This is a genomic window from Roseateles sp. P2_H4, from assembly GCF_056403315.1.
Genome location: NZ_JBFUFR010000001.1, coordinates 109249 through 333830 on the forward strand (window position 1 = coordinate 109249; position 224582 = coordinate 333830).

Here is a 224582-nt window from a genome sequence, read left to right on the forward strand (position 1 = left end):
TATTTGCGGCGCTGGTGCTGCTGGCCTGGGCGCTGCTGTGGGCCTGGAGCCTGAGTCCCCATGCGCGCTACCTCGATCACGGTGGTTGGACTGGGCCGCTGGCGGCGCTGTGCCGCACGCTGCCCGGTGGCGGCTGGTGGCTGCCCTCAGCGCTGGCGGCGCTGGCCTGGCTGCTGATGTGCATCGCCATGATGCTGCCGACGACGCTGCCGCTGTTCGACGTGTTCGAGCGCGTCACGGCCGGCCGCAGTGACCAGGGCCGGTTGCTGGGCCTGCTGGGCGCGGGCTATCTGACTGTCTGGGGCTTGTTCGGTGTGCTGGCCCATGGGGCCCATGAGGCCTTGCTGGCTGGCGTGAGTGGCGTGCCCTGGCTGGCCGACCGGGCCGCGTGGATAGGCGTGGCCACGCTGGCGGGGGCCGGGGCCTTCCAGTTCTCGGCGCTGAAATACCGCTGCCTGGAGCAATGCCGCACGCCGCTGAGCTTTGTCATGGCCCATTGGCGCGGCCGCCGCCCGCACTGGCAGGCCTGGCGGCTGGGCGCCAGCCATGGGCTGTTCTGCATCGGCTGCTGCTGGGCGCTGATGCTGCTGATGTTCGTCGTCGGCATGGGCCACCTGGGCTGGATGCTGGTGCTGGCCGCCGTGATGGCCGCCGAGAAGAACCTGGCTGGCGGGCGCCGGCTCAGCGCGCCGCTGGGCTGGGCCTTGCTGGCGGCGGCCGCGTTGCTGGCGCTGTGGGGCCGTGGGCCGTGACGCGCGGCCGCCTGCTGCTGCTTTGCACCTTGGCGATGGGGGCCTTCGCGGCCAATTCGTTGCTGTGTCGGCTGGCCTTGCAGCAGGGCAGCATCGACCCGGCCAGCTTCGCGACGCTGCGCGTGGCCACCGGCGTGGCCGTGCTGCTGCTGCTGGCCCGCCGGCGTGTGACGGCCCAGCCTCCCGACTGGCTGGCCGCCGTGATGCTGTGGCTCTATATGGCGGGCTTCGCCTTCGCCTATGTCAGCCTGTCGGCCGGCAGCGGCGCGCTGATCCTGTTTGCCACCGTGCAGCTGACGATGTTCAGCGCCGGCCTGCGCGCCGGCGAGCGCTTTGCCGCCGGTGGCTGGGCCGGCCTGGTGCTGGCCCTCGGCGGCCTGGTCTATCTGGTCGCGCCGGGGCTGGAGGCGCCGCCGCCCCTGGGTGCGGCCCTGATGGCGCTGGCCGGCCTCGGCTGGGGCGTCTATTCGCTGCGCGGCCGCGGCAAGACCGACGCGCTGGCGGCCACGGCGGGCAATTTCCTGCGTGCCCTGCCGCTGTGCCTGCTGCTGAGCCTGTGCCTGTGGGGCAGCTGGCAAGTGCAGCCGCGTGGTGCGCTGCTGGCCATGGCCTCGGGGGGCGTGACCTCGGGCCTGGGCTATGTGATCTGGTACGCGGCCCTGCCGGGGCTCACGGCCATGCGCGCCGCCACCTTGCAGCTGTCGGTGCCGCCGCTGGCGGCGCTCGGTGGCGTGCTGCTGCTGGGCGAGGCGCTGACGGCGCGGCTGCTGTGGGCCTCCTGCGCCATCCTGGGCGGCATCGCCCTGGTGCTGCTGAGCCGCGCACGCAAGTCCTAGGGGCGCGTGAAAACTACCCGCGCCGGGTGATCTTGGCACCCTGGGCGTGGGCGCTACATTGCCGCCGGCCGACACCTTGCCAGAATCCTCCCGATGCCATCGTTGAAATCCGTAGCACCCGTTTTGCTTTGCCTGTTGCTGGCCGCCTGCGGTGGCGGTGGGGGGGGTGATGCTTCGCCCGCACCCGGCCCGACGACGGTGCCGCCGCTGGGCACGCAATGCCTGAGCGGCTCCGTCGCGCGGCTGGCCCTGCCGGCCACGGCAAGCGCGGGGCGCAACCAGGAGGTGGCCGTGCTCGCCTGCGCCGGCTCGCGGCTGGACACCGTGCAGTGGCGCCAGACCGACGGCGCCACGCTGGCCCTGGGGTCGGCCCGCTCGCAGGCGCTCAGCGTCACGCCGACAGCCGCGGGACGCCATGCCTTCAGCGTGGACTTCACCGACGCCAAGGGCGCCAGCTACAGCGGTTCGGCCGAGTTCACCGCCGCCGCTGCCGGTGCGGCGGCGATGGTGATCCGCGGCGAACCGTCGGTGTGGGCGGGCGGCCAGACCTCGCTGCGCGCCTGGGTGGACGGCCTGGCCGTGGCCGACTACCCGCTGGCCCGCGTGCGCTGGAGCCGCGTCGATGGCCCCGACGTCAGTCTCGGCGACGCCACCCAATGGCGCGTCGTCTTCACGGCGCCCGCGGTGGCCGAAGACAGCCTGCTGCGCCTGCGCGCCGAGGCCACGCTGGCCGATGGCCGCAGCTTCACCCAGGACTTCAGCCTGCTGGTGCAGGCCGCGCCGGCGGCGGCCGCGTCGCCGCTGTTCGGCAGCGGCAACCTGTCCTCGCGCGTCTACCCCTATGTGGCCGGCAGCGCGCGTGCGGCGGAACTGCGTGAGTGCATCTACACACCGGCGCTGAGCAACAACAACCTCTGCACCCTGGGCCGCCTGTCCATCCTGGGCACCGAGACGCGCGGCGAGCTGCCGACGGTGGAGCAGGTGATGGCGCGCGTGCTGGTGTCCAACGACTGGATGGGCCAGCGCTTCGAGGCCTTTTTGCGCGAGCAGGACGTCAACGGCGACTTCCGCCGCCTGCTCAACGCGACCACGGCCATCGTCATCGGCGGCCGGGTGAGGCCGGCCTTCTACTGGAGCGCCACCGGCGCCATCTATCTCGACGCCGACTATCTCTGGCAGACGGCCGCCGAGCGCGACAGCGTCAGCGAGGCCCCCGACCCGCGCAGCGACTACGGCAACGACCTCGCCTACGCCATGCTGTGGCGCTATGTGCAGGGCAACAAGTCGGCCGGCGGCCGCAGTGCCGTGCTGGAGCGCGCCTCACGCGACAGCGCCGCGCTGATCCCGGCGCTGGGCCGCCTGCTGTATCACGAGCTGACGCATGCCAACGACTTCCTGCCGCCGCGCGTGCAGCTGCTGCTGAACACGGGCCTGCGCGTCTACGAGGCGGTGCCGGCCAACACGGCGTCGGAGCAGTTGCGCACGCAGCTGCCGTTCTACTCGCAGCAGATGGTCGACCTGGGGCGGGTGCAGTTCTTCGGCGTGGCCTCCACCGCGGTGCAGCGCAGCTACCAGCCGGCTGACATCGTCGGTTTCTTCAGCAGCGACCGTGTCACCGACGACTACAGCTACTCCTGGCCCACCGGCCAGAGCGTGCCGCGCGAGGATGCGGCCATGCTGGCCGAGGAGGCGCTGATGCAGTTGCGCCATGGCGTGCTGCGCGACGTCGCGGTGACGCCGCAATTCCTGAGCGGCGCGAGCGCCGACCAGACCGTGAGCTGGGGCCAGCGCGGCCGTGTGGGTGACGCGGCCATCAAGCCGCGCGTGGCCCTGGTGCTGGCCCAGACCATGCCGTGGCTGCCGGCGGGCTTCACCAACGGCCTGGCGGCGCCGGTTCCGTTGCGTGCCGGGCTCACCTGGGGCCAGAACCTGGACCAGAGCGGGCTGGCGATGGGCGTGGTGAGGTCGCTGTCGGCCGGCGAGCGCGCGCTGGAGGCCGACCTGGACGCCCAGCGCCGCGGCAGCCGCAAGGCCGCCGCGCTGATGCGCTAGCTCAGTGATGCCCGCCGACGACCTCGCCGGCTTTCAGCTTGTAGGCGGTGCCGCAGTAAGGGCACTGGCCCTGGCCGCCATGGGTCAGGTCGATGAAGACCTTGGGATGCGTGCTCCACAGCGGCATCTTCGGATTCGGGCAGAAGACGGTGCCGTTGTCGTTGCAGTCCTTGGCGGTCACTTCGACGGTCGCGGGGGGCGTGGTGGTGGTGCTCATGTTTTTCTCTCAGTTGTCCGTTTCGCGGCGCGTGACTTGCGGGCCGAGCGCCGGGCCGTTCCCTAGCCGGCCCGCGCTGGCGATGTGCTTGCCGGTCGAACCGGCAAGCATCGCCGTCCCCCCGGGGGCTGAGGCCGGACACATGGCGCCCAGTGGGCGCGATGTGCCTGCCGAAGAGCTGCGGCTCATGCCGCAGCGCGGTCTGCAAGACCGACAGGACTCGCTCGCGTTCAGCGACGCGAGGCTGGGCGAGGGGCAGTTCATTTCAGACGGCGGTCAGCCACTCGGCGTACTTGGGGTTGCGGCCGTTGACGATGTCAAAGAAGGCCGACTGGATCTTCTCGGTGATGGGGCCACGCGAGCCCGATCCGATCTCGATGCGGTCCAGCTCGCGGATGGGCGTCACTTCGGCGGCGGTGCCGGTGAAGAAGGCCTCGTCGCAGATGTAGACCTCGTCGCGGGTGATGCGCTTCTCGACCAGCTTCAGGCCCAGGTCCTGGCAGATCGAGAAGATGGTGTTGCGCGTGATGCCGTTCAGCGCGCCGGCCGACAGGTCGGGCGTGTAGACGACGCCGCCCTTGATGACGAAGAGGTTCTCGCCCGCACCCTCGGACACGAAGCCGGAGGCGTCCAGCAGCAGCGCCTCGTCATAGCCGTCGTCGGTGGCTTCCATGTTGGCGAGGATGGAGTTGGTGTAGTTGGACACCGTCTTGGCCTGCGTCATCGTGATGTTGACGTGGTGGCGCGTGTAGGAGCTGGTCTTGACGCGGATGCCGCGGCGCATGCCTTCCTCGCCCAGGTAGGCGCCCCAGCTCCAGGCGGCCACCATCAGGTGCACCTGGTTGCCCTTGGGGCTGACGCCCAGCTTCTCGGAGCCGATCCAGATCAGCGGGCGGATGTAGGCGCTCTTCAGGCCGTTGGCCTTGACGACCTCGCGTGTTGCCTCGTTGACCTGCTCCATCGAGAAGGGGATCTTCATGCGCAGGATCTTGCCGCTGTTGAACAGGCGCTGGGTGTGCTCCTGCAGGCGGAAGATGGCCGTGCCGTTGACCGTGTCATAGGCGCGCACGCCCTCGAAGGCGCCGCAGCCGTAGTGCAGGGTGTGGGTCAGCACGTGGATCTTGGCGTCGCGCCAGTCGACGAGCTCGCCGTCCATCCAGATCTTGCCGTCGCGGTCATGCAGGGGGGCGGGAACCATCGTTACTCCAGTGCGTGCGGGGTGGAAACCGGCGATTTTACGAAGAGCCGTCCGCGCGGATCAGCCGCCACTCGACGAGCTTGCCTTTCACGAGCTTGACTTCGACCGCGTCGCCGCCGGCGTCGCGCCAGACAAAGGTCTCGGGCGCCTGCTTCACACCCAGGCTGCCGGCCAGGCCGATCAGGTCGACCAGCTTCATGCCGGCGTGCAGCTTGCTGTTCAGCATGACCGCGTTGGCCACCGAGCCCAGCGGTGCCGCGCCGGCCGTCTTCATGACCCGCATCAGGCGCGAGATCTGCAGCAGCAGCCAGAAGACGATGCCCGTCGTCGCGAAGATGGCGCCCTGCCAGCCGAGCAGCAGTCCGCCGAGGATCAGGGCGGCCAATGCCAGCCCAACGCCGATCCACGGGTTCACGATTGCGGGTCCTGCTGGCCGTCCTCACGCTGCCAGGCGTAGGCGCGCTCGACCTTGGCGACGCGCAGCGTGTAGTGCTGGTACCAGTCGCTGCGGCCGGTGTCGCGGGCGATCTTGTGCTCGGCGTTGCGGCGCCAGGCAGCGATGTCCTCGGGGCTGCGCCAGTAGGAGACCGTGATGCCCAGGCCATCCTCGCCACGGCTGCTTTCCACGCCGAGATAACCCGGCTGCTCGGCCGCCAGTGCCACCATGTGGTCGGCCATGTCGCCATAGCCCTGGTCGACGGGCGTGCGCTGGCTGGTGAAGATGACGGCGTAATAAGGGGGCGGGGGCAGTGCGCTCATGGCGCACATCCTAGAGCCGCGTGATCTCGACGCTGTCGGCCGACCGCTGCGTCGGCCCGTGGTAGACGGCCTCGATGTTGTTGCCGTCCGGGTCCAGCACGAAGGCGGCGTAGTAGCCCGGGTGATAGGGGCGCGGCCCCGGGGTGCCGTGATCGCGGCCACCCGCCGACAGCGTCATGGCGTGGAAGCGCCTGACCTCGTCCTCGCTGCGGGCCTGGAAGGCCAGATGCACATGCGAGACGCGGCCCTCGGCCTTGTCGACATAGAACTCGTCCGCATAGAAGCAGCCGGGCGCCTCGCCGAAGGCCTCGAGCCGGCCGATGGCCTCCAGCGCCGCACGGTAGAAGCGCCGGCTGGCCGCCAGGTCGCTCACGCGCAGATGCACGTGGTCGAGCAGGCGGCCGCAGTGGTCCATGTCAGTCAGCCATGCCAGATTGCCGGCATCGATCGCGTTGGAAATTTGTGGGCCGAGCGCCGGGCCGCTCCCTAGCCGGCCCACGCTGGCGATGTGCTTGCGGCTTGATGCCGCAAGCATCGCCGTCCCCTCGGGGGACCGGCCAAGGTACACCTTGGACGAGGGGCATCATTTGGCGGCCTTGAGCAGCACGCAGCGCACCCACTGGCCGGATTCGAGGGCCGCCTGGTGGCCGTTCAGGAACTGTTCGGCCGTCGAGTTGCGCGCCGTGAAGCACATGCCGTGCAGGATGCCCATGCGGGGCACGGGCCGCGACCATTTGCGCTCGACGACGCCGTTGAACCAGGAGACCTGCTCTTCGTCGTCATCCATGTCGGCACGGCCCAGCAGCAGCACGACTTCGTATTTGTCGTCGGTCAGCGGCTCGGTGGCGCTCGTCATCACCTGCAGGCCGCCATCGCTCATGTTCAGCACCAGGCCGGCCGGCCCGCGGCTGAACTGCACCGGCTTGAAGACCCATCCCGGCAGGGAATCGGCGTCGTGCTGGGCGGCGAGAAAGTCGGTGCGGACGTGTTGCCTGAGGTTGGCGGGATCGGACATGAAGGCTCCTCCTGTGGGAGTGCCCATCCTAAGCAGACTTTGCCTCGGCGTGCACCATGGAAACCTGTTGTCTCAGTTTCAGATCAGGCCGCGCAAGACCTCGATGGCCTGCTCGACGCGCTCGACGGCGTGGATGGTCAGGCCCTCGATGGCCTTCTTGGGCGCATTGGCCTTGGGCACGATGGCGACGCTGAAACCCAGCTTGGCGGCCTCCTTGAGCCGCTCCTGGCCGCGCGGCGCTGGGCGCACTTCGCCGGCCAGGCCCACTTCACCAAAGGCGATGAAGCCGCGAGGCAAGGCCCGACCCCGCAGGCTGCTCTGGATGGCCAGCAGCACGGCCAGGTCGGCGGCCGGTTCGCTGATGCGCACGCCGCCCACCGCGTTGACGAAGACGTCCTGGTCACCGGTCGCGACGCCGGCATGCCGGTGCAACACGGCCAGCAGCATGGCCAGGCGGTCAYGGTCCAGGCCGACCGACAGCCGTCGTGGGCTGACGCCGCCGCTGTCCACCAGCGCCTGCAGCTCGACGAGCAGCGGCCGCGTGCCTTCCAGCGTGACGAGCACGCAGCTGCCCGGCACCGGCTCGGCGTGGGTGGACAGGAAGATGGCGCTCGGGTTGGCCACGCCCTTGAGCCCCTTTTCGGTCATCGCGAACACGCCGATCTCGTTGACGGCGCCGAAGCGGTTCTTGATGGCCCGCACGAGGCGGAAGCTGCTGTGCGTGTCGCCTTCGAAATACAGCACCGTGTCGACGATGTGCTCCAGCACGCGCGGGCCGGCCAGCGCGCCCTCCTTGGTCACATGGCCCACCAGCACGATGGCGCAGCCGCGCGCCTTGGCGGTGCGGGTCAGCTGCGCCGCGCATTCGCGCACCTGGGCCACCGAGCCGGGCGCGGACGACAGCTGCTCGGAGTAGAGCGTCTGGATGGAATCGATGACGCAGAAGTCCGGCTCCTCGACCTCGATGGTGGCCAGGATCCTCTCCAGGCTGATCTCGGCCAGCACGCGCACCCTGGTGCCCGACAGGCCCAGGCGCCGCGAGCGCATCGCGACCTGGGCGCCGCTTTCCTCGCCGGTCACGTACAGGACCTTGAGGAACTGTTGGCCCCCAGGGCTCGGTGTGCCGAGCCCGCCCCCCGAGGGGGTGTCGCCGGCTCGGGAGCGGCCCGTCACCGGCGTCTGGCTGAGTGATTCAACGGCCTGCAGCAGCAGCGTCGACTTGCCAATGCCTGGGTCGCCACCGATCAGCACGACGCCGCCGGCGACGATGCCGCCGCCCAGCACGCGGTCCAGTTCCTCCTGGCCGGTGGGGGTGCGCTCGAAGTCGCTGGCCTCGATCTCGGACAGCGTCGCGACGGGCTGGCTCTTGGCCAGCGACTGGTAGCGGTTCTTGACGCCGCCGGTGGGTTCGGCGGTGCCTTCGGTCAGCGTGTTCCAGGCGCCGCAGTGGGGGCATTTGCCCAGCCACTTGGCATTGGTGCCGCCGCACTCGGTACAGGTGTAGATGCTTTTGCTGGTGGCCATCAACGCATTGTGGCGGCCGGCCGAACCCAGGCTGTCAGCAGCAAGGCCGCCGCCAGCGCGCAGCCGGCCGAGAAGCCGAAGGCTATGGTGGCCGACAGGCCCTCCCACAGCCAACCGAACAGCAGCGAAGCCGGCAGCAGCATGGCGCCCATGGTCAGGTTGAACCAGCCAAACGCCGTGCCGCGCTGCTCGGGTGGCGCCAGGTCGGCCAGCAGGGCGCGCTCCACGCCCTCCGTCGCGGCCATGAAGATGCCGTAGAGGGCGAACAGCGCATAGAGCCGCCAGCCGGGCGCCGCGAACCCGGCCATGCCGATGTAGAAGAGGGCATAGGCGACGTAGCCGGCCACCAGCAGGCGCACACGGCCGACGCGGTCCGACAGCCCGCCCAGCGGCAGCGCGAACACCGCCGCCACGCCCGATACCGCCGCCCACAGCAGCGGTACCTGCGCCTCGGCCACGCCGAGCTCCCTGGCGCGCAGCAGCAGGAACATATTGCTGGAATTGCCCAGCGTGAACAGCGCGACGACAACGAGGTAGCGCCGCAGCGGCGGAGGCATGCCGGCCAGCGTCCAGCTGAAGCGCGGCGGCGCGGCGGTGGGCGGTGGGGCTTCCTGTACCGCCAGGGTCAGGGCCAGGCAAAGCAGGCCGGGCAGGATGGCCCACAGAAAGACCTGGCCCAGCGGCACGCCCGCGCTCAGCAGCGCCCAGGCCAGCAGCGGGCCGATGACGGCGCCGGCGTTGTCCATGGCCCGGTGCAGGCCGAAAGCCAGGCCGCGCTGGCCGGGCCCGATGCTGGCGGCCAGCAGCGCGTCGCGCGGCGCGGCGCGCACGGCCTTGGCGACACGGTCGGTCAGGCGCAGGGCCAGCAGCAGCGGCCAGCCGGTCACGAAGGCGATGGCCGGCCGCGCCAGCCCGGCCAGGCCATAGCCGGCGACGACCCAGGGCTTGCTGCGGCCGCTGCGATCCGCCATGACGCCGGCCCACAGCTTGAGCAGGCTGGCCAGCGCTTCGGCCACACCCTCGATGAGACCGAGCACGCGCGGGCCGGCCATCAGCACGCCGCTCAAATAGAGCGGCACGAGGGGGTAGACCAGTTCGCTGGCGCTGTCGTTGACAAGGCTGATCAGCCCCAGCAGCCAGACGCTGCGGGGCAGCGAGAAAAGGGCCTTCAGCATCGGGAGATCTTATGTTTTGCGTGCCAGACCGCCCGAGCGCAGCGAGTAGCTCGGGCACCAACTGGCTTGCCGCGTGGCAGACTCGCCGACTGTGCAGTTATTTGGATGGAGCCCGTCATGGAGTTCTCGGTCTGGTTGGCCTTTTTTGCCGCGTCCTGGGCCATCAGCCTGTCGCCAGGCGCGGGTGCGGTGGCGGCGATGAGCGCCGGCCTGTCGCACGGTTTCAAGCGCGGCTATTTCATGACCTTCGGCCTCATCCTGGGCATCCTGACCCAGGTCGTCCTCGTCAGCGCCGGCCTGGGTGCGCTGATCGCGGCCTCGTCGCTGGGCTTTGCCCTCGTCAAATGGGCGGGCGTGGCCTATCTGATCTATCTCGGCGTGCAGCAATGGCGCGCGCCGGCCAAGCCGCTGGCCGCCGCGGATGAGGGCGCTGCCAGCGTCACGCGCCGCCAGCTGGTGCTGCGCGGCTGGGGCATCAATGCCGTCAACCCCAAGGGCACGGTCTTCCTGCTGGCCGTCGTGCCGCAGTTCCTCGACCTGCACGCGGCGCTGGCGCCGCAATACCTCGTCATCGGCGGCACGCTGGCCTTCACCGACCTCGTCGTCATGGCCGGCTACACGGTGCTGGCGGCACGCGTGCTGGCGGCCTTGAAGAGCGAGAGCCACATCAAGCTGCTGAACCGCGTGTTCGGCTCGCTGTTCGTCGCGGCCGGCGCACTGCTGGCCACCTTCAAGCGCGCGGCCTGATGGCGGGAGACAAGTCCGGCCGCCTGCCCACCTGGTTCCTCTTCCTGGCCCCGGTGCTGATCTGGGCCAGCACCTGGCACGTCATCCTCTACCAGCTGGCGTCGACGGTGCCGGCGCTGACGTCGGTGGGCTGGCGCTTCCTGATCGCGGCGCTGATGCTGGCTGCGCTGGCGCGTTGGCAGGGTGCATCGCTGAAGCTGCCCGCCTACTCACATGCCTACATGCTGGGCACCGGCGTCATCCAGTACGCCGGCAACTACTGGGCCATCTACGAAGCCGAGCGTTTCGTGCCGAGCGGCCTCGTGGCGGTGCTGTTCTGCCTGCTGGTGTTCATGAACGCCTTCGTCGCCTGGATGCTGTGGCGCCAGCCGGTCAGCCGGCGCTTCCTCGCAGCAAGCAGCGGCGCGGTGCTGGGCGTGGCGCTGATCTTCTGGCCCGAGCTGGCGTCCACCGGCGCGCGGCCGGATGCGGCGCTGGGCCTGGGCTTGAGCTTCTTCGCGGTCGTCGTCGCCTGCATCGGCGGCTTCTTCACGCTGGTGCTGATGCGCCGCGGCCTGGCCCTGGTGCCGGTGCTGGCCTGGAGCATGGGCTATGGCGCCCTCTTCCTGCTGCTGATGTCGGTGGGCATGGGCCATGGCCTGGCTTTCGACGGGGCCTGGACCTATGTCGGCAGCCTCGTCTACCTGGCCGCCTTCGGCTCCGTCATCGCCTTCACGCTGTACTACAAGCTGGCCGAGCGGCGCGGGCCGGCGCAGGCGGCGCTGGTGGGCGTGCTGGTGCCGGTCATCGCGCTGATCGTGTCGGCCGTGCTGGAGGGCTGGCAGGCGACGCCGCTGGCCATCGGCGGCATGGCGCTGTGCCTGGTCAGCCTGTTCGTCGCGACGCGGCCGGCCTAGCGCCGTCGATCAACAGCCGCAAGGCGCGCTCAAACAGGGCGTCGGCATCGCCGCCCACCGTGGCCGCCCAGCCGGCCGCCAGCAGCGGGTATTGCGCGGCATCCGGCCCGCTGAGCGTTGACGACGGCGGCGCATCGGGCGCTTGCGCGGACTGCTCCTCCAGCACCCAGCCGACGACGAAACGTCCCACCGACATCATCAGCACGGTGGCCGGGCCCGGCTCGAAGCCGGCCGCGCACAGCAGGCCCAGGCGCGCCTCGATGGAGCCGCGCTGCGCCTCGCCCGGCCTGGTGCCGGCGTGCAGGCGGGCGCCATCGCGGTAGGCCAGCAGCGCATGGCGAAAGCTGCGGCCGTCTTCCATCAGCCAGTCCTGCCAGGCTTCGTCCGGCCCCGGGGTGGCGACGGCGCGGCTTTCCAGCAGCACGGCCGAGGACATCGCGTCCAGCAGCGCCGCCTTGCTCTTGAAGTGCCAGTACAGCGTCGGCGACTGCACGCCCAGGCGCTCGGCCAGCTTGCGGGTGCTCAAGGCGTCGATGCCAACCTCGTTCAGCAACGCCAGGGCGGCGCGCAGCACATCGTCGCGGTTGAGCCTGGATCCGGTGGTTGGCCGCTTGTCACTCATCGAAGCCTCGTTTCATCAAAACCATCGTCATTCGTTGACGTCCACCACTTCGTTGACCGGCGCTGCGTGCCCGCTGATCTGGCGCTTCGGCCCGCTGGCGGCGTTGCTCCTCCTCGTGGGCGCGAGCCCACTTCGTCGTCGCGCCTTGCCAGCGAGCCGCTTCGCCAGCCCCTCGGGCGCGCCCAACCACCGGATCCAGGCTCGGCAGGGCGGGCATTCATGTCTCTAGCAATGATAGAGAGCTTCGGGCAGAATAATCCCTATCAACGATAGAGAGACTGTTGTGAATCGAGCCTTGACCGTCATCCTGATGACGCTGCTGCTGGACGCCGTGGGCATGAGCCTGGTGTTCCCCATCCTGCCCGGCCTGCTGCGCGAGCTGGCCGGCGCCGACGCCACCACCCACCATTACGGCGCGCTGCTGGCGGTGTACGCGGCCATGCAGTTCCTGTTTTCGCCCGTGCTGGGCGCGCTGAGCGACCGCTTTGGCCGCCGGCCCGTGCTGCTGGCCTCGCTGGCCGGCGCCGCCGCCGACTATGTGCTGATGGCGCTGGCCCCCAACCTGGCCTGGCTCTATGTCGGGCGCGTGCTGTCGGGCATCACCGGCGCCAGCATGGCGGTCGGCACGGCCTACATCACCGATGTGACGCCCGAGGCCGATCGCGCCAAGCGCTATGGCCAGATGGGCGCCGCGATGGGCCTGGGCTTYGTCGTCGGGCCGCTGATTGGCGGGGGCCTGGGCGAGTGGTCGCTGCGCGCGCCCTTYGTCGCCGCGGCCGTCATGAATGCGCTGAACCTGGCTATGGCCTGGTTTGCGCTGCCCGAATCCAACCAGAACCGCACGACACGGCTGGACGCTGCCAAGTTCAATGCCTTCTCGGCACTGCACCGCCTGGAGGGCAAACGGCCCCTGCTGCCGCTGGTGGGGGTGTTCGCCGTCGTGGCACTGGTGTCGCAGGTGCCGGCGGCGCTGTGGATCCTGTATGGCCAGGACCGCTATGGCTGGACCGCCTGGGTGGCCGGCCTGTCGCTGGCCTGCTATGGCGGCCTGCATGCGATCTCACAGGCCTTTGTCACCGGGCCCATGGTGGCCAAACTCGGCGAGAAGCGCGCGTTGCTGGCCGGCATGGCGGCGGATGGCCTGGGTTTCGTCGGCATGGGCGTGGCCGTGGCGGGCTGGATGCCGTTTGCGCTGCTGCCGCTGTTCGCCATCGGCGGGCTGGCCCTGCCGGCCCTGCAGGCCATGCTGGCGCGCCAGGTGGACGAGCAGCACCAGGGCGAGTTGCAGGGCACGCTGGCCAGCCTGACCAGCCTGATCGGCATTGGCGGGCCGCTGGTCGTCACGGCCGGCTTCGCCGCGACGCAGGCCTCCTGGCCGGGTTGCGTGTGGATCATCGCGGCGGTGCTCTATCTGCTGGCGCTGCCGCTGCTGTTCAGCCGGCGCGCGCGTGAGGCTTAGCGCCCTCTCGCCTCATTTCGTGCCGAAGTGGGGCGAGTCCGTCGCATGGCCCTGGCGAGCGGGGTGGTGGCTGCCTAGCATGCCTCCGCAAGGAGGATGGCGATGCGATTGGCGACATGGGTGTTGGCGGCGTTGCTGCTCCGTCTGCCTCTTGCAGGCGCAGCGGGCGCGGCCGAGCTGACCGTGGAGCGGGTGGATCTGGGCGAGGGTCCGGATCAGCAGGCCTACAACCTGCAGGAGCAGGGTGATCTGCGCGTGTTTGCACGCTCCGCCCGGCGCTTCGAGCGGGCGCAGATCTTCCTGCAGCGCCGCGTGGCAGGGCAATGGCAGCGCGGGCAGCCGCTGCCTTTCAGCGACCCGCGCTGGCGTGACTCCGACCCGCATCTGAGCGCTCAGGGTCGGGTGCTGACCTTCGTCTCCGATCGGCCCGGGCCCGACGGCCGGACGCGCCCCGATCTGGATCTCTATGAGTCGCAGTGGCAGGACGGCCGCTGGAGCGACCCGCGGCGCCTGCCCGAGGCCTGGCAGAGCGCCGGCCAGGAGCTGGGCCCGGAGCGCCATGGCGAGGCCCTCTACTTCGCGGCGAGCCGGCCCGGCGGTCAGGGCAAGCTGTCCGTCTACCGAGTCGGCGCCGCGGGCAGCGCGCTCCAGCCCCTGCCGCCCCCCATCAACGACAGTGCCCGGAACAGCGACTTCACGCTCAGCCCGGACGGCCGCTACGCGCTGTGGTGGAGCGACCGCGCCGGCGCTGAAGGCGGCGGGGCCGATCTCTATCTCGCCGAACGCGTGGGCGACGCCTTCGGCCCCGCGCTTCGCCTGCCGCCACCGATCAACGGGCCGGGGCGCGAATTCACGCCCTCCCTCCGTGCCGACGGCCAGTGGCTGTACTTCGCATCCACGCGCGGCGACGCCGATGGGCTTTCGCATGTCTACCGGGTCTCCTGGCCCCAGCTGCTGGCGCAACTGGGTGCGGCGGCCACCGCGCACAGCCAGGCGACGCTGGACCGCGCGGTGAGCGCGCTGTGGCGTGCCATGGCGCATGCACCCGGCCAGGCCTCGGACGTCCAGGCCCTGGAGGGCCTGCTGCACCCCGAGGCGCGCGTGTTCGGCCAGCAGCTGCGGGCCAGCAGCCTGCAGGTACACGCTTCGTCCACCCCGCAGTTCCTGGCCGATCTCGCCAAGCCGGCCGAGCGCGGCCTGCACGAGTGCGAGATCGAGCGGCAACAACGGCGCTTCGGCGGCCATGCCGAGGTCTACAGCGTGGTGCAGACCCGGCACGACCCGGCCCAGAGGGAGGCGGCCTATACCGGCGTGAACAGCATGCAGTGGCAACTGGGCCCGCAGGGCTGGCAGCTGCTCAGCCTGCACTACGCGCTGGAGACACCCGGCCTGAGCCTGCCGCTGCCGGCGGCGACCGCCTGCCTGGGCTGAGGCTTGTCAGTCCAGCACGCGACCCCGCCCGGCTTTGATGCCGCTGCGCTTGGCCTTGCCCTCCAGCCGGCGCTGCTTGGAGCCATAGGTCGGCTTGGTTGCGCGGCGCGCCTTGGGCACGTGGGCGGCGGCCTGCACCAGCTCGATGAGGCGTGCGACGGCGTCCGCGCGGTTGCGCTCCAGGCTGCGCGAGTCCTGGGCCTTGATGACGACGACGCCTTCCGACGTGATGCGCTGGTCGGCCCAGTTCAGCAGCCGCGCCTTCACGGCCTCGGGCAGGCTGGAGGCGCGGATGTCGAAGCGCAGGTGGACGGCGTTGGAAACCTTGTTGACGTTCTGGCCACCGGGGCCGCTGGCGCGGATGGCATCGAACTCGAGTTCGTCCGGCCGCGGGGTCCAGTGGAGCTCAGGCACTGTGCACCGGCACGCGTGGCGCGATGGCGCACATCAGCTCATAGCCGATGGTGCCCGCGGCCTGCGCGACCTCGTCGATGGGCAGGCGCGAGCCGCGCGGGCCCTCGCCCCACAGCGTCACTTCGCTGCCAAAACCGCTGGCTGGCAGCTCACTCAGGTCCACCGCCAGCATGTCCATGGACACCCGGCCCAGCGTGCGGGTGCGCTTGCCGTCCACCAGCACCGGCGCGCCCGTGGGCGCGTGGCGCGGGTAGCCGTCGGCATAGCCGCAGGCGACGATGCCCACGCGGGTGGCCTTCTCGGCCGTGTAGGCGCTGCCGTAGCCCACGGTGTCGCCGGGCTGCATCTGCTGCACGGCTATGACCTTGGAACGCAGCGTCATCGCCGGGCGCAGATCCCAATGGGCGGCGTCGTGTTCCGGGAAGTCGGGCACGCCGCCGTAGCTCATGATGCCGGCGCGCACCCAGTCGGCCGCTGTGCGGCCCGGATGGCGCAGCGTGGCAGCGCTGTTGGCGATGGTGCGTTCGCCGGCCAGGCCGTCGGCCGCGGCCTCGAAGGCGGCGAGCTGGTGGGCGATGCCGTCGACGCCCTGACGCATCGCGTCGGCGTCGGAGAAGTGCGTCATCAGGCCGATCTCGTCGACTTGCGGCAGGGCCTCCAGCCGCGCATAGGCGGCGCGGAAGGCGGCGGGCGTGAAGCCGAGGCGGTTCATGCCCGAGTTCAGCTTCAGGAAGACGCGATGGGGCTCGTGCGTCTTGTGCATGGCCAGCCAGTCGATCTGCTCTTCGCAGTGCACGCTGTGCCAGAGCTTGAGGCGCGAGCACAGCTCCAGGTCGCGCGGCTCGAACACACCCTCCAGCAACAGGATGGGGCCGCGCCAGTCCAGCGCGCGCAGCCGCTCGGCCTCGGCCAGGTCCAGCAGCGCGAAGCCGTCGGCGGCACGCAGGCCTGGATAGGCGCGCTCGATGCCATGACCATAGGCATTCGCCTTCACCACGGCCCAGACTCGGGCGTTGGGGGCTTGCGCGCGTGCGCGGCCCAGGTTGTGAGCGAGCGCTTCGGTATGGATCAGGGCTTCAATCGGGCGTGGCATGGCCGGATTTTGCGCTCGGGCTTGGGGCGCTACCGCCGAACTAGGGGCGTGCTATAAACCCGCGCCGCACCCGTTTATCGGCCTATAAGCAGAGACAGTTCAGGATTGCGCCCCGCCCGATGAAACGTGGCTTCTACACCATCATGTCGGCGCAGTTCTTCAGCTCGCTGGCTGATAACGCGCTCTTCGTCGCAGCCGTCGAGCTGCTGCGTTCCTCCGGCGCCGCCGAGTGGCAACGCGCCGCGTTGGTGCCGATGTTTGCCCTCTTCTACGTCGTGCTGGCACCCTTCGTCGGTGCCTTTGCCGACGCGGTACCCAAGGGCAAGGTGATGTTCTTTTCGAACAGCATCAAGGTGGTCGGCTGCCTGATGATGCTGTTCGGCGCCCACCCGCTGGCGGCCTACGCCATCGTCGGCCTCGGCGCGGCGGCCTACTCGCCGGCCAAGTACGGCATCCTGACCGAGATGCTGCCGCCGTCCCAACTCGTCAAGGCCAACGGCTGGATCGAGGGGCTGACCATCACCTCCATCATCCTGGGCGTGCTGCTCGGGGGGCAGTTGATCGGCGACCGGGTCTCCCACCTGCTGCTGCTGATCGACATGCCCATGGTCGACACCGGCATCGACAGCGCGCCCGAGGCCGCCATCGCCAGCCTCGTCGGCCTGTATGTGGTGGCGGCGTTGTTCAATCTGCGCATCCCGCGCACGTCGGCGCCGCTGCAGCCCTTCGCGCACAGCTTCCTGGGACTGGTGCGCGACTTTTCCTCCTGCAACAGCCGGCTGTGGCAGGACAAGCTTGGCCAGATCTCGCTGGCGACGACGACGCTGTTCTGGGGCGTGACGGGCAATCTGCGCTACATCGTGCTGGCCTGGGCCGCGGTGGCGCTGGGCTACGGCACGACGCAGGCGTCCTCGCTGGTCGGCGTCGTGGCCATCGGCACGGCCGTGGGTGCGGTCGTCGCGTCCCTGTATTGCCGCCTCGACCGCGCGATGGCCGTCATCCCGCTGGGCATTGCGATGGGCCTGCTCTTCATCCTGATGGTCTTCATCAGCAATGTGTGGATTGCCGCGCCCTTCCTGATCATCCTGGGCGGCATCGGCGGCTATATGGTCGTGCCGATGAATGCGCTGCTGCAGCACCGCGGCCACAACCTGATGGGGGCCGGGCGCAGCATCGCGGTGCAGAATTTCAACGAGCAGGCCTGCATCCTGGGCCTGGGCGCCTTCTACACGGCGATGACACGCTTCGGCCTGTCGGCCTTCGGCGCGATCACCATCTTCGGCGTCGCAGTCGCGGGCACGATGTGGTGGATCCGGCGCTGGCACCAGCGCAACCTCGTCGAGCACAAGGAAGAGGTCGAGCACCTGCTCGACCTGGCCCGCACCGATCACCTGCCGCAGGACCGCTGATCGGCCCTGCCGGGGTCAGCTGCTGGAACTGCTGCTGCCGCGGCCCTTGCGGCCGGTGGTGACCGGGATCAGGTGCTTGCCTTCCAGCACCATCTCGATGTGCTCGCTCCAGGCGCGGGCGATCTTGAAGCAGCCGCTGTGGTTGAGATGGATCTCGTTGTGCCAGTCGCCGCTGATGCCGGTGGAGCCGGGCGCCGCCAGGGCCAGGGGCACGGCGGTCGAGTCGAAGACGAAGAGGCCGGGGAAGGTCTCCTTGTCGGCGGCCATGCTCTTCAGCAGCTGGGCCAGGTGGAAGACCATCAGGCGGCTGACGGCCGCCCAGTCGGCGCTGGGCACGCCATAGGCCTTCAGCGCCGGGAACAGCCAGGGGCCGCTGGCGCCCAGGTCGTCGCCGCCCTCGGCGCCGGCCGGGCGCGGCATCGGCACGGCATAGCAGTGCATGAAGACGGGCTTGGCCGCAGACGGGCCCTGGTTGCGCAGGCTCAGCAGATGCTTGACGTTGGCGCGCAGGTATTCGGCATAGGTGGCCCAGCCGGGCTCGGAGAAATAGCGCGCGACGCCGGCCGACGGCGGGCCCCATTCGGTCTGGCGGCGCAGCAGGCGCAGCTCCAGCGGGATGGGCTCGCCATTGCCGTTGTGTGCCGGCGTGCGCGCGGCGGCAATCAGGTCATTGCCACCGGCGGACAGCAGGATGCCGTCCCAGGTCGGCGCGTCGGGCCCGTTGAGCAGGCGCACGAAGTCGGGGTTGGACTGCAGGTCCACCATGTGCGACAGCGAGTTGCCGGTGCCGGCGCAGTTGACGGCGGCCGTGTTGGCCTTGAAGACCAGCTCCTGCAGCAGGTTGGCGTGGGCGTTGAGTTTGGCGCGCGCGTTCGAGAACCACGAGTCCCCTTGGGCCAGCAGCTTCCAGCGGAAGGTGCTGAAGTCAGGCGGTGTGCGTCCGGCCAGGTCGGCCGGGGTGTAGCAAGCCAGGTGATCCATGTATGGGGTGGTGTCCGAAGTTGCTGACTGGGGCCTGTCCCGTGGGGCGGGCTGCGCAAGTTCGCGCGATTGGAAGGCCTGCCGCGCGGACGGCGCCATGCTACAAACCCTCGGGCCAGCCCAGGGTTAGCATGGGCAGCCTTTCTAGGGAGGAAGCCCCCATGAGTGATCGCGGCGAGAGCGTCTTTGACTTCCAGGCCGTTTCCATCCGCGGGGAGCCCGCCGACCTGGCCTCGCAGCGCGGCAAGGTGCTGCTCATCGTCAATACGGCCAGCGAATGCGGCTTCACGCCGCAGTTCAAGGGCCTGGAGCAGCTCTGGGAGGATTACGGCCCGCAGGGCCTGGTCGTCATCGGCTTCCCGAGCAACGAGTTCCGCGGCCAGGATCCCGGCAGCAACGACGAGATTGCCAGCTTCTGCGAGCTGAACTACGGCGTCAGCTTCCCGATGATGGCCAAGATCAAGGTCAACGGCGGCGAGGCCCACCCGCTGTGGAAGTTCCTGAAGAGCGAGAAGCCCGGCTTCCTGGGCACCGAGGCGATCAAGTGGAACTTCACCAAGTTCCTGATCGGCCGCGATGGCCAGGTCATCAAGCGCTTTGCGCCCAACGAGCCGCCGGAGAAGCTGCGCGGCGACATCGAGGCGGCGCTGGCCGCTTCCTGAGAGGCGCATCAACGCGGCAGGGGCGCCCGCCACAGCCAGCGGCTGCGGCCCCGCCTGACCTGGCCGGCGGCTTCGGCCTCGCCCAGCAGTTCGTTGGCCGTCTGGCGTGACAGATGGGCCAGCCGGGCCAGTTCGGCCTGCGTCGCCTGCACCTCGACCCAGCCGTCGTCCGCCGTGCGGCCGCGCTCGCGGGCCAGTTGGGCCAGGGCCAACGCAAAGCGTTCCGCCGCGCTCTGGTGGCGGGCCGCCTGCAGCAGGCGCAGCGTGCCGTCGTAGCGGCAGGCGAATTCGGCCAGCAGCGCACGCGCGAAACCCGGCACTTCGTCCATCAGGCGTGTGTAGGCCTCACGGCCGAACACCAGCACCTCGCTCGCCCCGCGCGCGACCGCCTCGTATTCCGACGGCCGGCCGGCAGCGAAGGCGGCCAGGCCGAACAGGCGCGGCGGGCCGACGTTCTCGATGACGGAGACCGTGCCGTCGGCCGCCGTGAAGCGGGTCTCGATCTCGCCGGCCGCCACGGCGTAGAAGGCCGTCGTCCGCTGGCCCTGCACGAACAGGCTTCTCCCGCCGGCCAGGCGCCGCCTGGCAATGCCGGCGGCGATGTCGTCCGGCAGCGCGATGCCGGGGAAATGGACCTCGAAGACGCGTTGCAGCGCGGGATCATGGGACATGCCGCATTGTCGGCTGGCCGACACAAGCCGTCGGCTGCCCTGCCTATGCTGGGCGCATGGACAGACAAGCCCTATCGACGCTGCTGAGCCGCTTCGGCCTTGAGGAATGCAGCCAGGAACCCCTCTACGTGGCGCTGTGCCGAATTGCCGCGCAGGACGACAAGGCCCTGGCCCTGCTGGCCGAGGCGCCCGCCGAGCAGCGCAAGGCCAATCTGCTGCTGGCCGCCCTGCATGAGCGCGTGCTGGCCGGCGCCGCACCCGAACTGGCGGCGTATTACCGCAGCGCGGGCGGCAGCCGGGAGCCCGATGCCGGTCTGGCCGCTGCGCTGGCGGCCTGCCTGGAGCGCGAATGGCCGACGCTGCTGCGCCATCTGCGCGAAGGCGCCACGCAGACCAACGAGATCGCTCGCGGTGCCGCCATCTGGCCGGCCCTGGGCGAGGCGGCGCGCGCGACCGGCTCGCGCCATCTCGCGCTGCTGGACTTCGGCTGCAGCGCCGGTCTCAACCTCGGGGTCGACCAGTACGCCTTGCGTTACCGCGATGACCAGGGTGTCCTGCACGACCGCGGCCCGGCGCGCGACGGCCGGCGCGCCGAGATCGAATCCCGCTGGCTGGGTGCTGCGCCGCTACCGGCGGCGGCCGATTGGCGCCTGGCGCTGCGGCATGGCCTGGATCCCGCCCCCGTCGACCCCGGTGACCCTCGGCAGTTGCGCTGGCTGCAGGCTTGCCTGTGGCCGCACGACGACACGCGCCGCCAACGCCTTGCGCGGGCCGCGGCCCAGGTCAAGGCCTTGCCGGTCAACCTGGTCCAGGCCGGTGACTGCATCGCCGCCATCGAGCCCTGGCTGGCCGGCCTGCCCGCAGGCGTGCAGCCGGTGCTGCTGACGAGTTGGGTGCTGTATTACCTGTCCGCCACCGAACTGGCCCGGCTGAGAGCGGCGGTGGACCGCCTCGCCCTCAGCCATGGCCTGGCCTGGATCTGCGGTGAGCTGCCGGCCTTGAGCGCGCATGACACCGCCGCTCCGCCTCTGCCCGAACTGCCTGCAGGGGAGGTGGCCTCATCGGCCACGCTTTGGATGCTGCGCTGGGCCAGGGCCGACCGGCCCTGCGCAAAAGCCCTGGGCTGGTCACATCCGCACGGCCGCTGGGTGGCCTGGGATGGCGCCGATCCGGGGCCCTAGGCCTAGGGGCGTGACTTACAAGTTAGGGATGTCGGGATACTTTGCAGTTTGTAAAGACGGGCTGGTGAGTTGGTGGTAAGTCTTTGACATGAAAGGGGTTTTTTGGCTGGCACGGTGCCTGCTAAACCCAGGTGTCCGGGTTTGCGGGGCTCGTCATGGGCGGCTCCAAGAACGTCAGGGGGGATCCCCGCAAATCCGGCAAGACGGCATCGCCAAGAACTCTCTTCATCAACCTCAACGAGCAGCCCATGTCCATCATTTCCCGCTTCATGCGCGGCGCCCTGGCCTCCCTGGCCCTGGCCACCGCCACCTTCTCCGCTTCGGCGGCCCCCACCACCCAGCTCGGCTTCCTGATCGACGCCTCCGGCAGCATCGGCATCGCCAACTTCAACCTGATGCGAAATGGATACATTTCGGCGCTGGGCGCCCTGCCGCAGGACGGCAGCATCGAGGTGACGATCTACACGTTCTCGAGCAGTGCCGCGGTGCTCGTCGCTCCTCTGGTCGTCTCGAGCGCTGCTGACATCGCCACCATCACCGCCGCCCTGAACGGCTTCTCCTATGCCGGTGGCGGCACCAACACGGCCGATGGCATCCGCAGCATCTCGGGCGCGATGCTCGCCTCTGGCAACTACAACGCCGGCCTGCGCAGCATCATCAACCTGGCGACGGACGGCGTGCCCAACAGCCAGCCCGACGCCATCGCCGCCGCCGCTGCGGCTCGCCTCGGCGGTATCGACGCCCTCACGGCTGAGGCCGTCGGCGCAGCGGGCGCGGCCCCCTCGATCGCCGAGATGGTGTTTTCGCCCCTCTGCGCTGTCAACGCCGGCTGTGGCGTCGTCCTGCCGGACGGCAGCATCCCCACCGACCCGATGACCTCTGCCAACCCGTGGGTTCTCGAGATCAACAACTTCGCTGACTTCCCGGTCGCCATCAACGCCAAGGTGCAAGCCATCGTGAACCGCGTGCCGGAACCGGGCTCCGTCGCCCTGGTCGGCCTGGCCCTGGGCCTGGTCGTCGTGGCTCGCCGCAGCCGCAAGGCCTGATAACTGTCCTTCCGTCATTTCGGCGGATGATCGAGACCGGCCTCTGGCCGGTCTTTTTGTTTGCGAACCCGAAAGCTTCCCCATGCGTATCTCCTTCTCGCGTGCCCTGGGCCTGGCCCTGCTGGGCCTGACCGCGGTCTCCGCCCATGCCGACTGCAGCACCAAGGACCGCAGCGAGCAGGTCGCCGTGGTGCTGTGCAGTGCCAACACCAGCCAGGACGCGCTGAAGGCCGCTGGTGTGGCCGCCTGCAAGGGCAAGCAGGTCTGCAATGCCTGGATCTGGGAAGACGCGAGCAAGCTGCCCGCCAAGGCCCCCGCCCTCGACAAGGAACTGCCCAAGAGCGCCAGCGGCGCCGCACGGGCCGTCTGGATCAACGACACCCAGCATCTGATGGAGTTGCGCAAGGCGCGCTGACAGGCCGGCGACGACCCGGATAATCGCGACTCCCCAACGGAGTCCGCCCCATGTTCGAGCACGTCGACGCCTATGCCGGCGATCCCATCCTGAGCCTCAACGAGGCCTTCCAGAAGGATCCTCGCGCCGGCAAGATCAACCTGTCCATCGGCATCTATTTCGACAACGACGGCCGCATCCCCATGCTGCCTTCGGTGCGCGCTGCCGAGCTGGCCGTCGTCGAGGCGGCCGGTGCACGGCCCTATCTGCCGATGGAGGGCGCCGCCAATTTCCGCAGCGCCGTGCAGGTGCTGCTGTTCGGCGCCGATCACCCGGCGATTGCCGCCGGCCGCATCGCCACCATCCAGGGCGTGGGTTCCAGCGGTGGCCTCAAGGTCGGCGCCGACCTGCTGAAGCGCTACTTCCCCGACAGCAAGATCTATCTGTCCGACCCGACCTGGGACAACCACCGCGCCGTCTTCGAAGGCTCGGGCCACAGTTGCGAGAGCTACCCCTATTACGACCCGGCCACCGGCGGCCTGCGCTTCGACGACATGCTGGCCTTCTTCAAGGCCCTGCCCACGCGCAGCATCGTCGTCATGCACGCCTGCTGCCACAACCCCACCGGCGTCGACCTGACGCAGGAGCAGTGGCGCGCCCTGGTGCCCGTCATCCGTGAGCGCGGCCTGCTGCCCTTCCTCGATCTGGCCTACCAGGGCTATGGCGATGGCATTCATGAAGACGCCTTCGCGCCGCGCCTGCTGGCCGACGAAGGCCTGTCCTTCCTGATCGCCAACAGCTTCTCCAAGAGCATGAGCCTGTACGGCGAGCGCTGTGGTGGCCTGAGCGTCGTCTGCCCGGATGCCGACCAGGCCGCGCGCGTGCTCGGCCAGATGAAGTTCATGATCCGCCGCAACTACTCCAACCCGCCCATGCACGGCGGCCAGATCGTCGCCAAGGTGCTGACCGATGCCAAGCTGCGCGTCATGTGGGAGGCCGAGGTCAAGGAGATGCGCGAGCGCATCCAGTCCATGCGCCGCCAGCTGCACGACGTGCTCGCCGCCAAGCTGCCCGGCCGCGACTTCAGCTATTTCCTGACCCAGCGCGGCATGTTCAGCTACACCGGCCTCACCGCCGACCAGGCCGAGCGCCTCAAGACCGAGTTCGGCGTCTACATCCTGCGCTCCGGCCGCATGTGCGTGGCCGGCCTGAACACCCGCAACGTCGAGGCCACGGCCGAGGCCATGGCCGCCGCGCTGGCGGGCTGATTTGAGCCGCGTGCCCACCTGGGCGGCCGGCCTCGCGCTCGCCTTCGTGGCCGGCGCGAGCGTGGCTGCCGAGGCGCCCCCGGCGGTCGATGCGATCACCTGGGTGGTCAGCAACACCATGGCGGTGCCGGACGGCGACCGGATGCGGCGCCCTGCCGACGAGCTGACGCAGTGGCTGCAGGCGCGCCTGCCTGGCGTGGCCTTCAAGCCCGTCGTGGCCAATGCCGAGCGCAGCTGGGCGCTGATTCGCGAGCAGCGGCACGCCTGCCATGCCGGTGCGGCCCGCACGCCCGAGCGCGAGCGCCTAGCCTATTTCACCAACACCTGGCTGGTGCCCCCGCCCCAGCTCATCGTGCGCCTGGACCGCCGTGCCGCGCTGCCGCTGGACGCGAGTGGGGCTGTCGACCTCGAGGCCCTGCTGGCCGACGCGTCGCTGCGCGGCGTGGTGACCCAGGGCCGCAGCTATGGCACGGCGCTGGACGCCATGCTCGGCGCAGCACCCGCGAGCCGGCAGCTGCAGAGCGTGTATGGCGGCGATTACGGCAGCAACCTGCTGCCCATGCTCATCCAGGGCCGGGGGGACTACACCCTGGACTACCCGAACACCCTGGTGGCCTTCGCCAGCCGGCCGGCTGGTGAATCGCAGCCCTCCAGCCGGCCCGCCGGCGAATCGCAGCCCGCCAGCCGTTCCCCGGGTGACCAGCTGGCCGCCCTGCCCATCAAGGGCGCGAGCGACCCCGTCGTCAGCGGCATTGCATGCCCCCGCACGCCCTGGGGCCAGGCGGCCATCCGGCTCATCGACGCGGCCCTGGGCACACCCGAGGGAGCGGCCATGCTGCGTGACACCCTGCGCGTTTCGCTGCCGCCCGACACCCAGCGGGCCTACCGAGACGCCTGGGACGGCTTTTTCAAGCAGCGCGCCCGGCCGACGCCGGGGCTCTGAGCGGGCCGCGCGCCATAACGCGGGGTGATGGCCGCAGCCGCCGCTTTCATTGGCCGCTGACGGCGCCCCTCTTTACCCTGCCGCCCAAGACAAGGGTCCAAGGGCAGGATGAAGCATTGCGTGGTGATCGGCGGCGGTGTGGTGGGCTTGACCACCGCCTGGGCGCTGCTGGAGCGTGGCCACGGCGTCACGCTGATCGAGCGCGACGGCGAAGTGGCGCAGGGCGCCAGCCGGGCCAATGGCGGCCAGCTGAGCTATCGCTATGTGTCGCCGCTGGCCGACGCCGGCGTGCCGCTGAAGGCGCTGCGCTGGCTGCTCGACCCCGATGGCCCGTTGCGCTTCAAGCCCGAGGCGAATTGGGCGCAGTGGGCCTGGCTGATTGCTTTCCTGCGCAACTGCCGCGGGCCGGTCAACCGCCGCACCACCGAAAGATTGCTGGCCCTGGGCGCCTACAGCCAGGCCTCCTTCGCGCGGCTGCAGGCCGAGGCGCAACTGGGCGACAGCATAGCACTGCGCACGCCGGGCAAGCTGGTCGTCTACCGCAAGCCGGCGGAATTCGCGCGCGTCGCCGCCCGTGTGCAGGGCAGCGGCGCCGAGCAGGCCTTGTCGCATGACGATTGCGTGGCCCTGGAGCCGGCGCTGTCAGACACCGAGGCCACATTGGCCGGCGGTATCTTCACGCCCGGCGAGGCGGTGGCGGACTGCCATGCCTTCTGCACCGAGTTGCATGCACGCTTGCGCCAGCACGAGCGCTTTCGTGGGCAGGTGGGCGCGCGCGTCAATGGCTTTCTGACCAGCACGCGTGGCGCCGTGTTCGGTGTGCAGACCGATGCGGGCGACGTCACCGCCGACGTCGTCATCCTCGCCGCCGGCCTGCACAGCCGCGCGCTGGCGGCCACCGTGGGTATCGAGCTGCCGCTCTATCCGCTGAAGGGCTACAGCCTGACGGCGCCCATCCAGCCCGGTCACCGTCCGCCCGAGGTCAGCGTGACCGATTTCGAGAAGAAGATCCTCTACGCCCGCATCGGTCAGGAGCTGCGCATCGCGGCCATGGTCGACCTCGTCGGCGACGACCTCAGCCTGGACGCCGGCCGCCTGGCCTCGCTGCAGCGCTCGGTGCGCGCCACCTTCCCCAACGCGGCCGACTACGACCGCGCCACGCCCTGGGCCGGCCTGCGCCCGGCCACGCCCAGCGGCGCACCCATCCTCGGCGCCAGCGGCGTGCCCGGCCTGTGGCTCAATGTCGGCCATGGCGCCCTGGGCTTCACCTTCTCCTTCGCAACGGCCAATATCGTCGCCGAGTTGGTGTCGGGCCGCGCGAGTCCGCTGCCGTTGGAAGGGCTCAGCCTGTGAGCGCTGACGAGCTCGTGCAAGCCTTGCTGGAGGCCGTCCGCGCCCAGCATTTCGAGCAGACCGCCGACAGCCTGCGCGGCGGCGAGCCGCTGGACGCGCCGCCCAGCATCGACCTGGCGGTGGCCGTCTTCCCGCGCGGTGGCGTGGCGCCGGTCTGCGCCAATGTGCTGTTCTCGCGCGAGCATCCGCAAGGCTTGGTGGCGCGCTTCGACGCGACCACCGGCGCCGTGGCCAACATCGCCTTCCACGCCGACGTGCGCGACGCCAAGGGCGATTCCTATGCCTGGCTGCCCGGCGCAGATTGGAACCGCATCGACTTCCCCGCCTGGTTCGGCCAGGGGCCGCGCTTTGTCGCGCCCTATCCGGCCTCGCTGCTGAAGATGATGGTGGCCGTCGGCGTCGCCCGCCTCGTCGATGCCGGCCGCAGCGACTGGGCCCTGCCGCTGAACTTCGCGGGCAAGACCCGTCCTATCGCCGACTGGCTGTTCGACATGATCACCGTCAGCAGCAACGAGGCCACCTCGGCCCTGGTCGCCCACCTGCATGAGCGCGGCGCCATTCGTCGCGAGGGCGATCGCGAGGTGCACAACGAGATGCGCGAGCTCTTCAAGGCCGCCGGCCTGCCCGGCCTGATGATCGCCAACACCCAGCCCGACGGCGGCTGGGGCAATGGCGCCGGCTCGGGCGTCGGCCAGATCCAGACGACGGCCTGGGATGCGCTGCGCCTGATGTGGCGGCTGGACGCGGACGCGCCCGTCGCGCCGGCCCTGGTCAGCCCCGCCAGCCGCGATGTCATCCGCCGCGCGCTGGATGCGCAGAAACTGCATCACAACCTCAGCAGCGAGTCGCTGCGTGCCCTGCCCGGTTGGGTGCCGGGCATCCCGGCACCCTTTGCGCACAAGACCGGCAACACGCAGAACTACACGAGCGACGCCGGCATCGTGCATGACGGCGAACTGCATTACCTGATCGCGATCACGACCAGCCTGGGCATGCGCTACGCGCCGCATCCCGACGCGTCGACGACCTGGAAAGTGCCCGCCCTGGGCGCTGCCATCCACGCATGGCTGAAAACGAATTCCTGATTCCGCCGCTGAATCCGGGCGCGACGGTGGCCGTCATCGCGCCGGCCGGGCCGCCCAAGCCCGGGCGGCTGGATCCGGTCGAGGGCTGGCTGCGCGAGCGCGGCTACCAGGCGCGCTTGCTGCCGAGCTGCTTTGGCTCACCGCCGCTGGACTTCCTGGCCGCCCCCGACGCCGTGCGCCTGGCCGATGTCCACACGGCCTTCGCCGACACGGAAGTCGATGCCGTGCTGGCGCTGCGCGGTGGTTCGGGCTGCATCCGCCTGCTGGACCATCTCGACCTCGGCCTGCTCGCGCACACCCGCAAGCTGCTGATCGGCTACAGCGACCTGACCGTGCTGCATGCGCTGCGCACCCAGGCCGGCATTCCCTCCCTGCATGCGCCCATGCCGGCCAGCGACTGGGGCCTGCCCGGCGCCGAGGCCGACACCGACGCGCTGTTCGACGGCCTGGCGCGCGGCTGGCGCGTCGGCGATGTCGTCGGCCAGGCGGCACCGCATGCGCTCAGTCATGGCGGCCGCGCGCGCGGGCGCCTCATCGGCGGCAACCTGGCGATGTTCTGTGCGCTGCTCGGCACGCCCTATCTACCGAACGTTGACGGGGCCCTGCTCTTCATCGAGGACATCAGCGAGGAGCCCTACCGCGTCGACCGCATGCTCACGCAGCTGCGTCTGGCCGGCGTGCTGAGCCGCGTTGCCGGCCTGCTGGTCGGCAGCTTCAGCGGTTCTGAGAGCCCCGACGCGGTGCTGGCCGACCATCTGCCGCGACTGCGCTGCCCCGTGCTGGCCGGCTGGCCCTCGGGGCATGGCCAGCCGAACCGGCCGCTGCCCCTGGGTGTGGCCGCCGAGATGGATGTGGCGGCGGTGCGGCTCACCTTGATCTGAGGCTTCCAAAAAAAACAGCCCCGACACAGGGCGGGGCTGGAAACCGGCTTTCGGGGCCGGCAGGGAGTAAGTGGTCGTCAGAACATGCGGTACTCGACACGCAGCGTGTAGGCGCGGCCGCGCGGGTCGGCCACGCGCGGTTCCCAGCTGGAGCCTGCACCGGTGTTGGTGTCGTAGGTGACGCTGAACGGCGGGTCTTCGTTGAGCAGGTTCTTGATGCCGGCCGTGATCGTCAGGTTCTTGATGCCGCTCCAGGCCAGGCTGGTGTTGATGGTCGAGTAGGCCGCGACGCGTGGGCTCCAGTTGGTCGGCTTGACGGTGCCGTTGGCGACGCCGGGCAGCACGAAGTCCTGGTAGCCGGTGCGGTAGACATGCTGGACCGTCGCGGCCCAGTCGCCCTCGGTGCGCGTCAGCGTGGCGGTGTGCTTCCAGCGGATGCCCAGGTCGCCGGCGCGCGTGAAGCGGCCGACCTCGCTGCTGCCCATCGGCGCGCTCGGCACCAGGCGCGACTTCTTGTCCAGCAGATAGGACACGTCGAAGCCGCCCGTCCAGGCCGCGCCCAGCGCGTTGATGCTGCCGCGCGTGCTGAACTCCAGCCCCTTGGTGATGGTCTCGCCGGCGTTCACATAGCGGGTGTCGACGGCGACGATCTTGCCGGCACTGTCGCGGATGAAGTTGTCCTGGAAGTACTGGTAGTTGTCGGCCAGCGTCGTCAGGCCAAAGGACTGGATCGTGCCCTCGCGACGCACCGACCACCAGTCCAGGCTGGCCACCAGGTCCTTGTTGGGCTGGAACACCATGCCGGCGCTGTACATCTTGGCCTCCTCGGGGCCGAGGGTGGCCTTGCCGCCGAACAGCGTGCTGAAGTCGCGCACGCTGGCGCAGCCCGGCGTGTTGGACACGACGCGCGTCGGGCAGGTGGCCGGGTCGGTGAAGTCGGCGCCGACGAAGGTGCTCTGCGTCACCGGGTCGAACATCTGCTTGAAGGTCGGCACGCGGAAGCCCGTGCTGTAGGCGCCGCGGAACAGCAGCTGCTCCAGCGGGTTGTAGCGGATCGAGATCTTGGGGTTGGTCGTCGAGCCGAAGCCGGTGTACTCGTCGCGGCGGATGGCGCCGGTGATTTCCATGTCCTTCATGACCGGCACGGCCACTTCGGCGAACACGGCCTTGATGGTGCGCTTGAGCGTGCCGGCCGTGGCCAGCGCGTTGTCGAAGGGCACGTTGAAGATCAGCGCGTCGACGGTGTTGGCATTGGGGCGCAGATCGCCGTCGAATTTGTACTTCTCGGTGCGCGAGTCCAGGCCGACGGCGGCCATCACCGTGCCGCCGGGCAGCTTGAACAGCGGACCGGAGATGGTCGCGTCGGCCTGCTGCATCGTGAACTTGCCGCCGTACAGCGTCACGCCCTTGGCCGAGATGGCGTCCAGGGCCTTGAGGGCTTCGGGCGTCTGCTCCAGCGAGAAGGGGTTGAGCACGCCGGTGTTGATCAGGTTGGCGAAGGGCTGCCAGTAGTGGTAGCCGGTGCCCACGGTGGAGCTGCCCTTGCTCTCGGCGCGCGAGAAGCCGACGCGGTAGTCCCAGTCCTTCAGGAAGGGCAGGGCGCCGTCGGCGCCGATCAGGTAGCGGGCCGTGTCGGCCGTCGTCTCGATCTCGCGGTTGCCGCAGGGCATGCAGCGCCAACGGAAGGCCATGCCCAGGCCGCGGTTGCCGGCCAGTTCGGGGAATGACTTGACCAGCGCGTCGAAGATCTGGTTGTACGACGCACCGGTGCTGGGGTAGCGCAGGTCGCGGAAGGGGCTGGGCACCGTCGTGCCGTTGGGCAGCGAGGTGTTGGAGGTGTTGGTGCCGCTGGTGATCTGGTTGGGCGAGAAGCTCTTGGTGGACTCCGCGCGGCCGAGCACGGCCTCGCCGAAGATCTGGTGCTCACCGAGCTTGAAGGTCATCCGCGTGACCAGGTTGGTGTTCTTGATGGGCTGCTGGATGACGGCGGCGCGGCCGGTGTCCCAGGCGCAACCGTATTTGGACGCGGCCGTGGCCCACAGCGCTTCCTGGTAGGGGCTCATGCCGTCCACCGACGAGCAGCCGGCGCCACCGGGCAGGTCCAGCACATTGATGCCGTTGACGCGCAGTGCCGAGTTGGCGAAGTCGACCGGGCCGGCCGTGTTGCTGCGCGTGCCATTGGGCTGGGTCACCGTCAGCACGTTCTCCTTGGTGCCGGCGACGCCGAACAGCGTCGCGATCGGCGTGCCGCGCGTGTCGGGTGCCAGGCCGCGGTCGGGCTGGTAGGTGTTGACGAAGTCGCGCTGGTCGCCGCGCAGCACCTTGTTGTCGCGCACCGACAGCGAGGCCAGGAAGTTGAAGCCGTTGGTTTCCAGGTTGCCGTAGCCGGCCGTCACCGAGGCGCCGTAGATCTCGCCGCCCTTTTCCTGCGGCACGTCGGCCAGCAGGTTCATCGTCAGGCCGCTGTAGTTCTGGCGCAGGATGAAGTTGATGACGCCGCCGATGGCGTCGGTGCCGTAGATGGCCGACGCGCCGTCCTTCAGGATCTCGACGCGGTCCAGGGCCGCGAACGGGATCTGGTTCAGGTCCACCGTGCCGCCATTCAGGCCGTGGGCCGCCACGCGGCGGCCGTTCAGCAGGATCAGCGTCGCATTGCTGCCCTGGCCGCGCAGGTTGGCGCTGCTGGCACCGTTGTTGCCGCGCGCGGCGCCGTCAACGACGTCGGCATTGCCGGCCAGGTTGTCCAGGCCGTTGCCGTTGATGTTGAGCTGCATGATCATCTGCTCGGCCGATGCGATGCCGGCGCGCTCCAGCTCCTTGCGGCTGATGACCTGGATGGGCAGGGCGCCTTCGTCCTTGATGCGCTTGATGCTGGAGCCCGTCACCTCGACGCGCTCCAGTCGCGTGCCTTCGTTCTGCGCCAGCACGGCGCCTGTGTAGGCGGCGAGGCCGACGATGGCGAGTTGGGCGACGAGACGGTTCAACTTCATCTGGGGGCTCCTGAACGTGATTCGATTGCCGTCGATGTTCGCCGTCGCGCGGGGGCGCGCCCATGGGGCGGCACCCCAGGTGTTGCGCGGATTTCAATGAATGCTTGTGCGCTGCGCATAACCTGCGGGAATGCGTGCCTGTGCGAAAGCACGGCTGCGGTGCGCGGCGGCCCCTCTACAGTGCCCGGCGGAGGAATTTCGGATGCGATTGATCACCGAGGCCGAAGTCGCGGCCACGCTTGACCCGGACAGCGCCGTCGCGGCCCTGCGCGCCGCCTTTGCCCAGCATGGCCGCGGCCAGGCCCAGGTGCTGGCCCGCCATCGGGCCACCGCCAGCCATGAAGGCGCGGCCCTGGCCATCAGCGCGATGGGCGCCATCCTGGACGCGGACGGTGAGCTGCCGGCCGTGCTCGGCACCAAGGTCTATTCGGCGCGCAACGGCCGATACAACTTCCTCGTCAGCCTGTTCTCGGCGGCTACGGGCGAAGCCATCGCGACGCTGCAGGCCAATGAGTTCACGCGGCTGCGCACGGCCGCGGCCACGGCGGTGGCGGCCGACCTGCTGGCCTTGCCCGAGGTGAAGACGCTGGCCGTCTTCGGTGCCGGCATCCAGGGCCGAGCTCATGCCGAGGCGCTGACACGGGTGCGCCGCTTCGAGGGCGTCCTCGTCTGCGCGCGCTCGGGGGCCGAAGCCTTCGCGGCCGAGTTGCAGGCGACGCTGGGCCTGCCGGTGCAGGCCGTTGATGCGGCGACCGCGGCGGCCGAGGCTGACGTCATCGTCACGGCGACTCGCTCCGCCACGCCGCTGTTCGACGGCGGCCTCGTCAAGCCCGGCGCCTTTGTCGCTGCGGTGGGCTCCAGCACCAAGGCGGCGCGCGAGCTGGACGATGCGCTGCTGGGTCGTGCGTCGCTGGTGGTCGTCGAATGGCGCACTGCCGCCGAGCTGGAAGCCGGCGACATCGTGCAGGCGGCGCCAGGCGTCATCGCGCCGGAGCGTCTCGTCGAGCTGGGCGAACTCATCGTCAGCCCCCGCCAGCGCGGGCCGCAGGACATCGTCGTCTACAAGAGCGTCGGCATCGGCCTCGAAGACGTGGCGCTTGCCCGCCTCGTCGCCCACCGCCTGGGAGCCTGCTGATGCGTTGCTGGCTGCTCGCTGCTGCGCTCGCCCTCGCGGGCTGCGCGACGACCTCCGTGCCCGACCCCGTGCAGGCGGCCCTCGACCAGGCCGGCCTGCCGGCCGACAGCCTGGGCTTTGTGCTGCAGCCGCTGGACGGCTCGCGGCCGGTAATCAGCCGACGCGCTGACGACCCGATGTCGCCGGCCTCGACGATGAAGCTGGTGACGGCCACCGTGGCACTGGACAAGCTCGGCATCAACCACCGCGGGCGCACCGAGCTGCTGGCCGGCTCGGCACCCGTTGGCGGTGTCATCGACGGCCCGCTGATCCTGCGCGGCGGTGCCGACCCCGATCTCGACTGGCCGGCGCTGTGGTGGCTGCTGCGCCAGCTGCGCGAGAGTGGCGTGCGCGAGATCCGCGGCGGCCTCGTCGTCGACCGCACGCTGTTCAAGCCGACCCGCTTCGACGTCGGCCTGCCGCCCTTCGACGACGCGCCGGAGTTCGACTACAACGTCATCCCCGACGCGCTGCACCTGAACGGCAGCCTGCTCGACTTCGAGCTGCAGGCCGGCGCCAGCGGCGTCGCCGCGCGGGCCCTGCCGGCCCTGCCGGGCTTGAGCGTGGACGCGAGCGCGATGACGCTGTCCGCGCGGCTCTGCAAGGACTGGGACGAGGACTGGAAACCCGCTGCCGTGCAGCCCGCCGGTGACGGCTGGGCGCTGAAGCTGCAAGGCGCCTTCCCGGCCGGCTGCCACCAGCGTGCGCCGCTGCAGATCGTCGACCGGCAATGGCTGGTCACGCATGCGCTGCGCCAGTTCTGGGCCGAGCTGGGCGGCGCCATGGGCCCGGGCGATGTGGAAGCCGGTTCGCCGGTGGGGGCGATCGTGCTGGCCACCCATCGCGGCCGACCCCTGGCCGAGGTGCTGCGCGGCGTCATGAAGCGCAGCGACAACGCGCTGACGCGCCTCATCTATCTGCAGCTCGGCGCCCAGGCGGCGCAGGGCGGCGAGGCCACGCTGACCGCATCGGAGCGGGTCGTGCGCGACTGGCTTGGCGCGCATGGCGTCGACGCCAGCGCGCTGGTGCTGGACAACGGCTCGGGCCTGTCGCGCAGCGAGCGCGTCAGCCCGGCCCTGCTGGCCGGCGTGCTGCGCGCGGGCCAGCGCGGCGCCCAGGCGCCGGAGCTGCTCGGCACCCTGCCCATCGCCGGCGTCGACGGCACGCTGTCGCGCCGCCTGAAGGAGAGCCCGGCGACGGCCCGAGCGCGGCTCAAGACCGGCACCTTGCGCGACGCCGTCGGCCTCGCCGGTTTCGTGCCCGACGCAAGCGGCAAGCCCTGGGTCTTCGTCGCCCTGCTCAACCATCCCGAGGCCGCGCGCAGGGGGCGGCCGGTGCTGGATGCCCTCGTGAACTGGGTGGCGACGCAGCGCTGATGGCCCTATCCTCGACGCCAGGAGGGTGAGGATGGGCAAGCGATGGATGGCGGCCGGCCTGGCGGGCATGGCCACGCTGGCCTCGGCGGCGGACTTCCGCTTCGTCACCGAGGCGCTGCCTCCCTACAGCTTCGAGGCCGAAGGTCGCGCGGCTGGCCCCATGGTCGATGTGCTGCAAGCCGCCTGCGCGCGGCTGGAGTGGCGCTGCAGCGTCGAGATCCTGCCGTGGCGGCGCGCGCTGCGCATGGCCCAGGCCGGCGAGGTCGAGGGCATGTTCTCCATCGTGACGCCGCCCAACACGGCGCGGCCGCGCTTCCATGTGTCTCCGGCCGTGGTCGAGGGGCGCTATGTGCTGCTGGCGCGCAGTGGCGAGGCCCTGCGCTACGAGGGCGACGCACGCCTGCTCATGGGTCGGATCGTCGGCGTCTATGGCCCGTCCGGGGCGCAGGATGCGCTGAAGGCCCTCATCGACGGCGTGCCGGGCGCGCGTGCGGAGGTGGAAACCGACAACCGCGCCGTGCTGCGCAAGCTGGCCGTCGGGCGTTACGGCGAAGCCGGGCTGGCCCTGGCCAACGAAGGCGCCGCCCAGCACCTCATCCGCGAGGACGGTATCGCCGGCCTGCAGACGGTGGGCGTGGTCAAGACCTTCGGCTATGCCTTCGGGCTCAACAACCAGCGCGTCGATGCCGCTACGGCGGCGGCCTTTGCCAAGGCGCTGCAGGAGCTCTGCCGCAGCGGCCGCACGGCCGAGCTGCTCAAGCCCCATGGCCTGAGCGCGTCGGCCTGCGTCAAGTGACGGCCGGCTGCAGCAGCCGGATCGTTCCCGCCTCCGCATCCATCTCGGCCGGCGCACCGACCGGCACCGTCAGCTTGCGCTTGATGTGGCCGATGGCCGCACCCCGGTAGACGGGGATGTTCAGCGGCAGCAGGTAGTCGTCGAAGACCTCGTCCAGCGTCAGGCTGCCGTAGCCCTCGCCCGGCTCGCATTTGGTGAAGCGGCCGAGCACGACGCCGCTCAGCTGCGACAGCGCGCCGGCCAGGCGCAGCGTCGAGAGGCAGCGGTCGATGCGGTAGATGTATTCGTTGATGTCTTCCAGGAAGAGGAGGGCGCCGCGGCAGTCGGGGAAGTATGCCGAGCCGGCCATGGAGGCCAGCACGGTCAGGTTGCCGCCCACCAGCCGGCCCTGGGCCTTGCCGGCGCGGATCGGCGTGATGCGTTCCTCGCGGGCGATGAGGTCGTCCACGGGCTTGACCACCGGGTTGCGCAGCACGGCGGCCTCGGCATTCATCGCGATGGCCTTGAAGCTCTGCACCGAGTAGTCGTTCCACTCCGACACCGCCACCGGGCTGTGGAAGGTGACGAGGCCGGTCTGGCGGTGCAGGGCGTTGACGAGGCAGGTCAGGTCGCTGAAGCCGCCGAAGAACTTGGGCTTGCGGCGGATCAGCTCGTAGTCGAGCTTGTCGACGATGCGGTTGCAGCCCGAGCCGCCGGTCACGGCGAGGATGCCGGCGACCGCATCGTCGGCAAACATCGCATTGATGTCGGCGGCGCGCTGGGCGTCGGTGCCGGCAAACGGCCCGCGGCGCGCGGCCACGAATTCGCCCAGCTTGACCTTGAAGCCCAGGGCCTGCAGCACCTCGACGGCCATCTTCAGCGGCTCGCGCTCGAAGGTGGCGTTGGCGGGGCTGACGAGGCCGAGGGTGTCGCCGGCGCGCAGGCGTGGCGCGAGCAGCGGCCCGCCTGCGGCTCGCGCGGAACTGGCCGCGGCCAGCAGGCCGGCCGTGGCGGCGCTGAAGTGCAGTAGTTGACGACGTGACGGGTTCATATCGTTTGCAAACAGTCAGAAATGAGGGGCCAACCGCATACTCGGTCGCGTGGATTCGATGTTCTCGCGCGGCATTGTGTGCGGCATGGTGGCGGCCGTGCTGCGTCGTGGGCTGCCGATTGCTGTGGGGCTCATAACCAGCGCGGCCCAGGCCGATACCTGCCCCGAGCGGCTGCGCGTCGCCTTTCCCGAGGGGCCGGCCGAGCCCTTCATGCGCGGTCAGGGCGAAGATTTCCTGCGGCCGCCGGGGCTGCTGGTGGACTGGATGCGCAATGCGCTGCGTGAGCTGGGCTGCCTGGAGCGGGCCGAGATGCTGCGCCTGCCGGTGCGCCGCCTGCGCGCCATGATCGAGGGCGGCCAGATCGACGTGGTGGCCGGCGTCGGCGATGGCGGGCCCATCGCGGCCTTGCTGGCCCTGCCGCCCCGGGAAGGGCGCCGTGGCGAGTTCGACTTCAGCCTGGGCGTCGTCGAGTACGTGTTGTATGCGCGCCGGGGCAGCGGCATAGCCTGGGATGGGCAGGCGATCTCCGGCCTGGCGGCGGAGGCGCGCGTCGGTGTCACGGCCAGCACCCGCACCGAGATGCTGGCCAACGAGCGCGGCTGGGCTATGGATCTGGCGCCCAGCCACGAAAGCGCCCTGCTGAAGGTGGCCGCGGGCCGCACGCCCCTGCTGCTGATGCACAGCTATTTCGTCGACGACAGGCTGCGTCGCGACCCGCAACTGGCCCGGCAGATCGAAAGGCTGCTGCCGGCGGTGGAGAGGCGCCACCTCTTCGTGGGCGTGGCGCCGGCCCTGGCGCAGAGCGGCAAGGGCTTCACGCTGCGGCTGTGGCGGGCCTTGTGCAAGGAGTCCGCGGCCGCCAAGGCCGAGGGGGCCTGCCGCCTGCCGCCCTAGCGGGCAGTCCTCAAGGTGAATCTTCCAGGGCCTTCACAGGATTGACGCTGCGGCCCTGGCCTCGCTATGTTGCGCGATCCCGCGAAGAACAAGAGAGGAGCACCTCGTGAAGCAAAGCCTCATCGGCCTGTTGCTGGCCCCGCTGCTGCTGGCCGGCTGCATCAGCACCACACCCCAGGCCAGCCTGGACGACACCAAGAACTGCACGGCCATGGTGGCCGGGGGCTTCCGCAAGGTGGCCGACGAGCGCGGCGAGCGCTTCAACGGCAAGGTCGGCGAGCAGGTCGCCCGTTGCCGCGGCAGTGACAAGGCGGCCGCCTTCCGCCATACGCCCTATGTGGACTGGGCCAACTACTGGGCCACGGGCGACCAGGCCACGCTGCTGCCGGGCACGACGGGCGTCGGGAGTCATCTCGGCCCCAACGGCCGCGGCGTCGACGGCGCGCTGCTGGACCTGGAATACCAGCGCATGGAGCTGATCAAGTTCAACCTCTTCGACAACTCCGGCAGCTTTGCCGACTACGCCAACGGCCGCGAGGGCGTGGCGGGCGCCGCCATCAAGACCTGGCCCTCCATGCGGCTGCCGGCCGACTCGCCCTTCTACGCCGCCGTGGGTGGCGACGGGCAGCAGCTCTGCCAGGGCGAGCTGATCCGCTGGCGCCAGCTCAGCGGCATCTGCAACGACCTCCGCAACCCCAAGATGGGCTCGGCCGGTGCGCTGTTCGCGCGCAATGTGCAGTTCGAGGCCACCTACCCCGACATCAGCGACGACCAGCTGGCCCGCAACCGCCATGGCGACCGCCTCGCGCTGCTGCAGCCCGACCCCCAGCTGATCAGCCGCAAGCTCTTCACACGTGCGCAGACCGACCCCGCCAAATGCCGCGACGGCCAGGGCCTGCCCGGCAACCCGGTGGACGCCAACTGTGACTACCAGAAGGCGCCCTTCTTCAATGTGCTGGCGGCCTTCTGGATCCAGTACATGACGCATGACTGGTTCTCTCACCTGGAGGAGGGCCGCAATGCGCCGCAGTGGATGCCGGTGGGCTGCACGGGCGACGCGGCCAAGCTGGGCTGCCGGCCCGATGACCGCATCGACCGCGCCTTTGTCGCCGATGGCAATGCGCCGCCGCGCTACACGGCCGCCGACGGCAGCAAGCCGCTGGCGCGCGCCTTCCGCACCCATGCCAACAACAACACCGCCTGGTGGGATGCCTCGCAGATCTATGGCTACAGCGCGGTTTCGCGCCAGCGCGTGAAGCGCGACCCGGCCGACCCGGCCAGGCTGCTGATGCCCGCCGGCACGCGCGCCGGCGCCGGCGAAGCCCTGGGCCAGCTGCCCGTCTTCGCGGCGGGCGACCCCATCCTGCCGCAATGGGCCGGCCAGAGCGCGGCCGCCTTCCCGGACAACTGGAGCATTGGCGTCGGCTTCTACCAGACGGTGTTCTCGCGCGAGCACAACGCCTTCGTCGCCGAGTTCCGCCGCCGCGCTGCGGCCACGCCGGACGCGGATTCGGGTCTGCGCGACCCCGCGAACCCGACGGCCGTCGTGCGCTATCGCGACGTGACGCCCGATGTGCTCTTCGAAGTGGGCCGCCTCGTCGTCGCCGCCGAGATCGCCAAGATCCACACCATCGAGTGGACGACGCAGCTGCTCTACGACGAGCCCCTCTACCTCGGCATGAATGCCAACTGGGGCGGCCTGTTCGAAGGCCACCCCTTCGTGGAGAACGCGCTGGAAGCCATCGTCGTGCAGAACTACGGCAAGAGCAGCGACGCCAAGAAGGCCGGCCAGTGGTACTCGGCCCTGGCCTCGGGGCCGGGCATCTTCGGCCTCGGCGCCCGCGTCTACAGGGACGACAGCCTCTTCGCCCGCCACGACGCCAAGAAGGACGACGTGTGGAGCCTGTCCAACCCCGAGCATGTGAATGGCGGCGTCAACCACTTCGGTTCGCCCTTCAACTTCCCGGAGGAATTCGTCAGCGTCTACCGCCTGCATGCGCTGGTGCCCGACCTCATCGAGCTGCGCCACTGGGACAGCGACCCCAACCGCATCGCCGCCAAGGTGCCGGTCATCGAGACCTTCCGCGCCAAGGCCACGCCCGCATTGGCCAATGAAGGGGTGGCGGACTGGGCGCTGTCCATGGGCCGCCAGCGCCTGGGCCTGCTGACGCTGGGCAACACGCCGGCCTTTTTGCAGAACCTGGCGATACCGCGGCTGCAGTCCAGCACCGGCAAGATCGACGTCGCCGCCCTGGACATCATCCGCGACCGCGAGCACGGCGTGCCGCGCTTCAACGAATTCCGCCGTCAGTACGGCCTGCGCCAGCTGAGCAGCTTCGACGACTTCATCGACGCCCGGCTGCCGGCCGATTCACCCGAGCGCGCCCGCCAGCAGAAGGTCATCAACGACCTGCGCGGCATCTATGGACAGCACAAGTGCGATGCGAAGAAGGTCATCACGGCCGCGCAGAAGAACCTCGATGGCAGCCCCATCAACGACTGCCTCGGCAAGCCCGACGGCAGCCTGGTGGACAACGTCGAGGACGTGGACACGGTGGTGGGCTGGCTGTCCGAGTTCACGCGGCCGCATGGCTATGCGATCTCGGAGACGCAGTTCCAGGTCTTCATCCTGAACGCGTCGCGCCGCCTCTTCAGCGACCGCTTCTTCACCAGCAGCTTCCGCCCCGAGTTCTATGGGCAACTGGGCATCGAATGGCTGCTGAACAACGGCCCGACGGGCAAGCAGTTCGAGGCCAGGGAAAGCAACGGCCACCGCATCGAGGTCTCGCCCTTCAAGCGCGTGCTGCTGCGGACCGTGCCGGAACTGGCGCCCGAGTTGAGCCATGTCGTCAACGCCTTCGATCCCTGGGCCCGTGACCGTGGCGAGTACTACGGTCTGGGCTGGCAGCCGCGAAAAGGGGCTGAAACTGATCCGGCGTTCAAGCCCTGAGGTGAAATCGGGGGCATGAACTCAGACCTGCCCCCGCTGCCCCACCTGGCCCCTGGCCGCTACCGCCACTACAAGGGCGGCGAGTACGAAGTTCTTCATGTGGCGCGCCACAGCGAGACGCAGGAGGTCGTGGTGGTCTACCGGCCGCTGTACAACGACAGCGGCTGGTGGGTGCGGCCCTTCGAGATGTTCACCGGCACACTGGAGGTCGACGGCGTCGTGCGGCCGCGCTTCGAGCGCGTTGGCTAGAGACGATGGCCCGGCTGGGGAGGCTTGGTGGATGAATGAAGAGGGTCAGGCGCCGGACGCGCCTGTCGGCGGGCCGTTGCTGACGGCTGCGGCGCTGGACGACGGGGCACCCACAGGTGGCGGCGCGTCGTGGCTGCGTGAAGGCGCGCGTGTGCTGGCGTTTCGCCCACCGCGATGGGAGGGCTTGGAGGCTGCGCCGGCGACGGTGGCGGCGCCGATCCTGGCGGGCTATCTGCTGCAGTTCATTGCTCAGCGCCTGATGATGCAGGGCGCGCCGATGTTGCTCTGGCAAGGCTTTCTCGCCGGCTGGGCGGGCATCGCCATCATGGCCTGGCTGTGCTGGGTGGTGGCGCGGTCTCGCTCGGCGCAAGCGTCAGCGACGCCAAGACCAGCCACGCTGTTCGCGCTGGTTTGCATTGCCGGACTGCTGCTCGGGCTGTTGTTCGGCGGTGTCTTTCTCGGCATACGGGCCGCGTTCAATCCGTTTGAGGACTGGCCCCTGAGCCTGCAGCTGACGATGTGGCTGCTGCCCTTGTGCTGGGCGGGCCTGACGCAGCTCGTGCTGCTGTGGCGGGCAGCGGGTTCCGGGCTGGCGCGTGGTGCTGCCCTGTTGCTGGTCCCTATCCCGCTGATGCTGAACGGCTGGCTCGCGCCGCCGACATTCTGGTGGGCCGAGCCAGCGGCCAGTGCCGAGGCGGACGCCGAACCCGAGGTCGGGTTGCCGTTGACCGACGAGACCCTAGGCAGGCAAGCGCAGCTCGTCGCTGTTGCATTGCGGGGTCTGCGACCACCGCAGCCGGGCCGGGTCAACGTCTACGCAGCGACCTACGCGCCCAACGCCTCGGAAGACGTCTTCATGCGCGAGAGTGCCACCGTTGCCAAGACCATGCGCGAACGCTTCGGCGCGGACGGTCGTCTGGTGGAGCTGGTGGCCAACCGTGCCACCACCGACACGCTGCCCTGGGGCACGCCGGCCAATCTGCGCCAGACCATCACCCGCATGGCCGCCGTGATGGACCGCGACCGGGATGTGCTTTTCCTGCACCTGACCTCGCACGGCGGCCGCGACGGCAAGCTGGCCAACGACACCTGGCCGTTGAAGACCGAGCCCGTCACGCCCGACTTGCTCAAGCGCTGGCTGGACGAAGCCGGCGTGCGCTGGCGCGTGATCTCGGTGTCGGCCTGCTACTCGGGCAGCTGGATTGCGCCGTTGGCCGGCGACGGCACTTTGGTGATGACGGCCGCGGACGCGGAGCACACCTCCTACGGCTGCGGCAAGCGTTCGGAGCTGACCTTCTTCGGCCGAGCCATGTACGAGGATGCGCTGCGCAAGACCTGGTCCTTCACCGAGGCGCATGCGCAGGCGCGCCGGCTTGTCGAGGTGCGCGAGAAGGAGGCGGGCAAAAGCGACGGCTATTCCAACCCGCAGATCAGCGAGGGCGCCGGCATCCGCGGCGTGCTGAAGCGGCTGGCGGAAGAGCGTGCGCGCTGATCACGCCACCCGGGTCCAGTCCATCGACCAATCCATCACCCAGGTCTTGCCGCCGTCGCGAGACGCGGCCTGTTGCCAGCGGCAACTCGTCGGCGTGATGCGGTCCCAGACGCTGCGGTAGATCACCGGCTTGCCATCCTCCTCGGATTGCTCCTGGAAGATGCCGGCGCCGCCCTCGAAGCTGCCGGGCAGGCCTTGCCCACCCAGCTCGCCCGCGGCGCCGTTGACCCAGAAGTCGGACCACTGCGACTTCTTCACGTCGAGCAGGCGCAGACCCATGCCGCTGAACTGGCGCGCGGGGATGCGCAGCTCCTCGACGCTGCAGACGCCGGCCAGGATGGCATGGACGGTGGCCTCGCCTTCGAAGACATCCCAGACACCGTTGCGGCGCTTGTGGTTGAGGATCTTCCAGCGGCCGGTCAGAAAGTCGAAGTCGCCTGGCTTGCCGGGCGTGCGGGTGGTCGGCAGGGTGCCGGTCATGGCCGGCCCGGGCACGGGCTCGGCGGGGGCGGCGGCCGCCGCGGTGCCTGCAATCGTCATGGCGGCGGCGGCTTGCAGCAATTGGCGGCGGTCGGGGTCGGGCGTTGTCATGTCTCGTCCTTGTGTTGGGGATGTCGGCATGTTGCGGGGCTGAAGATGACAATGCGCGTCATGTATTGCGAGGCCCAATCGACGACATGCGCGCCAGCCGCCTGCTTTCCATCCTGATCCTGCTGCAACTGCGCCCGCAGATCACGGCGCCGGCGCTGGCGCGTGAGTTCGAGGTGTCGGTGCGCACCATCCTGCGCGACATCGACGAACTGTCGGCGGCCGGCGTGCCGGTCTATGCCGAGCGCGGCCGCGGTGGCGGCTTCAAGCTGCGCGAGGGCTTCGCGACGCGCCTCAACGGCCTGCTCGGCGACGAGGCGCAAGCCCTGCCGCTGCTGGGCCTGCCGGGTGCGGCCAGCGAGCTGGGTCTGGGCGGCGCGTCGCAGCGGCTGCGACTCAAGCTGCAGTCGGCGCTGCCGGGCGAGTCCGCGGCGTTGGCGGGTCGGTTGCAGGCGCGGCTGCATGTGGATCCGCTGGACTGGTACCAGGGCGGCGAGCCTGCCGCGCATCTGCCGGCGCTGGCCCAAGCGGTGCTGGAATGCCGGCGCGTCGAGTTGGACTATCTGAGCTGGAAGGGCGAGCGGCACTGGTGCGCCGAGCCGCTGGGCCTGGTGCTCAAGGGCGGCAGCTGGTACGCCGTTGCGCGCGCCGGCGCGCGCACGCTGACGCTGAAGGTGGCCAACATCCAGTCGCTCAGTGTGAGTGAGGAGGTTTTCGAGCGCCCGGCTGACTTCGACCTGTCGATTTGGTGGCAAGCTTCGCTGCAGCGCTTTGAGCGCGATCTGCGGCCCGAGGTCGCGGTCATTCGCATCACCGCCGAGGGCCGCCGGCGGCTTGCCGAGAAGGGCAGCTACGCGGCGCAGGCCGTGGCGGCTGCGGTGCCCGAAAAGCCGGCGGGGCCGCAGCGGTGGGCGCGGGTGAAGTTGCCGATCGAGAGCGTGGATCAGGCGGCGCGGTTGGTGATGTCGTTAGCGCCGGAGGCTGAAGCGGTGGGGCCGGAAGCGGTGAGGGCGAGGGTGGCGGAGTGGGCTGGTGAATTGGCGGGGCGCCATGCAGGCGCTTAGCAGTCGCCGTCCTGCAATCGGCCTGGCGGGCCTCCGTCCGCCGATGGAGAACTTGTCACTTCAAGCCGCTTTTGCCGATGTTTCATTGGCATAGTCATTGCCCATCAAGCACTTGCGATGGCCCCTTCGGTTTTATGCGGCAGTGGCTGTCGCGCTAGAACACGTTGAAGCTCATGGGAACGAACTTAGTCGACGTGCATCGTGGCGGCCCTAGCAACGCATGGGTCTGGACCGCCACGAGCATCGTCTTCGTTGGGGCCGTGTTCTTTGGTTTGGCCTCTTGCGGCGGCTACGCGTGGCACAAGGAAGTCTTCCGCGTCTCCGCCACCGTCACGGCCATCTTGGCAGTAGTTGTCCCGAGCCCTCTGTTACGGACCATCGTGCGCAAAGCCGTGTTTCTCGCGTTGGTTGTCATCGGCTTTCACTTCGTAGAGGCCGCCGTCGCCCCGTTCTATCCCGGTCCACCGGAATCGCTGAGCGAATACGGCACTCTCTTCCTTGAATCACTGGAGTTTGGTCCGTGCCGCTGAGCTTCAACTGGTCATTGCAGCGGACGCCTCCGGCGCCCGCTGAACTCCGACGTCAGAGCGCACCAATGAAATCCTACGCAACCATCGCCTGCCGAGTGGTACGCATCCTCGGTCACCCCAACAGTGGGTGGTCGCCCGCAGATCCTGATGACGACAACGCGCTCGAGCTCGAGTTCCGATTCGAGATCACAGACGATGGAAACAAGAACTTCCTGCTTGTTTACCATTCGTTGGACGGGCGTTATGCCGCCGATACGTGGCATGAAACCCTTGAGGAGGCCGTTGCCTGGGCACGGGACTCCTATGACATCGCGCCATCGGAATGGGTGATGTCGGGGCCCATTACCTGACTGAGCTGGCAGGCCGTGACGTCAACCACGGCGTCCGGCGCGTCATGCCTTCCCTTCAAGCCATGGAGCCATTTGCTTGACGAGCATCACCTTTGAATCTGCCAACCAGCCCGAGGTCATCGCCCTCATTGCCGAGCTGGACGCCTACCAAGACACCCTTTATCCGCCCGAAGCCCGGTATGCCTTGGACCTGGCTTCGCTGACCCAGCCGAACGTCGTCTTCGCCGTGGCCCGGGACGCTGCGGGGCAGGCGGTGGGCTGCGGCGCTGTCGTGCTGGGCCCGGATTTCGGCGAACTCAAGCGCATGTTCGTCAGCCCGCGCGCTCGCGGCCACGGTGTGGCTCGGCAACTGCTCGAACTGTTGGAGGCCGCGGCGGTGGCCAGGGGCTGCCGGCGCTTCACGCTGGAGACAGGCCCCTACCAGCCCGAAGCCCTCGCCTTCTATGCCGCCTGCGGCTATGAGCGCCGCGGGCCGTTCGGCAGCTACGCGGATGATCCGCTGAGCGTCTTCATGCAGAAGGCGCTGGATGCCACCTTGCCGACCTGAAGGAACGAGCCGTGCCCCTGACCGATGCCGAGACCCAGTTTGCCGCCCTCGTGGTCGACCTGTCGGGCGAGCCCGGCGTGAGCCTCGGGCAACGCGGCAAGAAGGGCTTCGGGTCGTCCGCGCTGCAGGTCAACGGCAAGATCTTTGCGATGGTGTCGGCCACGGGGGCGCTGGTGTTCAAGCTGCCGCGCCAGCGCGTGGACGAGCTCGAGGCGCGCGGCGTCGGCAGGCGCTTCGACCCCGGACATGGGCGGCTGATGAAGGAGTGGCTGACGGTCGACCGTTGCGCGCCGGACGAGTGCCGGTCGATGGCCCGCGAGGCCTTGCGCTTCGTCGGGGGTGCGGCCTGAGCGGCGTCAAACCACCCGCGGCAGATCGCGCCTGACCGCCACGCGGTCGCCAAAGTCGAAGTGCCACCACTCGGTGGTGATGCCGTGAAAGCCCGCTTCACGCATGGCCGCGCGCAGCCAGCCGCGCTCGACGAGGTGCTCGGGCTTCAGTGCGCCGAGGGCCAGGTGCTCGGCCTCGTGGTCGGGGTGGCTGGCCAGCGTCATCTCGTCGAAGCCGCTGCCCATGTCGACCTCGCGGCCGGCGGGGTCGAGCAGGGTCAGGTCCACCGCCATGCCGAAGCTGTGGATGGAGCCGCGCTCGGGGTGGGCGAGGTACATCGTCAGCGGCGTGCCCTGCAGTTCGTCCCACAGGCGCTGCTGGACGCGTTGGGGGCGCAGCGCGTCCAGCACGAGCAGGCGGTAGCCCGGGCGGCGTTCGTGCAGCCAGGCGGCCGCCTGTTCCAGCGCATCGGCGGCCTCGCGGCGCAGCCAGGCGCAGTCGATGCCGGCGTAGACGGAGTGGCCGACGAAGTTGTCGGCGGTGGCGTAGCGCAGGTCGACGGCAATGCCATGAGCCAGCGAGGCCAGGCGCCGGAAGTCGGCATGCGAGGCGATGTCTTCGATGCGGATCACGGCAGGCGAGAGAGGTGTTCGTGCGCAGCGGCGGTGATGAACTTGACCAGGCGGCGCGAGGCCTGGCCCAGCGGCGCGCTGGCCGCGCTGAGCAGATAGAGCTGCACCGGCACGGCCGGCGACAGCGGGCGCACGCGGACCTTGCTGGCATCGGCGCTGGCGGCGGTGAAGGGGTCCACCAGCGTCATGCCGACACCGGCCTCGACGAGGGCGCGCGCGAGCTGGTAGGTCTGCACGGTGATGCGGCTGGCCAGCGGCTGGCCCAGGGCCTCGCCAGCGTGGTGCAGCAGGCCGGCCAGCGGGTCGTCGCTCTGCAGGCCGACGATCTCGGTGCGGATGTCGGCCAGGCCCAGCGGACCCTCGCCCTTGGCCTCGGGGCTGTTCAATGGGCAGAGGGCAACCATGGCACCGCTGGCGATGACCTCGGCCTTGATGCCAGGGTGGCGCGGGTCCTGCAGCGACAGGGCCAGGTCGGCCTCGCCCAGCAGCAGGGCCGACACGATCTCGCGTGTGTGGTGGGTGGCCAGCGAGCAGCTCGCGTTCGGGTAGGCCTTGCACCAGGGCGTCATCGCGGCCGGCACGATGGCCATCGCGAGCGCCGGTGTGGCCACCAGGCGCACCTGCTCGCTTTCGCCGCTCTTCAGGTTGGCCGCCAGGCGGCGGATGCCGACGAGGTCGCGGTTGAGCTTGTCGATCTCGACGAAGAGGCGCTGCGCCTCAGGCGTCGGGTAGAGCTTGCCGCGCACGCGGTCGAAGAGGGCCATGCCGAGCTGCAGCTCGCAATGCTGCAGCACCTTGGTCACGGCCGGCTGGGAGATGTGCAGCAACTGGGCCGCACCGCTGATGGTGCCGGCCTGCATGATGGCGTGGAAGACTTCGATATGTCGCAAGCGCATCTCAGGCCCCCGGCCCAGCGAGTACGCTGATCCGCCCCCCGAGGGGGCCGACCGACTGCCGGGCGAACGGCCCGGCCGCCGGCCGTGAGGGCCGGCTAGGGGCGGCCCGTCGCTCGGCCCCGTAATTCACGACGGCCTCGACGCTCATTTCCGGTACACCCCTTCGAAGTCAACCGAGCCGTTGGGCGCCATCTTGAAACCCACCACGTCCTTGCGGACGGGGATGTAGACGGTGGAGTGCGCCATCGTGATCCACGGCCGCTCGTGCTTGAAGATCTCCTGCGCCTTCTCGTACATCGCGATGCGCTTCTTCTGGTCGGGTGTGGCGCGGGCCTCGTCGATGAGCTTCTCGAACTCGGCGTTGCAGAACTTGATGCCGTTCTTGTTGGCGGCGCAGCTGAGGTTGGGCGTCAGAAAGTCGTCGGCGTCGCCGGTCTCGCCGCTCCAGCCGCTCATGTAGACGTTGTGCTCGCCGTTGTTGGCGCGCTTGAGGTACTCGCCCCACTCATAGGTCTTGATGTGAGCCTTGACGCCGATCTTGGCCCAGTCCTGCTGGATGAGCTGGGCCATCAACTGGCCGTTGGGGTTGGTGGGGCGCTGCACGGGCAGGGCCCAGAGGTCGATCTCGAAGCCGTTCGGGAAGCCCGCCTTGGCCAGCAGGGCCTTGGCCTTGGCCGGGTCGAACTCGTTCTTCAGCTTCTTGTTGTAGCCGGGAATGGCGGGCGGGAAGGCACTGACGGCCTGCGTCGCGTCGCCGCGCGGGAACAGCGCCTTGAAGATCGCGTCGCGGTCGACGGCGATGTCCAGCGCCTCGCGCACCTCGCGCTTGTCGGTGGGCGGCTTCTTCAGGTTGAAGCTCAGGTAGGAGATGTTGAGCGCCTGGATCTTCTCGATGCTGATGTTGGGGTTGTTGGCCAGCGAGGCGACATCCACGTCACGCAGGGCCGCTGTTACATGGCATTCGCCGGCGGCGATCTTCTGCACGCGCACATTCGGCTCGCGGCTGATGCTGAAGACCAGCATCGGCGTGGGCTGCTTGCCGCCCCAGTAATCTGGGTGCGCTTCCATACGCAGCACGTCGTCCTTGGCATAACTTTTGAAGCGGAAGGGCCCCGTGCCGACCGGTTGGACATTGATCTGCGAGGCCTTTCCGTCCTTCAGCAACTGCGCGGCGTACTCGGCGGACTGGATGCCCGCCCAGGCGAACGCGAAGTTTGCGACGAATGTCACGTTCGGTTGCCGGAGCCGGAAACGAATTGTGCGGTCGTCGATCTTGTCGATGCCCTCGATCAGCTTGGTCAGTCCGAGGTTCTGCGGATAGATGAAATTTGCCGGAAACGCCTTGTTGAACGGGTGGTTGGGGTCGATGAAACGTTGAAAAGTGAACAGGACATCATCTGCATTGAGGTCGCGGGTGGGCCTGAACCAGGGGGTGCTGTGGAACTTCACGCCTTCCCGCAATTTGAAAATGAAGCTCTTCGCGTCGGGCGAGATTTCCCAGCTGGTGGCGAGCTTGGGAGTCAATTCCGTCGTGGGTCGTTTGAAGCCGAGCAGACCGTCGAACATCTGGCCGCTGACCGTGTTGGTGCTAGCGCTGTCCCACATTCCAGGGTCAAAGCCTTCTGGACTGGCGTCGGCACAGTAGATCAGCGGCTTGCCCTGGGCCTGTGCGGCGGGCGCTGCGGCCAGTGCGAGAAGGGTCAGCAGGGCGACGTGCAAGGGCTTCATGACGAGGGCTTTTTCAGAGGAAGAACGGGCGGGAATTGTTTGGAGCCAGACCCGCCGCGACAAGGGCAGCAAAGGTCGAGTTGCATAACCCAAACTTATACCCTTCAGCATCCCTAGTTCGTAACGTTTAGCCACGGTCGATTCAGACGCCGCCGTCAGAATCCGCTCCGCCGCTAGGAGACCCCCCTAGTACCGAAGTGCAGCGACGTCCGCTGCTAAGGATTGCTTTGCCATGACTGACCCCCAACGTCGTAAATTTCTCCAGTATTCAGCCGCCCTGAGCGGCTCCATCCCCTTGGTCGGTTGCGGCGGTGGAGGCGGAGAAGCCATGGCGGCCGCGGAAGCACCGACTGCCGAGGCGGCCGGCGTGATCAAGCTGCCCACCACGCCCGTCACGCCCGCGCCGGTTCCGGCGCCCGCGCCTGCCCCGGCACCGGCGCCCGTCCCGGTGGCTGTCACGACGCTCGGCCTGGCCACAGGCGCGATGCAGTTCAGCCTGATCAGCACGAAGAATCAGGTGAAGGCGCCCTTCTGCCTGGGCTTCGCGTTCAAGCGCGGCGACATCCCGGCTGGCAGCAGCGTGGCCTCCAATCTGAGCGCCATGCAGGTCATTTCACGCACGACCTGGCCGGACGGCTCGCTGAAGTTTGCCCAGCTGGCAGGCTTCGCCGACCTGACCGCCAACACATTGCAGACGGTGCGCTTGCGCCGGGTGGCCAGCGCCGCCGCCGCCGCCGCCGCCACGTCGCTGAGCCTGGCCGACCTGAAGAAGACCGGCCTGACGGCCGAGGTCGGTGCCGGCGCGCTGGGCAGCGCCAGCTTCGCTGCCGCCGACTGGGACGCGCCTTTCCAGGCCTGGGTCAGCGGCCCGCAGATGTCGTCCTGGATCTTCCGCAAGCCGGTGGGCAGCGATGCCCACCTGACCGCCTGGCTGGAAGTGCGCCTGTTCGCCGGCGGCGCCGTCGAGGTGTTGCCGTGGATCGAGAACGGCTATCTGCAAGTGGCCGGCCCGATCAACAAGGCGGCCACCTACACCTTCAAGATCAATGGCACGCAGCGCTTCTCCGCCGCCATCGACCTGCCCCACCACTGCCGCACGCCACTGATCAGCGGCACGGCGCTGTCCTATTGGCTGGGTGAAGACCCCGCCGTGACGCCGCGCCACGACCTGGCCTATCTGCAGGCCACCGAACTGGTGCCGACCTACAGCGCCCGCGTCGACCCGGCCGCCACCAGCGCCAAGACGCTGGTGGCAACCTTCACGCCGCTGGACAAATGCAACTTCAGCTATGACGGTGATGCCATGACGGCCACCGGCTACCAGGACCCAATCGGTCTGCTGCCCCAGCACGACGCGCTCTATCTGACCTGCGAGTCTTCGACGACCTATGCCGCCGTGCTGCGTAACGGCTTCGCAGCCGGCCGCTATCCCATCCACTATCGTGACGAGAAGACTCAGCGCCCGCTGCGGTTCTCACAGTTTCCCAATCTGGTGCTGAACGAATCCAACAGCGGGGTGGCGAACATCGGCAGCTCCACCCGCTACCAGTTCACGCCCAAGCCGACAGGCACCAAAGGGCCCGGCTGGGACTGTGCCCACAGCCCGTCGGTGGGCTATATGGCCTATCTGCTGACTGACCGCTGGTATTTCATGGAGCAGGTCCAGTTCGCAGCGACGCTGGACTATCTGTCCAAGGGCGACAACGACATTCTGCGCAACGGTTCCCAGGGCCTGGTGCAAAGCTGCTATGGCGCCTGGCAGACACGCGCCTGTGCCTGGCAGTGGCGCACGCTGGTGCAGGCTCTGACCGTGACGCCCGACAGCGACTCTGCACTGAAGCAGGAATTCGTCACCTGCGTGCAGACCAATATCGACAATTTCCACGCTCGCTACGTGGCTCAGCCCAACAACCCCTATGGCTGGATCCAGCCGGGCGAGGGCTACGACAACGGCCTGCAGCTAGGCGCGCCTTGGCAGCAGGACTTCGTGACCGCGGCTTTTGGATACTCACTGTCGCTGGGACTGCCTGTGGCAGCGGCCTATGCCACCAAGCTGGATGCCTTCTTCCGCTGGAAGGCGCGCAGCGCCATCATGCGCTTGGGGCCTTCCACGGGCTTCTGGTACGTCAATGCAGCGCCCTACACGATGAGCATCACGGCGGTGGCGTCTCCGGACTTCGCTGGCGGCAAGGGCCCCTGGCTGCCCAGCGATGCGGCGGTCTACCTGGCCACCTTCGCCAGCAAGCCGGCCTGGTTGGGCGTTCTCGAAGGCAAGCTGGCCGCCGAATTCATGCCGGGCGACCGTGCCACCTGGGGCAATCTGACGCCGGCGATCGCCTATGCGGTCCGACACGGCGTGACGGGCGCGAGCGCGGCCTACCAGCGTATGGTCAACGCCAGCAACTACCCGGCCCTGCGCGACGCCTTCAATATCTCGCCGGTCTGGGCTGTCGCGCCCGCCCTCCACCAGCCCGCCTGGATCGCCAACAAGCCGCTGAACACCTGGTTCGAGATCCCCAACACCGCCGGTGCCGGCGGTGCCGCGATCGATGCCTACAGCGGCATGGCCGTCAACGATCGCAACTGCGAGCTCATCATCGCGGCCGCTGGCGGCCACGGCGATTCCTCGGACAACCGTGTCGTCTCCATCAGCCTCGCTGCCGACACGCCGAGCTGGACGGTGCGCATGCAGCCCAGCCTGATCACGGCGCAGAACGTTGCCTACTACGTCGACGGCAAGCCGACTTCGCGTCACGTCTACAGCTCGGCGCATTTCGTGCCGCAGCTCAACCGGGTCATGTTGTTCGGTACCCGCGCGTCATATGGCTCCGCCTGGGACTTCGGCAAGGTCGACGCCTTCAGTCTCGATACCAACACCTGGGACAAGGCTGGCACCTGGGCTGACATCACGGGCGCCTACTTCGGCGCCGCGCAGATTCGCGCCACCGGCGAGGTCATCAGCGTCGGCCTGAAGAAGTGGTCCCCCGTCGACAAGAAGTGGACCGACCTCGTCAGCAACGCCAACGGCGACGCGGTGCGCTGGCCCATGGCCTTCGATCCGCGACGCAACCAGGTCTTCTGCCTGCAATGGGGCGACGGCCAGGGCTTTGACCCGCAGCGCATGGTGGCCAGCCGCGCGCCGGTCGGGGGTGCCCAGCAGATCGCTGTCAGCTTCAATCCCAGCGCCGCACTGACGCAATGGCTGGCCGACAAGCCCAGCTATGCCGGCATGGATTACGACGCCGACAACGATCGCTTCCTGTTCTACAGCGGCCAGGGCGACGCGGCGGGGCGCGTCTACGTCATCACGCCCAATGATGGCAATGTCTGGGACATGAGCTTGCTGAGCGTCGGTGCCGGCAGCGCGAAGATCGCGGCGACACCCGATAGCGGCGTTCAGAACCGCCTGCGCTACATCCCGGCCCTGCGCGGCTTCGTGCTGCTGGCTCGTGGCAGCGCCAACCTCTACTTCCTGCGCACGGCCTGACAGAATCGGTCCACGATGTGGACCGATTTCCAACCGCTAACCATCCAGCGTGACGGCGTCACGTTGTTTGCCCGCCAGGGCGGCCCGTCGGAATCCGGCAGGCCGCCCTTGCTGCTTCTGCATGGCCATCCCCAGACCATGGCGATGTGGCATCGCGTCGCGCCGACGCTCGCCCAGCATCACCGGGTCGTGCTGATAGACCTGCGCGGCTATGGCGACAGCGACCGTCCGCCCGCCGGCGAAGCCAGCACGGCCTATGCCAAGCGCGAGATGGCCCTCGACGCGGTCGCGTTGATGCGGTCGCTCGGCCACGAGCGCTTTGCCGTGCTGGCGCACGACCGCGGCGCGCGGGTCGCGCATCGGCTGGCGCTGGATCATCCCCAGGCCGTGACCCGGCTGATGCTGCTGGACATCGCGCCGACGCTGGCGATGTACGAGGGCACCACCGAGGCGTTTGCGCGCGCCTACTGGCATTGGTTCTTCCTGATCCAGCCGGCGCCCCTGCCCGAGCGCCTCATCGAGGCCGACCCCGCCGCCTATCTGCGCGATGGCATGGGCCGCCGCGGCGGCGCCTTCTTCGACAAGCGCGCCTGGGCCGAGTACGAGCGTTGCATGGCGCGGCCCGGCTCGGCCGCCGGGGTCTGTGCAGACTACCGCGCCAGCGCCGGCATCGACCTCGATCACGACCGTGCCGATCGCGATGCGGGCCGCCGCATCACCCAACCCCTGCGCGTGCTGTGGGGTGCCGAGGGCGTCGTGGGTCGCTGCTTCGAGCCACTCAAGCTCTGGCAGGCCGCGGCCGAAAACGTCGGCGGCCGCGCGGTCGCCAGCGGCCACTACATCGCCGAGGAAGCGCCCGAAGTGGTGCTGGCCGAGGCGGCAGATTTCTTCAAGGAGGACTAGGGGCTTTCCTCACCACGGGAGTCGGATGCGTTGCCACTCAAAAGGCCGCGAGCAAGGCGCGAAGCCGAAGCTGGGGTCGTCCCCAGCGAGGCTTTGCAACGCCGCGGGCGGCCTTTTGAGTGACAACCCTTAGGGAGAGGGTCTGCGCGGGCGCATGGCGTTGTTGCGCGCCTGGCCTGGGCATGAGCCCAGGGCGGCGGCGCACGTCTAGCCCTGCGCCCGCGCAGATCCTCTCGCACCGATTCCCGTGGTGAGGAAAGCCCCTTATGCAAAAGATCGCCGTGATCGCCGGTGACGGCATCGGTACCGAAGTCATGCCCGAAGGCCTGCGCGTGCTGCGCGCCGTCGCCGAGCGATTCAGCCTGCCGCTGCGCTTCGACGAGTTCGATTTTGCGCACTGCCGCTACTACGAGCAGCACGGCCAGATGATGCCGGACGACTGGAAGGAACAGATCGGCGGCCATGACGCCATCTTCTTCGGCGCCGTCGGCTGGCCGGCCGTGGTGCCGGATCACGTCAGCCTCTGGGGCTCGCTGCTGAAGTTCCGTCGCGAATTCGACCAGTACGTGAACCTGCGCCCCGCGCGACTGCTGCCCGGCGTGCGCTCGCCACTCGCAGGCCGCTCGCCCGGCGACATCGACATGTGGATCGTGCGCGAGAACACCGAGGGCGAATACTCCAGCGTCGGCGGGCGCATGTACGCCGGCACCGAGCGCGAGATCGTCATCCAGGAGACGGTCATGAGCCGCATCGGCGTCGACCGCGTGCTGCGCTTCGCCTTCGAGCTGGCTGCCTCGCGGCCGCGCGCCAAGCTCACCTCCGCCACCAAGAGCAATGGCATCGCCATCACCATGCCCTATTGGGACGAGCGCGTCGAAGCCATGGCCGCGCAGTTCCCTGGCGTCGCGGTCGACAAGTTCCACATCGACATCCTCTGCGCCCACTTCGTGCAACGGCCGCAGCACTTCGACGTGGTGGTGGCCAGCAACCTGTTCGGCGACATCCTGTCCGACCTGGGGCCAGCCTGCACCGGCACCATCGCCATCGCGCCCTCGGCCAACCTGAACCCGACGCGCGCATGGCCCAGCCTGTTCGAGCCGGTGCACGGCTCGGCGCCGGACATTGCGGGCAAAGGCATCGCCAACCCCATCGGCCAGATCTGGGCCGGCGCCATGATGCTGGACTTCCTGGGCCACCGCGCCGCCCACGACGCCGTCATGGCGGCCATCGAAGCCGTGTTGGCCGACCCCGCCGCGCCCAAGACGCCCGACCTGGGCGGCAAGGCCTCATGCACCCAACTGGGCGAGGCCATTGCCGGGGCTGCGAAAATGGCGAAATCATGAAGTCCATCGCCTACACCCGTGCCCAAGGCCTGCCGGCCCTGCTCCAGCAACGCATTGCCGTCCTCGATGGCGCGATGGGCACCATGATCCAGCGTTACAAGCTGGTCGAGGCCGACTACCGTGGCGAGCGCTTCAAGGACCATCACAAGGACCTGAAGGGCAACAACGAGATGCTGATGTTCACGCGGCCCGATGTGCTGCTTGAAATCCACGAGCAATACCTCGCCGCCGGTGCCGACCTCATCGAGACCAACACCTTCGGCGCCACCACCGTGGCCCAGGAGGACTACGACCTCGCCGAGTTGGCCTACGAGATGAATGTCGAGGCCGCCAAGCTGGCCCGCGCCGCCTGCGACAAATACTCGACGCCCGACAAGCCCCGCTACGTGGCGGGTGCCCTCGGCCCGACGCCGCGCACCGCTTCCATCAGCCCGGACGTCAACGACCCCGGCGCCCGCAATGTCGACTTCGACACGCTGCGCGCCGCCTATTACGAGCAGGCCAAGGGCCTGCTGGAGGGGGGCTGCGACCTCTTCCTCGTCGAGACCATCTTCGACACGCTGAATGCCAAGGCCGCCATCTTCGCGCTCGACGAGCTGATGGAAGACACCGGCGAGCGCCTGCCCGTCATCATCTCGGGCACGGTGACCGACGCGTCCGGCCGCATCCTGTCCGGCCAGACCGTGACCGCCTTCTGGCACTCGGTGCGCCACGCCCGCCCCATCGCCATCGGCCTGAACTGCGCGCTGGGCGCGACGCTGATGCGGCCCTATATCGAGGAACTGGCCAAGGTGGCGGGCGACGTGGCCGTCAGCTGCTACCCCAACGCCGGCCTGCCCAACCCCATGAGCGACACCGGCTTCGACGAGACGCCGGACGTGACGGCGCGCCTGGTGGGCGAGTTCGCCCAGGCCGGCTTCCTGAACATCGCCGGCGGCTGCTGCGGCACGACGCCCGACCACATCGCAGCCATCGCCAAGGCCGTGTCGGCCTACAAGCCGCGCGTCAGCGGCGAGAAGTTCTTCAGCGAGATGCTCGCGGCGGCCTGAGGCCGTTTCAGAGCGCGGCCTTGGCCGCCGCCAGGTAGGCGCTGCGCTGCTCCAGGCCGTTGTAGCCGCCGTTGATGCGCCTCGTGACCAGCCGGATGTCGTCGCTGTCGCTGTAGGTGTTCAGCTTGGCCTGGATCCAGTACTGCAGCGCCGTCTCCAGCGCGAGCTCGGGGTCGGATGCGATGAGCTCCGGGGTGGTCATCAGCTCGGGCCTGCCGAGGGCCTCGGCAAAGCGCTGGTAGTTGCTCCGCCCGGTCAGCAGCAGCAGCCCGCGGCCTTTGAAGCGGGCTCCGTCGCCCGGCTGGGTATTGCCCAGGTCCGCGCGGCCTTCGTAGGCCGCACCCGAGGACAGCTCCTGCGTGAAGTGCAACTCGTCGCTCTCGCGGCCGATCTGGGCCAGGAACATCGCGGCCCGCGAGCAGGTGTTGATCTCCGCCTTGGCCATGCCCTTGCGCAGCAGCGGCAGATAGGTCTCGAGGTCGGCTGGCTTGGCGCGCGGGTAGATGCGCGCCAGCTTGGCCACCGTCAGCTTGTTCAGCGGGTTGCCCTGGCCCGAGGTGCAGGCGCGATCCTCGACAGGCATCGTGGTGGCGGCGCCCTGACCCGTGGTGGTCGACGGCGTGGTCGACAGCTTGGTGGTGGGCGCAATCGCCACCACGACGGCCGCGCGCGTACCGGTCTCGAGATCGCGGCAATCGCGCTCGACCGCGCTCGTGTAGTCATCCTTGATCGCGGCGCCCAATGTGTCCCGCATGTCCTTGCGGTCGAAGGTCTCGGCCACCAAGTAGCTCTGCACCTTGAGCTGCTGCTCGAGATAGGCCTTGCATTCCACCAGCGTCGTGTAGCGCCGGCCTTCGAGACGGCTGCGCAGGGCCTCCATGACGGCTTGCTGTTCGCCGCGGCGTGCCTGCAGCTCGGCGCGAGCCCAGGTCTGCAGCGGATTGCCTTCGATGGAGGCGATCACCGTGAGCGTGTCGCGCCGGTATTCGCGTGACGCCTTGTCCGCGATGGCCAGCTTGGCGAAGTCCAGCGCGATCTGGTGCGCGATCTCGGTCTGCTTGAGCTGGTTCTGCCAGTAGCCGTTGATGAACTGCACCAGAGGCACGACGGCGGCGGTGAGGGCGCCCAGCCAGGCCAGCACGGTGGGCGTGAGCACGCGCGATGCGGCTTCGGGCGTCGGCGTGGCGGGTGCGGGCATGAGGGCCTCCTGTGAGGGGCCGATGCTAGAACGGCGCACACGCGTTGCCGGCGGCTGCGTCCTGAACATTCAGGATGGCTTCCCGCCGCCCTGTTCATGGGAACACATGACAACAGGTGGCCGTATGGCGGCACAGGCCCTCACGATGTCCGATGCCCTGAAGACCCGTGCGGGCCGCCGTGCGATCGCCGGCCGAATGACGCGTCAGGACGCCTTGGGCGCGCTCGGGGCATTCGTCGAAGGCCTGGCGCTGCGCTTCGGCACTTCGCTGAATTCGGCCGGGGGCTTCATCAGCGCCGCGTCTGGCTCACCGCGCTTGATCTTCTCCAGACGGTAGTTCTGCTCGCCCATGCGCGGGTCGGCATCGCGGCTCATGACGGTCAGCATCAGGTCGGGTGAACGCCAGACCTCGCGCGAGCTGACGATGGGCTTCTCGTTGCCGATCTTGCCGGCCTCGATGGTCCACGTCGTGCGCTCGCCGGTGACCTTCAGGCCGTCGATCTCCTTGGGTGCCAGCGCGGTCGTCGTGCCGCCCTCGCGCGGCAGCATGGGGAACTGCAACAGGGGCAGGGGCGGTAGCGGCGGCGTGGGCGGAGTCATCGGCGCCGGTGGTGCGGGCAGGGCGGGCATGGCAGGCATGGCGGGCAGTTCGCTGGCTCGGATGACGCGCAGCTCACGGCGGCGCTCGACGGCGCTGGCACCCGGCGCGGGTGGCGCCACCAGCTCCTGCTCGATGACGATGCCCGGCTCGCCGGCCATCGCGCGGCCGCGGACGCGCTCGGCATCCACGCTGCGGGCGCGCTCGGCCACGCGACCACCCCATTCCTTCCAGCGCGCCGCTTGCTCCTTCATGCGCTCGCCCCAGTCCTGCATCGACGCCTCCCAGGCGGCGTGCGCGGCCGCGTCGGCGCCCGGTGCCCAGACCATGGAGCCGCGCAGTCGTTGCACGCGCTTCTGGTCCGGGTAGATGACCCAGCTCTCCTTGGCCACCGGGTCGTTCAGGTAGACGACCTTGGGGCCACCCTCGCGCTGGACTTCCCGGCGCGTGCGACCCTCGCCGTCGCGGCAGAGCTGGCTCAGCTGCTTGCGCACGATGCGGTTGCCGTCGCCCAGCGTCTGCACGTTCTCGTGCACGGCCGTCGCGCAGTAGGGCGCACCACGCACGACGCGCTCGCCCTCCAGCTCGCGGCCGGCAAAGGCCAGGGCCTGGTCGCCCATGGCGATGCGCACGGGCAGGTCGGACAGGGCCAGCTGCACGCTGCGCTCGACTTCGCGTTCGATGTCCCGCGCTTGCAGGCGGTCGGCTTCCAGCGCGGTGGCCGAAGCGGCCATGGCGATCAGCGTCAGGACGGTGAGGGGCGTCTTCATGTCGTTCTCCAGGTCAATTCAGGATCCGCACGGCCAGCACCTGGYCGCTCGGGTTCAACATCAGCTCGGCGCGCACCGTCTCGTCGGCGCGCGCGGCATCAAAGGGCAGGCCCAGCAGCGCCAGGCGCTCGCGCGGCAGCTCGGCGGGTTGCAGCCACACGGCGGCATTGCGGCTGGCCGCCAGCGCCGCGCGGAACTCACCCTCCGGCACCAGCGGGACGAAGCCGCTGCCGGCAGGCGCCGCCTGCGCGGTCTGGGTGCCGGGCGGGTCCAGCAGCAGCATGGCGCTCAGCAGCACGGCGGCCGTGGCGCCCAGCGCCCCACTGCCCCAGGCCAGGCGGCGAAGCCAGCGGGGCTCGTGGGCCTCGGCCGTCTCGGCTACCCGGCGTCGGGCGCGCAGCACGCGTTGCTGGTCGGTCAGGCGGGCCAATAGCGCGGCGTCTTGGTCGGCGCCGGGTTGGAGCCGTGCGAACTCGCCGCGGGCGGGCAGCAGCCAGTCGGGGGTGTCGTTGGGGCTCATGGCTTTTCTCCCACGGTGAGCAGATCGGCCAGGCGCTGCCGGGCGCGGTGCAGGCGGGTGCGCAAGGTGTCCACGCTGACGCCTGCAATCGCGGCGGCGTCCTCGTAGCTGCGCTCCTGCAGGTCCACCAGCACGATGGCTTCGCGCTGCGGCCAGCTCAAGGCGCGAATGCCGGCCCAAAGGCCGTCCTGCTGTTGAGCCTGGTTCAGGCGGGTGTCGCTGGCCGGCATGGCCTCGGCGCCTTCGTCGGCGTCGAGGGAGTCGTCCAGCGGCACATGACGACGTGCGTCGCGCCACTGGTTCAGCAGTTGGTGGCGGGCCATGCCGGCGAGATAGGCGCCCAGCGAACCGCGGCCGGCGTTGAAGGACTGCGGCCCGCGCAACAACTGCGCAAAGGCTTCCTGCACGGCATCCAGCGCCGTGGCCTCGTCGCCGGCCAGCGCCAGCGCATAGCGGTAGACCGAGCCGCTCTCGCGCCGGTAGACCAGCGCCAGCGCGTCGGCGTCGCCATCGGCCACGCGGGCCAGCAGCGCGGCGTCATCGCCGGCTGCGGACGCGGCCGGGGCGACAAAGCCGAGGCGGGTCAGCCAGCTCATGTCGGGGCGCATGGGGAGGAGGCCTGCAGAAGTTGCATGTCCCTATTGAGCGCGGCGAGGCCCTTTCGTTACTCCGGACAAACCCGTCGTCACTTTCGGCATGGGCGCGGCGCGGCATGATCCTCACGCCCCCGGAACAGGAGACTGCCGCATGCTGAAGCTGCAAGGCATTGACCATCTCGTGCTGCGCGTCATCAACCTCGACGCCATGGTCCGCTTCTATGTCGACGTGCTCGGCTGCTCGGTCGAGCGCCGCCAGGACGAGATCGGCCTCGTGCAGCTGCGTGCCGGCCATTCGCTGATCGACCTCGTGCCGGTGGACGGCAAGCTTGGCCGCATGGGCGGGGCCGCGCCCGGCGTCGAGGGCCGCAACATGGATCACTTCTGCCTGCGCGTCGAACCCTTCGACGGGGACGCTATCCGCGCGCATCTGACGGCCCACGGCGTTGAGGGCGGCAAGACCGAGAGCCGCTATGGTGCCGAAGGCGAGGGGCCTTCCATCTACTTGAGCGACCCTGAAGGCAATGTCGTCGAACTGAAGGGGCCACCCGCATGAAACCGCTGATGAATCCTCTAGCCAGGGCCATCGCCTGGGGTGGCCTGCTCGCCGGCACCGGTGACCTCGTTTTCGCGCTGAGCTATTACGGCATGAAGCTGCGTGTCTTCCAGACCGTCGCCGCCGGCCTCATCGGCCGCGAGGTGGCCTTTGGCGGCGGGCCGGAGACCTTTGCGCTGGGCGTCGCGCTGCACTACGGCATCGCACTGATCTGGGCTGCCCTCTTCTGCGTGGTGGCCCTGCGGCTGCCGGCCCTGCTGCGCAATGCGACGGCCGCCGGCCTGGCTTATGGCTTCGTTGTCTACTTCGGCATGAACAACGTCGTGCTGCCGCTGTCGGCCCTGCACACGCCGTTCTGGCCACCCAAGCTGGATGCGGCGGCGATCGTCGCGCATTGCTTCCTGTTCGGCTTCCCGATCGGCCTGGCGGCGCGCCGGGTGCTGCTGGGCGGGCCGCGGCGCGGCTGACGTCGCTGGCCGCATCAGCAAATGCGGCCAGCGAGGAAGGGTGGGCCGGCTCGCGCAAAATCGCCCACCATGCGTGACCTGCCTACCAAGCTGCCCAATACCGGCACCACCATCTTCACCGTCATGTCGGCGCTGGCCACCGAGCATGGCGCCGTCAATCTCGGCCAGGGCTTCCCGGATTTCGGCGCCGACCCCGCCCTGCTGCAGGCCGTCACCGACGCCATGGCCGCCGGCCACAACCAGTACCCGCCGATGACCGGCGTGCCGGCGCTGCGCCAGGCCATCGCCACCAAGCTGAACGCGCTCTACGGCTCGGCCTATGACGCTGACCGTGACATCACGATCACAGCCGGCGGCACGCAGGGGCTGATCACGGCGCTGCACAGCTGCGTGGGCGCTGGCGATGAGGTCATCATCATCGAGCCGGCCTACGACAGCTACGACCCCGCCATCCGCCTGGCCGGTGCCATTCCCGTCGGCGTGCCGATGACGCTGGACTATTGCATCGACTGGACGGCGGTGCGTGCCGCCATCACGCCGCGCACGCGGGCGCTGGTGATCAACACGCCGCACAACCCCAGCGGCCGCATCGCGACCGCCGAGGACCTGCGCGAGCTGGAGCGGATCGCTGAAGCGCACGACCTCTTCGTCATCAGCGACGAGGTCTACGAGCACATGGTCTTCGATGGCGCACCACACGAGAGCGTCGCGCGCTACCCCGGCCTGAGGGAGCGCAGCTTCCTCGTCAGCAGCTTCGGCAAGACCTTCCATGTGACCGGCTGGAAGGTCGGCTTTGTCGCCGCGCCGCCGGCGCTGTCAGCGGCCTTTCGCCGTTTGCACCAGTACACCGTGTTCACCGTGCACACGCCGACCCAGCACGCGATTGCGGCCTATCTCGCCGACCCGGCACCCTGGCAGGGCTTGAGCGGCTTCTACCAGGCCAAGCGCGACGGCTTCCGCGCGGCGTTGTCAGCCACGCCGCTGAAGCTGCTGCCCTGCGAGGGCACCTACTTCCAGACGGTGGACTACAGCGCCGTGTCGGATCTGCCCGAGCTGGACTTCGCCCAATGGCTGACCACCGAGATCGGCGTCGCGGCCATCCCGCTGTCGGTCTTCTACCAGCAGCCGCAGGAGAGGCGGCATGTGAGGTTCTGCTTTGCGAAGCGGGATGAGACCTTGAAGCTGGCGACGCAGCGGCTGCAGAGCGGCCTGCACGGCTAGCGCCTCACGCTGGCACGCCCCGTGCTAACCCTGAGTCGGCAGGACCGGCACGCGCATTGCGGGAGGCACCGGTCGTGACCCAGCTCACGGAGGATGTCATGTCGCACCATCAGCGTGCAGTGCCCGATGCACGAAAAGCGGGGGCCGTGCCCAAACAAACGGCAGGCGAGGCGTTTGGCAAGTTGATCAACCTGTCGGGTCGACGCCGTTTCACATCGCAGCGCCTGGTGCTGTTCGCGGTGCTGGCCTTGCAAGGCCGCGAAGGTGCGCTCGCCACGGCCCACGATGCGCTGGCGACCTTCCGTGAGGCCCATCGCTCGCTGACCGAAGGCGAACTGTCGCCGCGTGCGCTGGGCGGCGAGCTGGAGCAGGCCTACTTCGGCCCCGACCGGGCCGATGAGCGCATCGGCGGCTTCATCGCGTTGGCGCAGCGAGCGCTCGATGCCATCGCCACCGAGGGCCGCAGCGCTGCGGCCCTGCTGGAGGAGCTGGTGGAAAGCGTCACACCGCTGCTGGCGGTGCTGAACCGGCTGACGCAGCTGTACGAGGACCTGGCCCGCCAGCAGGCCGCCGCGGCCAAGAAGCAACTCACCGCCGTCATGGGCGACATCGAGACCATCGCCAAACACGCCCGCATCGTGTCCTTCAACGCGCAGGTCGTCGCCGCGCGTGCGGGCGACTCGGGCCGCGAGTTCGCCGTCGTGTCGGGCGAGCTGACGCAGATCACCGGCAAGCTCGACGGCCTGGTGCGCGAGGCGGTGCGCAGCGCGGTGGCGTGAGCGGTCAGGCGGCCGGTCGCAAGGGGCAGCTCGCGCCGGTCTCAGGCGTCTCGGCCAAGCGCATGGCCAGCTCCGCCCTCAGGCCCTGCAACGCCGCGATGCGCGCGTCGATGTCTGCCAGCTTGCGCGCCAGCGCTGCCCGCAGCGCCGGGCCGGCCTCCTCGCCCTGGGCGAGCAAGGGCATGTCGGCCGCGATCTCGGTCAGCGTGAAGCCCAGTTGCTGGGCCGTGCGCACATAGCCCAGCCATTGAACGGTCTCCGCGGGGTAGTCGCGGTAGCCGTTGTCGGTGCGGCGCGCCTGCAGCAGGCCGCGCTTCTCGTAGAAGCGCAGGCTGTCGCGGCTCAGGCCGGTCAGTGTGGCGAGGGTGCCGATGAGCATGAGGCATCCGAAATAGCTTGACCTTGGAGTGTGGTCCAAGGTCGAGCATGTGTGCACGTCCCTATTTCATGCCTCGCCATGCCTGCCTTCAGCAACTCCGGTTTCCTGCGCGTCGTCTGGTTCAGCGCCCTCTACGACCTCATCGTCACCGCGCCCTTCGCCACGCCCTGGACCTTTGAATTGAATCGCGCCCAGCTCAGCGCCATCAACCAGGCCCTGGGGGGCCTGCCCCTGCCGGCTTTCGATGCGGTGCAGACCCTGTTCGCGCTGCTGATGGGCAGCATCGTCCTCGTCTGGTCGGTGCTGAGGTTGCGCGGGCCGACGGTGCAGTTCGGCCGCTATGACGCGGCCGGGCGGCTGTTGTTCGGGGTGTGGATGGCGTGGGCCTGGCTGCAGACCGGCGCACCGGTGATGCTGCTGTTCATCGTGCCCGAGCTGAGCTGGGCCGTGGTGCAGGCCTGGTGCGTCAGGGCGCGGCCTGCGTTCAGCGCGTCAGCGGGATGACCTCATCGCGCAGCAGGCGGAGTTGCGCCTCCAGCAGCGGTCCGTTCGGGTCGTGGCCGGCACGGGGCACCGTCACCAGCTTCTTGCGCGGCGCCTGGATGCCGTCGAACCAGGCCTGCGTCACGGCCGGCGGGGTCAGCAGGTCTTGCTCGCCCTGGATGAGGAAGACCGGCAGCCGGAAACGCGTGCGCTGTTCTTTCAGTGCCAGCTGCCAGAGCATGCCGTCGGCCTTGAAGCCGACGAACTTCAGGAAGGAGAAGTCCTCGCCGGCCTCGTAGGCGGCCAGGTCCTGCGGGCTGGCGTAGCCGGGCGCGGGGCGCCAGTCGGGGCCGGCGTCGCTGCGCTGGGCTTCGTAGCGGCGCACGATACGGCGCAGCTGGCCGAAGCTGCGCGGGTTGGTCCAGGGGGGCGTACCGAGGGCTTGCAGCGTGGTCAGTGCGGCCTCGTCTCCGAGCTCGCGGGCGCGTTGCAGCGTGAGGGCATGGCTGGCGATCAGATCCGGCGGCCCGACGAGCTGGGCCACGCCGACATAGGCATGGAAAAGCTCGGGCTTGAGACTCGCCATCTCCGCGGCCAGGGCCGAGCCCCAGGAGCTGCCGGTCAGAATGAGCTTGTTCTTGCCCAGACGCTGTTGCAGGTACTCGGCCACCGCGAGGCCATCGGCGGCCATCAGCGCCAGCGTCAGCGGCGTGCGCGCGAATTCTTCGGGCTCCAGCTCACGCACCGGCAGGTTGCGGCCATAGGTGCGGCCGGCGCCGCGTTGGTCCCATTGCACCAGGGTGAAGTCCTTGGCCCAGCCGCCGTAGAGATTGTCTGCAAACGGGCTGATCGGATTGCCGGGGCCGCCGTGGATGAAGAGCAGCACCGGGTTGCGGCAGTCCTGGCTGCTGATGGTCACCCACTGCGGGATGCCGTTGATGGCCACGAAGCCCTGCTCGCGGACGGTGCGGTCAGCAGCTTGCGCTTCGCAGGCCGGAGCCAGCGGCTCGGCAGCATGGCTCGTCAGCTGCGCAAGCAGCAGGACAGTGGTCAACAGACGTCGGATCAAGCCGGCTCCTCGCAGGGCGAGGCGCCGAAGCAGGCGCCATGGCGGCGCACTATAGGGGCGGGACTTGCTGCGAGATCAGCCCGCGCGCTCGAGCATGGCCTGCAACAGCACATTGCACCCCGCCTCGATGTGCTCGGGCTTGGCGTCCTCGATCTCGTTGTGGCTGATGCCGTCCTTGCAGGGGATGAAGATCATGCCAGCCGGGGCCAGGCGGGCCATGTAGACGGCGTCGTGGCCGGCGCCGGAGACCGCGCGCATATTGCTGTAACCCAGCGTGTCGGCGGCCTTCTGAACCGCAGCGATACAGTCGGCGTGGAAGGGTTGGGCCGGGTAGGCGCTGACCGGCGTGATTTCGATGGGCAGGCCGCTGTCGGCGCTCAGCTTGGCAGCCACGGCGCGGATGTCGGCGTCCATCGCTTCGCACAGCGCATCCGTCGCGTTGCGCAGGTCGATGCTGAACTTGACGCGGCCGGGGATGACGTTGCGGCTGTTGGGGTGGACCTGCACCATGCCCACGGTGCCGCGGCCATGCGGCGGGTGGCGGTGGGCGCAGGCGACCACTTCTTGCATCAGCTTGGCGGCCACCTGCAGCGCATCCTTGCGGAGGGCCATGGGCGTGGGGCCGGCGTGGGCCTCCATGCCGGTGACGACGCAGTCATACCAGCGGATGCCCAGCACCCCGGTGACGACGCCAATGGTCTTGTCGTGATCCTCCAGCACCGGGCCCTGCTCGATATGGGTCTCGAAGTAGGCGCCGATGGGGTGGTCGCCCGGCACTTGGCTGCCGACGTAGCCGATGCGCTCCAGCTCGCCCTTGACGGTCTTGCCTTCGGTGTCCGTCGCGGCGTAGGCATGCTCCAGCGTGAAGGCCTTGGCGAACACGCCCGAGCCCATCATGACGGGCACGAAGCGCGAGCCTTCTTCATTGGTCCAGAAGGCGACCTCGATGGGCGCCTCGGTCTCGATGCCGTGGTCATTCAGCGTGCGCACGACCTCGATGCCGGCCAGCACGCCGTAGTTGCCGTCGAACTTGCCGCCGGTGGGCTGGGTGTCGATGTGGCTGCCGGTCATGATGGGGGCCAAGCTGTTGTTGCGGCCCGCGCGGCGCATGAAGCCGTTGCCGATCTGGTCGATGGTGACCGTCATGCCCGCCTCGCGCGCCCACCGCGTGACGAGGTCGCGGCCCTGCTTGTCGAGGTCGGTCAGCGTCAGGCGGCAGACGCCGCCCTTCTCGGTGGCGCCGATCTGCGCCAGCTCCATCAGCGAGTCCCAGAGGCGCTGGCCGTTGACGCGCAGCTTCGTGATGTCTGTCTTGGTGGGCATGTCCATCGTGGACTCCTAGAGCTTCGTGCCGAAGCGCAGTTTGTTGTGGTCGGGGTCGACGAGCAGGAACTCGCGTACGCCCCAGGGCATGTCTTCAATGGGCTTGACCGGCTTCACGCCTTTGGCCGTGAAGGCGGCGTAGACGGCGTCGGCGTCGGGCACCCAGAAATAGACGGCGCCACCGGGCGCGCAGTCGCCGGCGTGGCCGGTCAGGAAGATCGTCTGGCCCTCGCGCGTGAGCTGCAGGAACAGCGGCAGGCCGGGTTCGAACTGGTGCTGCCAGTCGATGCTGAAACCCAGCTGGTCGATGTAGAAGGCTTGCGCGCGCGCCGCGTCCGTCATGCGCAGCTGGGGGATGACGGTTTGCATGTCAGCGGCGCCCGGCCGCCCGAAGGCGCTGACGCGCCCCCTCGGGGGGCAGAGAGCGAAGCGAGCGTGGGGGCTTCATTTTCATCGAGCGACGGCGGTAGGAGCCAGGTCGTGGGCGCGCTTGGCCGCGGCATCGAACTGCGGGCCGAACGGCGGGCGCTTCAGATAGCGACCCTTGCCTTGCTCGGCGCGCAGCTCGCCGCGGGCGAACACGAGGCGGCCTTGCGCGATCGTGTGGCTGGCAATGCCGCGCACGGTGCGGCCCTCGAAGATGTTGAAGTCGTTCCTGGAGAACTGCGTCTTGGCGCTCAACGTCTTGATGCCGGCCGGGTCCCACAGCACGAGGTCGGCGTCCGACCCTTCAGCGATGACGCCCTTGCGCGGGTACATATTGAAGAGCTTGGCCGCGTTGGAAGACGTGATGGCGACGAACTCGCTGGGCGTCAGGCGGCCGGAATTGACACCAGCGTCCCACAGCACCGCCATGCGCTCCTCGACGCCACCGCAGCCGTTGGGGATCTTGGCGAAGTTGTCGATGCCGGCGGCCTTCTGGCTGGCGCAGAAGGTGCAGTGGTCGGTCGCCGTCGTGTGCAGCTGGCCGCTCTGCAGGCCGCGCCACAGGAACTCCTGGTGGATCTTGGGCCGGAAGGGCGGGCTCATCACATAGGCGGCGGCCTTGGCGAAATCCGGATCGCGGTAGACGCTGTCGTCGATCAGCAGATGGCCGGCCAGCACCTCGCCGTAGACGCGCTGGCCGCGGGCGCGCGCACGGGCGATCGCCTCGGCGCTCTCGATGCAGCTGACGTGCACGATGTAGATGGGCACGCCCAGCACATCGGCAATCGCGATGGCGCGGTTGGCGGCCTCGCCTTCCACCATCGGCGGGCGGCTCAGCGGATGACCCTCGGGGCCGGTGATGCCCATCTTGGCGACCTCGGCCTGCAGCAGATAGACCAGCTCGCCGTTCTCGGCGTGCACGGTCGGCATGGCGCCGAGTTCGAGGGCACGCTTGAAGCTGTTCACCAGCGTCTCGTCGTCGCACATGATGGCGTTCTTGTAGGCCATGAAGTGCTTGAAGCTGTTGACGCCTTCCTCGCGCACCAGGGTGCCCATGTCGGCATGCACCTGCTCGCTCCACCAGGTCACGGCGACATGGAAGGCGTAGTCGGCCGCGCTCTTCTCGGCCCAGCCGCGCCACTGCCGGTAGGCGTCCATCAGCGGTTGCTGCGGGTTGGGGATGACGAAGTCGATGATGGACGTCGTGCCGCCCGCCAGGCCCGCCGCCGTGCCGCTGAAGAAGTCGTCCTGCGTGACCGTGCCCATGAAGGGCAGCTGCATATGGGTGTGCGGGTCGATGCCGCCGGGAATGAGGTACTGGCCGGTGCCGTCCAGCGTCGTCGTGCCGGCGGGCGCTTCGGTGACGGCGCGCTCGCCCATCGCGGCGATGCGGCCGTCGACACAGAGCACATCGGTGCGGGACTCGGCATCGGCATTGACGACGACGGCGCCGCGGATCAACAGGGAAGTCATGTCGCGCTCCTCGTGAGCGGTTGGGGTTGGGTCTTGCCAGCCATCAGTGCGCCATAGACGATGGCGGCAAGGGCAAGACCGGCAAACCAGGCGTACGTGTAGATGGCCTTGAAGGCCGTGCCGACCTCGGGGAAGGCGGCCGGGAAGGCGGCGTTCAGGAAGCCGGGGATATTGGGCGCGACGCCGACAGCGAAGGCGATGACGGCGGCGATGTTCCAGCCGCCGCGGTAGCTGTAGCGGCCACCTTCGCGGTAGAGCTCATCCACCGCCAGCTCGGTCTTGCGCAGCACGTAGTAGTCGACGATGAGGATGCCGGCGACCGGCCCCAGCAGCGCCGAATAGCCGATCAGCCACGTGAAGATATAGCCCTCGGTCGAGGCCAGGATCTTCCACGGCATCATGACGATGGCGATACCGGCCGTCAGCATGCCGCCGGTCTTGTAGCTGATCTTGCCCGGCGCCAGCGCCGAGAAGTCATAGGCCGGGCCGACGAGGTTGGCCGCGAGGTTGACGCTGACGGTGTCGATCAGCAGCACGATGAGGGCGATCAGCACGGCGGCACCCGTCATGCGGCTGGCCACGTCCACCGGGTCCCACAGCGCCTTGCCGTAGATGACGACGGTGGCCGAGGTGACGAACACGGCCAGCGCCGCCAGCAGGCCCATGGGCAGCGGCAGGCCGATGGCCTGGCCGATGAGCTGGTCGCGTTGCGTCTTGGCAAAGCGTGTGAAGTCGGGGATGTTCAGCGCCAACGTCGCCCAGAAGCCGACCATGGCGGTCAGCGAGGGCCAGAACACGGCAGAGAACTGGCCGGCCTTCTTGCCGCCTTCCACGAACGCCGAGGGCTGGTCGAGGATGGGCCCGAAGCCGCCGGCCTTGTCCCAGGCCCACCACAGCAGCACGAAGCAGATGACGATCTTGATCGGTGCCGTGTAGGTCTCGAGCTTGCGGATGGCCTCGATGCCGTGCACGACGAACCAGAACTGCAGCGCCCAGAACAGCAGGAAGCAGCCGAGCTGCGCCGGGTTGATGCCCAGGCCCGGCAGCGGATCGCCGGTCAGCGGATGGCCGATCAGCACGCCGGCCAGCGTGTAGATCATCTGGCCGCCGAACCAGGTCTGGATGCCGTACCAGCCGCAGGCCACCAGCGCCCGCAGCAGGGCCGGCAGCCGCGCGCCCTGGGTGCCGAAGGAGGCCCGCGCCAGCACCGCATACGGGATGCCGTATTTGGCGCCGGCATGGCCGATCAGCAGCATGGGCACCAGCACGATGAGGTTGCCCAGGAAGACCGTGCCGACGGCCTGGCTCCAGCTCATGCCCGACTCGATGAGGCTGGCCGCCAGTGTGTAAGCCGGGATGCACATGACCATGCCCACCCACAGCGCCGCAAAGTGGTACCAGCGCCAGGTCCGCTGGGCAGCGGTCGTCGGGATCAGGTCCGGATTGCTCAGCGTGGGGTCGGTCATGGGCAGCGTCCTTGCGGTTCAGGTGTTCTGCGGGAAAGCAAATTGCGGGCCCTTGGGCAGGCTGTCCGGCCAGCGCTGCATGACGGCCTTGTGCTTGGTATAGAAGCGCACCGCCTCGGGGCCGTAGGCGTGATGGTCGCCGAACAGGCTGCGCTTCCAGCCGCCGAAGCTGTTGAAGGCCATGGGCACCGGCAGGGGCACGTTGACGCCCACCATGCCGACCTGGATGTGGTGCACGAACTCGCGCGCCACATGGCCGTCGCGGGTGAAGATGGCCACGCCATTGGCGTACTCATTGGCCTCGATCAGCGCGAGCGCGGCGGCCAGGTCGGGCACGCGCACGACGCAGAGCACCGGCCCGAAGATCTCCTCGGTGTAGCAGCTCATGTCGGCCGACACGCCGTCCAGCAGCGTGCCGCCGACGAAGAAGCCGTCTTCAAACCCGGCCACGCGATGGCCACGGCCATCGACGACGGCCTTGGCGCCGGCCGCCACGCCTTCGCCGATCAGCTTCTCGACGCGCTGCTGCGAGGCGCGCGTGATCAGCGGCCCCATCTCCATGCCGGCACCAAATCCCTCGCCGATCTTCAGTGCGGCGACCTTGGGCGCGAGTGCGGCCACCAGCGCATCCGCTGCATCGCCCACGGCCACGGCCACCGAGATCGCCATGCAGCGCTCGCCGGCCGAGCCATAGGCCGCGCCCATCAGTGCGTCCACGGCCTGTTCGAGGTCGGCGTCGGGCATGACGACCATGTGGTTCTTGGCGCCGCCCAGGGCCTRCACGCGCTTGCCGTGGGCCGAGCCGACCTTGTAGATGTGTTCGGCCACGGGCGTGGAGCCGACGAAGCTGACGGCCGCGATGCCGGGGTGGGCCAGGATGGCGTCGACGATGTCCTTGTCGCCCTGGATGACGCTGAACACGCCGTCGGGCAGACCCGCGTCCTTCAACCATTGCGCCATCAGCAGCGACGCCGACGGGTCGCGCTCGCTGGGCTTCAGGATGAAGGCATTGCCGCAGCCGATGGCCAGCGGATACATCCACATGGGCACCATGGCCGGGAAGTTGAACGGCGTGATGCCGGCCACGACGCCCAGCGGCTGACGCACGCTCCAGGCGTCCAGGCCCCGAGCGATCTGCTCGGTGTACTCGCCCTTCAGCAGTTGCGGCATGGCGGTCGCGAACTCGATGTTCTCGATGCCGCGAGCCACTTCGCCCAGCGCGTCGGGCAGCGTCTTGCCGTGCTCGCGCACCAGCGCGCGGGCCAGCTCTTCGCGCTTGTCCTGCACGATGGACAGGAACTTGAACAGCACGCGCGAGCGCGCCAGGGCCGGCGTCTGGGCCCAGGCCTTGGCGGCCTTGGTGGCGCTGGCCACGGCGGCGTCCAGGTCGGCGACGCTGCCCAGCAGCAGCTTGCCTTGCACCGCGCCGGTGGCGGGGTTGTAGATGTCCTGCTGCCGGTCGCCATTGCCGCGGTTGATGGCCCCGTTGATCCAGTGTCCAACTTCGTAGTGACTGCTCATTTCAATTCCTTCAGGCGCAGCCCGAACGCATGGGGTTGTTCGGGTGCGTGGTCCAGTTGGCATAGCTGCCGTCGATGACGCGGCCCGTGCGGGCATCCGTCTCGCCGGCTTCCAGCTTGCGCATCGTGATGGTGCCAGGGACGGGGCAGATCGACACGCAGAGATTGCAACCGACGCATTCGGCGTCGTTGACCTCGAAATGGCGCTGGCCGTTCTTGGTGGCAAAGATGGCCTGGTGGGAGGTGTCCTCGCAGACGACGTGGCAGCGCCCGCACTTGATGCAGCTGTCCTGGTCGATGACCGCCTTCTCGACGTAGTTCAGGTTGAGCTGGTTCCAGTTCTTCACGGTGGGCACGGCGCGGCCCTGGAAGTCGGCGATGCTCTTGTAGCCCTTCTCGTCCATGAAGGTGTTCAGGCCCGAGCACATGTCCTGCACGATCTTGAAGCCATAGACCATGGCGGCCGTGCAGACCTGCACCGTGCCGCAGCCCATGGCGATGAACTCGGCCGCGTCGCGCCAGGTGGTGATGCCGCCGATGCCGCTGATGGGCAAACCGGCCGTGGTCGGGTCGCGGGCGATCTCGGCCACCATGTTCAGTGCGATCGGCTTCACGGCCTGGCCGCAGTAGCCGCCGTGCGAACCCAGGCCGTCGGTGACCGGGCTCATGGTCATGCGGTCCAGGTCCACACCCATGACCGAGTTGATGGTGTTGATGAGGCTGACCGCATCGGCGCCGCCGGCATGCGCAGCGCGCGCCGGGAAGCGCACATCGGTGATGTTGGGCGTCAGCTTCACGATGACGGGCATCTTGGTGTGCTTCTTGCACCACTCGGTGACCTGCTGGATGTACTCCGGCACCTGGCCGACGGCCGAGCCCATGCCACGCTCGCTCATGCCATGCGGGCAGCCGAAGTTCAGCTCCACGCCGTCGGCACCGGTGTCGGCCACGCGTTCAAGAATCGCCTTCCAGCTCGCCTCGTTCACCGGCACCATCAGCGACACGATCATGGCCCGGTCGGGGAAGTCGCGCTTCACGCGCTTGATTTCGTCCAGGTTGGTCTGCAGCGGCCGGTCGGAGATCAGCTCGATGTTGTTGAAGCCGATGACACGGCGGTCCTGGCTCCACAGCGTGGCGTAGCGCGGGCCGTTGACGTTGACGACCGGCGGGTCCTCACCCAACGTCTTCCAGACCACGCCGCCCCAGCCGGCCTCGAAGGCGCGGCGGACATTGATCTCCTTGTCGGTCGGCGGCGCCGAAGCGAGCCAGAAGGGATTCGGGCTCTTGATGCCCAGGAAGTCGGTGCTCAGGTCAGCCATTCGAGGCCTCCTTGTCCATGTGACGGGCGGTGCTCAGGCCCAGGGCGCGGTCGATGCTGACGGCGGCGCGCTTGCCGTGTTCGACGGCTTCCACGGTCAGGTCCCTGCCGCCGGCGCGGCAGTCGCCACCGGCCCAGACGCGGGCCAGGCTGGTCTGGCCATCGGCGTCGGTCTTGATGCGGCCGGATTGCAGTTCGATGCCGGCGCCCGCGGGGGCCGCCTCATAGGTCTGGCCGATGGCGCGCAGCACCATGTCGGCCTCGATGAAGAACTGCTCGCCGGTGTCGACCAGCTTGCCGCCTTCGAGCTGGGTGGCCGCGAAGCGCATGCCGCGCAGCGCGCCGCCTGCCGCCTCGACGGACAGGGGCCGCGCCCAGCAGCGGATGGTCACGCCGTTGGTTTGAGCCCAGTGCTGCTCGTGCTCGGAGGCCGACAGGCCGTCGGGCCCGCGGCGGTAGACCATGGTCACCTGCTCGGCGCCCAGCAGCCGGCTCTGAACCGCCGCGTCCACGGCCGTCATGCCGCCGCCGATGACGACGACCTTGCGGCCCACGGTGACGATCTCCGGTGCGCTCTGGCGCAGTTCGGCGATGAAGTCGACGGCGTCGCGCAGGCCGGTGACCTGCGGCTCGGCAATGCCCAGTGCGTTCACGCCGGCCAGGCCCAGGCCGAGGAAGACGGCGTCGTACTCAGCCAGCAGGCCGTCGAGGGTGATGTCGCGGCCGAGTCGACAGTTCAGCTTGGGCGTGATGCCGCCAATGCTCAGCAGCCAGTCGATCTCCTTCTGCGCAAAGCCGCCGGCGACCTTGTAGCTGGCCAAGCCGTATTCGTTCAGGCCGCCGAGCTTGGGCGCCGCGTCGAACAGCACCACGTCGTGGCCGCGCCAGGCCAGGCCGTGCGCCGCAGCCAGGCCGGCCGGGCCGGCACCGACGACGGCAATGCGGCGGCCCGTCGGCATGCCGCGCTCGAACAGCGGCTTGGCTCCGGGATTGGCGAAGTGACCCTCCACCGCATAGCGCTGCAGCATGCCGATCTCGACCGGCTTGCTTTCGTTGGTGTTGCGCACGCAGGCCTGCTCGCACAGCACCTCGGTCGGGCAGACGCGGGCGCACATGCCGCCCAGCGGGTTGGCCGTCAGGATGGCCTCAGCCGCGCCGCGCACATTGTCCTGCGCCACCCGCTGGATGAAGCTCGGGATGTCGATGCCCGTGGGGCAGGCCGTCTGGCAGGGCGCGTCGTAACAGTAGTAGCAGCGCTCGGCCTCGATCAGCGCCTGCGTGCGGTTCAGCGGCGGATGGGCGTCGGCAAAGTTGCTGGCGTACTCATCGGGCGTCAGGCGCCCGGATTTCAAGTCGGCAAGGTCCACGGGAATCTCCCAGGCGAAAACAGGCAAACATTACTACCCTGTAAAACTTGACCGAAGCGTAAAAACCCGCAGGGCCGGCTTGGTGCGCCCCGTCAAAATGCGCGCCATGACCGACACCGCGACCGTGACGCGCACCCCGCGCGCCGCCACCCTGCGCAAGCAGGAGGCCATCCTTGCCGAGGCCGAACGCCAGTTCGCCCGCTTTGGTTTTGAAGGCGTCAGCCTCGACAGCATCGCGGCCGTGCTCGATCTGTCCCGCCAGAACCTGCTCTACCACTGGCCCAGCAAGGAGGACCTCTACCGCGCCGTGCTGGACAGCGTCATGGGCGAGTGGATGGCCAATATGAACGCCATCACCGAGGCCGACGAACCCGAGGGCGCCATCCAGGCCTATGTGTCGGCAAAACTACGTTTCAGCCGGGATCGGGCCAGCGGCAACGCCGTTTTCACGCGCGAGATCATGGCCGGCGCGCCGCGCTACCAGGACGTGCTGAAGGCCCAGGTCATGCCGCTGCTGCATGCCGACGTCGAGCGCTTCGAGGGCTGGGCCGATGAAGGCTTGATCCGGCGTGTCGACTTCACCCATCTGATGTTCCTGATCTGGTCGTCCACCCAGGCCTATGCCGACCTCGGGCCGCAGTTTTCCCTCTACATGGGCAAGCCGGCGCTGGACGATGCCGACTTCGAGGCCGCACGCGAGTTGATCACCAGCCTGATCTGGCGCAGCCTCAAGCCATGAGCACGCGCCGTGTCGCCCTGGCGGCGTTGATGCTGGCGACGGCTGCCTTCGCTCATGCCGCGCCGCCCCCCAAGTTGCTGGCTCAACTCAAGGCCCAGTCCGACGCCTGGGACCAGGCCATCATCAAGAAGGACCGCGCTGCCATCGAGGCGAACATGGCCGCGGACTTCCGCCAGATCGATGGCCGCGGCAACATCGAGACCAAGGCCAGCTTTGTCGAGGGACTGGTCTCGCCCGACCTCGTCATCGACCCCTACACCGTCGAAGACTTCGAGGTGCGCGTCTACGGCGACACGGCCCTGCTCAGCGGCCGCACGCGCATGACGGGCAAGTACGAGGGCCAGGCCTTCAAGAGCCATTACCGCTACATCGACATCTACGTGAAGCGCGGCGGGGCCTGGAAGATCGTCAGCGTGCAGATCAGCCGCATCCCGGAACCCGACAAGGCGCCCTGACCGGGGGATCGCACCAGTTTCTGCGCGAGGCCGGCGAGGCCCGCGCTTAAGCTGGGCGCCATGGTCCTGCACACCCTGCTCGCCGACACCCTGGCCCGCCGCCGCGCCGTCAATCCGGCCTATTCGCTGCGGGCCCTGGCGCAGTCGCTGGGCGTGCACCACGCCACGCTGACGCGGCTGCTGGCCGGCCGCACCGTCGCCACCGGCCGATGCGTGCAGCGCCTGGGCCGGCGCCTCGGGCTGGCCGACGACGAGATCGCGCAGCTCGGCCTCGCCGAGGCCCGCCGCGGCGTCTGCCGCGCCATCACGCGGCGCGATTTCCGCCCCGATTCCCGCTGGCTGGCCGCCATGACCGGCCTGCCGCTGGACGCCGTCAACGTCGCGCTGCAGCGCCTGCTGGTCGACCGCGTGCTCGTCATGCGCAGCCGGGGCCACTGGCAACTTCAATCCCCCCTCCAGGAGACTCAACGATGAATGCACCCGTCACTCACTGGCAGATCGTCACGCCCGACCCTGAGCGCGCGGCGCAGTTCTACGGGCGCGTGTTCGGCTGGGCCATCACGGCCCACAACGCCATGGGCTACCGCGAAATCCCGGCCGCGCCGGGCGGCATCCCCGGCGGCATCTGGCCTGCACCGCCCGGTGCCCCCAGCAGCGTGCAGGTTTTCGTCAGCGTGCCCGACGTCGCGGCGACGCTGTCTACCGCCACGGCCCAGGGCGCCACGGTCATCGTGCCCGTCACGGCGCTGCCGGATGGCGACGTGATGGCCGTGATGCTGGACCCGCTGGGCTTGGCGGTCGGCCTGATGCAGGACCACAAGTCGGCCTGAGCGCGCGGGGCATGGCAGACATGGCAGAGTTCAGACCATGATTCTCGAAATCGCCGACTTCCGCATCCTGCCCGGCCAGCAGGCCGCCTTTGAAACCGCGCTGCAGCTGGGCATCGCCGAGGCGCTGTCGCAGTCGCCGGGCTTCATCCGCGCCAGCGTGCAGCGCGGCCTGGAGTCGCCCGAGCGCTATGTGCTGCTGGTCGAATGGCAGACGCTGGAAGACCATATGCAAGGCTTCCGCAACGGGCCGCTGTTCGCCGTCTGGCGCGCTCACATCGGCAGCTACTTCGCCAGCCCGCCGAGCATGGAGCACTTCACGGCGGTGCCCTAGGCTCAGGCGGGCGGCGGGTCCGCGTCCGCGGCCATCACCCAGCGGCCCTTGCCGGCGCGCTTGCCGGCCAGCATGGCCTGGTCGGCGCGGGTGATCAGCGTGTTGGCGTCCCTGCCATGGCGCGGGTACATCGCCACGCCGATGCTGATGCCGATCCGGGCCGAGCCGCCGTTCGGCAGCGCAAACGGCGCCTCGAAGGCGTCCAGCAGCCGGTTCAGCGCATGCCTCTCGTCGGCGAGCCCGCTGAGCTGGTTGAGCACCAGCACGAACTCGTCGCCGCCTATGCGTGCCACCACGTCGTTGATGCGCACATTGGCGAGCAGGCGCTCGGCGGTGGCGCGCAGCACCGCGTCACCGGCGTCGTGGCCCTGGTTGTCGTTGACGGCCTTGAAACCGTCCAGGTCCAGATAGCAGACGGCCAGCCAGCGCTCGTTGCGCTCGGCATCGCGCAGCAGCAGGGCCAGGCTCTCCTGCAGCAGATGGCGGTTGGGCAGGCCGGTCAGCAGGTCGTGGAAGGCTTGGTGGCGGGCCTGCTCCTCGCTTTGCTTGAGGGCCGTGATGTCCAGCATCAGCCACAGCGACTCCCCATCGGGCAGGGCCGTGCCGCTGAGGTCGATCCAGATCGCGCTGCCGTCCTTGCGCCGCATGCGCAGCTGGGTGCGGTAGCTGCGCAGGGCCTCCAACTGCTGGTAGGAGCGGCCGACCAGAGCAAAAGACTCGTCGTCGAGATAGAGCAGGCGCGCGGGCTGGCCGCTCAGCTCGCCGGGCGCGTAGCCGAACAGCAGGGCCAGGGCGGCGTTGTGCCAGGTCTCCTGGCGGTCGCGCATCCTCACCATCGCCACCAGCTCGTTGTCCAGCAGGGCGCCGCGTTCGGCGGCCAGCAGTTCGACGCGGCTGCGCTCCTTCACCTGCCGGGCCTGGGCGCGGTAGATGAAGACAGAGAAGGCCAGCAGCAAGGCCTCCAGCAGCAGCAGCAGCGCGGCCAGCACCATGACCTCGCGCCGCCAGGCGGTGAAGAAGTCGTCGGTGGCCAGGCCGACCAGCAGCAGCATGGGGTAGTCGGGCACGGCCTCGTAGGCGGTGACGCGCTCGATGCCGTCCAGCACCGTGCGCGTGACAAAGCTGCCTCGCTTCGGGGCCAGCGCCAGCGCGGCGCGCAGCTGGTCGGACACCCTGGCCGTGCCGGTGCCGGCCTCGGGGTTGACGTCCAGCGGTGAATGTCGCGCGATCAGCTGCAGCGTGCCCGAGCGCAGCGTCACGGCGCCCTGGGCGCCGACGTCGGCGCGCCTGAAGTCGTCGCGAAAGCGATCAGTCTTGACGCTGGCGTAGACCACGCCCTGGAAGCTGCCGTCCGCTGCCATGCGGGCGCGTGCGATGGCCAGGCCCCAGCCGCCGATGAGACGGCCGCGCACCGGCTCGGACACCACCGTCCTGGTCGGCTCGGCCTTGGCGGCCTGGAAGTAATCGCGGTCGGCCATGGACACGCCGGGCCTGTCACCGGGGTTGAGCACCAGGCCGCTGGCGTCGGTCACGCGCAGCGCATCGATGGTGGGCACCAGGGTGCGCTGCTCCTCGGCAACGCGCGCCAGCTCCCGCAGGTCTGCCGGCCCCTTGCTCAGCAACTCGTCCAGCCGCTTCAGCGTCGTCTGCAGGCTGTTGTCCACCAGCTTGAGCCCTGCACTGACGCTCTGGCTCAGCGTCTGTGCCAGATTGGCCGCGGTCTGGCGCGCACGCGCCTCATGCGTCTGGTGGCTGGCGTAGGCGACCTGCCATGCGACCCCAGCGAGCATCGCCAGGATGACGAGGTTGCCGAGAATCAGATAGCGCTTGAAGCGCAGCAGGCTTGCGGAGATTCGCCAGGGCATGCAAAGGCAAAGGTTGGGCCGGCTGCGTCATGCTAGCCCGGCAGGGCTGATTCTCAGCGCCAGCCGGCGTCGCGTGCGGCCTTCTCTTGGTCGGCGTTCAAGGCCTCGCCGGCCATGGTGCTGTCGATGGCGGCCAGCACCGAGGGCGGCAGGCTGCTGGCCGCCTGGCGCATGCCGGTGCTCGCGGTGCTCGTCGCAGCGACCTGCCGCAGCGCCCAGGCGCCATCGGCCTCGCGGCAGGCCAGGCCCGCCGAGGCGTTTGTCGAGAAGCTGCGGCAGTAGCGGCCGTCCTTGGCCTTGAAGCTGACCTGCACGGCCACCGCGCGGCCGGGAGCGCTGGCGAGCTGGGTGTCCAGGGCCTGGGCGATGACGCCGCTGGCGACCAGGCGCTCATCGCCGCCGGCAGGCGGTGGCAGTCGCATGCCGATCAGCGTGCCCAGCACCAGCGTCGCCGCCATGCCGCCCCAGGCCATCCAGTTCGACATCGAACGGCGCTGGGCGCGCACGGCGCCGAGGTCCACCACCTGGGCAGCGGGCTCGGCCAGCAGGGCCTTGAATCGGTCGGGCACGGGCTCGTTCAACACGTCGCTGAAGGCGGCCGCCATGCGCACCCGCTCGGCCTTCAACAGCTCTTCATCATTGCGGCTCATGGCCACTCTCCCAAAAGCTCCTGCAGCGCCTCGCGGGCGCGGGCGAGGCGGCTCGTGACGGTACCGACCGGCACGCCCAGCGTCTGCGCCGCTTCCTGGTAACTCAGGCCTTCCACCAGCACGAGGCCGACGATGGCGCGGTGCTCGTCGCTCAACTTCGCCACGGCCTTGCGCACGAGGATGGCATCGAGCTGCGAGCCCGTCACAGCGCCGTCGCCGACATGCTCGCCTTCCTCCTCGGGCAGGAAGGTCTGGCCGCGTCGCTCGCGGGCCCTCAGTTCATCGATCCAAGCGTTCTGCATGATGCGAAACATCCAGCTGTCCAGACGCGTTCCAGGCGTCCACTGGTCGGTGCGGGTCAGGGCCTTCTCGATGGCGACCTGCACGAGGTCGTCGGCGTCTTCGCGGGAGTGGGCCAGCGTGCGGCCGAAACGGCGCAGCCGCGGCAGCAGGGCGGCGATCTCCTGGCGAAGTTCGGGAAGGTTTTCGGGCATCGATACCGGGACAACGGGCGAGGCATGGATTTTCTTCCCGCTGTCGCTCGTTATCCTCACAAAGCCATGAAACAAGCCGTCTTCGCCCTGTCGATCGCCGCCGCGCTGACTGCGCCGGCCCAGGCCCAGCTGCGCCTGCCGCAGCTGCCGGGAGTGCAGCGCCTGCCAGGCGTCGTGGATCGTGTGGTGGACCGCGTCGTGCAACCCCTGCCTGAGCTGCTGTCGTCCGCCACGCAGCTGGTGGACCTGCGCCTGACGACCGTGCGCGACCTGCTGCAGCGCCATCCGGATGTCGTCGAGGCCGATCCGCGCGGCGAGCTGATCCGCCGCCGCGAGCTGGTGCTGCTGTCGCCCAGCGAGGCTGCGTTGGCGGCGGCGACGGCCCTGGGCCTGGTCAAACTGCGTGAGGAGGCCTGGCTGGAGCTCGAGCTGCGCGAGGTCGTGCTGCGCGTGCCTGCGGGCCTGGACACGGCCGAGGCACTGGACCGGCTGCGCGCCGCCCAGCCCGGGCTGCAGGCCGATTTCAACCATCTGTATTCACGCAGCGGCGAGGTGACAAAGGCCGCTGCGGCCACCGTCCCGGCACAGCGCGGCCCGGTGCGCGTGGGCCTCATCGACGGCGGTGTGGACCGCCGCCATGCGGCGCTGCGCCATGCCGCCGGCCCCAGCTTCGGCTGCGGTGGCAGCGCCGTGGCCAGCGAACATGGCACTGCCGTCGCGTCCCTGCTCGTCGGCCGTGATCGCGGCTTCGCCGGCGCGGCGGTGAAGGCCGAACTCTTCGCCGCCGACGTCTATTGCGACAAGCCGGATGGCGGCTCGGCCGAGGAGGTCGTGCGCGCCCTGGCCTGGATGGCGCGCGAGCGTGTCGCCGTCATCAACCTCAGCCTCGTCGGGCCGCAGAACCGGCTGCTGGAGCAGGGTGTTGCGGCCTTGGTGAAGCGCGGCCATCTGCTTGTCGCGGCGGTCGGCAACGACGGCCCGGCCGCGCCGCCGCTGTTCCCGGCGTCCTATGCCGGTGTCGTCGGCGTGACCGGTGTGAACCCGTCGCGCCGCGTGCTGCCCGAGGCGGCGCAGGGGGCGCAGGTGCTGCTGACGGCGCCGGGCGCCGATGTCGCGGTGGCCCGCAGTGGCGGCGGCTATGGCATCGCGCGCGGCACCTCGTATGCCGCGCCGCTGGTGGCCGGCCTGCTCGCTTTGGAACTGCGCGAACCCGACCCGGCGGCCGCTGCTGCGGTGCTGGAACGCCTGGCTGCCTCGGCCATCGACCTCGGCGCGCCGGGCCGTGATCCGGTCTATGGCCGCGGCCTCGTCGCCGAAGACCTGCGTGTGGTGCCCGAGCAGTTGCAGGCGCGTCAGGCGCGCTGATACACAAGCTTGCATCTCGGCGGGGAAGGATGTTTCGACGGTGCTCGTTGTACTCAGTGAAAGGGCCGGAATCGCTGGCTCTTCTGATCCAACCACCCGGAGATTCATCATGTCTGCAACCCGTCGCACCCAAGTTCTTCGCACCACGCTGAGCATTGCTGCCGTCGCGGCTGGCCTGCTAGCCGCCAATGCCCACGCCGGCCTGCTCGGCGGCGGTGGTGGCGGCCTCACCGGTGGCTTGACCGGCGGCCTGAACGGCGCGCTGTCGCCGCGCCAGCTCGACGTCGGCGGCAAGGCCAACGGCTCGGCCAATGCCGAGGGCTCGCTGATCAAGGGCACGGTCGACAAGACCAAGGGCGCCGTGGGCGGTGTCAAGGACACGGCGGCCGCCAAGGTCGGCGAGCTGAAGACCGCCAGCGAAGGCGCCAAGGATTCGCTGGGCAATACCGTCGGCAACGCCTCGGGCAGCGCCGATGGCAGCCTCAGCGGCGCGCTGAACGGCACGGCCAACGGCGTCAGTGGCAGCCTGGCTGGCCAGGGCAGCGGCGCGCTGGATGGCGCGCTGAAGCAGGGCGACACGCCGGCCACCACGACCCCGGCAGCACCCACCGCGCCGACGGCCACGGCACCGGTGACCCCCACCGCACCGGCTGCCCCCACGGCCACCACAACCCCCGCTACAGCGCCCGCCAAGCCCGCTGCGCCGCTGGCGCTGGGCGGCACCGCCAACGGCAGTGCCAGCAAGAAGGACCTGGGCGGCAGCGCCAGCGGCCAGGCCGCCGGCCGCAAGGCTCAGGCCGAAGGCAGCGCCACGGCCAAGGCTGCGCGCACCGACAACGGCGTCGCGCTGAACGCCTCGGCCGACGGTTCGGCCAAGCGCTGATCCACGGCCAGGGATGGGGCGGCCTGCGGGCCGCCGTTTCCTTCAGCCGCGCCGCTTCAGCCGGTGCAGGGCGATGCCGCTGCACAGCACCGTGAAGCCCAGCAGCACGGCGAAGGCCATCTCCGGGCCGATCCAGCGGAACTTGTCGACACCGCCGGCGGCGAAGACGAGCTGGTTGAGATGGAACTGCGGCCAGTACGGCGCCTGGAAGTACATCGACTTGGGCAGCGGGAAGAACACGCCCGACAGATAGAGGCCCGGCAGATAGAGCAGGTGGGCATAGGCGGGCGCGGCGGAGCCGCTGGCCAGCGCACCCACCATCAGCCCGAGCGCGCAGAAGGGGATGGCGCCCGCCACCAGCACGGCGCTCATGGCGGCGAGCTGGCCGGCGCTCAGGCCCGCCTGGCCGCTGACGGCGGTGACGACGAGGATGGGCAGATAGGCGATGGTGCCGGTCACGATGCCCGCCACGATCTTGGCCGTCAGCCAGGCGCCGGGCGGCGCGGGCTGGGCGCGCTTGAGGGTCAGCAGGCCCAGCTCGCGCTCCAGCGCGATGGAAGGGCAGGTGGCGAACACCGCGGCCATGGTCACGGCCATCAGCGAGAAGCCGGCGAACATGAAGCGCGCGGTGTCCGGGTCCTTGGCCGCCTGCTCGCCGGCCACGGCGAAGGCGAACAGCAGGTAGAGGGCCACCGGCAGCACGAACATCGGCAGCGCGAAGGCCGGCGCGCGCAGCAGGCGCAGCAGTTCGAGCCGGATCTCGACGACGTAGGGAGAAGCCGCGCGCCGCGGCGGCGCCAGCTCCAGGGGGTGGATCAGCGTGGTCATGCGGCCTCCTGTGTCAGGGCGTTGAATGCATCGTTGAGCCCGGCCTGCTTCACTTCCAGGCGCGAGAGCGTGGGATCGGCCGCGAGCAGGCGGCGCACGACGGCTTCGGCGTCGGTGGCGACGATGGCGAGCTGGTCGTGATCGCAGCACACGTCCACCACGCCCGGCCACTGGCTCACATCGCCCGGCACCAGCGTGGTCTCGCAGCGGATGTGGCGCCGCGACACCAGGGCGCGCATCTCGGCCACGCTGCCCGAGGCGATGACGCGGCCCTTGCCGAGCACGGCGACGCGGCTGGCCAGCGCCTCGGCTTCCTCGAGGTAGTGCGTCGTCAGCAGGATGGAGCAGCCCTCGCGCAGCAGCGCGCGGATGTTGTCCCACATCAGCTCGCGGGCCTGGATGTCGAGGCCGACGGTGGGCTCGTCCAGGAACAGCACCTTGGGCCGGCCGCAGATGGCGATGGCGAACTGCACCTGGCGCTTCTGGCCGCCCGAGAGCTTGCCGTAGGGGCGGCTCGCGAGGGCCGTGATGCCGGCGCGCGCCAGCGTGTCCTTCACGCTCAGCGGGTTCGCGTAGTAGCTGGCCGACAGGGCGACGAGCTCGTGGACCTTCAAGTCCTTGGGCAGCTCGACGTCCTGCATCATGACGCCCAGGCCCTGGCGCCGCCCGATCTCCTGCGGCGAGCCGCCGAGCAGGCGCACGAGGCCGGCGTCGGCGTCATGCAGGCCCAGCCACAGCGAGATGGCGGTGGACTTGCCGGCGCCATTGGGGCCGAGCAGCGCCAGCAGTTCGCCGCGCTTGAGCTGCAGGTCGACGCTGCTGAGCGCCTCCAGCTTGCCATAGCGCTTGGACACCCCGCACAGCGAGGCGACGACCTCGTCGTCCGCGGGCATCTCGACGGGCGCCGTGGCGGCATGGCGCGGGTAGACGCGGCCGTTGAGCAGCTTGCCGATGAGCGTCGAACGGACGAGGAAGTGATAGCTCAGCAGCAGCAGGGCCAGGCTGGCCGCGACAACGAAGGGGTACTTCAGGCTCCAGTGCAGCGGCCAGTCGCCCACCCAGACCTGCAAGGCGGCGACGACCGGCAGGTGGGCCAGGTAGATCCAGTAGGACGCATCGGCCACATAGCGCCGCGCCGGGCTGTGGCCGGACAGGAAGCGCAGCGCCGCGCCGGTGATGGCGAAGCTCCAGCCCCAAGCCGAGGCGACGAAGGACAGCGTGAAGATCAGCTTCGGCTGATCGGGCATGCCGAAGACCGGCTGGGTCTTCAGCACGTAGAGGCAGACGGCCGAGGAGGCGATGGCCAGCGCCAGATGCACCAGCCAGCGCCCGCGCAGGGCCGCCAGCGCGTCGGGCGCGCGCTGCACCAGCCAGCCGAACGCGAAGGCCGTGCCATAGCCCAGCGTGGCAGGCAGCTGCGGGATCAACGACTGGTCGGGCGTGGGGATGCCGGCCCAGGGCATCCACATCGGCAGCGCCAGCAGGCAGGACGCCAGCGGCAGGCCCAGCAGCAATGCACCGGCGGGCCAGCGCAGGGCGCCGGTCGTGAGGCGGTCGACGAGGCCGCGCAGGGTCTGGTGGCGGTCCAGCTTCGCGACGAGGCTGCGCACGCTCAGCGCACCGGCGTACAGCCACAGCAACTGGTAGAGGAACCACAGGTGGAACAGCGGCAGCGCGCCGAAGGTCTTGGGCATCTCGGGTGGTGCGGGGGGCGTGCCGTGGAAGACCTTCTGCATGCCGAGCGACCACACGAAGATGATGGCGACGAACAGCAGTGGCCAGCCGACGATCAGCGGCACGGCGATGCGCTTGCCGCGGTTGGCCCAGAAGCCGGCCGTGCCCAGGCGCTGGTGCAGCAGCCGCGCGAAGAAGCCGGCGATGAAGAAGAAGAGCAGCATGCGGAAGCTGTGCGCTACGAAGCTCGCGTCGGCGAGGAACGGGCTGGGCGAGTTGTCGTTCATGGCCCACAGGCCGGGCGGCATGCCGGGGATGAAGGACAGCATCGCGTGGAAGGCCACGCCCAGCAAAAGGGCAAAGCTCCGCACTGCGTCGAGGGCGTGCAGCCTCTCGCCGTTGGGTTGGGAAGTCATGAGCGCTCCTAGAGGAAGTCGCGCCGTCTTGCGGCGATGAACAGGGGCAGGGAGAGGGTCAGCAGGGTCAGGGCCACTTCGGCAGCGAGCAGCTGCCAGAAGGCGGCATTCCAGACCGGGGCGGCCGCCTGCGTGTACTGGCCGATGGCGGGGATGCGGCCTACGCCCATCATGAACAGCGAGATGGACATATTGGTCAGGATGATCAGGCCGCCCATGCCGGCTTCGGAGGCGATGTGCAGCGCGCCGCACAGCACGATCGAGAAATTCAGCAGCATGAAGACGCAGAGCAGCACCGCGTAGGGCAGCAGGCCGTCCGGGATGCCGGGCATGACGAGGATGAGGGTCAGCGCACCGGCACTCAGCAGGCCCCAGGGCAGCAGGAAGCAGGCGAGCAGGCCGAGCAGCTTGGCTCGCACATAGTCGCCCGGCGACAGCGGCAGGCTGAGCATGAAGAGCAGCGAGCGCTCCTTGCGTTCGGTGGCGATGCCGAACAGCGCCAGCATGACGCCCAGGGCGATGATGGCCGTCAGCCAGACGATGAAGCCGATGTTGAAGCCCACCTCGCCGGCGCTGGCGCTGAGCAGGCCGGCGAAGCCCGCGGCGGTGCCACCCACCAGCAGCCAGCGGAAAAGGTAGAGCTCCTTGATGACGAGCTTGCGCGTGAGCGGATTCATGGTGTGCGGGCCTCGCGGCTGTGCATGACGGTGGCGACGAAGACCTCTTCCAGGCTCATGCGGTGCACTTCCTGCACGGGCGCGCCGAGGCGGGCGAGGAAGTCGTCGCTGAAGCCGTCGACGGTCAGCGTGATGTTGGGACCGTCGACGTCGCGGTGGACGATCTCCGGCAGCTTCCAGTCCGGCAAACCGTCGGGCAACCTCAGCCGCAGCGTGCGCCAGCGTTCGAGGTAGTCCTCCTTGTTGTTCGACGCGACGACGCGGCCGCGGTCGATGAAGGTGATGCGGTCGGAGATGCGCTCGACGTCCAGCGTGTTGTGCGACGAGAACAGGATGGAGCGGCTGTCGTCGCGCAGCACGTCCATGAACTCGGTCAGCAGTTCGTGCCTTGCGACGGGGTCCATGCCCGAGGTGGGTTCGTCCAGCACCAGCAGGCGCGGGCGGCGAGCCAGGGCCAGCAGCAGCAGGGCCTTGGCCTGCTCGCCGGTGGACAGGTGCCTGGCCATCTGCCCCGCGTGCAGGCCGAAGCGCTTCAGCAGCCTGGCGGCATAGGCCGCGTCCCAGCCGGGGTAGAGGGACGCGACAAAGTCCATATGCCAGGCCAGCGTCGCCTGCGGCAGCAGCTTCATGTCGTCGCTGACGAAGCCGACGTCGGCCTTGGCCACGGCCTGCTGGCGTGGCATCTCCTGGCCGAGCAGGCGGATGCTGCCGGCGTCGGGGGTCAGCAGGCCCATCAGCAGCCGGATGGTGGTGCTCTTGCCGGCGCCGTTGGGGCCGACCAGGCCCATGATCTGGCCCTGCTCGAGGTCGAGGGACACGTCCTCCAGCGTGAAGAAGCGGAACGCCTTGCGCACGCCCTTCATGTCGATGGCTTTCGCGCTCATTGCGTGGGCTCCTGGGTGTTCAGCGCATCGCGCAGTCGGGCTATGAGGTCGGGCTCGGGCATGGCCAGCGAACGGGCGATCTCGCTGGCTGCGGCGAGGTGGGTGTCGAGCTGGGCCAGGCGCATGTCCTTGGCCAGTCCCTGCGCATCCGCCACGAAGGAGCCCTTGCCGTGGCGGGTGACGATGACGCCTTCGGACTCCAGGTCCAGGTAGGCGCGCTTCACGGTGATGACGCTGACGCGCAGGTCGGCGGCCAGCGCCCGGATGGAGGGCAGCTCCTGCCCCGCCGGCCAGTCGCCCGCGGCGACGCGCTGACGGATCTGCTCGACGATCTGCAGATACATCGGCCGGGCGTCCGTCTGGGAGATGAATAGACTGCTGTGCATAATGTGTATACACAGAATATATGCACAGTCGGGCGAAAGCAAGCGTCTGAATGAAAAGAGCGGCCCGCGGGCCGCCCTTGCTGTGCGAAATCAACCGCCAGTTAGAGCTTCAACAGCGCTTCCAGATTGACCCGCAGCTTGAACTCCGCCGGCGCCAGGCTGGCCGTGATGGCCTGGGCCGCCAGGCGCGTGTCGCGCGGCACCGGGTTGCTCAGTGGGCTGCCGCTCTTGCCGATCAGCGCGGCCACCAGCGGCTCGTTGGCGCTGAAGCCGCGCTTGAAGACCAGGCCGACCTCGCCATTGGCCAGGCGCACGATGCTGCCGGGCGGGTAGAGGCCGACGGTCTTGATCAGGGCCGCGCCGGCCTCGTCGGGCTGGCCGAGTTCATCGAGGAAGACGGCGCGCGCCGCCGCGGCGCCGCTCATGGCCGCGCGGCTGCGGCGGGGCGACAGCCGCGCGCCGAAGAGGTCGATGCGGCGCAGCAGCCGCGCCAGCTTCTCGCCGTCGCTGCGGCTGCCGAGCGGGCCGGGGCCGGCTTCGTGATGCAGGCGCACGGCGGTCAACCAGACGGGGTCGGTGACGCCGACCTGGGCCAGGCGCTGCGCGGCGCGGTCGCCGTGGGCGGCCAGGGCCTGGCGCTGGGCGGGTGTGGCGGCGTCGACCTGGGCGGCCAGGCGGTCATGCGCGGGGCCAGCGCCGTAGTTCATCGTCAGCGCGGCGCCCTGCAGCGCGGCGCGCAACTCGGGCGGCAGCTGCATCTGCTGCGCGACGAGGTCGCAGAGCAGCAGCGTCAACAGGGCATGGCGGGCGCTGTAGTCGCCGAACTCCTGGCTGCTCTCGAAGACGAGCAGCATCAGCGTGGCATCCGGGTGGGCGTGCAGGCGCTTCAGCGCGGTGTCGCGCAGCAGCGTGAGGCGGGCTTGAAAGTCCGCCGGGTCGGCTTCGCGCAGCAGGCCATGGGTGTGCAGCAGCAGGTCGGACCAGGCCTCGCGCGGGCCCAGCTCGACCTTGCTCGGCACCAGGGTGTCCAGCCGGAAGCTGCCGTCGGCCTTGGCGATGTCGGACAGCGACACGTCCTGCATGACCATGGTGTCCAGGCGGTGGGCCAGGGCGCGCTGGTACTCCATCGTGTCCGAGGAGTTCACCCAGGCGCCGCCGTCGACGAGGCCGCGTACCAGTGGCGAGTCGCGCAGCACCTGGCCGCGCGCGAACAGCAGCTTGCCGTTGGCGTCGAAGAGGTCGTAGGGCAGGGTCATGCCCAGCCGCAGGGTGCGGGCGGGTAGAGGGATGAGTTCGGAGGCCATGGATTGCGGCATTCTCAACGGCCTTCGGCATGGAAGAGCCGATCTTGAGCGTTGGCGAAGGGGTGGCTGCGTAGAATTCCCGGCTCATCCGAGGAGCGCTGCGAGGGCTGGAGCCTGCTCAAGGCCTCTTCATGGTGCCCGCAAGGCATCCCAGGGCCGCAATCTAGGCGCGGTACGCCGCCCGCACTGATGTGCGGGCAAGTGACGCAACGACGAGTGCGGCCCTGGGATGCCTTGCCCTTCGGGTTGCCCCGCAAAATCAGCGGCTGCGGCGTTGCAAATCCTCGCCGGGTGTCCAACCCGGCTGCGGTTTGCGCCTTGCATCCACTGCCTTTGCGGGGCAACGGGCGCCGTGAAGAGGCCTTGAACAGGCTCCCTCCCCCAGGCTCGGATCGTTTTCCAACGGCGCTCATCGATTTCCCGCGCGAAACGCATCGATGACCACCCCGCCTCCCCTCAAGCTCTCCGGCCTCGAGCCCGTCGCCATCGACGCAGGCAGCCTGTTCGTCAACATCGGCGAGCGCACCAACGTCACCGGCTCCAAAGCCTTCGCCCGCATGATCCTCGCGGGCCAGTTCGAGCAGGCCCTGGCCGTGGCGCGCCAGCAGGTCGAGAACGGCGCCCAGGTCATCGACATCAACATGGACGAGGCCATGCTGGACAGCCAGGCGGCCATGGTGCGCTTCCTGAACCTGATTGCCGGCGAGCCCGAGATCGCGCGCGTGCCCATCATGATCGACTCCTCCAAGTGGAGCGTCATCGAGGCCGGCCTGAAGTGCATCCAGGGCAAGGGCATCGTCAACTCCATCTCGCTGAAGGAAGGCGAGGCCGAGTTCCGGCGCCAGGCCAAGCTCGTCAAGCGCTATGGCGCGGCGGCCGTCGTGATGGCCTTCGACGAAAAGGGCCAGGCCGACACCTTCGCGCGCAAGACGGAGATCTGCGAGCGGGCCTACCGCTTCCTCGTCGACGAGGTGGACTTCCCGCCCGAGGACATCATCTTCGACCCCAATATCTTCGCGATCGCCACCGGCATCGAGGAGCACGACAACTACGCGGTGGACTTCATCGAGGCCACGCGCTGGATCAAGCAGAACCTGCCCGGCGCCAAGGTGTCGGGGGGCGTGTCCAACGTGTCCTTCAGCTTCCGCGGCAACGAGCCGGTGCGCGAGGCCATCCACACCGTCTTCCTGTACCACGCCATCCAGGCCGGCATGGACATGGGCATCGTCAACGCCGGCATGGTGGGCGTCTATGACGACCTCGATGCCGAACTGCGTGAACGCGTCGAAGACGTGGTGCTGAACCGCCGCCCGGATGCGGGCGAGCGCCTCATCGAGATCGCCGACCGAGCCAAGAGCGCCGGCAAGGACGATTCGGCGCGCCTGGCCTGGCGTGCCAACGACGTCAACSCGCGCCTGTCGCAYGCGCTGGTGCATGGCATCACCGACTTCATCGATGCCGACACCGAGGAGGCCTGGCAGGCCATCCTGGCCGGCGGCGGCCGGCCGCTGCACGTCATCGAAGGCCCGTTGATGGCCGGCATGAACGTCGTCGGCGACCTGTTCGGCCAGGGCAAGATGTTCCTGCCTCAGGTGGTCAAGAGCGCCCGCGTGATGAAGCAGGCCGTGGCCCACCTGCTGCCCTATATCGAGGAAGAGAAGCGCCTGCTCATCGAAGGCGGCGGCGACGCCAAGCCCAAGGGCAAGATCGTCATGGCGACGGTCAAGGGCGATGTGCACGACATCGGCAAGAACATCGTCACGGTGGTCCTGCAGTGCAACAACTACGAAGTCGTCAACATGGGCGTCATGGTGCCGGCGCGCGACATCCTGCAGAAGGCCAAGGAAGAGGGCGCCGACATCATCGGCCTGTCGGGCCTCATCACGCCCAGCCTTGAAGAGATGCAGCATGTGGCGGCCGAGATGCAGCGCGACAGCTACTTCTCGTCACGCCACATGCCGCTGCTGATCGGCGGCGCCACCACCAGCCGCGTGCACACGGCCGTCAAGATCTCGCCGCACTACGAAGGCCCGGTCGTCTACGTGCCCGACGCGTCGCGCGCCGTGGGCGTGTGCACCGAGCTGCTCAGCGACGACCGCGCCGCCGCCTACATCGCCGAGCTGAAAGTCGACGCCGAGAAGACCCGCCAACTGCACGCCAACAAGAAGCAGACGCCGCTGGTGACGCTGGCCGCCGCACGCGCCAACAAGGCCGTGCTGGACCTGAGCCGCCTGCCGGTCGCGCCGAAGTTCACCGGCCGCCGCGTGCTGAAGAACCTCGACCTCGCCGAGCTGGCCCGCTACATCGACTGGGGGCCCTATTTCCAGACCTGGGACCTGGCCGGCCCCTACCCGGCCATCCTCGACGACGCCGTCGTCGGCAGCGAGGCGCGCAAGGTGTTCGCCGACGCCCAAGCCATGCTGAAGAAGATCATCGACGGCCGCTGGCTGCAGGCCCATGCCGTCTTCGGCCTCTACCCGGCCGCGCGCGTCAACGACGACGACATCGCGATCAAGAGCGAGCCGCCGATGACGTGGCATGGCCTGCGCATGCAGTCCGAGCGCCCCGTGGTGGAAGGCGTGAAGCGGCCCAACCGCTGCCTGTCCGACTTCGTCGCCCCGGAATCGACAGCGGGGGGCGACCACATCGGCATGTTCGCGGTCACGGCGGGCCTGGGTGTCGACAAGAAGGAGGCCGACTTCCTGGCCAGCCACGACGACTACTCGGCCATCATGCTCAAGGCCCTGGCCGACCGCCTCGCCGAGGCCGCGGCCGAGTGGCTGCACGAGCGCGTGCGCCGCGAGTTCTGGGGTTATGCGCCGGCCGAGGCGCTGAGCAATGCCGACCTCGTCGCCGAGAAGTACCAAGGCATCCGCCCCGCGCCCGGCTACCCGGCCTGCCCGGACCATCTCGCCAAGCGCGACATGTTCCGCGTGCTCGCCCCCGACGAGATCGGCATGGGCCTGACCGACAGCATGGCGATGACGCCGGCGGCCAGCGTCAGTGGCTTCTACCTGGCTCATCCCGATGCGGCCTACTTCAACGTCGGCCGCATAGCCGACGACCAGCTCGCCGACTGGGCCGCCCGCTGCGGCCTGAGCGAGGCCGACGCGCGCCGCGCGCTGGCGCCGCTGTTGGGTTAGGTCGACATCCCTAGGCCGAAGCGGCCTCGTCCTACAGGGCGGGCCGCCGGGGTTGGGCATCCTGCGGGTCATACCAACCACACCGGAGGCCCCATGTCGACCCCCACACATTCCGTCAAGTCCACCCAGATCGTCGCCGGCGTCGCCGTCGTGGCGGCACTGCTCGGCGGCGCCTATGCGGTGGGCAGGTCGCAGACCGTCAGCAGCGAGCCGATTGCCACGACGACGCAGCCGCAGACCAGCCCTGCGCCGCAGCGCCTGGCCAGCGCTGACCCGGTGCGCCAGGCCCAGCCGGCCCCGGTCGTTGAAACCCAGGCCCCGCCGGCGCTGTGCGACAGCTGTGGCCGCGTGACCGATGTGCATACCGAGGCCCGCAAGGGCAAGGGCAGTGGCGTGGGTGCCGTGGGCGGCGCCGTCGTCGGCGGCCTGCTGGGCAATATGGTGGGCGGCGGCAATGGCCGCAAGCTGGCCACCGTGGCGGGCGCTGTGGGTGGTGGCTATGCCGGCAACGAGATCGAGAAGAACCAGAAGACCCACAACGTCTGGATCGTGCAGGTGCGCGAGCGCGACGGCCGCCTGCGCCGCTTCGAGCGCAGCGCCGACCCCGGCCTGCGCGTCGGCGACGAGGTCCGCTTGACCGAGAACGGCTTCGTGCGCGCCTGAAGGCGCAACGAGGCGGCAAACAGGGCGGGTTCCAAGGAGTGATGCAATGAAGTTGTTGATTGCCACCGCGGCCCTGGCCGCGACCCTTTCCGCCCCTGTGCGCGCCGATGACGGCCCGGCGCCGGTGCTGTCCATTCCAACCCAGGCCCAGCGCGACGCGCTCTGCAAGGGTTGCCTGTGGGTGCAGGAAATCCACACCGAAACCCGCGAGGGCAAGGGCAGCGGCCTGGGCGTGGTCGGCGGCGCCGTCATCGGCGGTCTGCTGGGCCACCAGATCGGCGGCGGCACGGGCAAGAAGCTGGCGACCGTCGGCGGTGCCGCGGCCGGCGGCTATGCCGGCAACGAGGTCGAGAAGAACGCCAAGAAGTCCACCGTCTGGGTCGCCCAGGTCGTCGACCGCAGCGGCCAGATGCGCCGCGTCGAGATGGGTGCCGACCCGATGCTGAGGGCCGGCGACATCGTGCGCGAGCGGGACGGCCAGCTCGTCCGACCCTGACGCACTAAGTCACGTGCATTCGCCATTGGTTGCGCCCCGCGCCCTTGGCGAGGTACAGCGCTTGGTCGGCCCGGCCGAGCAGTTCCTCGCCGCCGAGTTCGTCGCGCGGATGGATGGCGATGCCGATGCTGGTGCCGACCGACAACTCGCCGGCTGAAGTCGCGAAGGGTCGGTTGATCGCCTCGATGATCTTGCCGGCCACGATCTCCGCCTCGGAAGCCGCGTGCAGGCCTTCCAGCACGACGACGAACTCGTCGCCCGCCAGCCGCCCGACGAAATCGGTGCTCCTGACCAGAGCCAGCAGCCGGCACGCGAACTCGCGCAGTACCTCGTCGCCGACGCCGTGGCCATGGTTGTCGTTGATGAGCTTGAACCTGTCGATGTCGAGGAAGAGCAGCGCGGTGAAGCTCTGCGCCCGGTGGGCGCGCTTGATCACGGCGGCCAATTGCTCGTTGAAGCTGTAGCGGTTGGGCAGGCCGGTGAGGGCATCGGTGCGGGCCAGTTCGGCGAGCCGGCGCTCGAGTTGGCGGCGCTCGGTCACGTCCGTGCTGAGGGCATAGAGGCCGCGAGTCGACCCATCGGCGTCGACGTCGGGCAGGTAGAGGTTGTGCAGCGACCGTGAGACGCCGGCCGCCGTGGATTCGATGTGGAACTCGACCCGCTCGCCAGCGAGCGCTCGCGCAAGGGCCTCGCGGCGAGGCTCATAAAGCGCCGCCGGAACGGCTTCTGCCACCGTCTTGCCGATGTTGGCCCGGTGATCAAGCCCCGTCCATTTGCTGAAGGTCTCGTTCAGGAACAGCATGCGCTGGTCCTTGTCGATATAGGAAATCATCACCGGCAGGTTGTCGGCGATGTCGCGCAGCCGCTTCTCGCTTTCGGCCAGCCGCGCTTCGGCCTGGCGGCGTTCGGTGATGTCGAAGGAGACGGAATAGAAGCCCTGGATCCGGCCTTGCGCATCGAAGTCCGGCACGTACTTCTGGTCGAAGAAGCGCGTGCTGTCGCCGTGCTTCACGAAAGACTCGAACTGCTGGGGCTCGCCGCGCAGCACGCCCTCGATGTGAGGCCTGGCGATCTGCCAGACCGCGTCGCCGCGGATCTGCTGGAAGGTCAGGCCCATCAGCTCGCTCAAGGGCCGCCGCAGCACCTTCTCCGCGGCCAGGTTGCCGAAGTCCGCGCGCAGCGACTTGTCGAAATGCGAGACCACGGCCGGGATGTTGTCCGTGATGGCCTTGAGGCGGTGCTCCGAGGCCTGTACCGCCAGCTCGGCGGCCTTGCGTTCGGTGATGTCCATGGACACCGAATAGAAGCCGACGACGTCGCCCAGGGCGTCCCGCCGGGGCACATAGAGCTGCTGGAAATGGCGCTCCGCGTCACCGAGCATCTGGGTGCTGTCGAACTCGACCGCCTGGCCTCGCAGCACGGCCTCGATATGGGGGCGCAGCTGCCTGGCGCCGTCCGCGCCACGCACGTCGCCGATGTGCTTGCCGATGAGGGCGTCCGTCGTCACGCCGTAGACCCGCCCGACCGTCGCGTTGGCGAACACGATGCGGGCGTCGGCATCGAACTCGGTGATGAGCACGGGGATGTTGTCCGTGATCTCGCGCATGCGCCGCTCGGCCTCAAGCACTTCGTCGGTGCGGCGTTGCAGGGCCAGGGTCATGGCGTCGAAGCGGCGCTTGAGCGTGCCCAGTTCATCCTGGGTCGTGCTGCCGAACAGCGGCACCTGCTCGCCGCGTTCGAGAGCCTCCGCGGCCTCGGTCAGCCGTGCCAGTGGGCGCAGCACGCGGCGTACGCCGACGACCGCCAGGGCGGCCAGCAGCAGGCTGAAGCTGACGACCGCGGCCATGGTGACGTGCTCGTGCACGTCCTCCGCCTCGCCGCGCGCGTCGCCGGCATTGCGGGACCAGCGGAAGGCCGCGTCCGCCATGGCCTGGGTGTCGCCGAGCAGCAGCTCGAAGGCCTGGTCGCGGMGGCGGCGCTCGAAGTCGCTCGCCGGTGCGGCGGAGGTCTTCAGCGCCCGCTCGAAGAGCACCGGAAGGCGGGCTGCCGCGTCCTTCAGCAGCGCCAGCTCGGCCTCCGACGCCCCCTCGGGCTCCGCGCCTTCCAGCTCCCGGGCGATGTTGGCGTGCCAGCGCTTCCATTCCGACACCGAGAGCTCGTCGCGTTCGCGCTGGAAGACATAGGTCACCCCCACCAGGCCGGCGACGTCGCGTGCCACCTGCTCGGCGCGCTGCTGCTGGGCTTTCGCCCGGTCTTCCTGGCCGGTGGCCATCCCCATGGCGGTGATGGCCGACACGCCCACCAGCACGGCGGCTACGCCGGCAGCGATGAAGAGGGAACGGATCTTCATGGCGCCGGGGATTCAGCGGGCCAGGCCCACCGCGTTGGGCAGCACCGCGCGCAGCGGCCCCGCGTCGATCAGGTTGCGGTAGTCGACCGGCTTGCTGCCGCTCGCATAGCCCTCGCGCAAGGCCCAGTTCGCCTGCGACTGCAGCGTTCGCAACAGGGCCTCCTCCAGGGACAGCCCGACATGGGTGCGCTGCATAGCCCAGGCCGCGAAACTCGGCTCGACGCCCAGCCGGCTCACGAAGATCAATTCCGCCCGGCGCGGCTGGGCGCGGATGAATTCATTGGCCCGGTGCAGGGCCCTGAGGAAGCGCTCGATGTCGGCCCGCCTCGTCCTCAGGGCGCTGTTTTGCGCCACCAGGTTGAACGTCTGCTTGTAGTCCCCGGACTCGCTGAGCACGACGCCGTCCACGCGCGGGCTGTGGGCGGCCGCATAGGCAAAGGGCTGAAAGACTGCGACCGCGTCCACCTGGCCGGCAGCCAGGGTGTCCAGCGCAGCCTCAGGCTGTATGGCGACCTGGACGATACTTTTCGGATTGACGTTGCTATTGAGCAGGAAGGTGTCCAGGAAGTATTGCGCCGAGGTGCCCTTGACGACGCCGACGCGCTTGCCCACGAGGTCCCCCGCGGCCTTGATGCCGGCCGCGCGGCGCGCCACCAGCTCGACGTCGCTGGACGTGCTGGAGAAGGTGGCGATGATGGAGAAGTCGGTGCGCTCGAAGGACTCGAAGGCGATGGCGGTTTCCGCGGCCGTGCCGAGGTCGGCCTGGCCCTCGGCCATCAGCTTGAGGCAGCGGCGGCCGCTGGGGGCTTCGATGGTCTTGACGGTCAGGCCTTCGGCCTCGAACAGGCCTTCGGCCAGCGCCACGAAGACCGGCAGCGAATGCGGCGACCGCGACACCGCGATGGTCAACGGTGCCGCAGCCGCCGTGCCCATCAGCCCGGCTGCGACCAGCATCAGCAACCAAAGCAACTTCGAGAAGCGGGAGTGCATGTGGGCCTCACCGGGTCAAGGTGACCGCGCTCGGGGCGAGCGATTGCAGCGGGCGCGCGTCGATCAGCTGCTGCAGGGACGGGGCCGGCTCCATCGGCTTGCCGTCCTGGCCCAGCTGCCAGCGGATCTGGCTGAGCATGGTCGTCGGCAGCGAGGTGTGCAGGGCGACGCGGTAGTCCTGCTCGGCCATCAGGCGCTGCGCGACGGGCGCGGCGACCTTGAGGCTGGCCGCGAGGATGGCTTGTGCATCGGCCGGCGAATCCGCGATGAAGCGCTGGGCGCGCAGCAGCGCGCGCAGCACCTTCTCGAAGCGCGGCCTGTCCCTTTCGATGGCCCGTGCCTGCGCGACGATGCAGAAGTGCTGGGTGTAGACATGGGCCGAGGGCAGGCGGACCGCGTCGTCGCCGAGCTTGTCCTCGATGCGGCCGGCCTCGGGCTCCCAGACGACGGCGGCGGCGGCCTTGCCATGCTGCACGAGGTCGCCCAGCGCGCCGGGCTCGGCGAAGCTCAGCTTGACGCGCTCGGGGTCGATGCCCTGGTAGGTGAGCCAGCGGTCGAGGAAGTACTCGGCCGACGTGCCGGCCACCGTGGCAATGCGCTTGCCGGCCATGTCGGAGCCCTGGCGCACGCCCGCGCGGCGGCTGGCGATGAGCTTGAGCTGGGCCGTGGACTCGCCGATGGACGCGAGGATGGCGACCGCGGGCGTCTGCGCGGCGGTCATCGCGACGGCAAACTCGGCGCTCGCGGCGACATCGGCCGCGCCCGAGCGCAGCGCGGCCAGGCAGGCCCTGCCGCTGCTGCAGGGGATGCGCACCACGTCCAGGCCTTCGTCCTGGAACAGGCGCTTGTCTATGGCCACCAGCAGCGGCAGCGACACCGGGCCGCTGGGCATGGCGATGCTGATGGGCGCGGCCTGCGAAGGTGCTGCCAGCGCCGCCAGCAGCGCGGCGGCCAGGCCCAGGGCTCGCGAGACGGCGCGCATGGTCAGGCCGCCTGACCGGGCAGGCCGCGGCGCAACTGGATGGCCTCGGCGACATGGGTGCTGCCTATCGACGCCGCCGCGGCCAGGTCGGCCACCGTGCGGGCCACGCGCAGCACCCGGTGAAAGCCGCGTGCCGACCAGCCCAGGCGCTCGGCCGAACGCTCCAGCAAGGCCTTGGCCGCGGGCTCCAGCACCGCATGTTCGGTCAGGTCCTGGGCCTGCAACTGGGCGTTGGCCATGCCCTGGCGGGCGACGGCCCGCTCGCGTGCCGCCGACACGCGCTCCGCGACGACGGCGCTGGACTCGCCCGGTGCCAGGTCCTGCAGCTCGCGCGGCGGGATGGCGGGCACTTCGATGAGCAGGTCAAGCCTATCGAGGAAGGGGCCGCTGAGCCTTCCCTGATAACGCGAGACCTGGTCGGGCGTGCAGCGGCAGGCCTTCAGGGGGCTGCCCAGATGACCACAGGGGCAGGGGTTCATCGCGGCGACGAGCTGGAAGCGGGCCGGGAACTCGGCCTGGCGCGCGGCGCGCGAGATCAGGATGCGGCCGGTCTCCAGCGGCTCGCGCAGGGCTTCCAGCGCAGCGCGCGGGAACTCGGGCAGTTCATCGAGGAAGAGCACGCCATGCTGGGCCAGCGAGATCTCGCCGGGCCGGGGCGGGGAGCCACCGCCCACCAGGGCCACGCTCGAGGCCGAGTGGTGCGGTGAGCGCAGCGGCCGCTGGCCCCAGCGGGCGATGTCGAACTGGCCGGCCAGGCTGAGCACCGCGGCGGACTCGAGGGCGGCCTCGTCGTCCAGCGCGGGCAGCAGCCCGGCCAGGCGCTGGGCGAGCATGGACTTGCCCGTGCCCGGCGGGCCCACCATCAGCAGGCTGTGGCCGCCGGCCGCGGCGATCTCCAGCGCCCGCTTGGGGCCGGCCTGACCCTTGATGTCGGCGATATCGGGCAGGCCGCGGGCGGCCTCGCGGGGCAGGGCGGTGGCGCGCGGCAGGGCGTCGCCGTCGGGCTGCAGGGCGGCGACGACATCGAGCAGATGACCAGCCTGCCTCACCACCAGGCCGTCGACCAGGGCCGCTTCGGCGGCGCTGGCCTCGGGCAGCAGCAGCTCGCGCCCGCTGCCGTCCTGGCGCATCGCCAAGGCCATGGCCAGGGCACCGCGCACGGCGCGCAGTTCGCCGGCCAGCGACAGCTCGCCCGCGCATTCGAAGCGCGCCTGCCTGGCGGCATCGATCTGGCCGTTCGCCGCCAGCAGGCCGAGCGCCATCGGCAAATCAAACCGGCCACCCTCCTTGGGCAGGTCGGCGGGCGCGAGGTTGACGGTGATGCGCTTGTTGGCCGGAAAGGAAAGGCCGCTGTTCTGCAGCGCCGCCCTGACGCGCTCGCGCGCCTCCTTGACTTCGGTGTCCGCCAAGCCGACGACGGTGAACGACGGCAGGCCGTTGGCCAGGTGGACTTCCACCGTGACCGGCGCGGCGGCGAGGCCATCGAGGGCGCGGCTGTGGACGGTGGCGAGGGACATCAATAGCTGGGGAAGGTGGAGAGCTGGGTGGCCAGGACGAAGCGGGTCCAGGCGCGGCGATTGCGGAAGGCGTCGGCGCAGCCCGGGTATTGCGGGTTGAGCGTACAGGCTTGCCAGCGCGGATCGACCTGCTGGTTGAGGGTCGCCACGCCCAGGAAGATGCCCGAGCGTGCCACCAGGGTCTCGAAGGCATGGCCCTGGGGCACCTGGTCGCCGTAGAACTGCGGCGCGCGCTTGAACAGCGACAAGGCCTTGCGGGAGAAGATGAGGCCGCCGTCGCGCATCTGTGAGCCCGGCATGGCCTGGCCGGTCACGGGATTCATCGCCATCGTCGTCAGTGTCGTGTCGAACTGGCTGGCGACGAAGCGCGGCATGCGCGGCGTCTGGACGGCGCTCTCGAACTCCAGCATGCGCGCGGTCGCATCCTGGTTGGTGAGGGCCAGCGCGGCCCAGACCAGTTGCTGCAGATTGCCGTCACCCGAGCGTGCCGCGCAGGCGCTGCCTTCCTGCTGCAGCGTGGCTTCGGCCGGCACCAGGGCGGTCGCGCCGCTGGGCGCGTGGACCCAGACGCGGAACTGCTCGCCGGCCAGCGTCGCGATGCTGTCGCCCGAGATGCTGATCAGATAGATGACGCGCTGCATGTCGTCGGCGCTGCGCATCAGGTCGCTCAAGGTGCGCAGGCCCGAGTCGCTGAACTCCAGCGCGCCGCAACGCAGCTTGCGCCCCTGCTGGCGCGCCGCGAGCAGGGCCGACAGATCCGGCAGCGAGTAATAGGTGCTCGCCACCTTCACGGCGCGGTCGGTCGGTTCCGTCGAGTCCAGCAGGCGGCGCACGCCGTCGCCCGGCCAGCCCCAGCTCGCCGGCGCCGCGCCGGCCTTCAGGCCACCGGCGACGACGCCGATGACCTCGCCGCTGGCATTGACGATGGGCCCACCACTCATGCCCGGCTGCAGCGCGACGTTGAAGCGCAGCACCTCGCGCTCGGTGGCGATGGGGCTGCCGCTGTTGCGCAATTCGTCGGCGGCGGCCGGCGGCAGGATGTCGGTCAGCCGGGTGGCGCCGGTCGAGAAGCGCACCTCCTGGTCGCCCGCCGTCGGCATGCCCAGGGCATAGCCGAAGCCGAAGAAGATCTGGTCGCGTGATGGGGCCAGGGTAGACATGCGCAGCGTCGGCACGCTGGGCGGCGCGTCGATCTGCAGCAGGCTGAGGTCGCCGGCGGCCAGCACCCGAACGATGCGGGCTTCGCGCCGCTTCGGTGCGGGCGGCTTGACGGCCTCGTAGCTGACCTGCACCGTGCGGCAGCCCCCCACGACGTGGTGGGCCGTGACGATGCGCCCCGGGGTTTCCAGGGCAAAGCCGCTGCCGCTGCGCGAGACGCCGTCGGCGCAGTCGCTGGCCGTCACCTGCACCAGGGTGCGCAGCACCTGCTGGCGAGTCTCGAAGCTGGGCGCCTGGGCCCAGACCGTGCCGGCGCCCAGCAGCGCGAGCGCGGCAAGGGCCTTCATGACGAGCACAGATACAGCGGCGCCGCCCGCAGCGCGGCGGCCCGTTCGGCCTCGGGCAGGGCCTGGATGGCGCGGCCGGCGCGTTGGGCCGCGTCGCCGCCGCTCTTCAGATGCAGCAGCACGTCGCTGGCCGCAGCGTTTTCGCCGACAAGGCGGCGCAAGGGGCCGCAGAAGCTGGCCGGTTCGGCATAGAGCAGGGGCAGGCCGGCCGCGACGGCCAGCTTGGCAGCCTCGCCGTCCTTGCCGGCCGCCTGCGTGCCCGCTGGCAGCAGGCCGTAGCGCAGGAAGCGCAGCATCTGCTTCTGTTCGGCGGGGTCGGTGATCTCGATCTCGACCAGTTGGCGGCGCAACTCGGCCACATCGGGCGCCAGCCAGCGGGTACGCAACTGCAGGCCCAGCAGCACCGCGACGACGGCGGCCAGCCCGAAGGCGGTCAGCCGGTGCGCGCCCGTGCGCGACAGCCCCAGGGGCAGCTTGTCCGACAGGCCGAACATGGCCGCCAGCAGGGCGACCAGCCCGGTGACGACGGCCGACACGACAGGCTCGGCCGACAGGCCCACCAGCAGCCCCAGCAGCAGACCGAGAGCGCCTCCGGCGGCCCAGTCGATGGYCGTCGGCGCCGGGTTCGGCGCGGCAGCGGGCGGGGCGGCGGACGTCTCCGGCATCGGGGGCTCCCAGGGTGGCGGGCCAGTCTAGCCGCCGGTCTGGGGCGAGTCGGCCCGGGGCTTCTCCCAAGAATGCACCATCAAGGTGCTGTGATGATGAGGCGTCGTTCCAGTTTGGTGCGAATGCCTGAGTTGAGGGCGCCCTCCGCCCAGATCCGTGCGGCGTGACAAGGCGTGACGCTTGGCACGGAAGCTGCAAATACCCCGCCGGACCGTATCCCACCCACTATTGACTCAGGAGCTCCGCCATGAAGTTGTCCCCTTCGCTGATCGCACTCGCGCTGTCCGCGGTCGCCCTGCCCGCGTTCGCCGATGAACCGGCGCCGGACCCGCTGTCGTTCAATGTCGGCGCCGTCAGCGAATATCGCTACCGCGGCATCTCTCAGTCGCGCCTGAAGCCGGCCCTGCAAGGCGGCCTGGATTACGCCTCGCCGAGCGGTTTCTACGTCGGCGCCTGGGCGTCGACGATCAAGTGGATCAAGGACGCGGGTGGTGACGGCCAGGTCGAGATTGACCTGTACGGTGGCTACAAGGCCGAAGTCGCCAAGGGCCTGACGCTGGACCTCGGCGTGCTGCAGTACTACTACCCCAGCAACAAGCTGCCCACCAGTGCCAACACCTTCGAAATCTACGGCGCACTCAGCTACGGCCCCGTGACGGCGAAGTACTCCAACACCAACAGCACCAACCTGTTCGGCGTGCCGGGCACCAAGTACAGCGGCTACTTCGACGTGTCGGCCAATTTCGACCTGGGCGATGGCATGACGCTGACGCCGCACATCGGCCATCAGACGATGCGCCACGTACCCGCCGGCTCCTACTCCGACTACTCGCTGACGTTGGCCAAGGATTTCTCCGGCCTGGTATTGAGTGGCGCCGTGATCGGCACCGATGCCGACAAGAGCTTCTACGCCAGTCCCGCCAACGGCAAGTTCATGGGCAAGACCTCGCTGGTCGTCGGCCTGAAGAAGACCTTCTGATTACTGGAGAGCGACATGAAATTGATCACTGCCGTCATCAAGCCCTTCAAGCTCGACGAGGTGCGTGAGGCCCTGAGCGCCATCGGCGTGCAGGGGCTGACGGTCACCGAGGTCAAGGGCTTCGGCCGCCAGAAGGGCCACACCGAGCTGTACCGCGGCGCCGAGTACGTCGTCGACTTCCTGCCCAAGGTCAAGATCGAAGCCGCCGTCAACGACGACGTTGTCGAGCGCGTCATCGAGGCCATCGAGTCCTCGGCCCGCACCGGCAAGATCGGCGACGGCAAGATTTTCGTGTCGCCGCTGGATCAGGTCGTCCGCATCCGCACCGGCGAAACCGGCAACGACGCGCTCTGACGCGTCCATAACAACCTGTTGGAGATCCCTCAAATGAAGAAACTCCTTGCCGGTCTCGCGCTTGCCGCCGGCCTGCTTGCGCCGGCCGCCTGGGCCCAGGACCCGGCCTCGGCGCCCGCCTCTGCCGTGGCCGCTGCCGCAACCGTCGCCGCTCCGGCGGCTTCCGCGGCTGACGCTGCCGCTTCCGCGCCCGCCGAAGCGGCCTCCGCGCCGGCCCCGGTGCCCAACAAGGGCGACACCGCCTGGATGATGCTGTCCACGCTGCTCGTCATCCTGATGACGGTGCCCGGCCTCGCGCTGTTCTACGGCGGCCTGGTGCGCAGCAAGAACATGCTGTCGGTGCTGATGCAGGTCATGGTCGGCTTCTCGCTGATCGTCGTGCTGTGGTTCCTGTATGGCTACAGCTTCGCGTTCACCGAGGGCAACAAGTTCATCGGCGGCACGGACCGACTCTTCATGAAGGGCATCTGGGACAACGTGGCCGGCACCTTCGCCACCGGCGCCACCTTCAGCAAGGGTGTGCCGATGTACGAGATGGTGTTCGCCGCCTTCCAGGCCACCTTCGCCGGCATCACCGCCTGCCTGATCATTGGCGCCTTCGCCGAGCGCATCAAGTTCTCGGCCGTGCTCGCCTTCCTGACACTGTGGTTCACGTTCAGCTACCTGCCGATCGCCCACATGGTCTGGTTCTGGATGGGCCCGGATGCCTACTCCGCCAAGGAAGTCGTTGACGCGATGAACGCCAAGGCCGGCATGCTCTGGCAGTGGGGCGCGCTGGACTTCGCCGGCGGTACCGTCGTGCACATCAACGCCGCCGTCGCTGGCCTGGTGGGTGCCTACATGGTCGGCAAGCGCGTCGGCTACGGCAAGGAGCAGTTCACGCCTCACAGCCTGACGCTGACCATGGTCGGTGCCTCGCTGCTGTGGGTGGGCTGGTTCGGCTTCAACGCCGGCTCCGCGCTGGAAGCCAACGGCTTCGCCGCCCTGGCCTTCATCAACACCTTCGGCGCCACGGCCGCTGCCGTGCTGGCCTGGTGCGTGGGTGAAGCGCTGCTCAAGGGCAAGGCCTCGATGCTGGGTGCCGCTTCGGGTGCCGTCGCCGGCCTCGTCGCCATCACCCCCGCTGCCGGCAACGTCGGCATCGGTGGCGCCCTGGTCATCGGCATCGTCGCCGGCTTCGCCTGCCTGTGGGGTGTGTCCGGCCTGAAGAAGCTGCTGCGTGCCGACGACTCGCTGGACGTCTTCGGCGTCCACGGCATCGGCGGTATCGTCGGCGCCCTGCTGACCGGCGTGTTCGCATCGCCCAACCTCGGCGGCCCGAGCGCCATGGGCGACTGGGTCACCGCGACCATGGTCACGCCGGCCGACTTCTCCATCGCCGGCCAGGTCTGGATCCAGACCAAGGCAGTGATCGTGACCATCCTCTGGTCGGGCGTCGTCTCCATCGTGGCCTTCAAGCTGGTGGATCTGACCATCGGCCTGCGCGTCACGGAAGAGGAAGAGCGCGAAGGCCTGGACATCTCGTCACACGGCGAGACCGCGTATCACAAGTGATCCACTGCAGCCGCAGTGCCGAGCCGCCCTTCGGGGCGGCTTTTTTATTGGCGCGCTGACCGCCCGTTATGCTGACCCGCCATGGATGTGATCACCCTCCTCGGGGCGGTGCTGGTCAATGCGCTGCTGATGAGCCTGGCGCTGGCCGTCGGCGTCGGCCTGCGCACGCGCAGCGGCCTGCAGGCCTGGCAGTTCATGCTGCTCGGCCAGGCCCTGGGCTTCGGCCTGTTGATCGGCGCCACCCTCGGCGCGCCGCGCCTGCTGGCGACATTGGGGGTCATGGCGCTGAGCGGCTCGGCCTCGGCCACCGTGATCACGGCCTGCCGCTTCCTCGGGCTGACGGCGCGACGCGGCTGGCTGCTGGGGGCGCCGCTGGGCCTGGGCGTCGTGCACGCCCTCGTCTTCGGCGATCTGGGCGTTGCCACCGGCGTGACCAACCTGACCATAGGCGCCCAGATCATCTGGGCCAGCGTGCTGCTGCTGCGCGGCGCTGCCGGCGTGCGCTGGCGCTGGCTGTGCGGCGGCGCGGCGCTGGCCAATGGCGTCATGACGCTGGCCCGCGGCTGCCTGGTGCTGGGCTGGCCCGAGATCTACCCGCGCTTCCTGACCCCCAATCCCCTCAACATCGGTTCGATGATGCTGCTCAATGCCAGCCTGGTGCTGGGCACCATGGGCTTCCTGCTGGCCCACCGCGACGCGGCCGAGCAGGCGCTGGTGAGGCTGGCGTCGCTGGACACCCTGACCGGCCTGCTGAACCGCCGCGAATGGATGAGCCGGGCCGCCAGCGCCCTGGGCGGCGGCGGCCAGTCCAGCGTGCTGCTGATGCTGGACCTGGACCACTTCAAGCGCATCAACGACGAGCGCGGCCATCCGGTCGGCGACGAGGTGCTCAAGCTGACCGGCGAGGTGCTGCGCGGCGAGCTGCGGGCCAGCGACCTGGTCGGCCGCTACGGCGGCGAGGAGTTCTGCCTGCTGGTGCGCCAATGCGACGCCGAGGCCTTCGGGCGGCTGGACAGCCGCCTGCACCAGGCGCTGCGGCGGCGCTGCGAAGCCAGCCTGGGCTTCATCGCCGACTTCAGCGCCGGCGCCGTCCGCGTGCAGGCCGGCGAGACGCTGGCGGCCGCCATCAAGCGGGCCGATGATCAGCTCTACCGCGCCAAGCACGCCGGCCGGGGCCGGACCGCCTGCGCCGACGGCGTCTTGTGATTCAACCGGTCGTCCCCATGTGGGCCGACCCTCCCGAGTTTGAGATCATTCGGCCATGGTTCCCCATCTGATCACCGCCCTGAACGGCCCCATCAACGAGCTGGAGGCCCGCATCCTGGAATCCATGCCGGCCACCGAACGCTGGTTCAGGCTGGAATGGATGGAGCACACGCCGACCTTCTACGCCTCGGTGGACCTGCGCAACGCCGGCTTCAAGCTGGCGCCGGTCGACACCAACCTCTTCCCCGGCGGCTTCAACCACCTCACGCCGCAGATGCTGCCGCAGGCCGTGCAGGCAGCCATGGCGGCCATCGAGAAGATCTGCCCCGAGGCGCGCAACCTGCTGGTCATCCCCGAGACCGGTGCACGCTGCAGCTTCTACCTGGACAACCTCGCCACCCTGGCGCGCATCTTCACGCAGGCTGGTCTGAACGTGCGCTTCGGCACGCTGGACACCAGCGTCACCGAACCGACGGAACTCAGGATCGCCAATGGCGGCAGCATCACCGTCGAGCCGCTGGTGCGCAAGCGCGGCCGCCTGATGCTCAAGGGCTTCGACCCCTGCACCATCCTGCTCAACAACGACCTCTCCGCCGGCACGCCGCCGCAGCTGATGGGCCTGCACGAGCAATACCTGCTGCCACCGCTGCACGCCGGCTGGACGGTGCGGCGCAAGAGCCAGCATTTCCGCGCCTACGAGGAAGTCGCCAAGCGCTTCGGCAAGCTGCTGGGGATGGACCCCTGGCTCATCACGCCGATGTTCACGAGCGTCGACCTGCATGGCAAGAAGGGCCTGGAGGCGCTGCAGACGGCCGCCGACGCCCAGCTCACCAAGGTGCGCCGCAAGTACAAGGAATACGGCATCAACGAGAAGCCCTTCGTCATCATCAAGAGCGACGTCGGCAGCTATGGCCGTGGTGTCCTGACGGTGCGCGACGCCAAGGACATCGAGACCCTGGCTTCGGCGCTGCCCGACAACCTCGGCCAGGAAGTCATCGTGCAGGAGGGTGTGCCCACCCACGAGCGCGTGCACGAGGCCGTGGCCGAGCCGGTCGTCTACATGATGGACCGCTACGTGGTGGGCGGTTACTACCGCGTGCATGCCCACCGCGGCATCGACGAGAACCTCAACGCCCCCGGCGCCAGCTATGTGCCGCTGGCCTTCGCCGAGTCTCCGCATCTGCCCCGGCCCGGCGAGAAGCCCGGCGCCAGTGCGCCCAATCGCTTCTATATGTACGGCGTCATTGGGCGGCTGGCCATGCTGGCGGCCAGCTACGAGCTGGAAGCGACCGATCCGCAGGCGGAAGCGGAAGCGGCCTGATCACTTTCGTCAGGGCGGCGTCTTTGACCTAGGCTGGCGGTTTCGCGCAAACCGCTGCCCCAGATGAAGACCTATCGCCTCGCCGCCCTCGTCCTGTCCCTTCAGTTCGCCGGCCTGGCCGGCGCCGCCCCACATTCCGGCCTCGATCTCGCCGGCATCGACCGCGTCACGCGCCCGCAGGACGACCTGTTCCGCGCCGGCAACGGCCACTGGCTGGCCACCACCGAGATCCCGGCCGACAAGTCCTCCTTCGGCATGGTGGCCCAGTTGCGCGACCTGTCCGACCAGCGCGTGCGCGCCCTCGTCGAAGGCCTGGCCAAGGCCAAACCCGGCTCGGCCGGGCACAAGATCGGCGCCTACTACGCCAGCTTCATGGACACGGCGGCCATCGACCGCGCTGGCCTCGCGCCGATGCAGCCGCTGCTGGACGGCATCGCCGCGCTGCAGACCCGCGAGCAGCTCGCCGCCTGGCTGGGCCGCCAGGTCGGTGTCATCGACATGCCGGTGGTGCTGAGCGTCGAGGCCGATTTCAAGCAGCCCGGCATCAACCGCGTCATCGCCAACCAGGGCGGCCTGGGCCTGCCCAACCGCGACTACTACCTGAAGGACGACGCCCGTTTCGCGAAGGCGCGCGCGGACTACCAGACCTACCTGGAAGCGCTGGCCCGCGCCGCCGGCCAGGCCAATCCCACTGACGCGGCCCGGCGCGTGCTCGCACTGGAGCGCCAGCTGGCCGAGGCCCAGTGGGCGGCCGAAGAAAACCGCGACCCGCAGAAGATCTACAACGCCATGACGCCGGCCGAGCTGGCGAGCCGGGCTCCCGGCCTGGATTGGGCCGGCCTGCTCGCGGCGGCCCAGCTTCCGGCCCAGGACAAGCTCATCATTTCCCAGCCCAGCTATGTGACGGCCGCGGCCAGATTGCTGGCCGAAGCGCCGCTGGACGATGTGCGGCTCTACCTGACGATGCGCGTGCTGGACGGCCATGCCGACGTGCTGCCGCTAGCCCTGCGTGAAGCGCGCTTCGCCTTCCGCGGCACCGCGCTCAGCGGCGCCAGCAGCGAGCAGCCGCGCTGGCAGCAGGCCGTGGCCGACCTGAACCAGGCCCTGGGCGAGTCCGTCGGCGAGGCCTATGTGAAGCGCAACTTCCAGGCTGCCGACAAGGCGCGCATGCTCAAGCTCGTCAACAACCTGCTGGCGGCCTATGGCGAGTCCATCGATGGCCTGGCCTGGATGACGCCGCCCACCAAGGCCAAGGCGCGGGACAAGCTGTCCAAATACCTCGTCAAGATCGGCTATCCCGACGTCTGGCGCAGCTATGCCGCCCTGGAGGTGAAGGCCGGCGACCCGGCCGGCAACCGCCAGCGCGCGGCGCGCTTCGAATGGCTGCGTCAGGCCGCCCACGCAGGCAAGCCGGTCGACAAGCGCGAATGGGGCATGACGCCGCAGACCGTCAACGCCTACTACAACCCCAGCTTCAACGAGATCGTCTTCCCGGCCGCCGTGCTGCAGCCGCCGCTCTACAACACCCGGGCCGACGATGCGGTGAACTACGGCGCCATCGGTGCCGTCATCGGCCATGAGATCAGCCACGGCTTCGACGACGAGGGCAGCCAGTTCGACGGCGACGGGGCGCTGGCCAACTGGTGGACGGATGCCGACCGCCAGGCCTTCGAGAAGGTCGGCGAGCGGCTGGTGGCCCAGTACGAGGCCTACGAGCCCATCCCCGGCAAGCATGTGAACGGCAAGCTGACGCTGGGCGAGAACATCGCCGACCTGTCCGGCCTGCAGATCGCCTACAAGGCCTATTTGCGGTCGCTCGGCGGCAAGCCGGCGCCCGTCATCGACGGCCTCACCGGCCCGCAGCGCTTCTTCATGGGCTGGTCCCAGGCCTGGCGCGAGAAGATGCGCGAGCCGCGCCGCCTGCAGCAGCTGACGGCCGACCCGCATTCGCCGGCAGAATTCCGCGCCAATGGCGCCGCGATCAACCACGACGGCTTCCACGACGCCTTCAAGACCCAGGCCGGCGACAGGATGTTCAAGCCCGCGGCGGACCGCATCCGCATCTGGTGAGGCGGCCTTCCTCGTCGCCAGGGCCTGCGTCTACGCCTGCCCCCGGGTAGGCGTCAACCCGGGCTTGTGTGGTTTTGCTGCACTGCACAAAACCCCAAAAGCGGGCGCAGAATCCCCACTTTCGAACAAACGCCACCCCAAGCCGGTGGTCTTCGCGAAGTGAGTTCTTCTCATGCGGCCCGCAGCCCCTCGGCGCTGGCGGGTCTGACCCTCGGGGCTCTCGGAGTGGTCTATGGCGACATCGGCACCAGCCCGTTGTACGCCCTCAAAGAGGTTTTCCACGGCGGCCATGTCTCCACCACGCCAGACAACATCCTCGGCGTGCTGTCCCTGCTGTTCTGGACGCTGACCGTCGTCGTCTCGATCAAGTATGTGCTGCTGATCCTGCGCGCCGACAACAACGGCGAGGGCGGCCTGATCGCCATGCTGGCGCTGGCCACCAACGCCGTGAACGACAAGCCGCCGCTGCGCCGCACGCTGATGCTGGTGGGCCTGTTCGGCACCGCCATCTTCTTCGGCGACGCCGTCATCACGCCGGCCATGACGGTGCTGGGTGCCGTCGAGGGCATCGACGTCTACGAGCCCCAGCTGCACGATGCCATCCTGCCGATCACGCTGATCGTCATGGTCGGCCTGTTCGCCGTGCAGCGCTTCGGCACCGGCGGCATCGGCAAGGCCTTCGGGCCCATCATGATGCTGTGGTTCCTGACGCTGGTGGCCCTGGGCCTGCCGCACATCTTCGACAACCCGCGCGTGCTGGCGGCCGTCAACCCGGCGTATGCGCTGCACTTCTGCCTTGAATACCGCTGGGTGGCCTTCGTCGCACTGGGCGCCGTCGTCCTCGTCGTCACGGGTGGCGAGGCGCTGTATGCGGACCTCGGCCATTTCGGCAAGAAGCCCATCCGCATCGCCTGGTATGGCGTTGTCATGCCGTCCTTGGTGATCAACTACTTCGGCCAGGGCGCCATGCTGCTGGACAACCCCGAAGGCGTGAAGAACCCCTTCTTCCTGCTGGCGCCGGGCTGGGCCGAGATCCCCCTCTTCCTGCTGGCCACGGCCGCCGCCATCGTTGCGTCTCAGGCCCTGATCACGGCCGCCTTCTCGGTCACCAAGCAGGCCATCCAGCTCGGCATCCTGCCGCGGCTGCGCGTGCTGCACACCAGCGTGCGTGACACCGGCCAGATCTATGTGCCCTTCATCAACTGGGGCCTTTTCGCCCTGGTCGTCGTCGCCGTCGTCTTCTTCGGGTCGTCCACCAAGCTGGCGGGCGCCTACGGCGTGGCCGTCACCATCGACATGACGATCACGACGGTGATGACCTTCTTCGTCATCCGCTACGGCTGGAAATACCCGCTGGCGCTGTGCATTGCCGCCACAGGCGTCTTCTTCCTCATCGACGTGACCTTCCTGGCTTCCAATCTGCTGAAGATCGCCGCCGGCGGCTGGTTCCCGCTCTTGATCGGCATCGGCATGTTCACGCTGATGCTGACCTGGAAGCAGGGCCGCAAGCAGCTGTCCGACAAGCTGCGCGAGGACGCCATCGAGCTCGACACCTTCCTCGAGGCCGTCTTCATCAATCCGCCGACGCGCGTGGCCGGCACGGCCGTCTTCCTGTCGTCCGAGAAGGGCTCCACGCCCAATGCGCTGCTGCACAACCTCAAGCACAACAAGGTGCTGCACGAGCAGAACGTCTTCGTCACCGTCAAGCACCACGAAGTGCCCTGGGTTGGTTTCGAGAAGCGCTGCGAGGTCGAGGCCCTGGGGCACTGCTGCTGGCAGGTGGCCCTGCACTTCGGCTTCAAGAACGAGCCCGACGTGCCCGAGGCCCTGGCCCTGTTGAAGAAGCATGGCGTGCAGCTCGACGAGATGGAGACCAGCTACTTCCTGAGCCGCGACATCGTCATCCCGACCATCGGTTCGGGCATGGCGCTGTGGCGCGAGAAGCTGTTCGCCAGCATGCACCGCAACGCGGCCGCGGCCGCCGACTTCCTGCACCTGCCGACCAACCGCATCGTCGAGTTGGGTTCCAAGGTCGAGATTTGAGCCTGGCCACGCCGGAGCGCCGCCTGGGTGCCCGGCACGCGGGCGCGCTGTGCGTCGGCATGGTCGTCGGCGCCGGCATCTTCAAGACCTCGCCCATGGTGGCGCAGTCCCTGCCCGATGCCGGCCAGCTCTATCTCGCCTGGGCCCTGGGCGGCGTGCTGTCCTTCGTCGGCGCGCTGTGCTTTGCCGAGCTGGCTGCGGCCTTTCCGGACGCCGGCGGCGACTACCACTTCCTCAGCCGCGCCTATGGCCGGCGCCTGGGCTTCTTGTTCGCGTGGTCGCGCTTCGCCGTCATCCACACCGGCTCGATGGCGCTGCTGGGCTTTGTCTTCGGGGACTATCTCGGCCAGGTGGTGGACTTGAGCCCCTGGTTGGGGTCCCATGCCAGCGCGCTGCTGGCAGCGGTGCTGATCGTGTTGCTGACCGGGCTCAACCTGCTGGGCGTGCGCGTCGGCCTGGGCACGCAGCTCGGCCTGACGACCTTGGTGATGGTCGGCCTGCTGCTGCTCGGCCTGGCTGCCGGTGCTCACCAGCTCGGCGGCCTGCCGCCGGCCAGCGTGGGCGCGGCGACGGCGGGCACCGACTGGGGCGTGGCCATGGTCTTCGTCTTCCTGGCCTATGGCGGCTGGAGCGATGCGGCGACGCTGTCGGCCGAGATGCGCGACGAGAAGCGCGGCATCGTCCGCGCGCTGTTGCTGGGGCTGGGCGTGGTGATGGCCCTCTATCTGCTGGCCAACTGGGCCTATGTGAGCGTGCTGGGTCTGCCCGGCCTGGCGCGCAGCGAGGCGCCGGCAGCCGAGCTGATGCGCATCGCCTTCGGCCGTGGCGCTGAACTGCTGATGGTGGGCGTCGTCACGCTGACGGCGCTGTCGGTGATGAACGCCATCCTCATCGCCGGCCCGCGCACCACCTATGCCGCCGCGCGCGACCTTGCATCCGAATGGCGGCTTGCGCACTGGAATGCACGCCGCGGCACGCCCAGCGCGGCCGTCGTCGCGACTGCCCTCGTGGCCCTGCTGCTGGTGGCCCTGGGCGACGTCACGCGCGGCGGCTTCTCGACCATGGTGGACTATCTGTCGCCGGTCTACTGGTTCTTCCTGGTGCTCAGCGGCGGCGCGCTGATCGTGCTGCGCCGCCGCGAGCCCGAGCGGCCACGGCCGTTTCGCGTGCCGCTGTATCCGTGGCTGCCACTGCTGTTCAGTGCCTGCAGTGCCTATCTTTTGTGGGCCAGCCTGGTCTATGTGAAGGCGGGCGCCGTCGTCGGCRTGGCCGTGCTGGCCGCCGGAGCCCTGCTGCTGGTCTTCATCGGCAGGCGTTAACTGCCGCAGAGCAGGCGGCGCTCGATGCGCCCGTCGTGCACATGCACGAGCTCGCCCTTGGCGAGCGGCTGCCAGGCCTCGGCGTCGTCGCCCAGCGGCTCCGAAGCGATCGCCCAGCCGCCCGGCTGGGGCTTGAGGTAGAGGCTGGGCGGCTTGTCGTCGCTGGCCCAGCGCACGGCCCAAAGCTGCTCGCCGTCCGCGAGGGCTGCGGAGAAGCGCAGCGGCGTCGTGATGCCATGCGCCTGCATCGCCGCCACCGTGTCCAGCAAGACCTGACGCGTCGCGGCTTCGACCGTTGCGCCGGCCTGCACGCGGCCCATGATGAGCAGGAAGAGCAGCTCCGAATCCGTGGCGCCGCGCTTCAGGTCATAGAGCTCGTCGGAGAGCTGCGCCTCCATGCCGCGGCGCAGGCGCGGGAAGTCGCCGATCTGGCCGTTGTGGATGAAGAGAAAGCGCCCGAGGTGGAAGGGGTGGCAGTTCTGCCGGGACACGCCGCCGCCGGTCGCCGCCCGCACATGGGCCATGAAGAGATGCGAGCGCACATTCGCGCACAGGGCCATCAGGTTGTCGTCGCTCCAGGCCGGCATCACCTCGCGGTAGACGCCCGGCGTGTCGCGCTCGCCATACCAGCCGATGCCGAAGCCGTCGCCATTGGTCACCGACTTGGCCTGTTCGGCCTGCAGGCTCTGGCGTACCAGGGAATGGCGCGGTTTGCAGACCAGGTCTTCCAGAAAGATCGCGTCGCCCGAGTAGGCGAGGAAACGGCACATCCGCAGGCCTGTCGTTGATGAAGTGGTGGCTATGCTGGCCGCATGACACGCTTGCTGCAAGACTTTTCGCCGTCCACTGTCGTTGCCGGCTTCGTGGCGGTGCTGGTGGGCTACACCAGCTCGGTGGCCATCATCTTCCAGGCCACCGTCGCCCTCGGCGCCACGCCGGCCCAGACCGCCTCCTGGCTGTGGGCCCTGGGCCTGGGCATGGGCGTCACCAGCCTGGCCCTGAGCCTGTGGACGCGCCAGCCCGTGCTGACGGCCTGGTCCACGCCGGGCGCGGCCCTGCTGGCCTCGACCTCGGGCGTCGAGATGCCCGAAGCCATCGGCGCCTTCATCGTCTGCGGCCTGCTGATCGCCTGGGCCGGCGCCAGGGGCTGGTTCGAGAAGCTGATGGACCGCATCCCCGTGGCCATCGCCTCGGCCCTGCTGGCCGGCGTGCTGGCGCGCTTCGGCCTCGAGGCGGTGACGAGCACGAAAACGGCGCCCGAGCTCGTCCTCGCCATGGCGGCGGCCTATCTGGCCGGCCGGCGGCTGTGGCCGCGCTATGCGGTGCCGGGTGTGTTGATCGCCGGCGTCATCGTGGCCCTGGCCCAGGGGCGCTTGAGCTTTGCCGGTGTCGACACCTCCCAGGTCTTCGCGCTGCCGCTCTGGACGGCGCCGCAGTTCAGCTGGCATGCCGTCATCGGCGTCGCCCTGCCGCTCTTCATCGTCACCATGGCCTCGCAGAACCTGCCCGGCGTCGCGGCCCAGCGCGCCAGCGGCTACCAGACGCCCGTGTCTGCCAGCATCGCCATCACGGGCGCGGCGACGACGCTGCTGGCGCCCTTCGGCGGCTATGCCTTCAACCTGGCCGCCATCACGGCGGCCATCTGCATGGGCCGCGAGGCGCATGAGGACCCGGCACGGCGCTACACGGCCAGCGTCGCGGCGGGCCTGTTCTATGTGCTGCTCGGCCTGGCCGGCGGCGCCGTCGCCATTCTGCTGTCGGCCTTCCCGCGCGAGCTCGTCGCGGCCATCGCGGGCCTGGCCCTGCTGGGCACCATCGCCGGTGCGCTGGCCGGCGCGTTGAAGGACGAGGGCCATCGCGACGCGGCCATCCTGACCTTCCTCGTCTGCCTGTCCGGCATCAGCGTTTTCGGCATCGGCGCGGCCTTCTGGGGCGTGGTGGCGGGCGGTGTCGCCACCGTCGTCGCGGCCTGGCGTCGCCCCGCCGTGTAAGCGGCGCGCCTTAAGTCACGCAAGTCACGCCCGGGACTTCCCCGCCCTCGGATCGAGGGGCGCGGCGGCGCTTTCATGTCCGCTATCTGTCGATAATCTGTCTCGAAGCTGTCAATGTAGGGCCGCCCCGGCGGCTTTTCCTTCGAGTCGTGACCCCCACCACCGCGCCAGATTGGCCCAGCCCCGTGCCGCCCAGCGGCCTGCAGTTGCTGAGCCGCGTGGCCGGCAATGCCTGGCGGCGGGCCCGCGCCCAGGGCCTGCCCGATGGCCTGCGCGTGCTGCTCGGCGGCGGCCGCATGCTTGGCGAGCGCGAGGGCCTCGCCCGGCTCTTCGCCATTCCCGCGTTCGCGCGGCTGATGGCCGCCCAGCCCCAGGCCGACGCCTTCTTCTTCATCAGCCACCGCCACTTCCTGTCGCGCGGCTTCGGCAGCACCGAGCGCCTGGCCTGCGTGCTCGACCATTTCCAGTTCGAGCAGACCCACTTCCTGCCGGCCCTGCTGCCGGCCCTGCATGGCGACGGCCTGCTGCTGTGGCGAAACCTGGCGGGCTACGACGTCCGCCTGCGGGCCAACGCGGCCACCCGCCACGAGGGCCCGCTCAGCCTCGTGCTGCGCCACCGCGGCGAGACCCTGCATGAGCTGTCTTTCGCCTGGATCGACGCCAGCCGCCTCGGGCCCGACGCCGGTGGTGGCCCGGTGCTGTTCGCCACGCGCAACCAGTCCCTGCGCTCGGAAGAGCCGGCGCTGGCGCGCTTTCGCGCCGAGTTCCCGCAGAACTCGCCCGCCTATTTCGCGTTTGCCGCGCTGAACGGCCTCACCCGCGCCCTCGGGCAGACGCGCGTCGTCGGCGTGCGCGACACGCAGCAGATCGCCTTCGAGTCCTGCTACGCGGCCGGCTTCAGGCGCTCCTACGACGACTTCTGGCTCGGCTTTGGTGGCCTGCCCCTGGCCCGGCACGGCGTGGAGATCCGGGTACCCGTCTCTGTCGCGGCCATGTCCGAGCTGAAGGCCAAGCACCGCACCCGGGCCCGCCAACGGCGCGAGCACTGGCGCAGCATTGCCGCCGCCGCCGAGGCGGCGCTGAGTCCCTACGTCAGAGGCTGAGGGCGGCCCTGTGCAACACTGGCCGACGCCCTAATCGCATCGCCCAGACCATGAAGCTGCTCTTCGTCGCCGACCCACTCGACACCTTCAAGACCTACAAGGACTCCACCTTCGCCATGATGCGCGAGGCCACCCGGCGCGGCCACAGCATCGTTGCCTGCGAGGTCGGCCAGCTCGTCTGGCTGCGCGGCGGCCGCGTGACGGCGCGCGGTGCCCGCCACATCACGCTGACCGGTGACGCGCATGACTGGTTCACGGTGGAGGCCACGGCCGATGTCGCCCTGGCCGACGTCGATGCGGTGCTGATGCGCAAGGACCCGCCCTTCGACAGCGAGTTCTTCTACGCCACCCATCTGCTCAGCCAGGCCGAGCGCGAAGGCGCCAAGGTCTTCAACCGCGCCAGCGCGCTGCGCGAGCACCCCGAGAAGCTCGCCATCCTCGAGTTCCCTCAGTTCATCTCGCCGACCCTGGTCACGCGCGACCCGGCCGAGATCCGTGCCTTCCACGCCGAGCAGCGCGACATCATCCTGAAGCCCCTGGACGGCATGGGCGGCATGGGCATCTTCCGCGTCAAGGACGACGGCCTGAACCTCGGCAGCATCATCGAGACGCTGAACAAGGAAGGTACGCAGACGGTCATGGTGCAGCGCTTCATCCCGGCCATCACCGAGGGCGACAAGCGCATCCTCATCATCGGCGGCAAGCCGGTGCCACGTTGCCTGGCGCGCATCCCGCAGGGCAATGAAGTGCGCGGCAACCTGGCGGCCGGCGGCAAGGGCGTGGCACGCGAGCTGACCGCTCGCGACCGCGAGATCGCCGAATACCTCGGCCCCATCCTGGCCGCGCGCGGCCTGCTGCTGGTGGGCCTGGACGTCATCGGCGAGAACGTCACCGAGATCAACGTGACCAGCCCGACCTGCTTCCAGGAGATCACCGACCAGAGCGGCTTCGACGTCGCGAAGATGTTCGTCGACGCGCTCGAGGAGGCCATGGCATGAAGCGCCGCGACTTCACGGCCCTGGGCCTGGCCGCCTTCGCCGTTCCGGCCATGGCCGAAGACAGCTTCATCGGCATGCAGAGCGAGCGCTTCCTCGAAGCCCTGTGGAAGCTCGACCCCGACGCCGCGGTGATGGCCGGCCGCTTCGAGTTCGCAGGCCGCGTGACCCTGCCCAGCGATGCGCAGCGCCAGCGCATGCGGACCTTCCTGACGGAGCGTTTGGGCGTTTTCGAAACCGTGCCCGACGCGCGTTTGAGCACCAGTGACCGCATGGATCGCGCCTTGCTGGTCGGCAAGATCCAGAGCGACCTCTGGCGCCTGGACACGCTGCGCGAATGGTCGTGGAACCCGTCCGAGCACAACCCGGCGGCGCCGCTGGACCTGCTGCTGAACACCGACTACGCGCCACTGCCCGCGCGGCTGAAGGCGCTCAAGCCGCGCATCGCGGCGCTGCCGGCCTATTACCGCGCGGCCCAGGCCAGCTTGGCCGGCGTCACGCGCGAGCACACGGAGCTGGCCATCCAGCAGGCGCCGGGCGTGCTCGGCGTGCTGGACGACATCGCCAAGCGTGCCGCCGAGGCGGGCCAGGCGGCCGCCCTCAAGGCGCCGCTGGCCCAGGCCCGCGCCGCGGTGAACGGCTATGTGGCCCACCTGAAGCGGCTCAAGCCGGTGCGGGGCTTTCGCCTCGGCGCCGAGCTCTACGAGCCCAAGTTCGCCCACGACATCCAGTCCGCCCGCACGGCCAAGGAGACCTACGAGCTGGCCCTGCAGCGCCGCGAGGAGGTGCTGGCCAGCATGCTCACGCAAGCCACCGCGCTGTGGCCGACCGTCATCGGCAGCGAGACGCCGCCCGCCGACCGCTTCGCGCTGATCGGCCGCGTCATCGCCAAGTTGAGCGAGCGCCATGTGGCGCGCGAACGCTTCGTCGACGAGATCCGCGCGCAGATCCCGCAGCTCGAAGCCTGGGTGCGCGAGAAGGACCTGCTGAGCCAGGACGCCAGCAAGCCGCTGGCGGTGCGCGAGACGCCCGAGTACCAGCGCGGCGTGGCCGGCGCCAGCATCGAGGCGCCCGGCGCCTACCGGCCGCAGGACCGCACCTATTACAACGTCACGCCGCTGGACGACCTGACGCCCGAGCAGGCCGAGAGCAGCCTGCGCGAATACAACCACTGGATCCTGCAGATCCTCAACATCCACGAAGCCATCCCGGGCCACTACACCCAGCTCGTGCACGCCAACCGCGCGCCGAGCAAGGTCAAGGCCCTGTTCGGCAACGGCGCGATGGTGGAGGGCTGGGCCGTCTACGGCGAGCGCATGATGATCGAGAGCGGCTACGGCGCCTCGCCCGAAATGACGTTGATGTACGGCAAATGGCATCTGCGCTCGGTCACCAACACCGTGCTCGACTACAGCGTGCACGTGCTCGGCATGAGCGAGGCCGACGCGGTGGACCTGCTGACCCGCCAGGCCTTCCAGACCCAGCGCGAGGCGACCGAGAAGTGGCGCCGCGTGCAGCTGAGCTCCGTGCAGCTGACCAGCTATTTCAGCGGCTACAGCGAGATTTTTGCGCTGCGCGAGGCCTTGAAGGCCAAGCCGGGGTTCAGCCTCAAGGCCTTCCACGAGCAGTTCCTCAGCTATGGCAATGCGCCGGTGCGGCTCATCGCAGCGGAAATGCTGAAGTGAGCAGGACCCTGCGATAGGGCGTCAGAGGCCGAAGCTGTTGCCAACCGCGAGGCGATCCATGCGCATCCAGCTGCACCGCATTCCTTTCCCGCTTCTGGCGCTACTGCTGGGGGCGGCCTTGTCGGCGCCTGCGAATGCGCAGGTCTACAAGTGCACCGACGTTGCGGGCAAGACGGCCTACCAGTCGAAACCTTGCCCGGACTCGGCACGCAGCGTGCCGATCGAGGGGCGGGCGCTCCCGTCGCTGCCGGCCTTGCCGGCCAATGCGTCGATGGCGGAGATGCGCCAGATCGTCGCGGCCCAGTGCGTGGCCCAGGGCCCGCGCAGCTCGCCGGACGTCGCTCGCATCGCGGCCGAGCAGCCGCGCAAGTTCCGCGACTTCTGCGAATGCTCGGCGGACAACACCGTGGCCCAGCTCGGGAAGGTCAAGGAGATCCTGGACGGTGGCGACAAGGCCGGGATCGAGCGTTTGGGCACACAGGTCGGGCTGGCCTGCGCCTCGCACCTGCAGTAGGCCCGGCCCGCGTTTCAAAGCCTGAAGCGGTCATGCACCCGCGGCGCCGTTGCCGCGGCGTCGTCATTGCGCCAGACCGGCCCGGGCTGGCTTGAACGCCGCCAGCGCCGCGGCACGCGGTCGATGGCGATGAACCAGGCCTGCAGCCCACCATCCGGCGCGATGCGAAAACGCAGGAATCCCTTGTGGTCCTGCCCATCCAGCGCCGAGTAGCCGTTGTTGGTCAGCAGGCCCAGCCGGCACATCAGCGCCAGATAGCCGCCGAACAGCGCCGAGCCCAGCACGGCGCCGCCGGCGAACACGCCCGCGCCGACGAGCAGCGAATGCAGGATCAGCCCCAGCGACTGGTCGCGGCTGCCCAGGCCCGCCCACAGGCTGACGGCCTGGTGCATGAAGAACTCCAGGCTGAACACGGCCACCACGTGCACCGCGGCATGCACGGCGCCCATGCCCCAGGTGGCGGCCCAGCGCGTCGTGCGGCCGTCGTCGGGCGACAGCTCGTCCACGGCCTCGCGGCCCATGGCCATGCAGCCGAAGGCCATCAGCCCGTTGATCAGGAAACCCAGCGGGCTGAACACCATGGCCTTGAGCCACAGGCCCAGCACGTCGACGTACTCGCCCGGCCCGTAGACCCAGAGCGGCTGGAAGCCGTCGGCCCGGAAGGACCAGGAGAAGGGGCTGGAGTTCAGATAGGCGTTGAACCAGTACAGCGCGCCGAGCAGCACGGCGAAGCCGACATTGCCATTGCCGCCTTCGCGCTGATTCCAAAGCTTGGGCAGGAAGGCGAACAGGTTGCGCCAGGCGCGGCCCCGCGATGCGGCCGCCGCCGGGTAGACGGTGGCCTCCTGGCGTTCGAAGCGCTCGCCGCGGCTGCGCCGGCCCGTCAGGCCGATCTTCAGCGCCGGCGTCTCGGTGCGCGGTTCGGGCGGGATGCAGTCCTCGGTGTCGAAGGCCTGCAGCCGCACCGGCCGCGTCGTCGTCCGGGTGTGGGTCGGGTGGGTGAAGGCGCCGCCGCAGCCGCAGGTGACGAGGTGGCCGTCGCGCGCCGTGTCCGCCGCATCCCAGCGCATGTAGTGGTGCAAATCGCCCGCCAGCCGCAGCCGGATGCGGCCGCGCAGCAGGCCCTCCAGGCGCTGGTAGCGCTTGGGATGGCTCTCGTCGGCGCCGTCGCCGATGGGGCGGGTCCAGTAGGGCTCGGGGTAGATCAGCATGACCTTGTCGTCGGGGCCTATGACCGGCGGCTTGCCATGGCCACCGATGGCCAGCATCTCGAACTGTTCGTACTGGTCGCGGTCGATGTCGTGGGTCAGCGCGAAATCCAGCGCCAGTGCCCACCAGCCGCCGGGCAGCTTCACGCAGAAATAGGACTGGCGCTGCGGGATGTCGGCGCCCAGCAGCGGCGCCGAGTCGTAGCCGCGCACGAAATAGCGGCTGAAGGTGGAGGCCGAGTCCATCCAGTCGTGGTTCTGCGGCACGGCCGCCAGCGTCAGCCGCCGGCCGCGMACCAGGGTGTCGGCAAAGTCGTTGCGCACGGCCTCGAACATCTCGACGAAGCGGTAGCGGTAGTCCTCGGTGCTGGCGGCCGGGTAGGCGAGGTCGCCGCCGAAGAGCAGCAACTGGCCTCTTGGGAGTGTCTGCAAGGTCTCGCCATCGACGCTCAGTTCGGGCGCCAGCGCCGCGCTGGCCACCGCATAGCTGGCGTTGCCGCCATCGCCGGTGTCGGCGATGAAGTCGAACCAGAACTCGCTCTTGAAGCCGCCATCGGTCTCCGGCTGGCTGCGATCGATGATGACCAGCGGCTGGGTCTGGCTCTCGCGGCCATCGCGGTTGCGCAACTGGTCCAGCGACGACAGCACCTGGCGGGCCGCCGTCCACAGGACCTCGGGCTGGTACCAGGCAACCGGGTGGCGGTCGTGGGGCGGGACCGAGCGGCCGAGCTTGAGTTGGGGCATGGGCCGCGATGATCGTCGCGGGCCGGGGCGGGATCAAGCGGCGTTTGTGCGATGGCCGGCGGCGGCCTTGTAGGCGTTGATCTCGGCGGCGACCTCGGCCGGGTCGATGACGTCTTCCAAGCGCGCAAAGCCCTCTGGCGCCAGCGCCTCGACCCGGTCCAGGATGGCATCCAGCCCCTCGCGGCGGTTCATCTCGACGATGCGGGCGCACAAGGGGCGGCGCTCGTCCTCGTAGGCCGCCAGGGCGGCGTCGAGGTCGGCGTGGTTGGACAGCGCGTCGGCCAGGGCCTTCGCGTCCATGATGGCCTGCGTCGCGCCGTTGGAGCCGATGGGGTACATGGGGTGGGCCGCGTCACCCAGCAGCGTCGAGGGCCCGAGCTGCCAGCGCGGCAGCGGGTCGCGGTCCACCATGGGCCACTCCAGCATCTGCTCGGCGCCTGTGATGAGGCCGGGCACGTCCAGCCAGTCGAAATGCCAGCTGCCGAAGGTGGGCAGCAGGTCGTCCAGGCTGCCGGCGCGGCTCCAGTCGGCGCGGTCGGGGGCCGTCAGGCCCGGCGTGGCTTCATGCACGCGGCGGTCGGCAATCCAGTTGATGAGCTGCAGCCCATCCGCTCGCGGCGCGCCAATCGGGTAGACGACGAACTTGGCCTGGCTGTGGCCGGCCTGCACCATGGTGCGGCCGTCGAGAAAGGGCGGCGCCCAGGACGTGCCGCGCCACATCATGATGCCGCGCCAGCAGGGGGCGCCTTCATCGGGGGCCAGGCGCCGGCGCAGGGCGGAGTGGATGCCGTCGGCGCCGACGATGAGGTCGGCGGCCAGTTCGCGCGGGCCGTCYGCCGTCTCGATCAGSGCGATATTGCCGTCRCGCACGCCGACGACGCGCTGGCCGCTCAGGACCGTGACCTTGGCCGAGGCCTCGGCCCAAAGCCGCATCTGCAACTCGCCGCGGTGGATGCTGAACTGCGGATGGCTGTAGCCGCCAGCGAGGCCGCGCGGGTCGCGGTAGATGGCCTGGCCATGGCGGTTGGCGAACACCAGCGCCGAGGTCTCGACCGCCATGCCGCGCAGGGCCGGCAGCAGGCCCAGTTCGTCCAGCACGCCGACCGCATGCGGCAGCAGGTTGATGCCCACGCCCAGCGGCCTGGGCTCGCGCACCGACTCCAGCACCGTGACCTCGTGGCCGCGCGCCTGCAGCGCCAACGCGGCGGTCAGCCCGCCGATGCCTCCACCCGCAATGACGATGTTCATGTCCTTCAGGGTAAGCGAGATAGTTGCGTACTGCAACAAAAACTAAGCTGATGCTGTGAGCAAGACTGACAGCCTCGATGCCGTAACGCCCGAAGGCCTGATGCTGCCCGTGCCCGGCGTGGACTACGGTTCGCTGGACGGCCTGCTCGGCTATGCGCTGCGCCGCGCGCAGAACGCCCTCTATCTCGACTTCTACCGGGCCACCGCCGAGTGGGATGTCAGCCCGCAGCGCTATGCCGCGCTGGTGCTGATTGCGCGCAACCCCGGCCTGCGCCAGGGCCTGCTGGGCCAGGCCATGGGCCTGCACCGCAGCGGCGCGCTGCGCCTGACGGACTGGCTCACCGCCCAGGGCTGGGCCGAGCGCCGCGATGCACCCGATGACGCGCGCGCCTGGGGCCTCTACCTCACGCCCAATGGCAGGCGCCGGCTGGTCAAGCTGGAAGCCGCCGTCGCCGAACATGACCGCACCCTGCTGGCCGCCCTCGGCGAGCAGGGCGCCGCACTCAAGGCCGGCCTGGAGCGCCTCGCCTGGGTCGCCACCGCGCAATCCGCCGCCCCCGACAACAAACCCAGGAGACAGAAACCATGATGGACAGACGCCACCTTCTTGCCGCGCTCGCGGCCGCCCCCTTTGCTGCCCGCGCCCAGGGCCAGCTGCCGCGCATCCTCGTCGGCTTCCCGGCCGGCGGCTCGGTGGACACGACGGCCCGCCGCATCGCCGAGTTCGGCCGCGGCAAGCTGGCCGAGACGGTCCTTGTCGAGCAGAAGGTGGGGGCCGGCGGCCGCATTGCCATCGCCGCGCTGAAGGACGCAGCGCCCGACGGCCAGACGCTGCTGATCAGCCCGTCGTCGATGTTCACCATCTACCCGCATGCCTACCGCAAGCTGGCCTACAACCCGGCGACGGACGTCATCGCCGTCGCGCCGCTGGCCCTGTCCACCTGCGGCTTCGGGGTCGGCCCCATGGTGCCGGCCACGGTGAAGACGCTGGCCCAGTTCGCCGACTGGGCCAAGGCCAACCCGGACAAGGCCGCCTACGCCTCGCCCGCCGCGGGCGCCATGCCCCACTTCCTGGGCAACCAGTTCGAGCATGCCGCCGGGCTGAAGCTCACCCATGCACCCTACCGCGGCGCCGCACCCGGCATGCAAGACCTGATGGGCGGCCAGATCGCCTCGGGCTGCTTCTCCATCGGCGACTTCCTGCCCCACCTCGCCTCGGGCCGCGTGCGCCTGCTCGGCGTGACGGACRAGGCCCGCTCGCGCTTCGTGCCCGACGCACCGACCTTCGAGGAGCAGGGCTTCAAGGGCATCGTCGGCGTCGAGACCTATGGCCTCTTCGTGCCGGCCAAGACGCCGCAGGCCATCGTCGACAAGCTGGCCGAACTGGCCCGCAACGCCGTGCGCGAGCCCAGCGTCATCGAGGCCCTGGGCAAGCTCGGTTTCGAGCCCTTGTCGCTGCCGCCCGCCGACTACACCAGGCGCCTGGCCGCCGAGCGCGACTACTGGGGGCCGGTCGTCAAGGCGTCCGGCTTCTCCTCGGACGATTAGCATGCCGGCTCCACTACATGGAGCCTGAATGCCCTGGCGTCGATTGGCCCTTGGCCTTGCTGTTGGCCTGACCCTGAGTGCCGCGCAGGCGGCAACCGATACCGGCCGCCTGCAGACGCTGCTGACCGAGCAGCAGTACGCGACGGCGCAGACGGACCTGGACGCGCTGTTGCGCGTCCAGCAGCCCGATGCGGCCGAGCGTGGCGTCATCTACCAATGGCTGTTCGCCCGTGATGATGGCGCCGCCGTTGACCGCCGCACGCGCGGCGCGTTGACGGACGCCAAGGCGGAGGCCATCGACCTGCTCGCGGCCGGCCGCCTCGCGTTGGACCGGCGCGACTTCGAGCGCGCCAAGGCCTGCTTCGAGCGCGCACTGGAGAAAGCCACGCGGCCGCTCGACAAGGCGCAAGCCCTGCGCGGCCTGGGTCAGCGCCACTATCAGCTGCGCGAGTTCGATGCCTCGCTGGCCAAGCTTGAACAGGGCATCGCCGAACTTCGCACTGCCGACGGCCTGGCAGCGCTTGCAGACACGCTGATCCGCCTCGGTCGCACCGAGGACGCGATTGCCGCGGCCGAAGGCGCCGTCGCGCTGAACCGCCATCACGAGGCCGCCCACTATCTGCTCGGCAACGGCTATGTGCGCGAGAACTACACCCAACTCGCGGCGCGCCTGGGCGACGGTTTCGCGCCGCTTCTGCTCGATGTGAAGCGGGCCTCCGATGCCTTCGAGAAGGGCGATTTCGACGCTGCCGTGCAGATCAGCCTCGCGGTCCTGCAGCGCTGCCCCCAGCTGGGCCGCGCCCATGCCATCGCGGCTCGCGCCCTGGAGTCGCAACGCTTTCGCATCGACGTCCACCGCGCCGATTACGAGCGCCGCTTTGCCGCTACACCCATGCCCAAGGTGCCCGGCATCGAGCGCTATGTGCTGAACTGGAAGGACCTCTCGCCCCGCCACCAGAAGCGCGTGGCCCTGTCCGTCGCGCCATGGAAGGCCTTCATCCCGGTGCTGGTGGAGGGCGGCGCCACCCACTTCATCAAGCCGATGTGGATGCGCCTGTCCGAGACGCCGCAGGCCCATGCGCTGAAGGACGCCCGCATCGACTACGACTCGCGGCTGTGGGACGACGTGCGCGGCATGGGCGGCCACTTCACCGTCACCGGCATCGAGGACGTCGAGCGCAGCATCTTCGACAAATACAACACCGTGCTGCACGAGCTGACCCACCAGGTCCACGGCGTGCTGACGGCCGACCAGGCGCGCGGCATCGAGGCCCTCTACCAGCAGGCCAAGGCGCGCGATGCCAAGACGCGCAACGGTTTCCTGTCGCGCTACGCCGGCGGCTCGGTGTGGGAGTACTTCGCCGAGGGCGCCAATGCCGAGGCCTCGCCCCGGCGCGATGCCTATGACGGCCGCGAGATCGTGCGCGAGCGCCTCGTCCAGATGGACCCGGCCCTGCGCGCCGCCATCCAGCGCTTCTATGCCCAGCGCGACACGCGCGCCAGCCTGCCCGTGGCCCTGGTCAATGCCGGCAACCAGAAGCTGGAAGACGGCAAGCTGGCCGAGGCCCGGCCGCTGTTCGCGCGGGCGCTCAAGCTCGCGCCCACCGACGAGCGGGCGCTGACGGCCCAGCTCAATGCGCTGGCCATCGAAGGCGATGGCGCTGCCGTCGGCGAGCTGGCCGCGCGAGCCCTTGCCGCCCATCCGCGCAGCGGCGCGCTGCGCGCCGGCGTGGCCGACGCCCTCTGGCATGGCGGACGGCCGCTGGCTGGCGAGGTCGTGCCCGGCCTGGCGCGTGATGTCGAGGCACTGAAGGGCGAGGACCGCTTCCGCGTCGACCTGGCGCTGGCCGACTACCACCGACGCCTCGGCGATGTGCCGCGCGCGCTGGCCGCCTACGAAGCCGTGCTGGCCTACCAGGGCGACCAGCCCGAAGCCCTCTGGGGCCGCGCCGCCACGCTGGCCCTGGACGGCCGCTGGGACGAAGCCTTTGTGAAATACGAGGCCGTGCTGCGCCTGCGCACCGGCCTCGTGCCGCTGCGCCGCGACTATGCGCTGGACCTGCTGCGCGCCGGCCGCCGCGATGCCGCGAGAGCCCAGATCAAGGAGACCCTCCTCCTCGACCCGGCCGACCCCGACACCTTGGCCCTCAAGGGCTGGCTGGCCCTGGCCGACGGCGACGCCGCGGCCGCGCGGCTCGCTGCCGAGCAAGCATTGCAGCTGGGCCCCTGGAGCGATCTCGGCGTCATCGTGCAGGCGGCTGCGCTGCAGGCCTTGGGGCAGAGCGAGGCCGCGCAGACGGCGCTGGCGCCGCTGAAGCAGCGCGTCGCCAGCAACGCGCCGCCGCAATACGTCTACCGTCCGGAAAAGTCGGGCTGGTTCTCCGTGCATGAGCTGCCGGCCAGCGAGYGCAAGGTGATGGAGCTCCTCGTCAAGTGAGATTCCTGAAGCGGCTGGAAGCCGCCCATCTGAACGGCCTCAGCGTCGCCCTCGGCGTCGCGGCCACGCATGTTCTCGTCGGCGCGCTGTTCGGCGAGACGGCCGGCCTCGCGGCCGTCGGCGGCGCCGTCTGCGCCAGCCTGACCGATGTGCCCAACCCGCCCCAGCGCGTGCTGCCGCGCGTGTTGCCGGCGGCGGCGGCGGCGGCCGTCGTGACGCTGCTCGTCGGCCTGGCCGACAACTCGCTCACGCTGACCGTGGCGCTGGTCGCCGTCGTCACCTTCCTGTCGCTGATGGCCCTGGCCTGGGGCCTGCGCGCCGGGCCGCTGTCGTTCGCGCCGGTGCTGGCCATGGTCTTCGCGATGGCCTGGGACCGCACCGCCGGCGCCGCCTCGCCCTTGGAGCATGCGCTGTGGGTGGGCCTGGGCGGCTGCGTCTACGCCGGCTGGGCGCGGGCCAGCGCCGTCGTGCTGCGCCACCGCCTGCGTGAGCTGGCGCTGGCGCATGCGCTGCGCGCCACCGAGAAGCGGCTGCGTTCGCGCGCCGAGCGCATCGCGGGTGCGGTGGGCGGGGCCGAGGCGCGCATCCGGGCCTCCATCGCCGACGACGTGTTGCTGGCCGACGCGCTGCAGGCCGCGCGCGACCAGGTCTTCGCCGCGCGCCGCTCGCCGCGCAGCCGCCGCCAGACCGACCTCGTGCTCGGCCTCATCGAGCTGCGCGACCTGTTGCTGGCCAGCCGGCTGGACACCGAGCTGCTGGGCCAGGACTTCCCCGGCCGCCAATGGCGGGCCGCGCTGGCCGACGCGCTGCGCCACCTCGCCGACGTGCTCGCCGCGCTGGCCGACACGCTGGCCTACGGCGCGCCGCTGCCTGAGGTGTCGGCCGAGGCCTGGGCGAAGCAGCTCGCCGCGCGGCTGGCCGATGTCAACGCACCGGCGGGCGACTCGCGCAGCCACCTCGTGTCGGCCCTGCAGTCGCGCGTGGGCCATATGCTGGACGACGTCGGCGCCATGGTGGCGCGCCAGGCCGCTCCCGACCAGCCCGACAGCCCGTGGACGCCCGAACGGCTCGCGCCCTTCGTGTCGCCGGAGGGCTGGCCGCTGGCGGCCCTCAAGCCCCACCTCAACCTGCAATCCGGCGTCATGCGCCATGCGCTGCGCTCGGCGCTCGCGCTGTCGTTCGCCTATGCGCTGGGCGCGGCACTGCCCTGGGCCGCCCACCCCTTCTGGCTGATGTTGAGCGTCGCCGTCGTGCTGCGTGGCAACCTGGAGCAGACGCTGTCGCGCCGCAACGAACGCATCATCGGCACGGTGCAGGGCTGCCTGCTCGTGCTGCTGCTCGCGCATGTGCACTGGACGCCGCTGCTGAGCCTGTGCTTCATCGCCGCCGTCGGCACGGCGCATGCCTATGTGAACCGGCGCTACCGCGTCGCCGCCACGGCCGCCACGCTGATGGCCCTGCTGCAGCCGCTGATGCTGGCGCCGGGCAGCAGCCCCTTCATCGGCGAGCGCCTGGCCGACACCGTCATCGGTGCGGGCCTGGCCTGGCTGTTCAGCTTCGTGCTGCCGTCCTGGGAGCGCGCCGCCGCGCCGCGGCTGGGCGCGCAGCTGCGCGGCGCGCTGGCCCGCCATGCGGCCAATATGCTGCGCTGGATGCCGAGCGCCGAAGAGCAGACCGCCCAGCGCCTGAGCCGCCAGCAGGCCTACACGGCACTGGCTGCGCTGGCCGCCACCGCCCAGCGCACGCGTGTCGAACCCGAAAGCGTGCGCCTGCCCGAGGCCGAGATCGAGTCGGCGCTGAGCCACGGCTACCGGCTGATGGCCCTGCTCGGCGCCGTGCAGCATCAGGTGCAGCGACGCACCGAGCGCCTGGATGCCGCCAAGGCTGAGGTCGCACTGCCGCTGGCCCGCACGGCCTGCGTGGATATCCTCAAGGGCGAACCGGCGACGGGAACGGACCCGGCCGAGATTCCCGACGGCGATGCCGGTGCCTGGCCCGAGCATCTGGGCCAGCGGGACCTGACACCCTGGCTGCTGCGGCGCTTGCGCCTGTGCCGCCACGAGGCGCGCGAACTCGTCGCGGCGCTGGACCGGCTGCCTGCCCCTCGCCCAGTCCCGCCGCGCTGAACGCGGGCGACCCTGGTCGGTCCCCCGAGGGGACGGCGATGCTCACGGCATTGAGCCGCGAGCACATCGCCCGCGGCCCGGCTAGGGGCGGCCCGGCGCTCGGCCCGCGGTTTAATGCGCGGTGAGTCATATCGCGTAGCGCTAAGGAGCAATTGACGTGAGCATCCAAACCCGAGCCGCCGTTGCCTGGAAGGCCGGCCAGCCGCTGACCATCGAGACCCTGGACCTGGAGGGCCCCAAGGAAGGCGAGGTGCTGGTCGAGGTCAAGGCCACCGGCATCTGCCACACCGACGACTTCACGCTGTCGGGTGCGGATCCCGAAGGCCTGTTCCCGGCCGTGCTCGGCCACGAGGGCGCGGGCGTCGTGCTGGAGAGCAAGGTGCCCTGGCTGAAGGCGGGTGACCACGTCATTCCCCTCTACACGCCGGAATGCCGCGAGTGCAAGTTCTGCCTGAGCCGCAAGACCAATCTCTGCCAAGCGATTCGGTCCACGCAGGGCAAGGGGCTGATGCCCAATGGCACCTCGCGCTTCTCGCTGAACGGCGAGCCCATCTTCCACTACATGGGCACCAGCACCTTCTCGAATCACATCGTCGTGCCGGGCATCGCGCTGGCCAAGATCCGGCCGGACGCGCCCTTCGACAAGGTCTGCTACATCGGCTGCGGCGTGACGACGGGCGTGGGCGCCGTGCTGTTCACGGCCAAGGTGGAGGCGGGCGCCAATGTGGTGGTCTTCGGCCTCGGCGGCATCGGCCTGAACGTCATCCAGGGCGCCCGAATGGTGGGCGCCAACAAGATCATCGGCGTGGACATCAACCCGGCGCGCGAGGCGATGGCGCGGCAGTTCGGCATGACTGACTTCGTCAATCCGAAGGACGTGGGCAATGTCGTCGACCACCTCGTGCAACTGACCGACGGTGGCGCCGACTATTCCTTCGAATGCGTCGGCAATGTGCAGCTGATGCGCCAGGCGCTGGAGTGCACGCACAAGGGCTGGGGCCGCAGCATCATCATCGGCGTGGCGCCGGCGGGGGCCGAGATTTCCACGCGGCCGTTTCAGCTGGTGACGGGGCGAAAGTGGGAGGGCTCGGCGTTTGGTGGCGCGAGGGGCCGGACCGATGTGCCCAAGATCGTCGATTGGTATATGGACGGGAAGGTCAAGATCGACGAGCTGATCACGCACAAGTTGCCGCTGGAGAGGATCAACGAGGGGTTTGAGTTGATGCGGCGGGGGGAGTCGATTCGGTCGGTGGTGGAGTTTTGAGGAGGTCTTTGCCCAAGGCTTCATGACTCGGTGCAGTGAGCCGGGAATCCGCCCCGGCAGGGCGGGTAACTTTTCTCTGACGCGCCAGAGAAAAGTCACCAAAAGAGGAGCGCTAACGCAATCCGCACTCGAGCGGGATCAAGCGCTCGCTTTGCTCGGAACTGGACGGCGCCGTCACGCGACCCGCTTCGCTCTCGCTGCTGTCCCTGTGACGAGCACCGTCCATCGCCCCTTCATGCCCTTAACGCCGGCGGCACGCCGGGCTCATCAAGAAATACCGAACAGCCGCGTCGCCCGAGCGACGCTGCATTGGGCTGTTTTGGTGAGCACGGCGTGCAGCCGCGCGTTAAGAGGTGCAGTGCGGCGACCAGCGCCGACGGTGACAAGTCAGACGCGAGAGCGCAGCGGTTCGCTTCTTCAAGAAATGGAACTGAGCGTTTTCGCGCGCCGTTCAAGGCAGCATGGTGCTCGAGTGCGGTTCAGGGCCTCTTCTTTGGTGACTTTCTTCTGGCCCCGCAGAAGAAAGTTACCCGGCCGCCGGGACGGACTCCCGGCAATGCATCGATCAGCGGCGCTCTTCGCAAAAGCGTCCTACCGCTTCTCCGGCGGCAACCCCTGCAGCGACTCCACGAGCCGCGCGTGCGCCTCCAGATCCACCGGCCTCAACTTCGACACCGTCCTCGCCGGATAGTCCCCCAGATAGTTGCTGCCTTTCCAATTGCGGACCGGCCTCACCGGCCTCGGCACAAACCCGCCACCGCAATTCGGACAGACATTGCTCAGCAAGCCCTCCGCGCAGTCCGAACAGAACGTGCACTCGAAGCTGCAGATGCGCGCCGCCGCCGATTCCGGCGGCAGGGCGACATCGCAATGTTCACAGCTGGGACGCAGCTCCAACATGATCAGCGGCTCTTCCGATAGGGCTCGTCTTCGACGATGAAGTCCTGCTCGCGCATCGAATCCGCGATCCAGTCCTCGACCGCCGGATGGGCCAGCAGCGCGTCACGGTAGGCCGCAGCGGCCTCCGACACCGGCAGGCCGAAGCGGCTCAGCCGCACCGCCACCGGCGCAAAGTAGGCGTCCGCCGCGCTGAAGGCGCCGAAGAGGAAGGGCCCGCCGCTGGTCTGCAGCGCATCACTCCAAGCCGCATCCAGCCGCGCCACGTCGGCGCGCAGCGCCTCGTCCTCGGCCCAGAGCCTGGCGCCGACGTCGGGGAAGAAGACCTCGATATTCATCGGGCAGACGGTGCGCAGCCGCGTGAAGCCGGCATGCATCTCGGCGCACAGGCTGCGCGCGCGGGCACGGGCCTTGGCGTCGCGCGGCCAGATGGCGTGCTCGGGGTGGCGGTCGGCGATGTACTCGGCAATCGCCAAGGTGTCCCAGACCGTGAAGCCGTCGTCCTCGACGACGACGGGCACGCGCTGGGTCGGCGTGACGCCGGCGATGACGCGGGTCCATTCGGAGTCCGGCGTGAAGTCGAAGCGCAGCTTGACCTCTTCAAACGGAATGCCGAAGGCCGCCAGCAGCACACCGCTGCGCATGGACCAGGACGAGTAGTTCTTGTTGCCGATATAGAGCTTCATGACGGGACTGCGGTGGGACAAGCACCCGAGCTTAGGGGCCGCAGCGCGTCGCCGGGTTGATCAATCCGCAACGGATTGATGCGTACTCAGTGCCTGGCGCGCCACGCATCCAGCCGCGCGACGCCGCCGTCGCGCGACAGAKAGGTCGGCAGCACCGCCTCCAGCGAGGCCGGCGTGATGCCGAGTTCGGTCAGCCCGGGCAGCTTGCCGGTTGGCACATTGGGCACGCTCAGCGACGCGAGGTTGTCGCGCGACAGCAGGGGCTCGCCGGGCAGGCATTCCATGGCCAGGGCCTGCAGCGTCGCCAGCGCATGGGGCAGGCGCAGGATCGGCCGTTCATGGCCTGTCACGCGGCCCGCCAGTCGCACCAGGTCGGCCAGCGTCAGTTCGCGCGTGCCGGCGATCTCATAGGTCTGGCCGATGGATTCGCGACGCAGCAGCGCCTCGACCAGGGCCCGGGCGAGGTCCTGCACCCACACCGGTTGCAGGCGCGCGTCCGCGCCGCCCAGGGGCATAAAAGGGAAGAGCGCCTGCAGCCGCGCGAACAGGTTGACGCTCTTGTCGCCGTCGCCAAAGACCAGCGATGGGCGCAGCAGCGTCAACTCCAGCGGGTGGGTCTGCGTGGCCACCTGCAGCACGGCCTCGCCGGCGGCCTTGCTGCGCAGATAGCGCGACGGTGCATGCTCGGCCACGCCCAGGGCGCTGACATGCACGAGGCGCTTCGCGCCGGCGTGGCTCATGGCATGGGCGATGCGCCGGGGCAGCTCCACATGCACATGCTCGAAGGCGGCCGCGCTGCCCTGCAGGATGGCGACGAGGTTGACGACGGCGTCATGGCCCGGCACCAGGGCGGCCAGGTCCTTGAAGACATCGGCCTGGATGACGGTGACACCGGGCAGGCTCTGCACGCTTTGCGCATGAGGCAGGCGGCGCGTGGGCACCGTGATGCGCACGTCGGCACCGAGGCGCCGCAGCAGTTGCTCGCACAGCGCGCGGCCGACAAAGCCGCTGCCGCCCAGGACCAGGACGTTCAGGCTCATGACTTGCCATCCCCCACCGCCGCTGGCGGCACATCGCTGACGTCCGCGGCGCGCGCACCGGCCGGGCCGACGCTGGCGCCCAGGCGCTCGCGCAGCTTGGTGGCCGGCAGGCCCAGCACCTGGGCATAGACCGCGCCGCCGAGCAGCACCTTGCGCACATAGTCGCGCGTTTCGTTGAACGGGATGTTCTCGGCCCAGATGGCCGCGTCGATGACAGGGCCGTCGCGCCAGCGCGCGGGCCGGCCGGGGCCGGCGTTGTAGGCCGCCGCGGCCAGGGCCTGGGCGCCTTCGAAGCGGTCCAGCACCAGCTTCAGGTATTGGGTGCCGATGCGCAGGTTGAAGTCGCGGTCGTGCATGCGCTCGGCGTTGTAGTCGATGCCGGCCTTCTTGGCCGTCCACTTGGCCGTCGCGGGCATGACCTGCATCAACCCGGCCGCGCCGACGTGGGAGCGCGCGTCCAGCACGAAGCGCGACTCCTGGCGGATCAGGCCGTAGACATAGGCCGGGTCGATGCCGCTGGCCTGGGCCTCGCGCTGCAACTCGGCGCGGTGCGGCGTGGGGTAGCGCTGGGCGATGTCGATCTCGGTCTTGGTGCGCTCGCTGGTGTTGATGCAGCGGTCCCAGACCTCGCGGTCGCAGGCCTCCTGGGCCGCGGCGAGCAGGGCGCGGTCGCCCATGCCGCGCAGCGAGAAATTCCATTCGCGCACGCCTTCGCTGCGCAGGCCGAGGTCGATGAGGGACAGCGCGCGCGTCAGGCCCGCATGGCTGCGCGCGCTGCGGCGTTCCTCGGCCGTCAGCGGCGCGGGCGTGGGCGGCAGCGGCGTGGGCAGGCCGAGGTCCTCGGCGGCCAGGCGGCCGAAGTAGTTCAGCGGCGTCGAGGAGAGTGTGGTGAGCTGCACGCGGGCGCCGTGGGCGTCGCCTTGCTGCCGCGTCGCGCGGGCCTTCCAGTAGGCCCAGGCCGGGTCGCGCTGCTCGTTGGCGCTCATGCGCTCGATGGCGCGCAGGGCCAGGGCGGGTTGCTTGGCGCGCAAGGCCGCGCGGGCGGCCCAGGCGGCGGCGTCATCACTCCAGGCCAGCTCGGGCGCCAGCTTGTCGGCGCGCTCGAAGGCGGCCAGGGCACCATCCTGCAGGCGCAGGGCCGACTGGCGGCCGATCTGCACCCACAGCCAGGCCTGCAGCTCGGGCGGCAGCTTGCTCCATTTGTCGCGCAGCAGGCCGGCGGCCTGGTCGGGGTCGTTGGCGGCGACGCGGGCCAGGGCCAGGGCCGTCAACTCGGCCTCGGGGCGTGGCGAGGTGCGGGCCTGGCGCGTCAGGTAGCGGCCGGCGTTGTCCTGCAGTTCGGCGAGCTTCTGGTCCAGCGGCTTGGTGGCCAGCAGGGCGACGGCCTGGCGCGCGGCGCGCGGGCGGCTCTGTTCGGTGGCCTGGCGCGCCTTGGCCCAGACGGTGTCGGGCTTGAAGAGGCCGGCTTCGACCATGGCAGTGGCGAGCTGCTGGCAGCCGTCGTCGCCGTCCTTCTGGGCCATCCAGGCGGCCTTTGCGGCGTCTGCATCGATCTTGGTGCCGGCGAGATGGTCGGCCAGCAGCCCATAGCAGGCCACCTCGCGGTCGTCGCGCATCTGGTAGCTCGCATGGTCGCGGCGGAAATTGAGCCAGTCGCGGCGGCGGCCCAGTTCCAGCAGCCAGTCGTTGCGCAGCCTGTCTTCGACATAGCTGCCGGGGTAGCGCGCATAGAAGGCGTCCATTTCCGGCTGGCGCACCTCGGCCAGCCGCGCATTGAGGTCGAAGTACTCGACCCAGCCTGCCAGCGGGTGGTTCTGGCTGCGGGCGGCCTCGGCGAAGGTGGCCAGGCGCTTGCGGTCGCGCTTGACCCAGGCATCGCGGGCCTGCACGGCGAGGTCGGCATCGGCGGGTGGCGTCGGCGGGGCGGCGTCGGCGCTCAGGGCTACCGACAGCAGCAGGGCGAGTGCCCCACGGCTCATGTGTTTCAAGACTCGACCACCCATCTGACTCATGCGCTTCACGCCCCGCGACTGCTTCACTTGGCGTGCGCTCCGGCCAGCTGGCCGAGCGCCGCGCCTGGTGTCTGAATTTAACCCAGGGAAACCCGTGGCTTCGCGCTTTACGCAGGCGGGCGCTCTGCCCACGAGTTAGGGGCTGGAGATAGCGCTATCTCTTCCGTAATCTTGGCCGCCAGTCAGCCAGGAGACCGTTGATGAAGACCGCCGCACGACGCCTGTTGATGGGGGCTTCGGCCACGCTGCTGAGCCTGGTCGCCCAGGCCAACCCGGACATCTACCCCACGCCCGGCACCCCGGCGCCGGTGAGCAGCTTCACGGCGGGCGCCAGCGGCCTGCTGGTGGCCTACTACACCGGCGAGGCCGGCGGCTTCACCAACCTCATCGGCGCACGCATCAATGGCGTCGACGGCGCGGCCGGGCTCAGCAACCACGGCAGCGCCTATGGCCAGACCTTTGTGCTCGGCAAGGTGACGGCCGGCGACAGCCTGGTGTTCTTCATCGACGCCAACAGCGGCGCGGCGCGTTACTACAGCGACGTCAGCCTGAACGGCGACGGCGTCAACCATGCCTGGGCAGCGCCCTTCGCCGGCGATGCCCAGGTACCGGCCGGCACCAACATTGCCTTCGAGGACCTGCCCAGCGGCGGCGACTTCAACTACCGCGACCACAGCTTCGTCTACCAGATCACGGCCGTGCCCGAGCCGGCGAGCTGGGCGCTGCTGCTGGGCGGCGTGGCGGGCTTGACCTGGCTGCGCCGCCGGCAACTGCGCCGCTGATCAGTCCGCCGCGTCCGGGTTCCAGCCCTCGATCTCGAAGCGCAGCCGGCCGCGGATGCCGGGGTTGGTGGGCTTCATCTTGCCGTTGGTGGCGACGGCGCTGCTGTCGAAGGGCACGCTGACCTCGATGCGGCCCGACTTGAGCTGCTTGGCCGCGATCTCGGTGTCGGCCATGGACACGCCGGCGTCCTGCCAGGCGTACTTGACCTTCCAGGCATCGCCTTCATTGGCCGGCGGCACCATCTCCAGGATCAGTGCGTTGCGGAACAGATAGCCGCCCTCGAAGTGCTCGTTGAGCCAGAGCCGCTTCTCGATCTCGTAGTCGGGCACGCGCACGCCCAGCGTCATGCCGTAGGCGAGGGACTTGCGGCGCGGGTTGACCTTGGCGCGGTTGGCGAGGAAGACGCTGCTGAGGTAGAGGCTCGAGTTCTCCTTCCAGTTGGCATGCGCGACGCAGGCGACGGAGTCTTCCTCCGTCGTGCGCCGCGTCAGATACCAGAGCTTGCCGCGTGGCGAGGCCACCACCTCGATCTGGTAGAGCGCGTTGACGGCGCGGCCGGCGTCGGCCTCCTCCTGCACCTTGTCGGGCAGGCGGATGTCGTCGATCTCCAGCCACAGGTCCACGCGCACGTCGCCGAACAGGAAACGGGCCAGGTTCTGGTAGCCCTCCTCGCTGTTGACGATGCCGAAATAGCCCGAGTGGGCGCGGTAGACGACGGCCTTGGCGCACTGGTCGGTGATGTTGCCCTTGGCATCCAGGCCGCACAGCGTCGCGTTCTCGATCTTGACCAGGCCGTCGCTGCCATGGCCGACGAAGCTGCGCGACATGCCGGCCGCGGCTTCATAGTCCAGCCGGTTGCTGCCGATCAGCGTGAACACGCGCCGCGACGGGAAGCGTGCCTCGGGGATGAGGTCCACGCGCTTGTGCTTCTTGGCTGCGGCCGCCAGGTCGAGGTAGGCCGGCATGCGCTTGTCGCGGTCGAAATTGGAGATGTCGTTGACGCTCAGCCAGGACGGGATGTTCTGGCCCAGCACGTCGATGCCGTTGTGCGGCGTCGCGTAGGTGAAGAACTTGTCGACGTGCTGGGCGACCTTCTCGGTGTCCAGCGCCACGTTCTGCAGGAAGGCGCGGCAGACCAGGCCGCCCATGGAGTGGGCGACGAGATAGCAGCGGAAATCGGCCTCTGCGATCTTGTTCTCTGCGTTCTTGCAGACCAGCTCGCGCACGCGGGCCACGAGCTTGGACAGGCCCTTGGCGAAGTCCTCGATCTCCGGTGTCTTGTTGTTGCCGAGGTAGGAGGACGCGGCGTCGTAATAGCGGTAGATGACGATGCAGCGGCTGCCCAGCTTGTTGTCGGTCGGCTTGCCCAGGGAGTCGGCCTCCCACTCGGGGTCGACGATGTCGTAGCCGTCCTCGTAGACATCCTGGTAGCCGTACTCCGAGGCCAGCCGCACGACGGGCGACTCGAAGACGTATTTGCGCGGCCTGTCGGTCTTGTTCGGCACGGCGCGGTACATCGTCGAGCCGAGGTTGAAGCCGCAGAAGGGGTCGGCCGTGGTCTCGTCGATCTCGCCGCGCGACATCGCGTAGCCGCGCACATAGATGATGGGGTGGTAGGGGGTGTGGGGCGTGGACATGGCGGCTTCGCGGGGTGAAGACGACGGCGACCATAGCGCCGGGCAGCTCCTGTGGACCATCCCGCGCATGGCCCGCATCCTCAGGGCTGAGGAGCGACATGAGCCCTGGGTTTTAATAGACCGATGAGTGCTGCCCACCCCGACCGCCCTTCACTGCGCCGCGAACTGCTGGCCGCGCGCCGCGACTTCGCGGCCGGCCCGGCCTTCCAGACCGCCCAGGCGGCGCTCGGCGCGCCTCTGCGCGAACTGCTGGATCAGCTGGAGCCGGAGCTGGTGGGCGTCTACTGGCCGCTGCCGGGCGAGTTCGATCCTGGCGCCTTGCCCTGGCCCCGGGCGCTGCCGTTTGCGCGCCGCGAGCCGGCGGAAATGGTCTATCGCCGTTGGGACGGCGGCCCGACGACGGCCCAGGACGAATGCGGCATCGCCACGTCGACCGGCGCGGTTGCCGTGCCAGACGTGGTGCTGGTGCCCTGCGTCGGCTTCACGCGCGAGGGTTTTCGCCTTGGCTATGGCGGTGGCTATTTCGACCGCTGGCTGGCGCTGCACCCTGGCGTGACCACCATCGGCCTGGCCTGGTCGGCGGCCGAAACACATTTCCCGGTCGAGGCGCACGACCGCGCCTTGACCCTCATCCTGACCGAGCGCGAGCTCATTTCCCCCGATTGAGAGGACCCCCGCAAGATGCATGACGGCATGACCCTGATCTCGACGCTGGCCGCCGCCTTTGGCCTGGCCCTGGTGCTGGGCCTGCTCGCCCAATGGGCGCGGCTGCCCGCGCTGGTGGGCTATCTGCTGGCCGGCGTGCTGATCGGGCCGCACACGCCGGGTTTCGTCGGCGACGTGCATCTGGCCCAGCAGCTGTCCGAGGTCGGCGTCATGTTGCTGATGTTCGGCGTGGGCCTGCACTTCTCGGTCGGCGACCTGATGTCGGTCAAGGGCATCGCCCTGCCGGGTGCGCTGGTGCAGATGGCCGCGGCCACCGGCATGGGCGCGGCGCTGGCGCACTGGTGGTGGGGCTGGGCGCTGGCGGCGTCGCTCATCTTCGGCCTGGCGCTGTCGGTGGCCAGCACGGTGGTGCTGCTGCGCGCGCTGGAGTCGCGCGAGCTGCTGCATACCGGCAATGGCCGCATCGCCGTGGGCTGGCTCGTGGTCGAGGACCTGGCCATGGTGCTGGCGCTGGTGCTGATCCCGGTGCTCGGCCCTGAAGATGGCCAGGGCGGTGCCGGCGGCAGCGCGCTGTGGCTGACCATAGGCAAGACGCTGCTGGCCGTCGTGGTGTTCGTCGCGGTGATGCTGGTGGCCGGGCGGCGCCTGCTGCCGTGGATGCTGTGGCAGGTCAACCGCACCGGCTCGCGCGAGCTGTTCACGCTGGCCACCGTGGCCGCCGCCATCGGCCTGGCCGTGGGTGCGGCGGCGCTGTTCGGCGTCAGCGTGGCGCTGGGTGCCTTCTTCGCGGGCCTGGTGCTGCGCGAATCGGCCTTCAGCGAGCGCGCGGCGCACGAGAGCCTGCCGCTGCGCGATGCCTTCGCCGTGCTGTTCTTCGTCGCCGTGGGCATGCTGTTCGACCCGCGCATCCTCATCGACCAGCCGCTGGCCGTGCTGGCGACGGTGGCCGTCATCCTGGTCGGCAAGACGATTGCCGCCGGGGCGCTGGTGCTGCTGCTGCGCTACCCGCTGTCCACCGCGCTGACGGTGGCGGTGAGCCTGGCGCAGATCGGCGAGTTCAGCTTCATCCTGCTCGGCCTGGGCCAGAGCCTGCACCTCGTGCCGCCCGAGGCGACCAGCCTGATCGTGGCCGGCGCCATCGTGTCCATCGCGCTGAACCCGGTGCTGTTCTCCGGCGTGGAGCCGCTGCGCCGCTGGGTGCTGAAGCGCTCGGCCTGGGCCCGCCAGCTGGAGGCTCGCGACGACCCGCTGGCGGAACTGCCGCCCGACACGCCGCAGAGCGCGCTGGCCGGCCAGGTCGTGCTGGTGGGGCATGGCTCGCTGGGCACGGCCCTGCATGACGAACTGGGCAGCCGCCCGCTGGTCGTCATCGACCACGACCGGGAGGTTGTCGAGAAGCTGCGCGCCGCCGGCCATGCGGCCGTGCTGGGCGAGGCCGGCGAGGCCATGACGCTGGTGCAGGCCCATATCGCCCAGGCCGCCTGGCTGGTCGTGGCCGTCAGCGATGTGCGCGTGGTGCCGGCCATGCTGACGCTGGCGCGTCAGCTCAACCCCGAACTGCGCTGCGCCGTCGTCGCCCACACCCAGGAAGAGGCGCAGTGGCTGAAGGATGCCGGCGTCAACGAGGTGCTGCGCGCGCAGCAGGCCATGGCGCAGGCGCTGGCGAGGGTGGTGGCGGCCTAAGCCTTCTGCTTGGTGCCGCCGAAAGCCGCGTAGAGCCCCAGCGCGAAATACACCAGCGCCGACACCCAGCGCCCGCTGCCGGCCGCGCCGCGCAGCAGCGGCTTCATCCAGCCGGCCAGCAGCGCGTAAAGGCTGTCGGTGACGGCGGCCACGGCAACGAAGAGGATGCTGAGCGAGAGCGCCTGTACGGCCTGCGCCGCCTGCGAGCCCTCGGGGTGCAGGAACTGCGGGATGAAGGCGGCGAAGAACAGCGTCGTCTTGGGGTTGAGCAGCGCGACGAAGAAGCCGTCGCGGAAGAGCTGGCGCGGCGTGGCCGGCGTGGGGGGCGCGCCGTTGGCCGTCGCGGCGGGCTGGCGCAGGGCCTGGATGCCCAGCCAGATCAGATAGGCCGCGCCTGCCCAGCGCACCGCCGTGAAGGCCAGCGACGACACGGCGAACAGGGCCGCCAGGCCGATGGACGCGCCGACCGCATTCGTCAAATTGCCCAGGGCCACGCCGGCGACCGACGCCAGGCCCGCCGTGCGCCCCTGTGCCAGCGTGCGCGCGACGATGAAGACGACGCCAGGCCCGGGTGTCAGCGCGAGTACGAGCGTGGCGATCAGGAAGGCGTAGAGGGCGGCGCCGGTGGGCAGCAGGTTCATGTCAGTTTTCCATTCACATTCGTGGTGCCGGGGTGTTCCGGGCCGAGCGCCGGGCCGCCCCTAGCCGGCCCGCGCTGGCGATGTGCTTGCCGGTCGAGCCGGCAAGCATCGCCGTCCCCTCGGGGGACCGACCAGGCTCGCCCGCGTTCAGCGGCGCGGGACTGGGCGAGGGGCTTACTTCCTTGCGGCCATGAAACGGGGGTTGCGCAGCAGCGCCGCAGATACCAACGACACCAGCAGGCCGACCGGCACGATCTCGGCCATGGTCATCGGGAAGCGGAACAGCGGGTTGGCGTAGTTGCGCTTGAACTCGTCCATCTCGGCCGCCAGCTTGGCCAGCTCGGCCTCGGGCAGGCCCTTGGCCTTGTTTTCGGCCATGTACATCTTGACCCACTCGGTGCCGAAGTCCAGCTTGGTGACGGCCAGCGTCACCTCCCAGGCGGCCGCATAGACGACGCCGGCGACGAGGCTGATGGCCAGGCCCAGCGCGAAGGCGGGCCAGAAACGGATGACGCCACCGAGCTCGTCGTCACGGCGGCGCTTGATGGCGACGAAGACCAGGCTGAGCGCGACCAGCATCAGCGTGTAGCCGATGACCATGCCGTGAGCCGGCGGCGCGCCCCGATTCAGGATCAGCAGCGCGAACAGCGGGATGCCGGCAGCCAGGCCGGCGACGGCACCGAAGGACAGGATGGTTTTCAGCATTGGGACCTCATGGCGGATTGGAAGAGCCGCCATGGAACGATGTTCGGGCCGCCGGGGCCATCGGACAAATGGGTGATTTCGCTGAAATCGCCTGAAAAACAGCGGCTTAGCGCAACAGGCCCAGCTCCCGGGCCTTCAGGATGGCTTCGGTGCGGCGCCGCGCCTCGAGTTTTTCGTAGAGCCTGGCCACATGCGTCTTGACCGTGTGCGGCGACACATTCAGCTTGTCGGCGATCTCCTTGTTGCTCAAGCCGGCCGCCAACTGCTCCAGCACTTCCAGCTCGCGCGGGCTGATGCCCAGCGTCGCTTGCGCCTGCGGGTTGCCGGCGAAGGGTTCGGCCGGCGGCGCGCCACGGCCGAGCAGCTTGACGCCTGCCCAGGCCCCCAGGGCCAGGAAGACCAGGGCGATCAGCGCGATATAGACCGTCTCGGACTGGGCGCGGGCGAGGTGGCGGTAGTCCAGCCATTGCAACAGCGCCGTGCCGGCCGCCAGGGCCAGGCCGTAGAGAGCCGCGCGCTTCCACATGCTAGACCCCCGCCACCTGGGCCCTGGTGATGGCGGCCTGCTCGCGTACCCAGTCGGCAAACTGCTGCACCTCCGGCCGGCGCGCGGCGTTCGGGCCCAGCATCATCCAGTAGCTGAAGGGGCTGCCCAGGCGGCCGGCCTTGCCGAAGGGCTCGACCAGCTCGCCGCGCGTCAGGTGTTCATGCACCAGCGGCAGCCGGGCCAGGGCCACGCCCTGGCCGGTCAGCGCGGCCTGCACCTGCTGGTAGGTGAAGTTCAGGTAGAGCCAGCGGCGCGGCTGCAACTCATGCTCGCCCTGTTCGGTCAGCCAGCGCCGCCAGCTCAGGTATTCGGCGCTGGGGCGCGGGTCGTCTTCCTCGGCCAGCGCGTGGCCGGCGAGGTCGGCGGCGCGCTTCAGCGGCGCGGGCGGGTTCTGCAGATACCAGGGGCTGACACAAGGCGACAGCAACTCCTCGAAGAGCTGCTCGGCGTCGGGCGTCACCGAGGGGCGGTCGTCATAGCGCAGGGCCAGGTCGCTTTCGCCATCCTCCAGGTCGACCTTGCGGTCATAGGCCGACACGCGGATGTCGATGTCGGCATGCTCGCGCTGGAAGGCCTCCATGCGTGGGATCAACCACAGCGACGCGAACGACGCGAAGGTGCTGACATTGACGACGCGCCGGCCGCGCGAGCGGCGGATCTGGCGCACGGTCTGGTCCAGGCGCGACAACACGGCCACGGCGGTGGGCAGCAGCACCGCGCCGTCGCTGGACAGCTCCACCTTGCGGGTGCCGCGCAGGAAGAGAGTGCAGCCGATCTCTTCCTCCAGCGACTGGATCTGCCGGCTGATGGCCGACTGCGTCAGGCTCAGTTCCTCGGCCGCCGCGCGGAAGGACAGCAGCCGGGCCACGGCCTCGAAGGCGCGCAGGGGACCGACCGAGAGTGGGCGTTGGCGGATTGGCTGATTCATGCGTGAATGGTATCAATCGACGCCGCGGAGTCATTGGACCGTCTTGGGCAATCTAAGCAGAATCCCTGACATCAACCGAGGAGTCTCATCATGAGCGACGCGCAATCTGTTTGGCATCTGGACGGTGGCCGGGCCATGACCCTGGCCGGTGGCGCCGAGGCGCGCCGCCTGGCGGTGGCCCGCGGCCGTGTGTGGCTGACGCTGTCGGGCACCACCGACCAGCCGGCCGAAGACAAGTGGCTGGAGGCCGGCGAGGCGCTGGCCCTGGCACCCGGCCAGACGGCCGTGCTGGAAGGCTGGCCTGCGGCCGACTTCGAGCTGCTGGTGCCGCCGGTCTCAGCCACGGCGAACCGCGGCTTTCTTGGCCGCCGGTTTTTTGGCGGCTGATTCAGAAACCGCAGGCTTGGCCGCCCGCTTCGCGATGGCGGCTGATTCAGGAAGCGCAGGCTTGGCCGCCCGCTTCGCGCTGGCGGCTGAGGTCTTCTTCGCGGCGGTCTTTTTGGCCGCCGCAGGTTTCCTGGCCTTGGCCGGCTTCTTGGCATTCGCCGTGCGCAACGCGGCCTCGAAGGCCAGCCTGGCCCAGGGCTGCATCAGCGGCGGCGATTCCAGCGCCTCTTCGGGCGGCTGGTAGTAGCTGATCACCTGTCGCTCGCCGGTCTTGGTCGCATAGCTGAAGGGCTGGCAGCCCGCCGCGACAAAGCGCTCACGCGTCACGTCGTCGGTCTTCAGATAGAGCTGGTTCTGGATGACCAGGGCCATGAAGAGGCCATCCACATACAGGCCGTGGCCGCCGAACATGCGCAGCGGCCGCACCGGGCCCAGGGGCTGCAGCAGTTCGATGCAGAGTTCGATGTAGGGATCCATGGCGCTTGCGTTCAGCCCTTCCACGTGAACGGAAAGTGCAGCTGGCGCAGGAAGCCGTCCGGCACATAGTCGCCCAGCACGCCGTAGTGCTCCGGCCATTTGCGATCCGACTGCACGGCCGTGCCGAACAGGTGGTCAAGAAACGCGAAGTGAGCCGCGTAGTTCTTGTCCAGCGCTTCCTGGTCCTGCGAGTGGTGCCAGTGGTGGAAGTTGGGCGTCACGATGATGTAGCGCAGCGGCCCGAGGCGCACGCTGACGTTGGCGTGGTTGAACACCGCCTGGAAGCCGACGACGACGATGTAGGCGTCGATGACCTCCTTGCTGAAGCCCAGCACGAAGATGGGCGCCAGCACCAGGGTGCGGGTGATGATGAGCTCCAGGATGTGCTGGCGCGAGCCCGCCAGCCAGTCCATGCTTTTCACGCTGTGGTGCACGGCATGCAGCCGCCACAGCATGGGCACCTCGTGATAGGCCCGGTGCGTCCAGTACTGCACCAGGTCGGCGACCAGGATGATGAGGAAGAGGGCGATGGGGAAGGGCAGGCCCTGCACCCAGCCCTGGATGCCGTCCTTGGCCGCCCAGCCGAAGAATTTGTGCACCAGCAGATTGGTGGCCAGCATCACGAAGCCGACGGCCAGGTGGTTGACGATGAAATGCTGGAAGTCCGTCTGCCACTCCAGGCGGAACACCGGCTGGTCGCGGCGCAGCGCGAACAGCTTCTCGATGAAGACGAAGATCAGCGTCGAGCCCAGCAGGTCGAGGATGAACCAGTCCAGGCCGACATAGGGCGTGTGGTCGGGGAAGTTGGGGTCGACCTCGACCTTGTGGCCGCCCAGGGCCAGCGCCAGGCCCAGCAGCACAAAGGTCCACAGTGCCAGCCAGCGCATGCGGCTGAAGACGATGTTGAACAGCGCCAGCCCGCCCGACAGCACCAAGGCCCAGTACAGCAGGCGCCGGATCACGTCGACGTTGTAGGACTGGCGCAGCTGCGGCGTCGTCAGGTACTCGGGGAAGTGGAAGGCCAGCACGCCGAGAAAGCACAGGATGGCGAGCGTGAGCGCGATGACGCCGCTGATCATGCCGCGGCCCGGCTTGAGCGCGCCGCTCGATTCGCTGAGCTGATTGAGCTTGTCCAGCATCTGTTGTTCTCCCTGCGTGATGGTTGCGTGGCACGACTTTAGTGATGCCGGCCCATGGCCCACAATGGCCAGATTCCCAGGTTCGCAAGGAAGTCTCACCCTTGGACGCCAACGACCGCGCCGCCATCCGGCACAAGCTGATCGAACAAAGGCTGGCTTTGCCCAACCGCCTGGACCTGGCCGCCGAGCTGCAGGAGGTGCTGAGCGTCTGGCTGCTGCGCCGCCGCGAGACCACCATCGGCGCCTACTGGCCCATCAAGGGGGAGTTCGATCCGCTGCCCACCCTCTACCGCTGGGGCGAAAACCATCCCCATCGCCGCATCGGCCTGCCGGTGGTGGACAAGGTGCACGGCACGCTGCGCTTTCATGTCTGGTACCCCGGCTGCCCGATGGAGGAAGACGCCTTCCACATCCCCAAGCCCAAGGACACCGAGGAATTCAAGCCGCAGCTGATGCTGGTGCCCTGCCTGGGCTTCGGGCCCGCTGGCCTGCGGCTGGGCTATGGCGGCGGCTTCATGGACAAGACCCTGGCCGAGATGCAGCCGCGGCCGGCGGCGGTGGGCATTGGCTATGCGCATGGGTTCCTGCCGTTGCTCAAGCCCAGTGCGCTGGACATGCCGCTGGATGCGATGCTGACGGAGGAGGGGGTGGTGTGGGATCGGGAGGGGTGAGTGAGTGACTTGGGTTGCACTTGCGGGGGATCCTGCCTCATCGATGCATTGCCGGGAGTCCGTCCCGGCGGCCGGGTAACTTTCTTCTGCGGGGCCAGAAGAAAGTCACCAAAGAAGAGGCCCTGAACCGCACACCAGCACCACACGGCCGCGTTGCGGCGTGCAACAGCCAACGCGGCATGCCCACAAGCGACCCGCTGCGCTCTCGCGTCTGACTTGTCACGACCAACATCCATCGCACCAGCAGCCCGTCCGACGCGCGGCTGCACGCCGGGCTCACCAAAACAGCCCAATGCAGCGCCGCCCGAGCGACGCGGCTGTTCGGTATTTGTCGGGCGTCGGCGTGCAGCCGCGACTTAAGCGGCGTGAAGGTCCGATCGCTGGTGCTCGGCACAAGTGGTGGGCGAGAGCGCAGCGGTTCGCTTCGGGGTGCAGCCCGCTTCGAGCAACGCGAGCACCTGATCCCGCTCGAGTGCGGATTGCATTGAGCGCTCCTCTTTTGGTGACTTTTCTCTGGCGCGTCAGAGAAAAGTTACCCGCCCTGCCGGGGCGGATTCCCGGCTCACTGCACCGGGTCGAAAGGCTCTCCACAAAGGCAAACGGATGGGTCGGCCTGTCTCACAATCCAATGTCCGTGTTGCCACAAGCAAATCCAATGTCCAAGCCCACCCTGCTGATCCTGAGCGCCGCCGCCGCCCTGCTGCTGACCCAGGCCGCCCACGCCGCGTCCAAGCCCTGCGACGAACTCAAGGCCGAGATCGCCGCCAAGCTCGACGCCAAGGGCGTCAAGGGCTATGAGATCAATGCAGTCGACAGCGACAAGGTCGGCGACGCCAAGGTCATCGGCAGCTGCGACGGCRGCGCCAAGAAGCTGACCTACGTGCGCAAGTGAATGGAGCGGCAATGAGCCTCTACACCGACCACCTCGCCGCGCTGCAACAGCACGCCGAATCCGCGCTGGAGCGCACCGGCTTCGACACGCTGCTGATCGCCTCCGGCATCGAGAAATACGCCTTTCTCGACGACCGGCCCTATCTCTTCCAGGCCAACCCGCATTTCAAGCACTGGCTGCCGCTGACGAATCACCCGCATTCCTGGCTGGCGGTGCGGCCGGGCCAGAAGCCGCGCGTCGTCTACTTCCAGCCCGATGACTACTGGCATGTGCCGCCGAGCGCACCGAGCGGCGAGTGGGTGGATGCGGTCGAGCTGGTCGTCATCCGTGAGCCGGAAGAAGCGGCCAAGGCCCTGGCGGATCTCGTCACGGCGCGCACGGCCATCGTCGCCGAGGCCGATGCCGCGCTGCCGGGCCTGGAACCCAACAACCCCGAGGCGCTGCTCAACCTGCTGCACTGGGCGCGCGGCGTGAAGAGCCCCTACGAGCTGGCGCAGATGCGCGCCGCACAACGCCGCGCCGTGCCCGGCCACAACGCCGCGCGTGCGGCCTTCCTGCTCGGCGAGAGCGAGGCCGGCATCCACCGCGCCTATCTCGTCGCCACCGGCCACACCGACCGCGACCTGCCCTACACCAACATCGTCGGCCTCAATGAGCATGCCGCGGTGCTGCACTACCAGTACCAGGACGAGAGCCCGCCGCCGGAGATGCGCAGCTTCCTCATCGACGCCGGTGCCCAGGTCAACGGCTATGCCAGCGACATCACGCGTACCTGGGTGGCGCCGGGCCATGACGAGTTCGCGGCCCTGGTCGCGGCGATGGAGGTCGAGCAACTCGGCCTCGTCGACGAGGTGCGCGACGGTGTCGACTACCGCGACATCCATCTCAGCACGCATCGCCGCATCGCCCGCGTGCTGCGCGGAGCCGGCATCGTGAAGATGAGCGAGGAGGCCATCGTGGAGGAGGGCGTCACCAAGCCTTTCTTCCCGCACGGCATCGGCCATCTGCTGGGCCTGCAGGTGCATGACGTCGGCGGCTTCATGGCCAGCGAGACCGGCGGCGTGGCCGACAAGCCCGAAGGCCACCGCTATCTGCGCCTGACCCGGCCGCTGCAGGCCGGCATGGTGGTCACCATCGAGCCGGGTCTCTACTTCATCCCGACGCTGCTGCGGCAGCTGCGCGCGTCCACGCATGCGGGTAACGTCGACTGGGACTGCGTCGACAGGCTGGCGCGCTACGGCGGCATCCGCATCGAGGACGACGTGGCCTGCCGCGGCGCCGGCGAGGCGCCCGAGAACCTGACGCGGGACGCGTTCGCGGCGGTGTCATGAGCCTTGCGGCGGCACTGCTGGCCGGCGCGCTCGCGCTGCCTGCCAGCGCGCCGCAGCCCGAGGCCCAACTGGGCCGCGTCGAGGTCTCGGGCGAGGCAGCAACCGCCCGCGAGCAGAAGACACTGGGGCAGCTCTTCAAGGCCGAGGCGTTGTTCGAGAAACACCATGCGTTGGCGCCGGCTGCTGAGCTGAAGTTCAGGGTCTATGCGCGCACCCAGGCCGATGCGGCGCCCAGCCTCGAACTGGGCCTGATGACGCCGGCCGGCCGACGGCCTCTCGTGCTGGATGCCGAGGATCGTTTCACTGTCGACCCCGCCTGGCGAACACTGCCCGAGCGCACCGAATTGCGCAGCCGGCTGGCCGATGGCCGAGTGACTTGGCGACCCGACATCCGCTCGCCCGGTGTGCCTGAAGGCGAGCGCAGGCTGGGCGACCTTCGGCTGCAATGTCTTGTGGGCTTTGGTAGCGGCGTCGCGCGCGGGACGTTGTTGTTCGGCTTCCTGCCGTTGGACACCGCCGACTGTGCGGACCGCGACTGGAGCCCCAGCAACTTTGCCGACAAGCCCGTCTTTGCGGTGACGCTGGTGCATGGCGAGCGGCGGCTGACGCTGAGCGCGCGGCTGCTGCACGGCCTGCGCGACGACGGCGGGCCCAAGTACGACTGGGGCTACTCGCTGCGCGAGCGCATGTTCCGCGTGCCCATGGGTGACGAGAGCTGGCCGGACGACACGCGCGTCGTCTTCGAGGCCATGGATGACCCGCCGGCGGCGCCGGGCGCGGCGCTGCAGGCGCTCAAGGATGAGTGGGCGCTAGCGGCACTGGCCCTCGAGCCCGGCCTGACGCCCGCCGAGGTCGCTCAGCGACTGGGCAAGGCCAGCGACAACACGCGCTTCGAATCGGGTCGGCGGCTACAGCGCCACGTGCGGGAGCTCAAGATGCCGGCAGGACCGCTGCAGTTGGAACTGGTCAGCCTCTTCGATGCCGACGACCGGCTGATCAAGTCCTCGCTGCGACGCTTCGAGTTGCCCCAAAAGCCTTAGCGCGGATCGCCGTACTGCACGCCACGCCCGTGAGTGCCGACATAGACGCGGCCAAACACCTTGGGGTCGCCGCTGATCTGCAGGATCAGGCCCCATTGGTGGGCGTCGTCATTGATGCGCTGCCAGCTCGCGGCGCCGTCGACAGAGCGGAAGACGCCGTAGCGGCCAGCCACGGTACCGACGAGGTAGAGGGCCGGCTCCTTCTCGCCCGGCGCGGCGCGGCCGAAGCCAAAGGCGTGGATCTGCGAAACGGCGGGCTGGTGCTTGAAGCCCTGGCCGTCGCCGGCACGGTAGAGACCATGGAAGGCCGCCAGCCAGAGCTCGCCTTCGCGGCCGGGCGTGGCGTAGAGCCTGTCCTGGCCACCCCGGTCGTCGCCGCGGTTGCTGCGGTTGTTGCTGCCGGCGGCGGCGCGGGTGACGGGGCCGTCGGGCAGGGCGAGTGGCTTGGCGGCGAAGGTCAGGCCGGCATCGTTGCTGGCGTAGAGCGTGTCGTCGAACAGCGCCATCGCGTGGAAGCGCTGGGGGTTCACGCGGTCGGCGATGACGCGGGTGCCGGCGGGCAGGCCCTGCACCGGCGTCCAGGTGTCGCCACGGTCGTGGCTGACATACGGCGTGCCGCCTTTGGGTGTCCACACCCAGGCCTTGCCATCGGCCGACACGGCGACAAAACCGTCGCTGGACTTGGCATCGGGCACGCTGGCCGGCGCGCGCCAGGTGGCGCCGCCGTCCAGGGAATAGCCGAGGTTCTTGCCGCCATCGCGCGGGTGGCCGATGCGGACGATGACCTCGGGCGCGAGTTCCGCCCCGGTCACGTCATGCGTGTTGCCGAAGAAGGGCGGCTTGGGGTTGCCGGCCGCCGGCTTGTCCAGGTCGGTGTGGACGAAGCCCGAGTAGTCGCCGATGGCCGTCACCAGCGGCACGCCTTTCGTCGGGCTGTGCAGGGCCAGGGCCACGGTCTCCTCGATGCCGGCGGCCATGACCTGCCAGTGCGTGGGCTTGGCGGCATCGGCCTGCGTCAGGTCCAGCGTCTCCCAGCCGCCGTAGCCGGTGGTGAAGAGGGCGTGGTCGGGGTTGGTGGGGTTGATCTTGACGTCGTAGAGCCAGTGCAAATGCGTGTCGGCGACGTAGGGGGCGGCCGAGGCGTCGAACTGCGCTGCGGGAAAGAGGGGCCGCCAGGTGGTGCCGCCATCCGTGCTGCGAAACAGCTGGTCGCCCGCGCCGCGGCCGGCGGTGCTGGCCAGCAGTCGCTGCGGATGGCCGGGATCCACGGTCACCGTCGCATAGCCGAAAGGCTGTGTGGCGCTGGGGCGCTCGGGCGTGATGTCGGCCCAGGCCTGCCTGGCAGTGTCGTAGCGCCAGACGGCGCCGTCCTTCATGCGATGCGGGCCGGGATCACTGGCATAGGCGATGTAGAGGCGCCCGTCGCTTGCCAGCGTGGCGCGCATGGGGCGGTGCTGTGTCGGCGCGCCGGGCACGGGTTGCCAGCTTGCGCCGGCATCGCGGCTGAACCACAGGCTGGGCCGGCCCACGACCGAGACACCTGCGTAGATCGTGCGGCTGGGCTGGCCGCGCTTGCCGCTGCTCGGATCGAAGAGGACGAAATTGATGGTGGCCTTGCCATCGCTGCCGCCCCAACTGGGCGGCGCGCCGTCGGACTCGTTGCGGCGCCAGGCCGAGTCGGGGAAGGTGTCCACGCGCTGGAAGGTCTTGGCCGCATCGCCGCTGCGCCACAGGCCGGCGAGGCGCGAGGCGAGGTAGAGGACGCGGCCATCGTTCGGGTCGACGGCCAGGCGCTCACCATTGCCGCGGCCGCCCTCGTTGCCGCCGAGCTTGAAGGGCAGGTCGGTGCGCTGGAAGCTGCGGCCGCGGTCATGTGAGCGCAGCACGGCGCCATTGGGCACGACGGGGTTGGTGTAGGTGCCGCAGGCAAGGTAGAGGGCGTCGGGGTCGTTGGGGTCGACGGCCAGGCTCTCGACGCCCATCAGGTTGACTTCGCTCAGCGGCAGCCAGTCCAGCAGCGGTTGCCACGGCCCGGTCGCCGTGTCGCGACGGTAGGCGCCGCCCATGTCGGTGCGGGCATAGGCCAGGCCCGGCACGGCGGGATGAAAGGCGATGCCATCCACGAAGCCGCCGCCGACGATGGCGACCGGGCGCCATTGATAAGGTGCGCCGGCCGGCGGTGCAGCAAGCGCCGACGCGGCGGCCAGCGCCAGGGCGCCCAGCCAGGGCTTGATGGGTTTCATGTCTCCGGCTCTTCTCTAAATGACAGCGCTGGACATCGTAATTTGTTCGCGCGACGAACAAATACGGTTTACCCGTGGAAACCGGCTGTCTCGGCTGGCCTGTTGCGGAGGGCACGGCGTCGCCAACAATCACGGCATGCTGAGCGCTGCCCCTTCAACGCTGACCGTCCCGCGCAACTTGGCCCTGCTGCTGGTGCTGGCCACCGCGCCGCTGCACGTTCTCGCCGCGCCCGCGGAGGCTCCCGTTGCCAGCCCGACGCCCCTGAACCTGCGGCTGCCGCGACCCGGCGCTCAGACCGTCGCGCTGCCCGCGCCTGAACGCCAGCGTCCAGCGCTGCGCCTGGAGCCGCGAAAGTCCTTCATCGAGCAAGGCATCGAAGGCAGTCGGGAGGCGTTGATCGCCTGCCAGAACGGCGCCTATCCCGGCGCGACCGTGGCGGCGCATGGCGTGCAGGTCAGCGGTGGCGACTCCCAGCCGGGGCATTGCTACCGGTTCTGAGCGACGCGATCAGCCCATCGCACGCCGCTTCGACGAGATCCAGCACCTCGTTGAACCCCGCCGCACCGCCGTAGTAAGGGTCGGGCACGTGGCGCTTGCTGGCTTGTGGCGCGTAGTCCAGCAGCAGCTTCAGGCGATGGCGTTGGTCAGGCGGGCAAAGACGTTCGGCGTTGGCGAGGTTGTCCGCGTCCATCGCCAGCACCAGGTCGAAGCGACCGAAATCCTCGGCGATCAGCTGGCGGGCGCGCAGGGTGCTCAAGTCATAGCCGCGCTTCAACGCATGCGCCTGGCTGCGCTCATCCGGCGGCGCCCCGACGTGATAGCCATGGGTGCCGGCCGAGTCGACCTCGACGTCCAGCCCAGCCGCTTTCAGCTTGGCGCGCATGACGCCCTCGGCCGTCGGGCTGCGGCAGATATTGCCCATGCAGAAGAACAGGATGCGGCGCGTCATGGCCACATTCTCGGCCGGGCTAGAAGCGCATGTCGGCGCGCAGCGAGACCACGCGGAAGGTGCGGTTGCGCGACCAGGTGTCGGTCATCAGGTTGTGGCTGGTCACCGGATCCACGTAGACCGCCTCGGAAGTCACCTGCGCATCGCGCGGCAGCAGGTTGGCCAGCGACAGCCGCCAGTTGATGCCGTCGCGCACCGAGCCGCTGGCCCAGGAAAGATAGGCGTCGAACTGGCGGCGCGACGTTTCCTCGCGCCTCAGGTTTTCGGTTTGCTGCACGCGGGTGCCCGGCACATAGTTGAAGTTGAAGCCGCTGCCGAAGTTCTGGCCCAGGGCCTTCCAGCGATGGTCCAGGCCGAAGTTCAGGCTGCCGCGCGGCTGCTGGTCCAGGCGGGCGTTGGAGCCCGGGATGCCCTTGACCTTGCTGTCGAAGACGGCGATGTTGAAGCGCAGCAGCAGCAACTGCCATTCCGGCGGCGCTTCCTCCCATAGCTCGTCCAGGCGCGCCTTGACCTCGAACTCCACGCCCATGGTGCGCGCGCCTTCCAGGTTGCGCGGGCGGCTGACCCAGCGCTGCGAGGTGCTGTCCCAGGGCACGGTCTCCAGTTCGATGCGGCTGCGGATCAGGCTCTTGATGTCGCGCACAAAGGCACTGCCCGACACGATGCCGCCGGTGGGCAGCCAATGCTCCAGGCTGAGGTCCACGCCGGTGGCGAGTTCGGGCCTGAGGTCGGGGTTGCCGGCACGGTCGGCATAGGTGGGCAGGTTGGGGCCGGTGGGATAGGTGGTGTTGATGGTCGGCCGCGCGATCAGGTCGTTGAGGTTGGGCGAGCGGTAGCTGCGCGTCAGGCTCAGGCGCACCTGGTCCTTGGGGAAGGCCTCGGGCTTCCACAGCAGGTGAAAGAGGGGCGACGTGACCTGGGAGACGTTGCGCGTGTCGGGCAGCAGGCCGGCCGCGTCGGCCTGGGTCTCGATGCGCTCGTAGCGGATGCCGGCATAGACCGACCAGATCTTGCTCGGGCTCCACTCGTCCTGGGTATAGCCCGCGAAGCGCTGGCTGCGCGAGCCCAGGGTGTCGCCGAACTTCTGCAGGCCCGGCGATTCCTGGCCGTCGATCAGCGTGCGGCGCACCTGGGTGCGCTGGCTCTGCTCATGCTCGAGGCCGGTCACCCATTGGTGCTCCTTGGCCGTCTTCAGGCTCCACTTGGCGCCCAGGCTGGTCTGGTCGTCGTCGGTGACGTTGTGGTCGTCCTGGACGCGCTGCATGTCGACGCCGACGTCCTTCAGCGTCTCGCGGCGCTGGCTGTTGCTGCTGCTCTTGAAGCCGCCGCGACCGACGCGGAAATCCCAGGTCTCGCCGACGGCAGGCCGGTAGCTGGCCGACAGGTTGACGCGGATGTTGTGCATGCGCCCGTCGGACTCGCCGTGCACATCACGAAAGCGCGTGAAGCCCACGGCGTTGTTCTGGCTCGAGCCCTCGTTCTGCGACAGCGCGAAGAAGGGCGCGAGGTTGAAGCTCAGCGTGTCGCTGAACTTCCAGCGCAGCCGCGCATTGCCGTTCAGGTTGGTGCTGTGGCCCAGGCTCTGGCCCTGCTGCACGGTCTCGTTGAGTACCTCGCCGGTGTCGGTGTCGACGACGCGGTTGTGCGAGTCGATGTTGTTGAAGCGCCGGTGCATGCCACCGTTGGTGGACACGGCGCCGACGAATTCGTCGCCGTTCGGCCCACCCCACTTCAGGTTGCGCGTCCAGCTGAAGTCGGCCTGTGGCTCGCCGCGGTCCTGGCCGAGGGTGAAGCGAAGCTCGTGGTTGGACTTCTGCAGCGGCTCGCGCAGGATGATGTTGATGGTGCCGGCAATGGCGCGCGCACCGGTCTCGGCGGTCGGGGCACGGTAGATCTCGATGCGCTCGACCTGGTCGGGCGGCAGGTCCTCCACGGCGAAGCCGGCCGGCGCGCGTTCGCCGTCGACGAGGATCTGCGTGAAGCCGCTGCCCAGGCCGCGCATGCGGATGTCGCCGCCGCGCCCCGGGCGGCCGCCGATGGTGACGCCGGGCAGGCGGCGCAGCACATCGCCCAGCACCGTGTCGCCATAACGATCGAGGTCCTCGCGCTCGATGACGATCTTGCTGGCCGTGCTGTTGCGTCGGCGGCTGTTGGCGGTGGGCCCGCTGTTGATCTCGACGCGATCAAGGCGGTTGCCGCCGCTGCTGGCGGCGGAGGCCGGCGCGGCGGGTGGGGGCGGTTTGGAGGGCGATGTCTGGGCCGCGCACAGGGCGTTGGCACACAGCATTGCCAGCGCAACAAGAAGGCGGCTCATGGCCGCGCATTTTTGCGGAGTGGGGTGGCCCCGGCGCACGTAAAGCGCTCATTTACATGAGCGCAAGCGCCGTTCTCAGAACCGCCAGCCGAGACCGACGCTGGCCAATGTCGGGTTGACCTTGAACTTGCCGGCCGACGCACCGTTGGAATAGACGGTCGTGCCCAGGCTGACCTTCTTCAGGTCGAAGTTCAGATAGGTGCCCTTGGTGAGCTCGACATCGGCGCCGACCTGCCAGGCAGCGCCAAAGCTGTTGTGCTTGATGCTGGGCTTGAGCGCGGTCTGCACGGCGGGTGCGAACTCGACCGAGGAGAAGTTGGTGTAGTTCAGGCCGGCGCCGACGTAGGGCCGGATCGTCCCCGTCGGGTTGAAGTGGTACTGCAGCGTCAACGTCGGCGGCAGGTGCTTGAGCGAGCCGATGGCACTGCCGTTGGAATAGAGGGTCTGCTTCTGCGGATAGGTCAGGATCAGCTCGGCTGCGACGTTGGGCGTCACGAAGTAGCTGAAGTCCACCTCGGGGAAGGTCTTGTTGTTGATCGACAGGCCCAGACCCGTGCTGTCCTTGTTGGCCGAATCGAGATGCAGGGCGCGCACGCGCACGAGCAGCGGGCCTTCGTCGCCTTCTTTGGCCAGGGCAGGTTGCAGCGTGAGGGCGGCCACAGCGATGGCGACCAGGCGCAGGGCAGGGGAGAACTTCATCAATGACTCCAGGTGAATGGGACGGATCCCGATGGAGGCATTGCACGCGCAGCAGGCGCGGCGCGGTTTGAGGCAACACAAGGCGGCGCCGGTCGGCGCCGCGTTCAGCGTGGGGTTTTGCGCTGGCTCAAACCTTGTTGCCAAGGCCGAGGCGTTTGCACAACTCCAGCGTCAGTGCGCTCTGGTTCAGCGTGTAGAAGTGGATGCCGGGCGCGCCGCCGTCGATGAGGCGCTCGCACAACCGCGTGATGACGTCCAGGCCGAAGGCGCGGATGCTGGCGGCGTCGTCCATGAAACCTTCCATCTTCATCTGCACCCAGCGCGGGATGTCGATGCCGTCGCGCTGCGCGAACTGGGCGATGCGGCCGTAGTTGTGGAAGGGCATGATGCCCGGCACGATGGGCTGGGTGACGCCTAAGCGGCGAGCCTCGTCGACGAAGTGGAAATAGGCGTCGGCGTTGAAGAAGAACTGCGTGATCGCGCCGTTGGCGCCGGCACCCATCTTGTCGACGAAGTGCTGCAGGTCGCGCGCCGCGTAGCGCTGCTGCGGATGCACCTCGGGATAGGCGGCGACCTCGATATGCCAGTCCCTGCCTTGGGTCTCGCGGATGAAGCTGACCAGCTCGGACGCATAGCGGAACTCGCCCGCCGTGGCCGTGCCGCTGGGCAGGTCGCCGCGCAGCGCGACGACGCGGTGGATGTTCTGGGCGCGATAGGTCGACAGGATCTCGGCAATGCTTTCGCGCGTCGACCCCACGCAGCTCAGGTGCGGGGCGGCCTCGAAGCCCGCCGCGGCGATGTCCATGACCGCGCCCAGGGTCTTGTCGCGCGTGGCGCCGCCGGCGCCGTAGGTCACGCTGAAGTACTGGGGCGACATGGCGCCCAGCTCCTGCACGACGGTCTTGAGCTTCTCGACGCCGACCGGCGTGTTCGGGGGAAAGAACTCAAACGAAACGGCTGTCATCGGGACGCCCACAAGAAGAATTCGCGATTGCCATCACCGCCGGTGATGGGGCTGTCGAAGTAGTCCAGCACCTTGAGGCCGAGGGCCGTGCAGGCCAGGCGCACGCGGGCTTCCAGTCGCGGGTAGTCGGCCTCGTCCTTGACGAGACCGCCCTTGCCCAGGGCTTGTGGCCCCAGTTCGAACTGCGGCTTGATGAGCACGAGCAGATGGCCGTGCACTTCGAGCCACGGCAGCAACTCCGGGAGGCTGCCGATCATGGAAATGAAACTCAGGTCGCCGACGATCAGCGTGAAGCCGCCCGTCGGCTGGTGTTGGCGCAGCACGGCCAGCTCGCGCACATGCACGCCTTCCAGCGCGGTCACGCGAGCATCGGCCTGCAGCTTGGGATGGATCTGGCCGTGACCGACATCCACGCCGACGACATGGCGGGCGCCATGGGCCAGCAGGCAGTCGGTGAAGCCGCCCGTGCTCTGGCCGATGTCCAGCACCGTGGTGGCCGTGACGTCCACGCCGACGCGGGTGAGCGCGCCTTCCAGCTTGAGCCCGCCGCGCGACACATAGCGCAGCTCCGCGTCGTCGGTGACGCGCAGCTGGGCCGTTTCGGGCAGGTCCTCGCCGGCCTTCTTCAGCACGGCCCAGCCGGTGGGCGAGGCCCATTCGGCGGCACCGTTGCTGATCAGGCGTTGCGCGACGGAACGCGTCGGCGCAAGGCCCTGGGCGACGAGGAGCTGGTCGGCGCGCATTGAGGGCTTAGTAGCGGTAGGTATCCGGCTTGTAGGGGCCGGCCTTGTTGACGCCGATATACGCGGCCTGCTCTTCGGTCAGCTCGGTCAGCTGCGCGTTCAACGTGGTCAGCTGCAGGCGGGCGACCTTCTCGTCCAGGTGCTTGGGCAGCACATAGACCTGGCCGACGGCGTAGTTGTCCTTGTGCGCGTAGAGCTCGATCTGGGCGATGGTCTGGTTGGCGAACGACGAGCTCATCACATAGCTCGGGTGGCCCGTGCCGCAGCCCAGGTTCACCAGCCGGCCCTTGGCCAGCAGGATGATGCGCTTGCCGTCCGGGAAGATGACGTGGTCGACCTGGGGCTTGATCTCTTCCCACTCGTACTTCTCGAGGGCCGCGACCTCGATCTCGTTGTCGAAGTGGCCGATGTTGCAGACGATGGCGTTGTTCTTCATCGCGGCCATGTGCTCGTGGCGGATGACGTTCTTGTTGCCGGTCGTCGTCACGAAGATGTCGGCCTTGTCCTGGGCGTATTCCATCGTCACGACGCGGTAGCCTTCCATCGCGGCCTGCAGCGCGCAGATGGGATCGATCTCGGTGACCCACACCTGGGCCGACAGCGCGCGCAGCGCTTGTGCCGAGCCCTTGCCCACGTCGCCATAGCCGGCCACGACGGCGATCTTGCCGGCCACCATCACGTCGGTGGCGCGCTTGATGCCGTCCACCAGGGACTCACGGCAGCCATAGAGGTTGTCGAACTTGCTCTTGGTGACCGAGTCGTTGACGTTGATGGCGCGGAACAGCAGCGTGCCCTTGGCCGACATTTCCTTCAGGCGGTGCACGCCCGTCGTCGTCTCTTCGGTCACGCCGATGATCTCGGCGCTCTTGCGGGTGTACCAGGTGCCGTCCTCGGACACCTTCTTGCGGATGGCGGCGAACAGGATGCGCTCTTCCTCGCTGCCCGGGTTGTTCAGCACGGACAAGTCCGTCTCGGCCTTCTGGCCCAGGTGCATCAGCAGCGTCGCGTCGCCGCCATCGTCCAGGATCATGTTGGGGCCTTCGCCGGCCGTGCCCTTGTCGCCGAACTCGAAGATGCGGTGGGTGTAGTCCCAGTAGTCTTCCAGCGTCTCACCCTTGTAGGCGAACACGGGGGTGCCGACGGCGGCCAGCGCGGCGGCGGCGTGGTCCTGCGTCGAGAAGATGTTGCACGAGGCCCAGCGCACTTCGGCGCCCAGGGCTTGCAGGGTCTCGACCAGCACGGCCGTCTGGATGGTCATGTGCAGGGAGCCGGTCACGCGTGCGCCCTTGAGCGGCTGCGTGGCGGCGTATTCCTTGCGGATGGCCATCAGTGCCGGCATCTCGTGCTCGGCGATCTTGATTTCCTTGCGGCCCCAGTCGGCGAGCGACAGGTCCTTGACGATGTGTGCGGCGGTGGCGGTCATGCGGGCTCCTTCAAGCGAATGAAGCCGCTGGCGGTGACGGTACGAGGGGAGTTCATCCTCACCCAGGCACGGTCGGCCAGCGGGTGAGCGCAGTTGCAGGGGGCAAACTTCCGAGCCTGGCCTCAAGGGGTGAGGTTGCAACGCTCCTCGGAAGAGGCGGCATTCTAGCCGGCCGCGCTGCGAAGAAGCGAGATGTCTTCTCGCGGCGGGGCGCCAAATAGGCGACGGTATTCACGGCTGAACTGCGAAGGACTCTCGTAGCCGACCCGGTGGGCGGCGCTGGCGGCGTCCAGGCCGTCGCCCAGCATCAGCCGGCGGGCCTGCTGCAGGCGCAGGTTCTTCTGGAACTGCAGCGGCGACAGCGCGGTCAGCTGCTTGAAGCGCAGATGCAGCGTCGAAGGGCTCATGTGGGCCAGCGCTGCCAGTTCGTCGATGGACAGCGGCTCGGCATAGCGGCGCGACAGTTGCTCGATGACCCGGCCGACGCGACGGGTGACGCCGTCGGTATGCACCAGCGAGCGCAGCCGCGGCCCCAGCGGGCCGGTCAGCACGCGGTACAGGATCTCCCGCTGCACCAAGGGGGCCAGCGTCTTCAGATCCTGCGGGCTGTCCAGCAGCTGCAGCAGGCGCAGGGCCGCGTCCAGCAGCGGTGCGGTGACGGGCGCGACGTGCAGGCCGGTGTCGCCGCCCTCCGGCGGTGCGTCGCCATCCAGCAGCAGTTCGGCCAGCGCCTGCGTCTCGCAGCTCAGGCGCACGCAGACATAGGGCTTGGCCGGGCTGGCCTCCAGCACCTGGCCGCGCGGCAGCATGGTCATGGGCACGACCAGGCACTGCATCGCGTCGTAATGCACCACGCGCTCGCCGAGCTGGGCGCGCTTGCGGCCCTGCAGCACCAGCACCAGGCCGGGCTCGTAGACAGCCGGCACCGGTTGGGCCGGCGCGCTGGCGCGGATCAGCCGCAGCCAGGGCAGGGCGGTCGTGTGCAGGCCGTCGCCGGGCGCTCGAGACAGCGCCGCGGCGATGGCTCGTTCGCGCAGGGTCTGCAGGTCGTCATCAGTGGGCATGTGAGCAATTGTGCAAACGCTTCGGGTGGCCCGGGGCCTTGCGGGGCTTTGGCTCGGAGGATCGGGCAAGCAACTGCCAGGTTTGTGCTGGGCGAGCGGGGGCGGGTTTCCTAAGCTGTCGTCATCCCGTTGATGATCCCCTTCAAGGAGTTCCACCATGACGCATTCGCACCTTCCCCGCCGCCGCCTGGGCAGCCATGGCCCCGAGGTCTCGGCCCTGGGCCTGGGCTGCATGGGCATGTCCGATTTCTACGGCCCGGCCGACGATGCCCAGTCGCTCAGCGTGCTGCACCATGCACTGGACATCGGCATCAATTTCCTGGACACAGCCGACATGTATGGCGTGGGTGCCAACGAGCGCCTGCTGTCGCGGCTGCTGGCCACGCGCCGCAGCGAGGTTGTCATTGCGACCAAGTTCGGCAATGTGCGTGCGGCTGACGGCACCATGCTGCGCATCGACGGCAGCCCGGCCTATGTGCGCGAAGCCTGCGATGCGAGCCTGCAGCGCCTGGGCGTGGAGCACATCGACCTCTACTACCAGCATCGCGTCGACAAGAACACGCCCATCGAGGAGACCGTCGGCGCGATGGCCGAGCYGGTCAAGGCCGGCAAGGTCGGGCACCTGGGCCTGTCCGAGGCGTCGGCCGCGACCATCCGCCGCGCGCATGCGGTGCACCGAATAGCCGCCGTGCAGACCGAATACTCGCTGTGGAGCCGCGACGTGGAAGCCGAGATCCTGCCGACCTGCCGTGAGCTGGGCATCGCGCTGGTGCCCTACAGCCCGCTCGGTCGCGGCTTCCTGACTGGTGCGATCCGCTCGGCCGAGCAACTGGCGCCCGACGACCGCCGCCGCATCCACCCGCGCTTCCAGGGCGGCAACCTGGACCACAACCTCGCGCTGGCCGATGCGCTGTCGGCGTTGGCCGAGGAGTGGAGCTACACACCGGCCCAGCTCGCGCTGGCCTGGCTGCTGCACCAGGGCGAGGACATCGTGCCCATCCCCGGCACGCGCAGCGTCAAGCGGCTGGACGAGAACGCGCTGGCCGCGCGCATCCACTTCGACGCCGGCCGGCGCGAGCGCATCGAGGCGCTGCTGGCCGCGCACGCGGTGGCCGGCACGCGCTACCCGGCGGCGCAGATGGGGGCGCTCAACGTCTAGCGGGAAGCGGTCGTGCTGCGGTAGGCCCAGAAGCGCGGCAGCAGGAACCCGGTGGCGATGACGCCGACCAGGCAGATCACGCCACCGACCCAGATCGCCGGCGCCACGCCCCAGGCATCCGCCATGAAGCCGGCCCGCGCATTGCCGACCAGCGGGCCGGTCAGGTAGCTGATCATCTCGATGCCGGCCAGCCGCCCGCGCAGCGAGTTCGGGATGGTCTCGTTCCAGATCGTGCCGCGGAACACGCCGCTGACCATGTCGGCGGCGCCCGCCACCGCGAGACACACCAGGCCCAGCACCAGGCTGGGCGCGAAGCCCAGGGCCACGATGCCGATGGCCCACACGGCCGCCGCGATGACGACGGCGCGACCGTGGCGGCTGACCTTGCCGGTCCAGCCGCTGAACAGGCCGATGACGAGGGCGCCCACCGACATCGCCGACAGCAACCAGCCCACCGACTCGGTGCGCCCGTCCGCCGCCGCCATGGCCGGGAACAGGGCGACCGGGAAGGCGAAGGCCATCGCGACGATGTCGACGATGTAGGTGCCCATCAGCTCCGGGCGCTTCCACGCAAAGCGCAGGCCCTCGGCCAGGTCGGCCAGCAGATGCGGGCGTTCTTCGGGCGTGTCGAGCGTGCCAATCGCTTCACGCGGAATGCGGGCGATGAAGTACAGCGCCGCGGCGAAGGTCACGAAGTCGAAGACATAGGCCCCGACCGCCCCCCACTTCGCCAGCAGGATGCCGGCCAGCGCCGGCCCGGCCACCATGCCCACGGTGCCCCGCACCGAGGACAGGGCCGCGACGGCGGCGAACTCCTCGGGCCGCGCAAGCTTCTGCGTCAGCGCTTCCAGCGCCGGGCGGTGGAAGCCGCTGGCGCCCTGCAAGATCGCCACCAGCGCGTAGATGGCCAGCACGCTGGGCGTGGCGCTCAACGCGTTGGCCAGCAGGCCGGCCAGGCACAGCGCCATCAGCGCCTCGGAGCCGATCAAGAGGCGTTTGCGGTCCACGCGATCCGCCACCGCGCCGCCCAGCAGGCCGCAGACGACAACGGGGATCAGCTGCACCAGGCCGAGCAGGCCGACCTGGGCGTTGGAATGTGTCAACTCATAGAGCTGCCAGGGCACGGCCACATAGCTGACCATGGTGCCCAGGCCGGAGATGAACTGGCTGGCGAAGAGGCGGCGAAAGGCGGTGTTGCGGCGCAGCGGCGCTATGTCAAGAAGCATTCAGTGAGCTTGGCTTTCGAAACGAGTGAAGCGCGTTTCGAGGTCCCATTGCAGGCGGGCCTTGGTGTTGGCGGTGAGGAAGTCGCGGCAGCGGGCCGCCTTGGCCTCGCGGCCTGGGCGTTCGCCGGCGCAGGCGGCGTTGACGCGTCCGGTGGCCGTGTCGGCCAGCAGCGCCTGCCCCTCGACAAAGCCGTAGTGGAGGGCATTGCGCGACAGTTGCTTGAAGTCACGGTAGCTCAGCTTCGGATAGCTGGCCGCGGCGCGCTGGTACTCGTTGGTCAGGTCGATGCGGAACACGCCTTCATCGTCGGCCGACAAGGCCGTGGGCACGCCGAACTGGCGGTAAAGCAGGAAGGGATGCTGTTCCCCCTTGAGGTCGTGCACGATGGCGTTGCTGGTCAGGTTGATCTCGACGGCGATGCCGCGCCTGGCCATGTCGCGCAGCGTGTCGAAGGCGCCGGTTTCCAGGCCGATGGCCTCACCGTGGCCGATGCGGCGCGCGCCGGCGATGTCCAGCGCCTGGCGGATGTGGTCCTTGAAGTCCTCGGGCGGCACGAGGCCGAAGCCGAACTCACCGGCATGCAGGCTGACCTTGACCTCGGGGTAGAGCTTGCCCAAGGCGCCGATGACAGCCATCTGCTCCTTGTAATGGCGCAGCGTGCCGGGGTCGTCCTCGGGTGCGACGAGGTTCAGGCCGACGTAGCGCGGGTCGGCTTTCACGAGCAGGAAGGCCAGCGCGATCTGCGCATTGACCTGCTCGGGTGGGAAGGTGCGGATGACCTGGGCCAGATAGCGCAGCGCCACGCCGCAGCCCGGCTCGGCATTGGCCTGGCCGCAGTGCGACAGCTCGCGCCAGCGCTTCTCGATGCGGTCCAGTTCGGTGCGTGTGTCGGTGACGATGCGCTGCAAAGCCGGGTGATTCGCCCAGTCCTTGGCGGAGCGGTCGGCGCGGAAGGCGCCTGGCTCGGCCGCGGCGATGGCGCGCGCCTTGTCCATGCCCCAGGACTGCAACAGCTCCAGGTAGACGGTGTTCTCGGCGCCGCGTCGGTTGGTCGCCTCGCGCAGCATGTCGCCCTCGCGGCCCAGCGTGCCGGGGATGAAGCGACCGAAGGTGTCGAAGACCTGGTCGTGGCCGGACTTGGTCCCGCGCTCGTAGTTGCGCACCGAATAAGCGTCGACGAGTTGGCGGTAGTTCACCGCGTCGGCTGCGTAGTCCTTCATGGCCGGCCGCGACGCGTCGCAGGGCGGGAAGCTGATCTGGCCAGTGATTGGCGCCACGCATTTGCCGTCCTCGGCCGCCCACTGGATGATGTTCTCGGCATAGATGCTGCCGTCCAGGTGGTTGTGCAGGTCGCCGCCCTTGGGAAAGGCCGCCATGAACTGGCGCAGCAGCCAAGGGTTGCCGCGAGCCTGCTCAAGCGCGCGGGCGGCACCGGCCTCGTCGGCATGGGCCATCGGGCACAGGGTCAGGGCGAGAAGCAGTGGGGCAAGACAGCGCATGGCGGCAACTCGGGGTCAATCGTGACCGTGCGATCCTAGGGGTGATCTACACACCGCAGCGGTGCGGCCCCCACGTCTGAGTCGTTGCCGCGGCGGCTGCGCGGCCTAAACTGAAGCCAGCGTCACGGCGACGGTTCGTGACCGCGGCGTTGACGTGCGAACCGCGAGGAGATCGCCAATGAAGATCTGGCTTCAGGCTGCCGCAGCATGTTGCACCGCGTGTGTGCTGGCCCCCCCTGCATGGGCCGATCTCGTGATTGACGAGTTGACGATCCACTCGGCAGCGCTTTACTCCGGGCCCGCCGGCGCGCTGTCGCAGATCTCAGACTGGTCGTTGGCGTCCGGGCTGCCACCTGTTGCCGCGGTCGCGAGCGTGCGTCTCGCGGACTCGCTGGCAGCGTCCGCGCGCCTGACCCCCGACGGCTTCTTCATGAGCAAGTCGCGTTCCGAGAACGACTTCTTTCCGCCTGCCGGCACGAACACGGCGGGTGCAGCGACCCGCTACGAACTGACGGTCAGTGCCAACGCGGCCAATACGCCGCTGTTGCTGGATTTCAACGTCTTCGGCAGCAAGGTCTTCGGCAACGCCTACTACGGCGACGGCCGGATGAAGGTCGAAACGTCGGTGTTCATTTCAGCTTCCAGGAACGGCGCACTGGCCAACTACATCTGGGGCTACGGCGACGGTGTCGTTCTCGACAGCACCGCCTCGACAGCCGACCGTTTCAGTCGGGTGTCATCGTCGGTGGACTCGCAAGGGATCGGGCTGCCGGCCGACCACGAGTTCCTCGGCTACCTGCCGATGAGTTTCATTTCCGCTGGCAGCGTCGACCGCGACGCGTTTTCCGGCCATCTGGACTTCGGCCTCTTGCAGCCCGGTGAGACCTTCACGCTGCGCTACGAGTCGCGAACGTACGTGCAGAGCGAAATCCGGTACGCCGGAAAGTCCTCAGCCGAATTGATCGATCCATTTTTGCTCGGCGGCGCGCCGGCGCCCGCGCTGGAACTCTTCGGTCTCGTGCTGCCGCAGGCGGCGCCGGTTCCGGAGCCGGGCCGCGCCGGGCTGCTGCTGGCCGGGTGTGCTGGCCTGTGGTGGGCGTGGCGACGCCGGCCAGTCGGACTCGGACGCTCAAATCTTCCCTAGCCAGCCGCCCGTCGAGCACGCGCTTTCTCGTCAGCCGGCCTCGACCCCCAGGAACTCCGCCAGCCGGATCCTCTCCACCTCCAGCGCCGGTTTGAAGGCCGCGTCGCGGGGTGCCCGGCCGGCGACGTAGCCGCAGTCCAGCTGCAGCCGGCCGCTCTTGACGCTGGCGTTGCCCCAGCCGATGACCTGGTCGCGCCACAGCAAGGGCAGGGCGTAATGGCCGCGCACCCGCTTGGCCGCGGGCGTGTAGGCCTCGAAGCGGTAGGCCCAGCCCCACAGCAGCTCGAAGCGGCGGCGGTCCCAGACGACGGGGTCGAAGGGTGCCAGCAGCCGCACCTGGGAGGGGATGCGCCAGCCGCGCGTCGGGTCTTCATTCGCCGGCCAGTACCAGTCCACGCCGTCGATGCGCGTGTGGGCGAGCCGCTCCTTGGCGCGGGCGATGGTGGCCGGGGCCAGTTCGCGCCACTGATGAGCGCCGTGGAACAGCATGCGGATGACCAGGGACAGGCTGCCGGCCGGCAGCGGCGCGTACTTCTGCACCAGCACGTCGGCCAGCGCGTCCATGGCTTCCTGCGGGTCGGGGTGGGCTTCCCAGGTTGGCCCGAGGCGGTAGACGCGCGTGCCGCTGTCACGCCGCACCACATCCAGATGGCCGCGGTAGTGCAGGCCGTCGAGCAGCTCGGTGGACAGCCGGCTGTTGCCGCCGAACCAGTTTTTCACCGGGCCGTGGCCCAGCGCCGCGTCGACCTCGGCCGGGTGGGCCTCGCCCAGGCGCTCGACCTCGGCCAGCACGGCCTTGGCCAGCTTCCAGCGCGGCTTGTCCCAGACGCGGCGCGTCGTGCGCGGGTGCATCAGCGCGCGCAGCTCGGGCGTGACAAAGCCGTAGTTGATGAAGAAGTCTTCCTGCAACGGCAGGCGCGGGTAGCGGCGCTCCAGGTCGCCGGCCTGGTAACCCTTGACGCGGTGGCGCAGCGTCAGGTCCTGGGCACGGGCCGGGGCGCGCAGCGGGTCGGCCTGCACGAAGCCGCCGAGCTTCTCGACGGCCTTGACCAGCGTGGTGGGCGTGAAGAGGCTGCGGGCCACCGCGTGGCGGCGCAGCGCAGCGAGATCAAAACCTTGAGACATTCCTGTCGGGTTCCTGCGGCAGCGCCTGCTTGCGGGCGAACATGTCGGCATCGGCATGCCTGAGCAGGCTCTCGGTGTCCTGGCCGTCGTCGGGGTAGAGGGCGATGCCGAAGCTGCTGCCAACCTGGAATTCGGCCGGCGCCAGGCCCGCCAGGCTTTCCAGCGGCGCGCTCATGGCGGCCTCGAGGTGGTTGCGTGCGGCTTCGGCGTCGGCACGGTTCTCGACCGATTCGAGCAGCATGACGAATTCGTCGCCGGCGTAACGGGCCACGATGTCGCCGATGCGCACGCCGGCGCGCAGGCGCTGGCCGACCTCCTTCAGCACGGCATCGCCGACGCCATGGCCGAAGCGCTTGTTGACGTCCTTGACGCGTTCGAGGTCGACGAACATGACGGCGAAGGGCCAGCGGTCGCCGCGCCGCCGCTGCTGCAGGATGCGGTCCTCGATGCGGCGCAGGATGGCGCCGCGGTTGGACAAGCCCGTGAGCTGGTCGGTCAGCAGCCGCCTTTGCATGTCGGCGAAGCTGCGCGCGAGCTCACCCAGCTCGTCGGTGCGATGCACCTCCGGCGGCTCGTCGAGCACACCGTCGCCGACGCGCCGGGCCGCCTCGGCCAGCTCGCGCAGCTCGCGCGTGACGATGCCCAGCACCGCCCAGCCCAGGCCCAGCGCGATGACGACGCCCAGGCCGGCCAGCATGGCGGCCTGCACGAAATTGCGCTGCACGCCGGCCAGGAAGTCGGCGCGCGGCACGGCGACGATGATGAGCCAGTTCAGGCCCAGGGCCGGCTCGACGCGGGCATAACCGAGCTGCACGATGCGGCCGTTGGCATCGGCGAAGCTGGCCGTGCGCGGCGCGGTGCCCAGGGCTTCGGCCCCGGCCGCCGTGCGCTGGCGCACGGCGTCGAAGGCGGCGACGACGAGGGCGTCGCTGCTCTGGGTGGCGTTCAGCCGCTCGTGCTGGCCGACGCCCAGCGTCTTCATGTGCGCGCCGCGCGACACGCCCACCAACGGGCCGTCCCCCTCGACGACCATCGCGACGGCGTTCTCCGTCAGCGCCAGCCGCTGCAGCAGGGCGTTGACCTGCTTGAGCGGCAGGTCGGTCGCCGCCACGCCCTCGGGCTCGCCGACGTCGTTGCCGACGCGCTTGGTGCGCGTCGTGACGAGGTCCAGCGTCTTGAAGTCGATGTAGACCGGCGTCCAGCTCAAGGGCGCCGGGTTGGCCAGGGCCGCCTGGTACCAGGGCCGCTCGCGCGGCTCGAAGACCTTGTCCTCGGTGACCGGGGAGCGCAGTTCGCCGGTGATGCCGCTGAGGCGGTAGATGGTGCGTGGGCCTTCGCCCTGGGTGCGCGTCCTGACCTCGGCCTCCAGCTCGGAGAAGCGCCACAGGCCGAGAAAGTGGCCGTGGCGGTCACCGTAGTAGACGTAGTTGTTGGGGTCGCGATGCACCGAGGTGGCCAGCCAGAAGCGGGTGCGCAGCGCGCCCAGTTCCTTGGGCAGGTTCTCGGGCGCCGGCAGACCGGTGGGGAAGGCGGCCTCCAGCACGGCGTCGGCGCCGCCGACATGACGTTCCAGCGACACGGCGATGCGGCCCACGGCCTCGACCAGCAGCTGGCCAGACAGCGTGTCCACCGTGTCGCGCCCGGCCCGCCAGGACAGGGTGCCCACCAGCAGCACCAGGGCCAGCACCAGCACGACATAGGGCAGCGTCAGCAGGCTGCGCAGGCTCAGTCGGTCGGTCAGGGTCCTGATCGGCAAGGGAGGAGCTCCAGGCGGGTTGAGGGCGGCGGCGGCAGGTTAGCAGGGGCGGGCGTCGCGGCGTAGCCCCCGGCGGCCCGTTGGCGGGGTCCTCGGCGCGCCGCACTAGAATTCAAGGTTGCCCTGCGGTTTTTGCGGCCGCCCACCCAAGGAATTCAACGTGTTCATCTCCAACGCCTACGCCCAGGCCGCCCCGGCTGCCGCCAGTCCCGAAAACGGCCTCCTCGGCATGCTGCCCCTGGTGCTGATGTTCGTCGTGCTCTATTTCGTCATGATCCGGCCGCAGATGAAGCGCCAGAAGGAGCACAAGGCCATGATCGAGGCGGTGCAGAAGGGTGACGAGGTCGTCACCGCCGGCGGCATCATCGGCAAGGTTGCCAAGCTGGGCGACAACTTCATCCACCTCGAAGTCGCCAATGGCGTCGAGCTGCAGATCCAGCGCAGCGCCGTCACCCAGGTTCTCCCTAAGGGCAGCTTGAAGTAATCGGCCCTGCGCCCATCTCCCGGGCTCTACGCGCCGGGCGCTGACAAGGAAGTCCCCATGAACCGCTATCCGCTCTGGAAGTACGCGATCTTGCTCGTCGCGCTGCTGATCGGCACGTTGTACACGCTGCCCAACCTCTTCGGCGAAGCGCCGGCCGTGCAGATCTCCAGTGCCAAGGTCACCGTCAAGGTCGACTCGGCCCTGGTCACCCGCATCGAGACGGCGCTGCAGCAGGCCAGCGTCAAGGCGGACTTCGTCCAGTTCGACGGCACCTCGGTCAAGGCTCGCTTTGGCGACACCGACACCCAGATCAAGGCCAAGGATGTCATCAGCAAGGCTCTCAATCCGGACGCGGCAGAGCCAAGCTATACCGTCGCACTGAACCTGCTGTCGCGCTCGCCGCAATGGCTGGCCAGCCTGCACGCCAACCCCATGTACCTGGGCCTGGACCTGCGCGGTGGCGTGCACTTCCTGATGCAGGTCGACATGAAGGCGGCCCTGACCAAGAAGGCCGAGGCGCTGGCCGGCGATGCGCGCACCATGCTGCGCGACAAGAACATCCGCCATGCCGGCATCTCCCGCGATGGCAACACCGTCATCGTTGCCTTCCGCGACGCCGAGCAGCGCACGGCGGCCACGGAAGTGCTGAAGAACCAACTGCCCGACGTCATCTGGACGCCCGTGGGAGAAGGTAGCGAACTGCAGCTGACCGGCAGTCTGGCGCCCAAGGCCCAGCTCGCCGTGCAGGAAGCCGCCGTCAAGCAGAACATCACGACGCTGCACAACCGCGTCAACGAGCTGGGCGTGTCTGAGCCCGTCATCCAGCAGCAGGGCCTGGACCGTGTCGTCGTGCAACTGCCCGGCGTGCAGGACTCCGCCCGGGCCGAGAAGATCATCGGCCGCACCGCCACGCTGGAGCTGCGCATGGTGGACGACGGCAGCGAGGCGCTGGAGGCGCTCAAGGGCAACGGCCCCGTGCCCTTTGGCACCGAGCGCTACATCGACCGTGGCTTCGGCCCCATCATCGTCAAGCGCCAGGTGGTGCTGACCGGCGATGCGCTGGTCGACGCGCAGACCGGCTTCGACGAGAACCACCAGCCTTCCGTCGACCTGACGCTGGACGCCAAGGGCGCCCGCATCTTCAAGGACCTGACGCGCGAGAACATCGGCAAGCGCATGGCCATCATCCTGTTCGAGAAGGGCAAGGGCGAGGTCGTGACGGCACCGGTCATCCGCGGCGAGATCCCGAACGGCCGCGTCAAGATCTCGGGGGCGATGACCACGCAGGACGCCAACGACACGGCCCTGCTGCTGCGCGCCGGCTCGCTGGCCGCGCCGATGGAGATCATCGAATCGCGCACCATCGGCCCGAGCCTGGGCAAGGAAAACATCGAGAAGGGCATCGCCAGCGTCACCTGGGGCTTTGCCGCGGTGGCCGCCTTCATGTGCGTCTACTACCTGCTGTTCGGCGTGTTCTCGTCGCTGGCCCTGGGCTTCAACCTGCTGCTGCTGATCGCGGCGCTGTCGCTGATGCAGGCCACGCTGAGCCTGCCGGGTATCGCCGCCATCGCGCTGGTGCTGGGCATGGCCATCGACTCCAACGTGCTGATCAACGAGCGCGTGCGCGAGGAACTGCGCAGCGGCGAAACGCCCCAGCAGGCCATCCGCCTTGGCTACGAACGCGCCTGGGCCACCATCCTGGACTCCAACGTGACGACGCTGATCGCCGGTGTGTCGCTGCTGGTGTTCGGCTCCGGCCCCATCAAGGGCTTCGCCGTCGTGCACTGCCTGGGCATCCTGACCTCGATGTTCTCGTCGGTCGTGTTCTCGCGCGGCCTCGTGAACCTCTGGTACGGCCGCCAGAAGAAGCTCAAGAGCGTGTCCATCGGCCAGGTCTGGAAGCCCGAGCCTGAAGCCGAGACGACCGACGTCGCCAAGGCCTGAGAAAGCTAGAACATGGAACTCTTTCGCATCAAGCGCGACCTGCCGCTGATGAAGCATGCGTTGATCTTCAACGCCATCTCCTTCATCACCTTCGCGGCCGCCGTGTTCTTCCTGATCACGCGCCCCCTGCATTTCTCCATCGAGTTCACCGGCGGCACCGTCATCGAGGTGGCTTACCCGCAGGCGGCCGAGATCGAGAAGACCCGCCACACCATCGAGAAGATGGGTTATGGCGAAGTCCAGGTGCAGAACTTCGGCTCCTCCAAGGACGTCATGATCCGCCTGCCGGTGCGTGCCGGCGAGAAGCAGACCGAGGTGGTCGGCAAGGTCTTCAATGAGCTGTGCGTGGCCGAGACCGGCACCGTCACCGAGCACCAGGAGGTGACGGCCCAGGGTGAGGAGGTCAAGAAGCAGGTCTGCAAGAAGGCCGACGGCGCCGAACCCATCAAGCTGTCGCGCGCCGAAGTGGTCGGCCCGGCCGTCGGTGCCGAACTGGCCCAGGACGCCGCCAAGGCCCTGGCCGTGACGGTGATCGGCATCATGATCTACTTGGCCATCCGCTTCGAGTGGAAGTTCGCGGTCGCCGGCATCATCGCCAACCTGCACGACGTGGTCATCATCCTGGGCTTCTTCGCCTTCTTCCAGTGGGAGTTCTCGCTGGCGGTGCTGGCGGCCATCCTGGCGGTGCTGGGCTACTCGGTGAACGAGTCCGTCGTCATCTTCGACCGGGTGCGCGAGGCCTTCCGCAAGTTCCGCAAGATGAACACGCACGAGGTCATCGACCACGCGATCACCTCGACGATGAGCCGCACCATCATCACCCACGGCTGCACCCAGCTGATGGTGGTGTCCATGCTGCTGTTCGGCGGCCCGACGCTGCACTACTTCGCCGTCGCGCTGACCATCGGCATCCTGTTCGGCATCTATTCCTCGGTATTCGTGGCGGCGGCCATCGCGATGTGGCTGGGTGTCAAGCGGGAGGACCTGGTCAAGGCCTCGGTGAATCGTGACGACCCCAACGATCCGAACTCCGGGGCCGTCGTGTAGAGTGATCGCAACCATTCACTCAAGCCGCGCCGCCATCAACCGTCCATGACCGCCGCTCGTAACCAGGCCCTGGCGACCCAGGCGCGGCGCGTCTATCTGGAAGCCCTGGTGCGCGGCATGACGCCGCTGGTCGCGGCCGTCGGCCAGGGCGCCGCCCAGTTGCTGGCCCAGGGCGCGCCCCACGCCATCATGATGGCCCGGCGCGACGCCGTGCAGGCCTGGCAGAAGCTGGGCCCGAACTGGCAGATGGCCATCGTCGCGGCGCTGCGCCACGCGGCCGTGCATGGTGTCTCCGACAACGCCCGCGAGCACGATTCGACCGTGCCGGCGCAGTCGCTGAAGATGAGCCTGGTCGATGATTCGACCATCGAGCGCGAGATCACCAGCTCCCGCCTGGCCCTGGTCATGATGGACCGGGCCACCTGGGAGTTCACCGACCTGCGCACCCGCATGCAGGCCCTCGAGGCCCATGACGACCTCGACCCCCTGGACCTGCTGCGCGCCCACGTCGTCGCCCGCGTGGCCCTGGATGCCTGGTCTCGCGTCGGCCTGGACGCCAACATCTGGCAATTGCTGCACCACGAGCTGCACGAGGAATTCGCCCAGCTCATCAGCGAGGCCTATCACGAGACCAACCGCTGGTTGATCGCCCAGAAGGTGCTGCCCGAGGTCGACCTGCGGCCCTTCATCCGCCGCACGGCCCAGGCCGCCGCGGCAGCCACGGCAGCGGCCACCGGAGTGCCTGTCCCCCCGCCGCCGCCGGCCTCGCCCGGCCCCGGTCTGGCCCCCACGTCGGGCCCGGTGCCCATGGTGTCGGCACGCAGCAAGGCCAGCAGCCAGGCCGACGAGGTCATGGCCCAGTTGCAGCGCGTGCTGGCCCGCCATGTGCCGGGCTTCCCGGTCACCAAGAGCCAGGTGCCGGCGCGCCCCGGTGGCGGCAAGCCCAGCCTGGCCGACGTGGCGCCCAGCCATCCCGCCAGCCTCGGTGGCAGCGCCGGCGCGTCGACCAGCGATGCCTCCGCCGCTGGCGCCAGCAGGCCCTCGCTGGCCGATGCGCCGCCCGCCCTGGCCGCTTCGCCACGGCTGCTGGGCGCCATCAAGCATGCCCAGGAGTCCTTCCAGCGCCGTCCCGGCACGGCCGGGGCCGACACGGGCTCGGGAGGCAGCGCGAGCGCGCCGCGCGCGCTGGAGGAGATCGGCGCCCGCAACCAGGCCTTCAAGCAGGTCCTGAAGCAGGCCGCCAGCAACCCGGCCGAGCGCGCGACCATCGAGATCGTCGCGATGATGTTCCAGAACATCCTGACCGAGGAGCGCATCCCGGCCACGGTGCGGGTCTGGTTCGCGCGCCTGCAGATGCCGGTGCTGCGCGTGGCCGTCAGCGAGCCCGACTTCTTCGCTGCCGCAGACCACCCCGCGCGTCGTCTCATTGACCGCATGGGCGCCTGCGTGATGGGCTTCAACACCGCCCACGCCACCGGGCCGGGCGCGGAGCGTGCCAGCAACGATGCGCTGGAGCGCGAGATCAAGCGCGTCGTGCAGGTCGTCGAGGCCTACCCTGACACCGGCCGCCGCGTCTTCGCGACCGTGCTGACCGAGTTCGAGAAATTCCTCGACCACTATTTCGAGAACGAGAACCAGGCCTCCAAGCGCGGCGTGTCGCTGGCCCAGCAGGTCGAGCAGCGCGAGACGCTGGCCATCCAGTACACCATCGAGCTGCGCAAGATGCTGTCCGAGGTGCCGGTGCAGGATGGCGTGCGCGACTTCCTCTTCCACGTCTGGGCCGACGTGCTGGCCGTCACGGCCGTGCGCGCCGGCGCCCAGTCCGACGTGACCAAGGTCATGAAGCGGGCCGCGGCCGACCTGATCTGGAGCGCCAGCTCCAAGGCCTCTCGCGAGGAGCGTGCCGAAGTCATCCGCCGCCTGCCGCCGCTCTTGAAGACGCTGCGCGACGGCATGGGCCACGCCGGTCTGCCGATCGACAAGCAGGACGAGCATGTCCGCTCGCTCAACAACGCGCTGGCCGCGGCCTTCACGGCCAAGACGGCGGCCATTCCACGCGAGCGCCTGGACGAGTTGATGGACCAGCTCGAGACGCTGGAAGCCATGCTGCCCGAGGACGTCGAGGGCGGCGACAGCCACGTCGACGAGATGCTGGTGCGCGACCTGTCCGGCCACGAGTCCGAGGGCATGGAAGTCGTTGCCGAGGGCGGTTCGGCGCCGACGCCGGCCATGGTCGCCTGGGCCCGCGAGCTGCAGGTGGGCGGCTGGTTCATGCTGGACTACCGCGGTCGCAACGAGCAGGTGCAGCTGGCCTGGCGCGGCCTGCGCAAGCAGCTCGCCCTCTTCGTCACGCCCAAGGGCCGTGGCGTGCTGTTCTCGCTGAACCGCATGGCCGCCTTCCTGCAGGCCGGCCTGCTGCTGCCGGCCCAGGATGAGGCCCTGACCGTGCAGGCGACGCGCAAGGCGCTGGCCAAGCTGGATGCCGACCCGGGGCAATTGCTCAAATGATTTCGGGTCAGACCTGGGCGCGAAGCACACTGCTCTGACCCCCACTGACTCAAGAATTGAAAACGGCGCCCGAGGCGCCGTTTCTGTTTGCAGATCCCGAGGATCAGTGGATCAGCCGCTCTTCCGGTGCGACGAAGAGTTCGTCGAGGATCAGTGCATCGGGTTCCTCGCCCAGGCTCCAGAACACCATCAGCACGATGATCTTCAGGTCTTCCAGATCCATCGGGTTGCCGGAGATGGCCATGGCGCGGTCGATGACCATCTCGCGCATCGGCCCGGGCAGCACGCCGGCGGATTCGAGGAAGCTGACGAAGCTGATCGAGGCTTCGCCCAGGTGCTCCATCTCGGCAGGCGAATAGACACGCATCGCGTGTTCACTCTGCTCGCCCTGGTAGGACTCGCCGGACGCGGCCAGACCGTCCAGCCAGGAGAGGGCTTCCTGGATTTCATCGTTCTCGAAGCCCACCGCCGTCAGCTTGCGCGCCAATTGCGCATGGTCGGGGCAGGCGTCCGGGCGCCAATAGGTCTCGTAGAGATAAACCAGGACATCGAACATCGTGAGGGGATGATAGCCCAGGGTCTGGCGGGCCTCGGACGCGAATAACCCCTCGGATCGGGCTCTGATATCCGCGGTTAAGCTTGCTATCCCGCTCTACGGCGCTGGAAAAGCTGGCCCGCCAGGCGGGCGATCTGGCCGTCCAGTTCCAGCTCCAGCAGGGCCGCGCTCAGCTCGGCTGCCGGCCAGCCGCTGCGGGCCATCAAGGCGTCCAGGCTGACCGGGTCGAAGCCCATGGCGTCCAACAGCGCCTGCTGCTCGTGCGGTGTCTCCGTGCTCTCCGGCGCCGCGCTGGCGGCGCCCAGCGGTGGCAGCTCCTCCAGCACATCCTCGGCCGACTCGACGAGCTTGGCACCCTGGCGGATCAGCGCATGGCAGCCGCGCGCCTGCGGCGAATGGATGGAGCCGGGGATGGCGAACACCTCGCGGCCGGCCTCGACGGCCTGCCGGGCCGTGATCAGCGAGCCCGACTGCACGGCCGCCTCGACGACGAGGCAGCCCTGGGCCAGGCCGGCAATGATGCGGTTGCGCTTGGGAAAGTTGGCCGGCAGCACCGGTGTGCCCAGCGAGTATTCGCTGACGATGAGGCCGCCGCCGGCCAGCAGCCGGGCGGCGAGCTGGGCGTTGTGGCGGGGGTAGACCTGGTCCAGGCCGGTGCCGACGACGGCGATGGTGGCGCCCTCGGCGTCCAGGGCCCCCTCGTGGGCGGCGGCGTCCACACCCAGGGCCAGGCCCGAGACGATGGTGTAGCCGGCGCGCGCCAGCGCGCGGGCAAAGGCGCGCGCGTTGTCGCGGCCCTGGGCGGTCGGGTTGCGGCTGCCGACGACGGCCAGGGACGGCGTCGCCAGCAGCTCGCGGCGGCCCTGCAGCCACAGCAGCAGCGGTGGGTCGGCCGTGGCCAGCAGGCGGGGCGGGTAGTCGGCATCGCCGAGCGCGAGCAGGTCGTGGCCGGGTTCAGTCAGCCAGGCCTGGGCCTGGGTGATGAGTTCCTGGAGATGGTCAGGCGGCTTGCTGAAGGCTTCGCGCTGTTTGCCCGGCAGCGCCTGATCCAGGGCCGCGGCCGGCAACTCGAAAACCGCTTGCGGGCTGCCGGCCATGGCCAGCAGGCGCCGAGCAGCGGCCGGGCCAACGCATTCGGTCAGCCGCAGCCATGCCGCCAGCTCGGCGGGGTCGAGCATCAGGGTTGGGTGAAGCGGTCGCCCGGTCGAACAGGCTCTTTCACCGAGATGATCAGCGCATAGGACACGCGCTCATAGACCTCGAAGACGAACAGGACGCCGTGGCGTTCGTCGGGGAGCTTGATGTTTTCGGCCTTGTCCTGCGTCTTGTCCACGACCCGGGCGCCGTCGCGCCACAGCGCGAACACATGGCCGCGTTCCACGCCGTCGCGCTTGCCGCGGTTCAGCGCGACGATCTGGTTCTGGCCCGCATTCAGCGCTTCGCCATAGACCGACGCGATTTGACCCGTCATGCTCCTGTCCGGCGCATGGGGCACATAGCGCTCGAGATTGCGCGACGGGGCCGGCGCCAGGCGGTCGCCAACGCCCACTTCCTGCTTGATCTGCCGGATGGTCATCGTGGCGGGCACGATGTCGGTCTTGCCATCGGGGCCAGGGCGTTCCGCGCCAAGGCGGGTCAGCTCGGCCAAGCCGACGTAGGGCGCCTCGTAACCCAGGATCTCCTTGGTGGTGGGGTCGGTGATCGGGCGGGCATTGCGGAAGACGCGGAAATCGGTGCCGCTGCCGAAGTCGCCGCGGGCATAGGCCAGGTCACCCTGGCCGAGCAGCACATGGCCTTCCTGGGCGGCGACGATGCGCGGCGCCGTCGCCAGCGCGTCGGTCTCGAAGACGACGGCGTCGGTCAGGAAGGGCTGGATCAGATGCAGGGGGATGGTCGGGATGGGGTTGCCGTCCATGGCCGAGATGCGCATCTGCGGGCGCAGCTTGACGACGCCATTGCCGCCCTGGTTGCCGCCGACGCCCTGGGCGAACTGCAGCCGGGCCCGGCCGTCGATCTTGACCAGCATCAGCACCTGGCCGGGATAGATCAGGTGCGGATTGCGGATCTGGTCGCGGTTCATGCCCCAGAGTTCGGGCCAGCGCCAGGGGCTCTTCAGGAACAGCCCGGAGATGTCCCACAGGGTGTCGCCGGGTTTGACCACATGCTGGTCGGGGGCGTTCGGCGCCAGCTCGGACAGCGGCACGCCGGCGGAAGCGACCTGGTCGGCCACGCGGCGCTGTTCGCCGGTGACGGGCAGCTGGGCCGCTGTCTGGGCCCAGGCTGAGGTCGCCGTCGCGAGGGCGAGGCTGGTCGCAAGGACTGCGAAGTGGACGGGGCGTGCAGCGGGCATCGGGCGCGGTCTCCGAGGGGATTGCCGGATCGGCGAAAATCCGGGTGATTCTGCCCGCAATCACAGGGGGCAACCAACAACCGCTAGCGCTCGTTTGCGAGTGCTTACAAGGCGCCATGGCCCAACTAGACATCCTCCGCTACCCCGACCCGCGTCTGCACACCGTTGCCAAACCGGTGTCCGCCGTGGACGAACGCATCCGCCAGCTCGTCGATGACATGCTGGAAACCATGTACGCCGCCGACGGTGTCGGCCTGGCCGCGACGCAGGTCGACGTCCACGAGCGCGTCATCGTCATCGACACGTCGCAGGATCGCGACACTCCGCGCGTGCTGATCAACCCCGAGCTGGTCAAGACGAGCGAGCGCATGGTCGAGGGGGAGGAGGGCTGCCTGTCCGTGCCGCAGATCTACGACAAGGTGCCGCGCCATGCCGAAGTCACCGTGCGCGCGACCAACCGCGATGGCGAGGTCTACGAGTTCGACGCCGAGGGCCTGCTTGCCGTCTGCGTGCAGCACGAGATGGACCACCTGCTCGGCAAGGTCTTCGTCGAATATTTGAGCCCGCTCAAGCGCGACCGCATCAAGACCAAGATGGTCAAGAAAACGCGTGAGGAAGAGGCCGAGGCCAAGAAGCGCAACCAGAGGTTCTGATGCGGGTTGTCTTTGCAGGCACGCCGGAGTTCGCCGCGGTGGCGCTGGACGCGCTGCTCGACGCCGGTTTCACGGTGCCGCTGGTCTTGACCCAGCCCGACCGGCCGGCGGGGCGCGGCATGAAGTTGCAGGCGTCAAGCGTGAAGCAGCGCGCCGTCGCGGCCGGCATCACTGTCGCCCAGCCCCAGGGCCTGAAGCTGGATGGCAAATACGCCGTCGATGCGGCGGCGGCCCGCGAGGCGCTGCTGGCGGCGGACGCCGACGTCATGGTCGTCGCCGCCTATGGCCTCATCCTGCCGCAATGGGTGCTCGACACCCCGCGCCGCGGCTGCCTGAACATCCACGCCTCGCTGCTGCCGCGCTGGCGCGGCGCGGCGCCCATCCACCGCGCCATCGAGGCCGGCGACGCCGAGACCGGCATCACCATCATGCAGATGGACGCGGGCCTGGATACCGGCGCCATGCTGCTGATCGGCCGCGAAGCTGTTCGGCCCGACGACACGACGGCCGTGCTGCACGACCGCCTGGCCGCGCTGGGTGGCCGGCTGATCGTCGAGGCGCTGCAGGCCGAACGCCTGACGGCGACGCCGCAGCCCGCGGAAGGCATCACCTACGCCCACAAGATCGAGAAGGCCGAGAGCGCCATCGTCTGGACGCAGCCAGCCGCCGAGATCGAGCGCCGCCTGCGGGCCTTCGACCCCTTCCCGGGCGGCGTCGCTACGCTGGCCGGTGAGGTGATCAAGGTCTGGCGGGCCGAAGCCGTCGACGGCGGCGGTGCGCCGGGCGAGGTCATTGCCCCGGGCCCTGTCGTCGCCTGCGGCCAGGGCGCCCTGCGATTGACCGAATTGCAGCGTGCCGGTGGCAAGCGGGGGCCGGCGTCGGCTTTCCTGCAGGCCCGGCCCATCGCCGTCGGCGAGCGCTTCGACGCTTGAACTGGGGCTGCATGGCACCATCTGCCACGCTGTCTGCCACTTCGAAAGCCTGCTGAGATGTTCAACCTCGTGAAGACCGCCGTCCTGATGGCCGCCATCACGGCGCTGTTCATGGCCATCGGGTCCTATGTTGGTGGCCAGGCCGGCATGCTGATCGCGCTGCTGGTGGCCGTGGGCATGAATTTCTTTGCCTACTGGTTCTCGGCCGACATGGTGCTGCGCATGTACAACGCCCGCCAGGTGGATGCGAGCTCGGCGCCGCAGTTCTACGGCATGGTGCAGGAGTTGGCCCAGCGTGCCGGCCTCCCCATGCCCAAGGTGTATCTGATCGACGAGGACGCCCCCAACGCCTTCGCCACCGGCCGCAACCCTGAACACGCTGCCGTTGCCGCGACGACGGGCATCCTGCGGGTGYTGTCCGAGCGCGAACTGCGGGGCGTCATGGCCCATGAGCTGGCCCATGTGGCCCACCGCGACATCCTCATCAGCACGGTCAGCGCGACGATGGCCGGTGCGATCTCCATGCTGGCCAACTTCGCCGGTTTCTTCGGCGGCCGTGACGAAAACGGCCGGCAGACCAACATCATCGCCAGCATTGCCATCGCCTTCCTGGCGCCCCTTGCCGCCGGCCTGATCCAGATGGCCATCAGCCGTGCCCGCGAGTTCGAGGCCGACCGCGGTGGCGCCGAGATCTCCGGCGACCCGGCCGCGCTGGCCTCTGCACTGGACAAGATCCACCGCGTCGCCCAGGGCATCCCGCTCAGCACCGCCGAAGCCCACCCCGAGACGGCGCAGATGATGATCATGAACCCGCTGTCCGGCGGCGGGCTGCGTGGGCTGTTCTCCACCCACCCGTCGACCGAGGAACGTGTCACGCGGCTGCTCGCCATGGCGAAGCGCTAGCCCGGCTCGGTCTCAAGTTACCCTCGCGCCAGCCGATAGCTGAGCCCATGAAGCGCCTTCTTCTTGTCCTGCCCCTGCTCGCCGCCCTGTCCGCCTGCGAGCAGCTCGGCATCGACGACCCCGTCAAGCTGGCCGCCGCCAAGGAAGCCGAGGGCAAGGCCATCGGCAGCGCCTGCCGGCATGCGATGCGCGCCATCGAGGACTGCTATGTGCTGAACCCCAAGGCCCAGAAGGCCGCCGTCTACACCGGCTGGCGCGAGATGGACGAGTACATGCGCGAGAACAAGCTCGAAGGTGTGGCGCCCGTCGTGCCGCGTCCGGGCTCGGTCAAGCCCAAGGATGACGAGCCAGAAGCCAAGCCAGCCGACAAGACTGCTGAAAAAGCCGCTGAAAAGCCGGCCGAAAAGGGCAGCGACAAGGCCAAGGGGCACTGATCCAGCCCCGGATCAGCGCATTCAGACGCATTTCGCGCCTTCCATCCTGCGCACCGTCGCCTGCCCCGGGGCGATCCCGCCGCGGCTCGGCACCATGGGAACCATCCCAACCTCGATGGAGCCCACCATGAACACCTCCCGCCGCCTTTTTGCCCTCGGCCTCGTCGCGGCCGCCGTCTTCAGCGGCTCCGCCCAGGCCTGGAGCTGGAGCATCAACAGCGAGCGCGTCAACGGCAACGGCGACATCGCCACCGAGACCCGTGACACCGGCGCCTTCGACGCCGTGGCGCTGACCGGCGGCTTCAATGTCGTCATCCGCCAGGGGGCCGGCAACAAGGTCGAGGTCAAGGCCGACAGGAATCTGCTGCCGCTGATCGAGACCCGCGTCGTCGATGGCAGCAAGGGTCGCACCCTCGAAATCTCGCCCAAGAAGGGCGTCAACGTGAACAGCTCGACCAACCCCAGCTTCACCATCGAGATGCCCACCCTGCGTGCGATCTCGGTGGCTGGCTCGGGCACCGTCAAGGTCGAGGCCATGAAGACGGCCGGCGTCGACGCTGCAATAGCCGGCTCCGGCGACATCCGCTTCGCCGGCCTGGACGCCGAGCGCCTGGGCATGAAGGTCAGCGGCAGCGGCGACATCGTCGCGGCCGGCCGCTGCGCCAGCGCCAATGTGTCCATCGCCGGCAGCGGTGACGTGAAGGCGGCCGACCTGGTGGCCGAAGACGTCAAGGTCACCATCGCCGGCAGCGGCGACGCCCAGGTCAATGCGACCAAGCGCCTCAACGTCTCCATCGCCGGCTCGGGCGACGTGAAGTACGCCGGCTCGCCGGAGATCACCAGCTCCGTCGCCGGCAGCGGCAAAGTCCGTCGCATCGGCCAGTGATTGAAGTGCCGCCGACAATGGCGGCATGAGCTTGTCTTCCAGGTTGCGTGCGCTCGCGGCCGATCCTGATTTCCGCCAAGGCGCAAGCGACATGGCCTCGCCCTCCCTGGGCCTGGCCGCCTGGGGGCTGGTGACCGGCGTCACCATGGTGAAAAGCGGCCTGAGCATCCCGCTGGCCATGGGCATGTCGCTGCTGGTGTTCGCCGGCAGTGCCCAGCTGACCGCCCTGCCGCTGATCGCCGCCGGCGCCCCGCTGTGGGTGCTGCTGGCCACGGCCTTCTGCGTCAACCTGCGCTTCGTCATCTTCAGCGCGCAATGGCGCAACTATTTCGGGCATCTGCCAAGGGCCCGCCGGCTGACCCTGACCTATTTCGCGGCCGACCTGAACTTCGTCTACTTCATCAAGCGCTACCCCGACCCGGTGCCGGCGCCCGAGCAGCCGCGCTATTTCTGGGGCGGCGTGGCCGTCAACTGGCCGACCTGGCAGGTCTGCTCCTTCACCGGCATCCTGCTGGCCGAGCGCATCCCGACGCATTGGGGCATAGGCTTCGCCGGCGTGATGGCCCTGCTGGGCCTGTCCTATTCGCTGCTGACCGAGAAGATGCTCTGGTGGGTGGCGATCACGGCCGGCGCCGTGTCGATCGCGACCTATTCGCTGCCGCTCAAGCTCAACATCCTGTGTGCCATCGTTGCCGCGGGCGCGGTGGGCTGGTGGCTGGACAGCCGGAGGGCCAAGGCATGAGCGAGCGCCGAGCGCAGGGCCGCCCCAAGCCGGCGCGTATCCCCTCGGGGGATCGGGCGGCGTACTCGCTGACCGAGGGGCAGACATGAGCGAGTGGATGATCTGGATCGCCCTGTTCGGCCTGGGCGCCATCACCGCGCTGACGCGCGGCTTTTTCATGATCGGCGAGAAGCCCTTGCCCATCCCCGACTGGCTGCGCGAACTGCTCAAGGTGGCGCCTTTGGCCGCTCTTGTTGCTGTCGTGGCGCCGGAGATCTTCATGACGCAAGGCCACGTCATCACGACCTGGCAGGACGCGCGCTGGCCCGCCGCCGTGGCGGCAACGGCCTACTACTTCTGGCGCAAGGGCATCCTCGGCACCATCCTGGTCGGCATGGCCGTCATGCTGCCCTTGAAGCTCGGACTCGGCTGGTAACCGCGCCGGAACGCGGGGCGGAGAGAATCGCGGCATTCCCGATTCCTCAACTTCGCATCGTCCGACCATGAACGTCATCCGCTTTACCGACCTGATCGCCGCCGGCAAGGTGGCCGGCCAGCGCGTCTTCATCCGCGCCGACCTCAACGTGCCGCAGGACGACGCCGGCAACATCACCGAGGACACCCGCATCCGCGCCTCGCTGCCGGCCATCAAGATGGCCCTGGACGCCGGCGCGGCCGTCATGGTCACCTCCCACCTGGGCCGCCCGACCGAGGGCGAGTTCAAGCCCGAGGATTCGCTGGCACCGGTGGCCGCGCGCATGGCCGAGCTGCTGGGCCGCCCGGTGCCGCTGCAACGCGACTGGGTCGACGCCGTCTCCGTCGCGCCGGGTGAACTGGTGCTGCTGGAGAACTGCCGCGTCAACAAGGGCGAGAAGAAGTGCAGCGAGGAGCTGTCCCGCAAGCTCGCGGCGCTGTGCGACATCTTCGTGAACGACGCCTTCGGCACGGCCCACCGCGCCGAGGCCACGACCTATGGCATCGCCAAGTTTGCCAAGATCGCTTGCGCCGGCCCGCTGCTGGCGGCCGAGATCGATGCCATCACCAAGGCCCTRGCCAACCCGCGCCGCCCGCTGGTCGCCATCGTCGCCGGCTCCAAGGTGTCGACCAAGCTGACCATCCTGCAGAGCCTGTCAAGCAAGGTCGACGGCCTCATCGTGGGCGGCGGCATCGCCAACACCTTCATGCTGGCCGCAGGCCTGAAGATCGGCAAATCGCTGGCCGAACCCGATCTGGTCGACCAGGCCAAGGCCGTCATCGAGGCGATGGCCGCGCGCGGCGCCGCCGTGCCCATCCCCGAAGACGTCGTGACGGCCAAGACCTTCGCCGCCGGTGCGACAGCCTCCGTCAAGGCGGCCGTCGACGTGGAAGACGACGACCTCATCCTCGACATCGGCCCCAAGACGGCCGCCAAGCTGGCCGAGCAGCTCAAGGCCGCCGGCACCATCGTCTGGAACGGCCCGGTCGGCGTCTTCGAGTTTCCGGCCTTCGCCCATGGCACCGAGGCCATCGCGCGCGCCATCGCCGAGAGCGTCGCCTTCAGCATCGCCGGTGGCGGCGACACGCTGGCCGCCATCGCCAAGTACGGCATCGAGAAGGACGTGGGGTACATCTCCACCGGTGGCGGCGCCTTCCTGGAAGTGCTGGAAGGCAAGACGCTGCCGGCCTTCAAGATCCTGGCCGAGCGCGCAGCGGCCTGATTTCACGGTCACGGGCGGCCGCGCTGGCCGCCCGGCATCACCGGCCACCACAATGGCCGGATGGTCCTGCGCTGGCTTCTCGCCCTGCTCGTCGTCACGACGCTGCTGGGCCTTTATGCCAACGAATACTGGATGACCCGCCACCTCGTGCTCGATGGGCGCGGTGCCGGGCAGCATCTGGAGGTCATCGACGACCAAAGCAGCGGCGGCAAGAGCGTGGCGACGCTGGATGCGCCCGCGGGCGGCCCGGTGGCCATGCATTGCGAGATTCGCCCCGGCTATGAATGGCCCTATTGCGAACTGCAATTCGAGATGAAGGGGCGGATGCTGGACCTGCGCAACTTCAGCCACATCCGCCTGTGGCTGCATGCCGACGGGCCGTCGCTGGACCATGGCCCGGCCCAGGTGCGCGTCTTCCTGCGCAATGCCAACCCGGCCTATACCAAGCCGGGCGACGCCGAGAGCCTCAAGCCCCAGGAGGTCACGTTCGCCCCGGGCGCGCAGCCTCAGCCGGTCGAGCTGCGGCTGTCGCAATTCGCCGTCAGCTCCTGGTGGGCCCAGACCCATCACCTGCCCATAGCCCTGGTGGGGCCGGAGATGGACAGCATCCGCGTCATCAGCTTCAGCACCAGCGGCCAGGTGGCGCCGGGCCAGCACCTGATCCGCGTGGACCGCGCCGAGCTCGTGGGCGACTGGGTCGCGCCCGAGACCTTCCGCCTCGGCCTCGTCGGCCTGTGGATGTTCAGCCTGCTGGGCTATCTGGCCTGGGAGAGCTGGTCGGTGCATGGGCGCCTCAAGCGCTCGATGAAGCGCTCGCGGGCGCTCGAGAAGATGGCCCTGCGCGACCCGCTGACCCGCGTCGCCAACCGCGACGGCCTGAACCGTGCGCTGGAGCTGCTGATGCAGGTGCAGGGCGACATGAGCTTCCCGCTGTCGGTCGTCTTCGTCGATGCCGACCATTTCAAGCGCGTCAACGACGAGCATGGCCACGACGTGGGCGACCAGGTGCTGGTGCTGCTGGCCCGCACGCTGCGGGCCAACCTGCCGCGCGACGACCTGCTGGCGCGCTGGGGTGGCGAAGAGTTCGTCATCGTCATGCCGCAGACGCCGGCCGACGAGGCCGTGGCCGTGGCCGAGCGGCTGCGCCAGGTCATGGCGCGCGTCGAATGGCCGGCCGGCCTGAAGGTGACCGCCAGCTGGGGCGTGGCCCAGGCCACGACGCCGGCCGAGGTGGACACGGCCCTGCGCGAGGCCGACCAGGCCATGTACCGGGCCAAGCACGAAGGCCGCGACCGGGTGATATCCGCTTCGGCATAGATCGCCAGAAAACCTGCATCAACCGGGGCTGAAACGCGGCGTAACCTACGGGGGTTATCCCTGGAGACACGCCCTCATGGAAAAGAACAACGCTCCCTTGTCGCCTGCCGAAGCCGCGCTGCGCGACGCCGCCCTCGACTACCACCGCAGCCCGACGCGCGGCAAGATTTCCGTCACGCCGACCAAGGCCCTTTCCAACCAGCGCGACCTGTCGCTGGCCTATTCACCGGGCGTGGCCTATCCCTGCCTGGACATCGAGCGCGACCCGGCGCTGGCCGCCGAATACACCTCGCGCGGCAACCTCGTCGGCGTCATCACCAACGGCACCGCCGTGCTGGGCCTGGGCGACATCGGCCCGCTGGCGGCCAAGCCGGTCATGGAGGGCAAGGGCTGTCTGTTCAAGAAGTTCGCCGGCATCGACGTCTTCGACATCGAGCTGGCCGAGCGTGACCCGGACAAGCTCGTGGAGATCATTGCCGCGATGGAGCCCACGCTCGGCGGCGTGAACCTCGAGGACATCAAGGCGCCGGAATGCTTCTACGTCGAGAAGAAGCTGCGCGAGCGCATGAACATCCCCGTCTTCCACGACGACCAGCACGGCACGGCCATCATCTCGTCGGCGGCACTGCTCAACGGCCTGGAGCTGGTGGGCAAGGACATCGCCAAGGTCAAGGTCGCGGTGTCGGGTGCGGGCGCCGCTGCCATCGCCTGCCTCGACGTCATGGTGGGCCTGGGCGTGAAGCGCGAGAACGTCTTCGTCTGCGACTCGCGCGGCGTCATCCAGAGCGAGCGCGAGGATGCCAAGGCGGGCAAGCTGGATGAGTCCAAGCAGCGCTATTGCCAGATCACGACGGCACGCACCTTGGCCGATGTGGTGGATGGCGCCGATGTCTTCCTCGGCTGTTCGGCTGCGGGCGTCCTGAGCCCCGACATGGTCAAGACCATGGGCAGCCAGCCCATCATCCTGGCCCTGGCCAACCCCGAGCCGGAGATCCGCCCCGAGCTGGCCAAGGCGGTGCGGCCCGACTGCATCGTGGCCACCGGCCGTTCGGACTACCCGAACCAGGTCAACAACGTGCTGTGCTTCCCCTACATCTTCCGGGGCGCGCTGGACTGCGGCGCCACCAAGATCACCGAGGGCATGAAGCTGGCCTGCGTGCGCGAGATCGCGGCGCTGGCCAAGGCCGAGACGTCGGATGAAGTCGCGGCGGCCTATGCCGGCCAGGAACTGGCTTTCGGCCCGGACTATCTGATCCCCAAGCCCTTCGATGCGCGCCTGATCCTGCGCATCGCCCCGGCCGTCGCGGCGGCGGCGGCGGCCGACGGCGTCGCCACGCGCCCCGTCACCGACCTGCTCGCCTACCGCCAGTCGCTGGAGCGCTTCGTCTACCAGACCGGCATGTTCATGCGCCCGGTCTTCGCCGCCGCCAAGACGGCGCCGGCCCGCGTCATCTACGCCGAGGGTGAGGACGAGCGCGTGCTGCGTGCCGTGCAGGTGGCCCTGGACGAAGGCATCGCCAAGCCGACGCTGATCGGCCGCCCCGCCGTGCTCGAAGCGCGCATCCAGCGCGCCGGCCTGCGCCTGAAGCTCGGCGACGATGTGGCCGTCATCGATCCCGAGGACGACCCGCGCTTTCGCCTCTATTGGGAGGCCTACCACCAGCGCATGAAGCGCGAGGGCGTGACGCCGGAGATGGCCAAGTCGGCCGTGCGCCGCTCCAACACGGCCATCGGCGCGCTGGCCATCCAGCTGGGTGATGCGGACGCGATGATCTGCGGCATGGTCGGCCGCTTCGACCGCCACCTCGAGCAGGTGCGTGACCTCGTCGGCCTGGCCCCGGGCGCCCGCCAGTTCGCCGCGATGAACGCGCTGATCCTGGAGCAGATGACGCTCTTCATCACCGACACCTTCGTCAATGACGATCCGACGGCCGAGGAGCTGGCCGACATTGCCGCCATGGCCACGGAAGAGGTGCAACGCTTCGGCTTGCCGCCCAAGCTGGCCTTCGTCAGTCATTCGATGTTCGGCTCATCCACGCGCCCGTCGGCCGTGAAGATGCGCCGCGCCCACGAGCTGTTCGCGGCCGCCCACCCCGACGTCGAATGCGATGGCGAGATGCATGGCGACGCGGCCCTGTCCGAGAGCGTGCGTTCGGCCTTCCTGCCCGACAGCAAGCTCAAGGGCGCGGCCAACCTGCTGGTGCTGCCGACGCTGGACGCCGCCAACATCCTGTTCAATGTGCTGAAGATCAGCGCCAGCCATGGCGTGACGGTCGGTCCCATCCTGCTCGGCGCGGCCAAGCCGGTGCACATCCTGACCCCTTCGGCGACGGTACGCCGCATCGTCAACATGACGGCCCTGGCCGTGGCCGAGGCGAACGGGGTGCGCCGCTGAAGCGGGCCGGTGGCATCGCGGTCCTCTCTGATACCGTGTTTGCGTGAAGCTCAGCGCCCACCCCTCCCGCCGCCTGCTGATCGCCTTGCTGGCCGCCTGCCCGGCTGCCCGGGCGGGTGCCGCCGACCTGGTGCTGTACTACGAGGAGCGACCGCCGCTGATGAGCCGCCAGGACAACCAACTGGCGGGCGTCCAGGGCGCGCCGGCCATGGCCGTGTTGCAGCGCGCCGGCATCACGGTGGAATTGCGCGAGGCGCCCGTGGCGCGCCAGGTCGCCATGATCAAGCGCAACGCCGAGCCGGCCTGTGCGCTGGGCCTGTACCGCACCCCTGAGCGCGAGAAGGTCGGCAAGTACTCGCGGCTGCCGGTCTACAGCAGCCCGCCCCAGAGCCTGATGATCCGCAAGGATGGGCGGCTCAAGGACATCCATCGTTTCGCCATGGTCCTGCAGTCGCCCAGCGTCACGCTGGCGCTGCGCCTGGGCTATTCCTACGGGGCCGAAACCGACAAGGCCCTGGCCGAGAGCAGCGCCAAGGTCGTCCGCTCGTCGGACCACAGCCTGGCCCGCGCCCGCCTCGTGCTGCTGGGCATCGCCGACGCGGCCCTCTTCACCGAGGAGGAAGGCGAAGCCCTGATCAAGCAGTTGGGGGAGGCCGGCGCCGCGCTGGAACTGCGGCGCCTGCCCGATGCGCCGCCTGGGGAAGGGCGCTTCTTCTTTTGCAACAAAGCGCTGCCGGACCGGCAGCTGCGAGCCATCGACGACGCGATGGGCGCCCCCCGTCCAGGTCCCTAGCCGGGCGCGCTGCTGTCGAGGGCCTGGCGCTCCGGCCGGAAGGCGGCAGCACCGAACTGCGCGAGCGCCACGCCGGCCAGGATGACGGCCGCCGCCAGCACCTTGTGCAGGGAGAAGGCCTYGCCGCCCCAGGCCCAGGCGGCCAGGCCGGCGATTAGCGGCATCAGGTAGATCAGCGGCGCGGTGCGGGCCACGCCGCGCATTTCATTCGCCCAGCCCCAGGCCAGCCAGCCCAGGAAGCCACCGCCGATGACCTGCCAGGCCAGGCCCGGCCAGATCCAGGTCGGCTGGGCCGGCCAGTCCATGGCCAGCAGGGCCGGTGAGCACCACAGCAGCATCGGCAGGGTACAGATCAGGCTGCCATAGCCCAGCACCGTCACGCCGCCGTGGTGCTGGATCAGCGGCTTGCTGGCCACCGTGTAGTAGCTGAAGAGGGCGGCGGCGACCAGCAGCGTCAGGTCGCCCAGACCCGCCCGCCAGTCGGCGGCCAGCAGCTTGTCGGACGTGAACAGCAGGGCGCCCGTCGCGGCCATGGCCACGCCGGCCACCTGGCCGCGCGACAGGGTCTCGATGCCGCTGAAGCGCAGGATCAGCAGCGTGAACACCGGCCCGCAGGCCAGCAGCACGCTGGCACTGAAGGCGGTGGAGCCCTGCATGCCATAGGCCGACAGCAGCAGGTGCAGGCCCTGGCCGATCAGCGTCAGGCGCACCAGCGGCCAGACCTCGCCGCGGTCCAGCCGTGGCCAGCGCAGGCCGAAACGCCAGCACAGCAGGGCCACGGCGCAGAAGGGCATCAGCAGATAGCGCAGGCCCAGGAAGCCGGTCGGGCCGACCTGGGTGAACAGGGCTTTCGACAGCGGGAAGTTCAGCCCCCAGGTCAGCACGACGGCCAGGGCGGCAACAAGGGGAGCGGTCTGGCGGTCCTTCATATCGGCTAGCATATTCTCATATGAGAGAAGAATTCTCTGAATTGAGCGACGAGGGCCAGTTCGAGCGCCAACTGGCCGAGCGCCTGGCCGCGCTGCGCACGCAGGCCGGTTGGTCGCTGGACGAACTGGCCTTGAAGAGCGGCGTCAGCCGCGCCACGCTGAGCCGGCTGGAGCGCGCCGAGACCAGCCCGACGGCCACATTGCTGTCCCGGCTGGCCCGCGCCTATGGCCTGCCGCTGAGCCGGCTGCTCGCCGAGGCCGAGGCGCTGCCGGTGCGTCTGCTGCGCGCCGCCGACCAGCCGCGCTGGCATGACGTGCAAAGCGGCTTCGAGCGCCTGATGCGCTGCCCGCCGCTGGCTGGCTTCGCGACCGAGGTCATCGAGGCCCGCCTCGCGCCCGGCGCCGAGTTGGCCTATGACGAGCCCACCGTCGCGCGACTGGAGCACCACCTCTGCCTGCTCGAGGGCAGCATCACGCTGACCCTGCAGGGCCAGGCCTTCGAGCTGGGCGCTGGCGACTCGATCAGCTTTCGTTGCCTGGGCCGCAGCGTCTTCACCAACCCGGGGCCCGAATCCGCGCGCTATCTGCTCGCGATGACAGTGCCTTCGCTGTAACTGGTATCGAACCACCATGACCGCAGACCCGCCCATCCGCCTCGCCCCGCTCGACCCCGGCCACCCCGATGCGCAGGCCTTGATGGCCTTGTCGGAGGCCTATATGGGCGCCCTCTATCCGAGCGAGAGCAACCATTTCGAGCCCGCCGACGGCCTGCGCGCGCCGCAGGGCAGCTTCCTCGGGTTCTGGCGCGGCGAGCAGCTCGTCGGCTGTGGTGGCGTCAAGTACTTCGATGCCGACGGCTATGGAGAGATCAAGCGCCTTTTCGTCCTCGACAGCGAGCGCGGCCGCGGTGTCGCGCGGCAGCTGATGGCGAAGTTAGAGGCCGGGCTGCTGACGCGCGGCGTGCGGCTCGCGCGGCTGGAGACGGGCATCCACCAGCCCGAGGCCCTGGCGCTGTACCGGCGCCTGGGCTATGTCGAGCGCGGCCCCTTCGGCGGCTATGCGCCCGACCCGCTGAGCGCCTTCTTCGAGAAGACGCTGGCCTGAAACGGGACGAAACTCCGGCGGGGCCACGCGGACCATAATTCCGCGCCACCAGATAAGTTGAGACAAGCCATGACCCGCGCCACCAAGATCGTCGCCACCCTCGGCCCCGCTTCCAACACGCCGGAGATCTTGGAGAAGATGCTCCGCGCCGGTGTCGACGTCGTGCGGCTGAACTTCTCGCATGGCAAGGCGCAGGACCACATCGACCGCGCCACCATGGTTCGCGCGGCGGCGGAGCGGGTCGGCAAGTCGGTGGCCATCATGGCCGACCTGCAGGGCCCCAAGATCCGCGTCGGCAAGTTCGAGGGCGGCAAGATCGAGCTGGTCCCCGGCGCGCCCTTCATCCTGGATGCCGACCGCACCGAGCTCGGCAACCAGGACATCGCCAGCCTCGACTACAAGGAACTGCCGCGCGACGTGAAGCCCGGCGACACGCTGCTGCTCAACGACGGCCTCTTGGTGCTGACCGTCGATTCCGTGCGCGGCGCCCAGGTGCACACCATCGTCAAGCTCGGCGGTGAGCTGTCCAACAACAAGGGCATCAACAAGCAGGGCGGCGGCCTGACAGCGCCTGCGCTGACGGGCAAGGACATGGAGGACATCAAGACCGCGATGTCCTTCCAGTGCGAGTACCTGGCGGTGAGCTTCCCGAAGAACGCCACCGACATGGAGATGGCGCGCCAACTGGCCAACGTGGCCGGCGAGCCCTATCGCCACAAGCCGGCCATGATCGCCAAGATCGAGCGCTACGAGGCCATCCCCCACCTCGAAGCCATCCTGAAGGCCAGCGACGGCATCATGGTGGCGCGCGGCGACCTCGCCGTTGAAGTCGGCAACGCCGCCGTGCCGGCGCTGCAGAAGCGCATGATCAAGATGGCCCGTGAGCTGGACAAGGTGTCCATCACGGCCACGCAGATGATGGAGTCCATGATCGTCAACCCGGTGCCGACGCGCGCCGAGGTCAGCGACGTGGCCAACGCGGTGCTGGACGGCACCGACGCCGTCATGCTGTCCGCCGAGACGGCCGCCGGCAAATACCCCATCGAGACGGTCGAGCAGATGGCCAACATCGCGCTGGAGGCCGAGCGCGCCGAGTTCGTCAGCCTGGACACCGACTTCGCCGGCCGCCAGTTCGGCCGCATCGACCAGTCCATCGCCATGGGCGCGCTGTTCACCGCCTACCACCTCGGCTGCAAGGCCATCCTGGCCCTGACCGAATCCGGCTCGACGGCACTGTGGATGAGCCGCCATCGCATCCAGGTGCCCATCTTCGGCCTGACGACCCAGCCCGTCAGCCAGCGCAAGATGGCGCTGTACCGCAATGTGCTGCCGCTGTTGATGCCCAAGTTCGAGGACCGCGACGTGGCCCTGGCCGCGGCCGAGAAGATCCTCGTCGAGCGCGGCGTGCTGATGCCGGGCGACACCTATGCCATCACCTGCGGCGAGCCGATGGGCTATCCGGGCGGCACCAACATGCTGAAGGTCTGCCGCGTCGGCTGACGACCTAATGGCTGTGGCCGACGTGGCTCTTGGGCGGTAGCTCGGCGCCCGGCTCGGCCAGGCCCTCCAGGATCGCGCAGGCCGGCTCGTCGCCCTGGCAGCGGGCGCGCAGTGCTCGCAATTCCTTTTCCAGTTCCTGCAGCGCCGCGATGCGCGCGCTGACGTGGCCGATGTGCGCGTCCAGCAGCGCATGGGCCTCGCCGCCATGCCCGCCGCCTTGCATGGCGAGCAAGGCGCGCACCTCGGCCAGGTTCATGTCGAGTGAGCGGCAGCGGCGGATGAAGTGCAGGCGCTCGGCGTCGGCCGGGCCGTAGACGCGGTAACCGGCGTCGGTGCGCGGCGGGGCGGCCAGCAGCCCCTCGCGTTCGTAGTGGCGGATGGTGTCGACCGGCGTGGCGGTCAGGCGGCTGAGTTCACCGATACGCATGTCGCATTCTCCGCTTGACTCTGGAGTGGCTCCAGGGTTTGCAATGCAGGCTTGCGCCACAGAAGGTCTTTGCATGAGCCACGCCTGCCACCACCACCCTCACGATCACGACGTCAGCCCCGGCAATTCACCGGCCTATCGCCGCGTGCTCTGGGTGGCCCTGTTGCTGAACGCCGGCATGGCCATCGTCGAACTGGCCGCGGGCTGGCAGGCCGGGTCGCTCGCGCTGTGGGCCGACTCGGCCGACTTCGTCGCCGACGCCGCCAACTACGCGGTGTCGCTGATGGTGTTGGCCTCGACGCTGGCCATGCGCGCACGCGTCGCCTGGATCAAGGGCGCCGTCATGGGCCTGATCGGCGCGGCCGTGCTGGCCAAGGCGGTCTGGGCGCTGCTGCACGGCGCGCCGCCGCAGGCACTGACGATGGGCGTCGTCGGCATGCTGGCCCTGGCGGCCAACGTGGTCGTCGCACTGATGCTCTACGCCTGGCGCGAGGGCGACGCGAACATGCGCGCCGTCTGGCTGTGCAGCCGCAATGACGCCCTCGGCAATATCGCCGTCGTCGCCGCGGCCGGCGCGGTGGCGTGGACGGGCACGGCCTGGCCCGACCTCGCCGTGGCGGCGGTGATGGCCGTGCTGGCCCTGTCCAGCGCCCGCGTCGTCATGCGCCACGCGAACGAGGAGCTCAGAGCGGCAGCAGTGCCAGCGCCGTGACGGCCATCACGGCCGTGGCGAACCAGCCCATGCGGCGCAGCCTGGGGCCGATGACGTGGTCGCCCATGACGGACTTGCGCGTGGCCAGCACCATCATCGCGGCCATGATGGGCACGGCGCTGATGCCGTTGAAGACGGCCGACCAGAACAGCGCGCGCACCGGGTCCAGCGGCGCGAAGCACAGGGCCACGCCGCCCAGCGTCGCGATGGCGATCACGGCATAGAAGCCGCGGCCCTCGCCGCGCTCCAGCTTCAGGCTCAGGCTGTCCTGCCAGCCCACCACCTCGGCCACGGCATAGGCCGCGGAGCCGGCCAGTACCGGCACGGCCAGCAGGCCGGTGCCGATGATGCCGAGGCAGAACAGCAGCGCCGCATGCTCGCCGGCCACCGGCTTGAGCGCCTGCACGGCCTGGGCCGAGGTCTGGATGTCGTGCACGCCGGCGGCATACAGCGTCGCGGCGGTGGACAACATGATGCAGAAGGCGATCAGGTTGGAGAAACCCATGCCGACATGGGTGTCCAGCTTGATGCGGCGCAGGTGGCGGCGCACGTCCGCGGCCTTGCAGGGCCGGCCGGCGCAGGCCTCCACCTCCTGGCTGGCCTGCCAGAAGAAGAGATAGGGGCTGATGGTGGTGCCGAACAGGGCCACCACCATCAGCACCGTGTCGCGGCTCCAGCGCAGCTGCGGGTGCACGATGCGCAGCAGCACTTCGCCCCAGTGCAGGTCGATGACGAGGACGACGCCGACATAGGCCAGCAGGGCCAGCGTCAGCCATTTCAGCCAGCGCACATAGCTCTCGTAGGCGAGGAAGACCTGCATCAGCACGCTGGCGGCGCCAAAGGCGATGGCATAGACGAGCGTGGGCCCGCCCACCAGCATCTGCACCGCGCTCGACATCGCGGCGATGTCGGCAGCGATGTTCAGCGTGTTGGCCGCCAGCAGCAGGCCCACCATCAGCAGCAGCACCGGGCGCGGGAAGGCCTGCTTCATGTTGGCCGCCAGGCCGCGGCCGGTCACATAGCCGATGCGGGCGCTGACGATCTGGATGGCCGCCATCAGCGGCAGCGTGAAGATGACGCTCCACAGCATGCCGTAGCCGAACTGCGCGCCGGCCTGGGAGTAGGTGGCGATGCCGCTGGGGTCGTCGTCGGCCGCGCCGGTGATGAGGCCGGGTCCGAGCTGTTTCAGCGGGCGGCGGAGGCGGGCAAGAAGCGGCATGGCGGGCACAGACTAGCCGAGGGCGGCTGCGCCATGCTGTCGGAGATCAACTTCTTCGGTCGTCAGCGCTGGCGCGGCGGAATGCGCCGCGTCTGGCCGATGGCCAGCGTGAAGAAGTCATCCGCCGGCAGGCCGAGGGCCGCGCGCTGCCGCTCAAGCTGGCGCGGCGGCTCGTCCAGGGCCTCGTCGGTCAGCTCGAAGGTGCCCCAGTGCACGCCCAGAGATGCCTTCGCGCCAAGGTCGGCGTGGATCTTCAGTGCCTCCTCGACATTGATGTGCTGGCTCTGCATGAACCAGCGCGGCTCGTAGGCGCCGATGGGGATCAGCGCGATGTCGAAGCCGCCACGCTGCTGGCGCTCGGCGAAGCGCTCGCGGATGTCGGCGAAGTCGCGCGAATAGCCGGTGTCGCCGGCGAAGAACAGCTGGCAGTCGGGCGCGAACACCGCGAAGCCGCCCCACAGCGTCTTCATGCGGTCGTTCAGGCCGCGCGCCGACCAGTGCTGGGCCGGCACGAGGACGATCTGCACGCCGCCCAGGGGTTCGGCCTGCCACCAGTCCAGCTCCACGACGCGCGCGATGCCGCGGGCCTGGAACCAGTCCCTCAGGCCCAGCGGCACGACGAACAAGGGGCTGCCACCGGCCTGGCGGGCCAGGGCGCGCACCGAGGCCAGGTCGAGGTGGTCGTAGTGGTTGTGCGAGACGAGCACGGCGTCGATGTGCGGCAGTTCCGCCAGCGCGATGCCTGGCGGCTGCTCGCGCTTGGGGCCTGCAAAGGCCAGCGGCGAGGCGCGCTCGGAAAAGACCGGGTCGGTCAGCAGGTTCAGGCCGCCGAGCTGGGCCAGCACGGTGGCGTGTCCTATCCACGTGACGGCCGGTTGCTGGGCGGCGCCGTGATTGGCGCGGATGAAGCCGAGATCGGCGGCCTGCGCCGGGATGGGCGCCGCGGGGCGTTTGGGCAGGCCCTGCCGCGCGGCGTTCCATTTCCAGCGGATCACCTCGGCCAGGGACTTGGGCTCGAAATCGCCGTGGTTGTTCTGGAAACCCCCGTCACGATGATGGGGAGGACGGTTCACTTCGTGATGATGTCGCGATGGAAGAAGGCCATGCGCGCCAGCAGCTGGTTCTGCGTGGCGAAGGGCACGTGGGCAGCGTCCATGGCCAGTTGCAGGTTCTCGACCAGGGCATTGAAGGCGGTCCGGTCGATGCCCAGATGGGTGTGGGCGTCCTTCATGCCAACGCCGTCATAGGTGCAGGGCCCGCCCGCCACGACGCAGAAATAGTCGGCCAGCACGCGCTTCAGGTGCTTGATGTTGATGCCGTCGAAGTAGCGCGCGATGCGCGCGTCCTGCAGCATGCGGTCGTAGAAGTCGTTGGTGAAGGCCTGGATGGCCTCCTTGCCGCCCAGGTCGCGGTAGAGGCGGTCGTCGGCCGGAATGGGCGCCACGCCAGGCATCACCGTGCTGGGCTGGGCCTGGGCTTGCGCCAGCGGGGCCGACAGGGCCAGGGCGAGGGCAGCGAACAGCAGGCGGGACTTCATTGGCACGGCGTGGGGAGTACGACAGACCAGTCTAGCGAGGCCGCCCCGCCCGTGGTGGCCCGGCCGGGCGGGTTTTCGTGCGCCGGTCACGTTCCACCGGCCGGCCATCCACCCTGGGCTGTCTCGGAATTGGCTGGCACGGCATGATGCGGCCTCATGGCCGGGATGCGGAGTCGGTGGAGGCGCAAGTTGCTGGGCGGCGCGGCCGCGCTGCTGCTGTGCCCGTTCGCCAGCGCCGAGCCCGCCCGCCCGCTGGTGATGCTGGTGGAGACCAGCGCGCTGATGCCCCATGCCCGCATCGAGGCCGACCGCGTCGTCGAAGGCCTGAACCTGGACATCGGCCAGGCCCTGGCCCGGCGCCTGGGCCGTGAGCTGGTGGCCCGCCCGACGCCGCGCAAGCGCCTGGCCGAGGCCCTGCAGCGGGGCGAGGGCGATCTGTTGTGCGACTACCAGAGCGACTGGCTGCCCGGCGCCTTCGCGTGGAGCCGCCCCTTCATCCCTGACCAGGCCCTGCTTGTCACTGCCGCCACGGCCCCCGCGCCGGCCGGTTTGACGGCGCTGGCGGGCCAGCCCGTGGGCACCGTGCGCGGCTATGTCTACCCGGAGATGGCCGACGCGCTGCGCGCCGGCTTCCTGCGTGACGATGCGCCCGATGCGGTGGCCAATCTGCAGAAGCTGGAGCTCGGCCGCATCCGCCATGCGCTGACGGGCCGGCGCGTGCTGGAGTACCAGCAGCGCATCGGCCACTTCAAGCTGGCCCTGCATCCGCCGCTGGTCGTCTCCGAGGTGATGGCGCAATGCGCGCTGTCGCCCAGCAGTCCGGTAGGCCTGGCGGCCTTGAACGCGGCCATCCAAGGCCTGGTGAGCGAAGGCGAACTGAATCGCCTGTTCGCCCGCTACCGCTGAAGCCTCAGCCTTCGCCGATGCGCTTGGCCAGGTGGGCCAGCGCCTCTTCCACCTGGTCCACCAGCACCAGGCAGAGGTCGCCCGGCTGCAGGCGCGCCAGCGCACGGTCGATGGCCGTGAACTCGCCGATGATTTCCTCGATGTGCCTGGTGCGCGAGGCACCTTCGAGCCCGGCGCGCAGCAGCGCCACGACCTCGCCCGCCGCACGGCCGCGCTGGCAGGCGTCTTCGTAGAGGATGACTTCGTCGAAAGCGGCGCCGAGGATCTCGGTCTGCACGCGGATGTCCTCGTCGCGCCGGTCGCCGGCACCGCTGATGACGACGCTGCGCGTCTTGGCCGGCAGCGCCGCGACGGCGCCAACCAGGGCCTTCATCGCGTCGCCGTTGTGGCCGTAGTCGGCAATGACGGTGGCGCCGCGGTAGTCCATCACATTGAAGCGGCCGGGCGCGTTGTCGGCGTCATTGGCGAAGCTGGCGACGCCGCGGCGGATGGTGTCCCAGTCCAGGCCCACGCCCCAGGCCGCGGCCACGGAAGCCATGGCGTTCTCGACCTGGAAGCCGATCAGGCCGCCGCGCGTGATGGGGATGTCGCGCAGCGGGATGCTCTCGCGCCAGACGCCTTGCGCGGCGACGAGCTGGTCGCCGTCGACATAGACGCAGCGCTTGCCCTGGGCGCGATGGGTGGCCATCAGCGGGTGGTGGCGGTCGGCGGCAAAGTAGATGACCTGCCCGGGGCAGACGGCGCTCATGCTGGCCGTCAGCGGGTCGGTCGCGTTCAGCACCGCGTAACCGGTCGGCGCCACGTTCTGCACGATGACGCGCTTGACCAGCACCAGGTCCTCGGCCGTGTGCAGGAAGTTCATGCCGAGGTGGTCGCCCGCGCCGACATTGGTGACGACGGCGACCTGGCAGCGGTCGAAGCCCAGGCCCTCGCGCAGGATGCCGCCACGCGCGGTCTCCAGCACGGCGGCTTCCACGTCGGGGTGCATCAGCACATTGCGCGCGCTCTTGGGGCCGGAGCAGTCGCCGCTGTCGATCTGGCGGCCATCGACGTAGACGCCGTCGGTGTTGGTCATGCCGACCTTCAGCCCGCAGCTCGCGAACATGTGGGCGATCAGGCGGGTGACCGTCGTCTTGCCATTGGTGCCGGTGACGGCGACAACGGGAATGCGGCCGTCCTCGGCGACGCTGCCCGCCTTGTGGCCGGTGCCGAAGAGGTGGCCGATGATGCCCTCGCCGACATTGCGGCCCTTGCCGTAGCTGGGGCTCAGGTGCATGCGCAGGCCCGGCGCGGCGTTGACCTCGACGATGCCGCCGCTGATCTCCTCCAGCGGCCGCAGCACGCTCTCGGCGACGACGTCGACACCGCAGACATGCAGGCCGACGACCTGGGCCGCCGCGATGGCGCGTGCGGCCACCTCGGGATGCACGTCGTCCGTCACGTCGGTGGCCGTGCCGCCGGTGGACAGGTTGGCGTTGTTGCGCAGGATGACGCGCTGGCCCTTGTCGGGCACGGATTCGGGCGCCAGGCCCTGCTGGGTCAGGCGCGCGACGGCGATGTCGTCGAAGCGGATCTTGGTCAGCGAGGTCGCATGGCCGTCGCCACGGCGCGGGTCGGCGTTGACCTTGTCGACCAGTTCCTTGACGGTGTGGCTGCCGTCGCCGATGACATGGGGCGGGTCGCGGCGGGCCGCGGCGATGAGCTTGTCGCCGATGACGAGCAGGCGGTAGTCCGAGCCCGGCAGGAATTTCTCGACCATGACGGGGCCGATCTCGTCGRCAGCCTTGTAGGCGGCCTCGATGCCTTCGCGCGTCGTCACATTGACGGTCAYGCCCTTGCCCTGGTTGCMGTCCTGCGGCTTCACGACGACGGGCAGGCCGATCTCCTGGGCCACGGCCCAGGCGTCGTCGACCGACTCGACCGGGCGGCCGATGGGCACCGGCACGCCGGCGGCCTGCAGCAGGCGCTTGCAGAGGTCCTTGTCCTGGGCGATGGATTCGCTGACTGCGCTGGTGGCGTCGACTTCGGCCGCCCAGATGCGGCGCTGCTTGGCACCCCAGCCGAACTGCACCAGGCTGCCCTGCGTGAGGCGGCGGAAGGGAATGCCACGGGCTTGCGCCGCATTGACGATGGAGCCGGTGGAAGGGCCGAGGCGGATGTCCTCGTCCAGCTCGCGCAGCTGGGCGAGCACCGCGTCGGCATCGAATTCACCGCCGCTCAGCGCCGCCAGCACGAGCTTGAGCGCATGCTCGAAGGCCAGCCGGCCGACGTCTTCCTCGCTGTACTCGATGACGAGCTGGTAGGTGCCCGCCTCGGGTGTCACATGGGTCTGGCTGAAGGTGACCGGGCAGCCGGCCTGGGCCTGCAGGGCCAGCGTCGCCTGCTCCAGCACCTGGGCCAGGGAGGCATCGGCGCGCAGTTCACCGACGGTGGGGAAGAGCTGGCGCAGGCGCGGCTCGAAGCCGGGCAGGCGCTCCAGCGAGCGCTCGGCCTCGTTGCAATGCACGACGGCCTCGATGGCCGTGTGGCGGCTCCACATATTGGGGCCGCGCAGGGCGCGGGTGCGGGAAACGTCCATGTTTTTGGGGGTCTGTTGACGCTATGCCAAGGGGTCGCGAAGGCCCGCCGCCACGGGCCAATCTAGGCGCGGCACGCCGCCCGCACTGATGTGCGGGCAAGCGGCGCAACAACGAGTGGCCCGTGGCGGCGGGCCTTCCCGGAGGGTTGTGATCAGAAGAGGCGCATGCGGCGTTGCAAATCCTCGCCGGGCAACCAGCCCGGCTGCGGCTTGCGCCTTGCCTGCGCCCCTTCTGATCACAACGCGACCCCTTGGCATAGCGTCAACAGACCCTAGGCCAGATGGAGTTCGGGAACGAAGGTGTCGAGGCCGGCGGCGATGAGCTCGGGCGAGATGCCCAGGGCCCAGGCGGCGGCCACGGCAGCCAGCAGCGTGGAGGCGTCGACGGCCTGGGCGCCGAAGCGGCGCAGCAGGGCCTCGATGTTGGCGCCGGGCGTCTCGGCCGGCCCTTGCGCCAGCACGGCGGCGCCGCCGCGCAGGAAGACGGCGCGGCCACCGCGGTCGCGGTGGTGCTGGATGGCATCCAGGCCGCCGTCCTCGGCATAGAAGACGACCTCGCCATCGCTGAGTTCGGCCATGTCGACGAGGCGGGGGTGAGCCGCATTCAGCACGCTGGCGCCGTCGCTGAGCACGACGTCGATCTGGGTGCGCAGCACCTTGTAGAGCTGGTCGGCGTCCTGCACGTCGAACTCGGCCAGCGCCTCGATGCCGTCCATGTCGGTCACGACACCGACCGAGGCACGGTCGTAGGCGAGGCCGTCACGCAGCACGGAGGCGGGGTCGTTCTCGACGACGACGGCATTGACGCCGCGGTTCATCAACAGGCGGTGGGCGGCGTCCCAGCGGGCGCTGTTCTTCTTCTCGACGCGGCGCGTGCCCAGGAACAGGCCGTCGCGGCAGGCCAGGCCGACGTGGCGGCCGTTCAGGTGCAGCAGCCAGGCGACCAGGCGGGTGACCTGGTGGCCGCCGCGCGAGCCGGCCACGCCGACGATGGGGATGCGGCCGGTCTCGTCCTCGGCGAAGAGGTGGTCGATGATGGCCTGGCCGACGGGCTGGGGTGAGCCGCCGGCGGGCTTGAGGTGCATCAGCAGGCCCGGGCCGGCGTTCACCTCGACGATGGCGCCGCCGGTCTCGCTGAGGGGCTTGGCGATGTCCTCGGTGACGAGGTCGACACCGGCGATGTCCAGACCGATGGTGCGCGCGGCCAGCGACACGGCATGCGCGACCTCGGGGTGGACTTCGGCCGTGCAGTCGATGGCGACGTTGCCATTGCGCTGGATCAGCACTGCCTTGCCGGCCTCGGGCACGGCCTCGGGCGTGAGGCCCTGGCGCTGCAGGTCCAGCAGCACGACGGCGTCCTCGTGCAGCACGATGCGGTTGAGCGGGAAGTCCTCGGTCAGGCCGCGGCGCGGGTCGGTGTTGATCTGGCTGTCGACCAGCTGGGTGACGGTCTGGCGGCCGTCGCCATGCACCCAGGCGGCCTCGCCGCGTGCCGCGGCCACCACCTGGCCGCCGACGACCAGCACACGGTGCTCGTTGCCGGGGATGTAGCGCTCCACCAGCACCGAGGAGCCATGGTTGTTGGCCAGCGCGAAGGCCGCGTCGCAGTCTTCCCGGGTGGCGATGTCCAGCGACACGCCGCGGCCGTGGTTGCCGTCACTGGGCTTGACGACGACGGGCAGGCCCAGGTCCTGCGCGGCAGCCCAGGCCTCGGCGGCGGTCTTGACCTCCTGGCCCGCGGGCACCGGCACGCCGACGGCCTTCAGCAGCGTCTTGGTCAGGTCCTTGTCGCTGGCGATGCCCTCGGCGATGGCGCTGGTCATGTCGGTCTCGGCCGTCCAGATGCGGCGTTGGCGCGCACCGTGGCCGAGTTGCACGAGGTTGCCGTCGTTCAGGCGGATGTGGGGAATGCGGCGGTCGGTGGCCGCCGCCACGATGGCCGCGGTGGACGGGCCGAGGTAGCAGTCGTCGAGCTTGTCGCGCACCCGGGCCACGGCAGCGGGCACGTCAAATGCCGTGTCGTTGATCACCGCCATGATCAAGGCATGGCCCTCGGCCAATGCCGCACGGGCGACCTGCTCGTCACGGGCGCGGAACACCATGCGGTAGACGCCGCGCTGGCTGGTCGAGCGCGTCTGGCCGAAGCCGGTGGGCATGCCCGCCAGGTTGAGCAGCTCGATGACGATGTGTTCCAGCACATGGCCGCACCAGGTGCCTTCGCGCAGGCGCTCCAGGAAACCGCCGCGCTCACCGACGCCGCAGTGGTGCTCGACGAGGTTGGGCAGGGAGGCCGTCAGGCGGTCGTTGAAGCCGGGCAGCAGATGGCTGGGATGGTCCTCCAGCTCGCCCAGATCGAGCCAGACCTCCAGCACCGGCCGGTAGGTCCACATATTGGGCCCGCGCAGGTAGTTGATGCGCAGCAGGCGGATGTCTTCTTTAGGGCTCATGAGGTAGGGGGTAGGCACGGCAAGCGCTTGGAATTGTGCGCTGAAGTCATGGCGGAGAATCGGCGGCGTCCGTAAGAGCAAACAACAACATGCAAGACCATCCTCCCGCGACCGCGCCTCATCCGCAAATGGCTGCCCTGCAGGGGCGGCTTCTGGCTGGCGAGAACGTGGTGGCCACGCTGGAGGTTGACCTGGACGCCCACGGCCGCTTCGGCCAGGGGCTGATTGCGCTGACGAATTCACGTCTGCTGGCCCATGAGCCGGGCGCTGGCGGCTGGGCGGAGTTCCCGCTGGCGCCGGGCCAGAGCCTCAAGCTCAGCGATCACGGCGGCCTCGCCTTCATGGAGCTGTTCGATGCCGCCCGCCGCCTGGCGCGCTGGCGCTTCACGCTGGCCTGCAACCCGGCCGCCGTGCGCTTCGTCGACGCCTTCGACCGCGAGGTGCAGCGCCTCTCGGGCCAGGCCGCGCCCGAAGAGATCGACACGGGCGAAGACTCGACCTTCGATTTCGGCGAGGCCAGCAAGCCGCCCAGCACCTGGGTGCTGCTGCGGCTGTGGCGCTTTGCGCGGCCCTACCAGGGCCAGCTCTTGCTGGGCTTCTCGCTGATGCTCGGCTCGATTGGCGCGACCCTGGTGGCGCCTTACCTGAGCATGCCGCTGATGGACAGGGTGCTGATCCCGTTCCAGAACGGCCAGTCGATCGACACCAGGCTGGTCGGGTCGCTGCTGGGCGGCTTGCTGGGTGCGGCCTTGTTCTCCTGGCTGCTGGGCTGGGCCAAGACCTATCTGCTGGCGCTGGTGTCCGAGCGCATTGCCGCCGACCTGCGCACGGCGACCTTCGACCACCTGCTCGGCCTGTCGCTGGAGTACTTCGGCAACAAGCGCACCGGCGACCTGATGGCGCGCATCGGCTCCGAGACCGACCGCATCAGCGTGTTCCTGAGCCTGCATGCGCTGGACTTCATCACCGATGTGCTGATGCTGCTGATGATCTCGGCGATCCTGTTCAACATCCACCCGGGCCTGGCGCTGGCCACGCTGGTGCCCTTGCCCTTCATCGCCTGGATGATTCACCTGGTGCGCGACCGGCTGCGCACCGGCTTCGAGAAGATCGACCGCGTCTGGGGCGAGGTCACCAACATCCTGGCCGACACCATCCCGGGCATCCGCGTCGTCAAGGCCTTTGCCCAGGAGAGGCGCGAGGCGCAGCGCTTTCGGGAGGCCAACGCCAAGAACCTGGTCGTGAACGACCGCCTCAACAAGACCTGGAGCCTGTTCGGGCCCACGGTCTCGCTGCTGACCGAGATGGGCCTGCTCGTCGTCTGGGGCGTGGGCATCTGGCTGATCTCGCACCAGAGCATCACGGTCGGCACGCTGACGGCCTTCCTGGCCTACATCGGCCGCTTCTACGGCCGGCTGGACTCGATGAGCCGCATCGTCTCCGTCACGCAGAAGGCCGCGGCCGGCGCCAAGCGCATCTTCGACATCCTCGACCACGTCTCCAACGTGCCCGACCCGGTCAACCCGCAGCCCTTCGAGAACGTCACCGGCGCGATCTCGATGCAGAACCTGAACTTCCGCTATGGCTCGCGCTCCGTCATCCGCAACCTCAACCTGGACATCCGCCCCGGCGAGATGGTGGGCCTGGTGGGCCACAGCGGCTCGGGCAAGAGCACGCTGGTGAACCTGATCTGCCGCTTCTACGACGTGACCGAGGGCGCCATCAAGGTCGACGGCGTGGACCTGCGGCGCATCAAGGTGACCGACTACCGGCGCCACATCGGCCTGGTGCTGCAGGAGCCCTTTTTGTTCTTCGGCACGATTGCCGAGAACATCGCCTATGGCAAGCCCGAGGCGACGCGCGACGAGATCGTCGCCGCCGCGCGGGCTGCCCATGCCCACGAGTTCATCCTGCGCCTGCCGCATGGCTACGACAGCCTCGTCGGCGAGCGTGGCCAGGGCCTGTCGGGCGGCGAGCGCCAGCGCATCTCCATCGCCCGCGCGCTGCTGATCGACCCGGCCATCCTCATCCTCGACGAGGCCACGTCAGCGGTCGACACCGAGACCGAGAAGGAAATCCAGCGCGCGCTGGACAACCTCGTCAAGGGCCGTACGACGATCGCCATCGCCCACCGCCTGTCCACCTTGCGCAAGGCCGACCGCCTCGTCGTCATGGACCGCGGCGAGATCGTCGAACTCGGGCCGCATGACGAACTGATCGCCCGCCAGGGACACTACTGGCGTCTCTGGGAGGCCCAGGTCCGCCGTGTGGATCAGGAAGACCTGGAGGACCATGCCGTGACCCCCAACCCCAGCGCCCATACCGCCGATGCTTGAATTGAAGCCCCTCGCCCAGCCCCGCACCGCTGAACGCGGGCGCGTCCGGTCGGTCCCCCGCGGGGACGGCGATGCTTGCGGCGTCGAGCCGCAAGCACATCGCCAACCGGGCCGGCTAGGGAGCGGCCCGGCGCTCGGCCCGAAAACCGGAGGATCGACATGAGCGCAAACGACCGTGATCTCGAACTGGACGCCGTCAGCGCGGAACACGGCTTCGACCCCGCCGTTCCCCTCCAGATCGGCGGCCGCTACACCTCGCTGGTGCGCGATGGCCGAACCCTCTACCTGAGCGGCCAGATTCCCCGCATCGGCGACCACATCGCCGTCACCGGCATCGTCGGCGCCGACGTCAGCCTGGAGCGCGCCAAGCGCGCCGCCGCCATCTGTGCACTGCGCGCGCTGACCCTGCTGCGCCAGGAACTCGGCAGCCTGGCCCGGCTGCAGGCCGTGCTCAGGATGACGGTCTTCGTGCATTGCGACGCCGGCTTCACCCAGCAAAGCGAGGTGGCCGACGGCGCTTCCGACCTGATCTTGCGCGTGCTGGGCACGGCTGGTGCGCACACGCGCACCTCGGTCGGCGTGCTGCAGCTGCCCAAGAACGCGGCGGTCGAGGTCGACCTGATCGCCACCAGCGTGGAGTCCTGAATGTCCCCATTGCCCTTCCGCGAGCTGCGCCTGGACGCCTTCGGCAAGCTGCTGTTGACCGACCTGAACGGCGACAGCCATGTCGGCGTCACGCCGGTGCGCGCTCACCCGATCTCGGCGCCGGACGAGGGCCTGTCTCTCGTCGGCTCGCACGGCCATGAGCTGGCCTGGGTGGAGCGCCTGTCGGCCCTGCCGGAGGGGCCGCGCCGCCTGCTGGAGGCCGAGCTGGCGGCCCGCGAATTCCACCCGACGCTCAAGCGCCTGATCTCGGTCAACACCTTCGCGACGCCCAGCACCTGGCGCATCGAGACCGACCGCGGCGAGGTCGACTTCGTGCTGAAGAGCGAGGAAGACATCCGCCGCCTCGAAGAAGGGCGCCTGCTGATCGCGTCCAGCCACGGCGTGCAGTTGCAGGTGCCGGACCGCTGGGCGCTGGACAAGCAGTCCAAGAAGCTGCTGGAACGCTTCCTCTAGAAGCGAAAAAGCCGCCTGGGAAGGCGGCTTCGACGCGAGCGTGCGTGGTGCTCAGCTCGCTTCGCTCATCTGTGACTGCAGATAGTTCTGCTGGCCGACGGTGTTGACCAGTTCCAGCTGCGTCTCGAGGTAGTCAATATGCTCCTCGGTGTCGTCCAGGATGGCGACGAACAGTTCGCGGGACACGTAGTCGCGCACGCTCTCACAGTAGGCGATGGCGTCCTTCAGGTGGGCGTAGCCAGCCTTCTCGATCTTCAGGTCGCACTCCATCGTCTCGACGGCGTTCTCGCCGATGTAGAGCTTGCCGAGGTCCTGCAGATTGGGCAGGCCGTCCAGCGTCAGCACGCGCTCGATGAGCTTGTCGGCGTGCTTCATCTCCTCGATGGACTCGTCGTACTCGTGCTTGGCCATCTTCATCAGCCCCCAGTTCTTCAGCATGCGGGCATGCAGGAAGTACTGGTTGATGGCGGTCAGCTCCAGCTTGAGCTGGGCGTTCAGGTGGGCGATGACTTGGGGGTCGCCTTTCATGGGGGCTCCAGATTCGTGAAATTTGACGCCAGTATCCCCAGCGAAAGCCCTTCGGCAAAACCGCTCTTTTTGCAAATGAGACCGATTCGCATTAGACTTCGCACCCATGATTGTTTGTGTCTGCCACCGAGTCTCTGATCGCGACATCGCGATTGCCGCCTCCAGCGGCTGCCCGAATTTCGAGGCCCTGCAGGACGACCTGCGCGTGGCCACGGCCTGCGGTGCCTGCCGTGACTGCGCCTGCGCCGTCTTCGAGGAAAGCCGTGTGGAAGGCGGCGCGCCGCGTACTCGCGGCATGGCTGTCGCGGCCAAGTTGATGCTGGTGGCCTGACCCTGCCGGGCGGCGGCCCTCGCTGCCCTTACAATCCCGCGCTTCGGCTGGCAATCGCCACCGGCGTATGTTCTGTCTGATCTTGAGTGTTGTGTTTTGCCGCAGCCGCTCGGGCTGAAGGCGAATTTGATTCAACGACACCAAGGAAATTCTCATGAGCACCATGCAAACCGGCACCGTCAAATGGTTTGATGACGGCAAGGGCTTCGGCTTCATCACGCCGGCCGACGGCAGCAAGGACCTGTTCGCCCACCACAGCGAAATCAAGAACAACGGCGGCTTCCGCACGCTGGCCGAAGGCGCCCAAGTCGAATTCGAAGTGAAGCAGGGCCCCAAGGGCCTGCAAGCCGCGAACATCCGCGCGCTGTAATTCACGCCCCGGCCTAGTGCCCCGAGCCCGCGCCCTGCGCGGGCTTTGTGCTTTCTGGGCCTGCCGTCGACAATCCACCTCTTATGTCCGCATTGCCCATTGCCGCCCCCAAGGCCCTGACCGCTTACCGCCCCTTCTGGGCCAAGCGTTTCGGCCCCGCGCCCTTCCTGCCCATGAGCCGGGCGGAGATGGAGCAGCTCGGCTGGGATTCCTGCGACATCATCATCGTCACCGGTGACGCCTACGTCGACCACGCCAGCTTCGGCATGGCCGTCATCGGCCGCACGCTGGAGGCGCAGGGCTTTCGCGTCGGCATCATTGCCCAGCCGGACTGGAGCAGCGCCGACGCCTTCAAGGCGCTGGGCAAGCCCAATCTGTTCTTCGGCGTCGCGGCCGGCAACATGGATTCCATGATCAACCGCTACACGGCTGATCGAAAAATCCGCAGCGACGACGCCTACACGCCCGGCGGCGAAGGCGGCAAGCGCCCTGACCGCGCAACGCTGGTCTACACCCAGCGCTGCCAGGAAGCCTTCAAGGACGTGCCCATCGTCATCGGCGGCATCGAGGCGTCTCTGCGTCGCATCGCCCACTACGACTACTGGCAGGACAAGGTGCGCCGCTCCGTCCTCGTGGACAGCAAGGCCGACCTGCTGGTCTATGGCAATGCCGAGCGCGCCATCGTCGAGATCGCCCACCGCCTGGCGCGCCGCGAGCCCATCGAGGCGCTGACCGATGTGCGCGGCACCGCCTTCATGCGTCGCGACAACGACCCGACGGCCGAGGGCTGGTTCGAGCTCGATTCGACCGAGGTGGACCGCCCGGGCCGCATCGACGAGCTGATCAGCCCCTACCAGATCATCGAAGAGAACAAGGCCTGCGCGTCCAACGACGAGCCGGGCGCGCCCAAGCCCATCACCCTGCACAAGACCGGCCGCATCCAGATGCCGCCGCGCGACCACACCGTCGTGCGCCTGCCGGCCTATGAAAAGGTCAAGAGCGACCCGGTGCTGTATGCCCACGCCAACCGCGTGCTGCACCTCGAGACCAATCCCGGCAACGCCCGCGCGCTGGTGCAGCGCCACGGCGAGCGCGACCTCTGGATCAACCCGCCGCCCATCCCGCTGACGACGCCGGAGATGGACCACGTCTTCGACCTGCCCTACGCGCGCAGCCCGCACCCCAGCTATGCGGACGACAAGGGCGGCCACGACGGCGCGACCAAGATCCCGGCCTGGGAAATGATCCGCTTCAGCGTCAACATCATGCGCGGCTGCTTCGGCGGTTGCACCTTCTGCTCCATCACCGAGCACGAGGGCCGCATCATCCAGAGCCGCTCGGAAGACTCCGTGATCCGCGAGATCGAGGAGATGCGCGACAAGGTCAAGGGCTTCACCGGCATCGTGTCCGACCTGGGCGGCCCCACGGCCAATATGTACCGCATCGGCTGCAAGAGCCCCGAGATCGAGGCCGCCTGCCGCAAGCCGAGTTGCGTCTACCCGGGCATCTGCCCGAACCTGAACACCAGCCACGACCCGCTGATCAAGATGTACCGCCGCGCCCGCGCGCTGCCGGGCGTCAAGAAGATCCTGATCGGCTCCGGCCTGCGCTACGACCTGGCGGTGGAGTCGCCCGAGTACGTGAAGGAACTCGTCACCCACCACGTCGGCGGCTACCTGAAGATCGCGCCCGAGCACACCGAGGGCGGTCCGCTGTCCAAGATGATGAAGCCGGGCATCGGCAGCTATGACCGCTTCAAGCAGATGTTCGAAGCCGCGAGTGCGGCAGCCGGCAAGAAGCAGTACCTGATCCCCTACTTCATCGCCGCCCACCCCGGCACCAGCGACGAGGACATGATGAACCTCGCCGTCTGGCTGAAGAAGAACGGCTTCCGCGCCGACCAGGTGCAGACCTTCTACCCCAGCCCGATGGCCACGGCCACGGCCATGTACCACTCGGGCAAGAACCCGCTCAAGGGCATCAGCCGCGACGAGACCCGCGGCGAGAGCGTCGACATCGTGCGCGGCGAGCGCCGCCGCCGCCTGCACAAGGCCTTCCTGCGCTATCACGACGCCAACAACTGGCCGCTGCTGCGCGAGGCCCTCAAGGCCATGGGCCGGGCCGACCTGATCGGCAACGGCAAGCACCATCTGATCCCGAGCTATCAACCGCTGACCGACGGCAGTTACGAGAGCGCGCGGCGCAAGAACTCCACCACCGGCAAGCCTGCGGCCCAGGCGCCGATGAAAGCCGCCACCCCACGCAAGGGCCAGCTCTTGACCCAGCACACCGGCCTGCCGCCGCGTGTAACCGGCGCGAGTCGTAACAGCGCGCCGCGTCCGGGCAAACCCGCAAAACGTTGAGGCGATTCGCAGGACTTTTGCCCCTGCTTTTCGTGACTACAAGGCCGAGGATGCCGTACGCTTGCGGCTACTTGACGAGTAGGAGCCGCGGCCGCGCCGTGATGCCCCAGCCCCGGAGCCCTCGCCCCCATGCAAGAAACGCCCGCCGTTGACGACGACCTGCTCGAGCTGCTCGATGAACCCGAGCATGCCGAAGGCGAGCATCGCCCGCAAAACCGGCCCTGGCGCATCCTCATCGTCGACGACGACGGTGACGTCCACAAGGCCACCGAACTGGCCATGCAGGGCCTGACCGTCGAAGGCCAGCCCCTCGTCTTCCTGCACGCTTCCTCCGCCGCCCAGGCCCGCCAGCTGCTCGCCAGCGAGGACGACCTTGCCGTCGTGCTGCTCGACGTCGTCATGGAAAGCGAAGACGCCGGCCTGCAACTGGTGCGCCATATCCGCGACGAGCTGCGCCTGAATGCCGTGCGCATCGTGCTGCGCACCGGCCAGCCCGGCTATGCACCCGAGATCGAGACGGTGCAGGCCTATGACATCAACGACTACAAGACCAAGTCGGAGCTGACCCGCACGCGGCTGTACACGGTGCTGACCGCGGCCGTGCGCTCCTACCGCCAGATCTGCGCGCTGGAGGCCAACCGCCGCGGCCTCGAGATGATCGTCGACAGCAGCACCTCGCTGTCGCGCATGCGCGGCCTGTCGCGCTTCGCCGAAGGCGTCGTCACCCAGCTCTGCGCCTTGCTCGGCATCCTGCCCGAGGGCCTGGTCTGCGCCCAGGTGGGCGGCGAGACGGGCGACGAAGTCCGCATCGTCGCGGCCGCCGGCCAGTACAGCGGCCTCATCGACCGGCCGCTGGCCCAGGTCAAGATCGCCACCGTGCGCGACCGCCTGGAACGCTGCCTGGCCGAGGAGCGCAATCTCTACGACGACGGCACGGTCCTCTACTTCGGCATGGGCCAGGGCCGCGCGATGGCCGCGCTGGTGGATGTCGGCCGTGAGCTCGACGAGCTCGACCAGCAGCTGCTCAAGGCCTTCTGCTCCAACATCGCGGTCGGCTTCGAGAACGTCGTGCTGTACAGCCAGCTGCTGGACCAGGCCTACAACGACCCGCTGCTGCGCCTGCCCAACCGCAACCGCTTCGTCGAGCTGCTCGACAAGAACCTGAAGGACCCGTCGGGCGTCACCCTCGCGCTGATCGACATCGACGACTTCTCCGACATCAACGACGCCTTCGGTCACCACTTCGGTGACCAGGTGCTGCAGGCCGTCGTGCACCGCATGAGCGAGATGCTGGGCCTGAACACGGCCATGGCCCGCGTCGGCGCCGACACTTTCGGCGTCCTCGGCGAGCATGCCAAGGTCTGCCCCGACACCGTCAACAGCGTCTTTGCCGATCCCTTCGTCGTCGCCGGTGAACGCCTGCAGCTGTCGGCCACCACCGGCCTCGTGCGCCTGGGCGAATCCAAGGCCGTCGGTTCCGAGCTGCTGCTCGATGCCCAGATCGCGCTGAAGCGTGCCAAGCAGCAGCAGCGCGGCTCATCCCAATACTTCTCCGCCGCGATGGGCAGCGACGCACGCGAGCGCTTCAAGCTGCTCAAGGGCCTGCGCACCGGCTTCGAGGAAAGCCAGCTCTTCGTCGTCTACCAGCCCCAGGTCGACCTCGGCAACGGCCGTGTCATCGGCTGCGAGGCGCTGCTGCGCTGGCGCACGCTGGACGGCCGCTTCATCCCGCCCGACCAGTTCATCCCGCTGGCCGAGCAGAGMGGCCTCATCATCCCCATCGGCGAGTTCGTCATGCGCACCGCCTGCGGCCAGCTCAAGAAGATGCAGGCCCTGGGCCACGCCGACTTCCGCATGGCCGTCAACGTGTCCATGGCCCAGTTCCGCCACCCCGGCTTCATCGACATGCTGGGCCGGGCGCTGAAGGACTGTGGCGTGCATGGCGAGAACATCGAGCTCGAGATCACCGAATCCATGGCCATGGAAGACGCCGACCTCGTGCTGCGCGTGCTGGCCGACATCAAGCAGCTCGGCTTCAGCGTCGCCATCGACGACTTCGGCACCGGCTTCTCGTCACTCAGCCAGTTGCGCCAGTTGCAGGTCGATCGCCTCAAGATCGACCGCGCCTTCGTGCAGGAGGCGCAGGCCTCGTCCGCCGGCTCCACCATCGCACAGATGGTCATCAACCTGGGCCGCGGCCTGGGCCTGACCGTCATCGCCGAAGGCATCGAGACCGAGGAGCAGCGCCAGTACCTGATCGGCCTGGGCTGCCACGAAGGCCAGGGCTGGCTGTTCGCCAGGCCCATGCCGGCCGATCAACTTGAAACCTGGATGTCGTCGCGGGCCTGACCCTTCAGGTGTTCGGCAACACCACCACGTTGCCCAGCTGACGGCCGCCCTCGACCATCTCGTGGGCAGCGGCCGTGTCAGCCAGCCCGAAGCGCGCCGCGATCCTCACGTCCAACCCGCGCGCCAGCGCCGCGTGCACGCCCGCGATGCCGGCGGCAAGCCGTTGCGCGTTCAGCTCGTAGACGATGAAAAAGCGCAGCGCCAGGCCGTGCACGAGGTAGTCCCTCAGCGGCAGCACGGCCTGCCAGTCATCCGAGCCATAGACCGTGGCGCGGCCACCCGGCCGAATGGTGCGCGTGTAGCTGGCCGCGTTGGCTGACAGATTGACCTCGATGACGCGGTCCACGCCGCAGCTCCCGGTCAGCGCCGCGATGCGCGCGGCCACGTCCTCCTGTCGGTAGTCGATGACGGCGTCGGCTCCCGCCGCGAGGGACAGCGCCGCCTTGTCGGCCGAGCTGACGCTGGCGATGACGCGCTTGCCGGCCTGCGCCGCGAACTGCACCGCCAAGTGGCCGACGGCACCCGCGCCGCCCTGGATCAGCAGCGTCTCGCCTTCGACGGCATCCTCGCCATGCACCGCCTCCCAGGCTGTCAGCGCCGGGATGCCCAGGCAGGCGGCGGTCTCGAAGCTCACGCCGTCGGGTAGCGGCACGGCGAGGCCGGCCGGCAACGCCACGCACTCCGCGGCCGTGCCGAAAGGCCGCTTCCATTGCCCGTTGAACAGCCACACGCGCTCGCCCAGCCGTGCGGCCGGCACGCCCTTACCAACGGCTTCGATGACGCCGGCACCGTCGCTGTGCGGCGTCACCTCCGGGTGGCGCATCTGCGGCGCTCTGCGGCTTTTCACATCGGACGGGTTGACGCCCGAGGCGTGGATGCGCACGAGCACCTCGCCCGGGCCGGGCTCGGGCACGGGCACCGCCACCAGGCGCAGCACCTCGCGGGCGGGGCCGGCGCGGTCGTAGCGGATTGCGCGCATCGTCGGCAGGTCGGAACTCATTGGGTACTCCTCAATAGGGGCCGCCAGCCTCTCACGCGGCGGTGCCGCTGTGAAGTACGCACAATCTTCTGCCTCGGTATCACGGAGGACACCTTGGACGCCCCGCAAGACGAAGCCGCGCCGGCCTGGCGCGCCTGTACCGTGTCGACCACGCTGGAGGTCATCGGTGGCCGCTGGAAAGCCGTCATCCTCTTCCACCTGCTGAGCGGCATGCGCCGCTTCAACGAGCTGCAGCGCGAACTTGGCGCCGTCACGCAGCGCGTGCTGACCATGCAGTTGCGCGAGCTGGAGGCCGATGGCATCGTGGTGCGCACGGTCTACGCCGAAGTGCCGCCACGGGTCGAGTACCGCCTCACGCCCTTCGGCGAGAGCCTGAAGCCTGTGCTGTTGAGCCTGCGCGACTGGGGCGAGCGACACCGTGCCGAGGTGGCCGCATTGCGCGGTTGAAACCGGGATGAAACTCCGACGCACCTAAACTCCGCGCCGTCGATTGACGACAGCCAGGAGCGTTCATGAGTCTCGCCAAGATCCTCGTCGCCCAGGGCGGCGGTCCCACCGCCGTCATCAACCAGAGCCTCGTCGGCGTCGTGCTCGAGGCGCGTCGCCAGGCCGGCGTGGGCAAGGTCTACGGCGCCCGCCATGGCGTGCGCGGCATCGTCAACGAGGACTTCGTCGACCTGACGCAGGAGACCAGCCACAACCTCGAGCTGGTCGCCAACACGCCGGCCTCGGCGCTGGGCTCCACGCGCGACAAGCCCGATGCCGCCTACTGCCGCGAGATCTTCACGGTGCTGCAGGCCCATGGCATCACGCACTTCTTCTACATTGGCGGCAACGACTCGTCGGACACCGTGCGCATCGTGTCGGAAGAGGCGCAGGCGGCGGGCTACCCGCTGCGCTGCGTCCACATTCCCAAGACCATCGACAACGACCTCGTCGGCAACGACCACACGCCCGGCTATGCCTCCGCGGCGCGCTTCGTGGCCCAGGCCTTTGCAGGCGCCAACCTCGACAACGCGGCCCTGCCCGGCGTCTATGTCGGCGTCGTCATGGGCCGCCACGCCGGCTTCCTGACGGCCGCCGCGGCCCTGGGCAAGAAGTTCGAGGACGACGGCCCGCATCTCATCTACCTGCCCGAGCGCCACTTCGACAACGAGCAGTTCCTGCGCGACGTGAAGGCCACCTACGAGCGCTTCGGCCGCTGCGTCATCGCCGTCAGCGAGGGCATCCACGATGCCTCCGGCACGCCCATGCTGTCCAAGCTGGCGGGTGACCTCGAGCGCGACGCCCACGGCAATGTGCAGCTCAGCGGCACCGGCGCGCTGGCCGACCTGCTCTGCGAGGAGATCAAGGGCAAGCTGGGCATCAAGCGCGTGCGCGGCGACACCTTCGGCTATCTGCAGCGCAGCTTCCTGGGCTGCGTCAGCGACGTCGACCAGCGCGAAGCCCGCGAGGTCGGCGAGAAGGCCGTGCAGTACGCCTTCCACGGCGACCGCGACGGTTCGGTCGCCATCAAGCGCGTCGGCTACTACGCGGTGGACTACGAACTGTTGCCCCTCACCGCCGTCGCCGGCAAGACGCGCACGATGGAAGACGAGTTCATCAGCGCCAGTGGCACCGACGTGACCGATGCCTTCCGCCTCTACCTGCGCCCGCTGCTGGGTTCGGGCATGCCGGATGCGTTCAGGTTGAGGCCGAATCCGGTGCCCAAGGTGCTCAAGCGCGGTTGAGGCGGGCCAAGGCCCATGCTTCCGCGCGTTGCTGCAACTGATGCAGTGCCAGTGTTGACAGTATCCAAGCCAGTACGAGGTTGGGCACGGGTGGGTGCGGCTTGGCGGAGAACAGATAGGCCAGCGTGAGCAGGCTGGGCAGCAAGGCGAAGGACCAGCCCCAGCGATCGGCCAAAGCCAATGTGTTCGTGACGGGACGGCAGACGGCATCCAGCAGGAAGTTGCCACCCAACCTGTTCTCGAATCGTGCGGCACCGACCAGCACGTAGAGCACGGCGATGGCGATCACGGCGGCCCAGGGGTCTGCGGGCGATGCCCAGCGGAACAGCAACGCGCCCACCGGCACGAGCAAGCCGAGGCAGGCCGCGCTGAAGACCGGATGCAGAGGCCAGGCCAGCAAGGCGCCCATCCACAGCACGAGCCAGGGCGCCGCGTCCAGCAGCATCTGCAGCAATGCGGCGATGTGATCCGGAACCGGCATCGCCATGGCCGTGAGGTCCCACCCCTGGCCGAACGCTGCCAGCAGGGCTGCGGCGGCGACCACGCCGAGGCCGATGGCTGGCTGTCGCGGATGTCGGCGCCAACGCTGCAGCGGCAAGGTGAGTGCGGGCCTGTCGGGGCGCTGCAGTGCCACGCCGTGATGCATGAAGAGGCCGAAGATGTGGCTGACGGCAAGCCAGCCGGCGCCCCACAGGCACCACATCGTCATGCGCAGCGTCGCCAGGTCCCTGTCGTCGGAGGCCAGCAGGAAGAGCGCAAACACCAACCCGCCCAGCAGTCCGGCGCGCAACAGCCAGGCCGCCTGCAACTGCTTGTCGAGGGATCGACGCATCATCGGATCGATGCCGCACTGCCCCAGTGTGCGAGGGTCCATGCCGGACAGCATTCGCATCAGCACGGGCCGCAGCAGCGTGGCGATCCACAAGCCCCTGCCCCGCTGGCCGCGCAACTTGTCGAGTTGCCGCAGTGGCTTGACCCTCTCCCTCAATTCCTCGCTGGGCATGGCGGGGCGCGTCAGCCGCGTGTGCAGGGTCTGCTGCACGGCTGCGGCGAGCTGGGCGCCGATCTGGCGCTCGACACGAAAATCGCCCTGCCAATCGAAGTAGTGATTCAGCGCGAACACGAAGTCGTCCGGCAGGTTGTCGTGCTGGATGACCCAATGCGCGAAGTGCGCCGACCACTCGGCATGGCTTGCCAGGGGTTGGGCCTCCAGCAAGGCGTGCACAGCCGGCCACGCGGCTTTCAGGGACGGCGACCCTTGCTGCTGCCACAGCGCATGCAGGCTCTGGACGACGTCGTGAGGTGACTCAGGTTCGGGAGGCGCTGCGTCTTGGGCCGCCGTCGTGCGCGAGACGGACACAGGGGCGACGGCCGATTCCGGTTCTGGATCCACCGGGTCGGGGGCCGGGAACTCCTGTGACTTCGCCCACTGCTGTGTCCGCTCGTACGCGCTGCGCAGCGCCTGGTAGGCCTGGGCGTCGTCATCCGGCCGTGTCACGCGCAGCTTCCGCGCATAGGCTTTCTTGATCGCCCCCAGCGCTGTCGTCGGCTCAATGCCCAGCAGGGCCCAGTCCTGGTCCCACATGGCTCAGCCCTGGCTCGCGCTGCGCGACAGCCAGCGCAGGACGGCTTCGTCGATGGCCGCCTGGGCCTTGACGAGCAGGAAGCTGGCGAAGCTCCAGCAGCCCCAGATGATCAGCGCGTGCCGCGGGCCATCCAGCGCAAAGCTGCTGAGAGCGACCGCCAGCGGGACCCAGCAGGCAAGCGAAGAGCCCCAGTGGTCGCTCACGGATAGGGCGTTGCCGATCGGACGGCCCACGGTCGCCACGGGGCCGACGATTGCGCTGGGCAAGCGCTCTTCGAAGGCCAGGCTGCTGACGCACGTCCACAAGCAGGCCAGCCCCGCCCAGGTGGCTGGCGCCAGCAACTGGCCGAACATGGCGTGGAAGACGAAGAGGGCGGCGATGAGCGAGGCGGCCAGCGCGCGGCTGCGGTCGGCGGTCAACGCCCACTGGCCCATGAGCAGGCCGGCCGCGGTGCACAGAAAGCCCCACGCGTCGCCGATGGGTGTTGGCCATTTGCCCGCGAACACGCCGAACAGCGCACCCGCTACGAACAGCCCCAGGCCGATCCAGGTGCGGTGGGCCGGCGCAAGAGTGGGCGGTGGCGCGTCCCCGCCAGCGCGGTCCAGCACCTTCAGGCCATCCCGCAGGCAGGCGCCCAGAATGGACGACACGCCCCGCCAGGCCATCACGCTCAGCGCGACGGCCACGGCTGCCATGCTGGCCGACTGCAGGTCTGAAGTGGCCACGAACAGCGCGGCGGTGATGAGCAGCAGCAGCGGCGCCCAGCGCAGAAGCAGACCGGTCAGCAGCAGGAAGTCCAGGCTCTTCTGGGACGTGGGCTGCAGACCGAGGCGCGTCAGCAGGTGCTCGCCCAGGCCGGCCTTGATGCGCGCGAGCGTCTGCGCGCTGGCGGCGCCGGCGAGCCATGCCTTCCAGCGGGTGCGGGGGTGGGCATTCAGTGTGTCGAGGCTGAACAGCGGCGCCGCCTGGCTGAGCAGCTCCGGGTCGTTCAGCAGGCGTGGCCTCACGTCATCCAGCAGCGCATGCAAGGCCTGCGCGAGTTCGGGACCGAGCTGCTGCTCACTGCGGTAGTCGTCGCGCCAGCCGAAATAGGTTTCCAAGTGCGCCAGCATTGCACCCGGCATGGCCGGGTGCCGCAGCGTCCAGTCCGCAAAAGCCTGCGACGCCGAGGCCGCGGCACTGAGCGGCAACGCCTCGAGTTGCTCGCGCAGATACGGCCAGTGGGCCACGAAGGCCTCGTGCCCGTGCTCGTTCCAGACGGTCTCGGCCTGCTCCACCAGCGTGACGGGGTCGGCACGGGGCGCGGTCAGCGCCAGGTCCTCGGACGGGGCTGGGGCGGGCGTTTCCAGGCGTTCCGTCGGGACTTCCGTGGGGGCTTCGGGAGCCGGCGCTTCTTCGCTGCTCCATTTCGCCCACTGCTGTACGCGCTCGTACGCCGAGCGCAAGGCCTGATAGGCCTCGGCATCGTCATCCGGCCGCGTGACGCGCAGCTTCAGCGCATAGGCCTTCTTGATCGCCGCGAGGTCTGTCGTCGGCTCCAGCTCCAGCAGGGCCCAGTCTTGCTCCTGCATCGCGTCAGAACCTGAAGGACGTGTCGATGCTGTCCAGCGCTTCCTTGAACTGCTGGCGCGCCGCACGGATGGCGCGCTGGTCCTGCGTCTGCAGCACCAGCTCGAACTGGGCCAGCCAGTCCTGCAGCATCACGCGGTCATTGCCCAGGCGATCCTCGAACAGGCGCTTGGCGCGTTCGATCTGGTAGCGGTTGTCCTGCTCGTCGCGCGGGTGGCGCTTCAGGGCCTGCAGGCGTTCGCGGGTCGCGGCGATCTCGGCGGGGCTCAGGCGGGCGCCCTGGCTTTCGATGACGAGTTCGTGGCGCTGGCCGCCGGGGAAATCGTGGGCCTCGACCTCGAGCAGGCCGTTGGCGTCATAGGTGAAGCGCACGTCCACGCCGCCTGCGCCGGCGGGTGCGGGCGCGATGGGGATCTCGAGCTTGCCCAGGGACAGGTTCTCGGACCCGACCGGCGACTCGCCCTGGCGCACGTCGACGAGGATCACCTGCTGCTGGTCGGCGAGGGTGCGGTATTGCTCGACGCGTGAGACCGGCACCGGCGTGTTGCGTTCGATGATGGGCGAGAAGCGGTCGTTGACCATGCGGCCGCCTATGGCGGTGGCCGCGATGATGCCCAGCGAGTAGGGCATCACATCGGTCAGCACGATGTCGTCCAGCGCCGCGTCACGCGCCTTCAGGCCGGCCTGCACGCCGGCGCCCATCGCAATGGCGAGGTCGGGGTCGAGGTTGCGCAGCGGCAGGCGCTGGAACAGGCGCGCGACGAGCTGGCGCACCATGGGCATGCGCGCCGCGCCGCCGACGAGGATGACCTCGGCCAGGCCGCCCGGGTCGAGTTGGGCATCGGCCAGCGCGCGTTCGATGGGGCGGCGCAGGCGCTGCAGCAGCTCCTGCGACGCGGCCTCGAAATCGGTGCGGCTCAAGGTGGCGCTCAGAGGGCGGTCGCGCCAGACGGTGCTGACCTCGGCGCTGTCCCGCTCGCCGAGGTCGCGCTTGGCCTGCTCGGCCAGGCGCCACCAGGTCTCGCTCTCGAACCAGGCCTGGCGCTCCTCGGTGCTCAGCGCGGCGCAGTGTCTGGCGAACAGCTGGGCGATGACGCGGCTGAAGTCTTCCCCGCCCAGGCGCGTGTCGCCGGCGCTGGCGCGCACTTCGACGACCCCTTCGAAATACTCCAGCACCGACACGTCGAAGGTGCCGCCGCCGAGGTCGAAGATCAGGAAGCTGCTGTGCTCGGGGCGTTCCTGCAGGCCATAGGCCAGGCCGGCGGCCGTGGGCTCGTTGAGCAGACGTTCGACCTTGAGCCCGGCGATCTCGCCCGCTGTGCGCGTGGCGCGGCGCTGGGCTTCGTTGAAATAGGCCGGCACGGTGATGACGGCCTCGGTGACCGGCTCGCCCAGGAAGGCTTCGGCATCGGCCTTCAGCGACTGCAGCACCAGCGCCGACAGCTCCTCGGCACGCAGTGATTTCTCGTGCCGGCCGGTGCGCAGCGTGATGCGCTTGTCACTGCCCATCCAGCGCTTGAAGGCGAGGGCAGTGGACTGGGCATGCAGGCCGGCGCGTTCGCGAGCGGCCAGGCCGACGAGGGTGTGGCCCTGCTCGTCCAGGCTGACGGCCGATGGCGTCAGATAGTCCCCGTGGGCATTGGGGATCAGCACCGGCGCGCCGTCGCGAAAAATGGCGGCCGCGCTGTGCGTGGTGCCCAGGTCGATGCCCAGGATCATTTTGTAAGCCTCCCGTGAATACGGGCGGCAGCTTAGCGGCTTATGGCCTGGCTCAGGGCTTGGGCTTGATCAGCTTGGTATGCCAGTCGTTGACCGCCATCAGCGCCGCCGAACCGAAGTGGCGGTGCACATCGGCCACCATCTCGCCATTGATGATGACGGGATCGGTGTCGACGGCCTTGCGGGCGACGTCGGGGTCCTTGGTGGCGAAGATGAACAAGCCGCGCAGCTCGTTCTGGCCATCCAGCGGGCCCGCATAGACGAGCAAGCCTTCCTTGGCCAGGCGCTGCATATTGGCGAAATGGCCCTTGAACATCGCGTCGCGCTCGGGGCCGTCGGGCATGCGCTTGGGGCCGGTCTTCAGCAGCACGAGGACATAGGGGCGCAGGCCCTGGTCGTTGGCGCCCCAGGCCTGGGCCTTGGCGGCGTCATAGGCGGGCGCGGCCTCCTGGGCGTGTGCGCTGAAGGCACAGAGCAGGGCGAGGGTGCAGGCGGCGATTCGTTTCATGGTGTGGCGACACGGCAGTCGGAATGCGAGGATTGAACCGCACCCAAGCTCCTGCGAGACCGCGATGAAACCCACCCCACCCGGCTGGCCGCGCCTGTCCTCGGCCATCTACTGCGAGAACGCGCGCGAAGCCATCGCCTGGTACCAGAAGGCCTTCGGCTTCGAGGTCGTCATCGTCGTGGACGACCCCGACGGCAGCGTCATGCACAGCGAGCTGCGCTACGGCGAGGCCATCCTGATGGTGGCGGAGGGCAGTGCCGAGCGCGAGGTGCGCTTCGGTGCGCCGCTGCGTTCGCCCAAGGCCGCTGGCGGCGCCAACACCCAGAGCCTGTTCCTCTATGTGGACGATGCGGATGCCCACTGCGCGCAGGCCCAGGCCGCCGGCGCCCGCGTGACCTATGAGCTGACCAACAACGACTACGGCCCTGAATACTGGACCGACCGCAGCTATGGCTGTATCGACCCCGACGGCCATCTGTGGTGGTTCAGCCAGCGCCTGCGCAACCCCGGGGCCTGACCCCTGCCGAAAGGCACTTGCCAGCCGACGATTGAATCTTCTACATTTGTAGTACGACAACTGTAGAAGAATGTCATGGACGAGGAAATCGGCGCGGGCGAGGTCTCGCTGAGTGATCTGCAACTGAGCCTCATGCGCGTGCTCTGGGCACGCGGCGAGGCCAGCACGGCGGAGGTGGCCGAGGCTCTGCGTGGCGAGCGCGACCTGGCGCACACGACGGTGGCGACCTTGCTGACCCGGCTCGAGAAGCGCGGCCTGCTGAGCAGCCGCCGTGAGGGCCGGGCGCTGCTCTACCAAGCGCTGGTGACCCAGGCTGATGTGCAGCGCTCCATGGTCGGCAGCCTGGTCGACAGCCTGTTCGCCGGCCGTGCCAGCGCCCTCGTCAGCCATCTGCTGGACGCCCGCGGCGTCGATGCCAAGGAGCTGGCCGAACTGCAGGCACTGCTGAAACAACGCAAGGGAGATGCGCGATGACCGATGTGCTGCTGACCTGGCTGTGCAGCTATCTGCTGCACAGCAGCCTGTTGATCGGCGCCTTGTGGGCCGCCGAGCGCGCGCAGCTGTTGGCCCGCCTGGCCACGTCCACGCAGGAGACGCTGTGGCGCCTGGCCCTGCTGGGTGGCCTGGTCAGCGCCAGCCTGCCGCTGCTGCCTGCGCTGCCGCAAGCCGCGCCGGCCGATGTCGCGCCAGCCACTTTCGTTGCGCATGAGCCCGCGCGTGATCGCGTGCAGACGCCGGCCGATGTCCAGTCGGTCGTCGTCGAAGCGCCGCTGGCGGCACGGCCCAGCGCCCAGCTCGGCGCCTTGCCGATCGCGACCCCGCTGGCGCCCAAGGCCCATGACGTCGCCGTCGGCTTCGTGGCGCTGTGGCTGGCCGGCGCCGTGCTGATGCTGTTGGGCCTCGCCCTGCAATGGGCCTGGCTGCGCCGCGCCGTGCGGCGCCTGCCCGCACTGGCCGATGTGCGTTGGCGTGCGCTGGCGGGCCGCCTCGCGGCCGACCTCGGCCTGCCCCTGCCGGCACTGCGCCATGCCCGCCCGGGCTGGGCCAGCCCCTTGCTGGCGCCAGGGCGCGTGCTCTGCCTGCCCGCTTGGTGTCTGGACCTGCCCGACGACGAAGCCCGCGCCGTGCTTGGCCACGAATTGGCCCATCTGCGCCGTGGCGACCCGGCCTGGCGCCTGCTGGCCGCCGTCATGAAGGCCTTGCTGTGGCCGCAGGCGCTGAACCGCGTCGCGCTGCAGCGCCTGGATCTGCTGGCCGAGCTGGCCTGCGACGCCGCCGCCGCGGCGCCCTCGGGCCAGCGCCTGGCGCTGGCGCAAAGCCTGCTGCGCTGCGCCGAGGCGCTGAAGGCCCAGGGCGGCCGGCACGGCCCGGCCCTGGCCTGTGGCGCCGCCAGTGCGGGCTCGCCATTGTTCGCCCGCGTGCGCCGCCTGCTGAAGGGCGATGACGAGACGCCTCGCGAGCGCCGCGGCCTGCGTTGGGGCCTGGTGGCCGTGATCCTGGCCGCCCTCGTCGCGATGCCGGCCGTCGTCGTCAGCCACACCGACGGGCGCAGTCTGCTGGACCGCTTCGACCTCGGTGGCCTGGGCGACAGCATGGCCTTCTCGGTACGCGGCACGCGCATCTACAGCCGCTATCCGGGCGGCAGCTTTGCGGTGACCTTGGATGGCAAGGCGGCCTTCAACGACGCCGAGGACGAGGTGCAGACGCTGACCGGCACGCTGACCGTCAAGGAGCGCGAGGGTGGGCTGACGCGCGAGATGGTGCTCAAGTCCATGGGCGAGGGCCGCATCGAGCGTGAGTACCGCGTCGGCGGCCACAGCCTGCCCATGGACGAGGCCGGCCGCCAGTGGTGGGCCAAGGCCGTGCAGCGCATGGCCGAGAGCCTGACCGACCCCCAGGTGAGGGCCCGCAAGCTGTTCGCCAAGGGCGGCATCGACGCCGTGATCGCCGACGTCGAGCGCGCCCAGGAGGACTTCCAGCGCCGTCGCCGCATCGAGGCCGCGCTCGGGCTCGGCGCGCCGATGCCCGCGGCGACCCTGGACCGTCTCATCGCCGCATCCGCGGGCCTGCAGGGCGCCTTCGAGCGTCGCGAGGCCCTCAGCGCCATCGCCCGCCAGCCGCTGGCCGAGCCGCAGCAACTGAGCTGGCTGGCCGCCGCGGCCGGCATCGACGGCGACTTCGAGCGCCGCGAGGCGCTGGGCGCGCTGGCCCCCAGGCTGCTCGACAGCCCTGCCGTGCTGGCCGCCTGGACCGCGGCGCTGGACCGTATCGGTGGCGACTTCGAATTGCGCTCGGCCATCGACAAGCAGGTGTCCGTCACGCCCCAGCCCGCCGTACTCGCCGCTGCCGTGCAGGCCGCGACGCGCATCCAGGGCGACTTCGAGAAGCGCGAGGCCCTGGGCGCCGTCGCACAACGCATGCAGGGCGATGAGACCGAACTGGTCGATGCCTATGCCCGCGCCGCCGGCGGCATCTCAGGTGGCTTCGAACGGCGCGAGGCCCTGAACCGCCTGCTGGACCGGCCCAAGCTGGGCCCCGCGGGCCTGGAGCGCGTTCTCACCAGCGCCGAGAGCATGGAGGGCGGCTTCGAGCGCCTGCAGGTGCTGCTGCGCGTGGCGGAGAAGCTCGGCCAGGCCAAACCGGTCGACGCCAGCCTCGTCGAGCGCCTGCGCCGCGCCGGCCGCGGCTTGGGTGATCATGAGCGGGGGCAGATCGAGAATGCCTTGGACAAGCTCGGCTAGCCGGAAGTCACTTCCGCGCAGCCCTGCTTGCTGCGATGCTGCGCGCCGTTCGCCATCCCGGACGGAGCCCATCTTGCAAAGACGCATCTTCATGAGCAGCGCGGCCCTGGCCGCGGCTGCCACGGCGGCGAGTGCCGCCGAACCTGAGGCCGCCGCCATCGAGGCCTGCGCGCGCGACTACATCGAGGGCTGGTATGCCGGCGACGCGGCACGCATGGAGCGCTCACTGCATCCTGAGCTGGCCAAGCGCATCGTCAAGCGCCTGCCCGACGGCCGCGGCGAGCTGCAGAACATGGGCGCGATGACGCTGGTGCAGTACACGCGCAGCCACAAGCCCGAAACCGGCAAGCGCGCCGACGTGAAGATCCTCGACGTCTTCGGCCGCACCGCCAGCGTGCGCGTCGATGCCGAGGCCTGGATCGACTACATGCACATGGCCCAGGTTGAGGGCCGCTGGCGCATCGTCAATGTCTTGTGGGAGCTGAGGGCTTAGTCAGGCACGGCCTGGATCAACTTCTCCAGGCCGACACGTACTTTCAACCCTGCTAGCGGCACCACGGCCGCGATGCCGAACTCCGGTTTGGCCGTGTCGCGTTTGGCCGGTTCGATGCGCAGATTGCCCTGGCGGTCCGTCAGCACGGCCACGAGAGGCGTGCTGGCGCTTTCGCCGCGCTTCATCACCATGCCCACTTCGCCGGACTTCAAGCGCACCGTGCAGCCCGGCGGGTAGAGGCCGAACTCCTTGATGAGGGCGGCGGTCAGCGGATCGCCCTTGGCGCATTGGTATTGCAGCCGCGCCGCGGCATCGGCCAGCAGGGGCGGGCGTTTCAGGCGCGGGCTGAGCTTGGCGGTGAAGCAGTCGGCGCTGTGCACCAGCTGCGCCACCGCGTTGACCTGGGCCGGACGATGCGGATAGCCCGTGCCGTCGTGCTCTTCATGGTGCTGGCGCACCGCCTCCAGCCAGTCGGTGTCCGTCACGCCGGCCATCTCCAGCATGGCCGCGCTGCGCTCGGGGTGGGACTCGATCTCGGCGCGCTGCAGCGGCGTGACCGGCGACACCTGGGTCACCAGCTTGTTCTGCAGCTCCGCCATGGCGATGTTCATCGTCAGCGCGGTGCGCAGCACGCATTGCTTCTGCGCTGTCGACCAGCCCAGCCGGCTCGCCGCCAGGCAGGCGGCGGTGGCCGTGTGCACGGCATGCCGGCTGGCATAGGCGGTCGGGCCGCCTTCGACGGCCTCGGCCCGCACCGCCTGCAGGATGGCCAGGTCGGGGTCGCGCTCGATGAGGGCCATCAAGGGACGGGAGGCCTGGTCGAGTGACTGCGTGAAGTCGCTCGTCGGGCTGGCGCGCAGCAGCCGCCCGACCTCGCCCATGCTTTCGTCCCAATACGCCGGCAGCTGGTCGCGCCGCGCGTTGGCGATCCGGCGCGCCGTATCGTCGAATTCGCGCACGTCCACCGTCGCTTCGCGTTCGATCAGCTTCTCGAGCTGATCGACGCTCTCGAATTGATGGCCGCGTGCCAGCAGCAGGCGCCCGCTGCCGTCGAAGATGCCGAACGGCGTGGGCTTGCCCGCATGAAAGCGGGTCTTGTGCAGACTCAGAGGCTGAAAGTTCATGGCCTACCGTGAGTGGCCCGCATCGTCTCCAATGCGCCCCGGCCAACCCAACGTCCTTGTATTTATGACGGGGGCGATTACAGCCGGGGTCGGTCGCCGGTGGGTAAGTTTTCCGTAAGGCGGACCGTGACAACCGACACGGGAGCGCCGGTGTAAACGAACGTCACGGGCCGCCAGGCCCGTTGCCATCGGGGTGAAAGCCTGTTTCAGTTTTACCCGGCGCGCTTGGCGAGCACCGCCCGCGCCACGCGCGACACCGGCGGGCGGCCCAGCACGTTCGAGATGAAGGCGCCTGCATCGACGAGCCGGTCGAGGTCGATGCCGGTTTCAATGCCGAGGCCGTTCAGCATGAAGACGACGTCCTCCGTCGCGACATTGCCCGTCGCCCCCTTGGCATAGGGGCAGCCGCCCAGGCCGGCCACGCTGGCGTGGAAGCTGTACAGGCCCAGCTCCATGCTGGCGTAGATATTGGTCAGCGCCTGGCCGTAGGTGTCGTGGAAATGGCCCGACACCTCGGCCAGCGGGAAGTGCTTCAACGCCCTCTCCATCGCCGCCTGCACCTTGCGCGGCGTGCCGACGCCGATGGTGTCGGCGATGTCGATGGCGTCCACGCCCAGCTCGCGCAGCGGCTTCACGACGGCCTCGACCTGGTCGGCGGTGATCTCGCCCTCATAAGGGCAGCCGAGCGAGCAGGACAGCGCCGCGCGCACCTTGATGCCGGCTGCATGCGCGCCTTCAATCACTGGCGCGAAGCGCTCCAGGCTCTCGGCGATGGAGCAATTGATGTTCTTCTGCGTGAAGGCCTCGCTGGCCGCCGTGAAGACGAGGATCTCGTCGGGCTGGGTCGCCAGCGCCGGCTCCAGGCCCTTGAGGTTGGGCACCAGCACCGAATAGCGCACCCCGGCGCGGCGGGCTATGGCCGCCATCACGGCCGTGTTGTCACCCATCTGCGGCACCCACTTCGGGCTGACGAAGCTGGTGACCTCGATCTCCTTGAGCCCGGCGTCCTGCAGCATCGAGACCAGCTTGGCCTTGTGCTCGGTGGAGACGTTCTCCTTCTCGTTCTGCAGCCCGTCGCGCGGGCCGACGTCGAGGATCTTGACGTGCGAGGGCAGGGCCATGGTCTTCAAGCCTCCAGCTTCAGCAGCTCGGCGCCATCACCCACTTGGTCGCCCACGGCGAACAGCAGCTCCGCCACCTTGCCGTCGCGCGGTGACGAGATGGTGTGCTCCATCTTCATCGCCTCCATGACGGCCAGGGGCTGGCCCTTGGTGACGGTGTCGCCGGCCTTGGCGAGGAAGGCCACCAGCTTGCCGGGCATGGGCGCGGTCAGTCGGCCGCCTTCGCTGGGCGAGTCGCCGGCGTGGGCGATAACGTCCACTTCGGTCAGCACGGCTGAGCCATTCGCCGCGAACACGGCGACGCGCTCACCCTGGGCATAGGTCTTCACAGCGACACGCTCCGTGCCGAGGAAGAGTTCATGCGTCTCGGCGTCGGCCGACTGCACGGCGAACTCGATGGCTTCGCCCTCCACCGTCAGCGTCATGCCGCCGCGATGATGGCGCGACAGCAGCACCTCGTGATGGCTGCCGCCGGTCTCGAGGTCGAAGCGGCGCGTGGCCGAGCCGAACATGCGCCAGCCGTCGCGGGCGCTCCAGGGGTCGCGGCCCTGGGTCGCGCCTTCGACCGCCAGCGTGTGGGCGACGACGGCAGCCGCGCTGACGCGCAGCGCCAGGCCGGGCTGGTCGAACAGCACCGCCTTCTCGCGTTCGATCAGGCCGGTGTCCAGGTCGGCGTTCGAGAACGACGCGGTGGCGGCGCAGCGGCGCAGGAAGGCGACATTGGTCTGCAGGCCGACGATATGGGTGTCGCGCAGCGCCAGGTCCAGGCGGGCCAACGCCTGGGCGCGGTCCTCGCCCCAGACGATGAGCTTGGCGATCATCGAGTCGTAGTAGGGGCTGATGGCATCGCCCTCGCGCACGCCGGCGTCGATGCGGACATTGCCGCGCTGGAAGGCCACATGGGCCGGCCAGCGGGCCACGTCCAGCGAGCCGGTGGCGGGCAGGAAGCCGCCGTCGGGGTTCTCGGCGCAGATGCGGGCCTCGATGGCATGGCCATGCATGCGCAGCTCCGATTGCTTGAGCGGCAGCGGCTCGCCCGAGGCCACGCGCAATTGCCACTCCACCAGGTCCTGGCCCGTGATGGCCTCGGTGACCGGGTGTTCGACCTGCAGCCGCGTGTTCATCTCCATGAAATAGAAGCGGCCATCCTGCTCGGCGATGAACTCGACCGTGCCGGCACCGACATAGCCGACCGCCTTGGCGGCCGCGACGGCGGCCTCGCCCATCTGGGCGCGGCGCTCGGGCGTCATGCCGGGGGCCGGGGCTTCTTCCAGCACCTTCTGGTGGCGGCGCTGCACGGAGCAGTCGCGCTCGAACAGGTAGACGCAGTCGCCCTGCGAATCACCGAAGACCTGGATCTCGATGTGGCGGGGCTTCTGCACATAGCGCTCGATCAGCACCGCGTCGTCGCCGAAGCTGTTGATGGCCTCGCGCTTGCAGGAAGCGAGGGACGCGTCGAATTCGTCCGCGTTGTAGACGGCACGCATGCCCTTGCCGCCGCCGCCGGCGCTGGCCTTGATCAGCACCGGGTAGCCGATGCGGTCGGCTTCACGCTTGAGCAGGGCGGGGTCCTGGTCGGCGCCGTGATAGCCCGGCACCAGCGGCACATTCGCCGCTTCCATCAGGCGCTTGGATTCGGCCTTCAGGCCCATCGCGAGGATGGCGCTCGGCGGCGGACCGATGAAGACCAGGCCAGCGTCGGCGCAGGCTTGCGCGAACGCTTCGTTCTCACTCAAGAAGCCATAGCCGGGATGGACGGCCTGCGCGCCGGTGGCCTTGGCGGCCTCGAGGATGCGCTGCCACTGCAGATAGGAGTCGCGCGGCGCCGGACCGCCGATGTGAACGGCTTCGTCGCAGGCGCTGACGTGCTGCGCGTCGCGATCGGCGTCGGAGTAGACGGCAACGGTCTGGATACCGAGGCGGCGTGCGGTGGCCGCAACGCGGCAGGCGATTTCACCTCGGTTGGCGATCAGGATCTTCTTGAACATTTCTTCTTGTCTCCGGTCTCGTGAACCTTCTACACGGTGTTCAGGCGGTGCCAGGGTCGCTGGCGGTGATGAGGCGGGCAGGGTCTCAGCCAGGCTGGCCTTGCTGCATGCGCTTGCGCCGCGCCTCGTAGTCGTCATAGACCGGCGCGTTGCGCTTTTCGCAGGCGCGGCGGTCCTGGGCGTTGCTGCCGTTGCTGGCGCACTGGGTCTGCGCGATGTCCTGCACCTGGTCGTAGACGAAGGCGCAGCCGGACAGGGCCAGCGTGGCGATGAGCAGCAGAACGGTCTTCATGTCAGTGCGTGCAGACCTGCACCTTGGCGGCAGCGTCGGACGGCGTCAGCTCGGCCTCGGTCGAGCAGCGCATGCCCAGGCGCGCCAGCAGCTCGCGGTCCTTCTCGGCCTGCGGGTTGCTCGTCGTCAGCAGCTTGTCGCCATAGAACATCGAGTTGGCACCGGCGAGGAAACAGAGAGCCTGCATCGTCTCCGGCATCTCCTCGCGGCCGGCGGACAGGCGCACCATGGCGCGCGGCATGGTGATGCGGGCGACGGCGATGGTGCGGATGAATTCCAGCGGGTCCAGCGGCGCGGTGCCGGCCAGCGGCGTGCCTTCGACCTGCACGAGGTTGTTGATGGGCACGCTCTCGGGGTAGGGGTCGAGGTTGGCGAGCTGGGCGATCAGGCCGGCGCGCTGGCGGCGCGTCTCGCCCATGCCGACGATGCCGCCCGAGCAGACCTTGAGCCCCTGCTGGCGAACGCGCTCCAGCGTGTCCAGGCGGTCCTGGTAGGTGCGCGTCGTGATGATTTGGCCGTAGAACTCGGGCGCGGTGTCGAGGTTGTGGTTGTAGTAGTCGAGGCCGGCAGTTTTCAGCTGTTCGGCCTGGCCGTCTTCCAGCATGCCGGCCGTCAGGCAGGTCTCCAGGCCCAGGGCCTTGACCTCGGCAATCATCTCGCCGATGGCCTCCAGGTGGCGCGGCTTCGGCGAGCGCCAGGCAGCGCCCATGCAGAAGCGCGTCGCGCCGTTCTGCTTGGCGGCGCGGGCGGCTTCCATGACCTCCTGAAGCGGGATCAGCTTCTCGGCCTTGAGCCCGGTGTCGAAATGGGCCGACTGCGGGCAGTAGGCGCAGTCTTCCTCGCAGCCGCCGGTCTTGATGGACAGCAGCGTGGACAGCTGCACGGCATTCGCATCGAAATGCTCGCGGTGCACCTGCTGGGCGCGGAACAGCAGGTCGTTGAAGGGCAGCTCGAACAGCGCGGCGATCTCGGCCACGGTCCAGGGCTTGGCCTGGCGGCGGTCAGCGTCGGTGGTCGGGGTGAGGGTCTGGATCTGGTTCATGCGGAGATCAGTGCAGAGATGTCGAGACTGGCAGGGGCTGCCAGCGGGTCGGAAAGTCGGGGCAGATGGCCAAGGCAGGGCGCCTTCAGGCCGGCTTGCAGGGCCGCCAGATTGTCGGCGACATGGGGTTGCTGCGGGTCTACCGTGTTGGCGACCCAGGCGGCCAGCGTCAGGCCGCGGGCGCGGATGGCTTCAGCCGTCAGCAGCGCATGGTTGATGCAACCCAGGCGCAGGCCGACGACGAGGATGACGGGCAGGCCCAGGTCGACGGCGAGGTCGGCGGTGTCCCAGCTGTCGGTCAGCGGCACGCGAAAGCCGCCGACGCCTTCAACGAGGGCGATGTCGGCTTTCCCCGCGGTTGTGCGGATGGCCGTCAACAAGGCGTCGCGGTCGATCACGCCGCCCTCGAGCCTGGCGGCGATGTGCGGCGCGCAGGGTTCGCGGAACTGCAGCGGACCGACTTCGGTGTCGCTCAGGCCCAGGTTCTGCGCCGCGAGCAGCGTGGCGACGTCCTCGTTGACCCAGCGGCCGTCGACGAGTTCCTGGCCAGCCGCCAGCGACTTGATGGGCGCGACGCGCAGGCCACGCGCCGACAGCGCGCGGGTCAGCGCGGCGGTGACGAAGGTCTTGCCGATCTCGGTGTCGGTGCCGGTGATGAAGTAGGCGCGGCTCATGTCAGCGGGATGGGGAACTTATTGGGCCCTGGCGGCCACACAAGCGCAGGTGGCCGTGGCGGTTGTGCCGTCGGCCGAACCAGCGGCTGCAATCAGCAACAGGAGTCAGCATGGGCATTTTCGACAAGGGCGCGACGCTCGTTTCCGTCTGGCAGAAGATCAAGGTGGACGCCGAGAAGGCCCGTGGTGGCAAGAAGCCCGGCGGCAAGATGGGCTTCGAGCCCCTCATCAAAAGCCTTGAAGCCGCGATGAAGAGCAAGACGCCCGAACTGGGCAAGATCAAGGCCGGCATCGCGGCGCTGCGCATCGACCTCAACAAGTACAAGGCCACGCTGGACCCGGTCGCAGAGAAAGGCTTCATCGCCGGCATCACGGCCTTCGTGAAACTCGTCACCGACCTGGAACAGGGTGCCGAGGGCGCGATCAAGCTGGGCGCCGGTGACCCGGCGATGGTGGCCAAGCTGACCGATTTCGCGCGCATCAACGCGATCATGAAGGGCTTCACCGACGAACTCGACGTCGCCCTGAAGGAATTGGCCAAGCTGACCAAGGGCGACATCAAGGTCGGCAAGGACGACCTCAAGCCCATCCAGGCTGCGTACATGAAGGCCAAGCGGGCCATGGATGGCGCGATCAAGACTCAACCTGCATACGAGAAGGCCTTCGCCAAGCTTTCGTCCATGTGAGCGTCCTGCCGTGCGTCGCCAGTGAGGGCGGCGCGCTCCAGCGCTTGCAGCAGCGCGTCCACGTCGACTGCGCTGTGCGTCGCGCACAGCGTGATGCGCAGGCGCGCCGTGCCCGCCGCGACCGTGGGCGGGCGGATGCCGGGCACACGCAGGCCGGCGGCCTCCAGCTCCGCAGCCAGCGCCATGACCTCGGCATTGCCGCCGACGATGAGGGGCTGGATGGGCGTTGCCGCGTCAGTGAGTGACCAGCCCAGGCGCGGATGGCGGGCTATCAGCGCGATCAGGCCTGTTCGCAGCTGGGCTTGCAGCGCGACGAGGTTGGCGCGGCGCGTGGCGCCGAGCGGGCCTTCGATCAGCTCGAAGCTGGTCAGCAGCGCGTGCTCGATGGCCGGCGGCGAGGCGGTCGAGAAGATGAAGTTGCGCGCGGCCTGCAGCAGGTAGTCGACGATGGTGGCGTGGGCCGCCACAAAGGCGCCCGCGAGGCCGGCGGCCTTGCCCAGCGTGCCGACCAGGATGAGGCGCTCGCTGTGCAGGCCGAAGTGCTCGAGCGAGCCGCGGCCCTTGTCGCCCAGCACGCCGAAGCCGTGGGCGTCGTCGACGATGAGCCAGGCGTCGAATTCGTTCGCGAGAGCGAGCAGCTCGGGCAGCGGCGCCAGGTCGCCGTCCATGCTGAAGACGGCGTCGGTGACGATGAGCCTCACCTGGGCCGTGCTGGCCGCCAGCAAGGCGCGCAGGCCGGCCACGTCGGCATGGCCATAGCGCGTCACCTTGGCCTTGGCCAGGCGGGCCGCGTCGATCAGCGAGGCGTGGTTGAGCTGCTCCGAGAAGATCTCGGTGTGCTCATCGCCCAGGGCGGTGACGACGGCGAGATTCGCCATATAGCCGGTGCAGAAACCGATGGCGCGGGCCTGCGGGATGTGCGGCGCGTACCAACGCGCCAGCGTCTCGCTGACGGCCTCGTGTGCGGCGCTGTGGCCGCTGACGAGGGGCGAGGCGCCGGAGCCGCCGCCCCACAGGCGGGCGCCTTCAGAGATGGCGTCGGCAATCGCAGGCTCCGCAGCCAGGCCCAGGTAGTCGTTGGAGCAGAACATCAGCAGCTCGCGGCCGTTGATGCTTTGGCGGGGCGCGGTGCCGTTGTCGGCGGTACGCAG

General features: G+C 69.2%; 207 protein-coding genes and 1 riboswitch (2 of these 208 only partly in view). Of the genes, 111 read left to right on the top strand and 96 right to left on the bottom strand.

Translation table 11 applies throughout. The features are described from left to right. The 3 genes from AC1DW3_RS00555 to AC1DW3_RS00565 form a co-directional block, all read left to right on the top strand. A protein-coding gene (locus AC1DW3_RS00555) for a DUF2182 domain-containing protein (protein WP_477927634.1) crosses the window boundary here: on the top strand, positions 1-752 show its 3' portion. 67 nt of this gene lie to the left of the window's left edge; 752 of the gene's 819 nt are visible here — the last part of the coding sequence; its start codon lies beyond the left edge, outside the window; the stop codon is at positions 750-752. Positions 753-787: 35 nt separating this feature from the next. Further along, positions 788-1588 (top strand): DMT family transporter, encoded by an 801-nt coding sequence (locus tag AC1DW3_RS00560; RefSeq protein ID WP_477928040.1) that lies wholly within the window; start codon positions 788-790, stop codon positions 1586-1588. A 102-nt stretch (positions 1589-1690) separates the two neighbouring features. Then, positions 1691-3640 carry a hypothetical protein gene (locus AC1DW3_RS00565; protein ID WP_477927635.1) on the top strand — a complete coding sequence of 650 codons (1950 nt, stop codon included), beginning with the start codon at positions 1691-1693 and terminating at the stop codon, positions 3638-3640. Between the two features lies 1 nt (position 3641). Here AC1DW3_RS00565 and AC1DW3_RS00570 read toward each other — a convergent pair whose 3' ends face one another. The 8 genes from AC1DW3_RS00570 to AC1DW3_RS00605 form a co-directional block, all read right to left on the bottom strand. Then, entirely contained in the window at positions 3642-3857 is a 216-nt protein-coding gene (locus tag AC1DW3_RS00570) for a zinc-finger domain-containing protein (protein WP_477927637.1), read from the bottom strand. Between the two features lie 265 nt (positions 3858-4122). After that, the gene (locus tag AC1DW3_RS00575; RefSeq protein WP_477927638.1) at positions 4123-5055 is read right to left on the bottom strand and encodes a branched-chain amino acid transaminase; all 933 of its coding nucleotides are present in this window, start codon (positions 5053-5055) and stop codon (positions 4123-4125) included. Between the two features lie 37 nt (positions 5056-5092). After that, the gene (locus tag AC1DW3_RS00580) at positions 5093-5470 is read right to left on the bottom strand and encodes a hypothetical protein (RefSeq protein WP_477927640.1); all 378 of its coding nucleotides are present in this window, start codon (positions 5468-5470) and stop codon (positions 5093-5095) included. Further along, positions 5467-5814 (bottom strand): antibiotic biosynthesis monooxygenase family protein, encoded by a 348-nt coding sequence (locus AC1DW3_RS00585; protein ID WP_477927642.1) that lies wholly within the window; start codon positions 5812-5814, stop codon positions 5467-5469. Before AC1DW3_RS00585 ends, AC1DW3_RS00580 begins: the two co-directional genes overlap by 4 nt. Positions 5815-5824: 10 nt before the next feature. Next, the gene (locus tag AC1DW3_RS00590) at positions 5825-6349 is read right to left on the bottom strand and encodes a VOC family protein (RefSeq protein WP_477927644.1); all 525 of its coding nucleotides are present in this window, start codon (positions 6347-6349) and stop codon (positions 5825-5827) included. A 48-nt stretch (positions 6350-6397) separates the two neighbouring features. Continuing rightward, positions 6398-6829, bottom strand: coding sequence for a hypothetical protein (locus tag AC1DW3_RS00595; protein WP_477927646.1), 432 nt, complete (start codon positions 6827-6829; stop codon positions 6398-6400). 78 nt (positions 6830-6907) lie between these two features. Next, positions 6908-8353 (bottom strand): DNA repair protein RadA, encoded by a 1446-nt coding sequence (radA, locus tag AC1DW3_RS00600; protein WP_477927648.1) that lies wholly within the window; start codon positions 8351-8353, stop codon positions 6908-6910. Further along, the gene (locus AC1DW3_RS00605; protein ID WP_477927649.1) at positions 8353-9528 is read right to left on the bottom strand and encodes an MFS transporter; all 1176 of its coding nucleotides are present in this window, start codon (positions 9526-9528) and stop codon (positions 8353-8355) included. The genes radA and AC1DW3_RS00605 overlap by 1 nt, the downstream gene beginning before the upstream one ends. Positions 9529-9645: 117 nt before the next feature. Here AC1DW3_RS00605 and AC1DW3_RS00610 point away from each other — a divergent pair, with 117 nt between their 5' ends. Both AC1DW3_RS00610 and AC1DW3_RS00615 read left to right on the top strand, forming a co-directional pair. Beyond that, entirely contained in the window at positions 9646-10275 is a 630-nt protein-coding gene (locus AC1DW3_RS00610; protein ID WP_477928042.1) for a LysE family transporter, read from the top strand. Further along, on the top strand, positions 10275-11171 hold the full coding sequence (locus AC1DW3_RS00615) for a DMT family transporter (protein ID WP_477927651.1): 897 nt from the start codon (positions 10275-10277) through the stop codon (positions 11169-11171). The genes AC1DW3_RS00610 and AC1DW3_RS00615 overlap by 1 nt, the downstream gene beginning before the upstream one ends. On the opposite strand, the gene AC1DW3_RS00620 is transcribed toward AC1DW3_RS00615, so the two are convergent. Next, positions 11140-11793: a TetR/AcrR family transcriptional regulator C-terminal domain-containing protein gene (locus tag AC1DW3_RS00620; protein WP_477927653.1), complete on the bottom strand. Its 654-nt coding sequence runs from the start codon at positions 11791-11793 to the stop codon at positions 11140-11142. The genes AC1DW3_RS00615 and AC1DW3_RS00620 overlap by 32 nt on opposite strands. 283 nt (positions 11794-12076) lie before the next feature. On the opposite strand from AC1DW3_RS00620, the gene tet reads away from it, so the two are divergent. Continuing rightward, positions 12077-13252 (top strand): Tet(A)/Tet(B)/Tet(C) family tetracycline efflux MFS transporter, encoded by a 1176-nt coding sequence (gene tet / locus AC1DW3_RS00625; RefSeq protein ID WP_477927655.1) that lies wholly within the window; start codon positions 12077-12079, stop codon positions 13250-13252. A gap of 102 nt (positions 13253-13354) precedes the next feature. Then, positions 13355-14683, top strand: coding sequence for a hypothetical protein (locus AC1DW3_RS00630; RefSeq protein WP_477927656.1), 1329 nt, complete (start codon positions 13355-13357; stop codon positions 14681-14683). A gap of 6 nt (positions 14684-14689) precedes the next feature. Here AC1DW3_RS00630 and arfB read toward each other — a convergent pair whose 3' ends face one another. Together arfB and alr are read right to left on the bottom strand one after the other, a co-directional pair. Further along, positions 14690-15097 carry an alternative ribosome rescue aminoacyl-tRNA hydrolase ArfB gene (gene arfB, locus AC1DW3_RS00635; protein ID WP_477927658.1) on the bottom strand — a complete coding sequence of 136 codons (408 nt, stop codon included), beginning with the start codon at positions 15095-15097 and terminating at the stop codon, positions 14690-14692. Beyond that, positions 15090-16190, bottom strand: coding sequence for an alanine racemase (gene alr / locus AC1DW3_RS00640; protein WP_477927660.1), 1101 nt, complete (start codon positions 16188-16190; stop codon positions 15090-15092). The genes arfB and alr overlap by 8 nt, the downstream gene beginning before the upstream one ends. 119 nt (positions 16191-16309) lie before the next feature. Between alr and lplT the strand changes: the two genes are divergently transcribed. Then, on the top strand, positions 16310-17599 hold the full coding sequence (gene lplT / locus AC1DW3_RS00645; RefSeq protein ID WP_477927662.1) for a lysophospholipid transporter LplT: 1290 nt from the start codon (positions 16310-16312) through the stop codon (positions 17597-17599). A gap of 15 nt (positions 17600-17614) precedes the next feature. Here the strand turns inward: lplT and AC1DW3_RS00650 are convergent, their stop codons facing one another. After that, the gene (locus tag AC1DW3_RS00650; RefSeq protein WP_477927664.1) at positions 17615-18580 is read right to left on the bottom strand and encodes a hypothetical protein; all 966 of its coding nucleotides are present in this window, start codon (positions 18578-18580) and stop codon (positions 17615-17617) included. A gap of 161 nt (positions 18581-18741) precedes the next feature. Between AC1DW3_RS00650 and AC1DW3_RS00655 the strand changes: the two genes are divergently transcribed. After that, entirely contained in the window at positions 18742-19242 is a 501-nt protein-coding gene (locus AC1DW3_RS00655) for a glutathione peroxidase (RefSeq protein ID WP_477927666.1), read from the top strand. An 8-nt stretch (positions 19243-19250) separates the two neighbouring features. On the opposite strand, the gene AC1DW3_RS00660 is transcribed toward AC1DW3_RS00655, so the two are convergent. Continuing rightward, positions 19251-19913: a Crp/Fnr family transcriptional regulator gene (locus AC1DW3_RS00660; RefSeq protein WP_477927668.1), complete on the bottom strand. Its 663-nt coding sequence runs from the start codon at positions 19911-19913 to the stop codon at positions 19251-19253. A 56-nt stretch (positions 19914-19969) separates the two neighbouring features. Here AC1DW3_RS00660 and AC1DW3_RS00665 point away from each other — a divergent pair, with 56 nt between their 5' ends. The 8 genes from AC1DW3_RS00665 (at position 19970) to AC1DW3_RS00700 (ending at position 28064) form a co-directional block, all read left to right on the top strand. Further along, on the top strand, positions 19970-21094 hold the full coding sequence (locus AC1DW3_RS00665; RefSeq protein ID WP_477927670.1) for a DUF2332 family protein: 1125 nt from the start codon (positions 19970-19972) through the stop codon (positions 21092-21094). 248 nt (positions 21095-21342) lie between these two features. Next, the gene (locus AC1DW3_RS00670) at positions 21343-22140 is read left to right on the top strand and encodes a vWA domain-containing protein (RefSeq protein WP_477927672.1); all 798 of its coding nucleotides are present in this window, start codon (positions 21343-21345) and stop codon (positions 22138-22140) included. 82 nt (positions 22141-22222) lie between these two features. Continuing rightward, positions 22223-22555: a hypothetical protein gene (locus AC1DW3_RS00675; protein WP_477927674.1), complete on the top strand. Its 333-nt coding sequence runs from the start codon at positions 22223-22225 to the stop codon at positions 22553-22555. A 50-nt stretch (positions 22556-22605) separates the two neighbouring features. Beyond that, positions 22606-23802 carry an amino acid aminotransferase gene (locus tag AC1DW3_RS00680; protein WP_477927676.1) on the top strand — a complete coding sequence of 399 codons (1197 nt, stop codon included), beginning with the start codon at positions 22606-22608 and terminating at the stop codon, positions 23800-23802. 1 nt (position 23803) lies between these two features. Next, positions 23804-24745 carry a hypothetical protein gene (locus AC1DW3_RS00685; RefSeq protein WP_477927678.1) on the top strand — a complete coding sequence of 314 codons (942 nt, stop codon included), beginning with the start codon at positions 23804-23806 and terminating at the stop codon, positions 24743-24745. Between the two features lie 108 nt (positions 24746-24853). Continuing rightward, the gene (locus tag AC1DW3_RS00690; RefSeq protein WP_477927680.1) at positions 24854-26098 is read left to right on the top strand and encodes a D-amino acid dehydrogenase; all 1245 of its coding nucleotides are present in this window, start codon (positions 24854-24856) and stop codon (positions 26096-26098) included. Further along, a complete protein-coding gene (locus AC1DW3_RS00695) occupies positions 26095-27183 on the top strand; it encodes a serine hydrolase (RefSeq protein WP_477927682.1) in 1089 nt (362 codons plus the stop codon). Before AC1DW3_RS00690 ends, AC1DW3_RS00695 begins: the two co-directional genes overlap by 4 nt. Beyond that, the gene (locus AC1DW3_RS00700) at positions 27162-28064 is read left to right on the top strand and encodes a S66 peptidase family protein (RefSeq protein WP_477927684.1); all 903 of its coding nucleotides are present in this window, start codon (positions 27162-27164) and stop codon (positions 28062-28064) included. The genes AC1DW3_RS00695 and AC1DW3_RS00700 overlap by 22 nt, the downstream gene beginning before the upstream one ends. Before the next feature lie 77 nt (positions 28065-28141). Here the strand turns inward: AC1DW3_RS00700 and AC1DW3_RS00705 are convergent, their stop codons facing one another. Then, the gene (locus AC1DW3_RS00705) at positions 28142-31054 is read right to left on the bottom strand and encodes a TonB-dependent receptor plug domain-containing protein (RefSeq protein WP_477927686.1); all 2913 of its coding nucleotides are present in this window, start codon (positions 31052-31054) and stop codon (positions 28142-28144) included. A gap of 202 nt (positions 31055-31256) precedes the next feature. Here AC1DW3_RS00705 and AC1DW3_RS00710 point away from each other — a divergent pair, with 202 nt between their 5' ends. The 3 genes from AC1DW3_RS00710 to AC1DW3_RS00720 are packed head-to-tail and all read left to right on the top strand — an operon-like array spanning position 31257 to position 34400. Continuing rightward, a complete protein-coding gene (locus AC1DW3_RS00710; RefSeq protein WP_477927688.1) occupies positions 31257-32189 on the top strand; it encodes an NAD(P)-binding domain-containing protein in 933 nt (310 codons plus the stop codon). Further along, positions 32189-33604 (top strand): D-alanyl-D-alanine carboxypeptidase/D-alanyl-D-alanine endopeptidase, encoded by a 1416-nt coding sequence (dacB, locus tag AC1DW3_RS00715; protein ID WP_477927690.1) that lies wholly within the window; start codon positions 32189-32191, stop codon positions 33602-33604. Before AC1DW3_RS00710 ends, dacB begins: the two co-directional genes overlap by 1 nt. Before the next feature lie 31 nt (positions 33605-33635). Further along, on the top strand, positions 33636-34400 hold the full coding sequence (locus tag AC1DW3_RS00720; RefSeq protein ID WP_477927692.1) for a substrate-binding periplasmic protein: 765 nt from the start codon (positions 33636-33638) through the stop codon (positions 34398-34400). On the opposite strand, the gene AC1DW3_RS00725 is transcribed toward AC1DW3_RS00720, so the two are convergent. After that, positions 34393-35430 carry a S66 peptidase family protein gene (locus tag AC1DW3_RS00725; RefSeq protein WP_477927694.1) on the bottom strand — a complete coding sequence of 346 codons (1038 nt, stop codon included), beginning with the start codon at positions 35428-35430 and terminating at the stop codon, positions 34393-34395. The two genes, AC1DW3_RS00720 and AC1DW3_RS00725, sit on opposite strands and share 8 nt — an antisense overlap. 49 nt (positions 35431-35479) lie before the next feature. Here AC1DW3_RS00725 and AC1DW3_RS00730 point away from each other — a divergent pair, with 49 nt between their 5' ends. From AC1DW3_RS00730 to AC1DW3_RS00745, 4 genes are all read left to right on the top strand, one after another. Next, positions 35480-36325, top strand: coding sequence for a type 2 periplasmic-binding domain-containing protein (locus tag AC1DW3_RS00730; protein ID WP_477927695.1), 846 nt, complete (start codon positions 35480-35482; stop codon positions 36323-36325). Positions 36326-36431: 106 nt separating this feature from the next. Further along, positions 36432-39275: a peroxidase family protein gene (locus AC1DW3_RS00735; protein ID WP_477927697.1), complete on the top strand. Its 2844-nt coding sequence runs from the start codon at positions 36432-36434 to the stop codon at positions 39273-39275. A 15-nt stretch (positions 39276-39290) separates the two neighbouring features. Further along, positions 39291-39524 carry a DUF1653 domain-containing protein gene (locus AC1DW3_RS00740; RefSeq protein WP_477927699.1) on the top strand — a complete coding sequence of 78 codons (234 nt, stop codon included), beginning with the start codon at positions 39291-39293 and terminating at the stop codon, positions 39522-39524. Between the two features lie 31 nt (positions 39525-39555). After that, complete coding sequence (locus AC1DW3_RS00745; protein WP_477927701.1) at positions 39556-41016, top strand: C13 family peptidase; 1461 nt, start codon at positions 39556-39558, stop codon at positions 41014-41016. On the opposite strand, the gene AC1DW3_RS00750 is transcribed toward AC1DW3_RS00745, so the two are convergent. Then, on the bottom strand, positions 41017-41607 hold the full coding sequence (locus AC1DW3_RS00750; protein ID WP_477927702.1) for a twin-arginine translocation signal domain-containing protein: 591 nt from the start codon (positions 41605-41607) through the stop codon (positions 41017-41019). A gap of 86 nt (positions 41608-41693) precedes the next feature. Between AC1DW3_RS00750 and AC1DW3_RS00755 the strand changes: the two genes are divergently transcribed. The 5 genes from AC1DW3_RS00755 (at position 41694) to AC1DW3_RS00775 (ending at position 44445) form a co-directional block, all read left to right on the top strand. Further along, complete coding sequence (locus AC1DW3_RS00755) at positions 41694-42668, top strand: helix-turn-helix transcriptional regulator (protein ID WP_477927704.1); 975 nt, start codon at positions 41694-41696, stop codon at positions 42666-42668. Positions 42669-42832: 164 nt separating this feature from the next. Continuing rightward, positions 42833-43198 (top strand): hypothetical protein, encoded by a 366-nt coding sequence (locus tag AC1DW3_RS00760; RefSeq protein WP_477927706.1) that lies wholly within the window; start codon positions 42833-42835, stop codon positions 43196-43198. 65 nt (positions 43199-43263) lie between these two features. Continuing rightward, positions 43264-43548, top strand: a complete 285-nt coding sequence (locus AC1DW3_RS00765; RefSeq protein ID WP_477927707.1) for a hypothetical protein — start codon at positions 43264-43266, stop codon at positions 43546-43548. 76 nt (positions 43549-43624) lie between these two features. After that, on the top strand, positions 43625-44095 hold the full coding sequence (locus AC1DW3_RS00770) for a GNAT family N-acetyltransferase (protein WP_477927709.1): 471 nt from the start codon (positions 43625-43627) through the stop codon (positions 44093-44095). Positions 44096-44106: 11 nt separating this feature from the next. Further along, the gene (locus AC1DW3_RS00775; protein WP_477927711.1) at positions 44107-44445 is read left to right on the top strand and encodes a hypothetical protein; all 339 of its coding nucleotides are present in this window, start codon (positions 44107-44109) and stop codon (positions 44443-44445) included. 6 nt (positions 44446-44451) lie between these two features. On the opposite strand, the gene AC1DW3_RS00780 is transcribed toward AC1DW3_RS00775, so the two are convergent. The 3 genes from AC1DW3_RS00780 to AC1DW3_RS00790 all read right to left on the bottom strand — a co-directional run bounded on the left by AC1DW3_RS00780 (position 44452) and on the right by AC1DW3_RS00790 (position 47681). Continuing rightward, positions 44452-45057: a M15 family metallopeptidase gene (locus AC1DW3_RS00780; protein WP_477927713.1), complete on the bottom strand. Its 606-nt coding sequence runs from the start codon at positions 45055-45057 to the stop codon at positions 44452-44454. Next, the gene (locus AC1DW3_RS00785; protein WP_477927715.1) at positions 45054-45953 is read right to left on the bottom strand and encodes a LysR family transcriptional regulator; all 900 of its coding nucleotides are present in this window, start codon (positions 45951-45953) and stop codon (positions 45054-45056) included. The genes AC1DW3_RS00780 and AC1DW3_RS00785 overlap by 4 nt, the downstream gene beginning before the upstream one ends. A 144-nt stretch (positions 45954-46097) precedes the next feature. Further along, positions 46098-47681: an ABC transporter substrate-binding protein gene (locus AC1DW3_RS00790; RefSeq protein ID WP_477927717.1), complete on the bottom strand. Its 1584-nt coding sequence runs from the start codon at positions 47679-47681 to the stop codon at positions 46098-46100. A 328-nt stretch (positions 47682-48009) separates the two neighbouring features. On the opposite strand from AC1DW3_RS00790, the gene AC1DW3_RS00795 reads away from it, so the two are divergent. The 4 genes from AC1DW3_RS00795 (at position 48010) to AC1DW3_RS00810 (ending at position 54463) form a co-directional block, all read left to right on the top strand. Next, positions 48010-51168: a hypothetical protein gene (locus tag AC1DW3_RS00795; protein WP_477927719.1), complete on the top strand. Its 3159-nt coding sequence runs from the start codon at positions 48010-48012 to the stop codon at positions 51166-51168. Positions 51169-51183: 15 nt separating this feature from the next. After that, complete coding sequence (locus AC1DW3_RS00800; protein ID WP_477927721.1) at positions 51184-52071, top strand: alpha/beta fold hydrolase; 888 nt, start codon at positions 51184-51186, stop codon at positions 52069-52071. 266 nt (positions 52072-52337) lie between these two features. Then, positions 52338-53414, top strand: coding sequence for a tartrate dehydrogenase (locus AC1DW3_RS00805; RefSeq protein ID WP_477927723.1), 1077 nt, complete (start codon positions 52338-52340; stop codon positions 53412-53414). Beyond that, positions 53411-54463 (top strand): homocysteine S-methyltransferase family protein, encoded by a 1053-nt coding sequence (locus tag AC1DW3_RS00810; RefSeq protein ID WP_477927725.1) that lies wholly within the window; start codon positions 53411-53413, stop codon positions 54461-54463. Before AC1DW3_RS00805 ends, AC1DW3_RS00810 begins: the two co-directional genes overlap by 4 nt. 7 nt (positions 54464-54470) lie before the next feature. On the opposite strand, the gene AC1DW3_RS00815 is transcribed toward AC1DW3_RS00810, so the two are convergent. The 4 genes from AC1DW3_RS00815 to AC1DW3_RS00830 form a co-directional block, all read right to left on the bottom strand. Next, on the bottom strand, positions 54471-55661 hold the full coding sequence (locus AC1DW3_RS00815; RefSeq protein ID WP_477927727.1) for a glycoside hydrolase family 19 protein: 1191 nt from the start codon (positions 55659-55661) through the stop codon (positions 54471-54473). A gap of 204 nt (positions 55662-55865) precedes the next feature. Then, the gene (locus AC1DW3_RS00820) at positions 55866-57029 is read right to left on the bottom strand and encodes a hypothetical protein (protein ID WP_477927728.1); all 1164 of its coding nucleotides are present in this window, start codon (positions 57027-57029) and stop codon (positions 55866-55868) included. Positions 57030-57042: 13 nt separating this feature from the next. Then, positions 57043-57549 (bottom strand): hypothetical protein, encoded by a 507-nt coding sequence (locus AC1DW3_RS00825; protein WP_477927730.1) that lies wholly within the window; start codon positions 57547-57549, stop codon positions 57043-57045. After that, on the bottom strand, positions 57546-58145 hold the full coding sequence (locus AC1DW3_RS00830) for an RNA polymerase sigma factor (protein ID WP_477927732.1): 600 nt from the start codon (positions 58143-58145) through the stop codon (positions 57546-57548). Before AC1DW3_RS00830 ends, AC1DW3_RS00825 begins: the two co-directional genes overlap by 4 nt. A 151-nt stretch (positions 58146-58296) precedes the next feature. Between AC1DW3_RS00830 and AC1DW3_RS00835 the strand changes: the two genes are divergently transcribed. From AC1DW3_RS00835 to AC1DW3_RS00850, 4 genes are all read left to right on the top strand, one after another. After that, complete coding sequence (locus tag AC1DW3_RS00835) at positions 58297-58701, top strand: VOC family protein (protein ID WP_477927734.1); 405 nt, start codon at positions 58297-58299, stop codon at positions 58699-58701. Positions 58702-58709: 8 nt separating this feature from the next. After that, the gene (locus tag AC1DW3_RS00840; RefSeq protein WP_477927736.1) at positions 58710-59168 is read left to right on the top strand and encodes a hypothetical protein; all 459 of its coding nucleotides are present in this window, start codon (positions 58710-58712) and stop codon (positions 59166-59168) included. A 69-nt stretch (positions 59169-59237) separates the two neighbouring features. Next, on the top strand, positions 59238-60389 hold the full coding sequence (locus tag AC1DW3_RS00845) for a methionine aminotransferase (protein ID WP_477927737.1): 1152 nt from the start codon (positions 59238-59240) through the stop codon (positions 60387-60389). A 146-nt stretch (positions 60390-60535) separates the two neighbouring features. Continuing rightward, on the top strand, positions 60536-61168 hold the full coding sequence (locus tag AC1DW3_RS00850) for a type IV pili methyl-accepting chemotaxis transducer N-terminal domain-containing protein (protein ID WP_477927739.1): 633 nt from the start codon (positions 60536-60538) through the stop codon (positions 61166-61168). Between the two features lie 4 nt (positions 61169-61172). On the opposite strand, the gene AC1DW3_RS00855 is transcribed toward AC1DW3_RS00850, so the two are convergent. Next, positions 61173-61547 (bottom strand): MerR family transcriptional regulator, encoded by a 375-nt coding sequence (locus tag AC1DW3_RS00855; RefSeq protein WP_477927741.1) that lies wholly within the window; start codon positions 61545-61547, stop codon positions 61173-61175. A 78-nt stretch (positions 61548-61625) separates the two neighbouring features. On the opposite strand from AC1DW3_RS00855, the gene AC1DW3_RS00860 reads away from it, so the two are divergent. Next, positions 61626-62051 carry a hypothetical protein gene (locus AC1DW3_RS00860; protein WP_477927743.1) on the top strand — a complete coding sequence of 142 codons (426 nt, stop codon included), beginning with the start codon at positions 61626-61628 and terminating at the stop codon, positions 62049-62051. On the opposite strand, the gene AC1DW3_RS00865 is transcribed toward AC1DW3_RS00860, so the two are convergent. The 8 genes from AC1DW3_RS00865 to AC1DW3_RS00900 all read right to left on the bottom strand — a co-directional run bounded on the left by AC1DW3_RS00865 (position 62032) and on the right by AC1DW3_RS00900 (position 71992). Beyond that, complete coding sequence (locus AC1DW3_RS00865; RefSeq protein WP_477927745.1) at positions 62032-63099, bottom strand: alpha/beta fold hydrolase; 1068 nt, start codon at positions 63097-63099, stop codon at positions 62032-62034. The genes AC1DW3_RS00860 and AC1DW3_RS00865 overlap by 20 nt on opposite strands. A gap of 75 nt (positions 63100-63174) precedes the next feature. After that, positions 63175-64428, bottom strand: a complete 1254-nt coding sequence (locus tag AC1DW3_RS00870) for a Zn-dependent hydrolase (protein ID WP_477927747.1) — start codon at positions 64426-64428, stop codon at positions 63175-63177. Between the two features lie 9 nt (positions 64429-64437). Next, positions 64438-64791, bottom strand: a complete 354-nt coding sequence (locus AC1DW3_RS00875) for a bleomycin resistance protein (protein ID WP_477927749.1) — start codon at positions 64789-64791, stop codon at positions 64438-64440. An 81-nt stretch (positions 64792-64872) separates the two neighbouring features. Continuing rightward, positions 64873-66321 carry a dihydropyrimidinase gene (gene hydA / locus AC1DW3_RS00880; protein ID WP_477927751.1) on the bottom strand — a complete coding sequence of 483 codons (1449 nt, stop codon included), beginning with the start codon at positions 66319-66321 and terminating at the stop codon, positions 64873-64875. Beyond that, complete coding sequence (locus tag AC1DW3_RS00885) at positions 66318-67787, bottom strand: NCS1 family nucleobase:cation symporter-1 (RefSeq protein ID WP_477927753.1); 1470 nt, start codon at positions 67785-67787, stop codon at positions 66318-66320. Before AC1DW3_RS00885 ends, hydA begins: the two co-directional genes overlap by 4 nt. A gap of 18 nt (positions 67788-67805) precedes the next feature. Then, on the bottom strand, positions 67806-69308 hold the full coding sequence (locus tag AC1DW3_RS00890; RefSeq protein ID WP_477927755.1) for a CoA-acylating methylmalonate-semialdehyde dehydrogenase: 1503 nt from the start codon (positions 69306-69308) through the stop codon (positions 67806-67808). A 10-nt stretch (positions 69309-69318) separates the two neighbouring features. After that, entirely contained in the window at positions 69319-70626 is a 1308-nt protein-coding gene (gene preA / locus AC1DW3_RS00895; protein WP_477927757.1) for an NAD-dependent dihydropyrimidine dehydrogenase subunit PreA, read from the bottom strand. Then, on the bottom strand, positions 70619-71992 hold the full coding sequence (locus AC1DW3_RS00900) for an NAD(P)-dependent oxidoreductase (RefSeq protein ID WP_477927758.1): 1374 nt from the start codon (positions 71990-71992) through the stop codon (positions 70619-70621). Before AC1DW3_RS00900 ends, preA begins: the two co-directional genes overlap by 8 nt. 106 nt (positions 71993-72098) lie before the next feature. Here AC1DW3_RS00900 and AC1DW3_RS00905 point away from each other — a divergent pair, with 106 nt between their 5' ends. The 5 genes from AC1DW3_RS00905 to AC1DW3_RS00925 are packed head-to-tail and all read left to right on the top strand — an operon-like array spanning position 72099 to position 74347. Next, positions 72099-72731 carry a TetR family transcriptional regulator C-terminal domain-containing protein gene (locus AC1DW3_RS00905; protein ID WP_477927760.1) on the top strand — a complete coding sequence of 211 codons (633 nt, stop codon included), beginning with the start codon at positions 72099-72101 and terminating at the stop codon, positions 72729-72731. Next, on the top strand, positions 72728-73186 hold the full coding sequence (locus tag AC1DW3_RS00910) for a nuclear transport factor 2 family protein (protein WP_477927762.1): 459 nt from the start codon (positions 72728-72730) through the stop codon (positions 73184-73186). The genes AC1DW3_RS00905 and AC1DW3_RS00910 overlap by 4 nt, the downstream gene beginning before the upstream one ends. Before the next feature lie 60 nt (positions 73187-73246). Beyond that, complete coding sequence (locus tag AC1DW3_RS00915; protein WP_477927764.1) at positions 73247-73660, top strand: helix-turn-helix domain-containing protein; 414 nt, start codon at positions 73247-73249, stop codon at positions 73658-73660. Beyond that, positions 73657-74016: a VOC family protein gene (locus tag AC1DW3_RS00920; RefSeq protein ID WP_477927766.1), complete on the top strand. Its 360-nt coding sequence runs from the start codon at positions 73657-73659 to the stop codon at positions 74014-74016. The genes AC1DW3_RS00915 and AC1DW3_RS00920 overlap by 4 nt, the downstream gene beginning before the upstream one ends. Positions 74017-74053: 37 nt before the next feature. Beyond that, entirely contained in the window at positions 74054-74347 is a 294-nt protein-coding gene (locus tag AC1DW3_RS00925) for an antibiotic biosynthesis monooxygenase family protein (RefSeq protein ID WP_477927768.1), read from the top strand. A gap of 2 nt (positions 74348-74349) precedes the next feature. On the opposite strand, the gene AC1DW3_RS00930 is transcribed toward AC1DW3_RS00925, so the two are convergent. Genes AC1DW3_RS00930 through AC1DW3_RS00940 form a run of 3 tightly spaced genes read right to left on the bottom strand, consistent with a single transcriptional unit; the run spans position 74350 to position 77356 of the window. Then, on the bottom strand, positions 74350-76212 hold the full coding sequence (locus AC1DW3_RS00930; RefSeq protein WP_477927770.1) for a sensor domain-containing diguanylate cyclase: 1863 nt from the start codon (positions 76210-76212) through the stop codon (positions 74350-74352). Positions 76213-76265: 53 nt separating this feature from the next. Continuing rightward, entirely contained in the window at positions 76266-76862 is a 597-nt protein-coding gene (locus tag AC1DW3_RS00935) for a NepR family anti-sigma factor (RefSeq protein ID WP_477927772.1), read from the bottom strand. Then, entirely contained in the window at positions 76859-77356 is a 498-nt protein-coding gene (locus AC1DW3_RS00940; RefSeq protein WP_477927774.1) for an RNA polymerase sigma factor, read from the bottom strand. Before AC1DW3_RS00940 ends, AC1DW3_RS00935 begins: the two co-directional genes overlap by 4 nt. A 66-nt stretch (positions 77357-77422) precedes the next feature. On the opposite strand from AC1DW3_RS00940, the gene AC1DW3_RS00945 reads away from it, so the two are divergent. Next, positions 77423-78721: a S8 family serine peptidase gene (locus AC1DW3_RS00945; protein WP_477927775.1), complete on the top strand. Its 1299-nt coding sequence runs from the start codon at positions 77423-77425 to the stop codon at positions 78719-78721. A 109-nt stretch (positions 78722-78830) separates the two neighbouring features. Next, positions 78831-79604, top strand: coding sequence for a hypothetical protein (locus AC1DW3_RS00950; RefSeq protein WP_477927777.1), 774 nt, complete (start codon positions 78831-78833; stop codon positions 79602-79604). Positions 79605-79646: 42 nt separating this feature from the next. On the opposite strand, the gene AC1DW3_RS00955 is transcribed toward AC1DW3_RS00950, so the two are convergent. The 6 genes from AC1DW3_RS00955 to AC1DW3_RS00980 form a co-directional block, all read right to left on the bottom strand. Next, the gene (locus tag AC1DW3_RS00955) at positions 79647-80432 is read right to left on the bottom strand and encodes an ABC transporter permease (protein WP_477927779.1); all 786 of its coding nucleotides are present in this window, start codon (positions 80430-80432) and stop codon (positions 79647-79649) included. Further along, positions 80429-82522: an ATP-binding cassette domain-containing protein gene (locus AC1DW3_RS00960; RefSeq protein ID WP_477927781.1), complete on the bottom strand. Its 2094-nt coding sequence runs from the start codon at positions 82520-82522 to the stop codon at positions 80429-80431. The genes AC1DW3_RS00955 and AC1DW3_RS00960 overlap by 4 nt, the downstream gene beginning before the upstream one ends. Positions 82523-82530: 8 nt before the next feature. Beyond that, complete coding sequence (locus AC1DW3_RS00965; RefSeq protein ID WP_477927783.1) at positions 82531-83199, bottom strand: hypothetical protein; 669 nt, start codon at positions 83197-83199, stop codon at positions 82531-82533. Continuing rightward, positions 83196-84083 (bottom strand): ABC transporter ATP-binding protein, encoded by an 888-nt coding sequence (locus AC1DW3_RS00970; RefSeq protein ID WP_477927785.1) that lies wholly within the window; start codon positions 84081-84083, stop codon positions 83196-83198. Before AC1DW3_RS00970 ends, AC1DW3_RS00965 begins: the two co-directional genes overlap by 4 nt. Then, positions 84080-84469 carry a GntR family transcriptional regulator gene (locus AC1DW3_RS00975; protein WP_477927787.1) on the bottom strand — a complete coding sequence of 130 codons (390 nt, stop codon included), beginning with the start codon at positions 84467-84469 and terminating at the stop codon, positions 84080-84082. Before AC1DW3_RS00975 ends, AC1DW3_RS00970 begins: the two co-directional genes overlap by 4 nt. A gap of 101 nt (positions 84470-84570) precedes the next feature. After that, entirely contained in the window at positions 84571-85773 is a 1203-nt protein-coding gene (locus AC1DW3_RS00980) for an HD-GYP domain-containing protein (RefSeq protein ID WP_477927788.1), read from the bottom strand. A 437-nt stretch (positions 85774-86210) separates the two neighbouring features. Here AC1DW3_RS00980 and metH point away from each other — a divergent pair, with 437 nt between their 5' ends. The 3 genes from metH to AC1DW3_RS00995 all read left to right on the top strand — a co-directional run bounded on the left by metH (position 86211) and on the right by AC1DW3_RS00995 (position 90075). Further along, positions 86211-88916, top strand: a complete 2706-nt coding sequence (gene metH / locus AC1DW3_RS00985; protein ID WP_477927790.1) for a methionine synthase — start codon at positions 86211-86213, stop codon at positions 88914-88916. A 93-nt stretch (positions 88917-89009) separates the two neighbouring features. Beyond that, positions 89010-89579: a glycine zipper 2TM domain-containing protein gene (locus AC1DW3_RS00990; RefSeq protein WP_477927792.1), complete on the top strand. Its 570-nt coding sequence runs from the start codon at positions 89010-89012 to the stop codon at positions 89577-89579. Between the two features lie 46 nt (positions 89580-89625). Then, positions 89626-90075 (top strand): glycine zipper 2TM domain-containing protein, encoded by a 450-nt coding sequence (locus tag AC1DW3_RS00995; protein ID WP_477927794.1) that lies wholly within the window; start codon positions 89626-89628, stop codon positions 90073-90075. Positions 90076-90079: 4 nt separating this feature from the next. On the opposite strand, the gene AC1DW3_RS01000 is transcribed toward AC1DW3_RS00995, so the two are convergent. From AC1DW3_RS01000 to AC1DW3_RS01025, 6 genes are read right to left on the bottom strand one after another with little or no spacing between them, the layout of a single operon-like run. Then, entirely contained in the window at positions 90080-92425 is a 2346-nt protein-coding gene (locus tag AC1DW3_RS01000; RefSeq protein ID WP_477927796.1) for a PAS domain-containing protein, read from the bottom strand. Between the two features lie 12 nt (positions 92426-92437). Further along, a complete protein-coding gene (locus tag AC1DW3_RS01005) occupies positions 92438-93415 on the bottom strand; it encodes an ABC transporter substrate-binding protein (RefSeq protein WP_477927798.1) in 978 nt (325 codons plus the stop codon). 7 nt (positions 93416-93422) lie between these two features. Then, positions 93423-94397 carry an ABC transporter substrate-binding protein gene (locus AC1DW3_RS01010; protein ID WP_477927799.1) on the bottom strand — a complete coding sequence of 325 codons (975 nt, stop codon included), beginning with the start codon at positions 94395-94397 and terminating at the stop codon, positions 93423-93425. Between the two features lie 2 nt (positions 94398-94399). Then, complete coding sequence (locus AC1DW3_RS01015; protein ID WP_477927801.1) at positions 94400-95914, bottom strand: YifB family Mg chelatase-like AAA ATPase; 1515 nt, start codon at positions 95912-95914, stop codon at positions 94400-94402. Further along, complete coding sequence (locus AC1DW3_RS01020; protein ID WP_477927803.1) at positions 95914-97419, bottom strand: S1 family peptidase; 1506 nt, start codon at positions 97417-97419, stop codon at positions 95914-95916. The genes AC1DW3_RS01015 and AC1DW3_RS01020 overlap by 1 nt, the downstream gene beginning before the upstream one ends. Further along, on the bottom strand, positions 97416-98084 hold the full coding sequence (locus tag AC1DW3_RS01025; RefSeq protein WP_477927806.1) for a hypothetical protein: 669 nt from the start codon (positions 98082-98084) through the stop codon (positions 97416-97418). Before AC1DW3_RS01025 ends, AC1DW3_RS01020 begins: the two co-directional genes overlap by 4 nt. Positions 98085-98332: 248 nt before the next feature. On the opposite strand from AC1DW3_RS01025, the gene AC1DW3_RS01030 reads away from it, so the two are divergent. The 8 genes from AC1DW3_RS01030 (at position 98333) to AC1DW3_RS01065 (ending at position 108931) form a co-directional block, all read left to right on the top strand. Continuing rightward, the gene (locus AC1DW3_RS01030; RefSeq protein WP_477927807.1) at positions 98333-99064 is read left to right on the top strand and encodes a TorF family putative porin; all 732 of its coding nucleotides are present in this window, start codon (positions 98333-98335) and stop codon (positions 99062-99064) included. 15 nt (positions 99065-99079) lie between these two features. Continuing rightward, the gene (gene glnK / locus AC1DW3_RS01035; RefSeq protein WP_056192325.1) at positions 99080-99418 is read left to right on the top strand and encodes a P-II family nitrogen regulator; all 339 of its coding nucleotides are present in this window, start codon (positions 99080-99082) and stop codon (positions 99416-99418) included. Positions 99419-99451: 33 nt separating this feature from the next. Then, positions 99452-100972 (top strand): ammonium transporter, encoded by a 1521-nt coding sequence (amt, locus tag AC1DW3_RS01040; protein ID WP_477927808.1) that lies wholly within the window; start codon positions 99452-99454, stop codon positions 100970-100972. Between the two features lie 81 nt (positions 100973-101053). After that, positions 101054-102178 carry a GGDEF domain-containing protein gene (locus AC1DW3_RS01045; protein ID WP_477927810.1) on the top strand — a complete coding sequence of 375 codons (1125 nt, stop codon included), beginning with the start codon at positions 101054-101056 and terminating at the stop codon, positions 102176-102178. Positions 102179-102233: 55 nt separating this feature from the next. After that, complete coding sequence (gshA, locus tag AC1DW3_RS01050) at positions 102234-103499, top strand: glutamate--cysteine ligase (protein ID WP_477927812.1); 1266 nt, start codon at positions 102234-102236, stop codon at positions 103497-103499. Between the two features lie 63 nt (positions 103500-103562). Beyond that, entirely contained in the window at positions 103563-105569 is a 2007-nt protein-coding gene (locus AC1DW3_RS01055; RefSeq protein ID WP_477927813.1) for a M13 family metallopeptidase, read from the top strand. A 159-nt stretch (positions 105570-105728) separates the two neighbouring features. Continuing rightward, a complete protein-coding gene (locus AC1DW3_RS01060) occupies positions 105729-107612 on the top strand; it encodes a potassium transporter Kup (protein WP_477927815.1) in 1884 nt (627 codons plus the stop codon). Continuing rightward, a complete protein-coding gene (locus AC1DW3_RS01065) occupies positions 107609-108931 on the top strand; it encodes an APC family permease (RefSeq protein ID WP_477927818.1) in 1323 nt (440 codons plus the stop codon). Before AC1DW3_RS01060 ends, AC1DW3_RS01065 begins: the two co-directional genes overlap by 4 nt. Here AC1DW3_RS01065 and AC1DW3_RS01070 read toward each other — a convergent pair. Beyond that, positions 108928-109701, bottom strand: a complete 774-nt coding sequence (locus tag AC1DW3_RS01070) for a class II glutamine amidotransferase (protein WP_477927820.1) — start codon at positions 109699-109701, stop codon at positions 108928-108930. The two genes, AC1DW3_RS01065 and AC1DW3_RS01070, sit on opposite strands and share 4 nt — an antisense overlap. A gap of 42 nt (positions 109702-109743) precedes the next feature. Here AC1DW3_RS01070 and AC1DW3_RS01075 point away from each other — a divergent pair, with 42 nt between their 5' ends. From AC1DW3_RS01075 to AC1DW3_RS01095, 5 genes are all read left to right on the top strand, one after another. Next, positions 109744-110922: a benzoate/H(+) symporter BenE family transporter gene (locus tag AC1DW3_RS01075; protein ID WP_477927822.1), complete on the top strand. Its 1179-nt coding sequence runs from the start codon at positions 109744-109746 to the stop codon at positions 110920-110922. A gap of 149 nt (positions 110923-111071) precedes the next feature. Next, complete coding sequence (locus tag AC1DW3_RS01080; protein WP_477927824.1) at positions 111072-112025, top strand: DUF535 family protein; 954 nt, start codon at positions 111072-111074, stop codon at positions 112023-112025. Positions 112026-112075: 50 nt separating this feature from the next. Continuing rightward, positions 112076-113023: a glutathione synthase gene (gene gshB, locus AC1DW3_RS01085; protein ID WP_477927826.1), complete on the top strand. Its 948-nt coding sequence runs from the start codon at positions 112076-112078 to the stop codon at positions 113021-113023. After that, the gene (locus AC1DW3_RS01090) at positions 113020-114705 is read left to right on the top strand and encodes a DUF885 domain-containing protein (RefSeq protein ID WP_477927828.1); all 1686 of its coding nucleotides are present in this window, start codon (positions 113020-113022) and stop codon (positions 114703-114705) included. The genes gshB and AC1DW3_RS01090 overlap by 4 nt, the downstream gene beginning before the upstream one ends. Before the next feature lie 58 nt (positions 114706-114763). Further along, on the top strand, positions 114764-115219 hold the full coding sequence (locus AC1DW3_RS01095; protein WP_477927830.1) for a DUF4124 domain-containing protein: 456 nt from the start codon (positions 114764-114766) through the stop codon (positions 115217-115219). A gap of 14 nt (positions 115220-115233) precedes the next feature. On the opposite strand, the gene AC1DW3_RS01100 is transcribed toward AC1DW3_RS01095, so the two are convergent. Together AC1DW3_RS01100 and AC1DW3_RS01105 are read right to left on the bottom strand one after the other, a co-directional pair. Continuing rightward, the gene (locus tag AC1DW3_RS01100) at positions 115234-117171 is read right to left on the bottom strand and encodes a hypothetical protein (RefSeq protein WP_477927832.1); all 1938 of its coding nucleotides are present in this window, start codon (positions 117169-117171) and stop codon (positions 115234-115236) included. Positions 117172-117204: 33 nt separating this feature from the next. Continuing rightward, positions 117205-118419: a flavin-dependent oxidoreductase gene (locus AC1DW3_RS01105; RefSeq protein ID WP_477927834.1), complete on the bottom strand. Its 1215-nt coding sequence runs from the start codon at positions 118417-118419 to the stop codon at positions 117205-117207. Between the two features lie 55 nt (positions 118420-118474). Here AC1DW3_RS01105 and AC1DW3_RS01110 point away from each other — a divergent pair, with 55 nt between their 5' ends. From AC1DW3_RS01110 to AC1DW3_RS01130, 5 genes are all read left to right on the top strand, one after another. Then, positions 118475-119008 (top strand): MarR family winged helix-turn-helix transcriptional regulator, encoded by a 534-nt coding sequence (locus AC1DW3_RS01110; protein ID WP_477927836.1) that lies wholly within the window; start codon positions 118475-118477, stop codon positions 119006-119008. After that, entirely contained in the window at positions 119005-119967 is a 963-nt protein-coding gene (locus AC1DW3_RS01115; RefSeq protein WP_477927838.1) for a Bug family tripartite tricarboxylate transporter substrate binding protein, read from the top strand. Before AC1DW3_RS01110 ends, AC1DW3_RS01115 begins: the two co-directional genes overlap by 4 nt. 28 nt (positions 119968-119995) lie before the next feature. Next, positions 119996-122404 (top strand): tetratricopeptide repeat protein, encoded by a 2409-nt coding sequence (locus AC1DW3_RS01120; protein ID WP_477927840.1) that lies wholly within the window; start codon positions 119996-119998, stop codon positions 122402-122404. After that, positions 122401-124530, top strand: coding sequence for an FUSC family protein (locus AC1DW3_RS01125; RefSeq protein WP_477927842.1), 2130 nt, complete (start codon positions 122401-122403; stop codon positions 124528-124530). The genes AC1DW3_RS01120 and AC1DW3_RS01125 overlap by 4 nt, the downstream gene beginning before the upstream one ends. A 163-nt stretch (positions 124531-124693) precedes the next feature. Further along, positions 124694-125794 (top strand): S-(hydroxymethyl)glutathione dehydrogenase/class III alcohol dehydrogenase, encoded by a 1101-nt coding sequence (locus AC1DW3_RS01130; protein WP_477928043.1) that lies wholly within the window; start codon positions 124694-124696, stop codon positions 125792-125794. A gap of 591 nt (positions 125795-126385) precedes the next feature. Here AC1DW3_RS01130 and AC1DW3_RS01135 read toward each other — a convergent pair. The 4 genes from AC1DW3_RS01135 to AC1DW3_RS01150 all read right to left on the bottom strand — a co-directional run bounded on the left by AC1DW3_RS01135 (position 126386) and on the right by AC1DW3_RS01150 (position 130396). Beyond that, complete coding sequence (locus AC1DW3_RS01135; protein WP_477927844.1) at positions 126386-126694, bottom strand: DUF1272 domain-containing protein; 309 nt, start codon at positions 126692-126694, stop codon at positions 126386-126388. Between the two features lie 2 nt (positions 126695-126696). Beyond that, the gene (locus AC1DW3_RS01140; protein ID WP_477927846.1) at positions 126697-127377 is read right to left on the bottom strand and encodes a glutathione S-transferase; all 681 of its coding nucleotides are present in this window, start codon (positions 127375-127377) and stop codon (positions 126697-126699) included. Positions 127378-127463: 86 nt separating this feature from the next. After that, on the bottom strand, positions 127464-128417 hold the full coding sequence (locus tag AC1DW3_RS01145; protein WP_477927848.1) for a complex I NDUFA9 subunit family protein: 954 nt from the start codon (positions 128415-128417) through the stop codon (positions 127464-127466). After that, positions 128414-130396 (bottom strand): lytic transglycosylase domain-containing protein, encoded by a 1983-nt coding sequence (locus tag AC1DW3_RS01150; protein WP_477927850.1) that lies wholly within the window; start codon positions 130394-130396, stop codon positions 128414-128416. The genes AC1DW3_RS01145 and AC1DW3_RS01150 overlap by 4 nt, the downstream gene beginning before the upstream one ends. A 233-nt stretch (positions 130397-130629) precedes the next feature. Here AC1DW3_RS01150 and AC1DW3_RS01155 point away from each other — a divergent pair, with 233 nt between their 5' ends. Further along, positions 130630-131211 (top strand): DUF4114 domain-containing protein, encoded by a 582-nt coding sequence (locus AC1DW3_RS01155; protein ID WP_477927852.1) that lies wholly within the window; start codon positions 130630-130632, stop codon positions 131209-131211. On the opposite strand, the gene AC1DW3_RS01160 is transcribed toward AC1DW3_RS01155, so the two are convergent. Then, positions 131212-132849 (bottom strand): alpha/beta hydrolase, encoded by a 1638-nt coding sequence (locus AC1DW3_RS01160; RefSeq protein ID WP_477927854.1) that lies wholly within the window; start codon positions 132847-132849, stop codon positions 131212-131214. It lies immediately after the preceding gene. A 123-nt stretch (positions 132850-132972) separates the two neighbouring features. Between AC1DW3_RS01160 and AC1DW3_RS01165 the strand changes: the two genes are divergently transcribed. Together AC1DW3_RS01165 and AC1DW3_RS01170 are read left to right on the top strand one after the other, a co-directional pair. Next, positions 132973-133515 carry a 5-formyltetrahydrofolate cyclo-ligase gene (locus AC1DW3_RS01165; protein WP_477927856.1) on the top strand — a complete coding sequence of 181 codons (543 nt, stop codon included), beginning with the start codon at positions 132973-132975 and terminating at the stop codon, positions 133513-133515. Positions 133516-133530: 15 nt separating this feature from the next. Next, positions 133531-135198, top strand: coding sequence for a cation:proton antiporter (locus AC1DW3_RS01170; RefSeq protein ID WP_477927858.1), 1668 nt, complete (start codon positions 133531-133533; stop codon positions 135196-135198). Here AC1DW3_RS01170 and AC1DW3_RS01175 read toward each other — a convergent pair. From AC1DW3_RS01175 to AC1DW3_RS01190, 4 genes are all read right to left on the bottom strand, one after another. Beyond that, on the bottom strand, positions 135195-135839 hold the full coding sequence (locus AC1DW3_RS01175; RefSeq protein WP_477927861.1) for a LysE family translocator: 645 nt from the start codon (positions 135837-135839) through the stop codon (positions 135195-135197). The two genes, AC1DW3_RS01170 and AC1DW3_RS01175, sit on opposite strands and share 4 nt — an antisense overlap. Positions 135840-136013: 174 nt before the next feature. Continuing rightward, positions 136014-136544, bottom strand: coding sequence for a DUF4199 domain-containing protein (locus tag AC1DW3_RS01180; protein ID WP_477927863.1), 531 nt, complete (start codon positions 136542-136544; stop codon positions 136014-136016). A 106-nt stretch (positions 136545-136650) separates the two neighbouring features. Next, complete coding sequence (locus AC1DW3_RS01185) at positions 136651-137070, bottom strand: response regulator transcription factor (RefSeq protein WP_477927865.1); 420 nt, start codon at positions 137068-137070, stop codon at positions 136651-136653. A 1-nt stretch (position 137071) separates the two neighbouring features. Next, entirely contained in the window at positions 137072-138019 is a 948-nt protein-coding gene (locus tag AC1DW3_RS01190) for a LysR substrate-binding domain-containing protein (RefSeq protein WP_477927867.1), read from the bottom strand. 90 nt (positions 138020-138109) lie between these two features. Between AC1DW3_RS01190 and AC1DW3_RS01195 the strand changes: the two genes are divergently transcribed. Continuing rightward, the gene (locus AC1DW3_RS01195; RefSeq protein ID WP_477927869.1) at positions 138110-138406 is read left to right on the top strand and encodes a DUF2917 domain-containing protein; all 297 of its coding nucleotides are present in this window, start codon (positions 138110-138112) and stop codon (positions 138404-138406) included. Here the strand turns inward: AC1DW3_RS01195 and AC1DW3_RS01200 are convergent. Both AC1DW3_RS01200 and AC1DW3_RS01205 read right to left on the bottom strand, forming a co-directional pair. Then, on the bottom strand, positions 138356-138883 hold the full coding sequence (locus AC1DW3_RS01200) for a TfoX/Sxy family protein (protein WP_477927871.1): 528 nt from the start codon (positions 138881-138883) through the stop codon (positions 138356-138358). The two genes, AC1DW3_RS01195 and AC1DW3_RS01200, sit on opposite strands and share 51 nt — an antisense overlap. 11 nt (positions 138884-138894) lie before the next feature. Continuing rightward, a complete protein-coding gene (locus AC1DW3_RS01205; protein WP_477927873.1) occupies positions 138895-140022 on the bottom strand; it encodes a sterol desaturase family protein in 1128 nt (375 codons plus the stop codon). A 101-nt stretch (positions 140023-140123) separates the two neighbouring features. Between AC1DW3_RS01205 and AC1DW3_RS01210 the strand changes: the two genes are divergently transcribed. The 4 genes from AC1DW3_RS01210 to AC1DW3_RS01225 all read left to right on the top strand — a co-directional run bounded on the left by AC1DW3_RS01210 (position 140124) and on the right by AC1DW3_RS01225 (position 143956). Further along, positions 140124-140693, top strand: a complete 570-nt coding sequence (locus tag AC1DW3_RS01210) for a 5-formyltetrahydrofolate cyclo-ligase (RefSeq protein WP_477927875.1) — start codon at positions 140124-140126, stop codon at positions 140691-140693. Between the two features lie 655 nt (positions 140694-141348). After that, a complete protein-coding gene (locus AC1DW3_RS01215) occupies positions 141349-141585 on the top strand; it encodes a DUF1161 domain-containing protein (protein WP_477927877.1) in 237 nt (78 codons plus the stop codon). Between the two features lie 11 nt (positions 141586-141596). Continuing rightward, entirely contained in the window at positions 141597-142916 is a 1320-nt protein-coding gene (gene pepQ, locus AC1DW3_RS01220) for a Xaa-Pro dipeptidase (RefSeq protein ID WP_477927879.1), read from the top strand. Beyond that, positions 142913-143956, top strand: a complete 1044-nt coding sequence (locus AC1DW3_RS01225) for a hypothetical protein (protein ID WP_477927881.1) — start codon at positions 142913-142915, stop codon at positions 143954-143956. Before pepQ ends, AC1DW3_RS01225 begins: the two co-directional genes overlap by 4 nt. Here AC1DW3_RS01225 and AC1DW3_RS01230 read toward each other — a convergent pair. After that, a complete protein-coding gene (locus AC1DW3_RS01230; protein WP_477927883.1) occupies positions 143953-146199 on the bottom strand; it encodes a WD40/YVTN/BNR-like repeat-containing protein in 2247 nt (748 codons plus the stop codon). The two genes, AC1DW3_RS01225 and AC1DW3_RS01230, sit on opposite strands and share 4 nt — an antisense overlap. A 19-nt stretch (positions 146200-146218) precedes the next feature. On the opposite strand from AC1DW3_RS01230, the gene AC1DW3_RS01235 reads away from it, so the two are divergent. After that, positions 146219-146698 carry a hypothetical protein gene (locus AC1DW3_RS01235; RefSeq protein ID WP_477927885.1) on the top strand — a complete coding sequence of 160 codons (480 nt, stop codon included), beginning with the start codon at positions 146219-146221 and terminating at the stop codon, positions 146696-146698. Here AC1DW3_RS01235 and AC1DW3_RS01240 read toward each other — a convergent pair. The 7 genes from AC1DW3_RS01240 to AC1DW3_RS01270 form a co-directional block, all read right to left on the bottom strand. Beyond that, entirely contained in the window at positions 146655-147149 is a 495-nt protein-coding gene (locus AC1DW3_RS01240; RefSeq protein WP_477927887.1) for a low molecular weight protein-tyrosine-phosphatase, read from the bottom strand. The two genes, AC1DW3_RS01235 and AC1DW3_RS01240, sit on opposite strands and share 44 nt — an antisense overlap. A 19-nt stretch (positions 147150-147168) precedes the next feature. Next, positions 147169-149463 (bottom strand): TonB-dependent receptor plug domain-containing protein, encoded by a 2295-nt coding sequence (locus AC1DW3_RS01245; RefSeq protein ID WP_477927889.1) that lies wholly within the window; start codon positions 149461-149463, stop codon positions 147169-147171. A 75-nt stretch (positions 149464-149538) separates the two neighbouring features. Then, entirely contained in the window at positions 149539-150162 is a 624-nt protein-coding gene (locus AC1DW3_RS01250; RefSeq protein WP_477927891.1) for an OmpW/AlkL family protein, read from the bottom strand. Positions 150163-150289: 127 nt separating this feature from the next. Beyond that, complete coding sequence (gene metF, locus AC1DW3_RS01255; RefSeq protein ID WP_477927893.1) at positions 150290-151126, bottom strand: methylenetetrahydrofolate reductase [NAD(P)H]; 837 nt, start codon at positions 151124-151126, stop codon at positions 150290-150292. Continuing rightward, positions 151123-151869, bottom strand: coding sequence for a TlyA family RNA methyltransferase (locus AC1DW3_RS01260; RefSeq protein ID WP_477927895.1), 747 nt, complete (start codon positions 151867-151869; stop codon positions 151123-151125). The genes metF and AC1DW3_RS01260 overlap by 4 nt, the downstream gene beginning before the upstream one ends. A 7-nt stretch (positions 151870-151876) precedes the next feature. Beyond that, positions 151877-153292, bottom strand: coding sequence for an adenosylhomocysteinase (ahcY, locus tag AC1DW3_RS01265; RefSeq protein ID WP_477927897.1), 1416 nt, complete (start codon positions 153290-153292; stop codon positions 151877-151879). 78 nt (positions 153293-153370) lie between these two features. Further along, positions 153371-153447: riboswitch (S-adenosyl-L-homocysteine riboswitch) on the bottom strand. Positions 153448-153456: 9 nt separating this feature from the next. Continuing rightward, entirely contained in the window at positions 153457-154356 is a 900-nt protein-coding gene (locus tag AC1DW3_RS01270; protein WP_477927899.1) for an AraC family transcriptional regulator, read from the bottom strand. A gap of 157 nt (positions 154357-154513) precedes the next feature. On the opposite strand from AC1DW3_RS01270, the gene AC1DW3_RS01275 reads away from it, so the two are divergent. Beyond that, complete coding sequence (locus AC1DW3_RS01275; RefSeq protein ID WP_477927901.1) at positions 154514-155515, top strand: aldo/keto reductase; 1002 nt, start codon at positions 154514-154516, stop codon at positions 155513-155515. Here AC1DW3_RS01275 and AC1DW3_RS01280 read toward each other — a convergent pair. Both AC1DW3_RS01280 and AC1DW3_RS01285 read right to left on the bottom strand, forming a co-directional pair. Then, positions 155512-156741 (bottom strand): MFS transporter, encoded by a 1230-nt coding sequence (locus AC1DW3_RS01280; RefSeq protein WP_477927903.1) that lies wholly within the window; start codon positions 156739-156741, stop codon positions 155512-155514. The genes AC1DW3_RS01275 and AC1DW3_RS01280 overlap by 4 nt on opposite strands. After that, positions 156742-158241, bottom strand: a complete 1500-nt coding sequence (locus AC1DW3_RS01285) for a hypothetical protein (RefSeq protein WP_477927905.1) — start codon at positions 158239-158241, stop codon at positions 156742-156744. It abuts the gene before it with no gap. Between the two features lie 178 nt (positions 158242-158419). Here AC1DW3_RS01285 and AC1DW3_RS01290 point away from each other — a divergent pair, with 178 nt between their 5' ends. Continuing rightward, entirely contained in the window at positions 158420-159385 is a 966-nt protein-coding gene (locus AC1DW3_RS01290; protein WP_477927907.1) for a PEP-CTERM sorting domain-containing protein, read from the top strand. Positions 159386-159415: 30 nt separating this feature from the next. Here the strand turns inward: AC1DW3_RS01290 and AC1DW3_RS01295 are convergent, their stop codons facing one another. Together AC1DW3_RS01295 and AC1DW3_RS01300 are read right to left on the bottom strand one after the other, a co-directional pair. Then, positions 159416-160510, bottom strand: coding sequence for a DNA glycosylase AlkZ-like family protein (locus AC1DW3_RS01295; protein ID WP_477927909.1), 1095 nt, complete (start codon positions 160508-160510; stop codon positions 159416-159418). After that, positions 160494-162266 (bottom strand): diguanylate cyclase domain-containing protein, encoded by a 1773-nt coding sequence (locus AC1DW3_RS01300; RefSeq protein WP_477927911.1) that lies wholly within the window; start codon positions 162264-162266, stop codon positions 160494-160496. The genes AC1DW3_RS01295 and AC1DW3_RS01300 overlap by 17 nt, the downstream gene beginning before the upstream one ends. A gap of 160 nt (positions 162267-162426) precedes the next feature. On the opposite strand from AC1DW3_RS01300, the gene yajC reads away from it, so the two are divergent. From yajC to AC1DW3_RS01320, 4 genes are read left to right on the top strand one after another with little or no spacing between them, the layout of a single operon-like run. Further along, positions 162427-162750 carry a preprotein translocase subunit YajC gene (yajC, locus tag AC1DW3_RS01305; protein ID WP_477927913.1) on the top strand — a complete coding sequence of 108 codons (324 nt, stop codon included), beginning with the start codon at positions 162427-162429 and terminating at the stop codon, positions 162748-162750. A 57-nt stretch (positions 162751-162807) separates the two neighbouring features. Then, the gene (gene secD / locus AC1DW3_RS01310; RefSeq protein WP_477927915.1) at positions 162808-164694 is read left to right on the top strand and encodes a protein translocase subunit SecD; all 1887 of its coding nucleotides are present in this window, start codon (positions 162808-162810) and stop codon (positions 164692-164694) included. Between the two features lie 12 nt (positions 164695-164706). After that, a complete protein-coding gene (gene secF / locus AC1DW3_RS01315; protein ID WP_477927917.1) occupies positions 164707-165741 on the top strand; it encodes a protein translocase subunit SecF in 1035 nt (344 codons plus the stop codon). A 45-nt stretch (positions 165742-165786) separates the two neighbouring features. Continuing rightward, positions 165787-168249, top strand: coding sequence for a DUF1631 family protein (locus tag AC1DW3_RS01320; RefSeq protein WP_477927919.1), 2463 nt, complete (start codon positions 165787-165789; stop codon positions 168247-168249). 103 nt (positions 168250-168352) lie between these two features. Here AC1DW3_RS01320 and AC1DW3_RS01325 read toward each other — a convergent pair whose 3' ends face one another. From AC1DW3_RS01325 to AC1DW3_RS01335, 3 genes are all read right to left on the bottom strand, one after another. Continuing rightward, positions 168353-168805 carry a Smg family protein gene (locus AC1DW3_RS01325; RefSeq protein ID WP_477927921.1) on the bottom strand — a complete coding sequence of 151 codons (453 nt, stop codon included), beginning with the start codon at positions 168803-168805 and terminating at the stop codon, positions 168353-168355. An 86-nt stretch (positions 168806-168891) separates the two neighbouring features. Then, positions 168892-169983: a DNA-processing protein DprA gene (dprA, locus tag AC1DW3_RS01330; RefSeq protein ID WP_477927923.1), complete on the bottom strand. Its 1092-nt coding sequence runs from the start codon at positions 169981-169983 to the stop codon at positions 168892-168894. Beyond that, positions 169983-171155, bottom strand: a complete 1173-nt coding sequence (locus AC1DW3_RS01335; RefSeq protein ID WP_477927926.1) for a LysM peptidoglycan-binding domain-containing protein — start codon at positions 171153-171155, stop codon at positions 169983-169985. Before AC1DW3_RS01335 ends, dprA begins: the two co-directional genes overlap by 1 nt. A gap of 116 nt (positions 171156-171271) precedes the next feature. On the opposite strand from AC1DW3_RS01335, the gene def reads away from it, so the two are divergent. The 11 genes from def (at position 171272) to AC1DW3_RS01390 (ending at position 181886) form a co-directional block, all read left to right on the top strand. Beyond that, positions 171272-171808, top strand: a complete 537-nt coding sequence (gene def, locus AC1DW3_RS01340) for a peptide deformylase (RefSeq protein ID WP_477927928.1) — start codon at positions 171272-171274, stop codon at positions 171806-171808. Continuing rightward, positions 171808-172740 carry a methionyl-tRNA formyltransferase gene (gene fmt, locus AC1DW3_RS01345; protein WP_477927930.1) on the top strand — a complete coding sequence of 311 codons (933 nt, stop codon included), beginning with the start codon at positions 171808-171810 and terminating at the stop codon, positions 172738-172740. Before def ends, fmt begins: the two co-directional genes overlap by 1 nt. Before the next feature lie 57 nt (positions 172741-172797). Continuing rightward, positions 172798-173643, top strand: coding sequence for a zinc metalloprotease HtpX (gene htpX, locus AC1DW3_RS01350; RefSeq protein ID WP_477927932.1), 846 nt, complete (start codon positions 172798-172800; stop codon positions 173641-173643). A gap of 47 nt (positions 173644-173690) precedes the next feature. Continuing rightward, positions 173691-174077 (top strand): hypothetical protein, encoded by a 387-nt coding sequence (locus AC1DW3_RS01355; protein WP_477927934.1) that lies wholly within the window; start codon positions 173691-173693, stop codon positions 174075-174077. A 127-nt stretch (positions 174078-174204) separates the two neighbouring features. Beyond that, positions 174205-174963: a head GIN domain-containing protein gene (locus AC1DW3_RS01360; protein WP_477927936.1), complete on the top strand. Its 759-nt coding sequence runs from the start codon at positions 174205-174207 to the stop codon at positions 174961-174963. A 91-nt stretch (positions 174964-175054) separates the two neighbouring features. Then, positions 175055-175705, top strand: a complete 651-nt coding sequence (locus AC1DW3_RS01365) for an AzlC family ABC transporter permease (protein ID WP_477927938.1) — start codon at positions 175055-175057, stop codon at positions 175703-175705. Positions 175706-175790: 85 nt separating this feature from the next. Next, positions 175791-176120 carry an AzlD domain-containing protein gene (locus AC1DW3_RS01370; protein ID WP_477927940.1) on the top strand — a complete coding sequence of 110 codons (330 nt, stop codon included), beginning with the start codon at positions 175791-175793 and terminating at the stop codon, positions 176118-176120. A gap of 67 nt (positions 176121-176187) precedes the next feature. Continuing rightward, positions 176188-177381: a phosphoglycerate kinase gene (locus tag AC1DW3_RS01375; RefSeq protein WP_477927942.1), complete on the top strand. Its 1194-nt coding sequence runs from the start codon at positions 176188-176190 to the stop codon at positions 177379-177381. A 60-nt stretch (positions 177382-177441) separates the two neighbouring features. After that, complete coding sequence (locus AC1DW3_RS01380) at positions 177442-178698, top strand: GGDEF domain-containing protein (RefSeq protein WP_477927944.1); 1257 nt, start codon at positions 177442-177444, stop codon at positions 178696-178698. Between the two features lie 76 nt (positions 178699-178774). Then, entirely contained in the window at positions 178775-181093 is a 2319-nt protein-coding gene (locus tag AC1DW3_RS01385) for an NADP-dependent malic enzyme (RefSeq protein ID WP_477927946.1), read from the top strand. Between the two features lie 43 nt (positions 181094-181136). Beyond that, entirely contained in the window at positions 181137-181886 is a 750-nt protein-coding gene (locus tag AC1DW3_RS01390; protein WP_477927948.1) for a transporter substrate-binding domain-containing protein, read from the top strand. On the opposite strand, the gene AC1DW3_RS01395 is transcribed toward AC1DW3_RS01390, so the two are convergent. Beyond that, the gene (locus tag AC1DW3_RS01395) at positions 181883-182815 is read right to left on the bottom strand and encodes a DMT family transporter (protein WP_477927950.1); all 933 of its coding nucleotides are present in this window, start codon (positions 182813-182815) and stop codon (positions 181883-181885) included. The genes AC1DW3_RS01390 and AC1DW3_RS01395 overlap by 4 nt on opposite strands. Before the next feature lie 20 nt (positions 182816-182835). Between AC1DW3_RS01395 and AC1DW3_RS01400 the strand changes: the two genes are divergently transcribed. From AC1DW3_RS01400 to pyk, 3 genes are all read left to right on the top strand, one after another. Then, positions 182836-183429: a helix-turn-helix domain-containing protein gene (locus AC1DW3_RS01400; protein ID WP_477927952.1), complete on the top strand. Its 594-nt coding sequence runs from the start codon at positions 182836-182838 to the stop codon at positions 183427-183429. A gap of 16 nt (positions 183430-183445) precedes the next feature. After that, entirely contained in the window at positions 183446-183919 is a 474-nt protein-coding gene (locus tag AC1DW3_RS01405; protein WP_477927954.1) for a GNAT family N-acetyltransferase, read from the top strand. A gap of 69 nt (positions 183920-183988) precedes the next feature. Further along, the gene (gene pyk, locus AC1DW3_RS01410) at positions 183989-185419 is read left to right on the top strand and encodes a pyruvate kinase (protein ID WP_477927956.1); all 1431 of its coding nucleotides are present in this window, start codon (positions 183989-183991) and stop codon (positions 185417-185419) included. Positions 185420-185423: 4 nt separating this feature from the next. On the opposite strand, the gene AC1DW3_RS01415 is transcribed toward pyk, so the two are convergent. Further along, positions 185424-185846 (bottom strand): Cd(II)/Pb(II)-responsive transcriptional regulator, encoded by a 423-nt coding sequence (locus AC1DW3_RS01415; RefSeq protein WP_477927958.1) that lies wholly within the window; start codon positions 185844-185846, stop codon positions 185424-185426. A gap of 73 nt (positions 185847-185919) precedes the next feature. Here AC1DW3_RS01415 and AC1DW3_RS01420 point away from each other — a divergent pair, with 73 nt between their 5' ends. Continuing rightward, positions 185920-186558, top strand: coding sequence for a cation efflux transmembrane domain-containing protein (locus AC1DW3_RS01420; protein WP_477927959.1), 639 nt, complete (start codon positions 185920-185922; stop codon positions 186556-186558). Here the strand turns inward: AC1DW3_RS01420 and AC1DW3_RS01425 are convergent. The 3 genes from AC1DW3_RS01425 to AC1DW3_RS01435 form a co-directional block, all read right to left on the bottom strand. Beyond that, on the bottom strand, positions 186530-187777 hold the full coding sequence (locus AC1DW3_RS01425) for an NRAMP family divalent metal transporter (RefSeq protein ID WP_477927961.1): 1248 nt from the start codon (positions 187775-187777) through the stop codon (positions 186530-186532). The two genes, AC1DW3_RS01420 and AC1DW3_RS01425, sit on opposite strands and share 29 nt — an antisense overlap. 62 nt (positions 187778-187839) lie before the next feature. Beyond that, on the bottom strand, positions 187840-188850 hold the full coding sequence (locus AC1DW3_RS01430) for an MBL fold metallo-hydrolase (RefSeq protein ID WP_477927963.1): 1011 nt from the start codon (positions 188848-188850) through the stop codon (positions 187840-187842). After that, positions 188847-189314 (bottom strand): group I truncated hemoglobin, encoded by a 468-nt coding sequence (locus AC1DW3_RS01435; RefSeq protein WP_477927965.1) that lies wholly within the window; start codon positions 189312-189314, stop codon positions 188847-188849. The genes AC1DW3_RS01430 and AC1DW3_RS01435 overlap by 4 nt, the downstream gene beginning before the upstream one ends. 189 nt (positions 189315-189503) lie before the next feature. Between AC1DW3_RS01435 and AC1DW3_RS01440 the strand changes: the two genes are divergently transcribed. Beyond that, complete coding sequence (locus AC1DW3_RS01440; protein WP_477927967.1) at positions 189504-190220, top strand: substrate-binding periplasmic protein; 717 nt, start codon at positions 189504-189506, stop codon at positions 190218-190220. A gap of 4 nt (positions 190221-190224) precedes the next feature. Here the strand turns inward: AC1DW3_RS01440 and cphA are convergent, their stop codons facing one another. Both cphA and AC1DW3_RS01450 read right to left on the bottom strand, forming a co-directional pair. Next, positions 190225-192798, bottom strand: coding sequence for a cyanophycin synthetase (cphA, locus tag AC1DW3_RS01445; RefSeq protein ID WP_477927969.1), 2574 nt, complete (start codon positions 192796-192798; stop codon positions 190225-190227). A gap of 272 nt (positions 192799-193070) precedes the next feature. Next, positions 193071-195245 (bottom strand): cyanophycin synthetase, encoded by a 2175-nt coding sequence (locus AC1DW3_RS01450; protein ID WP_477927970.1) that lies wholly within the window; start codon positions 195243-195245, stop codon positions 193071-193073. Positions 195246-195334: 89 nt separating this feature from the next. On the opposite strand from AC1DW3_RS01450, the gene AC1DW3_RS01455 reads away from it, so the two are divergent. The 3 genes from AC1DW3_RS01455 (at position 195335) to AC1DW3_RS01465 (ending at position 198700) form a co-directional block, all read left to right on the top strand. Then, positions 195335-197581 (top strand): cyanophycin metabolism-associated ABC transporter, encoded by a 2247-nt coding sequence (locus AC1DW3_RS01455; protein WP_477927972.1) that lies wholly within the window; start codon positions 195335-195337, stop codon positions 197579-197581. A 159-nt stretch (positions 197582-197740) separates the two neighbouring features. Next, the gene (locus tag AC1DW3_RS01460) at positions 197741-198226 is read left to right on the top strand and encodes a RidA family protein (protein ID WP_477927974.1); all 486 of its coding nucleotides are present in this window, start codon (positions 197741-197743) and stop codon (positions 198224-198226) included. After that, positions 198227-198700 carry a cyanophycin metabolism-associated DUF1854 family protein gene (locus tag AC1DW3_RS01465; protein ID WP_477927976.1) on the top strand — a complete coding sequence of 158 codons (474 nt, stop codon included), beginning with the start codon at positions 198227-198229 and terminating at the stop codon, positions 198698-198700. A 51-nt stretch (positions 198701-198751) separates the two neighbouring features. On the opposite strand, the gene bfr is transcribed toward AC1DW3_RS01465, so the two are convergent. Further along, the gene (gene bfr / locus AC1DW3_RS01470; RefSeq protein WP_477927977.1) at positions 198752-199228 is read right to left on the bottom strand and encodes a bacterioferritin; all 477 of its coding nucleotides are present in this window, start codon (positions 199226-199228) and stop codon (positions 198752-198754) included. 106 nt (positions 199229-199334) lie between these two features. On the opposite strand from bfr, the gene AC1DW3_RS01475 reads away from it, so the two are divergent. The 4 genes from AC1DW3_RS01475 (at position 199335) to AC1DW3_RS01490 (ending at position 204641) form a co-directional block, all read left to right on the top strand. Next, positions 199335-199559: a (2Fe-2S)-binding protein gene (locus AC1DW3_RS01475; RefSeq protein ID WP_477927979.1), complete on the top strand. Its 225-nt coding sequence runs from the start codon at positions 199335-199337 to the stop codon at positions 199557-199559. A 163-nt stretch (positions 199560-199722) separates the two neighbouring features. Then, entirely contained in the window at positions 199723-199929 is a 207-nt protein-coding gene (locus AC1DW3_RS01480; RefSeq protein ID WP_477928045.1) for a cold-shock protein, read from the top strand. Between the two features lie 83 nt (positions 199930-200012). Continuing rightward, complete coding sequence (locus AC1DW3_RS01485) at positions 200013-202292, top strand: YgiQ family radical SAM protein (RefSeq protein WP_477927980.1); 2280 nt, start codon at positions 200013-200015, stop codon at positions 202290-202292. A 129-nt stretch (positions 202293-202421) separates the two neighbouring features. Next, positions 202422-204641: a putative bifunctional diguanylate cyclase/phosphodiesterase gene (locus AC1DW3_RS01490; RefSeq protein ID WP_477927981.1), complete on the top strand. Its 2220-nt coding sequence runs from the start codon at positions 202422-202424 to the stop codon at positions 204639-204641. Positions 204642-204645: 4 nt separating this feature from the next. On the opposite strand, the gene AC1DW3_RS01495 is transcribed toward AC1DW3_RS01490, so the two are convergent. Next, positions 204646-205641 (bottom strand): NADPH:quinone reductase, encoded by a 996-nt coding sequence (locus AC1DW3_RS01495; RefSeq protein WP_477927982.1) that lies wholly within the window; start codon positions 205639-205641, stop codon positions 204646-204648. A 93-nt stretch (positions 205642-205734) separates the two neighbouring features. Here AC1DW3_RS01495 and AC1DW3_RS01500 point away from each other — a divergent pair, with 93 nt between their 5' ends. Beyond that, positions 205735-206088: a winged helix-turn-helix transcriptional regulator gene (locus AC1DW3_RS01500; protein ID WP_477927983.1), complete on the top strand. Its 354-nt coding sequence runs from the start codon at positions 205735-205737 to the stop codon at positions 206086-206088. Between the two features lie 65 nt (positions 206089-206153). Beyond that, positions 206154-207371 (top strand): 6-phosphofructokinase, encoded by a 1218-nt coding sequence (locus AC1DW3_RS01505; protein WP_477927984.1) that lies wholly within the window; start codon positions 206154-206156, stop codon positions 207369-207371. On the opposite strand, the gene AC1DW3_RS01510 is transcribed toward AC1DW3_RS01505, so the two are convergent. Genes AC1DW3_RS01510 through AC1DW3_RS01525 form a run of 4 tightly spaced genes read right to left on the bottom strand, consistent with a single transcriptional unit; the run spans position 207358 to position 212753 of the window. Further along, entirely contained in the window at positions 207358-208956 is a 1599-nt protein-coding gene (locus AC1DW3_RS01510; protein WP_477927988.1) for a hypothetical protein, read from the bottom strand. The two genes, AC1DW3_RS01505 and AC1DW3_RS01510, sit on opposite strands and share 14 nt — an antisense overlap. A gap of 3 nt (positions 208957-208959) precedes the next feature. After that, positions 208960-210528 (bottom strand): hypothetical protein, encoded by a 1569-nt coding sequence (locus tag AC1DW3_RS01515; protein WP_477927990.1) that lies wholly within the window; start codon positions 210526-210528, stop codon positions 208960-208962. 4 nt (positions 210529-210532) lie between these two features. Beyond that, entirely contained in the window at positions 210533-212245 is a 1713-nt protein-coding gene (locus tag AC1DW3_RS01520) for an Hsp70 family protein (RefSeq protein ID WP_477927991.1), read from the bottom strand. A gap of 52 nt (positions 212246-212297) precedes the next feature. Then, entirely contained in the window at positions 212298-212753 is a 456-nt protein-coding gene (locus tag AC1DW3_RS01525; protein ID WP_477927993.1) for a YciI family protein, read from the bottom strand. Between the two features lie 64 nt (positions 212754-212817). On the opposite strand from AC1DW3_RS01525, the gene AC1DW3_RS01530 reads away from it, so the two are divergent. The 4 genes from AC1DW3_RS01530 (at position 212818) to AC1DW3_RS01545 (ending at position 216504) form a co-directional block, all read left to right on the top strand. Beyond that, positions 212818-213270 carry a VOC family protein gene (locus AC1DW3_RS01530; protein WP_477927995.1) on the top strand — a complete coding sequence of 151 codons (453 nt, stop codon included), beginning with the start codon at positions 212818-212820 and terminating at the stop codon, positions 213268-213270. Positions 213271-213345: 75 nt separating this feature from the next. Further along, positions 213346-213744, top strand: coding sequence for a BlaI/MecI/CopY family transcriptional regulator (locus AC1DW3_RS01535; RefSeq protein WP_477927997.1), 399 nt, complete (start codon positions 213346-213348; stop codon positions 213742-213744). Further along, the gene (locus tag AC1DW3_RS01540) at positions 213741-216011 is read left to right on the top strand and encodes a M56 family metallopeptidase (RefSeq protein ID WP_477927999.1); all 2271 of its coding nucleotides are present in this window, start codon (positions 213741-213743) and stop codon (positions 216009-216011) included. The genes AC1DW3_RS01535 and AC1DW3_RS01540 overlap by 4 nt, the downstream gene beginning before the upstream one ends. 73 nt (positions 216012-216084) lie before the next feature. Beyond that, entirely contained in the window at positions 216085-216504 is a 420-nt protein-coding gene (locus AC1DW3_RS01545) for a nuclear transport factor 2 family protein (protein ID WP_477928001.1), read from the top strand. Here the strand turns inward: AC1DW3_RS01545 and AC1DW3_RS01550 are convergent. From AC1DW3_RS01550 to bioD, 6 genes are all read right to left on the bottom strand, one after another. Next, positions 216501-217628, bottom strand: a complete 1128-nt coding sequence (locus AC1DW3_RS01550; RefSeq protein ID WP_477928003.1) for an HD-GYP domain-containing protein — start codon at positions 217626-217628, stop codon at positions 216501-216503. The two genes, AC1DW3_RS01545 and AC1DW3_RS01550, sit on opposite strands and share 4 nt — an antisense overlap. A 212-nt stretch (positions 217629-217840) precedes the next feature. Continuing rightward, the gene (locus tag AC1DW3_RS01555; RefSeq protein ID WP_477928005.1) at positions 217841-218749 is read right to left on the bottom strand and encodes a hydroxymethylglutaryl-CoA lyase; all 909 of its coding nucleotides are present in this window, start codon (positions 218747-218749) and stop codon (positions 217841-217843) included. A gap of 5 nt (positions 218750-218754) precedes the next feature. Then, positions 218755-220737 (bottom strand): acetyl/propionyl/methylcrotonyl-CoA carboxylase subunit alpha, encoded by a 1983-nt coding sequence (locus AC1DW3_RS01560; protein ID WP_477928007.1) that lies wholly within the window; start codon positions 220735-220737, stop codon positions 218755-218757. Between the two features lie 85 nt (positions 220738-220822). Then, positions 220823-221029 carry a hypothetical protein gene (locus AC1DW3_RS01565; protein WP_477928009.1) on the bottom strand — a complete coding sequence of 69 codons (207 nt, stop codon included), beginning with the start codon at positions 221027-221029 and terminating at the stop codon, positions 220823-220825. A gap of 1 nt (position 221030) precedes the next feature. After that, on the bottom strand, positions 221031-222071 hold the full coding sequence (gene bioB / locus AC1DW3_RS01570) for a biotin synthase BioB (protein WP_477928011.1): 1041 nt from the start codon (positions 222069-222071) through the stop codon (positions 221031-221033). Beyond that, positions 222068-222745 carry a dethiobiotin synthase gene (gene bioD, locus AC1DW3_RS01575; RefSeq protein WP_477928012.1) on the bottom strand — a complete coding sequence of 226 codons (678 nt, stop codon included), beginning with the start codon at positions 222743-222745 and terminating at the stop codon, positions 222068-222070. Before bioD ends, bioB begins: the two co-directional genes overlap by 4 nt. A 110-nt stretch (positions 222746-222855) precedes the next feature. Here bioD and AC1DW3_RS01580 point away from each other — a divergent pair, with 110 nt between their 5' ends. Next, positions 222856-223431, top strand: a complete 576-nt coding sequence (locus tag AC1DW3_RS01580; RefSeq protein WP_477928014.1) for a hypothetical protein — start codon at positions 222856-222858, stop codon at positions 223429-223431. Here the strand turns inward: AC1DW3_RS01580 and bioF are convergent. Beyond that, positions 223386-224582, bottom strand: the 3' portion of a protein-coding gene (gene bioF, locus AC1DW3_RS01585; RefSeq protein WP_477928016.1) for an 8-amino-7-oxononanoate synthase. The gene runs 66 nt beyond the window's last position; only the last 1197 of its 1263 coding nucleotides appear in the window; its start codon lies beyond the right edge, outside the window; the stop codon is at positions 223386-223388. The two genes, AC1DW3_RS01580 and bioF, sit on opposite strands and share 46 nt — an antisense overlap.

Bases quoted from the DNA above. Each gene is read 5' to 3' on its own strand.
- AC1DW3_RS01155 (WP_477927852.1), top strand. From the start codon at position 130,630: ATGAAGACCGCCGCACGACGCCTGTTGATGGGGGCTTCGGCCACGCTG.
- AC1DW3_RS00840 (WP_477927736.1), top strand. From the start codon at position 58,710: ATGAATCCTCTAGCCAGGGCCATCGCCTGGGGTGGCCTGCTCGCCGGC.
- AC1DW3_RS01530 (WP_477927995.1), top strand. From the start codon at position 212,818: ATGAAACCCACCCCACCCGGCTGGCCGCGCCTGTCCTCGGCCATCTAC.
- AC1DW3_RS00845 (WP_477927737.1), top strand. From the start codon at position 59,238: ATGCGTGACCTGCCTACCAAGCTGCCCAATACCGGCACCACCATCTTC.
- AC1DW3_RS00570 (WP_477927637.1), bottom strand. From the start codon at position 3,857: ATGAGCACCACCACCACGCCCCCCGCGACCGTCGAAGTGACCGCCAAG.
- AC1DW3_RS01385 (WP_477927946.1), top strand. From the start codon at position 178,775: ATGGAAAAGAACAACGCTCCCTTGTCGCCTGCCGAAGCCGCGCTGCGC.
- AC1DW3_RS00620 (WP_477927653.1), bottom strand. From the start codon at position 11,793: ATGAGTGACAAGCGGCCAACCACCGGATCCAGGCTCAACCGCGACGAT.
- AC1DW3_RS00630 (WP_477927656.1), top strand. From the start codon at position 13,355: ATGCGATTGGCGACATGGGTGTTGGCGGCGTTGCTGCTCCGTCTGCCT.
- AC1DW3_RS00800 (WP_477927721.1), top strand. From the start codon at position 51,184: ATGTGGACCGATTTCCAACCGCTAACCATCCAGCGTGACGGCGTCACG.
- AC1DW3_RS01535 (WP_477927997.1), top strand. From the start codon at position 213,346: ATGGACGAGGAAATCGGCGCGGGCGAGGTCTCGCTGAGTGATCTGCAA.
- secF (WP_477927917.1), top strand. From the start codon at position 164,707: ATGGAACTCTTTCGCATCAAGCGCGACCTGCCGCTGATGAAGCATGCG.
- AC1DW3_RS00920 (WP_477927766.1), top strand. From the start codon at position 73,657: ATGAATGCACCCGTCACTCACTGGCAGATCGTCACGCCCGACCCTGAG.
- AC1DW3_RS00610 (WP_477928042.1), top strand. From the start codon at position 9,646: ATGGAGTTCTCGGTCTGGTTGGCCTTTTTTGCCGCGTCCTGGGCCATC.
- AC1DW3_RS00980 (WP_477927788.1), bottom strand. From the start codon at position 85,773: ATGGCCTCCGAACTCATCCCTCTACCCGCCCGCACCCTGCGGCTGGGC.
- pepQ (WP_477927879.1), top strand. From the start codon at position 141,597: ATGAGCCTCTACACCGACCACCTCGCCGCGCTGCAACAGCACGCCGAA.
- fmt (WP_477927930.1), top strand. From the start codon at position 171,808: ATGCGGGTTGTCTTTGCAGGCACGCCGGAGTTCGCCGCGGTGGCGCTG.
- AC1DW3_RS00745 (WP_477927701.1), top strand. From the start codon at position 39,556: ATGAATGAAGAGGGTCAGGCGCCGGACGCGCCTGTCGGCGGGCCGTTG.
- AC1DW3_RS00885 (WP_477927753.1), bottom strand. From the start codon at position 67,787: ATGACCGACCCCACGCTGAGCAATCCGGACCTGATCCCGACGACCGCT.
- AC1DW3_RS00995 (WP_477927794.1), top strand. From the start codon at position 89,626: ATGAAGTTGTTGATTGCCACCGCGGCCCTGGCCGCGACCCTTTCCGCC.
- AC1DW3_RS00940 (WP_477927774.1), bottom strand. From the start codon at position 77,356: ATGCCCGAAAACCTTCCCGAACTTCGCCAGGAGATCGCCGCCCTGCTG.
- AC1DW3_RS01055 (WP_477927813.1), top strand. From the start codon at position 103,563: ATGAAGACCTATCGCCTCGCCGCCCTCGTCCTGTCCCTTCAGTTCGCC.
- AC1DW3_RS00710 (WP_477927688.1), top strand. From the start codon at position 31,257: ATGCGATTGATCACCGAGGCCGAAGTCGCGGCCACGCTTGACCCGGAC.
- dprA (WP_477927923.1), bottom strand. From the start codon at position 169,983: ATGCTCGACCCCGCCGAGCTGGCGGCATGGCTGCGGCTGACCGAATGC.
- AC1DW3_RS01565 (WP_477928009.1), bottom strand. From the start codon at position 221,029: ATGAAGACCGTTCTGCTGCTCATCGCCACGCTGGCCCTGTCCGGCTGC.
- AC1DW3_RS01525 (WP_477927993.1), bottom strand. From the start codon at position 212,753: ATGAAACGAATCGCCGCCTGCACCCTCGCCCTGCTCTGTGCCTTCAGC.
- AC1DW3_RS00930 (WP_477927770.1), bottom strand. From the start codon at position 76,212: ATGCCCTGGCGAATCTCCGCAAGCCTGCTGCGCTTCAAGCGCTATCTG.
- AC1DW3_RS01405 (WP_477927954.1), top strand. From the start codon at position 183,446: ATGACCGCAGACCCGCCCATCCGCCTCGCCCCGCTCGACCCCGGCCAC.
- AC1DW3_RS01260 (WP_477927895.1), bottom strand. From the start codon at position 151,869: ATGCGCGCCGACCAGCTCCTCGTCGCCCAGGGCCTTGCGCCGACGCGT.
- AC1DW3_RS01415 (WP_477927958.1), bottom strand. From the start codon at position 185,846: ATGCGTATCGGTGAACTCAGCCGCCTGACCGCCACGCCGGTCGACACC.
- AC1DW3_RS00790 (WP_477927717.1), bottom strand. From the start codon at position 47,681: ATGAAGCCCTTGCACGTCGCCCTGCTGACCCTTCTCGCACTGGCCGCA.
- AC1DW3_RS01335 (WP_477927926.1), bottom strand. From the start codon at position 171,155: ATGCCCGCTGCACGCCCCGTCCACTTCGCAGTCCTTGCGACCAGCCTC.
- AC1DW3_RS01090 (WP_477927828.1), top strand. From the start codon at position 113,020: ATGAAGCGCCGCGACTTCACGGCCCTGGGCCTGGCCGCCTTCGCCGTT.
- AC1DW3_RS01360 (WP_477927936.1), top strand. From the start codon at position 174,205: ATGAACACCTCCCGCCGCCTTTTTGCCCTCGGCCTCGTCGCGGCCGCC.
- AC1DW3_RS00915 (WP_477927764.1), top strand. From the start codon at position 73,247: ATGGTCCTGCACACCCTGCTCGCCGACACCCTGGCCCGCCGCCGCGCC.
- AC1DW3_RS00835 (WP_477927734.1), top strand. From the start codon at position 58,297: ATGCTGAAGCTGCAAGGCATTGACCATCTCGTGCTGCGCGTCATCAAC.
- AC1DW3_RS01465 (WP_477927976.1), top strand. From the start codon at position 198,227: ATGTCCCCATTGCCCTTCCGCGAGCTGCGCCTGGACGCCTTCGGCAAG.
- AC1DW3_RS00925 (WP_477927768.1), top strand. From the start codon at position 74,054: ATGATTCTCGAAATCGCCGACTTCCGCATCCTGCCCGGCCAGCAGGCC.
- secD (WP_477927915.1), top strand. From the start codon at position 162,808: ATGAACCGCTATCCGCTCTGGAAGTACGCGATCTTGCTCGTCGCGCTG.
- AC1DW3_RS01560 (WP_477928007.1), bottom strand. From the start codon at position 220,737: ATGTTCAAGAAGATCCTGATCGCCAACCGAGGTGAAATCGCCTGCCGC.
- bioB (WP_477928011.1), bottom strand. From the start codon at position 222,071: ATGAACCAGATCCAGACCCTCACCCCGACCACCGACGCTGACCGCCGC.
- def (WP_477927928.1), top strand. From the start codon at position 171,272: ATGGCCCAACTAGACATCCTCCGCTACCCCGACCCGCGTCTGCACACC.
- AC1DW3_RS01460 (WP_477927974.1), top strand. From the start codon at position 197,741: ATGAGCGCAAACGACCGTGATCTCGAACTGGACGCCGTCAGCGCGGAA.
- AC1DW3_RS00650 (WP_477927664.1), bottom strand. From the start codon at position 18,580: ATGGATCACCTGGCTTGCTACACCCCGGCCGACCTGGCCGGACGCACA.
- AC1DW3_RS01190 (WP_477927867.1), bottom strand. From the start codon at position 138,019: ATGAATCAGCCAATCCGCCAACGCCCACTCTCGGTCGGTCCCCTGCGC.
- AC1DW3_RS01480 (WP_477928045.1), top strand. From the start codon at position 199,723: ATGCAAACCGGCACCGTCAAATGGTTTGATGACGGCAAGGGCTTCGGC.
- AC1DW3_RS01520 (WP_477927991.1), bottom strand. From the start codon at position 212,245: ATGATCCTGGGCATCGACCTGGGCACCACGCACAGCGCGGCCGCCATT.
- AC1DW3_RS00820 (WP_477927728.1), bottom strand. From the start codon at position 57,029: ATGAAGACGCCCCTCACCGTCCTGACGCTGATCGCCATGGCCGCTTCG.
- AC1DW3_RS00615 (WP_477927651.1), top strand. From the start codon at position 10,275: ATGGCGGGAGACAAGTCCGGCCGCCTGCCCACCTGGTTCCTCTTCCTG.
- hydA (WP_477927751.1), bottom strand. From the start codon at position 66,321: ATGACTTCCCTGTTGATCCGCGGCGCCGTCGTCGTCAATGCCGATGCC.
- lplT (WP_477927662.1), top strand. From the start codon at position 16,310: ATGAAACGTGGCTTCTACACCATCATGTCGGCGCAGTTCTTCAGCTCG.
- AC1DW3_RS00725 (WP_477927694.1), bottom strand. From the start codon at position 35,430: ATGAACCCGTCACGTCGTCAACTACTGCACTTCAGCGCCGCCACGGCC.
- AC1DW3_RS01205 (WP_477927873.1), bottom strand. From the start codon at position 140,022: ATGCTGGACAAGCTCAATCAGCTCAGCGAATCGAGCGGCGCGCTCAAG.
- AC1DW3_RS01485 (WP_477927980.1), top strand. From the start codon at position 200,013: ATGTCCGCATTGCCCATTGCCGCCCCCAAGGCCCTGACCGCTTACCGC.
- AC1DW3_RS00975 (WP_477927787.1), bottom strand. From the start codon at position 84,469: ATGCACAGCAGTCTATTCATCTCCCAGACGGACGCCCGGCCGATGTAT.
- AC1DW3_RS01020 (WP_477927803.1), bottom strand. From the start codon at position 97,419: ATGAAGGCCCTTGCCGCGCTCGCGCTGCTGGGCGCCGGCACGGTCTGG.
- AC1DW3_RS00945 (WP_477927775.1), top strand. From the start codon at position 77,423: ATGAAACAAGCCGTCTTCGCCCTGTCGATCGCCGCCGCGCTGACTGCG.
- AC1DW3_RS00680 (WP_477927676.1), top strand. From the start codon at position 22,606: ATGTTCGAGCACGTCGACGCCTATGCCGGCGATCCCATCCTGAGCCTC.
- AC1DW3_RS01235 (WP_477927885.1), top strand. From the start codon at position 146,219: ATGACAGCGCTGGACATCGTAATTTGTTCGCGCGACGAACAAATACGG.
- AC1DW3_RS01195 (WP_477927869.1), top strand. From the start codon at position 138,110: ATGAGCGACGCGCAATCTGTTTGGCATCTGGACGGTGGCCGGGCCATG.
- AC1DW3_RS01270 (WP_477927899.1), bottom strand. From the start codon at position 154,356: ATGCCCACTGATGACGACCTGCAGACCCTGCGCGAACGAGCCATCGCC.
- AC1DW3_RS00795 (WP_477927719.1), top strand. From the start codon at position 48,010: ATGGCGGCCGCGGAAGCACCGACTGCCGAGGCGGCCGGCGTGATCAAG.
- AC1DW3_RS00765 (WP_477927707.1), top strand. From the start codon at position 43,264: ATGAAATCCTACGCAACCATCGCCTGCCGAGTGGTACGCATCCTCGGT.
- AC1DW3_RS00705 (WP_477927686.1), bottom strand. From the start codon at position 31,054: ATGAAGTTGAACCGTCTCGTCGCCCAACTCGCCATCGTCGGCCTCGCC.
- AC1DW3_RS00870 (WP_477927747.1), bottom strand. From the start codon at position 64,428: ATGGACATGCCCACCAAGACAGACATCACGAAGCTGCGCGTCAACGGC.
- AC1DW3_RS01250 (WP_477927891.1), bottom strand. From the start codon at position 150,162: ATGAAGTTCTCCCCTGCCCTGCGCCTGGTCGCCATCGCTGTGGCCGCC.
- AC1DW3_RS01245 (WP_477927889.1), bottom strand. From the start codon at position 149,463: ATGAGCCGCCTTCTTGTTGCGCTGGCAATGCTGTGTGCCAACGCCCTG.
- AC1DW3_RS01140 (WP_477927846.1), bottom strand. From the start codon at position 127,377: ATGAAGCTCTATATCGGCAACAAGAACTACTCGTCCTGGTCCATGCGC.
- AC1DW3_RS01015 (WP_477927801.1), bottom strand. From the start codon at position 95,914: ATGTCCCTCGCCACCGTCCACAGCCGCGCCCTCGATGGCCTCGCCGCC.
- AC1DW3_RS00860 (WP_477927743.1), top strand. From the start codon at position 61,626: ATGCCTGCCTTCAGCAACTCCGGTTTCCTGCGCGTCGTCTGGTTCAGC.
- AC1DW3_RS00675 (WP_477927674.1), top strand. From the start codon at position 22,223: ATGCGTATCTCCTTCTCGCGTGCCCTGGGCCTGGCCCTGCTGGGCCTG.
- AC1DW3_RS00830 (WP_477927732.1), bottom strand. From the start codon at position 58,145: ATGAGCTGGCTGACCCGCCTCGGCTTTGTCGCCCCGGCCGCGTCCGCA.
- AC1DW3_RS01280 (WP_477927903.1), bottom strand. From the start codon at position 156,741: ATGCTTCTTGACATAGCGCCGCTGCGCCGCAACACCGCCTTTCGCCGC.
- bfr (WP_477927977.1), bottom strand. From the start codon at position 199,228: ATGAAAGGCGACCCCCAAGTCATCGCCCACCTGAACGCCCAGCTCAAG.
- AC1DW3_RS01240 (WP_477927887.1), bottom strand. From the start codon at position 147,149: ATGACGCGCCGCATCCTGTTCTTCTGCATGGGCAATATCTGCCGCAGC.
- AC1DW3_RS00660 (WP_477927668.1), bottom strand. From the start codon at position 19,913: ATGTCCCATGATCCCGCGCTGCAACGCGTCTTCGAGGTCCATTTCCCC.
- AC1DW3_RS01370 (WP_477927940.1), top strand. From the start codon at position 175,791: ATGAGCGAGTGGATGATCTGGATCGCCCTGTTCGGCCTGGGCGCCATC.
- AC1DW3_RS01550 (WP_477928003.1), bottom strand. From the start codon at position 217,628: ATGAACTTTCAGCCTCTGAGTCTGCACAAGACCCGCTTTCATGCGGGC.
- pyk (WP_477927956.1), top strand. From the start codon at position 183,989: ATGACCCGCGCCACCAAGATCGTCGCCACCCTCGGCCCCGCTTCCAAC.
- alr (WP_477927660.1), bottom strand. From the start codon at position 16,190: ATGCCACGCCCGATTGAAGCCCTGATCCATACCGAAGCGCTCGCTCAC.
- AC1DW3_RS00805 (WP_477927723.1), top strand. From the start codon at position 52,338: ATGCAAAAGATCGCCGTGATCGCCGGTGACGGCATCGGTACCGAAGTC.
- AC1DW3_RS00950 (WP_477927777.1), top strand. From the start codon at position 78,831: ATGTCTGCAACCCGTCGCACCCAAGTTCTTCGCACCACGCTGAGCATT.
- AC1DW3_RS01200 (WP_477927871.1), bottom strand. From the start codon at position 138,883: ATGGATCCCTACATCGAACTCTGCATCGAACTGCTGCAGCCCCTGGGC.
- AC1DW3_RS00665 (WP_477927670.1), top strand. From the start codon at position 19,970: ATGGACAGACAAGCCCTATCGACGCTGCTGAGCCGCTTCGGCCTTGAG.
- AC1DW3_RS01475 (WP_477927979.1), top strand. From the start codon at position 199,335: ATGATTGTTTGTGTCTGCCACCGAGTCTCTGATCGCGACATCGCGATT.
- AC1DW3_RS01160 (WP_477927854.1), bottom strand. From the start codon at position 132,849: ATGTCCACGCCCCACACCCCCTACCACCCCATCATCTATGTGCGCGGC.
- AC1DW3_RS00690 (WP_477927680.1), top strand. From the start codon at position 24,854: ATGAAGCATTGCGTGGTGATCGGCGGCGGTGTGGTGGGCTTGACCACC.
- AC1DW3_RS00955 (WP_477927779.1), bottom strand. From the start codon at position 80,432: ATGACCACGCTGATCCACCCCCTGGAGCTGGCGCCGCCGCGGCGCGCG.
- AC1DW3_RS01030 (WP_477927807.1), top strand. From the start codon at position 98,333: ATGAAGTTGTCCCCTTCGCTGATCGCACTCGCGCTGTCCGCGGTCGCC.
- AC1DW3_RS00655 (WP_477927666.1), top strand. From the start codon at position 18,742: ATGAGTGATCGCGGCGAGAGCGTCTTTGACTTCCAGGCCGTTTCCATC.
- AC1DW3_RS00605 (WP_477927649.1), bottom strand. From the start codon at position 9,528: ATGCTGAAGGCCCTTTTCTCGCTGCCCCGCAGCGTCTGGCTGCTGGGG.
- AC1DW3_RS00750 (WP_477927702.1), bottom strand. From the start codon at position 41,607: ATGACAACGCCCGACCCCGACCGCCGCCAATTGCTGCAAGCCGCCGCC.
- AC1DW3_RS01170 (WP_477927858.1), top strand. From the start codon at position 133,531: ATGCATGACGGCATGACCCTGATCTCGACGCTGGCCGCCGCCTTTGGC.
- AC1DW3_RS01010 (WP_477927799.1), bottom strand. From the start codon at position 94,397: ATGCGCGCCGTCTCGCGAGCCCTGGGCCTGGCCGCCGCGCTGCTGGCG.
- ahcY (WP_477927897.1), bottom strand. From the start codon at position 153,292: ATGACCGCCACCGCCGCACACATCGTCAAGGACCTGTCGCTCGCCGAC.
- AC1DW3_RS00815 (WP_477927727.1), bottom strand. From the start codon at position 55,661: ATGCCCGCACCCGCCACGCCGACGCCCGAAGCCGCATCGCGCGTGCTC.
- amt (WP_477927808.1), top strand. From the start codon at position 99,452: ATGAAGAAACTCCTTGCCGGTCTCGCGCTTGCCGCCGGCCTGCTTGCG.
- AC1DW3_RS00905 (WP_477927760.1), top strand. From the start codon at position 72,099: ATGACCGACACCGCGACCGTGACGCGCACCCCGCGCGCCGCCACCCTG.
- AC1DW3_RS01135 (WP_477927844.1), bottom strand. From the start codon at position 126,694: ATGTTGGAGCTGCGTCCCAGCTGTGAACATTGCGATGTCGCCCTGCCG.
- gshB (WP_477927826.1), top strand. From the start codon at position 112,076: ATGAAGCTGCTCTTCGTCGCCGACCCACTCGACACCTTCAAGACCTAC.
- AC1DW3_RS00960 (WP_477927781.1), bottom strand. From the start codon at position 82,522: ATGACTTCCCAACCCAACGGCGAGAGGCTGCACGCCCTCGACGCAGTG.
- AC1DW3_RS01225 (WP_477927881.1), top strand. From the start codon at position 142,913: ATGAGCCTTGCGGCGGCACTGCTGGCCGGCGCGCTCGCGCTGCCTGCC.
- AC1DW3_RS00575 (WP_477927638.1), bottom strand. From the start codon at position 5,055: ATGGTTCCCGCCCCCCTGCATGACCGCGACGGCAAGATCTGGATGGAC.
- AC1DW3_RS00700 (WP_477927684.1), top strand. From the start codon at position 27,162: ATGGCTGAAAACGAATTCCTGATTCCGCCGCTGAATCCGGGCGCGACG.
- AC1DW3_RS01295 (WP_477927909.1), bottom strand. From the start codon at position 160,510: ATGTCTCAAGGTTTTGATCTCGCTGCGCTGCGCCGCCACGCGGTGGCC.
- AC1DW3_RS00740 (WP_477927699.1), top strand. From the start codon at position 39,291: ATGAACTCAGACCTGCCCCCGCTGCCCCACCTGGCCCCTGGCCGCTAC.
- AC1DW3_RS01425 (WP_477927961.1), bottom strand. From the start codon at position 187,777: ATGCCGCTTCTTGCCCGCCTCCGCCGCCCGCTGAAACAGCTCGGACCC.
- metF (WP_477927893.1), bottom strand. From the start codon at position 151,126: ATGACAGCCGTTTCGTTTGAGTTCTTTCCCCCGAACACGCCGGTCGGC.
- AC1DW3_RS01540 (WP_477927999.1), top strand. From the start codon at position 213,741: ATGACCGATGTGCTGCTGACCTGGCTGTGCAGCTATCTGCTGCACAGC.
- AC1DW3_RS01070 (WP_477927820.1), bottom strand. From the start codon at position 109,701: ATGTGCCGTTTCCTCGCCTACTCGGGCGACGCGATCTTTCTGGAAGAC.
- AC1DW3_RS01495 (WP_477927982.1), bottom strand. From the start codon at position 205,641: ATGAGTTCCGACCTGCCGACGATGCGCGCAATCCGCTACGACCGCGCC.
- AC1DW3_RS01230 (WP_477927883.1), bottom strand. From the start codon at position 146,199: ATGAAACCCATCAAGCCCTGGCTGGGCGCCCTGGCGCTGGCCGCCGCG.
- AC1DW3_RS00560 (WP_477928040.1), top strand. From the start codon at position 788: ATGGGGGCCTTCGCGGCCAATTCGTTGCTGTGTCGGCTGGCCTTGCAG.
- AC1DW3_RS01515 (WP_477927990.1), bottom strand. From the start codon at position 210,528: ATGCAGGAGCAAGACTGGGCCCTGCTGGAGCTGGAGCCGACGACAGAC.
- bioD (WP_477928012.1), bottom strand. From the start codon at position 222,745: ATGAGCCGCGCCTACTTCATCACCGGCACCGACACCGAGATCGGCAAG.
- AC1DW3_RS01510 (WP_477927988.1), bottom strand. From the start codon at position 208,956: ATGTGGGACCAGGACTGGGCCCTGCTGGGCATTGAGCCGACGACAGCG.
- AC1DW3_RS00590 (WP_477927644.1), bottom strand. From the start codon at position 6,349: ATGCTTGCGGCATCAAGCCGCAAGCACATCGCCAGCGTGGGCCGGCTA.
- AC1DW3_RS01175 (WP_477927861.1), bottom strand. From the start codon at position 135,839: ATGAACCTGCTGCCCACCGGCGCCGCCCTCTACGCCTTCCTGATCGCC.
- AC1DW3_RS01095 (WP_477927830.1), top strand. From the start codon at position 114,764: ATGCGCATCCAGCTGCACCGCATTCCTTTCCCGCTTCTGGCGCTACTG.
- AC1DW3_RS01435 (WP_477927965.1), bottom strand. From the start codon at position 189,314: ATGAAGTCCCGCCTGCTGTTCGCTGCCCTCGCCCTGGCCCTGTCGGCC.
- AC1DW3_RS00810 (WP_477927725.1), top strand. From the start codon at position 53,411: ATGAAGTCCATCGCCTACACCCGTGCCCAAGGCCTGCCGGCCCTGCTC.
- gshA (WP_477927812.1), top strand. From the start codon at position 102,234: ATGGTTCCCCATCTGATCACCGCCCTGAACGGCCCCATCAACGAGCTG.
- AC1DW3_RS00585 (WP_477927642.1), bottom strand. From the start codon at position 5,814: ATGAGCGCACTGCCCCCGCCCCCTTATTACGCCGTCATCTTCACCAGC.
- AC1DW3_RS01075 (WP_477927822.1), top strand. From the start codon at position 109,744: ATGACACGCTTGCTGCAAGACTTTTCGCCGTCCACTGTCGTTGCCGGC.
- AC1DW3_RS01450 (WP_477927970.1), bottom strand. From the start codon at position 195,245: ATGAGCCCTAAAGAAGACATCCGCCTGCTGCGCATCAACTACCTGCGC.
- AC1DW3_RS00595 (WP_477927646.1), bottom strand. From the start codon at position 6,829: ATGTCCGATCCCGCCAACCTCAGGCAACACGTCCGCACCGACTTTCTC.
- AC1DW3_RS01325 (WP_477927921.1), bottom strand. From the start codon at position 168,805: ATGTTCGATGTCCTGGTTTATCTCTACGAGACCTATTGGCGCCCGGAC.
- AC1DW3_RS01180 (WP_477927863.1), bottom strand. From the start codon at position 136,544: ATGCTGAAAACCATCCTGTCCTTCGGTGCCGTCGCCGGCCTGGCTGCC.
- AC1DW3_RS01045 (WP_477927810.1), top strand. From the start codon at position 101,054: ATGGATGTGATCACCCTCCTCGGGGCGGTGCTGGTCAATGCGCTGCTG.
- AC1DW3_RS01290 (WP_477927907.1), top strand. From the start codon at position 158,420: ATGAAGATCTGGCTTCAGGCTGCCGCAGCATGTTGCACCGCGTGTGTG.
- AC1DW3_RS01580 (WP_477928014.1), top strand. From the start codon at position 222,856: ATGGGCATTTTCGACAAGGGCGCGACGCTCGTTTCCGTCTGGCAGAAG.
- AC1DW3_RS00875 (WP_477927749.1), bottom strand. From the start codon at position 64,791: ATGCAAACCGTCATCCCCCAGCTGCGCATGACGGACGCGGCGCGCGCG.
- AC1DW3_RS00785 (WP_477927715.1), bottom strand. From the start codon at position 45,953: ATGCGCTTGCGACATATCGAAGTCTTCCACGCCATCATGCAGGCCGGC.
- AC1DW3_RS00855 (WP_477927741.1), bottom strand. From the start codon at position 61,547: ATGCTCATCGGCACCCTCGCCACACTGACCGGCCTGAGCCGCGACAGC.
- dacB (WP_477927690.1), top strand. From the start codon at position 32,189: ATGCGTTGCTGGCTGCTCGCTGCTGCGCTCGCCCTCGCGGGCTGCGCG.
- AC1DW3_RS00990 (WP_477927792.1), top strand. From the start codon at position 89,010: ATGTCGACCCCCACACATTCCGTCAAGTCCACCCAGATCGTCGCCGGC.
- AC1DW3_RS01150 (WP_477927850.1), bottom strand. From the start codon at position 130,396: ATGAGCCGTGGGGCACTCGCCCTGCTGCTGTCGGTAGCCCTGAGCGCC.
- AC1DW3_RS01555 (WP_477928005.1), bottom strand. From the start codon at position 218,749: ATGGCCCTGCCCTCGCACGTCAAGATCCTCGACGTCGGCCCGCGCGAC.
- AC1DW3_RS00720 (WP_477927692.1), top strand. From the start codon at position 33,636: ATGGGCAAGCGATGGATGGCGGCCGGCCTGGCGGGCATGGCCACGCTG.
- AC1DW3_RS01400 (WP_477927952.1), top strand. From the start codon at position 182,836: ATGAGAGAAGAATTCTCTGAATTGAGCGACGAGGGCCAGTTCGAGCGC.
- AC1DW3_RS01185 (WP_477927865.1), bottom strand. From the start codon at position 137,070: ATGTGGAAGCGCGCGGCTCTCTACGGCCTGGCCCTGGCGGCCGGCACG.
- AC1DW3_RS00910 (WP_477927762.1), top strand. From the start codon at position 72,728: ATGAGCACGCGCCGTGTCGCCCTGGCGGCGTTGATGCTGGCGACGGCT.
- AC1DW3_RS01505 (WP_477927984.1), top strand. From the start codon at position 206,154: ATGAGTCTCGCCAAGATCCTCGTCGCCCAGGGCGGCGGTCCCACCGCC.
- AC1DW3_RS00965 (WP_477927783.1), bottom strand. From the start codon at position 83,199: ATGAATCCGCTCACGCGCAAGCTCGTCATCAAGGAGCTCTACCTTTTC.
- AC1DW3_RS00935 (WP_477927772.1), bottom strand. From the start codon at position 76,862: ATGAGCCGCAATGATGAAGAGCTGTTGAAGGCCGAGCGGGTGCGCATG.
- preA (WP_477927757.1), bottom strand. From the start codon at position 70,626: ATGGCTGACCTGAGCACCGACTTCCTGGGCATCAAGAGCCCGAATCCC.
- AC1DW3_RS01365 (WP_477927938.1), top strand. From the start codon at position 175,055: ATGGCCTCGCCCTCCCTGGGCCTGGCCGCCTGGGGGCTGGTGACCGGC.
- AC1DW3_RS01320 (WP_477927919.1), top strand. From the start codon at position 165,787: ATGACCGCCGCTCGTAACCAGGCCCTGGCGACCCAGGCGCGGCGCGTC.
- AC1DW3_RS00970 (WP_477927785.1), bottom strand. From the start codon at position 84,083: ATGAGCGCGAAAGCCATCGACATGAAGGGCGTGCGCAAGGCGTTCCGC.
- AC1DW3_RS01420 (WP_477927959.1), top strand. From the start codon at position 185,920: ATGAGCCACGCCTGCCACCACCACCCTCACGATCACGACGTCAGCCCC.
- AC1DW3_RS01285 (WP_477927905.1), bottom strand. From the start codon at position 158,241: ATGCGCTGTCTTGCCCCACTGCTTCTCGCCCTGACCCTGTGCCCGATG.
- AC1DW3_RS01455 (WP_477927972.1), top strand. From the start codon at position 195,335: ATGCAAGACCATCCTCCCGCGACCGCGCCTCATCCGCAAATGGCTGCC.
- AC1DW3_RS01355 (WP_477927934.1), top strand. From the start codon at position 173,691: ATGAAGCGCCTTCTTCTTGTCCTGCCCCTGCTCGCCGCCCTGTCCGCC.
- glnK (WP_056192325.1), top strand. From the start codon at position 99,080: ATGAAATTGATCACTGCCGTCATCAAGCCCTTCAAGCTCGACGAGGTG.
- AC1DW3_RS01380 (WP_477927944.1), top strand. From the start codon at position 177,442: ATGGTCCTGCGCTGGCTTCTCGCCCTGCTCGTCGTCACGACGCTGCTG.
- AC1DW3_RS00670 (WP_477927672.1), top strand. From the start codon at position 21,343: ATGTCCATCATTTCCCGCTTCATGCGCGGCGCCCTGGCCTCCCTGGCC.
- AC1DW3_RS01165 (WP_477927856.1), top strand. From the start codon at position 132,973: ATGAGTGCTGCCCACCCCGACCGCCCTTCACTGCGCCGCGAACTGCTG.
- AC1DW3_RS01005 (WP_477927798.1), bottom strand. From the start codon at position 93,415: ATGCACTCCCGCTTCTCGAAGTTGCTTTGGTTGCTGATGCTGGTCGCA.
- AC1DW3_RS00755 (WP_477927704.1), top strand. From the start codon at position 41,694: ATGCGCGCCAGCCGCCTGCTTTCCATCCTGATCCTGCTGCAACTGCGC.